We start from the raw sequence: 229,294 nt of genomic DNA on the forward strand, positions 1-229,294 counted from the left end.
GGCCATGACGTCGGCCCCCGCGCGACCTTCCTGCTGATGCAGGCCGTGCACCCGTTGATGGTCAAGGCCGGCGGCGGGTCGATCGTCAACCTCGGCTCCGGCACCGGAACCGGCGGCGAACCCAAGTGGGGCGGTTACGCCACCGCCAAGGAAGGCATCCGCGGCTTGTCCAAGGTCGCGGCGCTGGAATGGGGACGCGACAACATCCGCGTCAACGTCATCTGCCCGTTCGCCGAATCCGACGGCGTCAAGTTCTGGAAGTCGTTTGCGCCCAAGGAATATGACAAGGCCGTAGCGCGTGTTCCGATGAAGCGCATCGGCGACGTCCGCACCGATGTGGGAGCGCTGGTGGCGTTCCTGCTGGGCAGTGACGCCACGTTCATCACCGGTCAGACCATTCACGTCGACGGTGGGATCGGCTGCTTCCGGTGACCGGCGAGTCGCTGCGGGATCGCCAGCGGGCTCAGATCCGCGCCGATATCCGGCGCGCGGCGTTCCGGCTGTTTGTCGAACGCGGATACGACGCGGTAACCACCGAGGAGATCGCAACTGCCGCAGGCGTTTCGCCACGAACCTTCTTCCGGCATGTGCCGACCAAGGAGGAGTTGCTGCTGGCGCCGGTCCGCCACGGCGGCGCCGCGATCGTCAATCACCTCGAAAAGCGCCCCGCCACCGAGGCGCCCGACGTTGCTCTGATCAACGCCATCATCACGCGGACCCAGTCGTTCGACCAGTCCGACTGCGAGGAGTGGCGCGCCGCCTTGCTGGTTGCTCCGGGCCTGCTCGACAAGGCAACGATCCACACTCCCGCCGACAAGGAGCGGGCGATGAAACTCGTCGCCGAACGCATGGGCACCGACCCCGAAGCCGATATGCGGCCCGGGCTGCTGATCCAGCTCGCCTTCGGTGCTGCCGATTTCGCGTTCCAGCAGTGGGTACTGCGGTCGGCCAACCGACAGCCGCTGGACCGCTATGTGATCGAGGCTCTCGAGGCGGTCAAGAGCAGCTACTGGAAGCGAAGACGCTCCACGAACTAGGTCGTCGGAGATTCATCCTCACACACCACTGGCGGTCTGATTCGATATCTGTTTATATAGATGTATGTCGAATCAGACTACGGCGGCGTGTTGCGCGAGTCTCGGGGTGGCGCCGCTGGACGACTCGCAGGCCGCAACCTTGGCGACGATGTTCAAAGCGCTGAGCGACCCGGTACGTCTGCGGTTGCTGAGCCTGATCGCCAGCCATCCCGGCGGCGAGGCTTGTGTGTGCGAAATCTCCGCAACGTTCGATGTCTCCCAACCGACGATTTCTCACCACCTCAAATTGTTGCGCTCAGCGGGTCTGATCAACTGCGAGCGACGCGGCACCTGGGTGTACTACTGGGTGATTCCCACCGCATTGCAGCAACTTTCGTCGGCATTGAAGGTCGACGGCGTAGCCGACGCGAGAGTGGAGTGCCACCCGTGACGAGGCCGGGAACACAGGCGGTCGCAGCGGACACCGTCGCCCGGCTTTCGCTCCTGGACCGGATGCTTCCGGTGTGGATCGGAGTGGCCATGGCGGCCGGTCTGCTGATCGGCCGGGCGGTGCCCGGTTTGGGATCGGCGCTGAGCACCGTCGAAGTCGACGGCGTTTCGCTGCCGATTGCGGCCGGTCTGCTGGTCATGATGTATCCGGTACTGGCCAAGGTTCGTTATAACCAGCTCGGCGAGATCACCAGTGACCGCAAACTGCTGGTGTCCTCGCTGGTACTCAACTGGTTGATCGGCCCGGCAGTGATGTTCGCGTTGGCATGGCTGCTGCTCGCCGACCTGCCCGCGTACCGCACCGGGCTGATCATCGTCGGGCTGGCTCGCTGCATCGCGATGGTGATCATTTGGAATGACTTGGCGTGCGGCGATCGCGAAGCCGCCGCCGTTCTGGTCGCGCTCAATTCACTCTTCCAGGTGGCGATGTTCGCCGTCCTGGGCTGGTTCTATCTTTCGGTGCTGCCCGGCTGGCTGGGCTTGCCGCAAACCGGTATCAACGTTTCCCCCTGGGATATCGCCAAATCCGTGCTCGTCTTTCTCGGCATTCCGCTGCTAGCCGGGTACCTGTCCCGCTGGCTAGGCGAACGAACCAAGGGCCGTCATTGGTATGAGACCCAGTTCCTTCCCCGTGTCGGACCGTGGGCCTTGTACGGACTGCTGTTCACCATCGTCATCCTGTTCGCGTTGCAAGGTCACCAAATCACCTCCCGGCCTTTGGATGTCGCGCGAATCGCGATCCCGCTACTGGTCTACTTCGCGATCATGTGGGCTGGCGGATATGCCCTTGGATTGGCACTGCGGCTCGGTTATGCCCGGACCACCACGTTGGCGTTCACCGCTGCCGGCAACAACTTCGAACTGGCGATCGCGGTGGCGATTGGCACCTACGGCGTCGCGTCCGGGCAGGCTCTCGCCGGAGTGGTCGGACCCTTGATCGAGGTCCCCGTCCTCGTCGGGCTCGTCTACGTCTCCCTGGCGCTTCGGGGTCGGCTCTTTCGTAAGACGTCAGACGCGGACAGGAGGGAGGGCGATGGCTGACGATCCAAGTGTCCTATTCGTGTGTGTGCACAATGCCGGCCGCTCCCAAATGGCCGCGGCGCTGCTGATGCATCTGGCCGGAGACCGTATCGAAGTTCGTTCGGCGGGAACTGAACCCGCCGATCGCCTGAACCCCGTGGTGATCACGGCGATGTCCGAACTCGGAATCGACCTCGCCGGCCGGACGCCTCGGCTTCTGACCGGCGAGGCCGTACAGTCCAGCGACGTCGTGATCACCATGGGCTGCGGTGACAGGTGCCCGTACTTTCCCGGCGTCTCCTACCGCGACTGGCAGCTGCCGGATCCCGCCGGCCAAACCCTGGAAGCCGTGCGCGCCATCCGCGATGACATCGCCCGCCGCGTCAGGGCGCTGATCGCCGAACTCCTGCCCACCACCTCGAGCACATAACCGCAGCCGAAGAAAGGAACCGCCATGTCGCGAGTGCAACTAGCCCTCAACGTCGACAATCTCGACGAGGCAATTACCTTTTACTCCAAGCTTTTTGACACCGCGCCCGCCAAGGTCAAACCCGGCTACGCCAATTTCGCCATCACCTCGCCCCCGCTCAAGCTGGTCCTGATTGAAAACCCGGACCACGGCGGTACCCTCAACCACCTCGGCGTTGAAGTTGGCGACAGCGACACGGTGCACGCCGAGATCGGCCGGCTTACCAACGAAGGCCTGTTCACCGAGGAGGAACTCAACAGCACCTGCTGCTTCGCAGCCCAGGACAAGGTTTGGGTCACCGGCCCCGACGGCGAGCGGTGGGAGGTCTACACCGTCTTAGCCGACTCGGATACCTTCGGTCCCGGGACAGACGAAGCCTGCTGCACGGCCTCCTAGCGCCGACCGCGTCTCACGCTTGCTCGTCCTGTATGCCAAACGCGTTGACCGCCATGGCCAGTAGGCAGTAGCCCCCGATGGTGAACACCAGGTCCATGCGTTCGGGGTCGGTGAAGTGGCGGCCCAACTGATCCCAGGTGGCTGCAGAAATGGTCCCGGTATCGACCAGATCGTCCGCCGCGGCCAGTACCGACCGGTCGGTGTCGCCGGCGAGTTGCCCGTCACGAATGGCGTCGATCTCGTCGGCGCTCAACCCTGCCCGGCGCGCGATCGGGAGGTGATGCGACCACAGGTAGGGGCAGTTGCGCCGGTGCACTGCCCGAAGCAGCGCGATCTCCCGTACCCGTGGCGACAGCGTGGAGCCGTTGAGCAGGTAGGCGTTGAACGGCAGATACGCCCGCGTCAGATCGGGATGGCGCACCAGCGTCGACAAGATATTGCCGGCGCCTTCGGGGTGGGCCCGCTCGGCGGGGATCAGCGACGCGATGGCGCGCCGGCTGCGCTCGTCCCATTCGTCGGCCGGCAGCGGGGTTAGCCGCGGCGGGTGTCGGTCGGTCATGTGGGCCTACTGGATCGGCTCGTCACCCAGCACGGTGGTACGCAGCATTTCGCGCTGCGAGTCGGGGTCATACGGCGCCGCGCGGTGCAGCACGCCGCGGTTGTCCCAGATGACGGTGTCGCCGATCGACCAGTTGTGGCTGTAGACCTTGTCCGGGGTGGTGGCGCGTACCAGCAGCTGCTCCAGCAGGGCGCGGCCTTCCTCCAGATCCATGCCGACCACGTAGTCGGCGGAAGCCCCCAGCACCAACGACTTTCGGCCGCTGCGATGTGTCCACACCAGGGGGTGTTCGTGGGTGCGCCGCGACCGCCACTGTTGCAACTGCTTCGGAGTGGGGTCGGGCGTGACGCGTCGTTGGGAGGCTTCCAGCGAGTGCACCACCCGCAACGCGCCGCACCGCTCTTTCTCGTCGTCGGTCAACGCATCGTAAGCCGCGTAGGACGAGGCGAATTCGGTTTCGCCGCCCCGCTGGGCGACCTGCTTAGCGGAGAGGACGGTGGCTTTTTGCGGGTAGTCGTCACCGGTCGGCGTGCAGCCGTCGATATGCCAGTCGAACGTCGCTTTGAGATAGGCCGCCGAGGAGTTCTTTGACTTGTCCAGCGTGACGGGGTAGATGCCGGCGACCGGGTGATGACCGTCCGAGGAGTAGTCGATGGCACCGAGTCGGTGGCAGAACGCGACCTGGGCTTCCGGCTCCAGGTGCAGCCCGCGGAAGACCAGAACACCGTTGTCCTCCAAGGCATCCAAGATGGTTTGACCGACCGGGTCGTCGGCGGCGAGGTGGGCGGGATCCAGGCCGGCGACTTCGGCGCCGACGGAGTCGCTGAGCTTGGTGACGGTGAGCAGACTCATGGCCTGTCCTTTCTGGCAGTGACGATCCAAAGTGTCTGCCGCGGTTAAGGAATGGGTTCGCCGGTGCGGATCATCACCGCGTCCGCGGCGTCGGTCGGAGCGGGTTGATGCATGACCTCGACGGCCATGGCGACCATGATCAGGGCGTAGATCAGGTGCAGCAGGTTCAGGGCATCGTCGGGCAAGTCGTCCAGCGGGAACTTATCGCAATAGTCGATGGCCTCTTCGAGCCGTGGGAAGAATGCGTCGTAGAACGCGTGCATGTCGGCCATGGTGCTGGCCATCCGCGCGTTCCAGCGTTCGGTTTCGGTGGCCAGGCACCAAACTCGGGCGTAGGTTTCCAGCTCTGCGAATCCGGTGGGCAGCAAGGTGTCCGGCATGGTCACACTCCTGCGGGCGTCTTTTCGCGGCGGTAGGCCTCAACCCAGTCCACGACGGTCTTGTGCAGATGGCGTACCAGGATCTCCTGGTCGTTGAGCGGAAACCTGTCGACAATGCCGTACTCCAACGCGGCCTGGGTACCACCGAGCATGCCGGCGTCCTGCAGCGCGAACTCCTTGAGAACCACGGCGGCGACTTCATGTTCGATGCGCTCGCGCACGCTGCGCGCCGGGCTGAAGTACGTGTAGGCCTCGAACCGGTGTGTGTTGTGGGAGGTCGGCCAGTACCGGTACAGCAGATACCAACCGCCGTAGATCAATATCTCGAGGTTGGGGAAGATCTGGAAGTTGCTGATGCCCCACGGCTCGATGCCACCGGGGTTCAGTCCGGTCGGCAACTCGCCGATGTCCGGGGTGCGCCAGGGCCCGACGAGCCCACTCTTGGTTACCCGCTCGATCGGATACATGTACTCGTCGGGCAGCAGCCAGCGGCGCCGTCCCGCCGTCGACACCAACCGGTGTGGACCGTCGAGTTGGAAATGGCCGCAGGTGAATCCGGCCTTGGGGTCACGTACCTCCGGGGGTACCTGCTGCGAGTGCAGGGACGGCACGTGGTAGTACTCCTGGAACGCGTCGGCGAAGATCTTCCAGTTGCTGTTGTTGTGAGCGACCCATTCGTAGCGCTCGGTCAGTTTGTCGAAGGGGTAGCCATCCAGACCGGTGATCATCGGACCCAGGAACTCACGCAGACTCTGTCGGGGTTCCGCGTCAAAGTTGATGAAAATGAAGCCATTCCAGATGTCGCAGTGCACCGGCTTCAGGCCATAGTCGGCGGTGTCGAGATCGAAGAACTCCGATTCCTGCTGCACGAACTTCAACGTGCCGTCGAGGTCGTAGCGCCAGCCGTGGTACTTGCAGGTGAACTGACGGCACGTGCCGCGGGTCTGTTCGTTGGGAAAGTCGTTCCACACCAGTTTGTTTCCGCGGTGACGACAGACGTTGTAGAAGGCCCGGATTTGTTCGTCGCGCCCCTTGACCAGAACGACCGAGGTTCGGGCGACCTCTATTTCCTTGGTGACGTAGCTGCCGACGCGCGGCAGCTCGTCGACGCGGGCGACATTGAGCCAAGCACGTTTGAAGACCGCTTCACGTTCGGCCTCGAAGAACTCTTCCGAGGTGGAGTCGGCGAAGGAGACGTCGCCGGTGCCCAACTCGGGATAGTGCTCGGTCCAGGAGCCCTCCGGGGGCCTACCCGCTCGCAACATCTGAACCTCCCTGTGCGACTGTCACATCACCGCTCCGCCGTTAACCCCGAGCACCTGCCCGGTGATGAAACCGGCTTCTTCGGAGACCAGAAACCCCACCGCAGCGGCGATATCGGCCCCGGTGCCCAGATGGCCCAACGGGATATTGCTGGCGATCTCCGCGTTGGACTTGAGGTATCCCGAGGCCTGCGCCTGGTGCTGCATCGGGGTTTCGATGCCCGAGGGCGGAATGTTGTTCACGGTGATCCCGTATGGGGCGTACTCACGGGCCAGCGACTTGGTAAGCGTGATGACCGCACCCTTCGACGCCGCATAATGTGCGGCGAACGGTGACCCCCGCTGAGCGCTGGACGACGAAATCATAACGATCCTGCCCCATTTCGCGGCGACCATGTCCGGCAGCGCGAGCTGGCAACTGTGAAACGTCCCGGTCAGGTTGACATCGATGATCTTCGCCCAGGACTCGGGGGTGATCTCGGAGAACGGCGAAAAGCCGAACATCCCGGCGCTGGTCACCAACACCGACACCGGGCCCAACTCGCTGCGAAGTTTGGCGAATGCCTGCTCGACGCCGGCCCGGTCGGTGACATCGACGCCGACGCCGGTCGCCGCGGTTCCGGCCGCGCGTAGATCTTCGGTAACCCGTTGTGCTGCATGCTCATTGATGTCGAGGACGGCGACGTCGAGCCCACGTCGGGCGAGCTCGTGACAGGTCGCCTCACCCATGCCGGAAGCGCCGCCGGTCACCACCGCAACCTTGCTCACTCGTAAACCACCCGCACCGTGGCGCTCGTCGGCAGGGCCTGACACGTCAGCACCCAGCCTTCGGCCACTTCATCGACCTCGAGCGCGTCGTTATTGAGCATCCGGGCACATCCCTCGGTCAGCCGCGCCATACATGTTCCGCACGAGCCGACTTCACACGACGACGGCGGAGCAAGGCCGGCCATCCGTGCGGTCTGCAGCAAGGTGTCGCCTGCCGAGTAGGCCACCGTGGTGGTGGTTCGATCCAGCTCGATAGTCACCTTTTCGGTGGCGACACCGGCAGGTCCGGCATACGCGGGCGCACGGGACTCCTGCATGAAGGCAGAGTATCAAGTACTTGTTATTCATCTCAAGTACTGGTTATATCCCGCTGGGTGAGCTCGTTCCCGGTGCCCTTTTCCACGACGCGGCCCAGCAATTCGCGCAGCGTCTCTTGCTCCTCGGCACTGAGCACGCCGAATACCTGTTCGTGTGCGGCGATGGCGTCACTGAGGACCTCGGTGACGACGTCTCGGCCCTGGTCGGTCAGATAGGCGCGCAGGATGCGCTTGTGCTGCGGATCTTGCTTGCGTTCCACCAAGCCGCGCCGTTCGAGTGCGGTGAGTGCCAGTTGCAGGCCTTGTGGGCTGATCAACAGGCGCCGGGCCAGTTCGGCACCCGAGAGGCCGGGTTCATTGGAGAGCTGGCGCAGCACACCGATTTGTGCGGTGCTCACGCCGTGGGCGCTGATCGCGTCGTTAACGGTGGTCAGCGAGAAGTAGAACGCCTGCTTGAGCAGCCACAGGATGTTCTCGGTGAGTTCCATAGCTGTCTCCTCCGTCACGGCGCCGTCGTCTTGTAGATGTGGCCGTTCTTCATCACAAACGAGACGTCGAGTGTGGCGGCAATGTCAACGCAGGGATCACCCGCAACGGCGATGATGTCGGCGAGATAGCCGGGCGCGAGGCGGCCCAGCTCGTGGTCGGCCTCCACGAGTTCGGCGGCCACCACCGTGGCCGCACGGATCGCTTGCATCGGCGTCATGCCCCGGTCCACCAGCGCGCGGATCTCCTTGGCGTTCTGGCCGTGCGGAATCGCCGGCGCGTCCGAGCCGCAGGCGATGCGAACGCCAGCGGCAATCGCCTTGGGCAGCATGGCTTTTGCGCGGGGGAATACCTCCTGCGCCTTCTTGCGGAGTTCCGGCGCGATCCGGTCGATCGCCATCGCCTCGGTCAGATACGTGGTGGAAACTAGGAAGGTGCCGTGGTCGACCATCATCTGAATCGTGTCGTCGGTGGCCAGGAATCCGTGTTCGATGCAGTCGATTCCGGCCCGTATGCACGCGCGGATCGCGGAGTCGCCGACGGCATGCGCGGCCACTCGGACCCCAGCGCGGTGCGCCTCGTCGGCGATGGCGGCGAATTCCGCGTCCGAATACTGCTGGGCGCCCGGGGCAGTGCTGTGCGACATGACGCCGCCGGACGCCGATACCTTGATCAGCTTGGCGCCGTGGCGAATCTGGTAGCGAACACAGGCGATAACGTCGGGCACTCCGTTGGCGATGCCCTCGGCGACCGACAACGGCATCACCCCGGGGGCCAGCCGTTGGAATACCGTGGGATCCAGGTGCCCGCCGTAGGGAGTCACCGCATGGCCGGCGGGATAGATGCGCGGACCGGCGTGCCAGCCCTGGTCGATCGCCCGCTGTAGTGCGACGTCGAGCAGATACCCGCCGGTCTTGACCATCAGGCCGAGGTTGCGCACGGTGGTGAACCCGGCCTCCAGCGTCGTACGCGCATTCACCGCGCCCCGCAGTGTCCGATACGCGGGATCGTCCTGAACGCCGTGCATCGGGGCCGGCAAGCCGTCGGGACCACCGGGGCCGCCGATGAGCAGGTTGAGTTCCATGTCCATCAGGCCCGGCAGCAGCGTGACGTCCCCGAGGTCGATGATCGTCGCCGAATCCGCAACTGGCCCTTGGGGATTTATCGCGGTGATGCGGTCACCCTCGACCACCACCACCGCCGGCGAATTGACCTGGCCGGAGTCGACGTCGGCCCAGCGGGCGGCCCGCAGGACAGTGGTCATGGAACGGGCTCGGACACGCAATCAAGCGACGCCGCACCGGAGTCGGGAACGCGCGGCTGTTTCCAGCACTCCACCGGAAACGACACCATGATCATCGAATACAGCAAGTGCATCAGATTGAGGACATCTTCGGGCAGGTCGTCGAGCGGGAACTTGTCGCAGTAGGAGAGGGCCTCCTCCGCGCGCGGAGTGATCGCGTCGTAAAAGGCCTTCATCTCGGTCATCGAACTGGCCAACCGCTTGGCGTAGCGCTCCGGCTCGGTCGGCAGACACCATTGCGCAAAGGCCTCGAGGTCGGCGAATTCGGTTGGCAGCAACCCAGACATCGCGGTCACACCCCCGCCTTCGATGCCGCGGCGGTGCGCCGATACTCCTCGATCCATGCCGCTGTCTCCTTGTGCAGGTGCCGGATCAGGATCTCCTGGTCGCAGAGCAGGAACCGGTCCAGCACCTCAGACTCGATCATCGACTGGGTCGCTTCCAAGGTATTGGCGTCCTGCAGGCCATATTCCTTGAACGACACCGCGGCCAGTTCCTGAGCGACTCGTTCCCGCGGGGTGCGCGGCCGCGGGAAATACAGGGTGCCCTCGAAGATGTGGCTGTTGTAAGAGGTCGGCCAGTAGTGGTAGGTCAGATACCAGCCCTGCCCCCAGATGAGAATGACGAAGTTGGGGAAGATTTGAAACGAATCCAGGCCCCACGGTTCACATTTCGCGGGATTCAGTCCGGGCGGCATTTCGCCCAGATCGGGCTTGTCCCAGGGCCCGAACAAACCGCTCTGACAGATGTCCTCGATCGGCTTGCGCATGTCCGCGGCCATCTCCCAGGCCCGGACACCCGAGGTGCTCACCAGCCGGTGCGGGCCGTCCAGGCGATAGTGCGGCGCTTCAAAACCCGCCTCGGCAGCGGCTTTTGAATACGCGGTCGGCGACTGGTTCGCGTGCAGTACCGGCGCGTGATAGAACTCCTGGAACGCATCCATGTATAGCTTCCAGTTCGCCTTCACCTGCGAGCGGTAAGCCCACCGCGACGTCATCTGACCGAAGGGGTAGCCCTCCAACCCGGTCACCATCGGCCCTAGGAAATTTCGCAACGACTGCTCGGGCTTCTTCGCGAAGTTGACGAAGATGAAGCCTTCCCAGACCTCGCAGTGCACCGACACCAGCCCGTATCGGCTCTTGTCGAGATCGAAGAACTCCTCCTCCTGCTGGACGAAGGTGAGGTTGCCGTCCAGGTCGTAACGCCACGCGTGGTACTTGCAGGTGAACTGCCTGCATACTCCGCTAGTCTCCTCGAGAGGCATGTCGTTCCACACCAGCTTGTTGCCACGATGCCGGCAGATGTTGTGATACGCCTTTACCTCGCCAGATCCTGTACGCACCAAGATGATTGAGGTGTTGACGACCTTAAGCTCCTTGGTAAAGTAGCTGCCCTTGCGTGGAATCTGGTCAACGCGACCGACATTCAGCCAGGCCCGCTTGAAGATCGCATCCCGCTCCAGGTCGTGGATCTGCGGGCTGATCGAGTCCTCATAGGACACCGGCGCGGTGCCCAGTTCGGGGTAATGCTGCGTCCAGCTCCCCTCCGACGGCTTGGGAAATCGAGGCATGACCGCTCTCCTGTCGGTTCCGATGTCGGATTCCTCGGGCTAGCCCGCAGAACTCCGTCGGGCCGACGGTATATCCTCGAACCGTTAATCACAAGTAGTTGATATTCCCGCGTCGAGGGGTTCCCGCATCGACATCGTCGGACGTCGCCGGCACCGGTCTACGAGCTCCGAGCAGGGGTCTGCGCCAGATTAAGCAGGCCGGACCGCTACCGCGCGTTCCACAGCTCGGCGGCAGACCGCAGTTGAAAGTTAGCTACTTCAGTACTTCGAGCACCTTTTCCGCCAGCGGTCCGGCCGAGGCGGGGTTTTGCCCGGTGTAAAGATTGCGGTCCGTCACCGTAAACGGCTTCCACATTTCACCTTTGACGAAGTCGATGCCCATCTTGACCAGTTCGTCCTCGACCGTCCAGGGCGCCTTTTCGCGGAGTCCGACACCGTCCTCTTCTTCGTTGGTGAAGGCAGTGACCCGGTAGCCCACGAAGGGCGAGGTGCCCTCGTGGCGAGTGGCCAGGATGGCGGCCGGCGCGTGGCAGACGATCGCCAACGGCTTACCTGAGGCAAGCGCGGCAATGAGCAGGCGGCCGGAATCGGCATCTCGCCATAGGTCTTCCATCGGGCCGTGCCCACCGGGGTAATAGATGGCGTCGTAATCGTCCAGGCGCGCGTTGGCAAGCTGGATCGGGGCACGCAGCTGTTCGGCGGAACGCAGGATTCCTTCCAGCTTTTCGGCGATCTCGACGCTGCCGGCCATCGACGGCCGCAGGCTCATCACGTCTACGTACGGGACGGTGCCGCCGGGCGTGGCCACCACGATCTGGTGGCCAGCCCGGCTGAGCGCGTCGTACGGGGCCGCGAATTCCTCGGCCCAGTAGCCGGTCGGATGGCGGGCGCCGTCGTTCAGTGTCCAGTAACTCGATGCGGTGACGACGAACAGAACTTTTGCCATCAGACGGTCACTTCCCTTGTCAGAGCAGCCCCGCACGCGGGTATTCGGTGTGGGTCCCGCAGGCAGTCAAGCGAAGTTAACCCTAGAACCAGACTTTTCGGCCGGCAACCGGACGTCCGACCGCTCCCAAGATCCACAAGACCACACCGATCAGCACCAGGATGCCACCGATGGTTTCCAGAATCGGGATGGCGGCGAAATACCCGATGACAACAAGAATGATGCCGAGGATAATCACGTCGTGCCCCTTTCTATTGGGCGTCAGTCGAATTGATCCCCAACGGACTACCCCGGCACGAATCCGTTCAATCAGACATCCGCCGATTCGTTTCCTGGCTGCGCGCTTTGACCAGCTCGGCGCGGGCCAGCGTCTGCTGCGCCTGCTTCACGTGGGCGGCATCGACCAGCACGCCGTTGACTCCGACCGCCCCGCGGCCCTCGGCCTCGGCCTCCCGGTAGGCGGACACATTGGCTTCGGCGCGGGCGATCTCGTCGGCGGTCGGTGCGTACACACCATTGGCGACGGGCACCTGGTCGGGATGGATGGCCCACTTGCCCGTGTAACCGAGCAGCGACGCGCGCCGCGCATCACGCTCGTATCCGGCCAGGTCTCGGTAGTCGGGATAAGGCGCGTCGATGGCGTCTATGCCGGCGATGCGCGCCGCGACGATGACCTTATTACGCGCATAAGCCCAGAATTCGCCGGGGTATTCGCCGAGCGGGACGAAGTTGGTGTCCACCCGGGCACCCTGCGACAACGAGAAGTCACCGACCCCGAAGATCAGGGCATCCAGGCGAGGGCTGGCCGCGGCGATCTCCTCGGCGTTAGCCAGGCCCTGCACCTCCTCGATCAGAACCTCGAGCCGAATTCTGCTGCTCAGGCCAAGTTTCGACTCCAACTGAGTGAGCAGCACGTCAACCCACCAGACATCGCGGGCGCTGCGGGCTTTCGGGATGATGATCGTATCGAGATTCTCGCCCGCCCGGGTGACGACGTCGATCACGTCATCGTGGCACCACTGAGTGTCCAGACCGTTGATCCGGATGGCCCGCGCGGTGCGCCCCCAGTCGATATCGTTGAGCGCCGCAATAACTTTGGCCCGCGACTGCACTTTGGCGCCGACCGGGGTCGCATCCTCGAGATCGAGGAACACCAGGTCCGCCCCACACTTGGCGCCCTTCTCGAACATGTTGTCGTTGCACGCGGGTACCGCGAGTTCGGAACGACGGAGAAGATCAGTCATCGATTTCCTTCTGTCACAACACGCCGCGGGTACGCAGATCGTTGATCTCGTCGGGAGTCAAGCCGAGTAGCTCGCCATAAACTTCGTCATTGTGTTCACCGAGGCCAGGTCCAAGATGGCCCACCGTTGCAGACGCTGACGAGAAGCGCGGAACCGGGGCCTGCACCATCATCGAACCGAGTTGCTCGTCGGAGACCGAGATGAACACCCCCCGATGAGTCAGCTGCTCGTCGGCGACCAGATCCCGTATGTCGTAGACCGGCGCCGCGGCGACCTCGTGGGCTTCGAAAGTCTGCATCGCTTCCGAAAGAGTCTTGGTGGCGACCCAATCCGCTACCACGGTATCCACCTCGCGGGCCCGGGCCAGCCGCCGCTGGGGGTCGGAGAAGTCCGGGTCGGACAGCAGGTCATCGCGGCCGATGGCGCGAAACACCCTTAACGCCAAGGCCGGTGAACTGCCGGACATGGCCAGCCAGCGCCCGTCGGCGGTTCGGTAGGTATTGCGCGGAGCCGAAATATCCCAGCGATTACCGGCGCGCTCGGGCACCAAACCCAGTTGGTCGTAGCCCAGCAGCGTCTGCTCCAGCAGGCGAGCCAGCGGGTCGATCAGGTTGACGTCGATCAGCTGACCCGGCGCACCATGCACGTCGCGGTGATACAACGCCATCATGACCGCGTAAGTGGCGTTGAGTGAGGCGACGCCGTCGGCCAACATGAACGGCGGCAGGGTGGGCGGTCCGCCGGCTTGTCCGGTGATGTGCGCGAACCCGCTCATCGCCTCGCCGAGCGTGCCGAAGCCCGGCCGCTCACTCTTCGGCCCGGTCAATCCGTAACCGGTGATGTGCAGCATCACGATCCGGTCGTTGACCGCGCGCAGGTTCTCGTAGTCCAGCCCCCATTTGCGCAACGTCTGCGGCCGGGTGTTGACGATGGCGACGTCGGCATGCTCGACGAGCCGGCGCACCATCGCCTGACCCTCGGCACACCGCAGATCCAGGGTGATCGCTCGCTTGTTGCGCGATAAGGACTTCCACATCAGCCCGACGTCCTCGCGCTGATTGCCCCACCGACGGATCGGGTCGCCATGCCGCGGGTCTTCAACCTTGATCACATCGGCGCCGAATTCGCCCAGGTACGTCGCAACCAGCGGTGCGGCCGCCAACGTCGCGAGGTCGAGCACTCGCATACCCTCAAGCATTCGCACAGGCGCCCACGTGTGAGTTCGAAGGCCGTTGCAGCCCAAGGTGTCCCCGTAATGTCGAGGACTCGTACTCGCTGCGGAACAGGCCACGCCGCTGCAGCTCCGGAACCACCATCCGCACAACATCTTCGAATGCCCCGGGCAGATGCGTTGCGGCCAGGACGAAGCCGTCGCACGCTCCGCTTTCGAACCAGTCCGCCATCTGATCGGCGACCTGCGCGCCGGTGCCGACGAAGCGCGGTCCCTGCAGCAGCGTCGCGCGGTGGCCGGCCAGATCGCGCACGGTCACCGTGTCACCACCGATGTGGGAGCGCAGGTTCTGCACCAGTCCGCGAATTCCGGAGGACGATGCGATCAGCTCATCGGTGACGGGATCGTCCAGATCGTGTTGCGCGAAGTCGTAATTCATCAACTCCGACAACAGTGTCAGTGATGCCATCGGATGAACCAGTTCGTTGAGGAACAGAGCTTCGCGCTCCTTGGCGTGGGCCTCGGATTCGCCCACCACAGCGTAGGCCATCGGGCAGATCCGTACCGCGGCAGGATTGCGCCCGGCGTCGGCGATCCGCTCCTTCTGGTCGGCGTAGTGACTGCGCGCAACCTCGATACCCGGATCGCCGGTGAAGATCAATTCCGCCCAGCGCGAAGCGAATTCGCGTCCGCGTCCCGATGATCCGGCCTGAATGATGACCGGTCGCCCCTGCGGAGTGCGCGGCACGGTCAGCGGTCCACGCGACGAGAAGTACTGCCCGACATGCCCAAGCTCGTGCACCTTGCCCGGATCGCCGTAGCGCCCGGACGCCCGGTCGTGCAGGATCGCGTCGTCCTCCCAGGTGTCCCAGAGCCCGGCGACGACGTCCATGAACTCGTCGGCGCGGTCGTAGCGTTCGTCGTGGCCCAGATGGGCATCGACTCCGAAGTTCTGCGCCTCGCTGTCGTTGACGGAGGTGACCACGTTCCAGGCGGCCCGACCGCCGGACAGGTGATCCAGCGTGGCGAAGGTTCGCGCGACGTGGAACGGCTGGTAGTAGGTGGTCGAGTAGGTCGCGCCGAGTCCGATGCGCGACGTGGCCTGGGCCAGCACACCAAGCACGATGCTGAGGTCCAGCTTCACCGGGCGCGCGCCATAGGACACCGCCTCGGCCACCGAACCCCCGTAGACCCCCGGCATCGCCAGGCGGTCGTCGAAGAACATCAGGTCGAAGCAGCCTTCTTCGAGCTGACGGGCAATCTTGGCGTAGTACGAAGCGTCGAGGTATCCGTGTTCGGTCGCCGGGTGTCGCCACGATCCCGAGTACACCGACGTGCTACCCGCCTGCATGAAAGCAACCAGGGCCATCTTGTCCTGTCGTCGATCAACCATGTTCGAAAACGTAACATCTGATATTTCAGGTATCAAATGTGAGATGTGCCATTTGGTATCATTCCGGGATGGCTACGATCTCGAAGATCGACATCTCCGGCACCGTGCGCGAACGGGCCGCCCGCGAACTCAGGGACCGCATCCTGACCGGCGCCTTGTCCGCCGGCACGCGAGTCGATCTGGACGCCATCACCGAGGAGTTCGCGACCAGCCGGACCCCGGTTCGCGAGGCGTTACTGGAACTGTCCTTCGAAGGTCTGGTCCAGATCGCGCCGCGCAGTGGCATCACCGTGATCGGCATCAGCCCCACCGACGTCATGGACAGCTTCACCATCCTGGGCGTTCTCACCGGACAGGCCGCCGCGTGGGCTGCCCAGCGCATCGAAGCGGACGAGCTCGAGATGCTGCGCGAGCTCGCTGCGGATGTGGTGGCGCGCTCCGGTGACGACAGCATCGGGGAAGCCAACTGGCACTTCCACCAGAAAATCCACCGGGCCGCGCACTCCCCGCGGCTGATGACGCAGATCAAACAGGCCGCGCGGGTCGTGCCGAGCAACTTCCTCACCCTGTTCCCCGACCATGAGAAACATTCGCTCGACGAGCACCAGGAGCTGCTCGACGCACTCGGTGAAAAGGACGTCGAACGGTCCCGCAGGATCGCCGAACGCCATGTGCTGGACGCGGGGCGCTCGCTGGCCGACTGGCTCGAGCAGCGCCGCACCGCGTGAGACCCAACCGGGGCGTCACACGCCGCGAGCGCTTGCCGGCGCGGCGCCGGGATTTGAGTATTTTCGTGGGGTGCCATCGACTTCTGGGCCTCCTGTCCCCGCACGAGTCCCAGCGCAGTACACGCTGTCGCCTGCCGCTCCGAGCCCGCGCACGCTGATCGACATCCTGTATGCGACCGCCGCGCGTTACCCGGACGCGGCGGCCATCGACGACGGCACCGTCCAGCTCACCTACAGCGAACTGATCGGCGACATCGAGGCCAGCGTGCAATGGCTGGCCGCCCGGGGCATCGGGCGCGGCGACCGGATCGGCATCCGGATGCCGTCGGGCAGCTACGCGTTGTACGTCGCCATCCTGGCGACGCTGGCGACCGGCGCGGCCTACGTGCCCGTCGACGCCGACGATCCCGACGAACGCGCCGAATTGGTGTTCGGCGAGGCCGGCGTGGTGGGCGTCATCACCGAGGCGGGCTTGCTCCGGGGCGTCGGCTTGTCGCGGGGCTGGCGGGCCACCGCGCCGCTGGCTCGCGACGACGCCTGGATCATCTTCACGTCCGGATCGACCGGCACGCCGAAAGGTGTCGCGGTGACCCACCGCAGCGCTGCCGCATTCGTCGACGCCGAGGCACAGATGTTCTTGCAAGACAACCCGATTGGACCCGGCGATCGCGTATTGGCTGGGCTGTCAGTCGCTTTCGACGCATCATGCGAGGAAATGTGGCTGGCGTGGCGCCACGGTGCTTGCCTGGTTCCCGCGCCGCGGTCGCTGGTGCGCAGCGGGATGGACCTCGGTCCGTGGCTGGTCACCCGGGACGTGACCGTGGTCTCGACGGTGCCCGCACTGGCCGCGCTGTGGCCCAGCGAGGCGCTGGAAGCTGTGCGGCTGTTGATCTTTGGCGGCGAGGCCTGCCCGCCGGAGCTGGTCGAGCGCCTCGCCGTCGACGGTCGCGAAGTATGGAACACCTACGGGCCGACCGAGGCCACGGTGGTGGCGTGCGCGGCGAAACTCGGTGGCCCCGGGCCGATCAGCATCGGGCTGCCACTGCCCGGCTGGGACCTGGCGGTCGTCGACGCCGACTGCCTGCCGGTCGCCTACGGCGACGTCGGCGAGCTGGTGATCGGTGGCGTCGGGCTGGCCCGCTATCTGGACAAGGACAAGGACGCCGAAAAGTACGCGGCTATGCCGTCGCTGGGCTGGGCGCGCGCCTACCGCAGCGGCGACCTGGTTCGGCTGGAACCCGACGGGCTGTACTTCTGTGGCCGCAGCGACGACCAGGTCAAGGTCGGGGGCCGGCGCATCGAACTGGGCGAGGTCGACTCGGCGTTGGTGCACCTGCCCGGCGTCAGCGGCGGCGCGGCCGCGGTGCGCCACACCGCAACCGGCACGCCGGTGTTGGTCGGCTATCTGGTCAGCGCGGATCCGGCGTTCGAACTGGGCGAGGCGCGCGCCCGGCTCGCCGCGCAGCTGCCCGCCTCGCTGGTGCCGCGGCTGGTCCGGGTCGACGAGCTGCCCACCCGCACGTCGGGCAAGGTCGACCGCGACGCGCTGCCCTGGCCGCCGCCGGGTGGCGAGTCGGACGAAGCGATCGATCTGGGCGGCACGACAGGCTGGCTCGCCGGACTGTGGCGCGACTTGCTGGGTGCGGCGGTCGACTCTGTCGAGGCGGACTTCTTCGCGCTCGGCGGCGGCTCGCTGTCGGCCGCACAACTCGTCGCCGTGCTGCGCCAGCAGTACCCGCAGGTGACCGTTGCCGATCTGTACGACCACCCCCGGCTGGGCTCAATCGCCGGGTTCCTCGACGAACTCGAGGCGCCGCCGCAGGTTGCCGAGCGCGAGGTCCGGCCGACGCCGTGGCTGACGCGACTCACGCAGACCGTGCTCGCCGTACCGCTGGCGACGCTGGCGGCGCTGCCGTGGTTGACCTGGCTGGCGCTGGGCAACAACGTCGCCCGCGCCTGGCACGTGGTGCCATGGACGGTGGCGGTGAACTGGTGGCTGATCGCGGTGGCATTCGTCGCGTTCGTTACCCCGGTGGGCCGCATGGGCATCGCGGTGTTGTGCGCGCGGGTCTTGCTGTCGAAGGTGCGCCCGGGTACTTATCGTCGCGGCGGGTCGGTGCACCTGCGGATCTGGTTCACCGAACGGCTCGCCGAGGCCAGCGGCGCACACAATCTGTCCGGGGCGCCGTGGCTGGTGTACTACGCCCGCGCGCTCGGGTCCGACATTGGTGAGGGTGTCGACCTGCATTCGCTGCCACCGGTCACCGGGTTGCTCACCCTTGGTCACCGCAGCGCGGTCGAACCCGAAGTCGACCTGTGTGGTCACTGGATCGACGGGGACGCATTCCATGTCGGCGAAATCACGATCGGTGACGACGCGACCATCGGCGCCCGCAGCACGTTGCTGCCCGGTGCGGTCGTCGGTAAGAACGCCGACGTGGCACCGGGCGCGGGCGTGCTGGACAAGATCAAGAACGGCCAGTACTGGAAGGGCTCACCGGCGGTGAAATCCGGCCGGGTCAACCACCCGTGGCCGGACGAACGGCCGTCGCGCCGCACCCATTGGGTGGCGATGTACGGGCTGACGTCGGTTCTGCTGGGGGCACTGCCGCTGGTCGCGGTGGCGAGCGGGCTCGCGGTCATCGGGCTGGCCGTGCGCCACACCGATCGCCTGTCGCAGGCCGTGGTGCCGGCGCTGCTGTGGACACCGGTCGCGACGCTGACCGCGCTTGCGGTGTACGCGTTGCTGACGGTGCTCGGGGTGCGGGTGTTGTCGCTCGGGCTGCACGAGGGCTATCACCCGGTGCGCAGCCGCGCCGGATGGCAGCTGTGGGCCACCGAACGCCTGATGGACGCCGCGCGCAACTACCTGTTCCCGCTGTACGCCAGCCTGCTGACACCCATGTGGCTACGGCTGCTGGGCGCGAAAGTCGGCCAGGGGACTGAGATCTCGACGGTGTTGCTGACACCGAAGTTTACCGTGATCGAGGACGGCGCGTTTTTGGCCGACGACACGATGGTGGCGTCGTACGAGCTGGGCGGCGGCTGGATCTACGCGGCGACGACGACCGTCGGCCGGCGGGCGTTCCTCGGAAATTCCGGCATCACCCAGCCCGGTCGCCGTGTTCCCGACGACGGCCTGGTGGCGGTGCTGTCCGCCGCGCCCCCCAAGGCCAAGCGCGGGTCGTCCTGGCTGGGCAGCCCGCCGATGCGGTTGCGCCGTCGTCCGGCCGAGGCCGACGCGGCGACCACATACGACCCGCCGCAACGATTGAAGGCGATGCGCGCGTTGGTGGAGACGTTGCGGTTGCTGCCGGTGATCGTGTCGGTGGCGATCGGGCTGGCCGTGCTGGGCGGATTACAGGCGCTGGCAAGGATATTCGGCATCTGGTGGGCGGCGCTGGGCTCCGGACTGGTGTTACTGGCGGCGGGTGCGATCGCCGGTGGCATCACGATCGTCGCGAAATGGCTTCTGGTCGGCCGCATCAAAGCGAGCGAATACCCGCTGTGGTCGTCGTTCGTGTGGCGCAACGAAGTCGCCGATACGTTCGTCGAAACCGTGGCCGCGCCGTGGTTCGCCCGCGCCGCCAGCGGCACACCGGTCCTGAATCTGTGGCTGCGGGCGTTGGGCGCCCGGATCGGGCGCGGCGTCTGGTGTGAATCCTATTGGCTCCCTGAGGCGGATCTCGTCACGCTGGGGGACGGGGCCACCGTCAATCGCGGCTGCGTGGTGCAGACACATCTTTTCCACGACCGGATCATGCGAATGGACGGTGTGGTGCTCGAACCCGGTGCGACGTTGGGTCCGCACTGTGTGGCGTTGCCCGCCGCCCGGCTCGGCGCGGGCGCGACCGTCGGACCGGCGTCTCTGGTGGTGCGTGGTGACGAGGTGCCGGGATCGACACGCTGGCAAGGTAATCCAATCAGACCGTGGAATCCGGGCCGTAAGAAGGCGCGTAAGGCCGCGGCCGGGCGCGGCGCCCAGGACACCGCGGCGTGAAAGCCTCCGCGAAGAAGGCGCTGGCGCCCGATGCCGTCGACGAGTACCTGCCGAACAACGGCAGCTCCGCTTACCAGGTGTCGCGCTATGAGCTGGATCTGGACTACAAGGTCGCGCTGAACCGGCTGTCCGGCTCGGCCACCATCACCGCCGTCACGCTGACCGAATTGCAGCAACTGACGCTCGACCTGTCGGCCGCCTTGACGGTGTCGAAGGTGTCGGTGAACGGCAAGCGTGTTGACCAATTCTCCTGCCGTGCCGGCAAATTGCGCATCCGGCTGGGCTCGAAGCTGCCGACCGGTGCCGCAATGTCGATCGTGGTGCGATACGGCGGCTCGCCGCGCCCAATTCGTTCGCTGTGGGGCAACGTCGGATTCGAAGAGCTGACCGACGGCGTGCTCGTCGCATCCCAGCCGAACGGCGCCGCGTCGTGGTTTCCCTGTAACGACCACCCCAGCGCCAAAGCCGCGTTTCATCTCCAGATCAGCACCGAAAGCCGGTACCGGGTGATCGCCAACGGGCAGCTGCTCTCGCGCCGGGCCCGCGCCTCGCGGACGGTATGGACCTACGAGCAGCGGGAGCCGACGTCGACCTACCTGATCACGCTGCAGATCGGCGACTACGAGGTCCGACGGCTGGCGCGTACGCCGGTGCCCATACAGGCCGCACTGCCGCAGCGGCTGCGCCGCGACTTCGATCACGACTTCGCGCGTCAGCCCGAGATGATGACGTTGTTCGTCGAGCTGTTCGGACCATATCCGCTGGCCACCGGGTACACGGTCGTGGTGACCGACGATCCGCTGGAGATACCCCTTGAAGCGCAAGGCATTTCGATCTTTGGTGCCAACCATTGCGACGGTACGCGGTCCAGCGAGCGGCTGATCGCCCATGAGCTGGCGCATCAGTGGTTCGGCAATTCGGTGACCGCGGGCCAGTGGCGCGATATCTGGCTGCACGAAGGATTCGCGTGTTACGCGGAATGGTTATGGTCGGAACGCAGCGGCGGACCCAGCGCCGACGAGCTCGCTGGTCTGCATCACGCGCAGCTGCGGACGAAGCCGCGGGACCTGCTTCTGGCCGATCCGGGAGCACGCGACATGTTCGACGACCGCGTATACAAACGCGGCGCGCTGACTTTACACGCGCTGCGCGGCCAGCTGGGTAGCGATAAATTCTTTGCGCTGCTTCAGGATTGGACATCGCGGCATCGCCACGGCACTGCCGTCACCGACGACTTCACCGGCCTGGCCGCCAACTACTCGGACGAGTCGCTGCGGCCGCTGTGGGAGGCGTGGCTGTATTCGACGGCAGTGCCGTGACGATCTAAGCGCGAGGATTAGCCTCCGCCGCCGGCCGCGCCGCCGCCACCCGTGCCACCGGCTTGTCCGCTACCGGTTCCCCCGCTACCGGGCATATTCTGGCCGCCGGAGCCCGTCCCCGGCTGCATCGGCGCCGGTGCGGGCTGGCTTGACGACGTCGGCGACGGTGTCGGCGCTGCCGGCGCGGCGACCGACTGAGTCACGCCGCCACCGCAGGCGATCCCCAGGCCGATCGCGGCGGCACCACCAAGAAGCGCCAACCCTTTTTTCACTACATGAGATGTCATGTCACCCTCCACTCAATTGTCGGATCTCGTGTCATGCCCAGGTGGCGGTACCCGTTGATATCGAGCGCAACCACGATTTCACCCAATTTCTAGCCACCGTTGGGTCGCGCGGGTACAGATGTCGATGGAAGCACCGTCGGCCCCACCGTCTCGGAGGACGTCGGTGGTGACGTCGTCGGCGGCGCGCCCACCCGGCCCGCGGTGCCACCCCCGCAGGCGACCGCCAGCACGAGCAAGCCCATACCACCGAGCAGGGCTAGCCCCTTTTTGAGCGCACGAATATTGGTCATTGTGCGGCGATACCCGTTGGCGGCGAACTCAATCGTTCCCACTAACCGACCCCGGCGATGACGCCTCCCGCGCCGCCTGCTGCTCCGCCGACTCCCCCGGCTGCTCCGCCGGCTCCCCCGGCGCCAGCTGATCCACCGGCTGCTCCGCCCGCGGCTCCACCGGGCGCGCTTTGAGCCCACCCGGGCATCCCCGGACCGGGTGGCGCCGCAGTTGGTGCGACCTGGCCGGACGAAGTGTTGGGACCTGGTGGAGGCGTGGGCGGCGCGCCGATCGACGTGTCGACACCGCTCCCGCAGGTGACCGCGAGAGCGGTCAATGCCGCACCACCGGTAAGCGCACAGACCCTTTTAACCGCAGCAGATTTCATCATCGACCCCTTCTATCCTGCCGTCTGCGTAGCAGAGGTACCCGATGTGTCTGCTATCTGATTCAGCTGCGATACCCGATCATCGGCGGGCCCAATCATGGGTCAGCCGAGCGCGGGCAGCACGGTGTCGGTCAGTAACTGAACCGACTTCCACGCCTCGTCGACGGGCATGCCGCCGACCAGTGGATGCAACACCAGCGGCCCGTAATCGTCGCTGTCGCGGATTTCGGCGATCAGCTGGTCGGGTGTCAGGAAGCGGTATCGGCCGGAGGCCCGGACCTCGTCCAAGGTCCGGACGCCGGGCAGGTGCATCAGGGATCGTTGGTCAGTGGACCACTCCCCGTAAGTGACTGCTTCCCACAGGATGTGTTCGCCGAGCTCGGCCCACGCCCGTTCGGGATCCTCGTGCAGGTAGATCATTCCGCGATTGATCGGCCCGGGCATCAGGATCACCGGCTTGATGCCCGCTGCGGCGCACAGTTCGCGGTAGTAGGTGGCGATGTCGGGCAGATGGTCGGCCAGGCTGAGCGGAAGCCCGAATCGCGCGGCCCGCCGCGCGGTGGCGCGGGCACCGCCGCCGACGTACAGCGGCGGATGCGGCCGACTCCAGGTGCCGGTGCAAATCCCCGTGTCTGCCCCGGCACCCGACCAGACCTCCAGCATCCGTTCGACCAGGCTGTCCATCAGCGCGCCCCGCCGGCTGAAATCCATTCCGAGTGAGTGGTATTCGATGGTACGGTAGCCCAGGCCCACCGTGGTGTGCAGCCGGCCACGGCTCATGTTGTCGACAAGCGCGATGTCTTCGGCGAGCCGGACCGGGTTCCACAACGGCCCCAGCGCGCAGTCCACGCTGGCAATCACCGTCGAGGTGCGCGCCAGAAACATGGCGGCGGCCATAATCGGATTGCAGCTCCAGCCGTGACCGGTGGCGTGGTGCTCGTCGACGCTGACCGACGTGATGCCGTGGGACTCACCCCATTGCGCCAATTCGAGCGCGGCGGACAAGAGTTTACTCTGGGTGCGCGGATCTCCTTGTGGTGAAGCGAAATTGAAGCGCAACACCGTCAAGACCATGTCAGGCTCCGTCTGCGGCCGGCGCGGCGATGGACTCCACGAACGCGGCGAAGTCGGGGAACAGCGCGCGGTCGACGATCTCGATGCGGGTGCCGAACGCATCGAGGTAGTAGGCGAACATCCCGAACTCGGCGTCCGGTAGTGCTCCGGTCATTTCGAAGGTGAAGCCGTTGCGCTCCAACGCGCGTGCGCTCTCGGTGAGGTTGTCGGTGAAATAGCCGATGTGGTGCACCGAGTTGCCCGCTGCGGCGGTCCACGGAGTTCCCGGAACCTCCTGGACCAGTTCGATGTGCGGACTCTGCACGGAGTAGACGATCGTCGAGGTCAGCTCGCGCACTCCGGCCGCGGTGCGAAACGGCAGCGTATAGCGCAGTGCGGTGATCCACCGGTAGCCGGCCAGGGCGGTGAGGCGGGCCATGGCGGTGTTGAGGTCGGGCACCACGATACCGGTGTGATAGAAGTCCTTGGGCTGCAGCACAAATGTCATCGTGATGTCCCTTCCCGTGCCGTCACGAGTAGCTCGCTATTTGTCGCGAGAGCCAGGCCCGTTCCCAGAAATTCGTTGTGCTGCTCAGCAGACTTTCATGTGCATCCCGCAGCACTTCGCGCGCCCCCGCGTGGTCGGGCTCCGCGGTGGTGACGAGCTCGGCGAGGTGGACGGCGTGCACGGGACGGTTTTCGGCGAGGTGTGCTCGTGCTCGGTTGACAAGAGCATCGGCGCCGGCGAGTTCCACCACGTCGGTGCCGACGGCGTCGAAACCGACGGGATACAGCTCGGTGGTCGACCGGTGATGGAACCACCCGGAGTAGTTCTCCCACACCGCCCGCACATCCCAGGAGACTTTCCCATAGCCTTGGCCCACTTCGCATTCCGCGGGCAACGTGATCTCGCGCATCAGGGTCAGGACATCTTTTCCGGCGTTCATTCCGGCCACCGTCTGGTCGTGGACGTATTCGATGGCATTGCGCAGCCGAGTAAGCTCCTGGTGGATGCGGTCCGCTCCGGCGATCGGTTCGAAGTGGCCGGTCACCAGAAGTTCTGGCTGCAGGTCGCGCACCCGCTCGACCGACGCGATCGCGGCCAGGGCGTCACGGTAGCGATCGCCACGGATCGTGACCAGATTGGGAATGTGGCCGAATATCGGGCCGAAAGTGTTTCCGCACAGACATATTCGCTCATCGGGCAGCCAGATGACCAAAGAGTCGGTGGTCTCGCCGCCGGGGACGGAGATCAGCTCCAGTCGGCGTCCGCCGACGTCGAGGGTGAGCGCGTCTTCGAAGTCGAGGTCGACGCCGGGGATGCTCTGGGTGGGTAGCCGCGTGGTACCGAGACGGCGCTGGATGTCCTGGATTCCCGTCGCCAGCGTATCGGAGAAGGCGAACGCGCTGCGGCTGGCACGATACGGGATGAGGCGCTCGTTGTCGTCTCGCCATTGGGTCCAGTTCGCCTGAGCAACAACGGTTGTGTCGGGATCACGAACGCTGTCCAGGCCGCCGACGTGGTCCACGTGGCCCTGGGTGAAGATGATGTAGCGCACCGGTGAGGAGTCGACAGCGTCGAAGTTGGCCCGATGCACCGGCCCCTCGAAGCCCATGCCGGTGTTGACGATCACCCGACCGTCGCCGGTGGTCAGTAGGTACGCGTTCGACAGTCCGGGCGAGCACCACAGTCCCTCGGCGATCTGCTCGGCCTGTTCGGCGGACGCGGGCCGCAGGCCGTCGGCACCGGGCCTGCTGCGGTAGACCGGTTCAAAGTCCGGGGCGCTCATCGATGCTCCTCATTCGGGACGGACGTCGAACCGGTCGAAGTAGAAGTCGAACCGCCCACGCAGCTCGTCGGCCGAGACGCCGAAGTGTCGTGGTAGGTCGTAACGGATTCGCCCGTGCTTGCCGCGCGGATTGCCGTCGAGATACTGCCGGAATCGGTTGCGCACCTTCGGTGTCAGTTCGACGCCACCACGGCGGTAAAGCTCGTCGAGCACCGGCATTTCATTGCCGTTGAGCTGGTGGAAGTTGACGTCGATGCTGCGGTCGGACGGCACCAGGTCGCGGTCGCGGACACACGCGCTCAGCAGTCGATGCACCCGATCCGTCCAGTACTCGAGAAGCCAGCCCGGATCGATACTCCTGCGGCGCAGCCGATCCGAGTAGGCCATCATCGTGATCGCGGACTGCACGACCGCGACCGGATCGCGATGCGTGAACGCGACCGTCGCATCGGGAAAGGTCGCCATCAGCGGGCCCAGCTGCTCGCAATGCTGCGGGCTCTTGAGGATCCAGGTCTGCGGGCCGCGCAGAAACGTCAGCGCCTGCAGGACCTTCTTCAGATATGCGTAATGCCGGGTTTGGTCGAGCGCGAGGTAATAGTCTCGCCAATCCGGCACGCGGGCATGCCATTCCAAGACGTAACTCGCGAGGTCCAGATCGAGGAGCTCGACCTCCTCCTCGATCGCCTCGGGGAACCGGTCGTGCATCGCGGCCACCACGGGAGCGCTGACCATCAGGGCGTCGTGTTCGGCTTTGGCGCGCGCATAGCGTGGGTCGACCCCGTCAATGTCGGGCCCGTCGCCGCGCGCGGGGATCGGCTCCTGACTTTCCCAATACGGCAAGGCACGCCGGCGCGGGTCAGCGGCAATGAGATTCACCAGATGCGTGGTGCCGGACCGCGGCATCCCGACAACGACGAAGGGGCCGTCGATCGGTATGGACACAATCTCGGGATAGCGCTTGATGAGTTCGGTGAGTGACAGGCGGTTGCGCAGCAGCCGAATCACGCGCTGCCGCAACGTCGACCGGGTGAGCTGTCGCAGTCCCTCGTCGGCTTCAATCGCCGCGACGTGAGCGGTCAAGCGCTCCCCGAAACCGTCCGTGTCGTCGAGATCGTCGGCGCCGGCTTGTTGGACGGCCTCCCCGAACATCCGGTCGAGGTCGAAATCGACCCGTTTGGCCTCGGTGAATTCCAGAATCTGACGCTGGACATCGGTCAGCCGCGGCGAGGTCAGATCGTCGAAATCGATGTCAGCGATGTCGGGGCCCGCAGCGCCCATGCGACCGCCTCCTTGCGGCGTCGAATATTCGACGTATCGTTCGAAATATGATACGGACGTTAGACGCGGGACCGACACCTCGTCAACCCGCGTCGCCACCGACCGAGCGCGTCGTCGCGGTCATGCGGCTGCTCGGGTCCCAACCCACGCGAGCGTTCTCACTCGCGGATATCACCCGCGAGCTCGGCATCAGCCGCGCTACCGGGCACGCGATTCTGACCACGCTGAGCGCCCATCACTGGGTGGTGCGCGACGTCGACACGGCCGCCTACTCCTGGGGACCGGGCATCGCGGCGCTGGCGAAGCCGGCCGGCGACCGGGTCTTTCGTGGCGTCTTACAGCAGCTCGCCGAATCGTCAGCGGCACAAGCATTTCTGGCGCGCCGCGAGGACAAGGCCATCGTCGTGACCGATACCGCCGGCGAATCCTCGTCCGGGATGCGCATCGACCGCGGACTGCGCATGCCGTTGGTAGCGCCGTTCGGCCGCGACTACCTCGCCTGGAGCCCGGCGCCCGCGCAGCGCGCCTGGCTGCAGGGCATGGGCAGGCCGTCCACCGCGCTCTCCCGACGAATCACTTCGGTGCTCAGCGAGATTCGTCATCGCGGATATACCGTCGAACGCCTCAGCCGCGAATACCGTCAGGTGCATGCGGCACTGCGGGCATTGCGCGGTGACGGCGAACCCGACGCGATCACCGCACACCTGGCCCGGGCCTTCGCCGACCTCACGGTGATCGACGTGCTGGATGCCGAACTCACCGAGAACTCGGCGCACAGTATCGCCACCATTTCCGCCCCGATCTTCGATGACGACGGAGTGGTCGCGATGTCGGTCAGCGTCGCGCCCTTCACCGACCTGACCGCGTCGGACGTCACGCGGCTCAGTGAGCAGGTTTGCGCCGCGGCCCGACGGATCGAAGCGCAGATCGCGAGCCCTACAAGTTAGCCAGATCGTCGGGAACGTCGACTTGATGCTCCAGCAGCGCCTCGAGGGGCACCACCTCGAGGGTGCGTTCGTGGGTGCTGGCCAACACGACCGGCGCGGCGCAACCATCGCGGTGAGCCCGCAACCAATTCAGGGCGGTCACACACCAGCGGTCACCGGGCAGCAGGCCGGGAAAGCGGTACTCGGGAACCGGCGTCAGCAGATCGTTGCCGATGGAACGTTGGCGCTCAAGGAAATCGGCGGTCATCACCGCGCAGATCGTGTGGCGACCGACATCCTCGGCTCCGCTCGAGCAGCAGCCGTCGCGGTAGAAGCCGGTCAGGGGTTCGGTGCCACATGGCTGCAGCGGGCCGCCGAGCACGTTGCGATCGGACATCTGGTTAGTATCGCGCCGTCGGAGCCAAAGTTAGAAGAGACAGCACCGACCGTGCCCTGCGAATCTGCCCCGCCACTGGCCCTACCCAGCCAGCCGGAAGGCGACGTCGGTGCGGATCTGGCTCAGCCGGCGAGCCGCGACGGCGTCAGTCCCCGCGTAGATTCGGGCGATGTCGACCAGCGCGTTGCCCGTACGCGCCAGTTCCGAGTGCGCCGCGTTGAGCAGAGCCAGCATGTGGGTGGCCTCCGCCCCGAACGCCGCTGCCGCCTGAGCCGAGACCTCTTCGGCGCCGGCTGGAGCCGGCGCGGTCACCGACGGCTCCGCCGCAGCACTGTTCGCAAGCGCCTGCGTCGCACTGCCGACGATCTGAGTGCCAACGACGGCCACCGCCGGGTCGAAGGACATGGACCGCATCGGCGCACTCCTGGGTCAGCAAAACAATGTCGAGTGCGATAGTAGCAGTATGCAATTGTTTGCGTCTACAAAAGTTGCCCTCTGCTAGGTGGTTGGTCGGGCGCCCGTCCGGCAGTATCCAGCGCGAATGGACTCACCCGCCGCGGCGGGGTTAACTCAGGCGATGTCGACGCCCAACCCGCCCGGATTTCCCGGGGGCCCACCGCCCGAGGGGTGGCAGCGGCCCGGCTACTTGCCGCCCCCGGGCCCGCCGATGCCACCGCAGGCGGGGTACCCCGGTTACCCACCGCAGCCCGGCTACGTACCGCCGCAGCCCGGCTACCCACCTTCGCAGCCATATCCCGGCTACGGCGGCTATCCGGGGGTTGATCCCCATGCGCCGTTCGGGCGCGATCCCGCCACGGGCGTCGCGCTGTCCGACAAGTCCGGTACCACGGCGGGTCTGTTGCAGCTTTTCTTCGGGGTGTTCGGCATTGGCCGCTTCTATATCGACTCGACCCAGATCGCGGTTGCGCAGCTGATACTCGGCCTCGTCGGACTCGTCTTCAGCCTGTTCTGCTTTATCGCGTTGCCGGTCCTGCTCGGCAGCGCCGTGTGGGCCGTCGTCGATGCGATCATGATGTTCACCGGCAGCGTGAAAGACAGCTACGGCCGCAAGCTTCGCTAGTCCACAGATCACGATCAGGTCACAATTCCCATCTCAATACATTGCGATCGGCGCGTCGAACCGCCTGTGCGACAAGGGAAATCTAGTGTCACTTCGTGAACCGCCGAACGGCCCTGAAGGTGCCCCTGATGCTGGCAGCGGGTGCGGCGCTGGCCCAAGCGCCGCGCGCTTTTGCTGAGGCAGCACGGTGGTCGCCGGATCGTGCCAACGCCTGGTATCGCGCACAAGGTTGGCTTGTCGGCGCGAACTACATCCCGTCGACCGCGATCAATCAGCTGGAGATGTTTCAGCCGGGAACGTTTGACCCACAACGCATTGACGGCGAGCTGGGCGTGGCCCGCACACTCGGTTTCAACACCATGCGGGTCTTCCTTCACGATCAGTTGTGGGCGACGGACCGCCCGGGTTTCCAAAGCCGTCTGAGCCAGTTTGTCGGAATCGCGTCGCGCCATGGCATCAAGCCGCTCTTCGTCTTGTTCGACTCCTGTTGGGACCCGCTGCCGAAGGCCGGCCCGCAGCACGCACCGGTACCGGGGGTGCACAACTCCGGCTGGGTGCAGAGCCCGGGCGCCGAGCGCCTCGGCGATCCCCGCTACGTCCCGGTCATGCAGGACTACGTCACGGGAGTGTTGAGCCAGTTCCGTAATGACGACCGGGTTTTAGGGTGGGACCTGTGGAACGAGCCCGACAATCCCGCGAAGGAGTACCGCAAGGTCGAGCGCGCGGACAAGCTTCAGCGGGTGGCCGACCTGCTTCCTCAGGTGTTCCGGTGGGCGCGAGCGGTTGATCCCGCGCAGCCGTTGACCAGCGGTGTGTGGCAGGGATCCTGGGGAGACCGGGGAAGCCGCAGCGCGATCAGTGCCATCCAACTCGACAACGCCGACGTGATCACCTTCCACAACTACGGCAAACCGGCCGAGTTCGAGTCAAAGATCAACGAATTGGCTCCGCTGGGGCGACCGATCCTGTGCACCGAGTACATGGCCCGGTCCCAAGGCAGCACCCTGGAAACGATCCTGCCAATTGCCAAGCGACACAACGTCGGTGCGTTCAACTGGGGTTTGGTGGCGGGCAAGACCCAGACCTATTTTCCGTGGGACTCGTGGAATCACCCGTACCCGGCACCGCCCAAACTGTGGTTCCACGACCTGCTGCTACCCGATGGTCGCCCATACCGGCCGACCGAAATCCAGGCGGCGCGGGGGTTGACCGGCGGGCTGGGCTAGCCTCGGCGTCACTCACCGCACGGTAGCCGCGAGGTTGTCCGCAACCTCGCGCTGCCAAGAAGTGTTGGCGTGGTTGGTATCCACCTCGATTTCGAAGCGGTCGGTCATCTCCGCGGTGATGTCGGCGGCATCGACATAGAACTGCTCGTACCAGCGCCGGTGCTGATACACCGCGCCATCCTCCTCGGTGAGCAACGGATTCTCGATGCGCGTCTTGTGCTTCCAGATCTCGACGTCTTCGAGGAATCCCTCGCCGAACGATCGGCTCATCGCGGCGGCGAGCTTGGCCGCCTTGTCGGCCGGCAGGCCGGGAAGTTCCTGAACGGCCACGCCCCACTGCAGCACGAATGAGTTGTGCGTGACCGGATAGTGGCAGTTGATCAGCGCGACTTCAATCGTGAAGTCCGGCGCCACGTCGTTGTGCAACCAGTTGATCATGTAGGCGGGGCCGAAATACGTTGCCTCCGAGCGAAGCTTCGTTCCTTCCCAGAGCTTCTCGTAGTTCTTGGTGGTGTCGGGCCGGGCCTTGGATTCCATGATCTGGGTCGCCGTGTGGCCTTCGATGATGTTCTTGAAGAACGTCGGGTACGCATGGTGGATGTAGAAGAAGTGGGCCATGTCGACGTTGTTGTCGACGATCTCGCGGCAGTGCGATCCCTCGATGAGAATCGAATTCCACGACCACGGGGACCACTGCCCGTCGGCGTATCCGTCAATCGTCGGCGGGAAGAGCTCCGGCGCCGGCGTCGACCCCTCGGGATCGTGCCAGACGAGCAATTGGCCGTTGACCTCTCCGGTCGGCCAGCGCCGTGTCCGTGCCAATCGGGGTGTGCGCTTGGCGTAGGGCACCAAAGAGCAACGTCCGGTCGAGCCCTGCCAGCGCCAGTCGTGAAACGGGCAGGCCACCGAATCACCCTTGACGGTCCCCTGGGACAGGTCGCCGCCCATGTGGCGGCAGTACGCGTCGAGAACATGCACCTCGCCGGCCGTGTCGGCGAACACCACCAGACGGGTCCCGAATGCGTTGATCGCATGGGGTTTTCCGTCGCGGAAGTTTTCGGCCAGACCGATGCAGTGCCAGCCGCGGGCGAAGCGCTCCATGGGTACGCCGGTGTCGATGTCCCGGACGTCGTCGTTGCTAACCACAGCGATTCCTCCTCAGCCGTCTTCTGCCAGTCGCCGCACCGTGGCGAGGTACTCCTCGACGATGTCGAGAACCACGTCGCGCGAGCGCCGTACCTTATTGATCGACCCGACGATCTGCCCTGCCGGCGAGCCCGACAGCGCACTCGATCGCGCCCGCATGAACCGCGCGGATGCATCCGCATACACGATGCCCTGCAACGGCATCGGCAACGGTTCGGGATTGTCGGGGCCTTCCCATGCCTCGGTCCATTCGGTACGGATCTGCCGGGCCGGCTTGCCGGTCATCGCGCGCGAACGCACCGTGTCGGAATACCCGGCCTTTAACAGGTTCTCGACCACCCACGGCTCCGTCGACGCCTCGGCGACCGTCAGCCACAGCGAGCCGGTCCAAGCCCCTTGTGCGCCAAGGGCCATCGCGGCCGCCATCTGCCGGCCGTTACCGATGCCGCCGGCGGCCAGCACGGGAATGTCCGGCCCGACCTCATCGACGACCGCGGGCACCAGCACCATCGTGGCGATCTCGCCGGTGTGTCCTCCGGCCTCCCCGCCCTGGGCGATGATCACGTCAACTCCCGCATCGACGTTACGCCGCGCGTGCCGCGGCGAACCACTCAAAGCGCCTACCAGTACGCCTTTTTCGTGTGCGGCGGCGATGGCGTAGGCCGGTGGCGGCCCTAGCGCGTTGACGATCATCGACACCGGGTGACGCAGCGCGACCTCCACCTGGCCCGGCCCTTCGGCCTCGACCCCGAGGCCGGCGGCGATCACCCGCCGCTCGGCGTCCTCCGGCAGCGGCGGCACACCGTGGTTGGCGAGCACTTTCTCCATGTGTTCGGTGTGGCTGGCCGGAATGAGCTCACGCAGCGCATCGAGGCTGAAGGGTTCGCCCTTGCCGACGAACTTTTCCGGCATCGCGAAATCCACCCCGTACGGCCGTCCGCCGACGTGCTCGTCGATCCAGGACAGCTCGACCTCGAGGCGCTCGGCGTTGTAGGCCAGCGCGCCCAGCACCCCATATCCGCCGGCCTTGCTGACCTCGGCGACCACGTCGCGGCAGTGCGAGAACGCGAACAGCGGGAACTCGATGCCGAGACGCTCACATAGGGAATTGGCCATACTTAGTCGCCTTTCTGAGTCACAGTGGGTTCCAACGAGCGGTGCCGTCGTCGCGGAAGGCGGCGAATGAGTTGGCCAGATCTCCCGTGCCCGTGCACATCACCTGTGTCCGGTTCTCGAGGTCGAGCGCATGACGCAGGCTCGGGGAGTCGATGGTCTGCCACATGGTTTCCTTGGTCATCCAGACGGCCAACGGCGAATTCTGCGCTATCTCACGGGCTTTGGCGACCGCGGTGTCGAGCAGACTCGCCGCGTCGACCACCTCGAGGACCAGCCCGATGACCGCCGCTTCGGCCGCGCCGAAAACCCTTCCGGTGAGCATCAATTCGGCGGCCCGCGACGCTCCGACCAGCCGCGGCAGGAAGTAGCTGGTGCCCATGTCGCACGCCGAAACCCCGTGCCGGATGAAAACCGCACCGAAGGTGGCCGATTCGGCGGCATACCGGATATCGCATGCCAACGCGAGCGCGAAGCCGCCGCCCAACGCGAATCCGTTGATCGCGGCGATGACCGGTACCCGCAGCCGGTGGATCTTCTCGAAGGCCGAGGCCATGAGTTCTTGAGCGGCCATCGTGACGGCGACGGTCGACGCGGCCGCCGAGCGTAGCTCGGCGTATGGGACGCCGGCCGTATCGGAGAGGTCATCCGGCTGCGACTTCAGGTCCGCACCGGAGCAGAAAGAGACACCCGCACCCGTCACCACGATCGCGCGCAGCGTGGGATCACCGTTCAGTTCGTCCAGCGTCCGATGCATGTCGACGAGAGTTTGTGAGTCCAAAGCATTTCGGCGCTGCGGTCGGTTGATCGTGACGATGGCGATCGCACCGTCGTCGAGGCGCTCGACGCCGATCGCGGCGCTCATGAGCCGGACCCGGAGGAGTCGGCGGCGAAGCCGGCGACCATTGCGGCCGACACCATGGGGTTGTCGAATTCGCGCCACAGCGTAATCTTGCCGTCGCGAAACTCGAACACGCCGAGGTAGTCGTTCTGATAGACGACGGGCTTGTCCCGACCGAGCGCGTCGCCCCGATAGCGCGCCACCAACATGTTCGGGTCAAGCAGGTCATAGATGTCGGTCAACGTGACTGTGAACTTGCCGAACATGACGAACATAGACCCGAGCAGCTCCCGAACGCCGTCTCGGCCGGAGTCGGGAACTGCGTCCTCGTAAGGCAATTCGAATCGGACGTCGTCGTGGAGTTCGGCGAGGACCGCGTCGAGGTCCAGGGCGCTGATGCCGTCCATGGCCCGCCGCAGCGTCTGCCTGTTGGCTTCGCGTTTTGCGCTGTCCGTCTCGGTCATGACCGCCTCCTACCTGGCCACCATGCCGCCGTCGGCGATGATGGTCTGCCCGGTGATGAAGCTCCCTGCGTCGGAGAGCAATAGCAGTGCGGGCGCGACCATTTCGGCGGGGTCGGCGATCCGTTTCAGCAGGGCGGACGCCTTCATCGCCTCGATGAACTCCGGCGGGTTGGCCCGCGCCATGTCGGTGTCGACCGATCCGGGCGCCAAGGCGTTGACCCGGATGCCCTGCGACGCGAACTCCGCGGCCATAGACCGGGTGAACGACACCATCGCGGCTTTGGCCGCCGAATACATCGACGTCGCAGGCGAATAGATGAAGGCACCGGCGGAGACGACGTTGAGGATCGACGCGTGCTCACTTTCGCGCAGGTGCGGCAACGCAACCTGGACCAAAAAGACCGGACCTTGCAGGTTGACCGAGAACGATTTCGACCACGCTTCCGGGGTGAACTCACCCAGTGGCAGCGACAGGGCATTGGCGGCGTTGTTGACCACCATGTCGATTCCGCCGAACTCCGCGACAGTGGCCTCGACGAGACGTCCGATGGCGTCCAGGTCGCCCATATGCGTGGGCACGCCGATGGCCCGACCACCGCCGAGCGCCTGCAGCTTGTCGGCCGCCGCGGCACACGCATCGGCCTTGCGGCTGGCGACCACCACATTGGCGCCGCACTCGACCAATCCCTCGGCGATGGCCAGCCCGATGCCGCGGGTGCCGCCGGTGACGATGGCGGTGCGGTCGGTGAGGTCGAAGAGTGCCTGCAGCGATTTCATGGCGCCATTACCTTACATCGTGTAAGAAAACTAGACGAGAGTCACTCGCGCAGGCCGATCCCGTACAGGATCAACGACTTCAGGTGCGCGATCAGTTCGGCCTCGCCGAGTGCCTTGTTCACCGAGGTGTGCAGCGTGACAGCACCGCGCATGGTGTCCATCAGCGCACTCCCGTCGACCTCCGACCGCACCAGACCCTCGGCCTTGCCGCGTTCGATGAGTCGGACCCACAGTGCCCGGACCGGGGCCATGTAGCGCGCTTCGACCTGTTCGACCAAGTCGGGCCGGCTGTAGAGCACGGTCGCGACGCCAGGCATGCCCGCCAGATAGGCAGGATCCGACTGAACGCGGACCATGCCGGTGATCAGGCTGGTCAATGCATCGGCAAACGGGAGTTCGTCGACCGCGGGGTATTCGCCGGGGGCGGACAAGATGGCGTCCTCGACCAGCGCGAACTTGCTGCCCCAGTGTTCGTAGACGAAGGGCCGCGACACCCCGGCATGACGCGCGACGCCGGCCAATGTGATTTCTTCGTAGCCGTTGGCGATCAACAGTTCCCGGGTGGCCGAGATGACCGCGGCGCGACGCTGCATGTCGCGCGGGCGCCCCCGCGCAGCGTCGGACTCGTCGGCTCGGATGGCCGACGTGTCCCGCCGCTCTCGCGCTGCGCCGTTCGGCGTCATCGTCGAACCATACCCACGGTCGCCGAAAGATTTGAACCGTTGTCCAACGCCTGAGCCGGCGCGGCGACGGCTACCGTTCTGACTCGAGTCAATCAAAGGAGCGTGATGGCCTACAAAATCGACCCGGCTTCGCTGCACACGATCGCCAAGCAAGTCGTCGGCCGGCCGCTGCAAGACGGCGAATTAATCACGCGGGCAATCGAATTGCTCGCAGACGATTATCCTGATCTGGTCGATCCGGCCCCAGGCCGATGGGTGGGCAGCAAGGCCGGCGGGATCCTCGGCAAGGTCCGTTTCTACACTTCAGCCCCCGTGATCTTCGGCTCTCCCACTGGAACGCAAGGCTTTTCGGGGCGCTACAAGCATGTGAACATCTACGAGTTCCTGATGGCCGGGCGAAGCGATTCCCACGATCTCGATTCCGACGACACGCAACTCATGACGCTGTCGCCCGGTGAACGCACCTGCCTGGAGCGGGGCCGCGCGAGGGGGCTGACCATTCATCCCGGCTCGTGACACGTCGACTACGGCCGTGGCGCCGTGGCCACCACGCTGCCGTTCGCAATGATGGACACCCTGTTGGTGTCACTCGAACTCGAATACGTCCGCCGCTCGGCGGTCGAATTCACCAAGCTGGTCGCCGGCGCTTTTGCCGCTGACGCGGACCCGCGACAAGCAGGCTCCCACCGGCACCTCGGCGCAAGCATTATGCCCCTTGCATTTCGAGGGACCGGTGGCGCCGCGGCTGCGGCCATGGCTGTGGAACCGGGCGCTGACGTACGTGCCGCGGCCACCAGAACCAGCGACCCAGCACCGCTGCGAACGACGGTGTCATCAGGGAACGGACGACCAAGGTGTCGAACAGCAACCCCAGGCCGATTGTCGTGCCCACCTCACCGATCACAATCAACTTACTCACCGCCATCGACATCATCGTGAAGGCGAAGACCAAGCCCGCCGAGGTGACCACGGAACCGGTGCCCGCCATGGAGCGAATGATGCCGGTGTTGAGCCCGGGCTGGATCTCCTCTCTCATGCGCGATACCAGCAGCAGGTTGTAGTCCGAGCCGACGGCCAACAAGACGATGACTGACATCGGCAACACCATCCAGTGCAACGGGATTCCGACGACGTGTTGCCACAGCAACACCGACAGCCCGAACGAGGTGGCCAGACTGAGCACCACGGTCCCAACGATGGTCGCCGCGGCGACCACGGCACGGGTGAGCACCACCATGATGATGAAAATCAGGATGAGCGCTGCGGTAGCGGCAATGAGCAAGTCGTAGTCAGCGCCTTGCTGCAAATCTTTATACATGGCCGCGCTGCCACCGAGGTATATCGTCGATCCCTCCAGTGGCGTTCCCTTAATCGCATCTGCCGCTGCGGTTTTGAGCGGCTCGACGTGCGAGGTGCCTTCCGTGGTTAGCGGGTCGCCTTGGTGCAGGATGGTGAACCGGACCGCATGTCCATCCGGGGAGAGAAACAGCTTGATCCCACGCTTGAAATCCGCGTTGTTGAAGGCCTCTGGCGGCAGATAGAACGAGTCGTCGTTCTTAGCGGCATCGAACGCTTCGCCCATCGCCGTGGCGTTGTCCTGCATGGCCATGGTCTGGTCTTGCTGCGCCTTCTGCGCCTGATACTGGTTGAGCATCATCTGTTTTTGGCTCTTCATCGATTCGATCATCGGCGGCATCAGCGCAACCATCTGCGGCATCAGCGCATCCATTCGATCGAGGTCGGGTACCAGGTCGCTGAGGTCATCGCTCATGGTCGAGATGCCGTCGAGTGCGTCGAACACGGAACGCAACGACCAGCACATCGGGATGTCGAAGCAGTGCTTCTCCCAGTAGAAGTAGCTGCGAATGGGACGCCAGACGTCTTCGAAATCGGCCATGTGATCGCGCAAGTCCTGTACATCGGCGCTGGTTTTACTCATCTTGGTGGCCATGTCGTGAGTGACTTGGGAGAGCTGCTGGGTGATGGTCTGCATCTTTTCCATCGAGTCGATCGTGACTTGCATGTCGTCGGCCTGTTTCAGCGTGTTTTTCAAGATGGTTTGCTGATAGTCGTTGTTCATGATTTGGCCGGTGCTGTTCATGCTGATGTTGTACGGAATCGTGGTGTGCTGAATCGGCTTTCCCTCTGGCCGCGTAATGGTCTGCACTTGGGCGATGCCATGCACGCGGACAAGGGCCTTGGCGATCTTGTCGATCACCAGGAAGTCGGCCGGGTTCCGCAGATCGTGATCGCTTTCGATCATCATCAGATCCGGATTCATTTTGGCTTTGGAGAAATGCCGGTCGGCCGCCGCGTATCCGATGTTCGCCGGCACCCCGGCGGGCAGATAGAGGCGGTCGTTGTACGTGGTGTGGTAGCCGGGCAGGGCGAGCAACCCGACCAAAGCCAACAGGATTGCGCTGACCAGAATCGCGCCGGGCCACCGGACGGTCGCGGCGCCAATCCGACGCCACCCTCGCGGCTTCGCCATGCGTTTGGGATCCAGCAGCCGGCCGAACCGCGTGACAACCGAAATCAGTGCGGGGCCAAGCGTCAAGGCGGCCGCCACCACGATGACCATCCCGACTGCCAGCGGGATGCCCATGGTCTGGAAGTACGGCAGGCGGGTGAAGTGCAAGCAGAAGGCCGCGCCGGCGATCGTCAGCCCCGAAGCCAGCACGACATGGGCCGTACCGTGAAACATGGTGTAGTACGCCGATTCTCGATCCTCTCCGGATCTGCGCGCCTCCTGGTACCGGCCAATCAGGAAAATCGCGTAGTCGGTGGCCGCGGCGATCGCAAGAGTCACGACGAGATTGGTCGCGAACGTCGTAAGCCCAAAGACCTTGTAGTAGCCGAGAAATGCCACCAGCCCCCGGGCGCCGGCTAATTCCAGCACCACCATCGCGAGCACGGTCGATACCGTCACAACCGATCGGTAGACGAGCAACAGCATCGCAATGATGACGGCGAAGGTCAGCAATTCGATGGTCTGCATGCTCTGGTCGCCCACCGCATTTTGATCCGTACTCGTCGCCGCGGGGCCGGTTAGGTACGCCCTGACCCCCGGTGGTGCCGGCGAGCTGGCCAGGATATCGCGCACGGCCTCCACCGATTCGTTGGCGAGTGCCTCTCCTTGGTCCCCGGCGATGTAGACCTGAACGTTGGCGGCCTTGCCGTCGGTGCTTTGCGCGGCTGCTGCCGTCAGCGAATCGCCCCAGAAATCTTGCACATGCTGGACATGCTTGGTGTCGGCCCGCAGCTTTCGCACGATGTCGTCATAGAAATGGTGTGCGTCGGCACCCAACGGCTTGTCACCTTCGAGCACGATCATCACCGAGCTGCTGGTGTCGAACTCCTGGAACACCTTGCCGACGCGTTTCGTTGCGATCATCGACGGCGCGTCGTTGGGACTCATCGACACTGCGCGCATCTTGCTGACCGTTTCGAGTTGCGGGACAACGGTATTGAGGACGGCGACGATTGCGATCCAGGCAACTACGATCGGCACGGCGAACGACCGGATGAGCCGCGGTAGCCTCGGGCGGGCCGCATGGCGGGCGACCGGAATCGCGTCGGTCGGGGCGTCGGTCGCGGGTATGGTCATGCCGACTTCACCAAGCAGAAGGTCTCGGCATTCGCACCCGTGACGGTTCTTTCGTCCTTGACCTCGTTGTTGACGGTGATCCGGCATGTCACGGTCTGACCGTCGACCTGAGCGAGAATGTTGGGCGTGGCGGCGGGGGCGGTGGTTCGCAGCGTCAAGGACCATGGCAGCGAAGCGTTTACGGCTCGCTGAGGCTTGGAGTCCAGGTCCAGATAGTTGATCACGGCCGTGGACCCGGCACCGAACACCTCGTACGTTACGACCTTGGGGTTAAAGGAATCTGCGGTGTCCGAACCCCTCGGAGTCACCAGCACGGCATTGGCTCCGAAGATTTCACGTAACTGCCCTACGGTGGCGACGCCGACCGCGACCGCGACGGCGATCAGGATGGGCAGCCAGGTGCGGCCGAGAAGTTTGGTCAGCGGCGGCCGAGCCGGTCTCGCCGTCGGCAGGTCCCGCGCCAAGACCTGCCTTGGTTCGACACTCTGAGCAGGCAGCGGCTCCTGTTTTGCAGCCGCGATATCGCGAACGTCAGTCAAGGTGCGGGCCTTTCAGTGATCCGAGGTGAGCCGGAGTTCGGGACCGACGGTGGTCTGGGTAGATAACCTAACCAATTAAGTGGATAGGGTCAATCCACTTACTGGAAATGTTGCCCTCGTTACACTCATCGACGTGAGCGCTCGCGAGATGACGTGCCGCCCGCTGAGGAAGGATGCCGAGCGCAACCGGCAGCGGGTGATCGAGGCCGCCCGCGAACTTTTTGCCATCCGCGGTCTGGAGGCCACTCTCAACGAGGTCGCTCACCACGCGGGCGTCGGCGTGGGAACCGTGTACCGACGGTTTCCCACCAAGCAGGAGCTGCTCGAGGCGATCTTCGAGGACGGCATCGACGAGCTGACCACGCTGGCGGAAACCGCGTTGCGTCACCCCGATTCATGGCAGGGCTTCGTGTGGTTTGTCGAGCAAATGTGTGAAATTACGGCGACCGACCGAGGAATACGCGAGGTCGCCTTCGGTAAGTGCTTCGGCGGCGACCGCGTGGAAGCCGCCCGAGTTCGCCTCGTACCAAGGCTTTCCGAACTTGTCGAGCGGGCACAGCATGACGGTCACCTACGGCCGGAAACCGCACCCGGGGACATGCCCATCTTTGGCCTGCTGGCCGGAACGGTCAGCGAGTACGCCGGACACGTGGACGCCGAGCTGTGGCGACGATATGTGGCCATCCTCCTCGAGGGCATGCGTTACCGCAGCGACCAACCGCCGCTGACGATCAATGCGCTCGAAGAAGAAGAGCTCGAGGCGGCCATGCATACCTCCGAGCCTGCTGGTACGCGCCGCTGACTCAGACTGCAACCTCGTGGTGGCGAGTTTGATTGCCCCCGCGGCGTTTGGCTTCATACATGGCGTTGTCGGCATGGGCGACCACCTGGCGAAACGCTTCGTCGGCATAATCGGTGACCATGTCGCGCAACGCCAGGGCGGCGATTCCGACGCTGGCGGTCACGGGGTCGTCGATTGCGGCCACGGCGTCACAGAGGTACAGACCCCACTCGGGCCGCTGTTCCGCCGTCACGATTTCGGCGATCAAGAATTCCTCCCCACCGACGCGACCGACGATGGCGGTGTCGCTGCAGGCGGTGTTCAATGCGCCGGCAACCGCGACCAGCGCCTCGTCACCGGCGGCGTGTCCGCGGGTGTCGTTGAGGGTTTTGAACCGGTCCAGGTCGATCATCGCCACCATCAAAAACATGTGGTTGGCGCCGACGAGCATCCGCCCCACAACGGCCCGATCGCAGGCGCGCCGATTCAGCAGGCCCGTCAACGGGTCGCGGTTGGCGCGCAATAGATCAACCCAGAGTGCGCGCACGACGATCTGGATGGCCAACGGGACGACCGCGTTGAGTTCGAGGACCAGAAAGCAGCCGGTGAACGCCAGCATCACTTGCCCCGCGGCGGCCAGACGCGCCGCTTCCACGGCGGCAATGGTGAAGGCCAGGCCAAAATTCAGGGCCATGTACTTGGCGGTGTGGAAGAACGCGAGGTAGCCGCCCGTGACCGCCATGGCTGAGCAGGCCATCAGTCCTACTAGCGGCTGGGGTTGCCATACGCAGCCGAGGCCGATGATCACGCTGCCGGTCAAAACGAAGAAAAGAGATTGCCGGCGGGTGGGCCACCCGCGCAACCACAGCGCGGCCATGGTCAGACCGATCGCCGCGGCCAAGACCGAATAGGCCAGCGCCAAAGGCCGCAGCGGCAAGGTCTGATCCAACCACACGTTGGCCGGCACGAGCACCAACGAGCCCGCCACCCCGGCCAACAGCCTGCGTGTGTTGGAACCCAACCCGTGCGATTGCAAATAGCCTGTCAGCCAATCGAAATGGTGGTCCTGCTCCCACCACGTCGCCAGCCGCGTCATCGTTCTGCCCCTCCCGGACTCACTAGCCCCACGAACTACGCGGCCGGTTGCCACCGAGTGAGTTGGGTCACAGTAAATAGGATCGCGGGTTACAAATGCCCCGAATCGCCGAGAAAGCCAGGGCGGATGGCCGCACCGGCAACGCGCCAACCGGGCGCGGCGGCGGTCGAGGCTTCCTGGTGCTGGCACTCACCCGCGATTCTTCGCGGGAAGCTATTGGCGGTGGCGGAGGGATTTGAACCCTCGGACGGTTTTAGCCGTCACACGCTTTCGAGGCGTGCTCCTTAGGCCGCTCGGACACGCCACCGCCGAGCAGCTTACAGAACCAGTAGCCACTCACCCCAATCGCTGGCGGGCGAAGAACTCCTCCAGTGGCGCGGCGCACTCCGCAGCGAGCACCCCGCCACGCACCTCGGGACGGTGATTGAGCCGACGGTCGCGGACCACGTCCCACAACGATCCGACCGCACCGGTCTTGGGCTCCCACGCGCCGAACACCAGCCGCGCGACACGCGCCAGCACCAGCCCACCCGCGCACATCGTGCAGGGTTCGACGGTGACCGCCAGCGTGGCTCCCTCCAGCCGCCACCCATCGCCCAGCACGGTGGCCGCGGCGCGGATCGCCAGGACTTCCGCGTGCGCAGTCGGATCACCAAGGGCCTCACGGGCATTCACCGCGCGGGCGAGTTCGGTTCCGTCGGCGCCGACAATCACCGCACCGATCGGCACATCGCGCGGGCCAGCCGTTGCGGCGGCCGCCAGCGCGGCACGGATCAGCTCTTCGTCAGTCCTCACCGAACCAGGCGGTCGATCACCGACCGAGGCGGTCGATAACCGCCGACAGCTGGTCGGCAAAGCCCATCTCGCGAGCGATGCGGCCCAATTGCTCATCGGCGTAGAGGTCGGACTCGTCGAGGATCACACCCAGAACTGCTTCGGGCAGACCGATATCGGACAGCAGCCCAAGATCGCCTTCTTCGAACGGTTCCGAGTCCTCGAGGTCCTCGGGATCGATGTCGGCGTCCAGGCTGTCCAGAACTTCGGCGGCAATGTCGTAATCCAATGCGGCCGTGGCATCCGACAACAGCAACCGGGTTCCCGACGGCGCCGGGCGCACGATGACGAAGAACTCGTCGTCGATGTCGAGAAGACCAAAGACCGCTCCCGCACTGCGCAGTTCACGCAGCTCGGTCTCGGCCGCAGCCAGACTCGTCAGCGAATTGGGGGCCATCACCGAGCATCGCCATTGGCCCTCTTCGCGCACCACGGCGATGCCAAAGCCGTCCGGTGTATCCACGGACGGGCCTTGCGTTGCGGCCCGCTCTCGTCCCATGGGCGCCTACGCTAGTCGCTGACCAGGCGGCTTGACCAGACAGCGCAAACCAGCAGGGGGACCTCCAGCCGCCGTTGTCGACCCGCTGTGCCAACCTAGGTCTGTGTCGTGGACGGCGACTGGGACCGGGAACAAGCCCCCGGTGTGTGTCCTCGGGTTGGGACTTATCGGTGGTTCGCTCATGCGCGCGGCCGCGGCAGCCGGCCGGGACGTGTTCGGCTACAACCGCTCGGTAGAGGGCGCGCGCGGCGCAGTTGCAGACGGCTTTGTCGCATCGACAGAGCTCGCCGACACGTTGGCGCGCGCCGCCGATACCGGTGCCCTGATCGTGCTGGCGGTGCCGATGCCCGCCTTGCCGGCGATGCTCGCCCACGTCAGCGACCTGGCCCCAAATTGCCCTCTCACGGACGTCACCAGCGTCAAGACGGCGGTCCTCGACGAGGTGGTCGCGGCCGGTCTGCAGGACCGCTTCGTCGGCGGTCACCCGATGACGGGCACCGAGAGCTCGGGTTGGGCGGCCGGCCATGCCGGATTGTTCACGGCGGCACCGTGGGTTGTCAGCGTCGACGACCACGTGGACCCGGTCGTCTGGTGGATGGTGATGACGCTGGCGCTGGATTGCGGCGCGGCCGTGGTGCCGGCCAGATCCGACGAACATGACGCCGCGGCGGCCGCCATCTCGCATCTGCCGCACCTGCTCGCCGAGGCGCTGGCGGTGACGGCCGCAGAGGTGCCGCTGGCCTTCGCGCTGGCCGCCGGGTCCTTCCGGGACGGCACCAGGGTGGCGGGCAGCGCCCCGGACCTGGTGCGCGCGATGTGCGAAGGCAACACCGCCCATCTGCTCACCGCCGTCGACCGGGTGATGGACCTGCTCAGCCGTGCCCGCGACTCGCTGGATTGGGACAACTCGGTGGCCGAACTCGTCGAGGCGGGCCATGCCGCGCGAACGCGCTACGACCGCTTCCCGCGCTCCGACATCTTCACCGTCACAATCGGCGCGGACGGCTGGCGCCAAGAGCTCGCCGCCGCCGGCCGGGCGGGCGGGGTGATCAGATCCGCTCTGCCAATCCGGGATAGTCCACGATGAACCCGTCCGCATCGACGCTCACCGTGGTGTCGGCGACCGGTGAGTGCAGCTTGATCCCCGCACCGCCGCCGGAGCTGGCGTAACTCACCGTGGCCGCGGTGACGGTCATGTCCGGCACGTTGACGTAGACCACCGGCAACGTGATGGTTTCGGCCCGCTCGTGTAGCCCCAGCCGCCGGATGGGCAGCGCGTTGAAGAACGGGCTGAATACGACGTCGACGTCGAGTGCACCGTTGTACCCTTCGCGACGCTCGCCCTGGTGGTCGGTGACCATCCACATGTTCTCTTCGTCGCGGGAGATGGCAAGCTGGCGCTCCCGCTCGGCCAGGGTGATCGTCAGCCCGAACCTCTTGGTAGCCCCGGTTTCATCGGTCTGCACTTCGTAGAAAGCGCCGAATGCCGGGTTCGTCGCGGTAGCCGCGGCCACGATGCGTCCGGCCGCTCTAATCCGCTTGCCGGACACCTGTACTCGCACCGATTCCATGCGCGAGATGTCCGGTGCACGCCAGGTCAGCATCGCGGGCCAGACGCTGCCGGTCGGGTCAGAGGGGCTGTTCACACTCCCTACCGTAAGACGTGCCCACCCACTACGGCAGGCTGGTCGGCAACTGGGTCCGCCGTCACATCGATTCGTCGACGAGGCCTGCGCAATCGCCCGGTGCCGGGCACCGAAACCCAGACCGCCATTGCCAGCAGGCCGTCGAGGATCAGCGCGAGCCCGGCCACCATCAACGCGCCGACCAAGGCGAGTTGGAATTCGCGTTCTTTGATCCCGTCGATCAGGTAGCGGCCGAGCCCACCGAGACTGGCATAAGCGGCCACCGTCGCGGTGGCAACGACCTGCAGCGTCGCGTTGCGCAACCCGCCGAGAATCAACGGCATCGCGTTGGGCGTCTCGACGCGCAGCAGCACCTGGGCCTCCGTCATACCCATCGCGCGGGCGGCGTCGACCACCACCGGATCGACGTTGGCGATGCCCGCGTAGGTTCCGGCCAGCAGCGACGGCACACCGAGCAGCATCAGGGCAACCAGCGGCGGCCCGAGCCCCAGGCCGAACATCAGCACACCCAGCAGCAGCACCCCGAGTGTCGGCAATGCGCGCAGTCCGTTGACCGCACCCACCACCAGCAGCGTGCCGCGGCCCGTGTGGCCGATCACCATCCCGATCGGGATCGCGATCAACGCCGATGCGCCCACCGCCAGGGCGGTGTACTCCAGGTGCTCCAAGATGCGCGCGGCGAGGCCGACCGGACCGGTCCAGTTGTCGACGGTCAGCAGATAGGACACCGCCTGCTGGACGAAATTCATCGTGCACCACCGACGACCGGAGCCAGCACGGACCGGCGCGTGGCCGCACCCGCGTGGGACCAGGGGGTGGCGAACCGGCCGGCCAGCACGATCAACATGTCGATCACGACCGCCAACATGAACAGCGCGATGATGCCGGCCAGGATCTGATCGCTCTTGTCGGTCTGATACCCCTCGGTGAACCAGGTACCCAGGCCGCCGATGCCGATCACCGAACCCACCGACACCATCGCGATATTGGTCACCACGACCACCCGCAACCCCGCGATCATGACCGGGATCGACAGCGGCAGCTCAACTTTCAGGACCCGTTTGACGGACGAGTAGCCGACAGCGGTGGCGGCGTCGCGGACCTGGGCCGGCACCGCGTCCAGCGCCTCGAGCACCACGCGCACCATCAGCGCGGCGGTGTACGCGGTGAGCGCGACGAGGACGTTGGCCTCGTCCAGGATTCGGGTTCCGATAAGCACCGGCAGGGCCACGAACAACGCCAGCGACGGCACGGTGAACACCACACTGGCGGTCGCCGTCGTCAGCCGCCGCGGAATCGGAGCACGCTGTACCAGCACCCCAAGCGGCACCGCTATCAGCAACCCAATCAGCACCGGTACCAGAGACAACCGCAGATGGATCACCGTCAGCGTCCAGGCGTCGCCGAGATGGGTGAACAGATAGTGCATGGTCAGATCCGCCGCTGGTGTTCGACCTCGGCCAGCACGTCGGCAGCCAGCACCCCGCCGATGAACCTGCCTTCCCCGTCGACGGCGATCCCCACCGTCGAGGGCGACGACAGCGCCGCGTCCAGCGCTTGGCTGAGGTTGCCGCCGGGCCGGAACAACGCACTGATGCCGCTCATGCTGTCGGGCAACGACGCGCCACCGCCGTGGCGCCGCAGGCCCTCGCCGTCGATCCAGCCCAACGGACGGCCGTCGTCGTCGACCACCACCGCCCAGCCGGTCAGCGGACGATCGATAAGGTCGCTGACCGGGAGCGTGTCGACGGCATGCAGCGGCAGACCATTCGCCTTGATCAGCTGCAGCCACCGGTAGCCGCGGCCGAGGCCGATGAATCTCGATACGAAATCGTTGGCCGGCCGTGAAAGTAGTCGGGTGGGTTCGTCGTACTGCTGCAGCGCGCCGCCACGGCCAAAGATCGCGACCCGGTCGGCGAGTTTGAGCGCCTCGTCGATGTCGTGTGTGACAAACACGATCGTCTTGTGCAGTTCGTTTTGCAGGCGCAGTATTTCGTTCTGCAGCTCAAGACGAACCACGGGGTCGACGGCCGAGAATGGCTCGTCCATCAACAGGATTGGCGGATCGGCGGCCAGTGCGCGTGCCACGCCGACGCGTTGTTGTTCTCCGCCGGAGAGCTGCGCCGGGTAGCGGTTGGCAAGTTTGGCGTCCAGCCCGACGCGTTCCAGCACCTCGTAGGCCGCCCTGCGGGCCTGCCGGCGGGGTTGCCCCCGCAGGACGGGCACGGTCGCGACGTTGTCGATCACCCGCTGATGCGGCATCAGCCCGGCATGCTGGATCACGTAACCGATTCCGAGCCGCAGCTGCACTGGGTTGACACCTCTGACGTCCTGGCCGTCGACGGTAATGGTGCCCGACGTCGGCTCGACCATTCGATTGATCATCCGCAGCGCGGTGGTCTTGCCGCTCCCGGAGGAACCCACGAACACCGTCAGCTTGCCGTTGGGGACCGCCAGGCTCAGTCGATGGACGGCGTTGGTCCCGTCGGCGAATGTCTTGCAGACATCGTCGAAGACGATCACCGTCTAACCCCCACACCGGTCGTCATTGCGTAATCGGATGGTTGAAGCCGTTGTCCCGCACCCAGTTTCGTGCGGCCTGGTCGGGGTCGATGCCGGAGTTGCCCGCCACGGCGGCGTTGAGACCGGCCAGACCCTCAGTGGTCAGCTTGGCCGAGACCGCATCCAGGACATTCTTGAGGCGATCGGACTTCTTCTGCGAATTCACCAGCGGCACGATGTTGCCGGCCACGAAGCTGTGTTCGGGGTCCGCCAGCACCGCCAGATGGTTCTGTGCGATCGCCGGCGATGTGGTGAAGATGTTGGCCGCGTTCACCTTTCCCTCCACCAGTGCGCGTACTGTCACCGCTCCGCCGCCGTCGTTGATCGCGATGAAGTTGCCGGGACTGATGTTGAGCAAGTATTTCTGCCGTAGCCCGGGCAGGCCGGACGACCGGTTCTCGAAGGCCGACGGCGCCCCGAATTTCACCTCCGCCGAGTGTGCGGCCAGATCGCCGATGGTTTTGAGGTTCCACGCGGCGGCCGTGCGGCCCGTGACGGTCACCGTGTCGGTATCCGACGCCGGCGACGGTGTCAGAACCGACAGGTCACCGGGCAACTTCTGATAGAGCTCCAATTCCACCGCGTCGAGCATGGTCGCGGTCGAGTCGGGTGCGAAGTAGCGCAGCAGATTGCCGACATACTCCGGTACCAAATCGATGGAATGGTCTTTGAGCGCCGGGATATACGTCTCGCGGCTGCCGATGCCCATCCGCCTTCCCACGTCGAAACCATTGGCCTGCAACGTTTGTGCATAGATCTCGGCAATGATCTGCGATTCCGGGAAGTCGGCCGATCCGATCACGATGGATTTCATGCTGCGCGTCTCCGGCGCCAGCGGATCGGAATTGCTGCACGACGCGGCGAGGCCGCTGACCACGAGGCACGCTGCCGCGGGGATAATCACGCGGAGCAGGCGCCGCAGCATCCTCATAACGCTGACAGTAACGGCATCACACGCCGGGCGCTGTGGCCATGAAGCAGGCGGTTTGCGCGGTTTGGTTTCATTCTCGCCAGGATGGGACAAAGATGAATCTATGAGCAGCACCGACCCTGGCTTGCCGGGCAACCCGCCGCATAAGCCCACTGCGGCGCATCCCGCCGAGCCCGCCCCTGTGCCTCCCCCAGCGCCTCCCGGCGGCGTGAAACCGCCCCATGCGGCCACCCACCCCAAGGAATCGGCCATCGGGTTCACCCGCGCCGGCGCGCTGTGGTCCGCACTGATCGCGGGCTTCCTGATCCTGATCCTGTTGCTGATCTTCATCACGCAGAACACGACATCGACGCCGTTTCAGTTCTTGATCTGGCATTGGAGCCTGCCGCTAGGCGTGGCCATCCTGCTGGCGGCGGTGGTTGGCGGCCTGCTCACGGTGGCCGTCGGCACCGCACGGATTCTGCAGCTGCGTCGCGCGGCCAAGAAACATCACGCGGCGGCGGTGCGCGACTAACCGGGCAGCTTGCCCAGTTCCGCGAGTCCACGAGAGATCAACGGCGCGACCACTTCGGGCATGTGCTCGGAGTCTTTGCCGCTCGCCTGATCTGACATGCGCCGGCGGAAGTCGATGCCGGCGGCGATGATGGCGAGCTTGAAGTACGCCAGCGCCATGTAGAACTCCCAATGCGCCAACGGCAAACCGGACACAAGCGAATACCGGTCGGCCAGTTCGTCGGCCGTCGGCAGCAGCGGCGACGTCCAGGCCGCTTGCGCATTGACGATCAGATCCAGTGCCGGGTCGCGGTACACACACATCAGGGCCGCATCAGATAGCGGATCCCCCAACGTCGAGAGTTCCCAATCCACCACGGCACGCACCCGCGTCGGGTCGTCGGCGTCCAGGATGGTGTTGTCGATCCGGTAGTCACCGTGCACGATCGACGTACGGCTCTGCGGCGGAATAGCTTGCCGCAGACCGGAATGCAATCTTTCGACGTCGGAGTCGCGGTGGTCGTCGGGCAGCCGCACCAGTTCCCATTGCGAGCCCCAGCGCCGAACTTGGCGCTCCAGATAACCGCTGGGCCTGCCGAAATCGGCCAGTCCCACCGCGTTCGGGTCGACGTTGTGCAAGTCGACGAGTACCCGGACCAGCGAGTCGACGCATTTGTCGATCACGGTGTGATTGAAGGCTTCGAGCTGAGCGCGGCGACGGACGACCTGCCCGGCGACGAACTCGACGATCTGGAACGGCGCGCCCAGCACGGAGTCGTCCTCGCACAGCGCGATCGCGCGGGCCACCGGAACGGGCGTGTCCTGCAGTGCCGCCACCACTTTGTACTCGCGCGCCATGTCGTGCGCCGACGGGGTCAGCCCGTGCAGCGGTGGACGCCGCACCAGCCAGTTCGTTTTGTCGTCGTAGACCCGGAAGGTGAGATTGGAGCGGCCGCCGGAGATGAATTCTCCGCGCAACTCGCCGTCGCGCTCGATACCGAGCGAACGCAGATACCGGTCCAGCGCGGGCAGGTCCAGCCCGTCGAGTCGATCAGCCGAAGTCACCGAACTTGTCTACCATCGCTGATTGCGCGGCAACAGGTCCCACACGTGTTCGACACCGTTGACCCCCGCCACGGTCGCCTGACCGGTGCGCGAATACAACAATCGGGTCACCGATGCGTAGTCGACGGGAAACGACAACAGCCGCTTCGTGCCTAGGATTTCGTGCAGCAAGAGGTTGATCACCCCGCCGTGGCTGAACACGGCAACGGTGTCCTCGGGGTCCCCGGACGCGACGAGGTCGTCGATCGCCGCCCGGATCCGTGCGCGGAACGCGTCTTCGTCGACCGCACTGGGTAAGTGACCCTGCGCCAGCCGCTCCCACTCCTTCGGGTTTTCCGCACGGATCTGCTCGACCGGGATGTACACCGGAAGGTCGCGATCGTATTCGGCGAAGCGATCGTCGATCTCGACGCACAGCTGCCGGGCCGCCGCGACCGGTTCGGCGGTCTGGATGGCACGCCGCTGCGGGCTGCTGATCACCCGGGAGATCGGGAACCTGGCGAGCGCCTCGGGCAGGCGCGCGATCTGGGCCACCCCTTCTTCCGAAAGGTCCGGGTCCGAACCCTGGCCGTGTTCGCTGCGCAACGGCAGCGCATGCCGGACCAGAAGCACTTGCATGTCTCTCCCTGTCGTCGGAGTGGCTTGTTCGCAGTTTCTCATCGCCCGCCGCCACGGCGCGCGGCCGCCGCCTAATCTGCAAGGGAGGCCCCATCCCGAGGAGGACAGATGACCCGGCCGAGCATCGATTGGGACGCCGCCTATCGACAAGAATCACCACCGCCGTGGAGCATCGGTCGGCCGCAGCCCGAACTGGCGGTCCTCATCGGTCAAGGCAAGATCCGCAGCGACGTGCTGGACTCCGGGTGCGGCCACGCCGCCCTGTCGTTGGCCCTCGCCGCGCGCGGCTACACGGTCGTCGGGCTGGACGCCAGCGCGACGGCGATCGATGCCGCGACCGCGGCTGCCGCCGAACAAGGGTTGACAACAGCGACTTTCGCGAAAGCCGACGTCACCGAATTTGGTGACTACCCACCCGATTCCGAAGGCCGCTTCTCCACCATCCTCGACAGCGGGCTGTTCCATGCTCTGCCGGCCGAGGGGCGTTCGGGCTATCTGCGGTCGATCTTTCGGGCAGCCGCGCCCGGTGCGGCGCTGTACATTCTGGCCTTCGCGGCCGGGGCGCTCGGTGGACCCGGCGACCGGCCCGGTCCGCAGGGCTTCACCGAAAGCGAATTGCGCGACGTCGTCTCGACGGTGTGGCAGGTCGACGAGGTCCGCCCCGCGAAGCTCTACGGCAACGCGGCCGCCCTCGATGTTGACCTGCCGAACATCGAACGCGATGACGACGGGCACTTCGCGGCGCACGGATTCCTGCTCGCCGCACACAAGCCGGGTTAGCACCATCCGTGAACGCCCTCACCTTCGCCGAACGTGCTCTCAGGGCGGGCTTTCAGCGGGCGGTTTCAAGGGATGGATGCAACACAACTGATTGAGGAGTGTTGTTGTGCCGCGTCCGCGGTTGAGGAGCTGGCAGCAGCGGTGGAGAATGCTATTCTCCTCGCAGAGAGTGGGGTGTGCGGACAATGACGACTGCTGGAGAAACCCAACTGGACCCGGGCGTGCTGGGTCGATGGCTCGACGCCAACGACGCTCCCGGAAGCGGCGAGGAGCCGCTCCTACAGCAGCTCAAAGGCGGTTCGCAGAACACGCTGTATCTGATTCGGCGGGGCGGCGAGCGCATGGTGCTGCGCATGCCCGGGGCCCGCGCAGACGCCGCACGCATCGACGGCCTGCTGCGCGAGATCCGGCTGGTGCGGGCGCTGTCCGGCACCGATGTGCCGCACGCCGAGCTGATCGCCGCCGACGACAGCGGCACCGTGCTGGGCATGCCGTTCTACGTGATGCAGGCGATCGACGGATGGAGCCCGATGGACGGCGGCTGGCAGCCACCGTTCGACATCGACCTCGACGCGCGCCGCGGGCTCGCATTCGAACTCGTCGAGGGCGCCGCGAAGCTGGGCCGGGTCGACTGGCGCGAACAAGGACTCGAGGGCTTCGGGCGTCCGGACGGATTCCACGATCGGCAGGTCGATCGGTGGCTGGCATTCCTCGACGCCTACAAGGTGCGCGAGCTGCCCGGCCTGAACGAGGCCGCGGATTGGTTGCGCCGCAACCGGCCCGCGGAGTACCAGCCGGGCATCATGCACGGCGACTACCAGTTCGCCAACGTGATGTTCGCGCACGGCAGTCAACCTCAGCTCGCCGCGATCGTGGACTGGGAGATGACGACGGTCGGCGATCCGCTGCTCGATCTGGCCTGGTGCCTATTGGGCTACGACGGCGAAAACCCTAAGGGCGACGGCTTTTATCTGGACATGAGCGGGATGCCCAAGCGGGGCGAGTTGCTGGGCCACTACGAGAAAATCAGCGGGCTTTCCACCGAGAACATCGACTATTACCTGGTGCTGGCCAACTGGAAGTTGGGCATCGTGTTGGAAAAGACGTACGCCGCCGGCGTGCGGACCGGAAAGGTCGACCCCAAGATCACCGACGCGTTCGGCCCGATGATCCTCGCGCTGATCGCGACGGCGGCCGAGATGGCGCGCGGCCTGCCGACCAGGTGCCGCTGAAATGGGTTACGCCGACCAACTTTTCGACCTCACTGATCGCGTGGTGCTGATCACCGGCGGCAGCCGTGGACTTGGGCGGGAGATGGCATTCGCCGTCGCCCACTGCGGCGCCGACGTGGTGATCGCCAGCCGGAACTTCGAGAACTGCGAGGCGGTGGCCAAGGAGATCGCGGCCGAAACCGGACGATCCGCGCTGCCCTACGGCGTGCACGTCGGACGCTGGGACCAGCTCGACGGCCTGGTCGAGGCCACCTACGAGCGGTTCGGCAAGGTCGATACCCTGATCAACAACGCCGGCATGTCGCCACTGTACGACAAGCTGAGCAACGTCACCGAGAAACTGTTCGACGCGGTGGTGAACCTGAATCTCAAAGGGCCGTTTCGGTTGTCGGCGTTGGTGGGTGAACGAATGGTGGCCGCCGGCGGCGGGTCGATCATCAACGTCAGCTCCACCGGATCGCTGCGGCCCAACGGCGGCATTATCCCCTACGCCGCCGCCAAGGCCGGGCTCAACGCGATGACCGAAGGACTGGCACAGGCCTTCGGTCCCACGGTACGGGTCAACACGCTGATGGCCGGGCCCTACCTGACCGACGTCAGCAAGGCGTGGGATCTGTCCGGGAACGACAACTTCAGCCACCTGCACCTCAAGCGGGCCGGCGACCCTCACGAGATTGTCGGTGCGGCATTGTTCTTGGCGTCCGACGCGTCCAGTTTCACCACCGGTTCGATTCTGCGGACCGACGGCGGAATCCCTTAAAAGGCGGGAGTATTCACGTGTCATGGGACTTCTCTACCGAACCGGAGTTCGAGAAGAAGCTGGCCTGGGTTCGCGAGTTCGTGCACGAAGAGGTGGAGCCGCTCGAGGTGCTGTTCCCGGGCTGCGAGTTCCTGCCGCTCAACGACGAGCGCCGGCGCATCGTCGATCCGCTCAAGCAGCAGGTCCGCGACAATGGCTTGTGGGCACCGCATCTGGGGCCGGAGCTGGGCGGGCAGGGCTTCGGTGCGGTCAAGCTGACGTTGATCAACGAGATCCTTGGCCGCAGCCCGTGGGCGCCGATCGTCTTCGGAACCCAAGCACCCGATACCGGCAACGCGGAGATCATCGCGCGCTTCGGAACGCCGGAGCAAAAGGACCGCTATCTGTCCGGGTTGTTGTCCGGGGAGATCTTCTCCTGCTTCTCGATGACCGAGCCGCAAGGCGGTGCGGACCCGCGCGTGTTCACCACCCGCGCCGTGCGCGACGGTGACGACTGGGTGATCACCGGGCGAAAGTACTTCTCCTCCAACGCATCTGTCGCATCGTTCTTCATCGTCGTCGCGATCACCGATCCCGACGTGCCGGTCCACCGTGGCGCCTCGACCTTCCTGATCCCCGCCGGGACCGAGGGGTTGAATCTGGAAGCCAACCATCATCTGGTGGGCGCGGACCCGCACGAACCAGGGCATTCGCTGGTGCACTACGACGGGGTGCGGGTGGGGGCGGATGCGTTGCTAGGTGAAGCCGGTCAGGGCTTCCTGATTCTGCAGACCCGGCTGGCCGGCGGGCGGCTGCATCACGCGATGCGATCGATCGGCATGGCGCAGCGCGCCGTCGACATGATGGCGCGGCGCGCGAAAAGCCGCTTCACCCAAGGCAGCCCGCTGGCTGACAAGCAGCTCGTGCAGGAGTTCGTCGCCGATTCCTACACCGAGCTTATCCCGTTCCGGCTGACCGTGCTGCACGCCGCCTGGCTGATCGACAACGGCGACGAACATAGCGCACGCGCCGAGATCGGCGCGTGCAAGATCCTGGCCTCACAGGTGCTGAAATCGATTGCGCTACGCGCGATTCAGGTACACGGTGCGCTCGGGCTCACCGACCAGCTGCCGCTGGTGAACGTGCTGCTGGGCGGCATCGCGCTCGGGCTTGCCGACGGGCCGACCGAGGCGCACAAGGTCAACCTGGCTCGCATGCTACTCAAAGGCTATGAGGCCGAGGAGGGCGAATGGCCGAGCGAAATGCTGGATGTGCGCCGCGACGCTGCCCGGCAGAAATACGGCGCTCTGGTCGGTAGCGTTCCGGCACAACCACATTCGCCATGACCGACAGGGTCGCCGCGGCCGTCGAACGCGCCCTCGACGAGCGCCAGCGGGGGGCCACCGCGGAGGTCGAGCGAATCCTGGCCGCCGCGGTGCGGGTGATGGAGCGCGTCGCGCCCGATGAGCCTCGGGTCAGCGACATCGTCGCCGAGGCCGGGTCGTCGAACAAGGCTTTCTACCGGTACTTTGCCGGAAAGGAGGACCTCATCCTGGCGGTGATGGAGCGTGGCGTCGGCATCGTCGAGTCCTACCTTCGCCACCAGATGGCCAAGGAACGGCAACCGCGGGACAAGATCGCCCGCTGGATCGAGGGCACGCTGGCACAAGTCGCCGAACCTGACCTGATCAGGAAAAGCCGCGCCGCTGCCGGTCAGATGGCCGCCGCCACGAACTGGCATACGGTCGATCACGCAATGATGTACCCCTTGCGCGATCTGTTGACCGAACCCGTTGCGGCATTGGGAAGTACCGATGTCGGGCGCGACGTCGAAGCGGTGTTCTGCTGCACCGCGGCGACGATGCGCCGATACATGGGCTCGGCCGTTCGGCCCGAGCCCGACGACATCGCACACGTGGTGCGGTTCTGTCTCAACGGGTTAGGAGCCAATTGATGCGTGCTGTCGTCTGTCGCAGCTACGGGCCACCGGAGAGCCTGGTGCTCGACGAGGTTCCGGAGCCCGTCCCCGCGCCCGGCCAGATGCTGGTGCGGGTGCACGCCGCGGCGGTCAATTTCCCCGACGTGTTGTTCATCGCCGGCAAGTATCAGGTCAAGATCCCACCGCCGTTCATCCCGGGCAATGAGATTGCCGGGGAGGTGCTCTCCGTCGGAGAGGGCGCGCCGTTTCGCCCCGGTCAGCGGGTGGCCGGCACCACGTTCGGGGCATTCGCCGAGCAGGCACTGCTCGACTCGACGCAGGCCTCGCTGGTGCCCGACGACGCCGACTTCGCGTCGGCTGCCGCCTTCGGTGTGACCTACCGCACCGCTTATCACGCTCTGCGCACGACCGCGGCTGTGCGGCAAAGTGATTGGGTCGTCGTGCTGGGTGCCGCGGGTGGAGTGGGTCTGGCCGCCGTTGATCTGGCGGTGGCGATGGGGGCGCGGGTGCTCGCTGCGGCGTCGAGCCCGGAGAAGCTGGAACTGTGCCGGCAGCGCGGCGCCGAGGCCGTCGTGGACTACGACCGCGAGGACCTCAAATTGCGGATCCGTGAACTCACCGGAGATGCCGCGCGGGTGGTCCTTGACCCGGTCGGAGGATCGTATTCAGAGCCGGCGCTGCGCGCCCTGGCCCGCGGCGGCACCTTTGTCACCCTCGGTTACGCGGCGGGCAGCATTCCTGCGATCCCGCTCAATCTCGTTATGCTCAAAGACATCTGCGTGCGCGGCATGGAGATCCGCACCTTCATGGCTGACTACCCCAGGGAATTCGTCCGCGACATCGAAGAGCTGACGCAGCTGTTCGCCGACGGTACGGTCCGCCCCTACATCGGCGCGCGATTCCCGTTGTCCGAGGCACCGGCGGCATTGCGATACGTCGCCGACCGCAAGGTGCTGGGCAAGGTGGTCATCGACGTCGCGTGACGCGATCACTCCCTCCTGCCACAGGGGTCGCGGCACAGGGCAATTGCTCTTTTGCCCGCCTCTGAGCGACAACACGTCCGGCAGCTTTGGTCGCGCACACGACTGTCGCTCAGAGGCGGGCAAATAATGTGGTCCACCTCCCGGCGGGGCGCAAGAGGCGGATGTGACGGTTACGGTGTGACGATGTTGAACTTCGGGTTCGGCTCGTCGAGGATGTCGAGAAACGCCTGCAGCGCGTTCTGGTCGCCGGAGATGTCCAGGCCCGGCGACGTGAAATCGCCCATGGCCGTCTTCAGCAAGCGAAACTTGTTGTGCAGCTTGACTGTAACGGTGGCCGTTGCGGGGTCGGCCGCGATGTTGCGATAGACGAGTACGCCGTTGTGCAGGGCGAGCCGATAATTGGTGGCCAGGTCGGCGAAAGAGATGTCGATGGTGATATCGAGATCCCAGCTGCGGGGCCCGTTGACGCGAATCGCGAGGCCGTCGAAGATCTGCTCCGGCGTCAGTTGGGAGAGCATCGTCGACGACGTGACCTGGCCCGCGGTCCCGAGGTTGCCCTGGCGCAGTTCGGTTGCCCCGCTCATGAAGAAGTTGCGCCACGTCGCGTTCTCGGCGCCGTACCCCAGTTGTTCCAGGGTGTCGGCGTAGAGCGTGCGAGCCGCGGTGTGCTCACTGTCGGTGAACACCGCATGGTCGAGCAACGTTGCGGCCCAACGGAAATCGCCGGCGTCGAACGCCGTTTGGGCCAACTCGACGACACGATTGATCCCACCCATCGCGTCGACGTAGCGGGGCGCGAGGGCCTCGGGAGGATGCGGCCAGAGCCGTCCCGGGTTGCCGTCGAACCAGCCCATGTAGCGCTGGTAGACCGCCTTGACGTTGTGGCTTACCGATCCGTAGTAGCCGCGGGTGTGCCACACCTGATCCAAAGCCGGTGGCATCTGGAACATTTCGGCGATCTCGACTCCGGTGTAGCCCTGGTTGAGCAGGCGCAACGTCTGGTCGTGCAGGTAGGCGTAGAGGTCGCGCTGCAGCGACAAGAACGTGACGATGTTTTCCTGTCCCCAGGTCGGCCAATGGTGCGAGGCGAACACCACGTCGGCGCGACCGCCGAAGGCATCGATGGCCTCGGTCAGATATCCCGCCCAGGCGTGCGGGTCGCGGACCAGTGCTCCGCGCAAGGTCAGCAGATTATGCAAATTGTGGGTGGCGTTCTCGGCCATGCACAACGCGCGGAAACGTGGGAAATAGAAATGCATCTCGGCCGGAGCCTCGGTGCCCGGCGCCATCTGGAACTCGATCTCCACGCCGTCGATGGTGTGCGTCTCGCCGGTCTCCCGGATGTCGATGGTGGGCACGATGATCGCGACCTCACCCGCCGACGGAATCTGGCCGAGCCCACAGCCCACCTGCTCCTGGGGTCCGCGCTGCAGCAGACTTCCATACATATAGGTCGCGCGCCGCAGCATGGCCGGACCCGCGTAGACGTTCTCCTGCACGGCATGCGCGGTGAACCCCTCGGGGGCCAGCACGGCCACCGCCCCGGTATCCACCTCCGCCTGCGAGGTCACGCCCAGCACGCCGCCGAAATGGTCGACGTGACTGTGGGTGTAGATCACCGCGACGACGGGGCGCTCGGCGCCGCGGTGGGCGCGGTAGAGCTCCAGCGCGGCGGCGGCCACCTCGGTGGAGACCAGCGGATCGATGACGATGATCCCGGTGTCGCCCTCGATGAAAGTGATGTTGGAGATGTCGAAACCGCGCACCTGATAGATGCCCGGGACCACCTCGTACAGGCCTTGTTTCGCGTTCAGCCCCGATTGGCGCCACAGGCTGGGGTGCACCGAGGTTGGCGCGGGACCGTCGAGGAAGGCGTAGACATCGTTGTCCCACACCACCCGTCCGTCGGCCGCTTTGATGACGCAGGGAGACAGGGAGGCGATAAATCCACGATCGGCGTTGTCGAAATCCGTTGTGTCATCCCAGGGCAAAACATGTTCACCATGCGCCGACTCGATGACCGCGGTGGGGGGTTTGTGGTCCACGGCAATACCTTGCCATTACGGCGCCCTCAGCCGCAGCGCTAATACGCGTCTTGTCAAGTGACTAAGGGATACAGAATCACTTTCTGGAGGCTCTGGACCTTCGATCCAGTTAACCCGCATACTGCGTTGACGGCCCTCAATGTCGAGGTCCGCAACGATCGGGCAAAGGAGAACAGGTGAAGCGTGAACTGACGGTCGCGGTAGCCGGAGCAGCGATTCTGGTCGCCGGCATTTCCGGCTGTTCGAGCGACAAGAAGAGTTCGAGTGGTTCTTCGTCGAGTGCAAGCACGTCCGCCAGTTCCGGCGGCGGTGGTGGCACCAAGGTGATCATCGACGGCAAGGACCAGAACGTCAGCGGCTCGGTCGTGTGCTCCAAAGTTGGCGGCAACGTCAACATCGCGATCGGTGGCGCCGCGACCGGCATCGCCGCGGTGCTGACCGACGCCGACCCGCCCCAGGTGACCTCCGTTGGGTTGGGCAATGTCAACGGCGTGACGCTCGCGTACGCCGCGGCCGGCGGCGGGGGCAATGCCTCGGCCACCAAGAGCGGCAACAGCTACAAGATCACCGGAACAGCCACTGGCGTCGACATGGCAAACCCGACGCAGCCGGTGAACAAGCCCTTCGAGATCGACGTAACCTGCACTAGCTAACTGAGGCCGCGGGCGGTTGCCACCCGTTGAGTGGCAACCGCACCGTGAACTCCGTACGACCCGGCGCACTGTCGACGGTGATCGTGCCGTTGTGCGCCTTGACGACGGCGGAGACGATCGCCAGCCCCAGCCCGGTGCTGCCGCCCTTGCGGGAGCGTGAGGTATCACCGCGAGCAAACCGCTCGAACACCTCCGACTGCAATGCCGCGGGTATGCCGGGGCCATTGTCGATCACCTGCAGCACGCTGTGCGTCGGCTCGGTGCTCAATCGCGTCGTGACGACGGTCCCCCCGCCGGTGTGAATACGCGCGTTCGCAAGCAGATTCGTCAACACCTGGTGCAGCCGTGCCGCATCGCCGATGACAACCACCGGCTCCTCGGGCAGGTCGAGTTCCCACTGGTGATCCGGTCCCGCCACGTGTGCGTCACTGACCGCGTCGACCGCCACCCGCGACAAGTCAACCGGCTCGCGTTCCAGCGGCCGGCCCGAGTCCAGTCGGGCCAATAGCAGCAAGTCCTCGACGAGCCGCGTTATCCGCTCGGTCTCCGACGCGACGCGGCTCATCGCGTGGGCCACCGCCTCGCGATCGTCGCCCATCCGTTGGGTGAGTTCGGTGTAGCCGCGGATCGCGGCCAGCGGGGTGCGTAGTTCGTGGCTCGCGTCGGCGACGAACTGCCGCACCCTCGTCTCGCTGGCCTGCCGGGCCGACAGCGCGGCCGCGATGTGGTCCAGCATCCGGTTCAGCGCCGACCCCAGTTGGCCCACCTCGGTGGAGGGGTTGGTGTCGGATTCGGGAACGCGCACCGGCAGTTCGACCTCACCCCGGTCCAGCGGCAGATTTGAAACCCTGCGCGCGGTTTGCGCGACGCGCCGCAGCGGTGCCAGGGCTCGCCTGATGATCACCATCCCGGCAATCGTCGCTGCGGCCAATGCGATTACGGTGACGATCCCGAAGATGGCCAGCATCTGGATCAGCGTGGCGTCGACGTCTTCCATCGACAGCCCGGTGACGATCAAGTCGCCACCGCGCCGGCTCGGGGCGGCCACGACGCGGTACCGCCCGAGGCCGTCGAGATCCAGCGTCACCGGCTTGCGGCTGCCGGCGATCGCCGCCAGTTGCTCCTGGGCCCTATCGGTCAGCGCGGCCCGCGAACCGATGCTGGTCAGGTAGCCGGCGTCGACCGTCTTGCCGTCGCTGACCACCGCGGCGACCATCCCTGCCGGCTGTCCGGGTGCGTCGAGGAACCGCGGCCCGGGACCGGGCCGCGGGTTGAAGCCGTGGTCGTGACGCCAACCCGGACGATTCGGCTCTGGGTACATCAGCGCCGAGCGATGCGAGGTGCCGCCCAGCTGGCCGTCGAGCTGTCGCATCAAGTGGTGGTTCAGCGACAGTTCGGTCGCCGCGGTGATCCCGACACAGACCAGAGCCAGCACGATGACTTGGCCAACCAGCAGCCGTAGCCGAAGCGACCAGACTCGCCGCGCCCTAGCCGGCGGGCTTGAGGACATAACCCGCGCCGCGCAGCGTGTGGATCATCGGCTCGCGACCGTTGTCGATCTTCTTGCGTAAGTACGAGATATAGAGCTCGACGATGTTGGAACGACCGCCGAAGTCGTAACTCCACACTCGATCCAGGATCTGGGCCTTGCTCAGCACTCGCTTGGAGTTGCGCATCATGAAGCGCAACAGCTCAAACTCGGTGGAGGTCAACGAAACCGGCTCGCCGGCACGAGCCACCTCGTGGCTGTCCTCGTCCAACACCAGGTCGCCGACCACGAGCTGCGCACCGCTGTCGATCGTCGTGACGCCGGTGCGCCGCAACAACGCTCGCAGCCGCAGCACCACCTCTTCGATGCTGAACGGCTTGGTGACGTAGTCGTCGCCGCCCGCGGTCAGTCCGGCGATGCGATCTTCCACCGCGTCCTTTGCCGTCAGCAGCAGCACCGGCAGCTGTGGATTCTCTTCGCGCAATTTGTGCAAGACGTCGAGCCCGCTCATGTCGGGCAGCATCACGTCGAGTACGACGACATCCGGCCGCTGGGCACGAGCGGACGCGATCGCCGAGGATCCGTCCCCGGCGGTCGCGATGTTCCAGCCCTCATACCGCAGCGCCATCGACACCATTTCGGCCAGAACGGATTCGTCGTCCACGACCAGCACGTTGATCGGATTGCCGTCCGCGCGGCACATGACAACGCGCTCCACGGAGGCTCGAGACTGCGTCACAGGTTCCAGTATCCGCGTCGGACTGGGCCGACGCTATGACGTTCCTTTGTGTGCCCTGTGAAACTGCAGGCAGGACCTAGTACCAATACCGCCTGCCGCCGACCGGGCGGCCGACCGACCCGAGGATCCACAGCACCGCGCCGATGACGATCAGGACAATGCCGATCGTCCACAGCAAAGGAATAGCGAACAGATATCCGAGAATGAGTAGCACGACACCTAAGACGACCATGGCATTTCCTTTACGTGAGCGACACTAGACTGCTGGGCATTGAACTGGGTTGCGGCACATGGCAATCCTTGACCTTGGGGTTCACACCCCCATAGTTCAACGGCCCTGCGACCACTGTCAGCGCGATGTTTCCCGCGGTGACACAATTCGTTTGGCTTGTTTCGAAGTACCCGCGTTGCCATGCGGCGAATACCCCTATGAGCAGCCACACCAGGACGATCGCGCCGATTATTCCGCGACCACGCATCGTGACCTCCGTTGTGTTCGAGAAAGAATTTCCCGTCGCCTAGCGATACCCATTGGACTCATGTCTAAACCTCGCCGTGGCTAACATATCGGCCCGCTCGAGCAGCGCTACGAGTGGGCGGCCAGCCAGTCCGCGGCGCGCTTGTGGGAAGCCCTGGACAGCCACGCGTCCTGAATCAGTTCGGTCAGTTCCGCTGTGGTGATTTCCGGCAGCCGACCGCCCCGCACCAGCACCGACGGATGCCCGTCGAAGTGGTCAGTGGTGAAGAACGGCGACCCGGGGTCCTGGATCAACGCCAGCTTGTCGCTCTCCGAGTCCACCCAGAGCATGATCACATCGTCGTAGCGCTGCCCCGTGTCCGGGTCGGTCGCGTCGGGCTGCGGAGTCCGGAAGAACACGAACGACTTGCCGCCGACCTGATAGATCGCGTTGCCCTTGGGCCCCTCCAGCCGTTTCACGTGCGGCATCGACGCGGCGATCCGATGCACGTCGCTTACTCGAGCGGCTCGATCGGGCATAGCGCGACCTTAACGCTCAAGCACTTTCGCCAATAGCGCAGTGAGCCGCTTCCGGTCGGCGACGTTGAGCCCGCCGGTCATGGGTGCCAGCAGCTCACCGATCTGCGCGATGATGCGCACCTCGAGCCGCCGCGCCTCGGCGGTGAGGCTGACCCGTACCGAGCGACCGTCGACGGCATCGGTGGCCTTGCGCACCAGCCCGCGCTGGGCCGCGCGGTCGATGAGCCCGCTGACGGTCGAGCGCTCCAAGCCGAGATACGTCGCAAGTTCGGCCATCACGGGTTCGCGATCACGCAGTATCCCCAGTACCCGTAGCTGAGTCAGCGACAGGTCGTGTTCGGCGGCAACGCGGTTGAGTACCGCGATCACTGCGAATGACACCTGCACGAGGTTGTCCCTGAGGTCGTCATCGGTCTCCACAGCGTCGAGCATACCTTGAAATAAGTTCGTACTGCCATCTAATATGGTTCGTGTTACCAACTAAATCTCGAAGCCCAGGAAGGGAATCGCCATGCACGCGGCCGTCGTCACCGCCTTCGACAAGCCTCCCACCTATCGCGAATTCCCCCGTCCCACAACACAACACCCCGAGGACATCGTCGTCGACGTGATCGCCGCCGGCCTGCATCCGCGGGTGCGGTCTCAGGCCGACGGCTCGCACTACACCAGCACTGGGGAGTTGCCCCTGGTCCCCGGCACCGACGGAGTCGGCCGCGCGCCCGACGGCACGCTGCGTTACTTCGTGCTACCGGACACCACGATGGGCGCGATGGCCGAGCAGACCGTCATCGACCAGCGCCGCAGCATTGTTCTTCCGGACGGCACCGACCCCATCCTGGTGGCCGCCGCGGTGAACCCCGTCATGTCGTCGTGGCTGGCCCTGCACCGGCGCATCGTCTTCGAGCCCGGTCAATCCGTGCTGATCCTCGGTGCCACCGGAAGCTCGGGCCGGATGGCCGTGCAGGTCGCCAAGCAGCTCGGCGCCGGGCACGTGACCGGGGCCGGCCGCGACGCGCGGCGGCTCGCAACACTGGCAAAGCTGGGCGCCGACGCCGTCGTACAGATCGACAATGCTTCGGAGATGGACGATCTCGCGTACGCCGCACGTGACGTCGACGTCGTGATCGATTACCTGTGGGGCCCGATCACGGCGCGGGTGATGGCCGGCATCGCCACCCACCGATCCGATCGCGGCAGGCCGCTCAGCTGGATCGAGATCGGCTCGGTGACCGGACCGTCGGCCGAAATCTTCGCTGCGGCACTGCGCGCCGTGCGGCTGCAGATCGTCGGCAGCGGACAGGGCTCGGTACCGACCCGCGACATCCTGACCGAGTTGCCCGAGATCACCGCCGAAATCGGCAGGGGTGCTTTCGAACTCGACACTCGTGCGGTGCCGCTTGCCGATGTCGAAGCCGCATGGAACGACACCGACGCCGATCAGCGGATCGTGATCACGCCGTGAGTCGTGCGGAGATGAACTGGGTGGGCGGCATCGAGTCCTCGGACCCCGGCGGAATGCTGCGGTGGTAGCGACCCATCAGCTCCGGGAAGTTCAACGACACTACGTCCCAGCCCCGATCGCGCAGCCAGCTGTCGACGGCCGTGCGCTTCTCCGGATACCACAGTTCGTCGAAATCCGTTATCTCCGCGTCGATCAGCTTGGCAGCCGTGGCGCGGATGCGGTGCATGTCCTCCCGCTGCCGCCGCACCTTCTCGGGATCGGAGAAGCCCTCCCCCGGAACGTTGGAAGCCAGCCAGCTGCCGGGCGCGCTCAGCGAGACGATGCGCTCGAACAACAGGTCCTGGGCCTGCGCGGGTAGGTACCGCACCAACCCTTCGGCGGACCAGGCGCTCGGCTTCGATGCGTCAAAGCCCGCCTCCTGCAGGGCCTTCGGCCAATCCTGGCGCAGGTCGATGGCGATGTTGACCAGCTCAGCGGTCGGGTGCGCACCGTGCTCACGCAGCGTCGCGCCCTTGAACTCCAGGACCTTGGGCTGGTCCAACTCGTAGACCACGGTGCCCTCCGGCCAAGGCAGCCGCCAGCTGCGGGCATCCAGGCCGGACGCCAGGATCACCACCTGCCGGACGCCGGAGTCGGCGGCGCCCAGGAAGAACTCGTCGAAAAACGCGGTCCGGGTTGCCATGAAGTCGACCATCAGCTTCAGCCGGTTCTGCACGTCCGGTTCGATCTCGAGCAGCTTGGCCCGCACGTCCGAATTCGCGTAGACGCTCCACATCCCCTCTCCCGCGGCGTTCACGAAGACACGGGCGAACGGATCGTTGATCAGCGGGTTCTCACTCTCGGTCTCGGCCGCGCGGGCCGCCGCCACGCCGAGTGCCGTGGCACCCACACTCTGAGTGATGTCCCAAGAATCGTTGTCGGTACGTGGCATCGCCAGCCCTCTTTCACCCTGATAGTCGGTTGCGTTCACTATTCTTCCAGTCGCCGATGCACCTTGGCACTCGCAGACGGTGACATGCGCTGTCTTCACAGAGGGTCCACAGCTTAGGGGTGCCGCGGCCGCGGAGTAGGTTCTGCGACGTGGAGCACGTGGACTTGAACGCGGTCGCGGAATGGATGTCCCAGCAGGGGCTGGGCGACGGACCGCTGCAGGAGGTTTCGCCCGTCACCGGCGGAACACAGAACGTAATGCTGCGGTTCACCAGGTCCGGGCGACCCTATGTGTTGCGGCGTGGGCCACGACACCTGCGTCCGCGCAGCAACAGCGTGATCCTGCGGGAAACCAAAGTCCTTGCCGCGCTTGCCGGTTCCGACGTGCCGCATCCGCATCTGATCGCGGCGTGCGAGGACACCGGCGTGCTGGGCAATGCCGTTTTCTACTTGATGGACCCGGTCGACGGGTTCAACGCCGGCGAGGGACTGCCGCCGCTGCATGCCGGCGATGCCGGTGTGCGGCACGGCATGGGGCTGTCGATGGCCGACTCGCTCGCGAAGCTGGGCGCCATCGACCACGTCGCGGCGGGCTTGGCCGATTTCGGCAAGCCGGAGGGCTTCCTGGAACGTCAGGTGCCGCGCTGGCTTTCGGAGCTGGACTCCTATCGCGAGTACGACGGCTACCCCGGTCCGGATATCCCCGGGATCGAGGAAGTGTCGTCGTGGCTGGAACGGCACCGACCTGCGACCTGGAAGCCCGGGATCATGCACGGTGACTATCACGCGGCCAACGTGATGTTCTCCCCTACCGGGCCGGACGTGGTCGCGATCGTCGACTGGGAGATGTGCACGATCGGTGACCCGCTGCTGGATCTGGGCTGGCTGCTGGCCACTTGGCGGCAAGACGACGGAACCAGCGTGTTCAGCCACGCGCTGGGCGGTCAGGACGGGTTGGCCAGCACTGACGAGCTGTTCCAGCGTTACGCCGCCAACACCACCCGCGACCTGTCGCACATCACCTGGTACACCGTGCTGGCCTGTTTCAAGCTGGGCATCGTCATCGAGGGCACGCTGGCCCGGGCGTGTGCCGGTAAGGCCGAGAAGGAAGTCGGTGATCAACTGCATGCGGCCACGGTGCACCTGTTCGAACGCGCGCTGACCCAGATCGGCAGCGGCTAGCATCTTTGGACGTGCCTCCCTATCCCGAGGAACCCAACTACTACTCCGAATACGAGCCGACGCAGGCCGCGCGGTACGGCGGCGGTTATGACCAGGGCGGGTATGACCCCGAGCCGCAGCCCCCGACACCCTGGTACCGGCGCCCGCCGGCGTTGGTCGCTGCGGGCGCACTGGGCGTGATCGTGCTGGGCCTGGTGGCCTACGCGATCGTGACGCTGGTGAGCGGTTCGCCGGCGCCGAGTCCGACCACCACGACGACGCCCACGCCGTCGCCCGCGACGACCGTGACGACCACCGCCGCGGAGCCCACGCGGCACCACCCACCCGGAGGCGGCGGCGCGCCCCCGCCGACCCAGACCGTGACCGAGACGGCGCCACCGCCGAGCACCGACACCCCGACGACGACCGTCCCGACGACGACCGTTCCGCCGACGAGCACGGTCACGCTGTCACCAAGCACGGAGACCAGCACGGTCACCCAGACCGTCACGGTGCCGACGCGTCGTCCGTTCGATCCGCGTCCGTAGCGGGCCGGTAGGGTCGAGGCCATGAGTCGGCTCGAACGCGGCCTGGCGCGGCTGCGGGACATGCGCTTTGACCTCTACGCCCAGCCCATGCGGCAGGTCAGCGTGGAGCTCAAGATCGTGTTCTTCGCGGTGCACCTGCCGATCGCCGGCGGTAAGACGCTGAGAATCCCGATGATCGCGACGGTGGGGCCGATGCCCGAACAGTCTGGGGCAAGCGAGTCCGACGACGGCGACGCGTAGGAACACGCGGTTTCCCGGGGCTTTCTAGCCACTCTGTGACGTCTTGCCGAACAACGGCTTACCGCGGTAGCCGGCGGTCTCGGCCGTGCGCGACAAGGGTTATCGTCGAAATCCCGAAGCCACGGCTCGAGGAGCGGCTGATGAGCACGGAAGACGACCCCGGATACCCGGCGGACGCGCTGGCGTTCACGCCGATCGCGGCGGACGACGAGCCCGGCCACGTGATGAGAACCTGCCAGGTCTGTAGTGCGTACTTCCCCACCACACCGGGCAGTGTCCATGACCGCGCCGCGCGGTGCCGTACACACCTGCTGGTGACGCATGCGCTGATGCGCCGCGAGGCCGGCGGCTGGGTGGAGTACGACCACGACCCGTATACCAACCGCGAACTGGACAGCCCGATGGAGTTGACGCAAGCGTGCCGGGGGTGGCTGGACGGCGCCGGCATCACCGCCGGCGAGTGGAAGCTGGAAGCGCGCGACCCCGACACCGGCGATCGGTTGGCCGAGTCCGAGGTCGTCAACCTCACCAAGAAATCGGCGGAGAAACTTTCGGACTCGCCGAGGTAATCAAGCGCGGTGCGTGTCCGCGAGCCGGTAGATCTGCAGGGAAAGTACGAGTAAAGGCCTGCAAAACTACAGGCTCGAACGATGCGCGCGCCCGAAGGGATTCGAACCCCTAACCTTCTGATCCGTAGTCAGATGCTCTATCCGTTGAGCTACGGGCGCCGGTACTTCAGTTGTGTCCCCGAAAGGACGTCAGCGGAGGCGAGAGGATTTGAACCTCCGGTCCCCTTTAAGGGGGACAACTCATTAGCAGTGAGCCCCATTCGGCCGCTCTGGCACGCCTCCCTTGGACTTCATGAGGGTACCCGACTCGACGCGGGCGTCCCTGAACCGCCGGAGGCATAGCGTACACAGCGGCGACATATGCTGTCGAAGTGACTGCCCGCCTACGGCCTGAGCTGGCCGGGCTGCCAGTTTACGTTCCTGGTAAGACCGTGCCGGGTTCGATGAAACTGGCCAGCAACGAGACGGTGTTCGGCCCGCTGCCCAGTGTCCGCGCCGCCATCGAGCAAGCGACCGACGTCGTCAACCGCTATCCGGACAACGGCTGCGTCCAACTCAAAGCGGCGCTGGCCAAGCATGTCGGTCCTGGTTTCGATCCCGAGCACATCGCTGTCGGCGCCGGTTCGGTCAGCCTGTGCCAGCAGCTGGTGCAGATCACCGCCTCGGCCGGCGACGAGGTGATCTTCGGCTGGCGCAGCTTCGAGCTCTACCCGCCGCTGGTTCAGGTCGCCGGCGCGGCCACTGTCAAGGTGGCGCTGACCGACCACACGTTCGACCTCGACGCGATGCTGGCCGCGATCACCGAACACACCCGGCTGATCTTCGTCTGCAATCCCAACAACCCGACCTCGACCGTCGTCGATCCCGACGCGCTGATCCGCTTCGCCGAGGCGGTTCCGTCGCACATCGTGATCGCGATCGACGAGGCCTACGTCGAATACATCCGCGACGGCATGCTGCCCGACAGTCTGGGCCTGGTCCGCGCACGCCGTAATGTCGTTGTGCTGCGTACCTTTTCGAAGGCCTACGGACTGGCCGGCCTGCGGGTCGGCTATGCGGTCGGCCACCCCGACCTGATCACGGCGTTGGACCAGGTGTTCGTGCCGTTCTCGGTCACGAACGTCTCGCAGGCGGCCGCGATCGCGTCGCTGGATGCCGCCGACGAATTGTTGGCCCGCACGGACGCTTTGGTCGCCGACCGGATTCGGGTGAGCGCCGGGCTGCGGGACGCCGGATTCACCCTGCCGCCGTCCCAGGCGAATTTCGTCTGGTTGCCCTTGGGCCCGCGCACCCGGGACTTCGTCACGCGCGCGGCCGACGCGGGCATCGTGGTTCGCCAGTACGCCGACGACGGAGTCCGCGTTTCGATCGGTGCGCCCAAGGAGAACGATGCACTGCTAGCGTTTGCCCGCAATTGGATCAGACACCCGGAGGTTGACGAATGAGTTTGGCCCGCAAGAACTTCAACGAATTGAAAGACCGGGCCGACGTCACCGACGCCGAGCTCGACGATTTCTGGGCGACGCTGGAGCCCGCGACGATCGACGAGATGATCGGCGAATGGAAGGGCGGGGACTTTCCGACCGGACACCGTGCGAACGGCATGCTCGAAAAGCTCCGCTGGTTCGGCAAGAACTTCAAGTCGATCTCGGACTGCCAGCCGCTGGTGTGTTTGGACGACGATGGCAACAAGTACTCCAACGTGGAGCGGATGAACGGCGAGGCCAGCCTGTGGCTGGAAGGCTTCCGCGGCGAGGTCACCGCCACGATGGTCTACGACGGGGCTCCCGTGCACGACCACTTCAAGAAGATCGACGACCAGGCCGTGATGGGCATCATGAACGGCAAGGGCGTGCTGGACAACGGCCGTCACTATTACTTCTACCTCGAACGCATATAGCCCCCTTGGCTTTTGAGTGTGCGCCTAGGATTTCGACGGCGCGCCCTGGGCAGGACTTCGCGGCGATTCTCCGCCCTGGGCACACTCGCCGGGCCGGGTCAGGACAGCAAGAACGAAGCTGAGAAGTGCTGCTATTTGCGAGATAAATAGTTAGCATGACACTCATGCGCACTACGCATATCGATCAGGTTGATCTGAATCTGCTGCCGCCATTGGTGGCCCTGCTGGAGGAGCAACACGTCTCGCGGGCGGCCGAGCGGGTCCGGCTGAGCCAGCCGGCAATGAGCCGCGCCCTGCAGCGGCTGCGCCGCCACTTCGGCGACGAGCTGCTGGTGCGTGGGCCGGACGGCTACTCGCTGACCCCGCGCGCCGAACGTCTTCGCGATCAACTCAGCACGGCTGTAACACATTTGGAGCAACTTTTTGCCACGGAGACGTTCGACCCGGCCACGGCCGCACAATCGTTTCGCCTCGCCGTCAGCGACTACACCGTCGCCACGTTCGGACCCGCGCTGGTGCGGACGGTGCTGGCCGAATCGCCCAATTCGGCGGTGAGTTGCGAAGTTCTGGACGAGCGCGCATTCGACAAGCTCGACGCGGGGACGATAGATCTGGCGGTCTATGGCCGGGTGGCACCCGAAAGATATTGCAGCCAATACCTTTTCAGTGATCGCTTCGTCTGCATCGTCGCCGCCGAGCACCCGCTGGCCGACCAGGCATCGGTTTCGCTGTCAACGTATCTGCGGTGGCCGCACTTGACCATCGACATCGGTCAGCCCTGGATCGATCGGGCGCTCGAGCCGCTCGGGGTCACGCGTCGCGTGGCGGTCAGCGTGCCCTACTTCGCGCTGGCGCCGAGCATCTTGCCGGGCACTGACCTCGTGTTGACCCTTCCGGAGCGGGTCGCCCGTAAGAACGCCGACCCCGCGCACACCCGAATCCTCGCGGCGCCTCGCGAGTTGATCGAGCTCGAGTTCTACGCGGTGTGGCACCCGCGCTTCGATCAAGACCCGTCCCACAGCTGGCTGCGAGAGAGGGTCCGCACCGCGTCCGAACCGACCGCATGACTAACTGGCCGGGTCGCGCCCGGTGAACGCGACCAGCTTCTCCAAAGCCCCGGCATCGGCGGGCACGTCGACCGGGTCGTCGAACCCGGCCGCGCCACGAAATTCCGGCCTGATCGTCTGGTGCGCCAGGTCCAGCACATATTCGGTCAATGGTTGAGGGGCATCGAGTTCGTGGCCCAGCGCGACAGCGTAATCCCAAGCGTGGACTAGGAATTCGATCGAGAAGATGCCGCACGCGGACTTAGCCGGCATCTCGCTCTTACCGAACGGCACCGTGCCGACCAGGCCATGTCGGTGCCACGCGTCCAACGCCGGGCGGGCCGCGACGATGATCTGTCGTTCCACCGAATCGCTGGGTTCGCGCTCCGGAATTTGCGCGCCGACCATCCCCCCGATGCCGGCGATCGATTTCAGCAGATGTTCGGTCAGCTGGTTCACGTCGTATTCGGTGCACGGTGTCTGCTTGGACAAATCGTCGGTGGCGATGGGATGCAGCACGCGCTGCAAGATCCCTAACGTGTCCTCGGCGCTGTGCAGTTCGTCCGTGGGCCGGGAACGGGGGCCGGGTCGCAAATCACGAGACATAATTCCCACGCTACGGTCTCGATATGGGCGATACCTACGAATCCGTCACCATCGAGATCAAAGATCACGTCGCGCAGGTGACGCTGATCGGACCCGGTAAGGGCAACGCGATGGGGCCCGCCTTCTGGGCGGAGATGCCGGACGTGTTCGGGACGCTGGACGCCGACCGAGACGTGCGCGCCATCGTCATCAGCGGATCGGGCAAGAACTTCAGCTACGGCCTGGACCTGCCCGCCATGGGCGGCACGTTCGCGCCGTTGCTGGCCGAAGGGGCGCTGGCCCGCCCCCGCACGGATTTTCACACCGAGCTACGGCGCATGCAGGGTGCGATCACCGCGATCGCCGACTGCCGCACCCCGACCATCGCCTCGGTGCACGGCTGGTGCATCGGCGGGGGCGTCGACCTGATCTCGGCGGTGGACATCCGCTATGCCAGCGCCGACGCCAAGTTCTCGGTGCGTGAAGTCAAACTCGCGATCGTCGCCGACGTCGGCAGCCTGGCCCGGCTGCCGCTGATCCTCAACGACGGCCATCTGCGCGAGCTGGCGCTCACCGGCAAGGACATCGACGCGGCCCGCGCCGAAAAGATCGGCCTCGTCAACGATGTCTACGCCGATGCCGAGGCCGCGCTGGCCGCCGCCCACGCCACTGCTGCCGAAATCGCCGCCAACCCGCCGCTGGCCGTCTACGGCGTCAAGGACGTGCTCGACCAGCAACGCACCGCGGCGGTGTCGGAAAGCCTGCGCTATGTCGCCGCCTGGAATTCAGCCTTCCTGCCGTCCAAAGACCTCACCGAGGGCATCCAGGCGACGTTCGCCAAGCGTCCGCCACAGTTCACCGGGGAGTAGCCGGGCGCCACGTACCCTCGCGGGAGTGGCAACGATGACTGCAGACGGCAAGATCCGTGTCCCGGCCGACCTGGACTCGGTCACCGCGCTCGGCGACGAGGACCACTCGGAGATCGATAGCGCCGCCGTCGAACGAATCTGGCAGGCCGCCCGCCACTGGTATCAGGCGGGCATGCACCCGGCGATCCAGCTGTGCATCCGGCACCGTGGTCGCGTCGTGCTCAACCGCGCCATCGGGCACGGCTGGGGCAATGCGCCGACCGACACCCCGGACGCCGAGAAGGTCCCCGTCACGACGGACACGCCGTTCTGCGTGTACTCGGCGGCCAAGGCCGTCGCCGCGACCGTGGTGCACCAACTGGTCGAGCGAGGCGTCTTTTCCCTTGACGACCGGGTGTGCGAGTACATGCCCACTTTCACCAGCCACGGCAAGGACCGCATCACGATCCGGCACGTGCTGACGCACAGCGCCGGCCTACCGTTTCCGACCGGGCCGCTGCCGGACCTCAGACGGACCGACGATCACGAGTACGTGCAGGAGATGCTGAGCAATCTGCGGCCGCTGTATCGGCCGGGGTTGATCCACCTGTATCACGCGCTGACCTGGGGCCCATTGATCCGCGAGATCGTCTACACGGCCGCCGGCAAGGACATCCGCGAAATCCTGGCCGCCGAAATTCTTGACCCACTTGGGTTTCGGTGGACCAACTTCGGCGTCGCCAAACAAGACCTCGATCTGGTCGCCCCGAGCCATGCCACCGGACGGCCGCTACCGCCGGTGATCGCGCAGATATTCCGGAAGGCCATCGGCGGCACGGTGCACGAAATGATCCCGGTGACGAACCAGCCCTTCTTCTTGACCACCGTGATCCCGTCGTCCAATACCGTCTCGACCGCCAATGAGATGTCGCGGTTCGCCGAAATCTGGCGCCGCTATGGAGAACTCGATGGTGTGCGGGTATTGCAGGCGGAAACGTTGCGGGGCGCGGTCACCGAATCACGGCGGCTACGACCGGATTTCGCGGTCGGCCTGATGCCGGCGCGCTGGGGTACCGGCTTCATTCTCGGCACCAACCGGTGGGGTCCGTTCGGGCGCAATGCGCCGGAAGCGTTCGGCAGCCTGGGCTTGAGCAACATCGCAATCTGGGCCGACCCTCAGCGCCACCTGGCAGCCGGTCTGATCAGCAGCGGCAAACCCGGTCGCGATCCGGAACTGCGCCGCTACTCGACACTGATGAACACCATCGCCGCGCAGATTCCGGCCGATTGAGCACGCCGGCAGTGGGAACACTGCACTAATGGCCAACTATCGAGTGCTCAACCCGCAAGGAGAGGTCGTCGCGACCAAGGACATCGCCGGCGCCGAGGACGCGCACGCCTGGTTCGTCGACAGCAAGGCCGACAACACCGAACTGGGCTGGCGCATGGAAGTCGAGCACGACGGCGAGTGGTCGTTTTTCGACGACACCGAGGGTGGCGGCAGCTAAACCGTGTCTTGCGGGTCCGCCCGCCGGGAGAATGGCCTTTACGTCCAAGCCTTTCGAGCGACAATGATGCATGGATTCGGACCGGTTTCGCGAGCTGCTGGGCGCGCCCGGGCCATTCGCGTCGGTCTACTTCGAAGATTCGGATGACGACGACGACCCCAGTCCGCAGCTCGAACTGACGTGGCTCGCGCTGCGCAGGGAGCTCGAGCAGCAAGGCGCGGACGAATCGATCACCGCGGCAATCGAACACGCCGTGATGGAACTGCGGCTGCCAATCGGCCGCGGCGGGCGCGCGGTGGTGGCCACCGCGGGCGGGGTCGTCCTCAACGAACACCTCCTGCGGCCAACTTCCGGGCCGATCGTCCGAGTTTCCGAATTGCCCTACATCGTCCCCATTCTCGAGTTCGGTGTCGTGCATTCGGATTACCTGCTGGTGGTGGCCGACCGAACCGGCGCGTTCATCACCAGCCACGTCGATGCAACGCGGTTCTCCGAAGCCGTCGACTCCGGCGCGCTGCCGGGTCAGCGACTGCCCACGGTCGCGAACCGAATCGGCGAACTCGTTCACGACACGTCGTTTGGCGAGCTGTTCCTGGTCGGCGATCAGGAATCGCGTTCGAATCTGCTGGCGGCGCTGCCGGAACCGATCCGCAAGCGGATGACCACGCTGCCGATCGCGGACCGGCGCGGTGGCTATGACTTCGAGGAGATTCAGCGGGCCATCGACACCACCCTGCTGTGGCAACGGCAGGGCACGATGGACACCACCGCGGCGCGCTTCACCGACGAAATGGGCCGCCAATCCGGGCTGGCCACCGAGGGACTCGGTGCGGTCTGCACGGCCCTGAGCCAGGGCTTGGTCGACACCCTGATCATCGGGGACATCGACGACGCCACGGTGGTCGCCGACGAAAGCATGACAACGGTCGCTGCCACCGCCGCCGGCCTGCCGCGGCAAAGCGCCGCGACCGCCAAGACGGTACGGGCCGACGAGGCACTGCCGCTGTTGGCGATTTCGGCGGGCGCGTCGGTGGTGCGCACCGACGAGCGAATCTCCCCGGCCGACGGCGTCGGCGCGATTCTTCGCTGCGCGCCGACGCCCGATCGGCCGCGGCGCTGAACACTGCGGTGGCGGAGGGATTTGAACCCCCGGACGGTTTTAGCCGTCTCTCGCTTTCAAGGCGAGTGCATTAGGCCGCTCTGCCACGCCACCGCTGACAAGGGTAACGGGGCTAGTACCGTGGCCCGCATGCGCGCCATCGTCGCCGAATCTCCCGACCACCTCGTCTGGCAAGAGGTCCCCGATGTCTCGGCCGGGCCCGGTGAGGTGCTGATCAAGGTCACCGCGGCCGGAGTCAACCGCGCCGACGTGCTGCAGGCCGCCGGCAAGTATCCGCCGCCGCCGGGAGCCAGCGAGATCATCGGCATGGAGGTATCCGGCGTCATCGCAGAATTGGGTTCCGGCGTGACGGAATGGTCTGTCGGACAAGAGGTTTGCGCGCTGTTAGCAGGCGGTGGCTATGCCGAGTACGTCGCGGTTCCCGCGGCGCAGGTGCTGCCGATTCCAGACGGCGTCACGCTCGAGGATGCCGCGGGCCTGCCCGAGGTGGCCTGCACGGTGTGGTCGAACCTGGTGCTCACCGCGCACCTGCACGAGGGCCAGCTGCTGCTGATGCATGGTGGCGCCAGCGGTATCGGCACCCACGCGATTCAGGTCGCGCGGGCGCTGGGCGCCCGGGTGGCGGTCACCGCCGGTTCGGCGGCCAAACTGGATACCTGTCGCGAGCTGGGCGCCGAGATCACCGTCAACTACCGCGACGACGACTTCGTCGCGCGGCTGCAGGAATGCGGCGGCGCCGATGTGATCTTCGACATCATGGGTGCCTCCTACCTGGACCGCAATCTCGACGCGCTGGCCACCGACGGGCAGCTGGTCATCATCGGCATGCAGGGCGGGCTCAAGGGTGAGCTCAACATCGGCAAGCTGTTGCCCAAGCGGTTGCGCGTCATCGGCACCACGCTGCGGGGCCGGCCGGTGAGCGGCCCGAACAGCAAGGGTGAGATCGTCGCGGCCGTGACCGAGTCGGTGTGGCCGATGATCGCCGACGGCCGGGTCCGGCCGATCATCGGCGCTCGCATGCCGATTCAGCAGGCCGGCGACGCCCACCAGAAGCTGGTATCGGGCGACGTGCACGGGAAGATCGTGCTGACCGTTTAGCTGTCGAGTGTGCGCTCAGGGCGGCCAGTGTGCAGCTAGGTCGACCTGGATGCACACTCGACGCAACAGCCGGCGGCACACGCGGCGCGTCCCCGCGTTAACCCAGCGACGCGAGCGCGCGGACCAGCTGATCGACCTCGGCCATCGTCGAGTAGTGCGCCAGCCCGACCGTCACGGCGCCGCCAACTTCGTTGGCGCCCAGCGCATCCAGCACACGCGAGCTCTCGTTGGAGACGGCCAGAATTCCGTTGTCCGCCAAGCGCTGTACGACCCGTTCGGCGGGCACGCCCTGTAATGCGAAGCTGACGAGCGGGATCCGCACCTCCGGGCGACCGATCAGCATCATCAACGGCAACGACCGCAGCGAGACCATCAGGTAGTCGAAGATCCGGTTGAGGTAGGCGGTGGCGGATTGCATCGACACCGACAGCCGCTCGCGTCGGCTGCCGCGGGCCGATTCGTCCAGTGCCGCAAGGTATTCGATGCTGGCGACCACGCCGGCTAACAGTCCGAACTGATGTGCGCCCACCTCGAGGCGAGCCGGGCCCGCGGCGTTGGGATCGGTGGAGACGGAGCTGAACGAGTTGATCATCGCCGGATCCCGGAACACGATCGCGCCGACCGGCGGGCCGCCCCAGGCCGTCGCGTTGACCGCCACCACGTCGACCTCGGTCTCTTTGACGTCGAGCAGCCGGTACGGCGCGGCCGCGGAGTGGTCGACGATCACCAACCCGCCGACGTCGTGCACCAGCTTGGTCATCGCCCGCAGATCGGTGACCGTGCCCAGCGTTCCCGACGCCGAGGTGACCGCGACCAGTCGCGTCGACTTCCCAATCAGGCTCTCCCACTGCCACGTCGGCAGCTCACCCGTCTCGATGTCGACCTCGGCCCATTTCACCTTGGCGCCGTAGCGGTGCGCCGCACGCAGCCACGGGGCGATGTTCGCCTCGTCGTCCAGTCGGCTGACGACCACCTCGTAGCCCAGACCCGCCCGCGAGGAAGACGCCTCGGCCAGCGAGGACAGCAGGATCGCGCGATCGGCGCCCAGCACGATGCCCGCCGGGTCGGCGTTGAACAGATCCGCCACGGCCGCGCGCGCCGCTTCCAGCACGGCGGCGCTGCGCTGCGCCGACGGGTGCGCTCCCACGCTGGTGGCACTGGAGCGGCGGAAGGCGGTGGAGACGGTGGTCGCAACGGAATCAGGGATCAGCATCCCGGTGGGCGCATCGAAGTGCACCCATCCGTCACCCAGTGACGGATGCAGTCCGCGCACCCGGGCGACGTCGTAAGCCATGCAGCCACCTTAGAGCTTCCGCGCTAGAGCGAAATTGTGACGATAGCGGGTGCCACAGGCGTTAGAGCCAGCCGGTGGCTGCCCGAGCCAGGTCACCCGGCCAGCCATACTAGTCCAGTGGGGCTCTGGATCGGAACGCTGATCGCACTGTTTTTGCTGATCGCCCCGGGGGCAATCGTTGCGCGTATCGCCCAGCTAACGTGGCCGATCGCGGTCGCGGTTGGCCCGGCGCTGACCTACGGTGTCGTCGCGCTGGCGATCATCCCTTACGGCGCGCTCGGAATCCCTTGGAACGGTTGGACTGCGTTCGCAGCGCTGGCGGTCGTGTGTGTGGCGGCGACGGGTTTGCAGTTGCTCCTGGCCCGCTACCGCGACACCGCCGCCGAGGCCAGGGGCATCGCCGGGTGGCCGGCCATGGTGGTCGGAGCCGGGGTGGCGCTGGGCACGCTGCTGATCATGTGGGCGGTCTACCGCGGGCTGGCCGCTCACTGGCAGACCGTCCCCAGCACCTGGGATGCGGTGTGGCATGCGAACGAAGTGCGCTACATACTCGACACCGGCCAGGCCTCGTCCACCCATATGGGCGAGCTGCGCAACGTCGAGACCCACCAGGCGTTGTACTACCCCTCGGTGTTCCATGCCCTGACCGCGGTGTTCTGCCAGCTCACTGGAGCGGCCCCGACCACCGGCTACACCCTGAACTCGATCGCGGCCTCGATCTGGCTGTTTCCGACCAGCGCGGCAATGCTGACCTGGCATCTGTTGCGCCCGACGATGATGCCGGGCCGCACGGCCGCGATCTCGGCCACCGCGGCCGCACTGTCGGCGTCGTTCACCTCGGTGCCCTACGTCGAGTTCGGCGTGGCCGCAATGCCCAACCTGGCGGCATACGGCGTCGCAATCCCGACATTCCTGCTGATCACCTCGACACTGCGGCATCGCGATCGCATCCCGATGGCGGTGCTGGCGCTGGTCGGTGTGCTGTCGGTACACCTGACCGGCGGATTCATCGTCATCCTGTTCCTGCTGGGCTGGTGGCTGCTGGACGTGCTGTGGCGTCCGGTGCGCGGACGGCTCGCCGACGCCGCAATCCTGGCCACGGTGGCGGTACCGACCGGGGTGATTCTGGCGCCGCAGTTCATCGGGGTGCTCAAACAGGCCGATATCATCGCCGGGCATGCCTTCCCCAGCTTCAAGAGCGCCAAGCAGGGGGTCATCGATGCGCTGCTGCTGCACACCCGCCACCTCAACGATTTTCCGATCCAGTACGGCCTGGTCGTGCTGATGTATCTCGGCATGGCGTATCTGCTGTACAAGCGGATCTGGTGGCCGGCGGCGGTCTGGGTGGTGCTGACGGTGGCGACCGTCTATTCGGGGGCCCCGTTTCACAACGCGGCCGGCGCCGTGATCGAGGAGTTCAGCCAGTTCTTCTACAACGATCCGCGCCGCCTCACCTCGGTGGTGACGATGCTGGTGACGCCGATGGCTGCCATCGCGTTGTTCGGCGCGGTCGCGCTGACGGTCGCGATCGCCAAACGAATCACCGACCGGTTCAAGCAGTTGCCCACACCGTTCTGGGTGTCGACCGCCGCGGTCCTGCTGGTGCTGACGACCGTGTTCAGCGCGCGGCACTACTTCTACCGGCACCTGGTGCTGTTCGGCGACAAATACGACTCGGTGATGATCGACCAGCGCGACCTGATGGCGATGGCGTACTTGTCCAAGCTGCCCGGCGCGCACAACACCCTGATCGCCAATGCGAACACCGATGGCACCGCGTGGATGTACGCGGTGGCCGATTTACACCCGCTGTGGACCCATTACGACTTCCCGCAGCAGACCGGGCCGGGACCGCAGCGCTACGTCATCTGGGCTTACGCCAACCGTGGCGACTCCGATCCGAAGGTCGTCGAGGCGATCAAGGCGCTGAATATCCGCTACATCTACACCAGTCAACCGACGGTTCGCGGGTTCGCCGTCCCCGACGGACTAGTGTCGCTGGAAAAATCGAAGTCGTGGGCGCTGATCTACGACAACGGCGGGGCCAGAATTTACGAATGGCGCGGAAATGCCACACCGCCCCGCCCCTAGACCTACCAGAGGATGGTGACCGGATTGACTAACGGCAACGACGGCCCAGACGCCGACGGCGTCGAGATCATCGGCGGTGTCGATCCGCGAATCATGGCGCTTCGCGATGCCGGTGGCGATGACGACGACTCCGACGAGCGTTCCCTGACTGACCTTGTCGAGCAGCCCGCCAAGGTGATGCGCATCGGCACGATGATCAAGCAACTACTGGAAGAGGTACGGGCGGCTCCGCTCGACGAGGCCAGCCGCAAGCGGTTGCGCGACATCCATGCCACCAGCATCCGGGAGCTGGAGGACGGGCTCGCGCCGGAGCTTCGCGAGGAACTCGATCGCCTCACCCTGCCGTTCGCCGACGACGCCGAGCCGTCGGACGCCGAGCTGCGCATCGCGCAGGCCCAGCTGGTCGGCTGGCTCGAGGGCCTGTTCCACGGGATCCAGACCGCTCTGTTCGCCCAGCAGATGGCCGCCCGCGCGCAGCTCGAGCAGATGCGCCAGGGAGCACTGCCCCCGGGCATCGGGCGCCACGGTCCGGGCTCGGGCACCGGGCAGTACCTATAAGAGCAGGCGTCAGTGTCAGGTCCTCGCGGTCCGCATATCGAGACCAGTAACGCGTGGGTGGAATTCCCTATCTTCGACGCGAAGTCGCGATCGCTGAAGAAGGCCTTCCTCGGCAAGGCCGGCGGCGCGATCGGTCGCAACACCTCCAACGTCGTCGTGGTCGAAGCGTTGCGCGATATCACCATGTCACTCGAGCTAGGCGACCGCGTCGGCCTGGTCGGCCATAACGGAGCTGGCAAATCGACTCTGCTGCGCCTACTTTCGGGTATCTATGAACCCACCCGGGGCTGGGCGAGAGTCACCGGTCGGGTCGCGCCGGTGTTCGACCTCGGCGTCGGGATGGACCCGGAGATCTCCGGCTACGAGAACATCATCATCCGCGGACTGTTTCTGGGGCAGACCCGAAAGCAGATGCTGGCCAAGGTCGACGAGATCGCCGAGTTCACCGAGCTCGGTGATTATCTGTCGATGCCGCTGCGCACGTATTCCACCGGGATGCGGGTCCGGCTGGCGATGGGCGTGGTCACCAGTATTGACCCCGAGATCCTGCTGCTCGACGAGGGCATCGGCGCCGTCGACGCCGATTTCCTGAAGAAGGCGCAGTCGCGATTGCAGGGCCTGGTGGAACGCTCCGGAATCCTGGTTTTCGCAAGCCATTCCAACGAATTCCTGGCCAGGCTGTGCAAGACCGCGATGTGGATCGACCACGGTGTTATCCGCCAAACCGGCGGCATCGAAGACGTGGTGCGCGCTTACGAGGGCGAGGACGCCGCCCGGCACGTCCGCGAGGTGCTGGAAGAGACCCGGCTGCAGATCCAGGCGGAAAAGCCGTTGGCGCAAAGCGCTTCCGGGGATGAGTGAATCCATCGTCGCCGTCGTGGTCACGCACCGGCGCGCGCAGGAACTCGCCAAGTCGCTGGGCATGCTCAGCACGCAATCCCGGCTGCCCGACCACCTGATCGTCGTCGACAACGACGGCGGCGCGGATAGCCGGATCCGTGATCTCGTTGCTGCCCAGCCGATCCCGACCACTTACCTCGCGTCACGCCGAAACCTAGGCGGCGCAGGCGGTTTCGCGCTGGGCATGCTGCACGCGCTGGCGCAGGGCGCCGATTGGGTGTGGCTGGCCGACGACGACGGACGTCCCCAGGACTCGCAGGTGCTGGCCACGCTGCTGGCCTGCGCCGATAAGCACGGGCTGGCCGAGGTGTCGCCGATGGTATGCAACTCCGACGATCCCGAGCGGCTGGCCTTCCCGTTGCGGCGCGGCCTGGTATGGCGCAGGCGCGCAAGCGAATTGCGCACTGAAACGGGACAGGACCTGCTGCCCGGGATCGCGTCGCTGTTCAACGGCGCGTTGTTCCGGGCGTCCACCCTGGACGCCGTCGGCGTCCCGGACATGCGGCTGTTCATCCGGGGCGACGAGGTGGAGTTGCATCGCCGGCTGGTGCGCTCGGGCCTGCCGTTCGGGACCAGTCTGGACGCGACCTACCTGCACCCCTGTGGATCCGACGAATTCCGGCCGATCCTGGGCGGCCGGATGCACACGCAGTATCCCGACAACGCGACCAAGCGGTTCTACACCTACCGCAACCGCGGCTATCTGCTGTCCCAACCGGGTCTGCGCAAGCTGCTGGTCCAGGAGTGGGTTCGGTTCGGCTGGTTCTTCCTGATATCGCGGCGCGATCCCAAGGGCCTGCTGGAGTGGATTCGGTTGCGCCGCTTGGGACGTCGTGAGCAATTCGGTAAGCCCAGTGGCGATCGGGAGCGCGGCGCAGCCGGGCGAACCGGGTCGCCACCATCGGAACCCAGTGGCGATCGGGAGCGCGGCGCAGCCGGGCGAACCGGGTCGCCACCATCGGAACCCAGTGGCGATCGGGAGCGCGGCGCAGCCGGGCGAACCGGGTCGCCACCATCCGGACCTGGAGGAACCCCGTGACATTCATCGACGCCGCCGCACAGTCACGGACCTTCACCCGGGCCCGCAACGATCTGGTCGACGGGTTTCGCCGTCGTGAGCTGTGGCTGCACCTGGGCTGGCAGGACATCAAGCAGCGTTACCGCCGCTCGGTGCTGGGCCCGTTCTGGATCACGATCGCCACCGGGACGACGGCCGTCGCGATGGGCGGGCTGTATTCGAAGCTGTTCCACCTCGAACTGGCCAAGCATCTGCCGTATGTGACGCTGGGCCTGATCATTTGGAACCTGATCAATGCCGCCATCCTGGAAGGCGCCGACGTGTTCGTCGCCAACGAGGGTCTGATCAAGCAGTTGCCGACGCCGTTGAGCGTGCACGTCTACCGGTTGGTGTGGCGACAGATGATCCTGTTCGGCCACAACATCGTCATCTACGTCGTCGTCGCGATGATCTATCCCAAGCCGTGGTCGTGGGCCGACCTGTCCGTGATTCCGGCGCTGGCGCTCATCGTGCTCAATTGCATCTGGGTTTCGCTGTGCTTCGGCATTCTGGCGACCCGCTACCGCGACATCGGTCCGCTGCTGTTCTCGATCGTGCAGTTGCTGTTCTTCATGACGCCGATCATCTGGAACGACGACACCTTGCGCCAGCAGGGTGCGGGCAGCTGGGCCAAGATCGTCGAACTCAACCCGCTGCTGCACTATCTCGACATCGTGCGGGCGCCGTTGCTGGGCGCCCACCAGGAGATGCGGCACTGGGCGGTGGTGCTGGCCCTGACCGTCGTCGGCTGGCTGCTGGCGGCGTTCGCGATGCGGCAATACCGCGCCCGGGTGCCGTACTGGGTCTAGCCGCGGGCCGTGCTCTGGGCGGCGTGAATTCGAAGTGGCTCCACACATCGGCGCATGAGAGATTGCTGCCATAGACTGCGCCCCAGCGGGGGATTTCGCGAATGGCAAGGTGGCGCCAGCCGACGTGAGTGAGATCAGCCGCATCACCACCGGCCTCGGCCTGTCGCTGTCGAGCGCGGCGCTGCTGGTGATCATGTGGCCGTCGTTCGGCAACCTCTGGTGGCTCTGCTTCATCGCGTTCGTGCCGATGTATGCCGCCCAATACCGGGTGCTGCCCCGTCGCTGGAGCGCGGTACCGGTGGCAACAGCCTTCGCGGGTTATTACCTGGGGCTGCTCATGCACATCGCTTCGGCACTGTCGGTGGGCGTCATCATCGGCGGCGCACTAGCGTTCGGGTTCATCGGCCTGGTCGTCGGGGTGTTCCTGCGGCCCTTCGCCGAGCGGACGGGTTACCGCTGGTTCGTCGTGCAATTTGGCTTGCTCTGGGTGGCGATCGATCTGCTGCTGCAGGACAACGAGTTCGACGGAACGCATCTGTGGATCGCCTACCGGTTGGCCGACCTCCCGCAAATCGTGCAGCCGATCAGCATCACCGGCGCGCCGGCGCTGAGTTTGCTGCTGCACGTCGTCAACGCCGCGGTGGCGCTCGTGGTCATCTCGTTGCTGGACCGCCGTTGGCCGCAGTGGGCCGACACTGTCGTCCCCCGCCGCGCGCTGGCGTGGTCGGTGGTGATCCCGGTTGTGGTGATGATCGCCTGGACGGGCACCAGCCTGGCGATCTTCCATGACGTCTCGGACCGGATGGGACCCAGGGTCCGCGTCGCCACCGTCCAGCCCGGGCTCGACAACACCTTCCCCGGGACACTGGCATCCGCGGATTTCTCGCACGGCCGCAGCCAAGAAGAGCGGATCAAAGACCAGATCGCACAGCTCAGCGCCATGACGCGGGCGGCCTCGGCGCAGGGCGCGAAGGTGGTGGTGTGGCCCGAGGAGACGCTCGACTACGACCCCCGGGTGAGCCACCCTGACTGGATCCCGGCGCTCGTCCGGCAGACCGGGGTCTACCTGGCCATGGGGTTCACGCCGGACGCCGCCAACGACGCCGCGCCCAACACCGCACTGCTGTGGAGTCCGGCCGGTGAGGTGGTGGCGGTCTACTACAAGACCATGCGGGTGCTGACCGCCGGAGAAGCCTTCACACCCGGCCGGGTCTACCCGGCGGTCCCCACACCCCAGGGTGTGCTGGGCATGGTCATCTGCTTCGACATGGACTTCCCGAATGGTCCGACCCGCCGAACGGTTCTCAACGGCGCCCAGATGGTGCTGTCCCCCAGCCTCGACCTGCCGTCCAAAGTCGATATTCGCAAGTCCATGGCGGTCTTCCGGGCGGTCGAGAACAGGGTCGCGCTCGTCAAGGCCGACGTGGCGTGGGACTCGATGCTGGTGGCTCCGAACGGAGAAGTGATCACCGGGACCGCGGTGCACGATGAGCTGGGCGGCCAGGCGCTGTTGGTCGCCGACGTTCCGCTCGGCCCGCGCGGCGCGCCGTTCACGCACTACGGGGACGCACCATTTCAGTGGCTCGAATACGCGGCGACAGCGGCGCTGCTGTGCGTCATGGCGGTGTCCTGGCGCCGTACTGCGTCTAGTGTGCGGCGTCGGTGACGATCATCTCGTCATCGCTGGTGGCCCAGGCCCTGGTGAAGAGGTCCAGGGACACCGTCTCGTTCGCGCCATCATCGGCACCGCTGTCGTTCATGTGCACCTGGGAGTTGACGACGTCGATCCCGGTGACCACGACCGCGTGGTCGGAGGTGGGCTGACCGTTGCGGTCCTTGGCATCCACCGGCTGGCCCCAGATCATCTCGCCGTTCACCTCGACGATCACCTTTCGACCGCCGGCCAAGTACTGCTTGAGGGCGGCCATGCCGCTGGCGAGACCCGTCGTGGGCGCGTCGCTGATGTTGGTCAACCTGGCAGTGACGCCGTAGTGCGCCAGCAGTAAGGGCAGGTCTTCCGGGCTGGTGCCCTGGCCGCTGTTCGGGTCGTTGGTGTTCTTCGGCAGGGTGTAGATCGACCCCGGGTGGCTCTGGCTCGGCAGCTTCTGGGCCAGCGCGATGATCTCCTGCTCCGAGACCGGGTGGCCGGTCACCTCGCCGATCACGTCGGCGGTGGCCATCAACGCGCAGTCGTCGTAGGTCTGCGGCTTCCAGAACGCGGCGGCCGCGGCCGGGTCTCCGTACATCCCACCGGAGCTGACGTCGTCGGCGTGCGCCAACCCGGTCGCGAAGGCGAGGCTCGCAAGGATAGCGATGATCGCGAGACCGGCGGTCCGAGTGGCCTTTCCGGCCAGCTTGGCGGTTGTCATGATGGGCTCCTTTGCTCATCTGCGCCTGGCGATTGAGGTGCGTGCGGAAAGGCTCGGTCATCGCCCTCTATGAATCCTTGGAACCGGGGGCGGCGCCAAGGATCCTTTGAGAATCCGCCAAGACCCCGGCCAGACGCTGTCCTGACTGGAAAAGCCCTGAACAACAGCCGATTTGGCGGGGCGCCGGCGCACCGAGAAAGGTCTGGAATGCACTCGATTCGACAGTGCGATGCCGGCGTCTATCCTTGCGGCAAACGTGCCGAAACTCGACGCTGGAACCCGTCGATGGAGGAATATGCGATCGTGAGCGACGCCTTGGCAATCGGTTGTGTGGGGAAGCTGGTCGTGGCAACGCGCGGCGATCGCGGCCCGGGCGAGGTGTTGGTGACCGTGCGGGGGTCGAAGGAGACGTTCCTGGCCTGGTCTGACGATCCGTTACCCAAGGGCAGCAGGGTATTAGTGGTCGAGATCCGGGGTGGGCGGACCGTGGTGGTCGAACCCTGGCATGACGCGGCCGACTCGGACTAGGCGTGAAATCCCTTGCTAGACAACATCAACCGTAAGGAGTTCAACAATGCTCGGTTATAGGGTGCCCGCGCCGGACGAGGCGATGCTGATCTCGGGCGGTAAGGCCAAGGGCAATGCGCCGTTCCGCGTGGTCACCGGCCACGGCGCCTTCGTCATCCCGTTCTTCCGCAAGGCCGCGTTCCTGACGCTGGCCATGTGCGAATCCGAAGTGGCCGAGAAGTGTGTCACTCAACAGGGAATCACGCTCAACGTCCGGGCGGTGATCGCCTTCAAAGTCGGCAACGACACCGAGAGCGTCATCAGCGCCGCGCAGCGATTCCTGTCCGAGCAGGACCAGATGTCGGTGCTCACCGGCCGGATCTTCGCCGGGCACCTGCGCTCGATCATCGGCTCGATGACCGTCGAGCAGATCATCCGCGAACGTCAGAAGCTGGCCACCGAGGTGCTCGACGGCTCCAAGGAGGAGATGGCCCGCATCGGTCTTACCGTCGACGCGCTGCAGATCCAATCCATCGACGACGACGGCCTGGGCTACATCAATGCGATGTCGGCGCCGCACAACGCGGCCATCCAGCAGCAGGCGCAGATCGCTCAGGCGCAGGCGAACCAGGCGGCCGCCGAAGCCGAGCAGGAGTCGCAGCGCAAGCAGGCGGAGTTCGCCCGCCAGACCGCGATCGTCAAGGCACAGTACAAGGCCGAGGTCGACAAGGCCCAAGCCGAAGCCGCGCAGGCCGGGCCGCTGGCCGAAGCCGAGGCACAGCGCGAGGTGCTGCAGATGCGGACCGAACTGGCCCAGCGCGCCGCCGAGCTGCGCCAGCAGGAGCTGGTCGCCGAGGTGGTCAAGCCCGCCGAGGCCGAAGCCGAACGGGTGCGGATCCTGGCCGTCGCCGACGCGGAGAAAATGAAGATCCAGGCCGAGGCGGCGGCGTCGAACAACCGGGTCGCTCTCGACCAGGCGCTGATCCAGCAGCTGCCGCAGATCGTCGAGAAGGCCGCGATCGGCCTGTCCAACTCCAACCTCACGGTGCTCAACGGCGCCGACGGCCTCAGCCAGGTGGCCGCCGGGCTGGTGTCGCAGGGCCTGGCCATCTACGAAGCGCTGCGCGGCGAGGTCGTCGAGTATGACGCCAAGGAAAGTTCGCTGGTTCCCAACGGCGAATCGCACGAGTAATACGCTCCCGGCAGCGCGGATTCCGCCGCCGCCCGGTCGGCGCGCGCGTGTATAACCGATGACAACCGCTTGCCGGATATCGGTGGCGGCCGAGTTCGTGTGGTGCAACACTGGAACACCACAAATTCACCACCAGGCAAATTAGCGCGCTTCGTGACAGAAACGGGCACCGCGGAAGGTCGACGGACGTGAGTAAAAAAGTCCAATCAGTGGCGGATGCGGCGCGGGAGAACCTCGCCGCGGAGCTGGACCGGCTGCGGCAGCGGCGCGACGCGCTCGAGGCCGAGGTGAAGGACGACCGCGGGATGATCGGCGATCACGGCGACGCGGCCGAGGCCATCCAGCGAGCAGAGGAACTGGTGGGCCTCGGCGACCGGATCAACGAGCTGGACCGGCGGCTGCGGGCCGGGCCGTCGCATTCCGACGAGGACGAGGCGCTGCCCGGCGGCACCGAACTGACCCTGAAGTTCGCCGACGGCGAGGTCGTCACGATGCACGTCATCTCGATCGTCGAGGAGACCCCCGTCGGTCGCGAGGCCGAGACGTTGACGTCGCACAGCCCGTTGGCGCTGGCCCTGGTGGGACACAAGGCGGGCGACAAGGTCACCTACTCCACCCCGCAGGGTGAAAGCCAGGTCGAACTGATCTCGGTGAAGCTGCCGAAATAGCTGCCGCTGGGGCGGCCACGACCCCGATAAACTCCCCCAATGCTTCCCCCGGAGCCGGGTACCGCGCCGGCGCGCCTGAGTCTGACCACCCAGATCGTGCGCTTCGTGGCGACGGGCGGGCTGGCTGCCGTCGTCGACTTCAGCCTGTACATGCTGCTGTGGAAAGTCCTGGGCGTGCAGGTCGACTTGTCCAAGGCCACCAGTTTCGTGGTGGGCACCATTACCGCCTACCTGATCAACCGACGGTGGACCTTCCAGGCGGAGCCGAGCACCGCGCGGTTCGTCGCGGTCATGGTCCTCTACGGCGTCACCTTCGCGGTCCAGGTCGGGCTCAACCACTTGTGCCTGGTGTTGATGCACTACAGAGGGTGGGCGGCCGTGGTCGCGTTCGTGATCGCGCAGGGCACTGCCACGGTGATCAACTTCATCGTGCAGCGAGTCGTAATCTTCCGCATACACTGAGCCGTCCCGCGCAAGCGGTACCCTCTTTGACGATGTTGAGCGCCGACTTCCCGACCACCCCCACCCGGCTGACGGGCTTTGGCCGCACCGCGCCGTCGGTGGCGCACGTGCTGTCGACGCCGGATCCCGAGGTGATCGCCAAGGCAGTGGCCCGGGTGGCCGACGCCGGCGGCCTGCAAAACGGGAGGGGTGTGATCGCCCGCGGGCTGGGCCGCTCCTACGGCGACAGCGCGCAAAACGGCGGCGGCCTGGTGATCGACATGACGGTGCTCAACCGCATCCACTCGATCAGCGCCGACACCCGATTGGTCGATGTCGACGCCGGAGTCAGCCTGGACCAGCTGATGAAGGCGGCGCTGCCGTTCGGGCTGTGGGTCCCGGTGTTGCCGGGAACCCGCCAAGTCACCATCGGCGGCGCGATCGCGTCGGACATCCACGGCAAGAACCATCACAGTGCGGGCAGCTTCGGCAGTCATGTGCGGTCGATGGACCTGCTGATGGCCGACGGCTCGGTGCACACGATCACCCCCGAGGGCCCTGAGTCCGAACTGTTCTGGGCGACGGTCGGGGGCAACGGCCTGACCGGGATCGTGTTGCGCGCCACGATCGCGATGACCCCGACCGAGACCGCGTACTTCATCGCCGACGGCGTGGCCACCAAGGACCTCGACGAGACGGTCGCCGTGCACGTCGACGGCAGCGAAAGCCGCTACACCTACTCCAGCGCCTGGTTCGATTTGATCAGCCCACCACCCAAACTCGGCCGGGCCTCGATCAGCCGGGGCAGCCTCGCCACGCTGGATCAGCTGCCGAAGAAGCTCGCCAAGAACCCGCTGAAATTCGATGCACCACAACTGTTGACGGTGCCGAACCTGTTTCCGGTCAGCGCCATGAACAAACTGTCGTTCATGGCGATCGGCGAGACGTATTACCGCCTGGGCGGCAACTACACCGGCAAGATCCAGAATCTGTCGCAGTTCTACCACATGCTCGACCTGGTCAGCGGCTGGAATAACGCTTATGGGCCAACGGGTTTCGCACAGCATCAGTTCCTGGTGCCGCCGGATGCGCTTGACGAATTCAAGGCCATCATCCGCTGGATCCAAACGCAGGGGCATTACTCGGCGCTCAATGTGTTCAAGCTCTTCGGTCCGGGCAACCGCGCGCCGCTGAGTTTCCCGATGGCCGGCTGGAACGTCGCGATGGACTTCCCCAACAAGCCCGGGATCAACGAGTTCCTCAACGAACTCGACCGCCGGGTACTCGAATTCGGCGGACGGGTCTATACGGCCAAGGACTCGCGCACCACCGCCGAAACCTTTCACGCCATGTATCCGCGCATCGACGAATGGATTGCCGTGCGCCGCAAGGCCGACCCGTTGCGGGTCTTCGCCTCCGACATGGCCCGACGTTTGGAGCTGCTCTAGATGGTGCTTGACGCCGTGGGAAACCCGCAGACAATCCTGCTGCTGGGCGGCACCTCCGAGATCGGGCTCGCGATCTGCGCGCGCTACCTGAAGAATGCGCATGCGCGAATCCTGTTGGCCGCCATGCCCGGTGACCCCGGGCGTGAGGACGCCGTCGCGCAGATGAAGGCCGCCGGTGCGCGCTCGGTCGAGCTGATCGACTTCGAGGCCACCGACCCTGAGAGCCACCCCAAGATGATCGACGCGGCCTTCGCGGGGGGTGACGTCGATGTGGCCATCGTCGCGTTCGGCATCCTCGGCGACGCCGAGGAGCTGTGGCAGAACCAGCACAAGGCTGTGCTTGCCGCCGAGATCAATTACACAGCAGCGGTTTCGGTGGGTGTGCTGCTGGGCGAGAAGATGCGCGCTCAGGGTTTCGGTCAAATCATCGCGATGAGTTCGGCAGCCGGCGAGCGGGTGCGGCGGTCCAACTTCGTCTACGGCTCCACCAAGGCCGGCCTGGACGGTTTCTATCTGGGCCTCGGAGAGGCGTTGCGCGAGTTTGGGGTTCGCGTTCTGGTGATCCGCCCCGGCCAAGTACGTACCCGGATGAGCGCGCACGTCAAGGAAGCGCCGCTGACCGTCGACAAGGAGTACGTCGCCGACCTCGCGGTGACCGCGTCCGCAAAAGGTAAGGAATTGGTTTGGGCGCCAGCAGCATTCAAGTACGTGATGATGGTGTTGCGACATATCCCGCGGCCCATCTTCCGCAAGCTGCCCATCTGATCATGCGCAACGCGCTGGCCAGCCTCGGCCAGATGTTGGCGGCGGTGCTGGTGGCAGCCGTCGTTTCGGTGGCCTCGCTGATCGCCATCGCGCGGGTCCAGTGGCCCGCCTTCCCGTCGTCGAACCAGCTGCACGCGCTGACCACCGTCGGCCAGGTCGGTTGCCTGATCGGGCTGCTCGGCGCCGGTTGGCTGTGGCGGCGGGCCGGCCGGTGGCGGTGGGTCGCCCAGCTTTGCGGGCTGGTGTTCGTGTCGGCGTTTTCCGTCGTGACGTTGGGCATGCCCCTGGGAGCGACCAAGTTGTATCTGTTCGGCATCTCCGTCGATCAGCAGTTCCGCACCGAGTACCTGACACGCCTGGCCGACAGCCCCGCCCTGCACGACATGACCTATCTCGGGCTGCCGTCGTTCTACCCGCCGGGCTGGTTCTGGATCGGCGGGCGCGCGGCGGTGCTGACCAGGATGCCGGCGTGGGAGTTGTTCAAGCCGTGGGCGATCACCTCGATCACCATCGCCATCGCGGTTGCGCTGGTGCTGTGGTGGCGGATGATCCGGTTCGAGTACGCGCTGATCGTCACCACCGCGACCGCGGCGGTGACGCTGGCCTACAGCTCGCCGGAGCCCTACGCCGCGATGATCACCGTGCTGCTGCCGCCGGTGCTGGTGCTGGCGTGGTCGGGCCTGCGCGCCGGCGAGCGCTCCCCGGGCACCGGACGCCCGGTTGGCGGGGCGCCCGAGCCCGAAAGCCCGGCCAGCCGGGCAGTGGGCGAAGAGGGGGACCGGCCGAGGGCTCAAGGGTGGGCCGCGGTCGTCGGCGCCGGGTTGTTCCTCGGCTTCACCGCGACCTGGTACTCGCTGCTGTTCGGCTACACCGCGTTCACGATCGCGCTGATGACGCTGGTGCTGGCCGTCTCACGCTGGCGGGCGGCCGGCTGGAAAGCCGCGCTCGACCCGCTGCGCCGGATCGCCGTCATTGCGGGCATCGCCGCCGCCATCGCGGCAACCACCTGGCTGCCGTTCCTGATACGGGCGGCGAGCAATCCGGTCAGCAACAGCGGCAGCGCGTTTCACTACCTCCCAGCCGACGGCGCCGAGCTGACCTTCCCGATGCTGCAGTTCTCGCTGCTCGGAGCGATCTGCATGCTCGGCACGCTGTGGCTGGTCGTGCGCACGCGAGCGTCCACGCGTGCGGGCGCGCTGACGATCGGCGTGCTGGCCATCTACCTTTGGTCGCTGCTGTCGATGCTGACCACACTGGCGCGCACCACGCTGCTGTCGTTCCGGCTACAGCCGACGCTGAGCGTGCTGCTGGTGGCCGCCGGGGTGTTCGGCTTCATCGAGGCCACGCTTGCCCTCCACGAACGCGGCGGGGCCTGGGAAAGGGCGACCATCCCGGTGGCCGGCGCGATCGGGATGACCGCCACCATCGCCTTCAGCCAAGACATTCCCGACGTGCTGCGCCCGGACCTGACCATCGCCTACACCGACACCGACGGACACGGCCAGCGCGGCGACCGGCGCCCGCCGGGTGCCGAGAAGTTCTACTCCGCCATCGACACCGCCATCACGGCAGTCACCGGCAAGCCGCGGGATCAGACCGTGGTGCTGACCGCCGACTACAGCTTCCTGTCCTACTACCCCTACTGGGGCTTCCAGGGGCTGACGTCGCACTATGCCAATCCCCTGGCGCAGTTCGACTTACGGGCCGCGCAGATCAAGAAGTGGTCCAGCCTGACGAGTCCCGACGAGTTCCTGCACGCGCTGGACACCTCGCCGTGGCCACCGCCGACGGTGTTTCTGATGCGCCGGGGCGCGAACAACACCTACACGCTGCGGCTCGCCGAGGACGTTTACCCCAACCAGCCCAACGTGCGTCGCTACACCGTCGACCTGCGGGCCGCCCTGTTCGACGACCCGCGATTCGCCGTGCAAAGCGTCGGCCCGTTTGTGCTGGCCATCCGCCGGCCACTGGCCCAACCCGCGGCAGGACGCTGATGGCGACCGACACCGCGCGCGACTTGGCCGAAGAACTACCATCTAGGTCCGTGAAGGGAGCGGGAGCAAGGCACCGGACCGCTCGCATCGTGGCCGTCGTCGCCGGTCTGCTCGGAGCGCTGCTAGCGATCGCCACACCGCTGCTGCCGGTCAACCAAACCACCGCCCAGCTCAACTGGCCGCAGAACGGCACCTTCCAAAGCGTCGAAGCGCCGCTGATCGGCTATGTGGCCACCGAGTTGAACATCTCCGTCCCGTGTCAGGCCGCCGCTGGGCTGATCGGACCGCAGAGCGCCGGCAAGACAGTGCTGTTGTCGACGGTGCCCAAGCAGGCTCCGAAGGCCATCGACCGGGGGCTGCTGATCCAGCGCGCCAACGACGAGCTGGTGCTGATCGTCCGCAATGTCCCGGTCGTGGTCGCGCCGCTCAGCCAGGTCCTCAGTCCGGCCTGCCAGCGCCTGACCTTCACCGCGCATGCCGACCGGGTCACCGCAGAATTCGTCGGCCTGAGCTACGGACCCAACGCCGAACACCCCGGCTCCCCGCTGCGCGGGGAGAAGAGCGGCTACGACTTCCGGCCGCAGATCGTCGGCGTGTTCACCGACCTGTCCGGGCCGGCGCCGCCGGGCCTGAGCTTCTCGGCGACCGTCGACACGCGCTACAGCAGCAGCCCCACACCGCTGAAGATGGCCGCGATGATCCTCGGCGTCGTGCTGACCGCCGTCGCGCTGATCGCCCTGCACGTGCTCGACACCGCCGACGGCACCAGGCACCGCCGCTTCCTGCCGTCGCGGTGGTGGTCGATCGGCGGGCTCGACGCGCTCGTGATCGCCGTGCTGGTGTGGTGGCACTTCGTCGGCGCCAACACCTCCGACGACGGCTACATCCTGACCATGGCCCGGGTCTCCGAACATGCCGGTTACATGGCCAACTACTACCGGTGGCTGGGCACGCCCGAAGCGCCGTTCGGGTGGTACTACGACCTGCTGGCGATTTGGGCGCACGTCAGCACCAGTAGCGTCTGGATGCGGCTGCCCACCCTGGCGATGGCCCTGACCTGCTGGTGGGCGATCAGCCGTGAGGTCATCCCCCGGCTGGGCCACGCCGTGAAGACCAACCGCGCGGCGGCGTGGACGGCCGCGGGGCTGTTCCTGGCGACGTGGTTGCCGCTCGACAACGGGCTGCGGCCGGAACCGATCATCGCCCTGGGCATCCTGCTCACCTGGTGCTCGGTCGAGCGGGCGGTGGCCACCAACCGGCTGCTGCCGGTGGCGATCGCTTGCATCATCGGCGCGCTGACCCTGTTCTCCGGGCCGACCGGCATTGCGTCCATCGGCGCCCTGCTGGTGGCGGTCGGGCCGTTGCGCACCATCATCCACCGCAGATCCCGACAGTTCGGGGCGCTGCCGCTGCTGGCGCCCATTGCGGCCGCGGCCACCGTCACGATCATCCTGATCTTCCGCGACCAGACCCTGGCCGGCGAACTGCAGGCGACCGCGCTCAAACGTGCCCTCGGGCCGAGCCTGAGCTGGTTCGACGAGCACATCCGTTACGAGCGGCTGTTCATGGCCAGCCCCGACGGATCGGTCGCCCGCCGCTTCGCGGTGCTGGCGGTGCTGCTCGCGCTGGGCATCACGGTGGCAATGTCGTTGCGCAAGGGCCGAATTCCTGGCACCGCGGCCGGACCGAGCCGCCGCATCGTCGGCATCACGATCATCTCGTTCCTCGCGATGATGTTCACCCCGACCAAGTGGACCCACCACTTCGGCGTGTTCGCCGGGCTGGCCGGCTCGCTGGGCGCGTTGGCGGCGGTCGCGGTCACCGGGGTGGCGATGCGCTCGCGCCGCAACCGCACCGTGTTCTCCGCGACCGTGCTGTTCCTGGTGGCGATGTCGTTCGCCAGCGTCAACGGCTGGTGGTACGTCTCCAATTTCGGTGTGCCATGGTCGAATGCATTCCCGGCGTGGCACTACGCGTTCGCGACCGTCCTGCTCGGGCTGACGCTGGTGGTGCTGTTGCTGGCGGCGTGGTTCCATTTCGTGTCTCCCGACGGGCCATCCGGTGGACCACCGAAGACCCGCAGTCGGGCGCGGATGTCCGCAATCGTCCAGTCCCCGTTGGCAATTGCGGCGTGGGCACTGGTGACATTCGAGGTCGTCTCACTGACGCTGGCGATGACCGGCCAATACCCCGCCTGGTCGGTGGGCCGGTCCAACCTGGAGGCATTGACCGGCAAGTCCTGCGGCCTGGCCGAGGACGTCATGGTGGAGCAGGATCCCAACGCCGGCATGCTGTCGCCGATGTCGGGCCCGGTGGGCGACGCGCTGGGCGCCGGACTGTCAGAAGCCTTCACGCCCAACGGTATTCCCGCCGACGTCTCGGCCGACCCGGTTATGGAGCGTCCGGGTGACCGCAGCTTCGTCAACGAAGACGGTAAGACGACCACCAGTGAGGCCGGCACCGAGGGCGGTACCAGCGCCGCGCCCGGAGTCAACGGCTCGCGCGCCCAGCTGCCCTACAACCTTGATCCGGCGCATACTCCGGTGCTGGGCAGCTGGCGGCCTGGCATCCAGGTGCCCGCCGTGCTTCGCTCCGGGTGGTACCGGTTGCCGCCGCGCGACAAGGCCGGTCCGCTACTGGTGGTCTCGGCGGCCGGCCGGTTCGATCCCCGCGAGGTGCAGATGCAGTGGGCTACCGACGACCAGGCGGCCAGCGGACACCCGGGTGGGTCGTTCCAGTTCTTCGATGTCGGCGCCTCCCCCGCGTGGCGCAATCTGCGGATGCCGATGTCATGGATTCCGGAGAACGCGACCCAGGTCCGCCTGATCGCCAACGACGAAGATCTGGCGCCGCAGCACTGGATCGCGGTCACCCCGCCGCGGATTCCCCAGCTGCACACGCTGCAGCAGGTGGTGGGCTCGGCGGACCCGGTGTTCCTGGACTGGCTGGTGGGTTTGGCATTCCCGTGCCAGCGGCCGTTCGGCCATCAAAACGGTGTCGACGAGACACCCAAGTGGCGGATTCTGCCGGATCGGTTTGGCGCCGAGGCCAATTCGCCGGTGATGGACAACAACGGCGGTGGGCCACTGGGTGTCACCGAGTTGCTGGTGAAGGCGACCACGATTTCCACCTACCTCAAGGACGACTGGTCGCGCGACTGGGGCTCGCTGCAGCGCCTGACGCCGTACTACTCCAATGCCCAGCCCGCCCGTCTGCAGTTGGGCACGGCGACGCGCAGTGGCCTGTGGGACCCGGCTCCGCTTCGCCGGGGCTAGTCACAGCCCCGGCAGGCAGTTGATGAAGGGGATGCAGGGCGGCGACGGCGGCCGCGGCGGCGGGAACCCTTCGATGATGGTCGAGTTGGTCACCGGGCTGTTCTGATCGAAATACCAAGGGTGACAAACGCTTCGGTCCCAGTTGGGCATGTTCTTCATGATCGGTGAGCCCGGGCACCATTGATAGGTGCAGCTGTTCGTCGGGGTTGGGACGGTGCCACCGTCCTGACACACCATTGGGGCGGGCTGAGCCTGGCCGATTCCCGCGGCCAAGCCCAACCCAGCGACGGCGAATCCGCCCGACAGCACCGCCCCGGCGAGTACTCGTTTCATGGTGAAGTTCACGTTCATGTCGCCAGTGCATCCGGTCAACAGCGCTACCGATCCCACATTCAGCGGCGGCCGGGCGCGGGACCCTCGGCGATTTGGCCGCCGGAAAGCTGGTGGTATTGGTGGCAGACGGTCATGTCCCAGGTGAGCCCGGGGGAAGCGGGCATCGCGTCCCCGGGGCACCAGTACTGAGGCCCATCGGAGGTCGCGAACACGGCCAAGCCCAGCCCCGCAGCCGAAACGCCACCCGCCACCACCGCCCCGGCAATAATCCGCGTCCAGTTCATGATCGATTCCTTTGCGCTTTTGTCGCCGTCGGCTTGTGCGACTCTTTCTTGGTTTGTTTGCCGACGCCGGTAGTCTCACGCGCGCCGCTTGCCGGGTCTTTGCGAGATCCTTGCAAAATTCATGTGCCCGTGACCTGGGCATTCGATGTTCTGGGGGTGCCGCGCAGGCATTGCCCTTCGCGGTAGGTAAGCGTAGACTTACGGTTCGTGATGACTTACCAAGTCGATGGTGACGCGTGGGTCGCCCTGGCGGATCGCACCCGTCGGGCAATCATGGAGCGCCTTGCGCACGGTCCGTCGGCCGTCGGGGAACTGGCCCGGGATCTACCCGTCAGCCGCCCGGCCGTTTCACAGCACCTCAAGGTGCTCAAATGCGCCGGCTTGGTGCGTGACCAGGCGGCGGGGACCCGCCGCGTCTACCAGCTCGACCCGACAGGCCTAGATGCGATGCGCGCCGAGCTGGACCGGTTCTGGACCCAAGCCCTGGCCAACTACGCGGCCAAATTCCCCGAGATCGAAGGACAGGAGTCATGACCCAGCCGCGAAGATCCGAGATTCAGCATCAGGTCATCGTCGACGCCCCGATCGAGCGTGCGTTCGCCGTCTTCACCGAGCAGTTCGGTGACTTCAAACCACGTGAGCACAACCTACTCGCGGTCCCGATCGCCGAGACGGTATTCGAAACCCACCCGGGCGGGCACATATACGACCGCGGCGTCGACGGCACCGAGTGCCGATGGGCGCGCGTGCTGGCCTACGAACCCCCGCACCGGCTGTTGTTCACCTGGGACATCAGTCCGTCCTGGCAACCGGAAGCCGACCAGTCACGAACCAGCGAGGTCGAGGTGCGTTTCACCGCGGAGTCCGAAACACGCACGCGTGTCGAGCTCGAGCACCGCCACCTCGACCGGCACGGCCCCGGCTGGCAGTCGGTTGCCGACGGAGTCGACGGCGAGGCCGGGTGGCCGTTGTACCTGCAGCGCTACGTCGGCCTCACCGCCGGAGTACGGGAATGACCGCCCCGTCCATGATGAGCATGGCCCACGACGAGCGGGCCGACCTTGCGGATTTCCTGACCACGTTGTCACCGCAGGACTGGGAGACGCCGAGCCTGTGCTCCAGGTGGACCGTCAAAGACGTTGTCGCACATGTGATCAGCTACGAGGAGCTCGGCATGGTCGGGCTGTTGAAGCGTTTCGCGAAGGGGCGGGTGGTCCGGGCCAATCAGGTGGGGGTCGACGAATTCGCCGTGTTGAGCACCCAGCAACTGCTCGTATTTCTGCGCAGCCACCTCCAACCGCGGGGATTGACAGCGGGTTTCGGCGGCATGATCGCCCTCGTCGACGGCACGATCCATCACCAGGACATCCGCCGGTCGCTGGGTCGGCCCCGCAGTGTGCCGGCCGAACGGCTGAAGCGGGTGCTCGGCCTGGTGCCGGGAAACCCACGCCTGGGCGCGGGCCGGCGGATCAGGGGGCTGCGGCTGCGGGCCAGCGATGTCGACTGGACCCACGGCAGCGGCCCCGAGGTCACCGGCCCGGGTGAGGCCCTGCTGATGGCGATGGCCGGGCGCCGGGCGGCACTGGCCGACCTCGACGGCCCCGGCTGCGCGACACTGGCGGCAAGGCTACCCGAATAACGGCTATTCCGAACGTATTTCGACGGTGAACTCTCGGCTGCCGATCTTGATGTGATCGCCGTCGCCAAGGACAACGCTGCCGCGGACGCGCTTGCCCTGCACCTCGATGCCATTGGTGGAGCGCAGATCGGTGATTACGAAACCGGTTCCGCTGTCGGTGATCACGGCGTGATAGCGGCTGACGTCGTTGTCGTCGAGGACGATGTCGTTGTCCATGAAACGCCCGATCCGGGTGGTCGCGTCGTGGAGCCGGTACTGGCTTCCGGCCTTGTCGCGCAACAACACAACGACCGACCCGTCGGTCGGAATCGGGGCAGACTCGACGACGGGCGCGTCGACGCTGACCTTCAGGGTGGTCAGGGCCGCCCGGGTGCGCGGCGGCGGTTCCTGGCGCAGGATGCGCTCATGCAGCTCAGTGACCGTCGGCCCGGGATCGATGCCGAGCCCCTCGGCCAGTGCCGTCTTCAGTCGCCGATACGCACCCAGGGCGTCGGATTGCCGCTCGGTCATGTAGTAGGCGGTCATCAATTGCGCCCACACCGGTTCCCGGTACGGATACTCGGCGGTGATCGCCTCGAGCTCACCGATGACGGATTCGGCGCGCCCGCAGGCGATTTCTGCCTGGGCGCGGGCGGTGTGGACGGCGACCTTCTCTTCGATCAGCGCAGTGGCGAACGCGTCGACGAAGGCGAACTCGCGCAGGTCGTCGAGGACCGGCCCGCGCCACTGGCTCAGCGCGGCGGACAGGTGGCTGCCGGCGTCCTCGAACCGGCCCGCGGCGGCGGCCTGGGTGCCCGCCGCCTTCTCGGTGCTGAAGCGGCCGAGGTCGCAGTCGGCGTCGGCGATGCTGAGCTGGTAACCGGGCGGGACGCTCGCCAGCATCTGCTCGGCCTCGGCGGTGCGCAACAGCCGCCGCAGGTTGGACACATGGGACTGGATGCTGATCCGCGCGGCCGGCACCGGATCCTCGTCCCAGACCGCGCCGATCAACGAGTCGACGGACACCGGCCGGTTGCGGTTGATCACCAGCATCGCCAGGACGGCGCGTTGCTTCGGTGCGCCCAGATTCAGCCGGGTGTCGTTGGCGGTCACCTGCAAGGGACCCAACACACCGAACCGCAGACCTGAGGCCGTCATCGCAGTAAATGGTTTCAGACCTGGCCGGAGAAAGGTATGAATCCTCGAACGTGCGCGGCACTTACCGCGGCAACCGGCCCGTTGCGCGGCCCCGCATCCTCAACCGACAAAGGTGCGTCGCTTACCATCGAACCCCGTGCCCCACGACGAGCGACCGCAGCCGATCCTGCGCTTGGTCGCCGTCGTTGCCGGGCTAGCGGGCCTGCTGTTGTGCCTCGTGGTGCCGTTGCTCCCGGTCAAGCAGACCACCGCGACCATTCTGTGGCCGCAGGGCACGGTCGACGGACACATCACTCAGGTCACCTCGCCCCTGGTATCCGGGGCGCCGCGGGCCCTCGACATCTCCATTCCCTGCCCGGCGATGGCCACCCTGCCGGACAGCGGCGGATTAGTGGTCTCGACATTGCCGACCGGCGGCGTGGACCCGGGTAAGAACGGCCTGTTCGTACGGGCCGACAAGGACGTGGTCGTCGTCGCGTTCCGCGACACCGTGGCCGCGGTGGCCAAGCGCTCGGCGATCGGCGCCTGCAGCGTGCTGCACGTCTGGGCCGACGCGGGCGCGGCCGGGGCGGACTTCGTCGGCATCCCCGGCGCCGCCGGCGTGCTGCCCGCCGAAAAGAAGCCGCAGGTCGGCGGTATCTTCACCGACCTGAAGGTCGCGCCGCAACCGGGGCTGTCGGCCCGGGTCGATATCGACACCCGCTTCATCACGGCGCCGACGGCCCTCAAGAAGCTGGTGATGGCCGCCGGGGTGCTGGCGGTCCTGGTCGCCATCGTCGCGCTGGCGATGCTGGATCGCCACAGCCGCGGTGGCACCCTGGTCAACTGGCGCTCCCCGGTGGCGTGGCTGTCCCGGTACCGCCCCGGTGAGCAACGGGCCAACTGGTGGCGGGTCGGCTGGGCCGCTTGGCTCAGCGACGTGGGCGTGATCGCGACGCTGCTGTTGTGGCACGTCATCGGCGCCACCTCGTCCGACGACGGCTACAACCTGACCATCGCGCGGGTAGCCCCGAAGGCCGGCTACGTGGCCAACTACTACCGCTACTTCGGCACCACCGAGGCGCCGTTCGACTGGTATCTCGCCGTGCTGTCCAAGCTGGCGGCGGTCAGCACCGCAGGCGTGTGGATGCGGCTGCCGGCCACGCTGGCCGGTATCGCCTGTTGGCTGATCCTTAGCCATTGGGGGCTGCGCCGGCTCGGGCCCGGCAAGGGCGGACTGGGATCCAACACGGTGGCGGTGCTCACCGGCGGCGTGGTGTTCCTGGCCGCGTGGCTGCCGTTCAACAACGGCCTGCGCCCCGAGCCGCTGATCGCGCTCGGCGTGATTGTCACCTGGATGCTGGTGGAGCGTGCGATCGCGCTGCAACGGCTGGCTCCCGCCGCGGTAGCGATCGTGGTCGCGATGCTCACCGTGACGCTGGCACCGCAGGGGTTGATCGCCGTCGCGGCCCTGTTGACCGGGGCCCGGGCCATCGCGACGATCATCCGGCGCCGACGGGCGACCGACGGGCTGCTCGCGCCACTGGCCGTGCTGGCGGCGTCGCTGTCGCTGATCCTGGTGGTGGTGTTCCGCAGCCAGACGCTGGCGACGATCGCCGAGTCGGCCCGCATCAAATACAAGGTCGGGCCGACGATCGCGTGGTACCAGGACTGGCTGCGCTACTACTTCCTCACCGTCGAGTCCAACCCCGACGGATCGATGGCGCGGCGCTTCGCGGTCCTGGTGCTGTTCCTCTGCCTGTTCGGCATGCTGATGGTGCTGCTGCGCCGTGGCCGGGTGCAAGGGCTGGCCAGCGGCCCGGCCTGGCGGTTGATCGGCACCACCGCGCTCGGGCTGCTGCTGCTGACGTTCACGCCGACGAAATGGGCGGTGCAGTTCGGCGCATTCGCCAGCCTGGCCGGAGCGCTCGGCGCGATCACCGCGTTCGCCTTCGCCCGGATCGGTCTGCACAGCCGCCGCAACCTGGCGCTGTACGTGACCGCCCTGCTGTTCGTGCTGGCAGTCGCCACGTCGGGCGTCAACGGCTGGTTCTACGTCGGCAACTACGGGGTGCCGTGGTTCGACATCCAGCCCGTCGTCGCCAGCCACCCGGTGACGACGATGTTCCTGGCGCTGTCGATCGCGACCGGACTGCTGGCCGCATGGCTGCACTTCCGGATGGACTACGCCGGGCACACCGAGATCAAGGAGAGCCGGCGTAACCGCGTCTTGGCATCCACTCCGCTGTTGATCGTCGCGACGATCATGGTGCTGGGCGAGGTCGGCTCGCTGGCCAAGGGCGCGGTGTTCCGCTACCCGCTCTACACCACGGCCAAAGCCAACCTGGCCGCGCTGGAGTCGGGGCTCTCGAAGACCAGCTGCGCGATGGCCGACGACGTGCTGGCCGAGCCGAACCCCAACCTCGGCCTGCTGCAACCTGTTCCGGGACAGACGTTCGGACCTGACGGCCCGCTCGGGGGCGTTAACCCGGTCGGGTTCAAACCCGGCGGGGTGGGCGACGACCTGCGGTCCTATCCGGTGGTGACCAAACCCGGGGTGGTGAATTCCGACGCGTCCCCCAACAAGCCCAACGCCGCGATGAGTGACTCCGCGGGGACCGCCGGCGGGAAGGGCCCGGTCGGGGTGAACGGGTCGAACGTGGCCCTGCCGTTCGGCCTCGACCCGGCCCGCACCCCGGTGATGGGCAGCTACGGCGAGAACTCGCTGGCGGCCACCGCCACCTCGTCCTGGTATCAGCTGCCGCCGCGCACACCGGACCGGCCGGTGGTGGTGGTATCCGCCGCGGGCGCCATCTGGTCGTACAAAGAGGACGGCACGTTCACTTACGGGCAGTCGCTGAAACTGCAGTGGGGTGTCACCCGCCCCGATGGGACCACCCAGCCGCTCGCCGAGGTGCAGCCGATCGACATCGGGCCCGAGCCGGCGTGGCGCAATCTGCGCTTCCCACTGACCTGGGCGCCGCCGGAGGCCAACGTGGCCCGCATCGTCGCCTACGACCCGAACCTCAGTGAGGATCAGTGGTTCGCGTTCACGCCGCCGCGGGTCCCGGTGCTGCAGACCCTGCAGCAGCTGATGGGATCGCAGACGCCCGTGCTGATGGACATCGCCACCGCCGCGAACTTCCCGTGCCAGCGGCCGTTCTCCGAACACCTCGGCGTTGCCGAACTTCCCGGCTTCCGCATCCTGCCCGACCACAAGCAGACGGCGTCGTCGTCGAACGGGTGGGAGGCCAGCGAGACCGGCGGGCCGTTCCTGTTCACCCAGGTGATGCTGCGGACGTCGACGATCTCGACCTACCTGCGCGGCGACTGGTATCGCGACTGGGGATCGGTTGAGCAGTATTTCCCGTTGGTGCCGAGTGATCAGGCGCCGGATGCCGTGATCGAACAGGGTGTGATGACCGTGAACGGCTGGAGCCGCCAGGGACCGATTCGGGCGTTGCCATGAGCATCGTCGTCGACAGACCGGCCGAGGCCGCCGCCCGTGACGACGTCCGGGTGACCCGGTGGGTCGCCACGATCGCCGGATTGATCGGCTTCGTATTGTCGGTCGCCACACCGCTGCTGCCTGTCGTGCAGACCACCGCGATGCTGAACTGGCCTCAAAACGGCCAGTTCAACAGCGTGACGGCTCCGCTCATTTCCCTGAGCCCGGTCGACGTGACGGCCACCGTGCCGTGCGACGCGACGCGCGGGCTGCCGCCCGAGGGCGGCGTGGTGCTGAGCACCGCACCCAAGAAGGGGAAGGACGCGGCGCTCAACGCGCTGTTCGTCGTCGTCAACGCCAAGCGCGTCGACGTCACCGACCGCAACGTGGTGATCGCCAGTGCGTCGCGCGCGCAGGTGGAGTCCACACAGTGCCAGCGCATCGAGATAACCTCCACGCGTGCCGGCACTTTCGCCACCTTCGTCGGGCTGACCGACCCGGCCGGCAAGCCGCTCGGCGGCGGATTCAACGACCCCAATTTGCGCCCGCAGATCGTCGGGGTCTTCACCGATCTGACCGGCCCGGCGCCGCCGGGATTGCGCTTCTCGGCGACCATCGACACCCGGTTCTCCACCACCCCAACGACATTGAAGCTGCTGGCAATGGTCGGCGCGATCCTGTCGACGATCGTCTCGCTGGTCGCGCTGTGGCGACTGGACCAGCTTGACGGTCACCGGATGCACCGGCTGATCCCGACGCGCTGGCGCAAGTTCACCCTCGCCGACGCCACGGTGATCTTCGGGTTCGTGCTGTGGCACGTGATCGGGGCGAACTCGTCGGACGACGGCTACATCCTGGGCATGGCCCGGGTCGCCGATCGCGCCGGCTACATGTCCAACTACTTCCGCTGGTTCGGCAGTCCGGAAGACCCGTTCGGCTGGTACTACAACTTGCTGGCGCTGATGACCCATGTCAGCGACGCCAGCCTGTGGATGCGACTGCCCGACTTGATCGCCGGGCTGGTGTGCTGGCTGCTGCTCTCGCGTGAGGTGCTGCCCCGGCTGGGGCCCGCGGTGACGTCGAGCAAGGCCGCGAACTGGGCGGCGGGCCTGGTCCTGCTGACCGCGTGGATGCCGTTCGACAACGGGCTGCGCCCCGAGCCGATCATCGCGGTGGGTTCGCTGATCACCTACGTGCTGATCGAGCGCTCGATGTGCGCCTCTCGGCTGACCCCGGCGGCGTTGGCGGTGATCACCGCGGCATTCACGCTGGGCGTCCAGCCGACCGGTCTGATAGCGGTGGCCGCGCTGGTCGCCGGTGGCCGTCCGATCCTGCGCATTCTGGTCAAGCGGCATCGCCTGGTCGGCACCTGGCCGCTGGTGGCCCCGATCCTGGCCGCCGGCTTCGTGATCCTCACCGTGGTATTCGCCGACCAGACGCTGTCAACGGTGTTGGAAGCCACCAGGATTCGCACCGACATCGGGCCCAGCCAGGCCTGGTACACCGAGAACCTGCGCTACTACTATCTGATCCTGCCGACCGTGGACGGTTCGCTGTCACGCCGGTTCGGCTTCCTGGTCACCGCGCTGTGCTTGTTCACCGCGTTGTTCATCATGTTGCGGCGCAAGCGAGTTCCCGGAGTGGCGCGCGGCCCGGCCTGGCGGCTGATGGGTGTCATCTTCGGCACCATGTTCTTCCTGATGTTCACCCCGACCAAGTGGGTGCACCACTTCGGGCTGTTCGCCGCGGTGGGTGCGGCGATGGCCGCGCTGACGACGGTGCTGGTGTCGCCGAAGGTGCTGCGCTGGTCGCGCAATCGCATGGCGTTCCTGGCGGCGCTGATGTTCGTGTTGGCCTTGTGCTTCGCCACCACCAACGGTTGGTGGTACGTGTCGAGCTATGGCGTGCCGTTCAACAGTTCGATGCCGAAGGTCGGCGGAATCTCAATCAGTACAATCTTTTTCGCACTCTTCGCGATTACCGCGGTGTACGCGGCGTGGTTACACTTCGCCGACCCGAGCCACGGCGAGGGCCGGTTGGCGCGGGCACTGACGGCGGCGCCGATCCCGATCGCGGCCGGCTTCATGGCGCTGGTGTTCATCGCGTCGATGACGGCCGGCATCGTGCGTCAGTACCCCACCTACTCCAACGCCTGGGACAACTTGCGTGAATTCAGCGGCGGCTGCGGGCTGGCCGACGACGTGCTCGTCGAGCCGGACAGCAATGCCGGCTTCATGGCGCCCGTCAAAACCGCGGAGCCGGGTGATTACGGCCCGTTGGGCCCGCTGGGCGGAGTGAACCCAACGGGGTTCAGCCCCAACGGGATACCGGAACGCACCCTGGCCGAAGCGGTGCGGGAGACCGCGGTCCCGCAGCCCGGTACCGACTACGACTGGTACGGGCCGACCAAGCTCACGGCGCCGGGCGTCAACGGGTCACTACTCCCGTTGCCCTACGGGCTGGACCCCGCGCGGGTGCCGGTGGCCGGCAGCTACACCAGCGGCGCGCAACAGCAGAGCAGGCTCACCTCAGCGTGGTACCAGCTGCCGAAGCCGGACGCCGGGCACCCGCTGGTGGTGGTGACCGCCGCGGGCACGATCGCCGGCAACAGCATCCTGCACCACCACACCGGCGGGCAGACCGTGGAACTGGAATTCGGCTTGCCCGGACCCGGCGGCACCGTGGCGCCGGGTGGCCGACTGGTGCCGTACGACCTGTACGGGGAACAGCCCAAGGTGTGGCGCAATCTTCGCTTCGCGCGCTCGGCGATGCCCGCAGACGCCGTCGCGGTGCGAGTGGTGGCCGAGGACCTGTCCCTGACGGCCGACGACTGGATTGCGGTGACCCCGCCGCGGGTGCCGGAACTGCGCTCGTTGCAGGAGTACGTCGGCTCGACGCAGCCGGTGCTGATGGACTGGGCGGTCGGGTTGGCGTTCCCGTGCCAGCAACCGATGTTGCACGTCAACGGTGTCACCGAGATCCCGCGGTTCCGCATCACCCCGGACTACAACGCCAAGAAGCAGGACACCGACACCTGGCAGGACGGCGTCAACGGCGGCCTGCTGGGCATCACCGACCTGCTGCTGCGTGCCCACGTGATGTCGACCTACCTGTCCCACGACTGGGGCCGGGACTGGGGGTCACTGCGCCGGTTCGAGACGATCGCCGACGCCCAGCCCGCGCAGCTCGACTTGGGCACCGCGACGCGCACCGGATGGTGGTCGCCCGGCCAGATCCGGATCAAGCCCTAAAAGGGCCCGACGAAAACGGCTGCCTTGCAAGGGTTTTACGAAATGCGGAAATCATAATTAGTCACCGGTCGAATAGAGCTATTAAATTGGCACAGGTGTAATTCGCTGAATTGGTTTAAATTCAGCAAATAAGGGTCAATACCTACTCCGCTGTGATCCGGGTAACACAGCAGGGGAGGGATCGAGGACCTTATGCACACACGAACACGCCGCGCCGGATACCGGGCGGCATTCATAGCGGCCATGTCGACGGTGGCGACAACGGGGATCGCCACCGCGGGGGCCGAAGCCGGGACAACAGTCGTTTTGGACAGCAAATTGCGGCGTTGCGATTTCAGTCTGGTAAGTACCGTACCTATGGTGCCGCAATCTGCCCTCGGCACCGGGTCGGTCATTGTCCATTCCGCCGGAGGGAAAGCGATTGCCGAGGTGCACTTGTCGGACGCGCCCGAACCGGGAGCCCATTTCGACGTCGGCTTGATTCAGGAACCCCGGCCGGGGTCGGGTGGCTGTGGTCCCGGGGATCCCGGGACCGCGTTTTCCGGGATGGACACCGACCCCGCCGGCGGCGCAACGGTGACCGTTTCCGACACCATCCGCCCAGGCACGACGGGCGTCTGGGTCGTTATCCAGCGTCCGAATCCGCACTCGCAGAGTCCGGCCGAGTTCTACACCTCGGAGTTCGTCGCGCCGGTCTAACACCCACTGGCCGGCGCAACACCGTCACTGGTAATGGTGATGCGTCAGCTCCGACTGCATTGCGGCTACCCGTTCGCGTACCTGCTCGTCGGACCGTCGCTGCTCGGCCGCCGTGACGACGATGGCATCCGAACCCGGAAACACCGTCGCCTCGTGGCCACTGGCGAGCCAGCGCACCACAAACGGTGGTGCACCGTTCGCGCCGCGCACCTCGATGATCAAGCCGCGCTGATCCACTACCCCGGTCGTGGTGCCCTTGAGCACGAGCCAGTCACCCACGTCGGCCTTCATCGCCGTCTCCCTCGCTCTGTGACCTCTGGGCCGATCATGCGCCCGGCTCGCACGCTCGGCGAGGGCCGTAAGTCACCACTGACGAATTTCCCAACCGAACGGGACTTCCGTCCCTACCGCAGCACGCCATCGAATGCTGCGATGAGGGTGAACAACCAGCACACCACGGAGGCACGGCAATGGACGCTTCACCGCAAGCGCAGGCCAAGACACGCATGTTCGCCCGCGTGCTCGGCCCGTTCCTGGTCATCGTCGACGTCACGGCCGTGGCGCGCGCGTCGGACATGCAGGCGGTCCTTTCAGACTTCGAGGCAAGCCCGCTGTGGTCGTGGGTGGCTGGTGCCTTCATCCTGGCCTTCGGCCTGGTCATCGTGGCGACCCACCAGTATTGGAACGGCGCCGCCGCGATCATCGTGTCGCTGACGGGCTGGCTCATCACGCTGCGCGGCGTGCTTCTGTTGGCCTTTCCCAAGGCCTTCGCGACGGTCGCCAGCAGCATGATCGGTGCGCAGGGATGGTGGATGGCGATCTGCATCGCATTCGCGCTGGTGGGGCTGTACCTGACCTACGCCGGCTGGGTTCCGCTACCGCATCGGCCGGAGCCGCAGGCCGTGAGCACCGATCCGCAGTTACCCCGAGCCGCCTGATCGAGTCCTGATCGAGCCGAGAGGTAACGATGACCGCGGCAGCAGAACACATCCCGCAGCGGACCACCAGGATGCCCGCTGCGTTACGCAACGGCGTGCCCAGCGACTTCGACGACTCGGCGGCGATCGCGGAGGCAGCCGTCGAGGATATGCGGACGGTGGGAAGCGGGACGGCCGTCCTGGTGGTGAAACGCGGTCCCAATGCCGGATCGCAGTTCCGATTGGATCAGCCCGTCGTCACGGTCGGCCGGCATCCCGCCAGCGACGTATTCCTCGACGACATCACGGTCAGCCGCAGGCATGCCGAATTCCGCAGGGAAGACGGCAAATTCCACATCGTCGACCTCGGCAGCCTGAACAAGACCTATCTCAACCGTGAGCGTGTCGACTCGGCTGTGCTCAGCGACGGCGACGAGATCCAGATCGGCAATTTCCGTCTGCTCTTTCTTGTCGGGCCGGTGAAGAGCTGAACCGTACGGCGCAGCGTCTTCACCCGGAGTCCGGGCTGTAATACCGTCGCGGGATGAGCGACTACGACGTTGAGGCCGTGGACCGGCTGCCCTTCTGGACCGAGGAAAAGTCGCGGCGCTACCAGACGGACAACTACACCGGAGCGGTCGGCCTGAACTGGTACCGCACCGACCCCACGCTGCAGTTCACGATGGCCTACTATCTGCGGCCGGATGAATTAGCGGTCGTAGAGCCACATTTGACCAGTATCGGTGAACTGATGGGCGGCCCGGTCGCCCGCTGGGCGGAGGAAACGGACCGCAACCCGCCGCGGCTGGAGCGCTACGACCGGTGGGGACACGACGTCAGCCAGGTCGTCATGCCGACGTCGTTCACCCAGTCCAAGCGCGCGGTGCTGGCGGCTCAGCAGGCACTGCGCACCGACGCGCGGGCCGCGAAGGTGAGCTCCGGGCTGGCGCTGTTCGCGTCCAACTATCTACTCAACCAGGCCGACATCGGGATGGGCTGCGCGCTGGGCACCGGCGGCGGCATGGTCCAGTCGCTGGTGGCCGCCTACGCGCCGGCCGACGTGGCCGAGCATGTGCAGGCCAAGTTCGCCTCCGGTGAATGGGCCGGCGAGACCGCGCAGCTGCTGACCGAACGCACCGGCGGCTCCGACCTCGGGATGCTGGAGACGACGGCACGGCGCAGCGGTGACTCGTGGTTGCTCAACGGATTCAAGTGGTTTGCGTCCAACTGCGCCGGCGAGGCATTCGTGGTGATGGCCAAGCCGGAGGGGGCGCCCGACTCCACCCGCGGCATCGCCAACTTCCTGGTGCTGCGCACCCGCCGCGACGGTTCGCGCAACGGCGTGCGGGTGCGCCGGCTCAAGGACAAGCTCGGCACCCGCTCGGTGGCGTCCGGCGAGGTCGAGTTCGTCGACGCCGAGGCGTTCCTGTTGTCCGGTGAACCAAGTGGCCCGGATGCCCAGACGGGCCCCTCCGATGGCAAAGGCCTGAGCCGGATGATGGAGTTGACCAACGCCGCGCGCCTGGGCATCGCCTTGTTCGGGCTGGGCAATGCGCGCCGCGCCCTGGTCGAGTCGCTGTGCTATGCGCGGCAGCGGCACGCGTTCGGCGGCGCGCTGATCGACAAGCCGTTGATGCGACGCAAACTGGCCGAGTTGATCGTCGACGTCGAGGCCGCCCAAGCAATGGTTTTCGACGGCACCGGCGCCGCCAACCATCGCCAGCCGCGCAGCGTGCGCCAGCGCATCGCGGTGCCCGTCACCAAGCTCAAGGTGTGCCGGCTGGGCATCACGGCGGCCTCGGACGCGATCGAGATCCACGGCGGCAACGGCTACATCGAAACCTGGCCGGTGGCACGGCTTTTGCGCGACGCACAAGTGAACACGATTTGGGAAGGGCCCGACAATATCCTGTGTCTCGATGTGCGCCGCGGCATCCAGCAGACCCAGGCGCACGAGACGCTGTTGGCGCGGTTGCACGACGCGGTGTCGGTCTCCGATGACGACGAGACCACCGGGCTGGTGGCGCGCCGCATCGAGGACCTGGATGCCGCGATCACGGCCTGGACCAAACTCGACAGCACCGTCGCCGAGGCGCGTCTGTACCCGCTGGCCCAATTCATGGGTGACGTGTACGCGGGCGCGCTGCTGATCGAGCAGGCGGCCTGGGAGCGGGAGACCCGCGGCGGTGAGCGCAAGGCGCTGGTGGCCCAGCTTTACGCGCAGCGGTATCTGGCCGATCGCGGACCGCTGCGCGGCATCGACGCCGAGTCGGACGAAGCGCTGGATCGGTTCGACGAGTTGGCGGCCGGCGCGCTGGTCATGCCGAGCGTGAACTGAGCGACGCCGAAACGGCGTGTCGCGTCGTAAGACTCACACTCGGCGTGGTGGCTAGAGCGGAAGCAGACTGTGCTTTCGTCCGACGCGGAACCAGATCTGCTTGTCTCGCAACAGATGGAGCGACTTACGGATCAACAGCCGGGTCTGGTGCGGATCGATGACCGCATCGATGAAGCCGCGCTCGGCCGCCGTCCACGGGATCGCCATGTTGAGGTTGTAGCCCTCGATGAAGTCCTTCTTGATCTGCTGGGCTTCGGGCGTCGTCGGGTCGGGGAACCGCTTCATCAGCAGCTGGGCAGCGCCCTCGGCGCCGATCACCGCGATGCGCGCGGTGGGCCAGGCGAAGTTGAAGTCGGCAGTCAGCTGCCGGGATCCCATCACGGCATAGGCGCCGCCGTAGGACTTGCGGATCGTGATCGTGACCTTTGGTACGTCGGCCTCCACGACCGCGGACAGGAACCGGCCGCCGCGTTTGATGATGCCGTTGCGCTCCTGCTCGGCCCCCGGCAGGAAGCCGGGAGTGTCCACGACGAAGATGAGCGGGAGCTCGAAGATGTCGCAGAACCGGATGAAACGTGTTGCCTTGTCCGAGGCTTCGTTGTCGATCGACCCGGCCAGGAACATGGGCTGGTTGGCGATCACTCCGACCGGACGCCCGTCGACCCGGGCGAACGCGGTGATGATCGCGGGCCCCTGCTGCGAGGCGACTTCGAGAACATCGCCGTCGTCGAAGATCCGTAGCAGAATCTCGTGCATGTCGTACGCCGCGTTGTCGGAGTCCGGGATGATCGCGTCGAGTTCCAGATCGGTCGGGGTGATCTCGGGCTCCAGCCCGGGATTGACGACCGGCGGTTTGTCGAAGATGTTGGACGGCAGGAATGACAGGAAGTCGCGGACGTACTGAAACGCCTCGGCCTCGGTGTCGACCACGTGATGAATGTTGCCGTAGCGGGCCTGGACATCGGCGCCACCGAGCTCGTCGAGCGTGATCTCCTCGCCGGTGACTTCCTTGATCACGTCGGGCCCGGTGACGAAGAAGTAGCCCTGGTCGCGCACCGCGACGAGGAGATCGTCCTGGATGGGCGAATACACCGCTCCCCCGGCGCATTTGCCGAAGATGAGGGAGATCTGGGGCACCACTCCGGACAACGCTTCGTGACGGCGGCCCAGCTCGGCGTACCACGCCAGCGAGGTGACCGCGTCCTGGATGCGGGCACCACCGGAGTCCTGGATGCCGATGATGGGGCAGCCGACCATCGCGCACCACTCCATCAGCCGGGCCACCTTGCGGCCGAACATCTCGCCGACGGTGCCCTGGAAGACGGTCTGGTCGTGAGAGAACACCCCGACCGGGCGCCCGTCGATCATGGCGTGGCCGGTGATGCAGCCGTCGCCGTAGAGCGCGTTGGGGTCGTTCGGGGTCTTGGCCAGCGCCCCGACTTCCAGGAAGGTGCCCGGGTCGACCAGTGCGTGGATGCGGGACCGGGCGCTGGGGATGCCCTTCGCGTCGCGCTTGGCGGCGGCCTTCTCGCCGCCGGGCTCCTTGGCCAGTTCCAGACGAGTGTTGAGCTCGGCTAGCTTCTCGGCCGTGGTGTGGACGACAGGAGCCGGCCCAGGCGCTACATCCGTCACTACTTGCCTACCTATCTAGTTCTAACTCGTCCGGCTCGTGGAATTTGCCTCGACCTTGTTCAGCGCCTGGGTCATATGCGCACCGACCTTGGCGATGATCGGCTCGTCGATGGCCTGGATGTGCTCGCCACCGATCGGCACGACCTCAAGGTCGGCGACATACTCGCCCCAACCGCCATCCGGCTGCCGAACGGCGTATCGCGGCTCGAACATGATCGCGTCGTCATGGTAGCGATCGGCCATATAGAGGGTCACATGCCCGTCGTAAGGCTGGATCTCGGCGGTGTCGATGGCCCGGTTGTCCAGGTACGACGTGCGCTGGTGCTCGATGATCCCGGCCGGGATCTGCACCCCGCTCTGGCTGACGGCCTCCAGCACGAACCGGATCTGACCCTCGTCGTCGAGCTCCTCGAGCTGCTCGTACGGGATCGCGGGGATGGTGACCTGGAAGGTCTTCTCGGCGAAGCGGGCGTAGCGGTCCCAGCGAGCGCGGACCTCTTCCTTGGTCTGCGGGACGTCTTCGCCGGCGCGCACGGCGTCGATCAGGCCCACCCAGGCGACGTCCTTGCCCATCTTCTTGAGTCCGATCGCGCAGGCGTAGGCCAGCACCCCGCCCAGCGACCAGCCGGCCAGGATGTAGGGCCCGTCGCCCTGCATCTCGATCAGCTTCGGAACGTATTGCGCCGCACGTTCTTCGATCGTGCCCTCGACGCGCTCCAGCCCGTACATCGGAGTGTCCGCGGGCAACCGGTTGAGCAGCGGCTCGTACACCACCGTCGATCCGCCGGCGGGGTGGAAGACGAACACCGGTGGCTTGGTCGAGCCCTCGACCGGCGCCCGCAGCGTGCGCACGAACCCGTCGACGGTGCCGGCCTCCAGGTACTGGCGCACCTTCTCGGCCAGCGCCTCGATGTTCTCTGAGCTCACCACGTCCTCGGCGGTGATCGGCCCTTCGGCGCGCTCGGAAAGCCGTTCGGCCAGCTTGGCGGCACTGGCGTCGTCCAGTTTGGGCAGCGGGTTGAAGATGCCGCCCGGGGACTTGCCGGTGACGATCGCCCAGGTGGCGAAGGTGACCCGCTCGGCGGCATCGCGCGGCGGCACATCGGAGTTCAGCGCCTTGGCGACCGCCTCGGAGTTGAGCGCTTCGGCCGCTCCGGCCAGGTTCGGCTTGGCGCCGTTGCCCGTCGGGCCGGACGGATCGGTCGGCGGCGGCGGAATCGCCACATCCGACGGCGGTACAGCCGGCTGGGTCTGCGGCTCAGCCTGCGGATCCGGCGCGGGAGCGGTCAGCGATTCCGGCGTTGCGCCGCTGAGCAACCCGGCCTGCACCCGGGCGATCTCCTCGGCCGTCTGGGTCTTTTGGTGCTCGTGCAGCTGCTCGACCTCGTCGCGGTGCTCGATCGCGTACTCGATCAGCTTCTCGACGTTGTAGAGGTTGGCGTCACGCACCGCCGTCAATTGGATTGGCGGCAGGTCGAAGTCGTATTCGACGCGGTTCTTGATCCGCACCGCCATCAACGAGTCCAGCCCCAGCTCGATCAGCGGGACCTCCCACGGCAGGTCCTCGGGCTCGTAACCCATCGCGGCGCCGACGATCGCGCCCAGGCGATCGGCGATGGTCTCACCGGAATCCGGTGACCACTTGACGAAGTCGGACGGCATGTAGCGGTTGGTCAGGCTGTCCGACAACGTTTCCGCGTCGACGTCCTCTTCGACGGGCCCCGCGACCGGTGCTTGCGTCGATCCCGCTTCGGCCACGGGTGCAATCGCGGCACCCGCGCCCACCGCGGTGGGCAATGCGCCCACGGCCGCACCCGCCCGCGCGACCAGCGCGTCGTAGACCAACGTGAACGACTCGTCGATGCGGGCATGCACCTGCACCGAGGCGCCGCCGGGATGCCGCGTCATCGTCGTCACCAGCCGGGCACCCTCGCCCGGCACCGCGCGCTGCTCGGCCGCCGTCATCTGCGCGTCCGGAATCACCTGAGCCGCAGCGGCTCTCACCAACGCGGCCAGGTCTGCCGTCTCGCCCCGGGGTGCAAACTCCCACACGTGGCGGCCATCCGGCAATGCGACGTGCGTGCCGGGCATGATGATCGAGCCGTCGCCGCTGAAGTGCGCGTCCAGCCAGTGCTCTTTGCGCTTGAACCGGGTCGGCGGAATGTTGGCGTAGTCCCAGGGCCCCTTGGCGGGGGTGAACATCGTCCGGATGTCCAGGTCGTGTCCGTAGACGTAGAGCTGCGCCAGGGTCGACGTGATCGACTCGACCTCGTCCTGCTTACGGGCCAGCGTCGGAATCAGCTGGGCGTCATGCAATCCGGCCGACGCCGTGGTCAGACCCACCTGCATCAGCGCCACCGGGTTGGGCGCCAACTCCAGGAACGTGGTGTGCCCGCTGTCGACGGCGTTGCGGATGCCGTGGGTGAAGTAGACGCTGTGCCGCAGCCCCTTCTTCCAGTAGTCGACGTCGTGGATCGGCTCCGAGCCGGGCTTGACGTAGCTGCCCTCGTGCACGGTCGAGTAGATCCCGGCCGTGGGGCTCATCGGCTTGATGCCCTGCAGCTCCGCGGCCAGCTCGCCGAGCAGCGGGTCCATCTGCGAGGTGTGGCTGGCGCCCTTGGTCTGGAACTTGCGGGCGAACTTGCCCTCGGATTCCGCGCGGGCGATGATCGCGTCCACCTGCTCGGGCGGTCCGCCGATGACGGTCTGGGTCGGCGCGGCGTAGACGCACACCTCCAGGTCCGGAAAGTCGGAGAACACCGTCTTGATCTCGTCGGCGGAGTACTCCACCAGCGCCATCAGCCGGATGAACTCGCCGAACAGCATCGACTCGCCCTCGCCCATCAGGTGCGAGCGCGAGCAGATCGCCCGGGTCGCATCGCGCAGCGACAAGCCGCCGGCGAAGTAGGCCGAGGCGGCCTCACCCAGCGACTGTCCCACTACCGCAGCGGGTTTGGCACCGTGATGCTTGAGCAGCTCACCGAGCGCGATCTGGATCGCGAAGATGGTGACCTGCGTGGTCTCGATGCCGTAGTCCTGCGAGTCGTCCAGGATCAACTCGAGCACCGAGTAGCCCAGCTCGTCCTGCACCAGGGCGTCGACCTTCTCGATCCACTCGGCGAACACCGGGTTGCGCAGGTACAGGTTCTTGCCCATCTTGCGGTGCTGCGCACCGAATCCGGCGAGCACCCACACCGGGCCGTTGGTCACCGGACCGTCCACACTGAACACGTTGGGCCGTTGCTTGCCCTCGGCGACCGCGCGCAAGCCCTTGATGGCTTCCTCGTGGTCGTGGGCCAGCACCACCGCCCGCGAGCGGCCGTGGTTGCGCCGCGACAGCGATCGGCCGATCGACTCCAGCGAAACCGCCTGCCCCTCGGGGCTTTCCATCCAGTCCGCCAGTTCGGCCGCGGCGGCCTTCTTGCGGGAGGTCAAAAACGCCGACACCGCAAGCGGAATCAATGGCTTGGTGGGCTCTGACTCCTGTTGGGCCGCAAGCTCTTCCAGCGCAGCCGCTTTGAGCTCCAACGCCTCGTCGGTGACGCCCGGCAGCTCGGGCTCGAAATCCGGGATCTCGTACTCGTCGGTGATGATGTTGCCGAAGTCGTCGAACCGCAGCGAGTGCGATTCCAGCGTGGGCGCCTCGGTCGGGTCGGCGCCGGGCGCGGCCGGCGCGATGACCTGGGCCGGGGCCTCGGGCTCTTTGAGGTCGCGGGGCAACAGCTCGCGAACCACCACATGCGAGTTGGCGCCACCGAAGCCGAAGCTCGACACCCCGGCCAGCGCGTAGCCGCCGTAGCGCGGCCAATCGGTCGCGCTGTCAACGAATTTCAGGTGGGTGCCCTCGAAGTCGATGTAAGGACTCGGCCCGGCGAAGTTGATCGACGGCGGCAGCTTGTTGTGCTGCAACGACAACACGACCTTGGCCAGACTGGCCGCGCCGGCGGCCGACTCCAGGTGTCCCACATTGGTTTTGATCGCGCCCAGCAGCGCGGGGCGGTCGGCGCTCCGGCCTCGGCCGACCACCCGGCCCAATGCTTCGGCCTCGATCGGGTCACCCAGGACGGTGCCGGTGCCGTGCGCCTCGATGTAGTCGACGTTGCGCGGATCGATCCCGGCGTCCTTGTACGCCCGGCGCAGCACCTCGGCCTGGGCATCCTGGTTGGGGGCGATCAGGCCGTTGGACCTGCCGTCGTGGTTGACCGCGCTGCCGGCGATCACGGCCAGGATCTGGTCGCCGTCGCGACGGGCGTCGGCGACCCGCTTGAGCACGAACATGCCGCCACCCTCGGAGCGGGTGTATCCGTCGGCGTCGGCGGAGAACGACTTGATCCGGCCATCGGGAGACAACACCGCGCCGATCTCGTCGAAACCAAGCGTCGCCAGCGGGGTGAGCAGCGCGTTGACCCCACCGGCCAGCGCCACGTCGCATTCGCCGTTGCGCAGCGCCTGCACCGCCTGATGCGTGGCCACCAGCGAGCTCGAGCAGGCGGTGTCCAGCGCGACCGAGGGGCCGCGGAAGTCGTAGAAGTAGGACACCCGGTTGGCGATGATCGAGTTCGCGGTACCGGTGATCGCGTACGGGTGCGCGACCGTCGGGTCAGACACCGCCAGGAACTGGTAGTCGTGGTTGGAGAAACCGACATACACGCCGACGGCCTCGCCGCGCAGGCTGGACGCCGGGATGCGGGCGTGCTCGAGGGCCTCCCAGGTCAGCTCGAGCGCCAGCCGCTGCTGGGGGTCGATGTTGTCGGCCTCGGTCTTGGCGATGGCGAAGAACTCGGAGTCGAATCCCTTGACGTCCTTGAGGTAACCGCCGCGGGTGCGGGCCTTGGCGACCAGCGCGGCGATACGCGGCTCTTCGAGGAACTCCGACCAGCGGCCCTCGGGCAGATCGGTGATCGCGTCGCGGCCCTCCATCAGGGCCTGCCAGGTTTCCTCGGGGCTGTTCATGTCGCCGGGAAGCCGAGTGGACAGCCCGACGATCGCGATGTCGACGCGTTCGGCCGGCCCGGTGCGGGTCCAGTCGACTTCGCCGGCGTCGTCGGGGCGTTCGGGCTCGCCTTCGATGATGCGGGTGGCCAGCGACTCGATGGTCGGATGCTGGAAGGCCACCGCGACCGACAGCGTGACACCGGTCATGTCCTCGATGTCGGCGGCCATTGCCACCGCGTCGCGCGAGGACAGGCCCAGTTCCACCATCGGGATCGACTCGTCGATCGCGTCGGGTGACTGCCCGACGGCCCGGCCCACCCAGTTACGCAGCCATTCGCGCATCTCGGGGACCGTTAAATCAGTCCTCTTGGCGGGCGCGTTCCCGCCAGGACCGTCGGCGGCCGCCTGGTCGGAGTTGTCGGGCAGGTCAGGTTCGGTGTCAGCCATGGTTCCTGATTTCAGTCTGTGGCACTGGCAAAAGCGTCCGGGGACCCGATACCGCTGCGCAGGCTGCCGTCGAGGTAGGCGGCGCGGCAGGCACGGTGTCCGATCTTGCCGCTGGAGGTGCGGGGAATCGTCCCCGACTGCACCAGCAGCAAGTCACGGACGGTGACCCCGTGCCGGACGGCAATGGCCGCCCGGATGTCGTCGGCGATGGGCTGGTACTCGAGCTTGTGCGAGCCCGCGGCGCGCTCCGCCACGATCACCAGCTGCTCGGAGGTGTCGTCGGGGTCGTACTTGAGCCCGGTGTGCGGGTTGTCGAAAACTTCCTGCGGCAGTTCATTGGCCGGCACCGAGAACGCGGCGACGTATCCGGTGCGCAGCGCCTTACTGGCCTCCTGCGCCGAGTACTCGAGGTCCTGCGGGTAGTGGTTGCGGCCGTCGATGATGACCAGGTCCTTGATGCGGCCCGCTATATAGAGGTGGCCGTTGAAGTAGGTGCCGTAGTCGCCGGTGCGCACCCACAGCCCGTCGTCCTCGGCACCCTCGGCGTGGGACTCGCTGATCCGCGACTTGAGGATGTTGCGGAACACCTCGTTGGTCTCGGCTTCCTTGCCCCAGTAGCCGGTGCCCAGGTTCTTGCCGTGCAGCCAGATCTCGCCGATCTGGCCGTCCGGCAGCTCGCTGGCGGTGTCGGGATCGACGATGACGGCCCACTCGTCGACGCCGATGACGCCGGCCGATACCTGTGCGACGGCGTTCGGCGAGTCCGCGGCCACCTCGACGAAGCGCTGCTTGTTCAGCTCGTCACGGTCGACGTGGATGACGGTGGGCGCTTCGTCCATCGGGGTGGTGGACACGAACAGCGTCGCTTCGGCCAGACCGTAGGACGGCTTGATCGCGGTCTTGCGCAGACCATAGGGCTCGAACGCCTCGTAGAACTTGCGCATCGACGCCGGGGACACCGGTTCGCTGCCGTTGAGGATGCCCTTGACGTTGCTCAAGTCCAGCGGCGGCTCACCGTCCTTGGGGACGCCGCGCACGGCGGCGTGCTCGAACGCGAAGTTGGGCGCCACGGTGAAGACCTCGCAGTCCGGGCCGTCCTCGGGCTTGCGCGCCATCTCCCGGATCCAGCGGCCGGGCCGGCGCACGAACGCGGCGGGCGTCATGAACGTGAAGCTGTGGCCGAGCACCGGTGACAGCAGGGCGGTGATCAGACCCATGTCGTGGAAGAACGGCAGCCAGGACAGGCCGCGGTCGCCGTCCTTGCCCTCCAGGCCGTTGAGCACCTGCAGCACGTTGGTCGGCAGGTTCAGGTGGGTGATCTGCACGCCGGTCGGGGTGCGGGTGGAGCCGGAGGTGTACTGCAGGTAGGCGATCGTGTTCTCGTCGGCGTCCGGTGCGACCCAAGTGGCGGCGACCTCGTCGGGCACGGCGTCGACGGCGATGACGCGGGGCCGCTCCTTGGCGGCCCGGGCGCGAATGAACTTGCGGACGCCTTCGGCGGCCTCGGTGGTGGTCAGGATCGTCGAGGGGGTGCAGTCGTCGAGCACGGCGTGCAGGCGGCCGACGTGGCCGGGCTCGCTGGGGTCGAACAACGGCACCGCGATCCGGCCGGCATACAGCACGCCGAAGAAGGCGATGAGGTAGTTCAGGTTCTGTGGGCACAGGATGGCGATGCGGTCGCCGGGCTCGGTGACCTGCTGCAGGCGCGCGCCTACCGCGCGGTTGCGTGCGCTGAAGTCCGACCACACGATGTCGCGGTAGACCCCGTCGCGCTCGGTGGAGTAGTCGATAAACCGGTAGGCCAGCTTGCTGCCGCGAACCTTCGCCCATTTCTCGACGTGCTTGACCAAGTTCGTGTTATCCGGGAACTTGATTCGACCGTTCACGATGAACGGGTTGTGGTACGCCATGCCGCCCTCTCCTGTTACACACTCGCCGGTCAGTTACTCCGGCGGTTCTGGTGTCGGCGTTGCCGACGATGTTCTCTGCGCGCGGGCCGGCCTCGTACGCGGCGCAAACTTGCGCCGGTCCGGCCGAGCTTCACCCGGTCGGGAACCACCAAACTCTTATCGCTCTTAGTTTTCTCTTAATGTTAGGCGGCAGCGCGCGGCAGACCAAATCTCAAGGTACCGCCGATTGCCCTCGGCACCGCCTACCTAACTGCTGTGTCCCCTTGCCCAGCTCGCCGGCATTGCCTTGGCGATGTGCAAGGCACCCGGGCGGTTACCCGTGCTTGGGGTGTGGCGCGTTTGCGATGAGATTACGCGCCCAGTTCAATGTCCAATCCGTGGAGGTGGCGCCGTCCAGGTTCCAGAACTGGGGGGTGGCGTACATCGCGTGGACCGGCTGGCCCGCCCCGCCGGCCAGCGTGTTGAGCGTATTCGGCAGGTTCGCGACGCTGAACGCCTCGTCCGGAGCCGCGCAGATCAGGTCGCCGGCCGCGCAGATCTCGTTGGTCTTGCCGTTGAGGTCGCCGAAGCCGCCGGGCCGCGGGCCGGTCATCGTCAAACCCAGCCCGGACAGCACCGGCACCTCGTGCAGGGTGACCTCCGCGCCCTGGCCCGGCGGGTTCGGCCCGATGTCGTTGCCCACCCCCTGCTGGCGACGACCGTCGGCGATCAACGTCACACCCAACACCAGGTCGTCGTCGACGGGTCCGCGCCCGTTGCCGATATCGCTGGCGATATCGCCGGCGATCACCGCGCCCTGCGAGAAGCCGACCAGAACGTAGCTGGTCAACGGGCACTTGTTGTTCATATCGGTCAGCGCTTGGATCGTCGCGCGGGTGCCTTCGGCTCGGCTGTCGTTGTACGACATCTGCTTGACGCCGCCCAGCGGATTGTTGAATTGAGCCGTGTAGGGGACGGTGAACGTCTGCAACCGCGACGACGGGAACTGCTGGGCGATCGCCAGGGTGTCTGGGTGCAACAACGCATTCGGGAACTGCATCGGGTTGAGCGGATCGTCGGTCGGCGACGACTCCCAGGTACCGGGAACGACGATCATCTGCACGTCCGGGCAGGAAGCGTCCTGGGAGGCCGGCCGCGGCCTGTGCGGATGCGTCGTCGTCGAGGAAGGCGGCAGAATGCCCGGCGGAACCGCGCTGGGCGGCGCCTCGGTACTGCGCAGCATCGTCACCACGGCCACGATCACCAACAGCACGACGCCGGCCATGGACAGCGCGGCCACCCAGGCGAGAATTCGGCGGCGCTTGCGCAGCCGCTGGGCATTCGAGGTCATGGTCTCCTGCTAGCAGAGTCGGTAGGTCGCAGCTTGTTACCAGGCAAGCGGCCACCCCGCCTTCTGCTGCTCAATACACGGTACCGGCTCGCCGCGCCGCGCCGTCCGTCCTGCCAGCGGGCCCGCGTGGCTAGCGGATGGCTCCCACGATGTCGCCCGACATGGCGCCCAGCTGCCCGGCCCACGAGCCCCAGCCGTTGTCGCCACCGCCCGGGAAGTCGAAGTGGCCGTTGTGGCCGCCGACGCTGCGGTACTGCTGGTAGAACATGCGGCTGTTACCCATCGCCTCGCCGGCCTGCCCGATCATCGCGGGCGCGTCGCCGCCCATGTTGGTCGGACTCCAGACCCACACCCGGGTGTTGTTCTGCGCCAGCAGCGCGGCGTGCACGTAGGGATCGTGCCACTTCCACCGGCCCAGCTGCGGAGCGCCCCACATGCCGTTGCCGTCCACGCCGCCGAATTGCTGCAGGCCGGCCAGGATCGAACCGTTCGTGGTGGTGTTCGACGGATACAGGAATCCGGACAGCGAGCCGGCGAAGCCGAAACGGTCGGGGTGGAAGGCCGCCAGCGCGAACGCGGCATATCCACCCTGGGATGCGCCCACGGCGGCGTGGCCGCCGGGTGCCAGCCCCTTGTTGGCGGCCAGCCAGTCGGGGAGCTCGGAGGACAGGAAGGTGTCCCACTGCTTGCTGCCGTCCTGCTCCCAGTTGGTGTACATGCTCCAGGCGCCGCCGGCGGGTGCGACCACGGAGATCCCCTTGCCGGCCAGGGTGCCCATCGCGTTGCCCGCGGTCACCCAGTTGCTGACGTCGGGCGCGGCGTTGAACGCATCCAGCAGATACACGGCGTGCGGACCACCACCGAGGAAGGCGACCGGGATGTCGCGGCCCATCGCGCCGGACGGCACCATCAGCGTCTCGTAGGGCGCCGCCTTGGCCTTACCCGTGATTCCGGCCGCCAGACCGCCGAATCCGAGTGTCAGCGCGGCAACGCAAAGCACCCGCAGCAGCATCGCCAGACCCCGCACGCTACCCATGTCCGCCCTCCATCGTGTAGTCGCTGTGTTTGCACAGTAACCAGGGCCGAAGTGCGGCCGACCCGCAGGGTAGTGAAACAAGTCACACCGCACAACGACCAACGGCGGAAACCCGAAGGGTTCCCGCCGTCAGTCTTGTGTTCTACCGGGTTTAGGTGCCCTGGCTCGGCGCGGTTGCGGGCGCGGCCGTCGCCGGACCGGCGCCCGGGGTGGCGCCCAGGACCGACTGCAGGTCAGGCTTCATCGCCTGCAACTGCGCGCCCCAGTAGGGCCAGTCGTGGGTGCCGTTGGCGTCGAAGTTCCAGACCGCGTTGTGACCGCCGGCCGCGTTGTAGGCCTCCTGGAACTTCAGGTTGGACGTCCGCACGAAGCCCTCCAGGAACTTGGCGGGCAGGTTGTCGCCACCGAGGTCGGACGGCTTGCCGTTACCGCAGTAGACCCAGATCCGGGTGTTGTTACTAACCAGCTTGGCGACCTGCAGAGACGGGTCGTTGCGCTGCCAGGCCGGGTCACTGGACGGTCCCCACATGTCCTTGGTCTTGTAGCCGCCGGCGTCACCCATGGCCAGGCCGATCAGGGTCGGCCCCATGCCCTGGGACGGGTCCAGCAGCGCCGACAGCGAGCCGGCGTAGACGAACTGGTCGGGGTGGTAGGCCGCCAGGATCAGCGCCGACGAACCGGCCATCGACAGACCGACAGCCGCGCTGCCGGTCGGCTTGACCTGCTTGTTGGCCGCCAGGTACTGCGGCAGCTCGCTGGTCAGGAAGGTCTCCCACTTGTAGGTGGTGCAGCCGGCCTTACCGCAGGCGGGCGCATACCAGTCGGAGTAGAAGCTGGACTGGCCACCGACGGGCATCACGGTCGCGATGCCGGACTGGTTGTACCACTCGAACGCGGGGGTGTTGATATCCCAGCCGTTGAAGTCGTCCTGCGCACGCATACCGTCCAGCAGGTACAGCGCCGGCGCGTTGGCGCCACCGCTCTGGAACTGAACCTTGATGTCGCGGCCCATTGCGGCCGACGGAACCTGCAGGTACTCCACCGGCAGACCGGGGTGCGAGAACGCCCCCGCAGTGGCCGGGCCCCCCACGACGCCGATCAGACCCGAGAGCAGAGCCGCCCCCGCGGCACCCACCACGAGCCGACGTGGCATCCGAGCCACGGCGCCGCGAAACCTGTCAACAAGCGTCATTCTTGCTTCCTCATCTTTTCGGCGCATCCGTCATCAGGGCGCGTCGGTGATTGGTTCGCACTGCATGCGCAACGGGCGCGGCAGTACTGGCTTAGTGAACCACACGAACCCCCACGGGCTCTCATCGAGGACGCTGGGCAAACCGTCATTCCAGGCCGTTTTCGTGGGGTTTTCGCACGGCATCGGGCGGTCGAAATCGGCATTTCCGCATGTGCCGGACGGTGAACGACTACTGGTGACGGTGCAAATGTGAATTTGCTGTACGTGTGCTGGTCCGGGAAATTGTGATGGGTTCGCGATCTGTGAGATTTGTCCACGCAATATTCACTCGCGGGGCGGCGGTGGACTCGGCTCCGGCACCGGCAGGCCACACCTGGCGAGTTCGTAGAGCGGGACCCGGTCGATTCGGTAGGCGGTGAATTCGAAGGAGTGCAAGAAGTTTGAGACGAACCGGTGCAGCGACATCGGGGCGCGCACCGACGCCAGCACCGCCTTGGTCTCCGGGCACTGCAGCGCCGCCACCGCCTGGGCAACCCAATTCGCGTCCAGATAGCCAGGAATGCCCGGATACACCTTCACCCAGGGGCCGTCGGCGATCACCCAGTCCGGGAAAAGGTTCTTGTCGTGCCCGATCCGGCCGTGCGTCAGGCGCTGGGTGTGCTGCGCGAGCGGGTTCGCCAATCCGATCTGGTCGATGACCCGGACGTCGAGCCCGACGTTCATGCCCAGCATGCCCAGGTTGGTGAAAAACACTGCGTGTTGCGGCTTTTGCGGCGGTTTGCTGTCGGGGGGACTTCCCGGGGCCGGCGGCGGCTGTTGCAGCTGGGGCACGATATCCCACTGAATGTAGTTGCCCGACGGCAACAACAGCGCCCCGTCCGGGGTGTTGTCCAGGGCCGCCAGCACCGCCGCCATCCTCGGGTAATCGAGGTAATCGGCGGCGGTCAGCGGGTGCGCGTGCCCGGTCGCCTGGGCATAGAAGCGGCGCTCGTCGACGATGCCGCTGTAGGTGACGTGAGTGGCGTCGTAACCCATCCCCGGCGAGTTTGCTGCCCACAGCGACCAGCCCGCGATACCCAGCCACAGCAGGCTGGCGGCACCGGCCAGCCAGTAGCCGGTTTCGCGCGAATAATCCTGCCCGTCGGGGATCAGCACGGGGATCACGGCGACCGGGGCCAGCAAACAAAATAGCGGTGCCAGCAGCACACGCGCATGCATGAAATCGCCACCCTGCCGGGTCCAGTAGAGGGCCTGCAGCAGACCGCTTACGAGGACGAAGGCCACCACCGCCGGCGGGCTTTGCACAGCCCGCGCCACCCGGCCGTAGTTGGGCGCGAGCATCGGGCGCAGGAACGACGGCCGCCGCCGCACCATCGTCAGCAGGAGCCCCAGCGGCACCAGCAGCAGCACCGGCAGCCACACGGCGTAGGGCGCGCTGAAATTCGACAGGTAGATCATGCCCTGGGACCACTTGTCACCAGCGGCGTCCTTGGCCAGCGCCGTCCCGGGAACCAGCAGGCCGTAGTAGCCCATCCGGAAGATCTGGTAGGCCACCGGAAGCAACCCGCCGGCGGCGACGATCAGCGCCCGCCGGCGCCAGGTCCGCGCCGAAATCAGCATCATGATCAGAGCCAGACCGCCCATCAGCGCCAGCTCCGGACGCACCAGCACGCTGAACCCGGCGACGAAGGCCAGCACCCCGAGGAACACGTCGTTGTCCGGCCGGTTCCGCAACGGCTGCGCCCAGCGGACCATCATCCACCACAGCAATCCCAGATAGGCGAGCGTCAGCCCGTTCTCCAGCCCTGAGGTGGCGAAGTCCCGCGCCGGGGGCAACGCGATGTAGATCAGCGCCCCGGCGGGCAGCATGATCGCCCGGCGTCCCCGCAGGCTGGGGGCGTACAGCCGGCCGGCGCCCAGCATCAACAGCACCACGCCCGACACGGACAGCACCAGCGCCAGCGCCAGCGCGACGTACTCCATGCGCACCGGTCCGCCGACCCAGCTTCCGACGTACACCAGGTAGGTCCACGCCGTGGAGGTGTTCGCCTCGACCCGCTCACCCTGGTTGAAAACCGGCCCGTTGCCCGCCAGCAGGTTGCGTACCGTGCGCAACACGATCAGTCCGTCGTCGGCGATCCAGCGTCGCTCCCAAGCGCCCCAACCGAACAGCGCGGCGACCACCGCCACGCTCACCCACAGGCTCACCCGAACCGAGGTGTCGTATGGGAACGGCGACCGGCGACCGACCCTGGACCGGCGGCGCATCATGGTGCCGTTGAAGCGCTTGATGGTCTCGAGACCCGGACTAGCCGAAGGCAACGGCGGCACCAACTGTTGCGATCCACGCGAGGAACAGCAGCTGCAACACCCGATCACGCAGCGCTATGTCTTCGGGCTCGCCGGCCAGTCCGCCGTCGACGTCGACCGCATAACGCAGGATCGCGATTGTGAACGGGACCATCGAGACCGCGAACCAGGAACCCGAATAGCGGTCCCGCTCGAACGCCCACATCCCGTAACACAACACCACCGACGTCGCCGACAGCGTCCAGACGAATCGCAGGTAGGTGCTGGTGTAGCTTTCCAGCGATTTGCGGATCGCCGCTCCGGTTCGCTCGGCCAACTGCAATTCCGCGTAGCGCTTGCCCGCCACCATGAACAGCGACGCGAACGCCGCCGTCAGCAAGAACCACTGTGACAACGGGATGTCGGTAGCCGCACCCCCGGCGATGGCCCGCAGCAGATACGCCGACGACACGATGCAAATGTCCATCACCGCTTGGTGTTTCAGGCCGAAGCAGTAGGCCAGCTGCATCGCGAGGTAGATGCCCATCACCACCGCGAGGTTCGGCGTGAGCCACCAGGAAATCCCCAGTGACGCCGCGCCGAGCACCACGGCAAGCGCATAGGCCAGCCATTCGGGTACCACGCCGGCGGCGATCGGCCGGAATCGCTTGGTGGGGTGCTCACGGTCCGCCTCGACGTCGCGGACGTCGTTGATCAGGTAGATCGCCGAGGCCGCCAGGCAGAACACCACGAACGCCACGCCGACCTTGGACGCCACCTCCGCATAGTCGTAACGGACACCGCGGCCGGCCGCCGCCACCGGCGCGGCCACCACCAGCACGTTCTTCACCCATTGGCGCGGGCGCATGGCCTTGATCACGCCGGTGATCAAGTTGGCCGGAGGTCGTCCGGTCACCACTTCTCCGTCCATTTCGGCTTCGCTCATTTCGGCCACACCTATCTCGACTTTCTATCGAGCCAGAGTGCAAGGCGAGCGACCACGGCGCCGAGCGCCACGCCGAAGGCCACGTCGCTGGGATAGTGCACGCCCAGCAGTATCCGCGACACCGCCATCGGCGGAACCAGCACCACCGGCAGCGGCAGTCCGGTGGCCCGGCCCATCAGGATGGCCGCGGTCGTCGTGGAAGTGGCATGGGCGGACGGGAAACTCAGCTGGCTGGGAGTACCGACATTGACCGCGACGGCCGGATGATGCGGACGCTTGCGGCGCACCACCCGCTTGATCAGCACGGCGGCCGCGTGCGCTGCGAACGTGCCGGCCGCGGCCACCAGCCACTCCCGGCGGCGGCGCTCCCATAACAGGGCGCCCAGCAGTTCGACGATCAACCACCCGGCGCTGTGCTCCCCGAAGTGCGACATTCCGCGCGCCGTGGCCAGCACCCCGGGGCGGTCAGCCAGTGCCGACTGAACGGCGACCATCGCGGCCACTTCGCCGCGCGGCGCCGATTCAGGCATGGCTTGTTTCCGGCTGGGGGTGCCTCCCGTTTGCGGGGCACAGCACGGTTTCCCACTTCTGCTTGCTGGACAGCACCGGCAGCGCGTCGCGGTACACCCGGCGCATCTCGTCGAATCGGCTCAGCAGCTGGCGCTGGCGGCGCAGCGATTGCAGGAGCAGGGTGAACATCTTGCGCCGGTCACGCTGGCGGTAGACCACACCGCATCCGTCGGCCGTGGTGACCGTGACACCGTCGACGGTGCACAGCCGAAACCAGCGCGCGTCCTGGGTCGGCACGTTGAACTCCGGGCGCCGGTGGCTCTCCGGGTCGGCGGTCTTGAGGTTGTGCGCAATCCCGCGGGCCAGCCGGTAGCTGATCGAAACCGGGTTCACCGGCGGCTTCACCGCCTTGGTCTTGTGCTGCGGCGGGGGCAGTTCGCTGGCGGCCGGTAGCACGACCGCGTCCGGATACTCCTTGCGCAGCCGATGAACTTCCGGCAACCCCGACTCCAGGATCGAGAAGATGTGCTCCGGGCCTGCGAGGAAGTCGTCGATGGCCCGGTTCTGGATCACGACAGTCGAATATTCAAGGCAGGCAAGATGTTTCAGTGTTGCCTTGAGGTGACTACGCACCAGGCCGCGGACCTCGCCGTCCCAGTGCAGCGCCGCGACCACCAGGCGGTTGCGCAGATGGAAGTAGGCCTGCCAGTCGATCGCGTCGTCCTTGTCGCTCCAGGCCATGTGCCAGATCGCGGCACCAGGCAGCGTGACGGTCGGGTAGCCGTGTTCGCCTGCGCGCAAACCGTATTCGGCGTCGTCCCACTTGATGAACAACGGCAGCGGCTGGCCGATCTCCTCGGCGACCTGCCGCGGGATCATGCACGTCCACCAACCGTTGAAGTCGACATCGATGCGCCGGTGCAGCAGCGCGCTGCGATCGTTCTTGTCATTCAGCGGGAATTCGGCGAAGTCGTGGTCGTACTCGGCGTGCGGCGCGGCGGTCCACATGAAGTTCGCCTGGTTGACCACCTCGCCCATGATGTGCAGGTGCGACGGCTCCTGCAGGTTGAGCATCTGACCGCCGATCAGCATCGGCGTCTTGGCGAAGCGGTTCATCGCCAGGATCCGCAGCACCGTGTCCGGCTCGATGCGGATGTCGTCATCCATGAACAGAATCTGTTGGCAGTCAGTGTTTTTCAGCGCCTCGTACATCACCCGGCTATAGCCGCCGGAGCCGCCGAGGTTGGGCTGGTCGTGGATGGAGAGCCGGCTGCCCAGACCCGCGGCGGCTGCGGCGAAGTCCGGGTGATCGCGCACCTTGCGGGTGCCCTGATCCGGGACGATCACCGCACCGATTACCTTGTCCACCAAAGGGTCCGCGGTGAGGTCGGCGAGCGCGTTGACGCAGTCGGCGGGACGGTTGAAGGTCGGGATGCCGACGGCGATGTTGGCCGTACCCGGAGCCGGCTCGGTCGCATACCAACCGCCGCTGAGCACGTTGACCGCGGTGTCGGTGGTGACATCGAACCAGATCCAGCCGCCGTCCTCGAACGACTTGAGCGGCACCTCGATTTCGACGACGGCCGGCTGCTCGTCGGTCCCGACGAATTGGCGGCCCTCCACCGAGATCCGCACCCCGGTGGCCTTGGTGCGATACACGTCGACGCGTCCGGTCCCGGTCAGCTCGACCCGCAGCACCACCGACGTGCAGATGGACCAACGTCGCCAGTAGCTCGCCGGGAAGGCGTTGAAATACGTGGCGAACGAGACCTCGGACTCCTTGCCGATCTCCAGCGAGGTGCGGCTGGTCGCGTGCGCCCGACGGGCGTTGGTGGTCGACTCCTCGAGGTACAGCTTGCGTACATCGAGCGGTTCCCCCGGACGGGGCAGGATGATTCGGGACAGCAAGCTCACGGCGGTCATTGGTGCCACTCTCCCCCTAGCGCTTCGCGGCTGGGAGGTACCCCCACCTCATCGCTGCGTCCCCCTCGCCGCTGCGCGGCTGGGGGTGCCCCCACTGCATCGTCGTCGGCACGGGTCATTGGCGCGCGCCTTCCTCTTCGGCCAACGGGGTTCCGTCGCGCAGGTGCGGCGCGAGGGTGTTGTCGTACATGTTCAGTGCGCTGGCAATCGCCATGTGCATATCCAGATACTGATAGGTGCCCAGCCGCCCGCCGAAAAGTACCTTCGACGAGGCCGTCTCTGACTTCGCCCTCCCCCGGTAGGCGGCCAACAGGGCGCGGTCGGCCTCGGTATTAATCGGATAGTAGGGCTCGTCGTCGTCGGCGGCGAACCGGGAGTACTCACGCATGATGACCGTTTTGTCGGTCGGGTAGTCGCGCTCGACGTGGAAGTGACGGAACTCGTGGATGCGGGTGTACGGGACGTCGGGATCGTTGTAGTTCATCACCGGGGTGCCCTGGAAGTCGCCGACGGGTAACACTTCGAGCTCGAAGTCCAGGGTGCGCCAGCCGAGCCGCCCCTCGGCGTAGTCGAAGTAGCGATCCAGCGGGCCGGTGTAGACGACCGGTGCATCGGGGCTCTCGGCGCGCAACTGGTCGCGGACGTCGAACCAGTCGGTGTCCAACCTGACCTCGATGCGTTCGTCGGCGGCCATGTTCTCCAGCCAGGCGGTGTAGCCGCCCAGTGGCAGGCCCTCGTAGGTGTCGTTGAAGTAGCGGTTGTCGAAGGTGTAGCGCACCGGTAGTCGGGTGATGTTGGCCGCGGGCAGTTCTCTCGGGTCGGTCTGCCACTGCTTGGCGGTGTAACCCTTGACGAACGCCTCGTAGAGCGGCCGGCCGATCAGCGAAATGGCCTTTTCCTCGAGGTTCTGCGCGTCGGCGGTGTCGATCTCGGCGGCCTGCTCGGCGATCAGTTGCCGGGCCTGCTCGGGAGTGAAGTACTTGCCGAAGAACTGCGACACCAGCCCCAGCCCCATCGGGAACTGGTATGCCTGCCCGTTGTGCATCGCGAACACCCGGTGCTGGTAGTTGGTGAATTCGGTGAACTGGCGCACGTAATCCCACACCCGCTTGTTCGAGGTGTGGAACAGGTGGGCACCGTACTTGTGGACCTCGATGCCCGTCTGCGGCTCCGCTTCGGAGTACGCGTTGCCACCGATGTGCGGACGTCTCTCGACGACGAGCACACGCTTTCCGAGTTGGGTGGCCACACGTTCGGCGATGGTGAGGCCGAAGAATCCGGATCCGACGACGAGGAGGTCAAAACGAGCGGTCATCGGTTGCTTAGGGTATCCGACCCCAAGGGCGCTACCCCAGTTGGCGAGGCTGGCGCGGTGGGATTCGAGCACGTGAAGACTGGTTTGCAGTGACCCGAATCGCACGTAACGCCCAGGGTCGCAAATACCTCACGATTCAATATCACCACTCTAGTAACAGCTTTCCCACTCGTACCATCGACTCTGTGTGGTTCCCACCGGATACGGACCGGCGGGATCTTCCGACACAACCGATGAATTGAGGAGACTTCCGTGCCGAACCGACGCCGTCGCAAGCTCTCGACAGCCATGAGCGCGGTCGCCGCCCTGGCAGTGGCGAGTCCATGCGCTTACTTCCTTGTTTACGAATCGACCGCCAGCGGTAAGCCGGTCGAGCACCACGACTTCAAGCAGGCCGCGGTCATGACCGACCTGCCCGGCGAGTTGGTGGGCGCGCTGACCCAGGGTCTGTCCCAGTTCGGGGTCAACCTGCCGCCGATTCCCGCCCTGGGCGGTGCCGGCACCGGGACGACGGGCCTCGGGACGACTGGACTGACCAGCCCGGGCCTGGGCACTCCGGGCCTCGGGACCACCGGTCTGACCAGCCCGGGCCTGGGCACCCCCGGCCTGACGAGTCCGGGGTTGACGAGTCCGGGCCTGACCAGTCCGGGCCTGACGAGTCCGGGTCTGACCAGCCCCGGCCTGACCCCCGGTCTTACCAGCCCGAGTCTGACGCCTGGTGCCGCGCCCGGTGCGCTGACGCCCGGTGTGCCCGGTACGCCGACCACGCCCGGTATGCCGACGATGCCTGGTGCCGGACTGAACCCGGCGCTGGCCAACCCCGGGCTGACCAGCCCGGCCGGACTGACTCCCGGTGGCCTGGGCGCTCCCAACGAGGTGCCGATCAGCGCGCCGATGGACCCGGGTGCCGACGGCACCTACCCGATCCTCGGTGACCCGTCGACGCTGGGCGGCGGTTCGCCGATCGGCGGTGCCGGCACCGGCAGCAGCGGCGGTGGCGGCCTCGTCAACGACGTGATGCAGGCCGCCAACCAGCTTGGCGCCGGTCAGGCCATCGACCTGCTCAAGGGCCTGGTGATGCCTGCCATCATGCAGGCTCAGGGCGGCGCGGCCGGTGCGTTGCCGGGTGCCGCTGGCGCCCTGCCGGGTGCGGCGGGTGCCCTGCCGGGTGCGGCTGCGGCCCTGCCGGGTGCCGCCGGTGCCCTGCCGGGTGCCGCCGGTGCGCTCCCGGGTGCCGTTGGCGCCCTGCCGGGCGCGGCTGCGGCGCTGCCGCCGGCGCTGCCGCCCGTCTAGAACTTCGGGGGTCCTGTCACCTGACGGCACCGCAGAGTCACCACTGCTCTGCGGTGCCGTCGAACAGTTTCAGGACCGGTTTTGACACGCGGAAAAACGTGTCGCCTCATTAATAACATCAGAAACACACGTAACATCAGCTGGTGTTGTCTCGTCACCGTCCGCCCACGATGTTGCTGACCGCCATCGCGGCGACGGTTGTCCTGGTCTCGGCGGTCGCGGACCTGACCCGCGACCACGGCGCCCCGCCCGCCCCTCGGCCGACCCACGACACCAAGCTCGCCGAGCAGCCGCTGGTCGGGCTCGGCGGCGGCGTCACGGTTCGCGAAGTGACCCAGGAGACGCCGTTTTCTCTGGTCGCGCTCACCGGCGACCTGGCCGGCACCTCCACCCGGGTGCGGGCTAAGCACCCGGACGGTTCGTGGGGGCCCTGGTACCAGACCGAGTACGAGACCGCGGCGCCGGACAACGGCCCACCGGCCGCCGAATCGGCCCTGCCGCCGGGACCGACCGAGGGACCCCGCAGCACCGATCCGGTGTTCGTCGGCACCACGACGACCGTGCAGATCGCGGTCACCCGCCCGCTCGACGCCGCGGAAACCGTGGCGGCGCCACCCGCCGCACCGGTCAACGGTCTGGGCTACCGCCCCGCCTCCCGGGAACAACCGTTCGGGCAGAACATCTCCGCGATCCTCATCTCCCCGCCGCAGGCGCCCGTCAAGACACAGTGGACGCCGCCGGCCGGAGTCGTGATGCCCGGCCAGGCGCCGCCCATCATCAGCCGGGAGGAATGGGGCGCCGACGAGTCACTGCGCTGCGGTAGTCCGCAGTACGACAACGGGATTCGCGCGGCCGTCATTCATCACACGGCGGGCAGCAACGACTACTCACCGCTCGAATCGGCGGGCATCGTCAAGGCCATTTACACCTACCACAGCAAGACGTTGGGCTGGTGCGACATCGCCTACAACGCACTGGTCGACAAGTACGGCCAGGTGTTCGAAGGCAGCGCCGGCGGTCTGACCAAGGCCGTCGAGGGCTTCCACACCGGCGGCTTCAACCGCAACACCTGGGGTGTCGCGATGATCGGCAACTTCGACGACGTGCCACCGACGCCGCTGCAGCTTCGCTCGGTCGGCCGGTTGCTGGGCTGGCGCCTCGGCCTGGACGGCGTGGACCCCAAGGGCACGGTGACATTGGAGTCCGCGGGCAGCCACTACACCACCTACCCGGCCGGCGCCGTTGCGACGCTGCCGACCATCTTCACCCACCGCGACGTCGGCAACACCGACTGCCCCGGTAACGCCGCCTACGCGCTGATGGACGAAATCCGGGATATCGCATCTCATTTCAACGACCCACCCGAGGAATTGATCAAGGCGCTGCAGGGCGGCGCGATCTACCAGCACTGGCTGGAGCTGGGCGGGATGAACAGCGTGCTGGGCGCGCCCACCTCGCCGGAGGACAACGCCGAAGGCGGTGCCCGCTACTCCACCTTCGCCAAGGGCGCGATGTACTGGTCGCCGGCGACCGGAGCACAACCCGTCACCGGTGCGATCTATGACGCCTGGGCCGCACAAAGTTACGAGCGCGGCCCGCTCGGCTTGCCGACCAGCGCCGAAATCCAAGAGCCGCTGCGGATCACGCAGAATTTCCAGCATGGCACGCTGAACTACAACCGCCTCACCGGCGACGTCAGCCAGATCCTCGACGGGATCACCACGCAGCTTTCTGGACAGGCCCCGAGCGCCCCGGCCGTCCCGCCGGAACACTTCTCGCTGCCGGCACATCCGGACGCCTGACCGCGGGCCCCGCACACGGCGCTGCCGCGCGTACTAGTCTGCGACCTGTGCCCGAGACGCCGTATCTGAGCATCGATCTTTCTCGGGTGCGCAAGAACTTCCAAGCGATGCGCGCCGCGTTTCCCCAGGCGCAGATCCGCTACGCAGTCAAGGCGAACCCCGCCGAACCGATTCTGCGCCTGCTGGCCACCGAGGACTGCGCTTTCGACGTCGCATCGGTCGGCGAGATCGACACGTGCGGCTCCGCCGGGATCGACGGCCGCCTGCTGACGTTCGGCAACCCCGTCAAGAAGCCCGCCGACATCGCCCTGGCACACGCGCGCGGGGTGCGGCGGTTCGCGTTTGACACCGAACGCGGACTCGACGCCATCGCCGAACGCGCGCCGGCCGCGGCGGTGGAATGCCGTATCGCGCCCGACTTTCCGTCGTCGGTGACCCCGTTCGGTCACAAGTTCGGCTGCGCCCCGGATGCCGCTGCCGAATTGCTGAACCGGGCCGCGCGGCTGGGACTTCGCCCCGAGGGAGTGTGCTTTCACGTCGGGTCACAGCAGCTGGACCCGTCAGCGTGGGAGATCGGAATACGTTGTGCGGCGGCCGTATTCGAAGAAATAGGCGAAATCGGCACGATCAACATCGGAGGCGGTTACCCGCTGGCGTACGCAGTCGGCGCACCGGATCTCGACGTCATCGCCGAGGCGGTCCACGCGGCACTACGCCGCCACTTCGGCGCGAACCGGCCGCAGCTGGCGATCGAACCCGGACGGGCGATCGCGGGTTCGGCGGGCACGATCAGCTGCGAGGTGGTCGCGGTGCGCACGGGCACCGACACCCGGCGCTGGGTGTACCTGGACATCGGCCGCTACGGCGGTCTCGCCGAGACCGAAAACGAGTACATCCGGTACCGCCTGCGCACCGGCCGTGATGGTGATCCCGTCGGAGATGCGGTAATCGCGGGTCCGACCTGCGACGGTGACGATGTGCTGTATCAGAGCTATCCGCTCCCGGTCACCCTGAGTCCCGGCGACCGCATCGAGATCGCCGATGCCGGTGCGTACACCGCGAGCTATTCCTCGGTCCAGTTCAATGGCTTCCCCTCGCTGCCAACATATTTCGACGAGCCTTCCGACAACCGGTGGGAAGTCGCCGAACCGCTGGCGCCGGGGCTGACCCGAATCTGGGACCTCGCCGAGGTCATCTGCGACGTCGACACCGAATTCCAGAACCTGGTGATCGGCCGCACCCGGCAAGGCGTGTCGTTGTTCAGCGACAGCGAACGTCAGAGCACCGAATTCAGTCAGCTGGTCTACCACGAGGCGCTGCTGGTACCGGCGCTGCTGCTGGCCGGCCGGATCGAGCGCGTGCTCGTCATCGGCTCGGGCGAGGGCGTGGTCAGCCAGCAAGCCGTGTCGGCGGGCGCCCTCCACGTCGATCACGTCGACATCGATCGCGAGGCCGTGCGGCTGTGCGCGCGACACCTGCCCTACGGCTACACGGTGGACGAACTCCTCAGGGCGGAAACAGGTTCCGGTCCGGTTGTCATGCACTATTGCGACGGTTGGGAATTCGTCGAGCGCGTCACCACGCAGTACGACGTCGTGGTGATCGATCTTCCCGACGAACGCACCGAGGCGGTGCAGCACAACCGGCTCTACGGCACCGAGTTCCTGCGACGCTGCGCGGGTATCGGCAGGGTGATCGTCGCTCAGGCCGGCTGTCCTACGCTGTGGCGCAACGAGTCGCTGCACGCGTCGTGGCAGCGATTCCGCGAAACCTTCCCGACCGTCGTCTATTTCGGTAGCGACGAACATGAATGGGCGTTTCTGTGCGGGCTGACCGAAACCTGCGACCATCCCGTCGCAACGATGTCGGCGCGCCTGCCGACGCTGCCCTACCGACCCCACACCATCGATGCGGACACGCTCACCTCGTCCACCGTGCCGCCAAAGAGCCTGCGGGACCGCGACTCCCGCTAGGCGGGTACCGTCAGAGGATCGCGACCGCCACCACGATGCCCAGCGCCACCTGCGCGGCGGCCACCATCAGCGCCTCGTAGTTGAACTCATCGGAGTTGAACAACGCGTCCATGTCGATGCCGATCACCATGGTCGCGATCCGCATCATCACCACCTGGGCGACGATGCCCACCAGTCCGAAGACCGCCGACCCCACCAGGCCTTCGGCCAGTTTTCCGGACGACGAATAGATCGCCAGCACCACGATCAACGCCATGCTGACCATGCCCGCCGCGGACACGACGATCGCGTTCGGCTTTCCCGCGTTGACCATCTTGCGCAGCGGACCCGGCGTGGTGAGGTCGATGGCGTAGAACCCGACCAGCATCAGGATCAGTCCGACGATCGCGTACAAGATGATGGCGCCGGCGCCACGGCCGAGCACCGCCCAATAGCCCTGGTCCCAATAGCCTGAATTCAGCGCCACGATGGTTGTCATCGACGATCAACTCCGTTCACTTGCTCAGAAGTTCACTTCTGGGGGATCCGGTGTGGGACAAAGGCTGCGCCGTCGTCGGTGATCAGGCCCGCGGTCTCGCGGATGCCGAGGCCGGCGGCGGTGTCGCCGACGATCCACGCGCCCAACGCGGGCCGCATGTCGTCGAATTCCGGTAGCGGGTCCAGCAGCTGATAGACGTATCCCTCTTCGCCGTAGACACCGCCGGTCGCGGTTTGCATGCCGGCGCCGACGACGGTGATGTTCGCGCCTTCACGCCCCAGCTTGGGCTTGCGGACGTATTCGGTCAGTTCATGCGGATCGTCGATGTAGGCGGGCAACAGGTTCGGGTGACCCGGATACATCTCCCACAGGATTCCGAGAATCGCCTTGTTGGACAACAACGTCTTCCACAGCGGTTCGATCCAAGCCGTCTGCGGCAGGCTGGACACCACGTTCTTGCCGAACTCGTCGTCAAGCACCCACTCCCACGGGTAGAGCTTGAAGACCGCGTGGATCTGTGACTCTTCGAGGTCGACGAAGCGCTTGAGCGCGGAGTCCCAGCCGATGTCCTCGATCGTCAGGCCTACGGTCGCAAAGCCGGCCTCCGCGGCGGTTTCCTGCATGTAGGTGGTGGTGATCTGGTCTTCGCCGGTGGCCTCCATGCCCGACCAGCTCAGGTGCAGCTCGTCGTTGGGCAGCAGATCGCGCAGCTGCTTCCACCGGTCGACCAGCTGTTCGTGCAGGGAGTTCCACTGGTCATCGCCGGGGAAGCAGTCCTTGAGCCAATACCATTGCAGGATAGCGGCTTCCAGCAGCGTGGTCGGTGTATCGGCGTTGTACTCGAGCAGCACCGCCGGCCGCCGCCCGTCGTAGCGTAAGTCGAAGCGGCCGTACACATGTGGGTCAGCGCGCCGCCACGATTCGGCAATCGGCTGCCAACTCCATTCCGGCAGACCGAATTCCGCGTAGCGCTCCATCAGCACCACTTGCTCGACGGCGTTCAGGCACATCGAGTGCAGCAGTTCGACATCGGCTTCCAGCGCCAGGATCTCGTCCATCTCGAACTCGTAATACACCGATTCGTCCCAGTACGGGCGGTCGCGGCCCCTGGCGTCACGCGCGGGCGTTCCATACACCAGGCCTTGCGATTCGACGATCGTCTGCCAGTTCGGCCGCGGTCGCTGCCTGGCGCGCTTCACGAGCCGCTACTCTTCCCGGGCGACGAGCCGCCCAGGCCGCCGCGCGAAATGCTGCTCCCTGACTTGGTGGTGATGTTGGCGCCCTTGGGCGCGGTCGTCGTCCCACCGCTCGGTCGCGAACCCACCGAGCCCGAACTACCGTAGTAGTAACGGTATTGGTGCCCGCCGTAGTAGAAGAACCCGTTGAGTCCCTCGGTGTGGCCGGTGCAGTAACTGTCCGGCACGATCACCGGTTGACCGCTCGAATCGTCCTGGACGCACTGGGCGGTGACGGTCGCCGGTTCCGACAACATCCAATATCCGAGGCCGGCCACCAGGCCCACCACGCCCACGGCGGCCGCGGCGCCCATCAACACCCGGCGCTGGTGGCGGCGCTTCTGCTCGGCGGCCAGCCGCGCCTCTTCCAGCTCCTTCTGCTTCTTTTCGTACTTGGCCCGGGCCCGCTGTTCGGCCGGTGTGGGTGGGCGTGGCTTCGTCGTCGCCGCGTCCTGGAACTCCATGCTGCCGCCGGACGGGAATCGTCCGGGGTCGTCCTCGGGTTGCTCGGCCTCGTCGCTGCCCGTGAGCTTGTCCGGCTCCGGCTTATCGCCGGCCCTGGCGTCCACATCGTCGGGGTTGTCGTCGATGGGCTCACCGCCCTTCGGCGGCTCGTCTTGCGACCCCACTACAACACCTGACGAGGGGCAACAGGCCGGAAGGCGGGCACGCGGGCAGTCTGCCACATTTGCTGAGGCTTCGGCAGAGATAAGCACCGGCGCGGCCGGGCTAGCCCCACCACCGTTCCAGCACGCGTCCGACGCCGTCGTCGCTGTTGCGCGCGGTGATCTCGTTGGCGGCGGCAAGCACTTCGGGGTGGGCATTGCCCATGGCCACGCCGTGACCGGCCCACCGCAGCATCGGCAGGTCGTTGGGCATGTCCCCGAACGCCACCACTTCGTCGCTGACGATCTCCAGCGGCCGGGCGATCTCCTCGATGCCGGTGGCCTTGCTGATTCCCAGCGGCACCACCTCCACCAGGCCGTTATTGGTGGAGTAGGTGATGTCGCCCTCGACGCCGACGTGCTTGGCCAGCTCGGCGGCCATGTCCGCGCTGCGGGCACCGGCCTTGCGGATCAACAGTTTGATGGCCGGCGCGCTGAGCAGGTCTTCGATCGACACCTCGGTGTTGTCCGGATTCAGCCACGCATGCTCATAGCCCGGCGAGCTGACGAACTGCGGGGTCGCCGTGTCGTGGGCACTGTGGCCGATCCGCTCCACCGCCAGACCAGCCCCCGGTATCACGCGGGTCGCGAGCTCGGCCAGTTCGGCCAGGGTGTCGACGGGCAGCGTGCGTGTCGACACCACGCGGTCGGTGGCGGGGTCGTAGATGACGGCGCCGTTGGCGCACACGGCCATCGGCGCGAAGCCCAGCTCGTCGACGATGGGACGGATCCAGCGCGGTGGACGACCGGTCGCCACAATGAATTTGGCGCCGGCAGCCACGGCGGCACGCACCGCCGCACGAGTACGCGGGGTGATGGTTTCGTCGTCGTCGAACAGGGTGCCGTCGACGTCGCAGGCGATAAGCGCCGGCCGCGAAGTCGGCGCCGTCATTGAGCCGTCACTCAGGCGATCCGCCCGCCGGGCCGGCCGCCCTCGTCAATGCCGTCCGCTTTGCTTCTCGCCCGGCCGGGTGACTCCGTCGGTCCCGTACTTCAGGGCCCGCTGCTGCAGTTCGACCAGCCGGATCTGCTGGGAGTCATCGCGGTTCGGTGCGCCACCGCCGAGGCGCTGCGGCACCCAGAACTCGCCCGGCGGATGCGGATACTCCTCCTGCACCCGGTAGAGCAACTCGTTCAACGCGCGGCGCAGCGTCGCGTTGAGTTGCTCGACGGAACCGTGCGGAGCAATCGGGCGCCCGGCGGACACCGTGATCGGAATCTCGTTGCGGAACACCTTCTTTGGATGATCCTTCGGCCAAATCCGGTGTGCGCCCCAGACAATCAGCGGGACGATCGGCACCTGTGCGTCCAACGCCATGCGCGCGGCACCGGACTTGAATTCCCGGAGTTCGAAACTGCGGCTGATGGTGGCCTCGGGGTGCATTCCGATCAGTTCGCCCGCCCGCAGTCGCTGCACCGCCGTCGCGAAGGCGTCATGCCCGTTTCGTCGGTCCACCGGAATGAGCCTGGCGTGCTTGATCACGTAGTCGACGGCCTTCACGTCGGCCATCTCGGCCTTGATCATGAAATACATCCGCCGGCCCCGTTCCCGCGCGGCGAACAGCGACGGTAGCCAGTCCAGGTAGCTGGTGTGGTTCTGCGCGATCAGCGCCGGGCCGCGCTGCGGAATGTTCTCCAGTCCGTGGAACGTGAACTTGGTCCCGTTCATCGCGACGAGCGGGGGAACGATCAATTCGCCGAACCGGTAAAACCCCTCTGCCATGTCTTCTCCTCCGCAGTAAGGCTACTGGCGCGGGGTGCGGTTCGCCGCACGCGCCGCGGCCTCGTCAGCCTCGATCTGCGCCGCCTCGGCCATCGTCGGCGCCCCGCCGCCCAGCCGGTGCGGGACCCAGAATTCCCCGACCGGGTGCGGATACTGCTGCTGCGCCTCGTAGAGCAGCTTGGTCATCGCCTCGCGCAGCGCGTCGTCGGTCTGGGCGATGTCGTCGTCGGCGTGCAGCGGCGGTCCGACCCGCACGGTGATCGGCACCTTGTGGCGGCCGATGCTGCGGGGATGGTCCTTCGTCCAGATCCGGTGCGCACCCCAGACGATGACGGGGACGATCGGGACGTCGGCTTCCCGCGCCATCCGGGCCGCACCCGTCTTGAACTCCTTGAGTTCGAAACTGCGGCTGATGGTGGCCTCGGGATATACCCCGACCAGCTCCCCCTCGCGAAGCCGCTGCACGGCCACCGCGTAGGCGCCCGAACCGGCGTTGCGGTCCACCGGAATGGTGTGGGTGCGCTTGATCAGAAAGTTGACCACCTTCACCTGCTGCATCTCGGCCTTGATCATGAACCGCAGCCGACGCCGGCGCCGGCGCATCGCCAGCCCGGCCGGGAGCCAGTCGACGTAGCTGGTGTGGTTGATCGCGACCACCGCACCCCCGCGATCGGGGATGTTCTCGACCCCGCCGTAGCTGATCCTGGCGCCCGAGGCGAAGACTCCCAGCTGGGACAGGATCTCCAACGTGCGATAGGTCGGCTCCACCATCGGCGGCTACTCCGGCGCCCCCGCTGCCTGGGCCCGCCGTGCTGCCCGCGCGGCCGCCTCCTCGGCGTCCATCCGAGCGGCTTCGGCCAGGGATGGCGCGCCGCCGCCCAACCGGCGCGGCACCCAGTACTCGCCGGCCGGGTGCGGCCCGTACTGTTCCTGCGCCCGTTCCAGCAAATGCTGCATCCGCGAGTGCAGCAGCCCCCGCAGTTCCGGCACGCCCAGGGTCGGTTCGATCGGTTCGCCGACCAGCACCGTGATCGGCACCTTCGGGCGAAGGAGCTTCTTCGGGTGGCCCTTGGTCCAGATGCGCTGCGCACCCCAGACGATGTGCGGAACGATCGGCACCCCGGCCTCGACGGCCATCCGGGCGGCACCGCTCTTGCATTCCTTGATCTCGAAGCTGCGGCTGATCGTCGCTTCCGGGTAGACGCCGACCAGCTCGCCGTCCTTGAGGTTGCGCACGGCCGCCTCGTAGGACGCGGCCCCGTCCTGCCGATCCACCGGGATGTGGCGCAGGCTGCGCATGATGGGACCGGTGATCTTGTCGTCGAACACCTCTTGCTTGGCCATGAACCGCACTTTGCGGCCCAATCCCTGCTCATACGCCGGCAGCCCAGCGAACGTGAAGTCGAGGTAGCCGGTGTGGTTGATCGCGATCACCGCGCCGCCACTGGTCGGTAGGTTCTCGACGCCGGAGACCGTGATCTTCAGGCCCTGGAGACGCCAGACCAGGCGAGCAAGCGCGATGACAGTCCCGTATACCGGTTCCACAGGTTGTCAGCCTAGTGCGCCCGACTGTGAGCCGCCTGAAGTGGTGAAAAGAGGTGACCCGTGAGCTTCCCGTCGCCGCCGCCGCCGGTCCCCGCGATCGTCGACCACCTCGCCGCGGGCCGGCCCGTACGCGCGGTCTGGGTCAACGAGGAAAACGGAGTGACCTTCCGGCTCGGCCAGGGCGGTTCCGGCCCGGAATTCGTCAAGACAGCTAACGCACGCGGCACCGACTTCGCCGCCGAAGCGCGACGGCTGCGCTGGGCGGCGCGGTATGCGGCGGTGCCGCAGGTGCTCGGATTCGGGGTCGACGACGACCGCGCCTGGCTGCACACCCGCGGACTGTCGGGACTTTCCGCGGTGCACCCACGGTGGCTGGCGGCCCCGACGGTGGCGGTGCGTGCGATCGGTGCCGGGCTGCGCGAACTGCACGACGGATTGCCGACGGCCACATGCCCTTTCGAATGGTCGCCGGCCGGCCGGCTGGCCGCCCTGCCCCCGGCTGCCCGCAGCCGCGTCGGCGCACCCCCGCCGGTCGATCGGCTGGTCGTCTGCCACGGTGACGCGTGTGCACCCAACACCCTGATCGACGACGGCGGCCGTTGTTGCGGTCACGTCGACGTCGGCGACCTCGGGGTGGCGGATCGATGGGCCGATCTGGCGGTCGCGACGCTCTCGCTGGGCTGGAACTATCCCGGCCAGAATTGGGAGTCCGAGTTCTTCACCGCCTATGGCGTCGAGCCAGACCCCGTGCGCATCGACTATTACCGTCGGCTGTGGCAGGCCTAGAACCAACCTGAGATATCACCTCACGCTAAGCTCGAAGCGATTCAACAGAACCATTCGAAAGGCATTTGTGCAGGTCACGAGCGTCGGCCACGCCGGATTTCTGATCCAAACCCGGGCGGGCAGCATTTTGTGCGATCCCTGGGTCAATCCGGCCTACTTCGCGTCGTGGTTCCCGTTCCCGGACAACACCGCGCTGGACTGGGAAGGGCTCGGCGACTGCGACTACCTGTATGTCTCACACCTGCACAAGGACCACTTCGACGCGAACCTGCTGCGCGATCACGTCAACAAGGGCGCGGTGGTGCTACTGCCCGACTTCCCCGTGCCGGATCTTCGAAATGAACTGCAGGAAATAGGTTTTCACCGGTTCTTCGAGACCAGCGACTCGGTCAAGCACCACGTCGGCGGACCCAAGGGCGACTTGGACGTCATGGTCGTCGCGCTGCGGGCACCCGCCGACGGCCCGATCGGCGACTCGGCCCTCGTCGTGTCCGACGGCGAGACAACGCTTTTCAACATGAACGACGCGCGCCCGGTCGATCTGGACATGCTGGCGACCGAGTTCGGGCATATCGACGTCCACCTGCTGCAGTATTCCGGGGCGATCTGGTATCCGATGGTCTACGACATGCCGGCCCGGGCCAAGGCATCGTTCGGTACCCAGAAGCGGCAGCGCCAAATGGATCGCGCTCGCCAGTACATCGCGCAGGTGGGTGCGACCTGGGTGGTGCCGTCCGCGGGACCGCCGTGCTTTTTGGACCCCGAGCTGCGACACCTCAACGACGACCACGGCGACCCGGCCAACATCTTCCCGGACCAACTGGTGTTCTTGGACCAGATGCGCCGCCACGGGCACGATCGCGGCCTGCTGATGATTCCCGGGTCCGTCGCGGATTTCACCGGCACGTCGCTGAATTCGCTACAGCATCCGCTGCCCGACGACGACGTGGAGGCCATCTTCACCACGGGCAAGGCGGCCTACATCGCCGACTACGCCGAACGGATGGCCCCGGTGTTGGCCGCCGAGCGGGCCGGCTGGGCACCCGCGGCCGGCGAGCCGCTGCTGGAACCGCTGCGCGCCCTGTTCGAGCCGATCATGCTGCAGAGCGACGAGATATGTGACGGCATCGGCTACCCGGTCGAGCTGGTGATCGGCTCCGAGACGGTGGTCCTCGACTTCCCGAAACGGATTGTCCGCGAACGCATTGCGCATGAGAAGTTCCGCTACGGCTTTGCGATCGCCCCCGAGTTGGTGCGCACCGTGCTGCGCGATCGGGAACCGGACTGGGTCAACACCATCTTCTTGTCCACGCGTTTCCGGGCATGGCGGGTCGGCGGCTACAACGAATACCTGTACACCTTTTTCAAGTGTCTGACCGACGAACGCATTGCCTACGCCGACGGCTGGTTCGCCGAAACGCATGACGACTCCGCGTCGATCACCATGGACGGCTGGGAGATTGCGCGCCGCTGCCCCCACCTCAAGGCCGACCTGTCGAAATTCGGCGTGATCGAGGGCGACACCCTCACCTGTAATCTGCATGGCTGGCAGTGGCGGCTCGACAACGGCCGCTGCCTGACCACCCGCGGTCACGCGCTGCGGAGCCGCCGGGTATGACCGATACCTACGACGACGGCCTGGTGCAGCTGGACCGGGCTGCGATCACGTTGCGGCGCTACCACTTTCCTGACGGCACGTCGAAGATCATCGCACTGGGCTCGATCCGCGCCTACAAATCCCAGCCGCTGGGCTGGTTCACGGCGCGGTTCACCCTGTGGGGTGGTACCGACCCGCGCTATTGGCTGCCGCTGGACGTGCAACGACCACTGCGGTCGACGCTGATCACCCTGGACATCCGCGCCCGGCCGAACCCGGCGTTCACCCCGGCGCGCCCGGACGAATTCGTCGCCCTGCTCGACGAGTTGCTGGCCCGGCTCGGCTAGCGGTCTTCGAGCGCCGCATGCGCGGCGTTGTAGCCGGGGGTGAAGGTGATCCCGGGTCCGCCGTGACAGCCCGCACTGCCCAGGTACAGTCCCTTGATCGGGATCGGTTGGCCGAGAAAGCCTCTCGGGCCCGGCCGGTTGGGACCGATCTGGTTCGCGTTCAACAGACCGTGGCAGTAGTCGCCGCCGGGGGCACCGAACATCACCCCCATGTGCTTGGGTGTGAAGGTGGTGTGCCGGATGATGCTGCGTTCGAAATTCGGTGCGAGCCTGGTGATCTTGTCGATCACCCGCTGACCCATCTCGACCTTCGCCTGCCCGTAATCGACGTCGCCCTCGATCGGGAAGAACAGCGCGAATGCCGAAGCGGCGTGCTTGCCGTCCGGCGCCAGGTCCGGGTCGTTTTGCGACGGGATCTGCAACACGACCGTCGGGTCGGCCGGGACGATGCCGCGCCGGGCATCCTCCCACTGCTGCTGGACTTCTTCCGGCGTGCAGAACAGCCCGATGGAGGCCTGCATGGCGCGGTCGTTGAGCATCTCGTAGGGCGCCGCGAATTCGGGGGCCTCGGCCAGCGCGAAGTGCATCTGCAAGTAGCTGCCGCGGTGATCGATGCGCGCATAGCGTTCCCGGATATCGGCGGGCAGCGCGGCGGGATCGACCATTTCGTTGAGGGTGACGTCCGGCGCGACGCCCGACACGACGATCGGGGCGTTGAACGTCTCCCCCGCCTCGGTGCGGACGCCGGTTACTTGTCCGTCGGCGACGAGAATGTCGGTCACCTTGGTACGCAACCGCACTTCGCCGCCGTGGCTCTCGAACACCTCGCGCAGATGAGCGGTCAGTGCGCCGATGCCCCCGCGCAGCTTCTTCATCTGCATGGTGTCGCCTTCGGGAACGCCGAGTCCGAAGGCAAGCGCGGCAGCGCTTCCCGGCGTGGACGGTCCGCGGTAGAGGGTGTTGACGGCCAGCACGGTCATCGAGCCGCGGATCGCGCCGAACTTCTCGCGGTCGGGCAGGTAGCGGTCCAACACGTCGGTGACCGATCCGAACAGCATGTCGTCGATCGCCGAGCGTTCGAATTCATTTGTGGCACAGGCATACATCTCGTCGATACTCTTGGGCGGCGTCCCGGCTTCGAATCGGCCCAACGCGCGGCACGGCGCTTGAGCCCACCCCATCAGCCCCGCCATCCCGTTGACAGCCTCCGCCCCGTGCACCTCGTTGAGGTGGGTGAACAGCTTGATCGGATCGCTGTACTGGATCAGCGGATCGTCGCCGACACCACGCACGGCCACCGACATGACGTCCAGGTCGATCGTCGGCATCGCGTCCAGGCCCAGCTCGCGGACCACCTCGGACGACGTCGGGAACAGCACCGAGCCGGCGATCTCGAACTGGTACCCGTCGAACAGCTCGACGGTGGACGCCATCCCGCCCGCGTAGAGCTTGGGGTCCAGGCACAGCGTGCGCAGTCCCGCCTTTTGCAGCAGCACGGCCGCGGTGAGCCCGTTGTGCCCTGCACCGATAACGATCGCGTCATAGTCAGTCATATGCCTGCCTTCCGGAAAGGAGGCTCGCACGGCCGCAAAGTTTTGTCAATTATGACGAAACTCGCCGGGCGGTGGCCGAGCTCCACGAGTCGGTGATTCCCGCGCGCAGCGACTCCAGCGCCCCATGACACAGCCGCGCGAGTTCGCCCAGCGACCGGTCGTCGTTCTCCATCCAGACCTCCATCGCGCCGAACACCGCGGCCGCGATGCACCGTGCGGTCACCGCGGTGCGTACCTGTTCGTCCACCGTCGGATGCGGGGTGCCGTTGGTCGCGCCGCTGCGCCGTTGCAGTTGTGCCCCAATGGCATCGGCGAAGTCGGCCTGGACCTCGCGGATGTGGCGGACGATGCGGCCGGGGTCGAGTTCGTCGTGGCGCAGGGCGGCGATTTTGGCCACCGCGTCGACGTCATAGGGGAACGCGAAAACGGCCGACTGCACCGAATCGATGATCGCCTCGCCGGCCGGCCGGGCGTCCAGGGCCGCGCGAAACCAGTGCAGCCCGGTGTAGTCCGCGAAGAGCAAATCGTGCTTGGACGTGAAGTGCCGATAGAACGTGCGCAGCGATACCCCGGCGTCGGCGGCAATCTGTTCGGCCGACGTGTCTTCCACGCCCTGGGCCAGGAATCGCACCACCGCGGCCTGCCGCAACGCATCGCGGGTGCGCTCGCTGCGTGCCGTCTGGGCGGGCCGAACCATTTCAGTAAGGTACCAAGACTTTGGAAGTGCTATTCCGAGTTGTGTCAATCTTGACAAAACTTCGCGGCGGGGGCGAGACTGCGCCCATGGTCTCCCTCATCACCCACGCGGTACTCGGACTCGCGGTCATCATCTGGATCGTCCGGTCGAACTCGACGGTCTTCGCCCGGCCCGCCACCGGCGGATTCTTCTCTCCGATGGAAATCGTCTACTACGTCGTCGGGATCGCGTCGGTCGCGCTCGGCTGGTACTTCAACATCACCTACGTGGCGGAGTACTCGCACGGATCCACCAACCCGCTGTGGGGCGAACACGGGAGCTGGGCCGAATACATCAAGCTGATGTTCACCAACCCCGCGGCCAGCTCAGCCAGCCAGGACTACACGATCGCCAATGTCGTTCTGCTGCCGATCTTTACGATCGTGGACGGCTATCGGCGCGGGTACAAGCGTCCCTGGCTGTACTTCGTGTCCAGCCTGTTCACCAGCTTCGCGTTCGCGTTCGCGTTCTACTTCGCGACGATGGAACGGCAGCGCCGCCACGAACAAGAGCGCGCGACCGTCAACGCCTAAGGCTCCAGCACCTCGGTCCCGACGAATGGCACCAGCGCCGCGGGCACCCGCACGGTGCCGTCGGGCCGCTGGTGGTTCTCCAGGATGGACACCAGCCAGCGGGTGGTGCCCAGGGTGCCGTTGAGCGTGGCCGCGATCTGCGGCTTGCCTCCCGCGTCGCGGTAGCGGGTGGCAAGCCGGCGCGCCTGGAACGTGGTGCAGTTCGACGTCGACGTCAGCTCGCGGTAGGTCTGCTGGGTGGGAACCCAGGCTTCGCAGTCGAACTTGCGAGCCGCCGACGAGCCGAGATCGCCCGCGGCCACGTCGATTACCCGATACGGCACCTCGATGCGCGCCAGCATTTCACGCTGCCAGCCCAGCAGCCGCTGGTGTTCGGCTTCCGCCTCGCCGGGCGTGCAGTAGACGAAACCTTCGACCTTGTCGAACTGATGCACCCGGATGATGCCGCGGGTGTCCTTGCCGTAGCTGCCCGCCTCGCGGCGGAAACACGACGACCAGCCCGCGTACCGCAGCGGGCCGCCGGACAGGTCCAGGATCTCGTTCCAGTGATAGCCCGCCAACGGCACCTCCGAGGTGCCGACCAGGTAGAGGTCGTCGGCCTCGACCCGGTAGATCTCGTCGGCGTGGGCGCCCAGGAATCCGGTGCCCGCCATCACCTCCGGACGGACCAGCACCGGCGGGATCATCGGGACGAATCCGTTCTCCACGGCCAGCCGCAGCGCCAGCTGCAGCAGGCCGAGCTGCAGCAGTGCCCCCTTGCCGGTCAGGAAGTAGAACCGCGAGCCGGACACCTTGGCGCCGCGCTGCATGTCGATCAGGCCCAACGACTCACCCAGCTCCAGGTGATCCTTCGGGTTCTCGATCGCCGGCGGCTCACCGACGACGTCGAGGACCGCGAAATCGGACTCCCCGCCCGCGGGCACCCCGTCGATGACGACGTTCGAGATCGCCATGTGCGCGGCGGTGAACGCCGTCTCCGCGTCGGCTTGGGCGGCCTCGGCGGCCTTCACCTCGTCGGCGAGCTCCTTGGCGCGCGCCAACAGCGCCGGGCGCTCGTCGGGCGACGCCTTGCCCACGCTCTTGCTGGCGGCCTTCTGATCGGCGCGCAGCGTGTCGGCCGTCGAGATCGCGGCCCGGCGGGCGGCGTCGGCCGTCAGCAGCGCATCGACCAGCGCCGGGTCCTCGCCGCGGCTGAGTTGGGAGCGGCGCACGGCGTCGGGGTCTTCCCGGAGCAGCTTGAGGTCGATCACGGCCGCAAGATTACTTTCGGCTCGGCACCCACCGCGCGGGAGCACCCGACAGAGCTAACCCCAGGACTCACATCTGTAACGTTTGTCACGTTCGCCCGAGCGTCCTGTCAGAATGGGAGGCGATGTCGGACACGCTCGAGACCGAAGTCGCCGCACCCGGCCCGCCCACCGCTGAGGCGGAGCAGCCGCCGGCCGGCTTCCAGTTGCCGCGGACTCTGCAGGCGACCGCGACCCGACGGGCGCTGCTCCTGTTCGCGCTCGGCGGGCTGTTGATCGCCGGCCTGGTAACCGCGCTGCCGGTCGGCGGCGCCGGGCAGGGCCGGCTTGCCGGCTACCTCGACAGCAACCCGGTACCCAGCACCGGAGCTAAGACCGACGCCGCCTTCAACCGCGCCAAAACCGGCGATTGCCTGATGTGGCCGGACGTCACGCCGGAGTCCGCGAGCATCGTCAAGTGCACCGACGACCACAAGTTCGAGGTCGCCGAATCCATCGACATGCGCACCTTCCCCGGCTCGGAATACGGCCCCAACGCCGCCCCGCCGTCCCCGGCTCGCATCCAGCAGATCAGCCAGGAGCAGTGCGAGGCCGCGGTGCGCCGCTACCTCGGGCCCAAGTACGACCCCAACAGCAAATTCAGCGTCAGCCTGTTGTGGGCCGGTGACCGGGCGTGGCGTCAGTCCGGCGAGCGCCGCATGCTGTGCGGCCTGCAGATGCCCGGCGCGAATAATGAACAGGCCTCCTTCAAGGGCAAGGTCGCCGACGTCGACCAGTCCAAGGTGTGGCCCGCCGGCACCTGCCTGGGCATCGACTCGACCGCCAACCAGCCCATCGATGTCCCGGTCGACTGCAAGGCGCCGCACGCGATGGAGGTCACCGGCACGGTGAACCTGGCCGAGAGGTTCACGGGGCCGCTGCCGGCTGAGCCCGAGCAGGACGGCTACATCAAGGACGCCTGCACCAAGATGACCGACGCCTACCTCGCGCCGATCAAATTGCGCACCACCACGCTGACGCTGATCTACCCGACCGTGGCGCTGCCGAGCTGGTCGGCGGGTAGCCGCGAGGTCGCCTGCAGCATCGGCGCCACCCTGGGCAACGGGGGCTGGGCCACCCTGGTCAACAGCGCCAAGGGTCAACTGCTGATCAACGGTGTGGCCCCGGTGCCGCCGCCCGACATTCCCGAAGAGCGGCTCACGATTCCGCAGATGCCGCAGATTCCGGTCCAGACGCCGGCCAGCCCGGCGAGCCCCCCGCAGCAGTCCAGCTCTGCACCGGAGATGCCGCCGGGCAATCAGCACCTGCCGCAGCAGCAGCCGGTCGTGACGCCGCCCCGGGCGACCACCCAGGCCCCGGCGAGCCAAGCGCCGCAAGGTGTTCCGGCGCCTCCGGCCGACAACGGAGCACCGCCGGCGGGTAACCAGGCGCCACCGCCCATGCCGGACGCACCCCCACCGGGCGCACCGCCCGCACCAGCCGAGCCGGCGCCGGCGGGTTAGCCGGGTGGCCGTGCGGATGGATCCGCAGCGGTTCGACGAACTGGTCTCCGACGCGCTCGATCTGATTCCCGCCCAGCTGGCCGCCGCGATGGACAACGTCGTGATCCTGGTCGAGGATCGTCACCCCGACGAGCCCGAACTGCTGGGGCTCTACGAAGGGGTGGCGTTGACGGAGCGCGACTCCGACTACGGCGGATCGCTACCGGACGCCATCACGATCTACCGCGAGGCACTCCTGGAAATCTGCGACTCCGACGAGGATGTCGTCGAGGAGGTGGCAGTCACCGTGATCCACGAAATCGCCCACCATTTCGGTATCGACGACGACCGGCTCGAAGAACTGGGCTGGGGCTGAAAACGCCGATCTTCTCCGCGCGGCAGCGCGGATTTGTCGTCCCCTGGTGCTAGGAACGGCGTATGAGCGCAGAATGCCGCGACTGCCGGGCAGGCCTGGAGCACTGCCACGGCACCATCATTCGCCACTCGCTGCGCCGTTCGGAGTGCACCGAGCCGGACTGCGTCAGCCCCGAGCTGCTGGCGCACACGTTCGTCATCGACTGCGACGCCGTCGGCTGCAGCTGCACGGAACTGGTGGCGCTGGCGGTCTGATCAGCCCATGGGATCGGTGCCCGAGTGCACCGCGTCGGCGACGGGCGTCGGCTCGGGTTCGGGATAGAACGGCGGCGTCAGGGTTCCCCACCGCACACAGCTCCACCGCCCATCGGTGATCGGGGCCAGCACCACCGACTCGGCATTGCCCAGATGGTTGTCCAGCGCGAAGCCGGCGTCCACTCCGGCGAGCACCGCCGATACCAGCCGGATCGCCGCGCCGTGGCTGACGACGACGATGTCGCCGGTCCACGCGTGGTCGTCGAGGTAGCGCATCCGCAATTCGGTCAGCACCGGGACGTAGCGGTCCAGCACCTCGTTGGCGGTTTCGCCGCCGGGTAGCGGCACGTCGAGTTCCCCGTGCTGCCAGCGCTCGTAGATGGCGTTGAACTCCGCGACCGCCTCGTCGTCGTTGCGGTTCTCCAGTTCGCCGACCTGTACCTCGTGGATCCCGGCGAATTCGCGCGGAGCGACGTCGACCTGGCTTCCGATCACCGCCGCGGTCTGCGACGCCCGGTTGGCCACCGAGTGCGCGAGCAGCGCCGGCCGCCCGGCCTCGAGCGCGAACGCCCGGGCCTGGTCGCGCCCGGTAGGGGTCAGATCCGTCCCGGGCGGCCGGGTGTCCAGCCGCCGCTCGACATTGCCGAAAGATTGGCCGTGCCGAAGCAGCACCAACCGACCACTCATCGTTTAAATCCCCCCGCCGGAAGCATCGGCCTGCTCAGGTTTGCCCTCCCGCAGCCGCGCCAGCCAGCGCGACGCCTCGTCCGGTGGTGGTGGCCCGATGCCCGTCGCCGAGCCCGTCGGCCAGGAGCCCAAATACCGCACATCCACACAACGACGGTGCAGCGCCTTGAGTGCCTCGGCGACGGCGTCGTCATCGATGTGGCCCGCGCAGTCGGCGAAGAACTGATAGGTACCGAGTTCGGTGCGGGTCGGCCGGGATTCGATGCGGGTCAGGTCGATATCGCGGATGCCGAATTCACCCAGCGCGGCGAGCAGCGCGCCCGGCGCATTCTCGATCCGTAACACCACCGAAGTGCGATCGGCGCCGGTGCGCACCGGCGGCGGCCCGGGCCGGCCCACCAACACGAAGCGAGTCCGGGCGTTGGGTTCGTCGACCACGCCTTCGGCCAGCGACTCGAGCTTCCAGTGCGTAGCGGCCAGCGGCGAGGTCACCGCGGCGTCGGCCTCGCCCTTGGCCACCTGCCGCGCGGCGTCGGCGTTCGAGTACGCGGGGCGCAGTTCGACGGTGGGCAGGTTGGCGGCGAGCCAGCGGCGCACCTGGGCGGCAGCCACTGGAAAGGCCGCCAACGTCCTGACGTCGCCGGCGTTGCGACCCGGTTGGATGACGATGCTGAACGCCACGTCCAGCGTCGTCTCGGCGAAGATCTGCATCGGGGAGCCGTTCGCGAGGCTGTCCAATGTCGGCACCACCGTGCCGTCGATCGAGTTCTCGATCGGCACACACGCATAATCGGTCTCCCCGTTACGGACTGCCTCCAGCGCCGCGGGCGTGCTTTCGATCGGTGTCCGCCGCACCGGGCCCAGCTGTTGGTCGGGGATCAGGCCGGCCGACATCATCTGCAAAAGCGCCGCCTCGGTGAAGGTCCCTTCGGGACCGAGGTACGTGATGCCGACCACGGTGACAACCCTAGTGGCCTCAATCAAAAAGCGGCCTTGCTTCGGTCTGGGATCTAAGTTAACTTAGGCTTACCTAATGAGCGAGGAGAACGATGTTGCCGCCGACCAGCGCCGCGCCGACGACTGCCGAACGCATCCGCAGCGCCTGTGCCCGGGCCGGTGGTGCCCTGCTTGCGGTCGACCGTGAGGACCCGGTGCCCACGCCGGTGCACCACCTCCTGCACGACGGATCGTTCGCGGTCGCACTTCCCAGCGACAGCACGGCCGATGGCCGGATCGGCGGCTCCCAAGCGGTGCTCGAGCTGACCGACTACGCACCGCTTCCGCTGCGGGAGCCGGTGCGTTCGCTGGTGTGGGTTCGGGGCCACCTGCACCAGGTCCCGCCCGGCGAGATCAACCCCACCCTCGATCTGATCGCCAGCGAGTGCCCGCATCCCGCGCTGCTGCAGGTCGATACGCCGAAGTGCTTACCGGCCTGCCCGGGCGAAGATCGCTACACCTTGCTGCGGCTCGAGGTTGCGTCCGTCGTGGTTACCGACGCTACCGGCGCCGAGCCCGTCGACATCCGGGATCTGCTCGCGGCGAGGCCCGACCCGTTCTGCGAGATCGAGTCGAGCCTGCTGTGGCACCTGGACAAGGCCCACAGCGACGTCGTCGCCCGCCTGGTGTCCCGGCTGCCGGCGCAGTTGCGGCGCGGACACGTCCGCCCGCTGGGGCTGGACCGCTACGGAGTGCGGTTCCGCGTCGAAGGCGGCGACGGCGACGACCACGACATCCGGCTGCCGTTTCACAAGCCGGTGGATGACATGACCGGACTGAGCCAAGCCATTCGCGTGCTGATGGGTTGTCCGTTCATCAACGGCTTGCGCGCCCGCCGCTAGCCGGGCGCGCGCCACACGCCGGGCAGACCGAGCGGGGCACGTAAGTTAGCCGGGTGAACGGCGATCGATCAGCACAGCACGCAGGCCGTGGGCGACCGATCCCGCCGCAGTCGCGTCCCGAGCCGCCGCCGATGCTGCGTCGCCGCGCCAACCCGCCGCCGTCTGCCTCCGACCAAACCGTGCCGCTCCCCCGTATCTCGCCGCCGGTCTCCACCGGCACGGCTGCCCCCGGCCCGGGGGCGCCACGGTACAAGCCGCGATCGCGCGCGCGGCCACGCGACCGGTCCGCGCCGCCGTCGGACCTGCCGGGCGTGCACCGCAAGCCCAGAAAGCGCCGCTGGGGCCGGATGATCGCCTCGACGCTGCTGATCGGGTTGCTGCTGACCGCCGCCATTGTCCTGGGCGGCGGCTTGTGGTTGGACACCAGCCTGCATCGCAAGGCCGTGCTGACCAATTACTCCGATCGGCCGGCATCCAGCCGCGGCACCAACTGGCTACTCGTCGGGTCGGACAGTCGCCAAGGCCTCTCGGCTGAACAGCAGGAGAAGCTGGCCACCGGAGGCGATGTCGGTAGCGGTCGCACCGACACGATCCTGTTGATCCACATCCCCGCGCTGGGGTCGAGCAATCCGACGACGATGGTGTCGCTGCCGCGCGACTCGTTCGTGCCGATTCCCGGACATGAGAAGGACAAGATCAACTCCGCCTTCGCGATCGGCGGGGCCCCGCTCCTGGCCCAGACGGTCGAGCAGGCCACCGGACTGCGTCTAGACCACTACGCCGAGATCGGGTTCAGCGGGTTCGCGACCGTGGTGGACGCCCTCGGCGGCGTCACCGTCTGCCCGACCGCGCCGATCAACGACCCGCTGGCCGGTATCGACCTGCCCGCCGGCTGCCAGAAGCTGGACGGCCGCAGCGCGCTCGGCTACGTTCGCACCCGCGACACCCCCCGGGCGGATCTTGACCGGATGGTCAACCAGCGGCAGTTCGTCTCGGCGCTGCTGCACCGCGCGGCCGGCCCGTCGGTGTGGCTCAACCCGTGGCGCTGGTACGCGGTGCCGCACGCCGCGGCCGACGCGCTCACGGTCGACGACGGCGATCACGTCTGGGACCTGGCCCGGCTGGGCTGGGCGCTACACGGATCTACCACCACGCTGACCGTTCCGATCGGGGAGTTCACCAGTAACAGCGCCGGCTCGGTGGTGGTATGGAATCACGAGGTCGCGAGCAAGCTGTTCGGAGCGCTGGCCGCCGACTCCGCGGTGCCCGATGCCGCGCTGGAAGGGCAGTCACGGTAATTTAGTGACGTCAGTGCGCGGCGCAATTATTGAATGCCTAATATGAATTTCCTATGGTTAGTAGATGCGTCCTAGACAAATGCACTTATTTCGTTCTGAGAACTTGTCCGAGTCGGTGCCGCACTCGTTGCAGCACCCTTCTACCTGCGATAAGCTGCTGACATGACCGAAGCCGACGCCCCCAAGTCCAAGTTCCACTCATTACTTCAGGAACAGATTTCCCACGAATTCACAAGCTCTCAACAATACGTTGCGATTGCCGTTTATTTCAGCGCCGGCGAACTGCCGCAATTGGCGAAGCATTTTTACGGCCGTGCGCTTGAAGAACGCAATCACGCGATGATGTTGGTGCAGCATCTGCTCGACCGGGACGTCCAGGTCGAGATCGCGGGAGTCGACGCGGTGCGCAATCAATTCGACCAGCCGCGCGACGCGCTGGTCCTGGCTCTCGAGCAGGAAAAGATCGTCACCGAACAGATCACCCAGCTGGCCCGAGTGGCGCGCGACGAGGGTGATTACCTCGGCGAGCAGTTCATGCAGTGGTTCCTGCAAGAGCAGGTCGAAGAGGTCGCGGTGATGAAAACGCTGGTGACGGTGTCCGAGCGCGCCGGAGCCAACCTGTTCGACCTGGAGAACTTCGTCGCCCGCGAGGTGGCGACACAGGGCATCAGCGCGAGCGCCCCGCCGGCCGCGGGCGGCCACCTGGTCTCGCCGGTCTAACCCCTGCCGTCGAGGGTCCGCGCCTGTTCCAGCCAGGTTTTCGTGCGGCCGGGGTGGTTGGTAGCGATCCAGGCCACTCCGACGTCCCGGCAGAAGTCGATGTCGTCGTACCCGTCGACGGTCCAGCAGTACACGGCCCGACCCTGGGCGGCGGCACGATCCACCAGTTGCGGATAGTCCTTCAGTGCGACGACCGAAGGCCCGACGGCCGTGGCCCCGACGGCCGTGGCCGCGCTGCTGGTCAGGTAACGGGCATTGCGGCCGAGCAACACCGTGGGCAGCAGCGGTGCTGCTCGCCGGATTCGCCACACGGCCGCGGCCGAGAAGGACATCACCACCGCGCGGGACCGGTCGGCCGACGCCGGCGAGGCGATGCCGTAGCGGTGCAGCAGCGCCAGCAGCTTGCTCTCGACCAGCGAGCCGTACCGAACCGGGTGCTTGGTCTCGATGAAAAGCTTCACCGGCCGGTTCCAGTCGAGCACCAGCGATACCAGGGCATCCAGCGTCAGCAGGCTGGTATCCCCGTGAGTGCCATCGGGCCGCCAACTGTCGTGCCAGGCACCGAATTCCAGCTCACGCAACTGGGCAAGCGTCATGGTGCTGACCAGACCGGCACCGGTCGAGGTCCGGTCCAACCGGCGGTCGTGCACGCAGACCAGGTGGCCGTCGCGGGTCAGCCGCACGTCGCATTCCACACCGTCGGCGCCCTCTTTGAGTGCGAGGTCGTACGCGGCCAGCGTGTGTTCGGGGCGAGCCGCCGATGCGCCGCGGTGAGCAACGACAAAGGGGTGCCCGGCGACCACCTCGTCGGCCCACGTCATACCCCTATGCTGCCGGTTCCTCCCCCTTCAACTCAACCGGAGCGGCGTCGGACGCGCCAGGCCGATCCGGGAGATCAGGGGTTACCACGACCCAGCGATGGGTGGGCCGAGCGACCGGCTTGCGTTCGAATCCCTCGAAAATGCGGGCTGCGGCGGCCAGCGTCGCGGCCGCGAACAGGTACCCGAACACCATCAGGACGGTGTTGTTCGCGATGCCCTGAGGATCGGTGGCGAAGCTGGTGACGATGGCCCAGATCGACACCGCGTAACTGAAGACCCACGCGATCCACCACTCCAGGATGGGTCGGCGCACCCGAGCGAGATGATCTTCGAGAGCGGCCAACTCGATGACATAGACCGGCGCCCACAGCAGGTTGACCAGCGGCACGGCACAACCGGCCCACAGCGCCGCAACCGAACGATGATCGGCCAGCCCGTAATGCGCGAACACCGCGGCCCGCCGCGCGATCAGCCACAGGATCAGAAACACGCCGGAGGTGATCAATGCGATGAGCGCCGCCACACTGGCCAGATCCCCCAGCCAGTCCGCCGCGGTCGCCACGATCGAGTTCAGCAGGGTCTTTCGGTTGTAGACCAACAACACATACCGGGCGACGTACACCAGCGCGGCAGCGCCGAGCGTGAGCACGCTGATGAACAGCACGAGACGCACCACCGTGGACGGCGGCGCGGACGGCGTCGACCCTTCGGGGTCCGCCGCGGCCTGCTCGACGCGGTCGGTCAAGCCCCAGCGCGGGATCACCGCGTAGCGGGGCGTCGGCCCGAGCACCCGTCGTCCCCGCCGCGCCGGCGGTGCGGCGCCCGGACGCACCGCGATCCAGCGGAAGCCCGGCGGCAACCGCGGCGGGGTGCGTTGCGGCGCGACCGGCCGAGCCGGCGCCGGCGGACCAGCGTGCGTACCCCAGCGAGGGTCGGCTGCAGCGGTGTCCGGCAGTGGTGCGAGCAGCGCGCCGCGGCAGCGAGGGCACCACTCGCGGCGGCGTTCACGCACGTTCCACCGAGTGCTGCACTGGGAGCACACCTGGATCACCGGACCAGCGTAGCCCTGGCGACGACGCGGGCTGCCACAACGCGACCGTCCCACCGCCAGGCGCGGCCCGCTGAAATGCACCGATCTTCCCTGCGGTCGCGGAAAGCGCGGTCCACCTCGCCAAGGGCGCCGTGACGCTCGGCGATTCGCCGCCGGGGTCACCGACGGACGCCTGTTACGCCGGTCACAGCTACTTCGTGGCTATCCACAGTTTCCACAGGTTTATCCACATGGGCGTGCGGGGTATAGACGCAATCAATCAGCATCTAGCGGTTAACCCTGGCCCCAACTGTGGATAACGCCGGGTACTTTTCGTGCGCCATCGACAGGCCCGACGAGCAGCCGAGCGAATGCACCGCCCGATTGCGCGCCCATTGGATCCGTCCCCGCGAAATGCGCGCTGACCTGCAACCCCGAGCTGGCCCGGTCGCCGTGGGACAACACGAATCCGCAGCTCAGCGCGTCGTGGTCGGGGACATTTTTCAAGCCCATCGCAAAGAGTTATGATCGCCATCACGAAAAATGTTGTGACTCACCTCACTCCCCTGAGGTGACCGACCGGTGAAGGGCAATCGATGGCGCTGCATTCGTGGGGTTCGGGTAGCCCGGCCGCGTCGAACTCGTATTCCGGATCGCCTGCCTGGAACCACAGTTACAGCGTCGCCGCCTTGCGTGCCGGCCTGATTGCGCTGGCATTGCTCGCGGTTCTCGCGCTCATTGTTTTGTCTTGATGACTTCCTCTTGAAACGACGCCGAGCGGGTACTCGGCCTACCGGCCCACTGGGGCAGTCCTTGCGGCGCGTGCTGTCATGGAGCAGGGTTGATTACGCTGAGCCTGTCGCGTGGCGGACTCCGTGCGAATGCGCGTTAAGACGATCATCGAGGAAAGGAATACCGTGGCTGAATACACCCTGCCCGATTTGGACTGGGACTACGCAGCGCTGGAACCACACATCTCAGGTCAGATCAACGAGATCCACCACAGCAAGCACCATGCGACCTACGTCAAGGGTTTGAACGACGCCATCGCCAAACTCGAAGAGGCACGCGCCAATGACGACCACGCCGCGATCTTCCTGAACGAGAAGAACCTGGCGTTCCACCTGGGTGGCCACGTCAATCACTCGATCTGGTGGAAGAACCTGTCTCCGAACGGTGGCGACAAGCCGACCGGCGACCTCGCGGCCGCGATCGACGAGCAGTTCGGATCGTTCGACAAATTCCGCGCCCAGTTCAGTGCGGCGGCCAACGGCCTGCAGGGTTCGGGCTGGGCGGTGCTCGGCTACGACACGCTCGGCGACCGGTTGCTGACCTTCCAGCTCTATGACCAGCAGGCCAACGTGCCGCTGGGCATCATCCCGCTGCTACAGGTCGACATGTGGGAGCACGCCTTCTACCTGCAGTACAAGAACGTCAAGGCCGACTACGTCAAGGCGTTCTGGAACGTGGTCAATTGGGCAGATGTGCAGTCGCGTTACGCGGCCGCAACTTCGAAGACCCAGGGCCTTATTTTCGGCTGATTTTTATCTCGTAGAGCCAAGGGCGTCACGCGGATCGCGTGGCGCCCTTGGCTTTATCCCGGCCGGGCCGGCTCGCGTCAGGAAAGGTAACGGCGCGTGGCCGTGTCGAGTTGCAACGCGCCTAAACCGCAGGCATTCTTAACTATTCGAGCTACCAGCGTGGTTATTTCGGACGACGACGTTGTGCGGAGGTCGAGATGGAAACTGGTTCAGGCCAGCCGATAGGGGTAGCCCCCTTCCATGCTCGTGGTGCCTTGAAAGGGTTTGTCATCTCCGGCCGTTGGCCCGACTCGACCAAGGAGTGGGCGCAGCTGCTGATGGTTGCGGTGCGGGTCGCATCGTTGCCCGGATTGCTTTCCACCACAACGGTATTCGGCGCCCGTGAGGAATTGCCCGACGAGCCCGAGCCCGACACTGTCGGCCTGGTGCTCGCCGAGGGCACGGTATTTGGTGAATCAGCAATACAGCCAGGGTATTTCGCGGATCATCAGCCGCCGGCCCTGCTGATGCTGCATCCCCCGTCGGAAACCACGCCGTCGTTGCCGGAATGCACCGGAGCGGCGTCGGGATGCGTCTTGTTGCCGGGGTTGCCCTATTTGGGACTGGAGCACCGGGCCGCGTGGGTCGAAGCGGAAGCCGACGGCACCATCACGTCGATGGTGAGCCGTGTCGGTGTCGACCCCATCAGCCACCCTGACACCGCGATTCTGGCCATGCTGCTTGCGGCATAAGGGATTTCAACCGCGGTAGTTCATAGCTCGAATCCAACGGATACGGGTATCCGAGCTTCGGTGCCGTCGCGGCGCACCCACGGTTTGCCCGCTAGCCTGTGAACGTTGGTGAAGGACAATAGCCCCGCATCGTCGCGTCGGCCGGCCGGGGAACAGCAGCGGTCGGCAACGAAGCGTCGAAACGTCCTGCCGGCACGTCCTCAGCGCCACGCTGCCGGCACGCCCGGCGGCCTTTGCGTCCGCGATCGCGTTCCCGCTTTTCGCCGCGTGGGCCCGGCGCGCGGGCGGCGCCGACGACCAAGCGATTGGCGCCGGGATGCTGTTGCACGCCGCCTGCCCCGGCCGCTGCGCACATGTTGGCCGGCGTCATGTTCCTCGAGTTCGGCTTATGGATACTGTTCGACGACGCGCTCGGCTGGCGGTCGGAGGCCATCGCGACGACCGCGGCGGTGGCGATGACCGCCGTTTCGTCGGCTACAGCGCAAACACTGCGACGCCCCCGCACCGAGGCATCGTATGCGGGAAGGTCACCGGGGACCGGCTAAGGCGCAACGCCGCTGGCCCGCGTAAGCCGGCCGAGCCCGGCAGTTGCCCCCAGAGGTATCTCTGAGGGCTGTTTGCTGCACCCGTCCCCTCTTAACGCGACAAAAATCAGACCGGACAGCAAAGTATGCTTTCGATAGGTTCTGACTACCAGTCCGTTGCGAGATATCCGTCCGACACCATTCGGCCGGCCGCGGCGCTACCACTCGGCAGTGCGCCGAAGCGTCCGGCTACCAGACTTGCTTTCTGCGGATAACCTGTGAGTTTTGTTCGCTTTATGGACACTGCCGTCATTTAGTTGGACGCTCGTCACGTGTAGATGCAGCGAACACTCGGGCGGCCACCAGCGAACCCGGTGCCCTTTGCACCTGGTTGCGGACACAAACTCTCGCTACCATGGTCAGCAAATACACTTAGGTAACAGTTTCACTTCTACAGCCCAGTGGAGGTCATATCGATGAGCACGACGTTTTCCGCCCGCCTGAACCGCTTGTTCGACACGGTGTATCCACCCGGGCGCGGACCGCACACCTCAGCGGAGGTGATCGCGGCACTCAAGGCGGAGGGCATCACGATGTCGGCTCCCTACCTGTCGCAGCTACGCTCCGGCAATCGCACGAACCCGTCGTCGGCGACGATGGCCGCCCTGGCCAACTTCTTCCGGATCAAGTCGGCCTACTTCACCGACGACGAGTACTACGAAAAGCTGGACAAGGAGCTGGTCTGGATGTCCACAATGCGCGACGACGGTGTGCGTCGCATCGCGCTGCGCGCCGCCGGGTTGTCTCCCCAGGCGCAGCAGGACATCGTCGAGCGCGTCGACGAATTGCGCCGCGCCGAACACCTCGACGCCTAACCGGTTGCGTGGGCAGCCGACCTGAACGGCTGCCGTCGACCTGTTCCGATTAGGGTTGCTTTCGGATCGCGTCCACACGACAGCGATAGTCCACGAGACACCGGGAGGCGGCCGGGAATGGGCCTGTTTCGCAAGCGAAAGACTCGCGCCACGCGTCGTGCCGAAGCCCGTGCGATCAAGGCCCGCGCCAAGCTGGAAGCCAAGCTCGACGCCAAGAACCAGGCGCGCCGATTGAAGGCCGATCGACGGGCGGCCGAGAGGGCGCTCAACGCGCAGATCAAGTCGCAGCGCGACAGTGACCGCGCGGCGTTGAAAGTCGCCGAGACCGAACTCAAGGCGGCACGGGAGGGCAAGGTGTTGTCGCCGACGCGGATCCGCCGGGTACTGACGGTCTCGCGGCTGCTGGCACCTGTCCTGACGCCGGTGATCTACCGGGCGGCGATGGCCGCCCGGGCGATGATCGACCAGCGTCGCGCGGACCAACTCGGGATCCCGCTGGCACAGATAGGCCAGTTCTCCGGGCACGGCGCCCAGCTGTCGGCGCGGATCGCCGGCTCGGAAAAGTCGCTGCGAATGGTGCAGGAGAAAAAGCCCAAGGACGCCGAGACCAAGCAGTTCGTGGCCGCCATCTCGGAGCGGCTCACCGATTTGTCGGCGGCCGTCACCGCCGCGGAGAACATGCCGGCCGCGCGCCGGCGCGCGGCGCACTCGGCGATCTCCTCGCAACTCGACGGCATCGAAGCAGATCTGATGGCTCGCCTCGGACTGACCTGAAAGTAGTGTTCTGACATGGCATTCCGCGACAGATGGATGTTGCGCGTCTTTGTTGTCGTCTCCGCCGCCGCCGCGCTTTTCGTCGGCTCCGGCAGCGCCACCGCGTGGGCGCACGTCCACGCCAGCGCCGACACCGCCGTCCGGGGCGCCATGGCGATCGTGACCTTTCAGGTACCCAACGAATCCGACAAGGGCGCCGCGACCACGGCGCTGAGCGTCGTGCTTCCCGACGTCGCATCCGCGCGCACCGAAGCGATGCCCGGGTGGACGGCCAAGCTCGACCGCGACACGGCATCCGGCGTCGTGCACTCAGTGACCTGGACGGCGGCACCGGGCGGCGGCATCGGAGTCGACCAGTTCGCGTTGTTTCGGATCTCGGTGAAACTGCCCGACACCGATACCGTCAACTTCCCGGCCACCCAGACCTACGCCGACGGGACTGTCGTCAGGTGGGATCAGCAGCCGGCGGCCGGTGGTGGTGAGCCCGAGCACCCGGTGCCCACACTGACCCTCGGCGCCGGGTCGGGCGCTCCGCACGAGCACCACCATTCGGGCATGCCCGCCGACCACGGCGACGAGTCGACGTCGGGGGACAACATCGCGCGGGTGCTGGGCGGAGCCGCCCTGGTCGTGGCCGCAGTGGGCATCGCCCTGGTGCTGGTCCGCCGGCCCAGGACATGAGGCGGCCGGCCGCCTCATGTCCTGGGGCCTGGGTGGGCCTGCTGCTGGCCGCCTTGCTGTCTACTGCGATGCTGACCGCACAGGTCGCGTCCGCGCACGCCACTCGGGTGTCCACCGACCCCGCCGACGAAGCGGTTCTCGCCATCGGTCCGAGCCGGGTCAGTGCCACCTTCAACGAGCGATTGCAGACCACGTTCGCGGCCATGACCGTCGTCGGGCCGGACGGCAATGTCTGGTCCACGGGAGACACCACCGTGCAGGGCGCAATCGTCGGCATCGCGCTGCGCTCACTGGGACCCACAGGCACCTACACGGTCAATTACCGGGTGACGTCCGCCGACGGTCATGTGGTGTCGGGGTCGTGGTCGTTCCGGCTGACAGTGCCCGGGACCGGCACGCCGGGACCCGCCGCCACCAGCAGCGACGCCGGCCATGGCATCCCCGTGTGGCCGTTCGTCGCGGTGGCCGTGGCGATCGTCGGTGCGGGCTTGTTGCTGACCCTGCGCCGCAAGCCCTGACCGCCTGGTCGGCGGGGCGCGATCGCCCGTGCTGGCATGATGGGGTCCGAGTAACTTTTGGCGGGGCTAGGAATGGCCGAGAGAAAGCTGCGAAGGAGCGGCCGCATGGCAGACCCTCAAGATCAACCCAACAGCGAGGCCAACGGCGCAGCGACGCCGCCGGAGCAGACGCCTCCCGCCAAGGCCGCTAAAAAGGCACCCGCGAAGAAAGCGCCGGCCAAGAAGGCGCCCGCGAAGAAGGCCGTCGCAAAGAAGGCTCCGGCCAAGAAGGCGCCCCCGAAGAAGGCGCCGGCCCAGAGCCCCGTGCCAACGCCCCCGAAACCGCCGGCGGCGCAGCAGGATCCACCCCCGCCAGATGGTGAAATTGTCGCTGCCGCCAAAGATGCTGCCGCACAGGCGAAATCCACGGTAGAGGGCGCCAACAACCCGGTGTCCGCCAACATCGCACCGTCGGTACCCGGCTCGTCGACGTTGCCACTCGTGGTCGCCGTAGCTCTGAGCCTGCTCGCGATCCTGCTGATCCGGCAGCTACGGCGGCGGTGATGAGCGTGTCATTCGAGGCCACAGCCGACCTCGTCGACCGAATCGGGCCCGACGTACGCAGCTGCGATCTTCAGTTCCGCCAGTTCGGCGGCCGCACCGAATTCGCCGGACCGATCAGCACCGTGCGCTGCTTCGAGGACAACGCGCTGCTGAAATCCGTACTTTCCCGACCGGGTGGGGGCGGGGTGCTGGTGATCGACGGCGCCGGCTCGCTACACAGCGCGCTGGTCGGAGATCTGATCGCCGAACTCGCCCGCTCCAACGGCTGGGCGGGACTGATCATCAACGGCGCGGTTCGTGACGCCGCCGCGCTGCGCGGCATCGGCATCGGCATCAAGGCGCTGGGCACCAATCCCCGCAAGAGCAGCAAGAGTGGTGTCGGCGAGCGCGATGTCGAGATCAGCCTCGGCGGTGTGACGTTCGTACCCGGTGAGATCGCCTACAGTGACGACGACGGAATCGTCGTCGTTAGCGGTTAAACCGCCACCCGTGCACGCTTTTTCGTGAATCGCAGGCTCTCGTCGGCGACCTTGCCGCGCCGGATCGTGCGCATGTCGAACAGGTAGTTCTGCTTGAGACGCCACGGTGCCCGCGATCCCGACTTGGGCAGCAAGTGCATGGACCGCTGGAAGTAGCCGGGACTGAAGTCCATGAACGGCAGTTCGTCGACGTCCGAGCCGGGATGCTGCGGCTCCACGTTGTCAAAGCCGTTGTCGTCCATGTAGTTCAGCACGCGGCAGAAGAACTCCGACACCAGATCGGCCTTCAGTGTCCAGGATGCATTGGTGTAGCCGAAGGTGATGACGAAGTTCGGAACTCCGGAGAACATGCAGCCCTTGTAGGTCATCAGCGAGGTCAGATCGAAAGGTTCGCCGTTGCGGGTGGGCTGCAGCCCCCCGAGCAATTGCATGTTCAATCCCGTTGCGGTGACGATGATGTCGGCCTGCAGTTCCGCACCCGAGGTGAGCTTGATTCCGGTCTTGGTGAACCGGTCGATGGTGTCGGTGACGACGTCGGCCTTGCCGTGCCGGATGGCCCGGAAGAAGTCGCCGTCGGGCGCCAGGCACAGCCGCTGATCCCACACGTTGTAGCTGGGACCGAAGTGCTTTTCGACGTCGTAGTCCTTTGGCAGCCGGCGCTGCGCCATCGTCATCAGCGTCTTGCGCATGTAGGCCGGCCGCTTGCGGGCCAGCTGATACTGGAAAGTGCTGAACGCGATGGCTTTCCAGCGATTTGCGAGGTGCGCCAGCCGATCGGGGAGCCACCGGTTGAACCGCACCGCGAACGGGTCGGTCCCGGGCAGCGAGCCGATGTAGGTCGGTGAGCGCTGCAGCATCGTCACATGTCCGGAGCCGGAGTTGACCAGGGCGGGAATCAACGTGATCGCGGTAGCACCCGAGCCGATCACGACGATCTTCTTGCCCGCGTAGTCGAGGTCTTCGGGCCAGTGCTGGGGGTGGATGATGGTGCCGCCGAAGTCCTCGGCACCGGGGAACGTCGGCGAATACCCCTCGTCGTAGTTGTAGTAGCCGGTACACGCGAACACGAAGGAACAGGTGATGTCGCTCCGCTGGCCGTCGTTCTCGACGGTGAGGGTCCATTGGTTGTCGGCGTCGGACCAATCGGCGGCCACCACGCGGTGGCGGTAGCGGATGTGTCGTTCGATGCCGTTCTCGACCGCGGCTTCCTTGATGTAGGCCTTGATGTCGGCACCGTCGGCGATCGACTTCGCCGAACGCCACGGCTTGAACCGGAACCCGAGCGTGAACATGTCGGAGTCGGACCGGATGCCCGGATACTTGAACAAGTCCCAGGTGCCGCCGAGGTCGTCGCGGCGTTCCAGGATCGCGTAGCTCTTGGTCGGGCAGCGGTCCTGCAGGTGCCAGGCCGCGCTCACGCCGGAGATGCCGGCGCCCACGATTACGACGTCCAGGTGCTCAGTCATGAGGGCCACGCTATCAACGCGGTGTCGAGCTAGTCAACACGCTGTCGAAATCATCAACCGTGTGTAAAGTAGCGGGGGTGACAGCAGCCGGCCAGACGCGCGCCCTGCGCGGCCGCCGTTCGATGCGCCCTTCGGGTGACGACCGTGAGCAGGCCATCCTCGCGACCGCCGAGCGGCTGCTCGAGGAGCGTTCACTCGCCGACATTTCGGTCGACGACCTCGCCAAAGGTGCCGGCATCTCGCGCCCGACGTTCTACTTCTATTTCAAGTCGAAAGAGGCCGTGCTGCTGTCGCTGCTCGAGCCGGTGATCGCGCGGGCCGACGCCGAGTTCGACGGCGCCGTGATGCGGCTGCCGAAGGATCCGCGCCGGGTATGGCGCAACGGCATCAAGGCGTTCTTCACCGAATTCTCCACCCACCGGGCCGTCGCGCGGACCGCCACGGAGGCAATGGCGACCAGCGCGGAGCTGCGGGCGTTGTGGTCGGGATTCATGCAGAAATGGATCGATCAGACCGCCGCCATGATCACCGCCGAGCGAGAGCGCGGTGCCGCGCCGAACACCATCCCGGCCGCCGACTTGGCGACGTCGCTGAACCAGATGAACGAACGCACCATGATGGCGGCACTGTCCGCCGAGACACCGGCCGTCCAAGCGGAGCGGGTCGTCGACACCCTCACCCACATCTGGCTCAGCAGCATCTACGGCGAATCCGGCTAGCTGTCACCGCCGCGTGCGAACATATGTTCGTGCGGTGTGATGCGTCCATCCTGCACGCCGACCTGGACTCGTTCTACGCGTCGGTGGAACAGCGTGACGACCCGACGCTGCGCGGTCGCCCGGTGATCGTGGGCGGCGGCGTCGTACTGGCCGCCAGCTACGAGGCCAAGGCCCACGGCGTACGCACCGCGATGGGCGGCCAGCAGGCCCGGCGCCTATGTCCCGACGCCGTCGTGGTGCCGCCGCGCATGTCGGCGTATTCACGGGCCAGTGATGCGGTCTTCGAGGTGTTCCGCGATGCCACACCCATCGTCGAGCCGCTGTCGGTGGACGAGGCATTCCTCGACGTGGGCGGCCTGCGCCGGGTCTCGGGCACGCCGGTCGAGATCGCCGAACGGCTGCGGTGCGACGTGCGGGAGCGGGTCGGCCTGCCGATCACCGTCGGCATCGCCCGCACCAAATTCCTGGCCAAGGTCGCCAGCCAGGAGGCCAAGCCGGATGGGCTGCTGCTGGTGCAGCCCGATCGTGAGCTGGCGTTCCTGCGGCCGTTGCCGGTGCGCCGATTGTGGGGCGTGGGCACGGTGACCGCAGACAAGTTGCACGGCTACGGCATCACGACGGTCGCCGATGTCGCCGAGCTCAGCGAGTCGACGCTGGCCTCGCTGCTGGGTGCGGGGATGGGCCGCCAGCTGTATGCGCTGTCGCGCAATATCGACCGGCGCCGGGTCCACACCGGGGTGCGACGCCGGTCCGTCGGTGCCCAGCGCGCGTTGGGCCGCGCCGGAAATCGCATGTCGCCCAACGAGGTCGATGCGGTCGTGGTCAACCTGATCGACCGCATCACCGCCAGGATGCGCGCAGCCGGTCGCACGGGCCGCACCGTGGTGCTGCGCCTGCGGTTCGACGACTTCACCCGGGCGACCCGGTCCCATACGATGCCGGGGGCGACGGCGTCGACGCAGCCGATCCTGGCCGTCGCCCGGGGGCTGGTCGCCTCCGCCGCACCCGCGATCGCCCAGCGCGGCTTGACGCTGGTCGGTTTCGCGGTGTCGGGCATCGACCGCAGTGGGGCCCAGCAGCTGATGCTGCCGTTGTATGAAAACTCGCTCGCGGTCGACGCCGCGGTAGACCAGGTCCGTGAGCGCTTCGGCAAATCCGCTCTCACCCGCGGGGTGTTGATTGGACGAGATGCGGGTATAGAGATGCCGCTACTACCCGATTGACTGAGTTGGCCCTGGTTTACCAATGTGGTTACAGCCCAAGCTGTTTCGATGATAAGAGCTTTGTTTGAGTTGACGCGCGCGCCGGACGGGCACCGACGGCTCGCTTGTAAGCTGGCCAAAACCGACCCCCGGAAAGTGAGCGCCTGAACACATGCCGCCGGACAACACCCGCGACAGTGGCCTGCCTCGCGAAGGTCTCCTGCTCGGCTACAGCGCGGTACTCGCGTTGTCGGCGGGCTTCGTCAACGCGGTAGCTCTGCTGATATTGGCGTTGCCGGTCGGCAACCTCACCGCGATCACCACCCAGCTGGGCATGAACACCGCCAATCCATGGCTCTACGAGGGCCATGTGCTTGCCGCGATCCTGTTCGGCTTCCTGGCGGGCGCGACGATGGCCGGCGCGGTTCTCGCACCCACCCAGGCGCTGGCGGGCCCGCGCCATGCCGTGGTGTTGTTCACTGAGGCGGCGCTGCTCGTCCTGGCCGCCGCGGGCGTGGAGGAAACCTTCGTCAAGGCGCAGATCGAATCGCTCGGCGTCGAGCTGACCGCCGTCCAGGCGATGTTCGCCGCCGCGGCGCTCGGCCTGCAGAACGGCATGACCTCGAGCTTCCGCGGGATGTCGATCCGCACCACCCACTTCACCGGGACCGTGACCGACCTCGGGCTGATGCTCGGGCGCGCCCGGCAAGACGGGATCAAGAAGTGGAAGGCCGCGATCCTGGTGACGACCCTGCTGCTGTTTCTCGGCGGCGGCATCGCGGGGATCCTGTTCGGTGCTCACCTCGGTGGATACTCGCTGCTGATACCTGCCGCCACGTGCGCAATCGTGGCTGGCGCCAACGTGCTGCACAGCCGCGGCAACAGTGGCGAATCCATTACCGAGGCGGCGGAAGCGGTGCGGGCCTAACCGCTCAGCTGGAGCCTGTCCACGCCAGCAGCTTGTCGGCCGGCCAGGTGTTCACGATCCGGTCGACCGGAACGCCGGCGTCCAGGGCGCGTTGCGCGCCGTACCCCAGGAAGTCCAGCTGGCCGGGGGCGTGCGCATCGGTGTCGATGCTGAACACGCAGCCGATCTCCAGCGCCAGATTGAGCAGCCGGGTCGGCGGGTCGCGGCGTTCGGGGCGAGAGTTGATCTCCACCGCGGTGCCGTGGTCGCGACAGGCGGTGAAGACCTTCTCGGCGTCGAACTTCGATTCCGGCCGGATGCCCCGGTTGCCGGAAACCAGCCGGCCCGTGCAGTGGCCCAGCACATCGGCGTAGCCGTCGGAGACCGCACGCACCATCCGGCGCGTCATCGCCACCGAATCCATCGACAACTTGGAGTGCACGCTGGCCACGACGACGTCGAGGCGTTCCAACAGCTCGGGCTCCTGATCCAGGCTGCCGTCCTCGAGGATGTCGACCTCGATACCGGTGAGGATGCGCATCGGCGCGAACGTGTCCCGCAGGCCGTCGATCACGTCGAGCTGTTTGCGCAACCGCTCCGGCGACAGGCCGTTGGCGATCGTCAGCCGCGGCGAGTGATCGGTCAACGCGCAGTATTCATGCCCCAGCGCCGCCGCGGTTGCCATCATCTCCTCGATCGGCGCCGAGCCGTCCGACCAGTTCGAGTGCAGGTGCAAGTCCCCGCGCAGCGCGCCGCGCACCTCGCCTCCACCAAGATCTGTTGCTTCCGAACGCAATTCGACAAGCGCGTCGGGCTCACGGCCGGCCCAGGCCTGGGCGATGACCTTTGCGGTCTTGGGTCCGATGCCCGGCAGCGTCTGCCAGCTGTTGGCCTGCCCGTGCCGCTCCCGCTCGGCCTCGTCCAAACCCTCGACGATGTCGGCGGCATTGCGATATGCCATCACGCGTTTGGGGTCCTGCCGGCTCCGGTCCTTGTAATACGCGATCTGTCGCAGCGCGGTCACCGGATCCATGACTCCAGTGTTACAGCAGCTGCCCGCAGACGAACCCGGCCAGGATCACGCCGAAGCCGCCGATCTCGCCGACGATCAGCATGGCCATCGCCACCCGGGTCCCTCGCACCGGCTTCTCGAATTGGTTGACCGTGTCTCGCCGCGCACCATGGACGACGTAGGCGGCGATCGCCGCGACGAAGAAGAACACCACCACCATCGCCGCGACCAGGTTGACCCAGGAGGCCCAGGCACTGAGCCCGACGAAGACCGCGAGCAGCAGCGTCGCGAATGAGTAGAGCAACGCCGCGCGGTGAGCGATGTCGACGTAGATGTGCGCCTGATGGTCCTCCGACGTCATGATCTGGCGGTACTTCCAGACGCCGAGAACGAGTGCGAGCAAAAAGATCAGGCCGGCGAACAGCAGGGTGATCTTGGTGTCGATCCCGAGGGCAGTACTCATCGCGCGCATGAGTTTAGTTGCGCTTCATAAATTTCGACTAGCGTCGATGGCATGCGATTCGCGTTCAAAACCTCACCGCAGAACACCACCTGGGCCGGCATGCTCTCCGTCTGGCAGGCCGCCGACGATATCGACGTCTTCGAGTCCGGGTGGACCTTCGACCACTTCTACCCGATCTTTTCCGACAGCACCGGCCCGTGCCTGGAGGGCTGGACCACGCTGACCGCGCTAGCGCAGGCCACCCGGCGGCTGCGGCTGGGCACCCTGGTCACCGGCATCCACTACCGCCACCCCGCGGTCCTGGCGAATATGGCCGCCGCCCTCGACGTCATCTCCGACGGACGGCTCGAACTCGGGATCGGCGCCGGCTGGAACGAGGAGGAGTCCGGCGCCTACGGCATCGAACTCGGCAGCATCAGGGAACGGTTCGACCGGTTCGAGGAAGCCTGTCAGGTGCTGATCAGTCTGCTCAGCGAGCAGACCACCAACTTCGACGGCAAGTACTACCAGCTCAAGGACGCGCGCAACGAACCCAAGGGTCCGCAGCGCCCGCACCCGCCCATCTGCATCGGCGGCAGCGGCGAGAAGCGCACGCTGCCGCTGACCGCGCGCTACGCCCAGCACTGGAATTTCGCCGGCGGGACGCCCGAGGAGTTCGCCCGCAAGCGCGACGTCCTGGCGGCGCGCTGCGCGGACATCGGGCGCGACCCGAAGGAGATCACCATGTCGGCGCACGTTCGCCTCGGTGAGGACCTCAACTACGCACAGGTCATCGAGACCGCCGCCGGGCTGGGGGCCGAGGGACTCGACCTGGGAATCGTCTACCTACCACCCCCGCACGACCCGGCCGTCCTGGAGCCGTTGGCCGAGGCCATCCGGGGTTCCGGCCTGCTGGACGGATGATTTTCCAGGCACGTCCGCCGCTTAGGACACCTCCCGTGCCGACCGCAGCGTCTTGGCAGGTCTGCCCGGTAGCTCCGGGAGATCGTCGGTGTCCAGTTGGTCGTAGCGGCCCGAGGCCACCAGGCGCGTAAGCGTTTTGAGGTGTTCGGCCGCCCCGGTGACGCAAAATGCGTGGCTTCCGCACCATCGACAACCGCCGTCCTTGGCTCCGATCAAACGAGGTTGACCGCATCGAGAAATCGCCGGGCGATATCTCGGTCGCCGTCGATGTCGACCAGTTCGGACCACGGTAAGCGCTGCGTGGACCACGCAAGGAAGTCGTCGGCCGTCGATGTCACAGTAGCGGCGGGTCGCGCGTCGGCGTCGTCCGTTTCGCTGACCCGCAGCGCGCCCTCCCCGGGTTCGACCAATATGCGGCGCTCGCCGGGGCCGGTGAGGCGCAGGCTGATCGGAGCGAGGAGATGGTCCGTCAAATCGGGCTGCATCTGCGAGAGCCCTCCGATGAGCCAGGACACTGCCGGAGACAACCGCGTCTCGTCCAGTGCCGGAGCGTCCACGTCGACCGGCCCGCGCGGGGCGAGGACGTCGTAGCGCAGATGCGTCGTCATGTCGAAGGTGAACATGTCGGTGACCGCGTGCAGGGGGTAGACCCCCAGGTCCAGCAGGGGTATCGCCGTGGACGCGACCGGCTCTAGTTGCAGCGGCGTGAAAGTCGCAATGGCGGAGTCGAGTTGGTCCCGCAGGACCGCCAGGACGTGCTCGGAGCTCCAGTCTCGTCGGCTCGCAACGGCCTGATCGTTGAGCCGCTCGATGCCCAATGGCGGAACGTCGGCGCCCCCGATGGCGAGCTGCAGGAACTCCAGCAGCGAACCGAGGTGGATGAACACATCCTTGACCGTCCATCCCACTGCGGCGCTGGCTAGATTCCACTGCTCCGCGGTGAGCGCTTCGGCCACGTCGAACAGGTCGGCGCCCGCCGCGCGCATCCCCCGAATACCACCGTCGCTCACGGGCGCTCGTTAAGCACCGCGCCGATGAACTCCCGCGGCTTCTCCATCGCCAGGAAGTGGCCGGCGTGCGCGACGGTGTGCACCGACGCCGAGGGAATGGCCGCGGCGGTGTTGGCGCGGTCTGCTTCGCGCGACCAGTCGCCGTCGCTGTAGAGCAACGTCACGGGAGCAGTGATGGACGCATAACGATCCCGGGCGGCGATCAATGTAGGCAGGTTGCGGTAAATCGCACGCGCGACGCCCGCATACCCTGGCCGGCTCCCCACCCGTACGAGTTCGTCGAGGAACGGCTCCGGCAGTTGCGCCGGGTCGGCGTATCCGCCGCGCATGATGCCCTTGAGGATCGCCCTGTTTTCCAAAGCTGCGAAGACCGGACCCACCAGCGGGGCACGTACCGAGGACACGATGACGCCCGCCAGCAGGTTGGCCCGCTGCACGCCCTGGGGATAGTCGTAGGTGTTGGAGGCGACCACGCGGACCACCCGCTGACCCAGTTCCACCGATGCGGTCAGCGCGATCGCCGCCCCGATCGACTCTCCCACCAGGGTCAGGTCCGTCAGCTCCAGCCCGCGGACGAATTCGACCACGGCGCGCTGCAGGTCGTCGTGATCGTAGGTGGCCCCCTTCCGGATGTCCGACCAACCCATGCCCGGGAAGTCCAGGGCATGGACGCGATGGCGTTCCGCGAGTGGCGCGATCACGCGCTGGAAGTAATCCAACTGAGTGCGGACCGTGTGCAACAGCAGCAGCGGAGGTCCCTCGCCGACGGCGACGTAGCGCAACCGGGTCCCGTCCGGCCGGGTAAACCACCGGGCCCGTCCCGTCGTCCAGGTGCGCAGATACGTTTCGGCGGGGTCTGTCGTCCGCAAGGCCATGGCGCGAGTATATGACCAGTCGTCTTGCTTGGCCACACGACCGGTCGTCTTGGCCGCGGACCACCTCCGGCCTATTGTGTGAGACGTGGGCAGACCGAGCCTCAAGGACCAGCTCGTGGAGCGGACGCTTAGCGTGTGGCTGGCCCGCGGATTTGCGGGCGCGAGCGTAAACGACCTGGTCGCGGCGGCCGATGTACCCAAAGGATCCTTCTACAACCACTTCCCGAGCAAAGAAGACTTCGCGATAGCGCATGTCGACCGGTACGTCGGCACCCTGGGCCTCGACGGACTGGCAGACAGCGATGTCTCGGCGCTGACGGCCGTCCGTCGCCACTTCGAGCGCCTGGTCGCCCGCCGCGACCCGGCGGATCAGTCAGGCTGTCTACTCGGCACGTTCAGTACCGGCATCTCTCCCGAATACCCCAGGCTGGCCGCCGCGGTCCGGGCCGGCTTCGATCGATGGATCGACGCACTGGCCGCCACGCTCGGCCGCGCCCGGGCCAGCGGCGAAATCTCCGCCGACCGTCACCCCGCGGACGTCGCGGCCGCCCTGATCGACGCCTTTCAGGGTGCGCTAGTGCGCCGCCGGGTCTACGGCCACTCGCAGCCGCTCGATCTGTTCTTCGAGACGACATTCGGGGCTCTTACCGGCACTGGCTGACCGAACACCCGACGAGCAAACGCGACGCGCGCCGGCACGGGCGGGACCAATAAGAACAACGTGCGATTACACCCCGAACAGCAACAACTCCTGGGCAGTTACCAGGCGCTCTTGCTTAGCGGGAAACTCGCGACTTTTCACCGGGTGACGAAACCATGACCAGGCCATTCGCCCCACCCGGGAACTAGGTACTGGGTTCACATGCACAGTGACCACTCCTGCGATCGATCTGTTTAGCCGTGGCCCCGTTGTGACGAAGCGCACAAGTCGTTATTAGACACCCACGCGCTGGCAAACTACGGGAGACTCGCCGAACAAACATTCGCGTGTTTCTGATGTGGCTGGTGTGACTACTGAAGCGGTGCGGCCGTCGGCTTGATCGGCGTGGGAAGGGCGGTTGACCCCATCAAATACCGGTCCACACCCGCCGCGGCGGCCCTGCCCTCGGCGATCGCCCAGACGATCAGCGACTGGCCTCGGCCCATGTCTCCGGCAACGTAAACGCCGGGCACCGAGGTCTCGTAATCGGCGCCTCGCGCGACGTTGCCGCGCTCGGTGAACTTCACGTCGAGGTCGGTGAGCAGACCCGCCTTCTCCGGGCCGACGAAGCCCATCGCCAGGAACACCACGTCCGCTTCGAGCTCGAAATCCGAGCCCTCGACCTTGACGAACTTGCCGTCCTGCATCTGCACCTCGTGGACCTTGAGCGCGCTCACGTGCCCGTCCTTGCCGACGAACTCCTCGGTGTTGACCGAGAACACCCGCTCGCCGCCCTCTTCGTGGGCAGATGAGACCCGGTACATCAGCGGGTAGGTCGGCCACGGCGTCGACTCGGCGCGCGCCTCCGGCGGCCGCGGCATGATCTCGAACTGGTGCACGCTGGCCGCGCCCTGCCGGTGCGCGGTGCCCAGGCAGTCGGCTCCGGTGTCGCCGCCGCCGATGATGACCACCTTCTTGCCTTTGGCGGTGATCGGCGGCTGCCCGTCGGGACCCAGTACGTCGTCGCCCTCCTGCACGCGGTTACCCCACGGCAGGTATTCCATCGCCTGATGGATGCCGGCTAGTTCCCGCCCCGGGATCGGCAGGTCACGCCAGGCGGTGGCACCGCCGGCCAGCACCACCGCGTCGAAGTCGGCGAGCAGCTGCTGCGCGGTGGTGTCGACTCCGACATTGACGCCGGCCCGGAATTCGGTTCCCTCGGCGCGCATTTGGTCCAGCCGGCGGTCGAGGACGCGCTTCTCCATCTTGAATTCCGGAATGCCGTAGCGCAGCAACCCGCCGATGCGGTCGGCCCGCTCGAAGACGGTGACGCTGTGTCCCGCGCGGGTGAGCTGCTGGGCGGCGGCCAAACCGGCCGGGCCCGAACCGATTACGGCAACGGTCTTTCCGGTCAGCTGGGTCGGCGGCTTCGGCTCGACGAGACCCTGGTCGAAGGCGTGGTCGATGATCTCCAGCTCGATCTGCTTGATCGTGACCGGGTCCTGGTTGATGCCCAGCACACACGCCGGCTCGCACGGCGCCGGACAGAGCCGGCCGGTGAAGTCGGGGAAGTTGTTGGTCGCGTGCAGCCGCTCGATCGCTTCGCGCCACCGGCCCCTGCGCACCAGGTCATTCCACTCCGGTATCAGGTTGCCCAGCGGACAACCGTTGTGGCAGAAGGGAATACCGCAGTCCATGCAACGGGTCGCCTGCTCGCGCAGAGTGTCGTCGTTGAATTCCTGGTAGACCTCGTTCCAGTCCTTCAACCGCAGCGGGACCGGCCGGCGTTGCGGCAGCTCCCGATGGGTGTACTTGAGAAAGCCAGTGGGATCAGCCATGCGCCGCCGCCATAATCGCCTTGTCGACATCGACGCCGTCGCGCTCCGCTTGGGCGATCGCCTGCAATACCTTCTTGTAGTCCCGGGGCATCACCTTGGCGAAATGCCGTTGCTGGGAATGCCAGTCGGCCAGAACCCGCTGGCCGACCGCGGAATCCGTCGCATCGACATGTGCCTGGATGATTCCGTGCAGGAACTCGACGTCATCGGAGTCGAGACTCTCCAGGTCCACCATCTCGGTGTTCAGGTTCTGCGGCAGTTCCTCGCCGGGGTCGTAGACGTAGGCCACACCGCCGGACATACCGGCCGCGAAGTTACGCCCGGTGTGGCCGAGAATCACCACCCGGCCGCCAGTCATGTACTCGCAACCGTGATCGCCTACGCCCTCGACCACGGCGTGGGCCCCGGAGTTACGCACCGCGAACCGCTCGCCGACCACGCCACGCAGGAAGGCCTCGCCGCTGGTGGCGCCGAACAGGATCACGTTGCCGCCGATGATGTTCTCCTCGGCGACGTAGTCCACCGGCGCGTTGTCCGATGGCCGCACCACGATCCGGCCCCCAGACAGACCCTTGCCCACGTAGTCGTTGGCGTCGCCGTACACCCGCAAGGTGATGCCCTTGGGCACAAAGGCACCGAAGCTGTTGCCCGCGGAGCCGTCGAAGGTGATGTCGATCGTTCCATCCGGCAAGCCCTGACCGCCATAGGCTTTCGTCAGCTCGTGGCCGAGCATCGTGCCCACCGTGCGGTTGACGTTGCTGATGGTGGTGGAGAACCGGACTGGTTTACCCGAATCCAGCGCCTCGCGGCTCATCACGATCAACTGCTGATCCAGCGCCTTGTCCAGGCCGTGGTCCTGACGCGAGCTGCAGTACAGGTCCTGGTTCATGAACGCGGACTCCGGCTCGTGCAGCACCGGGGCAAGATCCAGCTTGTGCGCCTTCCAGTGCGCCCGCGCCAGCGTGGTGTCCAGCGACCCCACTTGGCCGACGGCCTCGTTGAAGTTGCGGAAGCCCAACTGCGCCATGTACTCCCGGACTTCCTCGGCGATGAACATGAAGAAGTTCTCGACGAACTCCGGCTTGCCGGTGAAGCGATCCCGCAGCACCGGGTTCTGGGTCGCCACACCGACCGGGCAGGTGTCGAGGTGGCAGACCCGCATCATGATGCAGCCCGCGACGACCAGCGGGGCGGTGGCGAAGCCGAACTCCTCGGCACCCAACAGTGCGCCGATCATCACGTCGCGGCCGGTCTTGAGCTGTCCGTCCACCTGGACGACGATCCGGTCACGTAACCCGTTGAGCAGCAAGGTCTGCTGCGTCTCGGCCAGCCCCAGCTCCCATGGGGCACCCGCGTGCTTCTGCGAGGTGAGCGGCGTGGCACCGGTGCCGCCGTCGTGGCCGGAGATCAGCACCACGTCGGCGTGCGCCTTGGACACACCCGCGGCGACCGTGCCGACGCCGTTCTCGGAGACCAGTTTGACGTGAACGCGCGCCGCCGGGTTGGAGTTCTTCAGGTCGTGGATCAACTGCGCGAGATCCTCGATCGAGTAGATGTCGTGGTGCGGCGGCGGTGAGATCAGACCAACGCCGGGCGTCGAGTGCCGGACCTCTGCCACCCACGGGTACACCTTGTGCCCTGGAAGTTGGCCGCCCTCACCGGGTTTGGCGCCCTGGGCCATCTTGATCTGGATGTCGGTGCAGTTGGTCAGGTAGTGCGACGTGACGCCGAACCGCGCCGAGGCGACCTGCTTGATCGCGCTGCGGCGCCAGTCCCCGTTGGAATCGGGATCGAAACGCTTGACGTCCTCGCCACCCTCACCGCTGTTGGATCGCCCACCGAGGCGGTTCATCGCGATGGCGAGCGTCTCGTGCGCCTCGGCGGAGATCGAGCCGTAGCTCATCGCTCCGGTCGAGAACCGTTTGACGATCTCGCTGGCGGGCTCGACCTCGTCCAGCGGAACCGGGGGTCGCACGTCGCCGCGGAACTTCAGCAGGCCGCGCAACGACGCCATCCGCTCGCTCTGATCGTCGACCAGGCGGGTGTAGTCCTTGAAGATCTTGTACTGGCCGGTGCGGGTGGCGTGCTGCAGCTTGAACACGGTCTCCGGGTTGAACAGGTGATACTCGCCCTCGCGGCGCCACTGGTAGTCCCCACCCACCTCGAGCTCGCGGTGCGCGCGCTCGTCGGGCCGGTCCAGATAGGCCAGATCGTGGCGCACGGCGACGTCGGTGGCGACGTCATCCAGCGTGATGCCGCCGGTCGGGCAGACCAGCCCGGTGAAGTACTCGTCGAGCACGTCCTCGGAGATCCCGATAGCCTGGAACAGCTGGGCGCCGGTGTAGGAGGCCAGCGTCGAAATGCCCATCTTGGACATAACTTTCAGCACGCCCTTGCCGGCGGCCTTCACGTAGTTGTTCAGCGCCTTGTCGCGATCAATCCCGTCGATCACGCCGCGGTCGAGCATGTCCTCGATCGATTCGAACGCGAGGTACGGGTTGACCGCGGCCGCGCCGCAACCGATCAGCATCGCCATGTGGTGCACCTCGCGGGCATCACCGGATTCGACCACCAGTCCCACATGGGTGCGGGTCCGATCGCGCACCAGGTGGTGGTGAACTCCGGCGACGGCGAGCAGCGACGGTATCGGTGCCATCTTCTCGTTGGAGTCGCGGTCGGACAGGATGATCACCCGGGCGCCGTCGGCGATCGCGGCCGACGCCTGTGCACGCACCTCTTCGAGCGCGGCTGCCAGCCCGGCACCACCTTCGGCGACCGGGTACAGACAGCGAATCACCTTCGAGCACATGCCATGTGGGCGCCCGTTGACGGCGTCGTCGGGATTCAGGTTGATCAGCTTGGCCAGCTCATGGTTACGCAGAATCGGCTGTCGCAGCATGATCTGGTGACACGAGTATTCGTCCGGGCTGAGCAGGTCGCGCTCCCCGCCGGTGGTGCCCTGCAAACTGGTCACCACCTCCTCGCGGATGGCGTCCAGCGGCGGGTTGGTCACCTGAGCGAACAGTTGGTGGAAATAGTCGTAGAGCATCCGCGGACGCTGCGAGAGCACCGCGACCGGCGTGTCGGTGCCCATCGACCCGATCGGCTCGGCGCCGGTGCGCACCATCGGCGCCACCAGGAGGTTGAGCTCCTCATAGGTGTAACCAAAGGCCAACTGCCGCATGACAAGTCGATCGTGTGCCATCCGCACGTACTTGCCCTGCGGCAACGACTCGAGCGGTACCAGGTTCTTGTCGAGCCACTCCTGGTACGGATGCTCGGCGGCCAGCTCGGCCTTGATCTCCTCGTCGGAGACGATGCGGCCCTGGGTGGTGTCCACCAGGAACATCCGGCCCGGCTGCAGGCGCATCCGCTGCACCACCGTCGACGGGTCCAGGTCCAGGACACCCGCCTCGGAGGCCATCACCACCAAACCGTCTTCGGTGACCCAAATACGGGATGGGCGAAGGCCATTGCGGTCCAGCACGGCGCCCACGATGGTGCCGTCGGTAAACGTCATCGATGCCGGGCCGTCCCACGGTTCCATCAGCGATGCGTGGTACTCGTAGAAGGCGCGGCGCGCCGGGTCCATCGTCTCGTTGCGCTCCCACGCCTCCGGAATCATCATCAGCACCGCGTGCGGCAGGCTGCGCCCGCCCAGGTGCAACAATTCCAGCGCCTCGTCGAAGCGCGCCGTGTCGGAGGCGCCCGGAGTGCAGATCGGGAACAACTTCTCCAGGTCGTCGACCGAACCGAAGATGTCGGTCTTGATCAGCGCCTCACGGGCGCGCATCCAGTTCTCGTTGCCCGTGACGGTGTTGATCTCACCGTTGTGGGCGATCCGCCGGAAGGGATGGGCCAGCGGCCAGGACGGGAAGGTGTTGGTCGAGAAGCGGGAGTGCACGATGCCCAGCGCGCTGGTCATCCGATCGTCTTGCAGGTCAAGGTAAAACGCCTTGAGCTGCGGGGTGGTCAGCATGCCCTTGTAGACCATTGTCTGGCCGGAAAGGCTTGGGAAATATACGGTTTCGCGTCCGGGCCCGTCTTGGCCCGGGCCCTTGGTACCGAGTTCGTGCTCGGCACGCTTGCGCACGACGTAGCAACGGCGTTCCAGCGTCATGTCGGAAGCGCCGGTCATGAACACCTGCCGGAAGGTGGGCATGGCATCGCGGGACAGCGCACCCAGCGACGAATCGTCGGTGGGCACGTTGCGCCAACCCAGGACCGTCAGGCCCTCGGATTCGGCGATCTTCTCGACGGCGGCACATGCGGCCGCGGCATCCTTGGACGACTGCGGCAGGAACGCGATACCGGTGGCATAACTGCCCGCGGCGGGCAGCTCGAAGTCCACGACTTCGCGCAGAAACGCGTCGGGGACCTGAATCAGGATGCCCGCGCCGTCACCGCTGCGCGGCTCGGCGCCCTGGGCGCCACGATGCTCGAGATTGACCAGTGCGGTGATCGCCTTGTCGACGATGTCGCGGCTCCGTCGGCCGTGCATGTCGACGACCATGGCAACCCCGCACGAATCGTGCTCGAACGCGGGGTTATACAACCCAACGCGCGTGGGCGTCATATGCACCTGCCTCTTCACCAGAACCTGCTGCGCGACCGTTTTCAGTGGCTCCGACGGGGGCTGCACCCGGAGGTTGCGAACCGACCCCTTCGGTCTTGTCGATAGGCTGTCTCCCAGGCGGAAAATGATCCGATGGGGGAATCGTCCGTGCGGCGCTGAACGGTGGCGTGTACCCGGTCTCGACAAGTCGTAAAACGATATGACAAAAACCGCCTGACATGCCAACTTGGCCGAGTCTACCCGGCAGGTAGCGGCAACGTAAATTCGCTGCGGGCGGCGATCGATGACCCGGGGAAATACGCTTCGACCGCCGACAATCCACGCGCGACAGCGCAGACCCGAAACGGGCGGCGGCCGGACCGATCGCCTCGTCGGGTTTGCTGTGACGCCGGCCTGCGGACGGCATCGGGATGGCGGTGATCACAGTGGGCCCGCGCATCCGCGCGACCGATACCGATAAGACGTGGCAGCCATGCCCCCCATGACGCGCGCCGGGATGGCCGCGGGCACCCCAGCCGTCACACCGGCACCGTATTAGGGCCTGTGCGAGTTTGCGCGATACAAATGGGAGCGCGCGGGGAGATACTGGGCCGAACGGGCCGGGTCGCCCTTGCCGGCCGGCCAGCGCGCCATGATCGATCGCCCGGCACCGAGGAGCCCATGAACGAGCGCGACGAATTCCTGCGGGACCGTCTGCAGCCCGCTCGGCCCAGCACGCCCGCCGCTTCCCCTCCCCACGCTCAGCGGGGCGCACCGCCCGCGGCCGTTCCGCCACCCCCGCGACGACCCGCCCCGCCGCCGTATCCGCCGCCACCACCGTCGCCGCCACCGTCGCCGCCATCACCGCGGCCACCTGCCGGCCCGCCACCTCCCCGTCCGGTGGCGCAGCCGCGCCAGCAGGTCGCTCCCCCGCCCCCGGCGCGACCTGCTGGGCCACCCGCGCGGCCGGTTCCCCCTCCCGCGCCCGTCATCCCGGCGCCCGACGCCGCGCTGGTGCCCACCGGCGGACCCGAACTGCCCGACACCGGGTGGCGACGCATCCTGCGGCTGCTCACCTTTGGCCTCGTCAAGCTGGGCCCGTCGCCCGCACAACGCGAAGAAGCCCGATTCGAAGCCACCATCCGCACCGGCTTTCGCGGCAAGCACAAGGTCGGCGTCGTGGGTAAGGGCGGCGTCGGAAAGACCTCCGTCGCCGCCAGTGTCGGGTCGCTGTTCGCCGAGCTGCGTCGCGGGCAAGACCACGTGGTGGCGATCGACGCCGATACCGCTTTCGGCCGGTTGAGCAGCCGGATCGATCCGCAGTCGACGAGTTCGTTCTGGGAGTTGACCGCCGACAAGAACCTCGAGACCTTTGCCGATGTCGCCGGGCGGGTGGGCCGCAACGCGGTGGGCCTGCATGTGCTCGCCGGCGAACCGGCGTCCGGTCCCCGCCGGGTGCTCGATCCCGCGATCTACCGGGAGGCCGCGTCGCGGCTGGATCGCCACTTCACGATCTCGGTCATCGACTGCGGCTCGACGATGGATTCACCCGTCACCCAGGAAGTGCTGCGCGACCTGGACGCGCTCATCGTGGTGTCCTCGCCGTGGGCCGACGGGGCATCCGCGGCCGCCCGGACCATGGAATGGCTGTCGGATCAGGGCATGACGGAGTTGCTGCACAGCACGGTCGTGGTGCTCAACGACTCCGACGGGCACGCCGACAAACGCACCCGGGCGCTGCTGGCCCGCGAGTTCGTCGACCATGGACAGCCGGTGGTCGAGGTCCCCTACGACCCTCACCTGCGACCCGGCGGCGTCATCGACGTGATGCACGAGATGGGCCGCCCCACCCGGCGCAAGTTGCTGGAGGCCACCGCGCTGATCGCCGGGTTCTTCGGGGCTAGCTAGCCCCGACCGTGCGGGCTGACCCGTCCGCTCAGCTGGCCGCGATGCGCGCCGACGGATCGGCAACCGCCTCGATCTTGCTGACGAGCGGGCCGCGCAGGGTCAGCACGATGGCGGCGAAAAGCCGGCGCTCGGCGAACGCGAGCACGACCGGTTGCCCGGCGGGACCACTGACCAGGGTGACGCCCGGCCCCAGATAGCGCATCAGGTTGGTGGCCACCGCATGCGGGCCGTGGTTGATCTGCGGCGACGGCGCCGGGTCGGCAAGGACGGTGCCCACACCCCAGACGGTCGGGTCCAGCACAGCGGTCAGCGCGGCGATGTCGCCGTTGGCGCAGGCGGTGATGAATTTGTCCGTCACCAACTGGTGCTCGGCGGGTGCTACTTCACTCGTCTTGGGTTGTGCCGCAGTGAATTTCGAGCGTGCACGCCGCGCCAGTTGACGACAGGTGCCGACCGGGCGGCCCACCGTTTCAGCGATCGTCTCGAACGGGACCCCGAACACGTCGTGCAGCACGAACGCGACCCGTTCACCCGGGCTGAGCCGTCGCAAGACCTCCATCAACGCGGCGCGGACCTCGTCGTCGAGGGTGACCCGGTCCGCCGGATTCAGGCTCCGCGACTCGGCGACTTCGGCGCCGGAGTCGCCATGGCCGGGATCGCTCAACCGCTCGTAGCGGGTTCGCGCCGAGCGGACCTGGTCGAGGCAGAGCCGGCTCGTGACGACGGTGAGCCAGCCCCGGATGTCCTCGACTTCCTCGGGCCCGGTCCGCGCCAACCGCAGAAAGGCCTCTTGCGCAACATCTTCGGCGTCTCCGACGTCACCGAGGATTTGATAGCCCAGATTGACCAGGTAGGGGCGGTGACGACGCCAAGCATCGGCAAGCTGCTCCGTTGGCGGTTGCGACTGATTCATGAAACATCGACGATCTGGTCCCGGAAAAAGTTACGTGTACCGACTGTAACTTTCCCGCCTCCGCGTCCGTCGTTGATGAAGATCGTCGACTTTCAGGAGGAACACCATGACCATCGTCGTAACCGGAGCGACCGGCAACGTCGGACGCCCCCTCGTTGCCGAGCTCGTCGCCGCGGGCGCACGGGTGCGCGCCATCACCCGCACCCCGAATCGCGCCGCGTTTCCCTCCCCCGTCGAGGTGCTCGACTCGGTGCGCGACGCGCTGCCGGGAGCATCGGCGGTGTTCTTGAACTCGCGTGCCCTCGGTGAAAGTCTCGCCGACGTCGTGGCCGAATGCCGAAGCGCAGGAGTCGCCAAACTGGTTGCGCTGTCGGCGATCAACGCCGATGACGACTTCTCACGGCAGCCATCGCGCTGTCGCGGCGACCGCAACCGCGAGGTCGAGCGGCTGGCCGTCGACTCGGGCCTGGCATGGGTAAGCCTGCGGCCCGCCGTCTTCGCGACGAACTTCGCCGGGATGTGGGCCGCACAGATTCGCGCCGGCGATGTGGTGGCCGGTCCGTATGCCGCGGCGTCGACCGCTCCGATCGTCGAGAGCGACATCGCGGCCGTCGCGGCGCGCGCACTGCTCGGCGAGGAATTGGTCGGTCAACGGGTTCCCTTAACCGGTCCCCACGCGCTGACGAACGCAGAACTGGTGGCGATTATCGGCACGGTGCTGGGGCGCCGGCTGCAGTACCGCGAAATTCCGGTGCAGGCGGTGCGGCAGCGCTTCATCGAGTTGGGTTTTGGTGCCGAGTTCGGCGACGCGTATACGGCCATGCTCGCCGAAACGCTGGACCATCCGGCGCTCGTCACGCACGACGCCGAGAAAATCCTCGGCCGGGCGCCACAGTCCTTCGCGCAGTGGGTGTCCGAGCACCAAGACCTGTACACGAGCTAGGTCCCAGATAAGGAGATTCCGACATGTCCGAACCACAGCCGCCGCGCTACCTCAAGCCGATGAACAAGGTGATGATGGCGGTGCAGAAACTGGGGATACCGACCGGCCCGGCCATGGTGCTCACCGTGCCGGGCCGCAAGTCCGGCCAACCGCGCAGCACCCCGATGACACCGTTTGAATTCCAGGGCGGCCTCTACGTCGTCGCGGGCTACCCGGGCGCGGACTGGGCGGCGAACGCCCGCGCCGCCGGTACCGGCACCCTGAGCCGAGGCCGACGAACCCGGGAGGTCCGGATCGTCGAGCTGACGGCCGAACAGGCGCGTCCGGTGCTGCGGGAGTTTCCGAAGAGGGTGCCGGTCGGGGTGTCGTTCGCCAAACGTTCGGGAATGGTGCGCGACGGGACGTCCGACGAATTCGAGGCGTTAGCGGGCCGGCTCAGCGTCTTTCGCTTCGACCCGGCCGTTTCAACGTAGCGTCCTGAAACGCAAGACAGCGCGAGAACCGTGGCTGGTTCTCGCGCTGTCTGTTCGCTGGTCCGGGCTATCCGAGTGGGGCGCTCCAAAGATGGAGCCGCTCAAGTGTTTCCACTTCGGTCCGAACGTTGTTCAACTGCGGACGCGTCTCAGGAAGCCGGAGTCAGGCCGATTTGGCCGTCTCGCGTACCGGGTATCCATTGCGCTCGGCCAGCGACCGCAATTGGTTCAGGGCAAACGCGCGCGGGCGGCCCGACTCGGGAATCACGACACCGGCCCACAGGCCCTCGGCACCCGCTGACTCGACAGCATCGCGGGCACACAGCCACCGGCGCGGGCAAGCCCGGCACAGGGCCTTGGCCTCGGCATCGGGGGCGGTCGTCCAGCGGTCCGGGTCCTGGGTGCACGCGCCCAACGGGATGTTGTACAGAGTTGTTGCGGTCATCGCTACGTTCCTCCAGAAAGCGTTGCAGTTCTGCGTCCTATGACTCGAAAGGGTATAGCACTAACCGTCGCGATGCAACAGTTTGGTGCTGTGTTTTCAGTTCGAGCCGGTATGCAGGCGCTACGGCCATATCTCACGCGCCGCAGGCTTCACCTCGCTGAACTGGTGGGAAACTGCGGCGAAACGGTGCCCCAATGGTGGAGCCGAGCAGGTCATACGCCAAAAAGCGCCGCCGCCACGAACGGCGTCGGGCGCGCCGGACAACAAACTGTAGCGGTGATGCGGTTACACCACGGTTACCCCGCGGCGCTGTGTGCAGGCTTGTTCCGTAACAATTTGGCGCTGAACTGTAGCGGCGCGATAGAATTTGACGGGTGCAGCAGTTAGACTCCTGATGGCGGGCACCCGCCGCCAGGCAAATAGTGAGCGAGGAATCACCGACGATGTCCAGCGCCGCCTCAACCGCCCGACCAGCTCTGCTGGTGGTGCACAGCGGCGACACATCACACGCGATCGAGCCCGACCGGGGCGTGGTGACCATCGGCCGCGAACCTCAGGCCGGCGTACAGATCGATGATCCACAGATCTCGCAGGAGCACTTGCGAGCCGAAGCCGCCAATGGGGAGTGGCGCATCGTCGACAGCAGCCCGAGCGGCATGTTCGTCGACGGACTACGACAGACCTCCGTGACGATCACCGACAAGACGATCGTCCGGTTCGGGGACCCCACCGCGGGGAAAGTCCTGACGTTTGAAGTCGTCAGGCCGCCGAAATCCGTTGACCAGCAAGGGGTTAACGATTCCGATGAGCAGGGGGACAACATCGCGCCAATCGATCTGGATCCGGGCGTGGTTCGCGCCGGAGCCGCCGCTGCCGCTCGCCGTCGCGAACTCGACATCAGCCAGCGCAGCCTCGCGTCGGATGGGATCATCAACGCGGGCGCGCTGATTGCTTTCGAGAAGGGCCGCAGTTGGCCGCGCGAACGGACCCGCGCGAAGCTCGAGGAAGTCCTGCAGTGGCCTGCCGGAACCATCGATCGGATCCGCCATGGGGAGCCGGTCGCGGCGGACGACACCGCCCCGCAAGCCGCACCGGCCGACGGTCCGGCGACGGTCGACAGCCCCGAGGCTCACGGCGCAGCGTCGCTGATCGCCCAGGCGGTCGTCGCCGCCGTGGACGGGTGCAGTCTGGCCATCTCGGCGTTACCACCGGCCGAGGACCCCGAGTTCACCGAGCGCTCGGCCCCTGTCCTCGCCGATCTGCGGCAGCTCGAGGCGATCGCCGTGCGGGCCACCAGGATCAGCCAAATTACCCCGGAATTGATAAAGGCGCTGAGTGCGGTTCGCCGGCACCGCGACGAATTGATGACGCTCGGGGCGAACGCTCCGGATGCCCCGCTGGCGCAACGCTTGTATGCGGCCCGGCGCCGGGCTAACCTCTCGACGCTGGAAATTGCGCAAGCCGCCGGCGTCGACGAAGAAATGATTGTGCGCGCCGAGGACGAGGAGCCTTTGCCCGCGCACGTAACGGCCGCGATCGAAACTTTGATAGGCCATATCAACTGATTTTCGTGGGTCGCCGGCAGCACCAATTCTCATTGTTCGCTTTTCGGCAACCTTGCCGCAATGTTTACCGTGGCGGCCGAACGCCGGGTGGTGGAAGCTGTTGCCTAGCCGAAAAATTCGTGCACTGGACCCGCTCTGAGCGCTGTTAGGCTCGTTCTACCGTGCACAGGATCGGTGCACAGGATCTGCGAGCTTGAAGGGAAACACCGACGTGGCTTGGCTTAACGGTGCAACAGATTTAGCGACGTGTGTGAAAAGTTTTGGATCTGGCGTTACTGCTGCCTCGGCTGGGGACTGGGCCAACCTTGGTGCGAGCGCCGCCACGATCCTCGGTAAAGGGATGATCTACGCCGGCAAGCAGAACGCGGTTCTGGCAAAGGCGTTGAAAGAAAGCGGAACAAAAGTACTGCCGACGCCGACGGCCATTGTCGATGCCGCGGCGCTGGCCGTCACAATCGTGGACTTGCTCAACGGATTTGGATCCCCCAACTCCGGGTCCGCCGTATCCACCGCTGCGGACAAACTCAACCTGTTCCTCAAGGACTTGGACCCCGGCGCCATTCCGGATCCGCGGGACTGGAGCGGCGCCGCGGCGACGGCCTACATCAACCAGGTGAACACGCTCAAGGGTTTCGTCGACACGTTCAAGACGTACGACCAGACCCTGAAGGGTTACCTGAGCAAGCAGGCGAGCGAGGTTAAGCAGGCACACCTGTGCTGCACGGTCAACGTGGCCGTGCTGACCGCCGCCGCGGGTATCGCCCTGGCCCTCTACCTGATCCCGATCGCGGGTCCGGGTATATCGCAGGCGTGGCAGATCATCGCCGCCTTCGCGTGCTGTGCCGCCGTCTTCGTCGTCGAGATGCTGACCCTGTCCAGTTCGATGAGCATCTCCAACCAGTGCGCGACCCTGGGTCAGCAATACGTCCAGTTGGGTAAAGATGTGGGCACGCAGCTGGCGGGCACCTTCGACAAGATCGACGGCAAGGTTGCGGCGGACACCTCGTCGCAGTTGTCCGGCTTCCGCGCCGTCTCCGACGGCCTGACGGACTACACCTTCGTGTCCACCGGGAAGTCGGTCAACAAGCTGGCCGCCGAAGCGGGCGACAAGGTTGCGCCGGAGCAGAAGGCGCTGCTGCAGTCCTCCAGCGACAAAGCCGCCGCCGCGAAGACCTCGGACACCAAGACGGACACTCCGGCCAAGGGCGACAAGACGACTCCGGCACCGGCGGCGTTCACGCCGCCCAGCCTGGCCCAGATCGGGCAGGCGTCGCAGGGGCTCAGCACGGTCGGCCAGACGCTCGGCCAGGGCATGCAACAAATCCAGTCGCTGGCCCAGTCCGCCAAGGGCGCCGCTCCCGCGGCTGCCGCCGCCCCGGCCGCGGCTAGCGACGTCAGCGACGTCAAGGACGACGAGGACAAGAAGAAGGAAGACGACGCCAAGCGGGACGCTGAAACAGGTGCCGCAGCCGGTAAAGACGGAGGCAGCGAGCGTGCACCCGTCGATGCCACCGCACCTGCTGCGGCACCGGCCGCCGCACCGGCAGCAGCCGGCCGCGAACGCGTCCTTTGATAGCACTCGCGCGTCAAAAACATGGCGGGCCAACGCCATAGCGCGAAATTCGAACGTTAAGGAGACCAACCAATGGCAAATCTACTCGTCTCACCAGCGATCCTCGAGACGCTGGCGACCAAACAGGAAGCCGCACAGAAGGATGCCCAGGCGGGGGCCGACGCCCTGAATGGCACCGGAAGCAACTGCTGGCTTACGCACGGCGTCATCAGCGGGTGCTCCAATGGTGCCTTCGACACCATCGAGGGCATCCGCAAGACCGCGGGCAAAGCCCTGGGAGACGCCAGCCTGCTGATGGCCGCAAAGCTGCGCACCGCCAAGTCGGCGTATGAGGGTGTCGACAGCGAGTTGGCCGGCAACCTCAACAAGCAACTGCTCGACAAATAATGACAACCGGTCCCCTCGCCGCCGGCCGCGCCGGTCTTGTTGACGACGTAGTCGGCGTCGAGGTGACTATCGACGGCATGCTGGTGATCGCCGACCGGTTGCACCTGATCGAATTCCCAGCGGCCCTGGGGATCCGGCAGAACATCCCGCAAGACGATCTACGCAAACTTGTCTGGGACCAGGTGGAGAAGGACCTGACCCAGCAAGGGGTGCTGAACGAACTGGGCCAGCCCCACCCGACCGTGACGGCCATCATCGACACGCTCAGCAGGCCCGACCGGACCCTGGAAGGCCGGTGGTGGCGCCGCGATATGGGCGACGGCGTGATGGTGCGTTTTGCGGTGTGCCGCAAGGGCGATCGTCATGTCATCGCCGCTCGGCACGGCGAGCTGATCGCGCTCCAACTGGTGGCGGCGCAGGTGGGTCTGGCAGGCATGGTGACCGCCGTGCTGGGCCCGGCGACGCCGGCCAACGTCGAACCGCTGACCGGTGTGGCGAGCGAACTGGCCGAATGCACTACGGCGGCACACCTGGCGAACCTCGGTATCGCGCCGGCCACCGCCCGCATCTACGCCGAGATCGTCGGCAACCCGGATAGCTGGGTGGAGATCATCGCCAGCGAGCGTCACTCCGGCGGCACCTGCACCCACACCGACGTCGCTGCCGGCATCCTCGACTCACCGCTGGGCCGACTGGTGTCGCTGCCCCGCCGCGTGCACGGCGAGCTGTATGGAAGTTTTCTGCCTGGTTCCCAAGAAAATCTGCAACGGACACTAGACGGACTGCTGGAATTCCTCCCCGCGCGCACCTGGCTCGATCACACTTCAGATGACGAGTCCGCGCACACCGATCACACTCACGCCTCGTACCGAGGCTGATCTCTGCCGCTACCAATGAAAGATGGATCCCATGTCCCAGCATGATGAGCACGACGATCTCTCCGCCTTGGACTTCTCCTCCTACCAGTCCGGATCCGACGACGGCCACGATGACGGGGATGCCCTGGACTTCTCCGCCGCCCACGACAGCAGCGAGGAGTCGGAGGCCGACGCCCTGGACGCGTACGCGCCGACCGAGCCCGAAGAGGCCGACGACGAGCTGGAGGCCATCGCCGCGACAACCGAGCCTTCCGACGACGACGAGGACGAAGAGGAAGGCGTCCAGCAGTTCACCGTGACCAACCCGCCCGAGACGGTGTCGGTGTCCGCACTCATCGACGGCCGCACTCAGCGGGTCAAGCTGTCGCCGAAGGCGACGAACCTGACCGAGGACGAGCTGGCCGACGAGATCGTGGTGCTGGCCGAGTTGGCGCGGCAAAAAGGGCTGGCCGGGCAGCGCACCTACGTCATGGACAGTGCCGCCGACAACGCGGGGCTGCAACAACTCACCGACATGGGCTTGGACAGCACCCAGCTGCTGCGTGACTTCGTGGATACCGGCATGCGGTTACCGACGGAGGAACAGGCTGAGACGGCACAGGCCGAAGTCTTCGCCGTGCGCTACGCCGCCGATAAATGAGCGAGCATCTGGCCGGCCTGTTCGAAAGCGCGGTCGGCATGCTGCCGGTCTCGGAGTCGCGGGCGCTTGACCTGTTCACCGAGATCACGAACTACGACGAGACCGCATGCGACGCATGGGTCGGCCGGATCCGGTGCGGCGACAACGACCGGGTGACATTGTTCCGGGCCTGGTACTCGCGCAAGTACTTCGGGCAGCTGTCGGGCTCTGCCCAGGTCTCGATGAGCGCCCTGGGTGCCCGGGTTCCGATCGGCGGCCTCTACGGCGACATCACGTATCCGGTCAATTCACCGCTGGCGATCACGATCGGTTTCGCGGTGAACGAAGCGTCGGCGGGTAACTACGCGGATGCCCTGGAAGCCGTAGAAGCCAGCCCGACCTCCGGTGCCGAGCACCTGTTGTCGTGGACCAAGGCGGTGGTCTACGGGGAAGGGCAGCGCTGGACCGAGGTCATCGACGAAGTCCGAGCCGCCGGCAAGTGGCCCGACGCGTTTCTGGCTGCTGCCGCCGGCGTCGCACATGGAGTCGCGGCCGCCAATCTCGGCTTGTTCACCGAAGCCGAGCGCCGCCTGACCGAGGCGAACTCGTCGCCCGCGGGCGAGGCGTGCGCGCAGGCCATTGCCTGGTACCTGGCGATGACTCGCCGCGGCCAGGGCAACGAAGAAGCCGCGGTGGCCCTGCTGGAATGGTTGCAGACGACCCACCCGAGCCCCAAAGTTACTGCGGCACTGAAGGATCCGTCTTACCGCCTGGCGACCACCAGCGCCGAGCAGATCGCCGCCCGAACAGATCCCTGGGATGCGGCAAGTGTCGTGGCCGACACCTCGGGGCGGGAAAAGCTGCTCGCCGAGGCGGAGACGGAGCTACGCCGGCAGATCGGGCTGACTCGCGTCAAGGATCAGGTGGAGCGCTACCGCGCCGCGACCCAGATGGCCAAAGTTCGTGCCGCGCGCGGCATGAAGGTCGCACAGGCGAGCAAGCACATGATCTTCACCGGGCCGCCCGGGACCGGCAAGACGACCATAGCCCGCGTGGTGGCCAACATCCTGGCGGGTCTGGGCGTCATCCAGGAACCGAAACTCATCGAGACGGCACGTAAGGATTTCGTCGCCGAATACGAAGGACAGTCCGCGGTCAAGTCGGCGAAGACGATCGACCGCGCCCTGGGCGGTGTGCTGTTCATCGACGAGGCCTACACCCTCGTTCAGGAACGCGAGGGCCGGTCGGACCCGTTCGGTCAAGAGGCGCTGGACACGCTGCTGGCCCGGATGGAAAACGACCGAGACCGTCTTGTGGTGATTATCGCCGGTTACAGCAACGACATCGATAGACTTCTGGAGACCAACGAAGGACTGCGGTCACGGTTCGCCACCCGTATCGAATTCGACTCCTACTCCCCCGAGGAGATTCTCGAAATCGCGAAAGTCATTGCGAAGAACAACGACTCGGAGCTCAGCGTGGAGGCGGCCGAGAACCTGCTGGAGGCGGCGAAGCTGCTGAGCCAGCGGACGGTACGCGGCAAAGCCGCGTTGGACATCGCCGGCAACGGACGCTATGCGCGACAAATGGTGGAGGCCGCAGAGCAATACCGTGACATGCGCTTGACTCAAGCGGTCGACTTCGAGGAACTCGACGCGGACTTCCTGCGTGAGATCAACGGCGAAGACATGGCCGAGGCGGTGGCATCAGTGCACGCCCGGCTGGCCGTCACCGAGTAGCGCATGGCGGGGTTTCGGCTCACCACCAAGGTCCAGGTCAGTGGCTGGCGCTTCCTGCTGCGGCGGTTGGAGCATGCCATTGTTCGCCGGGACACCCGGATGTTCGACGACCCGCTGTCCTTCTACGGGCGGGCGGCGGCGCTGGGCATCGTCATCTCGGTGCTGTTCCTGGTGGGCGCCCTGGCGATGGCGTATTTCAAGCCGCAGGGCAAGCTCGGCGGCGGCAACTTGTTCGTCGACCGTTCCACCAACCAGCTGTACCTGATGGTGTCCGGGCAGTTGCATCCCGTCTACAACCTGACATCGGCACGCCTGGTACTGGGCAATCCCGCCGAGCCCACCGTCGTGAAAGCCACTGAGCTGGGCAAGTTCCCCAGGGGCCAGACGGTCGGCATTCCCGGCGCTCCTTATGCCACGCCGGTGTCGTCGGACTCGGCGTCGGTGTGGGCACTGTGCGACACCGTCACCAAGGCCGAGACCATCAATCCGACCGTCCAGACGTCGGTGATCGCGATGCCGCTGTCGCTGGACTCCTCCGTGGATGCCCTGCAGCCCAACGAGGCGCTGCTGGCCTACTACCAGGGCAAAGACTGGATCATCACCTCGACCGGCCGGCACGCCACCGACCTGGCCGACCGCACTCTCACCTCGGCGGTGGGCATACCCGTGAACGCCAAACCGAGCCCACTGTCCACCGCCGTGTTCAATGCGCTGCCCGACGGTGGATCCTGGCAGCTGACCCCGATCCCGGACGACGGTGCGCCCAATACCCTTGGGCTGCCTGACTTTCTGGTGATCGGGTCGGTGTTCCAGATCCATGCCCAGTCGGGGCCGCAATATTTCGTGGTGTTGCCCGACGGCGTCGCGCCCATCAACGCCAACACCGCGGTGGCGCTGCGCGCCGCCCAGTCGCACGGACTGGTCGAGCCGCCGTCGGTGGTTTCGAGTCTGGTGGTCAGGATCCCCGAACGCGTGTACAACTCACCGCTGCCCGACCAGTCGATCAAGATCGTCAACCGGCCGAACGAACCGGTGCTGTGCTGGACGTGGGAACGCAAGCCCGGTGAGCAGAATCCCCGGACGGCGGTGGTGACCGGTCGGCATCTGCCGGTGCCGACGTCGGTGATGGGCCAGGGCATCAAGCAGATCCAGGGTCCGGCAACGGTTTACATCGACGGCGGCAAGTACTTGCAGCTGCAGTCCCCGGATCCCCGGTACGGCGAATCGTTGTATTACGTCGACCCGCAGGGCGTGCGGTACGGGATATCCGACCCGAAGGCGGCCGCCTCGCTGGGTCTGCAGTCGCCAAAGCCCGCGCCATGGGAGATCATTCGACTACTGGTCGACGGTCCGGTGCTGTCCAAAGAAGCCGCCCTGCTGGAGCACGACACGCTGCCCGCCGACCCGAGCCCGCGAAAGTTACCCGCAGCGCCCGGAGCTGGTTGATGACGACACGCAAGTTCACCCCATCGGTAACCCGCGGTCCCCGCTTGACGCCGGGCGAGATCGCCGTCGTACCGCCCGAGGACCTCGGTGTCGATGTCCCGCCCAGCTTTGTCCAGCGGGTCATGCCCTATGTGATGGGTGTGTGCATGCTCGGCATGATCGGCATCATGGTGTTCACCGGCACCAAGGCGCTGTCTCCGTACATGATGATGACGCCGCTGATGATGATCATGATGTCGTTGAGCATGGTGGGCGCCGGCGGGGGCGGCGGTGGCAAGAAGGTGCCCGAGATCAACGCCGACCGCAAGGAGTACCTGCGGTATCTGGCGGGACTTCGCCCCCGGGTGACGTCGTCTGCCACCGCGCAGGTCGCCTTCTTCAGCTATCACGCACCCCACCCCGACGATCTGCTGTCGATCATCGGCACACCCCGGCAGTGGTCGCGCCCAGCCAGCGCCGATTTCTACGCGGCCACCCGCATCGGAATCGGTGACCAGCCGGCGGTCGACCGGCTGATGAAGCCGTCGGTCGGCGGCGAGCTGGCGGGCCCGACCGCAGCACCTCAGCCGTATTTGGAGCCGGTCGCCAACATGTGGGCGGTCAAATTCTTGCGCACCCACGGCCTGATCCATGATTGCCCAAAACTGCTGCAGCTCAGGACATTTCCGACCATCGCCATCGGTGGCGACCCGGCCGGGGCGGCCGGATTGCTCACGGCCATGATCTGTCACCTGGCGGTGTTCCATCCGCCGGACCTGCTGGCCATCCGGGTGCTCACCGAGACGCCGGATGATCCGGAGTGGTCCTGGCTGAAATGGCTTCCGCACGTGCAGCATCCGACCGACACCGACGCGGCCGGACCGGTCCGGATGATCTCCGCCCACCCGGAAAGCCTCTCCGATCTCGCGGCCCGCGGCCCACACTCACCGGATTCGACGCCGGGCGGACCCTACGTCGTCGTCGTGGATCTGACCGGCGGCAAGGCGGGGGTCCCGCCGGACGGCAGGGCCGGCGTCACGGTGTTCACGCTGGGCAACCATCGCGGCTCGAATTATCGGATCAGGGTGGCCGCGGACGGGACTGCCGACGACCGCCTGCCCGGCCAGCAGTTCCGCCAGGTGACGGCCAGCACCGACCACATGTCGGCGCCGCAGGCGGCACGCATCGCCAGGAAGCTGGCCGGGTGGTCGATCACCGGCACCATCATCGACAAGAAGGCCAGCACCGGGGCCGCCAAGAAGAAGGTGGCGACCGAGTTCTACCAGCTGGTGGGCGCGAAAAGCGTCGAGGACATCACGCCGGCACGCTGGAAGATGTTCGCCGACAAGGATCTTGACCGCCTCAAGATCCCATTCGGTCACCAGCTCAAGACCGGCGAAATCATGACGCTGGACATCAAGGAGGGTGCCGAATTCGGCGGTGGGCCGCACGGCATGCTGATCGGAACCACCGGGTCGGGAAAGTCCGAGTTCCTGCGCACCCTCATCCTGTCGCTGGTATCGATCACTCACCCCGACCAGGTGAACCTGTTGCTCACCGACTTCAAGGGTGGCTCGACATTCCTGGGCATGGAAAACCTTCCGCATACCGCGGCGGTCATCACCAACATGGCCGAGGAAGCCGAGCTCGTCGGCCGGATGGGTGAGGTGTTGACCGGCGAGCTGGACCGGCGGCAGAACTTGCTGCGCCAGGCCGGGATCCAGGTCGGTGCGACCGGGGCGCTGTCCGGTGTGGCCGAATACGAGAAGTACCGGGAGCGTGGCGCCGACCTGAAGCCACTGCCAACGCTTTTCGTCGTCGTCGACGAGTTCGCCGAGTTGCTGCAAAGTCACCCGGACTTCGTCGGGCTGTTCGACCGGATCTGCCGCGTGGGCCGTTCACTGCGGGTGCACCTGTTGCTGGCCACCCAGTCGCTACAGACCGGTGGCGCGCGCATCGACAAATTGGAGCCCAACCTCACCTACCGGATCGCGCTGCGCACCACCAGCTCTCATGAATCCAAGTCGGTGATCGGCACGCCTGAGGCGCAGTACATCACCAACAAGGAAAGCGGCGTCGGGTTCTTGCGGGTCGGCATGGAAGACCCGGTCAAGTTCAGCACGCTGTACACCGGTGCCACCTACGTTCCGCCGGTGCACACCGAGACCAACGGCGAGGCCGAAAAGGTCGACGGCGTCCGGCCCGGCGCGCGGGGTATGCAAATTCGGCAATTCACCGCGGCTCCGATTCTCGAAGACCTCGACGATGCGCAAGCACCGGCCGCGCACGGCGGGGTGCCGGCATGAGCACCGAGGCGAAGGGGAAACCGCTGAGCGAGGTGATCCTGGACCAACTCAGCACCGTCGAGTCGCGGGCATACAAGATGTGGTTGCCGCCGTTGACTCATCCCACCGCCGTAGACGAACTGGTCAAGCGCGCCGAGCTACGACCGTTGTACTTCCCGCTCGGAATCATGGACGAGCCGCGCCGGCATCTCCAAGAACCTTGGGGCGTAGACGTTTCCGGCGGTGGCGGCAACATCGGCATCGGCGGTGCACCGCAGACCGGGAAGTCCACGCTGTTGCTGACCCTGATTCTGTCGGCCGCCGTCACCCATACCCCGCGACAGGTCCAGTTTTACTGCATCGACCTCGGCGGTGGCGGGTTGATGTATCTGGACAATCTGCCGCACGTCGGTGGGGTGGCCACCCGGTCGGAACCCGATCGCGTGATGCGCGTGATCGCCGAGGTGCAAGCCGTTCTGCGGCAGCGAGAAGCCACCTTCAAGGAGCACCGGGTCGGCTCGATCGCGAGCTACCGCGAATTGCGCGCGGATCCCAGCCAACCCGTGGCCGCCGATCCGTTCGGCGATGTGTTCCTGGTCATCGACGGATGGCCGGCGTTCGTCGCCGAATTCCCCGACCTGGAGGCGAACGTCCAGACCCTGGCCGCGCAGGGCCTGTCGTTCGGCATCCACACCATCATCACCACGCCGCGGTGGACGGAATTGAAGTCACGGGTACGCGACTACCTCGGCACCAAGATCGAGTTCCGGCTCGGTGATGTCAACGACACCCAGCTGGACCGCGCCACCCGGGATATTCCGGCGAACCGCCCTGGCCGGGGCATGTCGATCGAGAAACACCACCTGATGATGGGTGCGCCCCGACTCGACGGCGTCAACAGCACCGACGGCCTGGTCGAGGCACTCACGGTCGCGGTGAACCACATCGCGTCCCACACCACCGAGGAAGCACCCCGGGTCAGGGTGCTGCCCGAACGCATCCATCTGTACGAACTGGATCCGGAACCACCCGGGCCGGAATCCGACTACCGCACTCGCTGGACGATCCCGGTCGGCGTCCGCGAGACGGACCTGACGCCGGCGTACGCCCACCTGTACGCGGCGAACCACATCCTGATCTTCGGTGCGGCCAAGTCGGGCAAGACAACCATTGCTCATGCCATTGCCCGCGCCATCTGTGCCCGCAACAGTCCAGACCAAGTGCGCTTCATGTTGGCCGACTACCGGTCCGGACTACTGGACGCGGTGCCCGAAAGCCACCTACTCGCCGCGGGCGCCATCAACCGCAACGCTCAGTCGCTGGACGAGTCGATCAAAGCGCTCGCGATCAACCTACAAAAGCGGTTACCGCCGGCCGATCTGACCGCCTCCCAGTTGCGGTCGCGGTCGTGGTGGACGGGATTCGATCTTGTGCTTTTGGTCGACGATTGGCACATGATCGTCGGCGCGTCCGGAGGGATGCCTCCAATGATGCCGTTGGCTCCATTGTTACCGGCCGCTTCAGATATCGGATTGCACATCATCGTTACCTGCCAAATGAGCCACGCGTATAAGTCGACCATGGACAAGTTCGTCGGCGCGGCCTATGGTGCCGGGTCTCCGACGCTGCTGCTGTCCGGCGACAAGGCGGACTTCCCCTCAAGGGAGTTTCAGGTCAAGCGTCGGCCCCCTGGCCAGGGAATTCTCGTGACACCCGACGGCAAGGACGTCATCCAGGCCGCCTACATCGATCCCCCAGAAGAAGTGCACTGACCACCTGGAGCAGGCGGTTAGGATTATCCCAACGCTCATTACGGGAGCCGGAACCGAAACGCGATAAACCGCGCCGGGGACTGCATTGTGCGATTAAGATTTTCACTGCGACAGAATGGTTTGCGTTTACTCAGAATTTGATATTCGTTCACGTGTAATTCGAGGAGGGCCGGCCAAAATGCGCCCCACCCCGCATTGTTCGAACGAGCGAAACTTTCGTGTAACAGCAGACCCCGAGAACTAACGCACCACATACCTCGTACCAAGGGAGACCGAGCATGCTGTGGCACGCTATGCCACCGGAGCTGAACACCGCACGGCTGATGGCCGGCGCGGGTCCTTCGCCGATGCTCCAGGCCGCCGCGGGCTGGGAGGCGCTGGCCGCCAGCCTGGAGGCCGAGGCCGCCGAATTGGCCGCGAGCATGACCGCTCTGTCGGGAGCGTGGACCGGAACCGGCAGCGAGCGCGCGACGGCCGCGGCCGCGCGGATGGTCACGTGGTTGCAGACTGCCGCGGCGGCCGCGCAGAAGCGCGGCATGCAGGCCGCCGCACAGGCCGCCGCCTACGTGAAGGCGTTGGGAATGACGCCGTCGCTGCCGGAGATCGCGACGAACCACATCACCCACACGGTCCTGACGGCCACCAACTTCCTGGGCATCAACACGATGCCGATCGGATTCAACGAGGCGGACTACTTCGTCCGGATGTGGAACCAGGCCGGCGGCGTGATGGATGTCTATGCCGCCGAGACCGCCGCCAACACCGTCTTCGAACCGCTTCCCGAGATGTCACCGATCCTCGCACCGGGCATGGACGCGGCTGCCGAAGCTGAGGCCCAGGCCGGGGCAGCGGCGCTGCTGAACTCGCTGTCCGACGAAGCCGCCGACCCCGGTAGCTTAGGTTCCTCGACTCTGCTCCAGGCGGCCAAGGACGCCGCCGGCGACGACGATCTGACCCCCACACCCTCTGGGGTGAACCAGGTTTCGCAGTTGATGAACGGGCTGGGGCAGCTGAGCGGACCGATGCAGCAACTCATGCAGCCGCTGCAGCAACTGACATCGATGGCCGGTCAGTCCGGCGGCATGGGCAGTTCAACCTTGGGCGACCTCACCGTGGGTGGCGGCAAAGTCGGCGGCGAGCTCGGTAAGGGTGGCGCGCAGATGGGTCTGATCGGGGCACCGCCGTTGTCGTCGCATCCGCTGCTGGGCGGCTCGGGCCCGAGCGTCGGCATGGGGCTGATGCACGCGGAGCAGCTTCCGGGCTCCGGCCTGAGCGGACCCCGCACGTCGATGATGAGCCAGTTGCTCGACAAGCCCGGCGCAGTCGTCGCGCCTGCCGGCGCGGGCGCCGGCTCGACGGCGGGCACCGGCGCCGCGCCGCTCGGTGCGGGTGCCGGCGCCCAATCCAGCGCTGGTTCCAGGGCCGGGATGGCGGCCCCGGTCGCCCTTGCGCGCGAAGAGGAAGAAGGCACCAACCTCCACTACGACGAGCTGCACGGCATCGACGACGGAGACGACTGGTGAGCATCCACCACAACAGACTTCCCGGCCGCCCGGGCCGGAAGACTTGCCATCACTTGGCGAGGACAGAGCACACAGAAAGTAGTTCAACATGGCAGAAATGAAAACTGATGCCAGTACCCTCAGCGCCGAGGCCGGGAACTTCGACCGGATCGGTGGCGAGCTTCAGGGTGTCATCAAGAGCGTAGAGCACACCGGCGGCGAACTCGCCGGCCACTGGACCGGCCAGGCCGGCTCGGCCGCGCAGGCCGCGCTGCAGCGCTTCCAGGAAGCCGGCAACGCGCAGATCAAGGCGCTCACCGACATTCACGAGAAGATCAGCCACGCCGGCGTCCAGTACCAGCGCGCCAACGAAGAGCAGGCCTCCAACCTGCACTCGACCGCCGGCAACATGGGCTTCTGAGCCCACCTAACCCCTCAGCTTTAGAAAGAAACGGAGACAAATCATGTCGGAAGCTCAGTCATGGAATTTCAGCGGCATCGAGGCCGGTGCCAGCTCCATCGCGTCGTCGGTGCAGACCGTTCAGGGTCTTCTCGACGAAGGAAAGCAGTCCCTCGCCAAGCTTGCCGAGGCTTGGGGCGGTTCCGGTTCGGAGGCCTACCAGGCCGTGCAGAACGACTGGCAGACCAAGTCTGACGAACTCAACAACTCGCTGCAGTCGCTGTCGCACACCATCACCGAGGCCAGTGCGGCGATGGCCAGCACCGAGCACGGCGTCAGCGGCATGTTCGGCGGTTAGAACGGCAAACGACGCCGAAACACGGGATCAGGCGAGTTCAACCGCATGGGAGAACTCGCCTCTTCTCGTGTTTTCGGCGCCTGAATTGAACTTTTGAGGGGTGCTCATGGGGGCCGACTACGACCGGCTCTTTCAGCCGCCCACGGGGGGCGAAATCCCGGACGACGCAGCGGATTCGGGTTTCGATATCGACGCCGGCTTCGACGTCGATTCCCCTGCTGCTGCGGCACCTAAACCGGCGGGTGCCAAGCCCGACGCCCCGGCTCCGCCGCCGATGCCGGTCGATTGGGACCCGCCGGCACCGTCGGCCCGGCCCGACCCGCAGCGGCCGCCCATGCCGGTGGACTTCAACGAGCACCCGGCAGCAGCCGAGCCCGAAACCCGCCGCCCGCCAATGCCCGTCGACGCGGTCCAGCCACCCCCACCGGCGCGACCCAGCCCGCAGCGACCCCCGATGCCGGTCAGCTACGACGACCTCTTCGCCCACCCCGAGGGAACTGAAATCGCGGAGTCGGGAACCGACTTCGATCTGAATTCAGGCTTCGACATGAGCGCTCCGCCGAAGCCGGCCGGCCCACCACCGCCCAACGGCCACGCGCCGCCGCCGATGCCCGTCAACTGGGAGGACCAACCAGCACCCGCGCCGCCCGAGACCCCGCGTCCCCCTGTCGACTGGGAGGACCGACCACCGTCAGCGCGGCCCGAAAGCCCCCGTCCCCCAATGCCGGTCGACCGCAATGACCAGCGCCCGCCGGCCCGGCCGAAGCCGCCACCGACTCATTCGCCGGTGGGGCCTCCCCCACCGCCACGCCGTGCACGCCAGGCTCCTCGCGATCCCGCCGAGACCCAACGCGGCCCCACCGCCGGCCCTCCCCACCGCCAAGCGCCGGATGCCGAGCAGCGCCGCGGAAAGTCTGGTCCGCCGCCACGCCCGCGCCCCAATCCGGCCGGGCCGGCGCCGCATCGCGCCCCGCCGCAGATGCCGCCGACGCAACGCGGTGCGGTGCAACCGGATTCGGCCTCAGCACACCCGATCGCCGATCCGCCGGGAGCAACTTCGAAGATCGGCGTTAAGCCCTCGAAAAAGTCGAAGACCCGGATGGTTTCGCGCCGGGGTTGGCGACGGTGGGTCCACAAGCTGACGCGCATCAACGTGGGTCTGTCACGCGACGAGAAGTACGATCTGGACCTACGCAATCGCGTTCGCCGCAGTCCCCGGGGTTCGTATCAGATCGCGGTATTGGGCTTGAAGGGCGGAGTCGGCAAGACAACCGTGACGGTCGCCCTCGGTTCGGTTTACGCGCAGGTCCGCCGTGATCGCATTCTGGCTTTCGATGCCGATGCCAGTTGCGGAAACCTCGCCGACCGCGCCGGGCGTCAGTCCGACGCCACCATCGCAGACTTGTTGTCCGACAAAGACTTAACTCACTACAACGACATCCGTGCGCATACCAGTGCCAATGCGGTGAATCTGGAAGTACTTCCGGGCGAGGACTACAGCACGGCACGGCGCGCATTCAGCGAGGCGGACTGGCACTACGCAGCCGAGGCGGTGTCGAAGTTCTACAACCTGGTGCTCGCCGACTGCGGCGCCGGCCTGTTCGACCCGGTCACGCGGGGTGTGCTCTCGACGGCGTCGGCAGCGGTAATCGTGACCAGCGCGTCGATCGACGCCGCCCGGCAAGCCGCGGTCGCGATCGACTGGTTGCGAAATCACGGCCACCAGGACCTGCTGGCCCGCGCGTGTGTGGTGATCAACCATGTGTCACCGGGAGATACCAATATCGCCGTCACCGAGCTGGCACGGCAATTCGAGCAGTACGTTCAACCGGGTCGGGTCATCGTGTTGCCGTGGGACAAGCACATCGCGGCCGGCACCGAGATCCAGTTAGGCCTTCTCGACCCCGTCTACAAGCGTAGGATCCTGGAACTAGCCGCCGCACTGTCCGACGATTTCGACAGGAGTGAACGTCGTTGAGCGCGCCCACCGCTACTGATTCTGCTGCCGGTGCGGGAGCCGCAGCCGCCCCGGCTCCCGCGGGCGCGGCCCCGGCCAAGCCCTCGACAACCCGGGTCACGATCCTGACGGGCCGACGGCTGACCGATGTGGTGCTGCCCTCTTCGGCGGCGATAGAGACCTACATCGACGACACCGTCGCGGTGTTGGCGGAAATCCTGGGCGAGACGCCCGCGGATGTGCTCGCCGGTTTCGACTTCGCCGCGCAGGGCGCGTGGACGTTCGCCCGCCCGGGCGCCCCGCCGCTGCCCGCGGATCAATCGCTGGATGACGCCGTCGTCGTCGACGGGTCGTTGCTGACGCTGGTGTCTGTCAGTCGCACCGAGCGGTACCGCCCCCTCGTCGAGGACGTCATCGATGCCATCGCGGTACTCGACGAGTCGCCGGAGTTCGACCGCAAGGCATTGAACCGCTTTGTCGGGGTGGCCATTCCGATCGTGACGATGGCGATGACCGGAATCGGCGCCGTGGCGTGGGTGGCCAACGGACACCATCTGTGGTGGCCGGTCGGGATGGGCACTGCGGGGCTGATTGTGCTGCTGGGCAGCTGGGCGGCCAACAGGTTCTACAAGAATCCGAACCTGTCGGAGAGCCTGCTGGCGACGGCGTTCCCGCTGATCGTGGTAGCCGTGGCGATGGCCATCCCGCGGCCGCGCGGGATGACTACTTCGTTCGGGCCGCCACAGCTCGCCGCCGGCGCCGCGGCGGTGCTGTTCTTGACGCTGATCACCCGTGGCGGGCCCCGTCACCGTACCGAGCTGGCGTCGTTCGCAGCGGTCACCTCGATCACACTGACCGCGGCCGCCTTCGCCTACGGGTACGGCTGGCAGCAATGGGTTCCGGCCCTGGCGATCGTGTTCGGTTTGTTCACGGTGACGAATGCCGCCAAGTTGACCGTCGTCTTCGCGCGGATCGCGCTGCCGCCTATCCCGGCACCCGGCGAGACCGTGGAACACGAGGAATTGCTCGATCCCATTGCGGGCGAAGAGGCACCCGACGACAAAGAAACCCGGACGTGGCAGGCCATCATCGCGTCGGTACCCCATTCGGCCGCCCGGCTGACCGAACGCAGCCAGGTGGCCAAGCAGCTGCTGACCGGTTTCATCACGGCCGGCACCCTGGTTCTCGTTGCCGGTGTCATCGGGGTCCTGGTGCGGGGACACTTCTTCGTGCACAGCTTGGTGGTGGCCGGTCTGGTCACGGTCATGTGTGCGTTCAGGTCTCGCCTCTACGCGCAGCCCTGGTGCGCGTGGTCGTTGCTGGCAGCCACGGTCGCGATTCCCATCGGGGTGACCATTCGGTTGAGCATCTGGTATCCGACGAACGCCCGCTGGTTCGTGCTCATTCTGTTGGTCACCGCCTTGGTCGCGTTGACGGTAGTCGGCGCGGCAGCCGGGATTCGCCGTATTACGCCGGTGATGAAGCGGACGCTGGAATTGTTCGACGGGGCCGTGGTCGCGGCGATCCTTCCGCTGTTGCTGTGGATCACCGGCGTCTACGACACCGTCCGCAATATCCAATTCTGAGAAGGATGAGGCCGCCGCGTGCCGGGCAATATTGCTGCACTTGGCCTGCGGCTCCTTCGGTAAAATTTGTCTGATAACCGGCACGCAAAGGGAGCCGAACGATGACTGAACCACTGGTGGTTGATCCCGCTCGTCTCAAGGCCGCGGGCGTCGCCGTTCGCGATCAGCAGCTACCCGCCGCCCCGCCCCCGATGACCGCACCCGGGACCGATTCGGTGTCGGCCGCGATCAACGAGACGTTGCCGATCATCGAATCGCCCGTGGTGAAGGGGCTGCCGGAAGCCCAAGCGGCCCTTACCAATACGGGTTCGAAGATCGTCACGGCAGCCGACATGTACGCCCAGACCGACCAGCGACTTGGCGAGAACGTCAGCAAGGTGCAGTTTTTGGCTGCTTCCGAACCCGGTGGGACGGACCAACCCGCAAGTGCGTCCACACTGCTGGGTGCCCAGACGAACGACAAGAAGCCCGACGACAAAGACGGCAAGAAAGACGACAAGAAGCCCCGCCCGGCGACGCCGACCGACCTCAGTCAGTTCGCTGCGATGGGTCAGGCGGTGCAACCTCTTTCCCAGGGCCTGCAGACGGTCATGTCGACCGCGCAGCAGGCAGGCAGCGGCATGGGAAGCGCGGCGCCGGCGAAGCTGGCCGACGACACCAAAAAAGACGACACCGCCAAGCCCGACGACGCACCCGCGGGCGAATCGCGATTAGTCGACGCGACAACGAAGGACACCGACGGCGCCGCGGCGGGCGCGGCGGGCTCCGGTAGCGCTCCCGTCGAGGCACCGGCCGCCGGTCGCCCGGAGACGACGCAATCCGAGATCGGGATCTAAGCGACTGCCGCCCCTGAACTTTCGGGCCCGGGCTCTTTGGCCCGGGCCCGGTTGTTTTAGTGGATGGTCCGGCTACGCCGGCGCGAGCACGGGCGCCTCAGCCAAGGCGGCGTTGACCAGCTCGCCGATGTACTTCCAGTACATCCAGTCGGCGACCGCGGTGCGTTGGTCGTCCGGGTCGATCGTGGTGTGCGCTTCCTTCAGGAGAACCTCTTCGGCGTGCGCCGCGTAGGCCTGGAACGCCTGCAGGTGCGCGGCCTGGCGGCCGCTCGCATCGCTGGCCATCGGCTTCATCACCTCGAACCACAGCATGAAACGATCGTCCGACGGTGCACTGGGCGCTGGTGCACCGGCGTCGGCCGACGGCAGCGGCATCTGGGCGAGCAAGTCACCCATCCGCACCCGCCCCGGACCCGGGGTGACGAGCACCTCCGCGGCCTCGGGCTCCACCACTTGAGCGGACTCGGGCTGCGGTTCCGGTTGCGGTTCGGGCTGCGGCTCCGCCGCCGGCTCGGCCCCCTCCGGGGGCGGCGGCAGCAGGTCGGCCAAACGAGTGTCGGGCGTCGCGGCCAGCCGTTCTGCCGCTTCGGAATCCACCACCGCCAGCCGAGGCCGGCCGATCATGTCGCCGGTGTCCGGGATGTCGTCGGGTTGCAGAACAATCGTTGCCACCCCGGCATCGGAGTTGGCCAACTGCTCTGCGGTGCCGATGATCGCCCGCAACTCCATCTCGTGGTGGGCCGCCCAGCCCTGCACGGCCATCACCGGATAGGTTGCCCAGCGCGCCCGCTCGCCGGCGGGAATCGTCTCGTCGGCGCTGGCCAGGTAAACCTTCTCCGGCAACTCCACCCCGTCGGGGATGTACGCCAGCCCGTAGCTGTTGGCGACCACAATCGCGCCTTCGGCGGTCACCCCGGTCACCCAGAAGAAGCCGAGGTCGGTACCGCCCATGTCCGGCGCGTTGAGCGCGGCGCCGATACGGCGGGCCAACTGCAGCGGATCGGGCCCGGCGCGACGGGCCGCGTCGGCAGTCGCGGCGGCGGCGAGTGCGTCGCGCTCGATGCGTGCCGCCGAAACCGGAATCGCCGCGGCCGTCGTCACGATGGCTTCGCCGACCTCGGCGCGATCGGGATGCATCGGTTGCGCGCGAGGCTTGCTCTTGCCCGAACCCCGGGCGGTAGCGGCCGGTCGCGAACTGGCCGATTTGTCGGCGGCTCCCTTCTCCGCGGCTGGGGCACCCGACCTGCCGCCGGGCCCACCGCTGCCCCCGGATCCGCCCGCTCCACCGGCACCGCCGGCGCCGCCCATCGGGCCGGTCGGCACACCACCCGCGCCGGCATGCGCGCCTGCCGCTTCCTCGCCGGGCGTCACCGATGCCGGCATCACGCCGGCCCCCGATGCCGCAGCAGGCGTCACGCCCTTGGGTCCGCCGGCCGCCGGGCCCGCACCCGGCTGGGGCAATCCGGCCGCCGGACTCAACGGCACCGCGGGAGCGGCCGGGCCGAGCGGGGCCGCCGGAGCGACGGGCCCGGCTGGACCGGGCGGGGCAGGCGTCGGTCCGACCGGAGACGGTCCCGGCGTCGGTTGCAGACCGCCGCCATCCAGCGGGGGCGTCAGCGGTCCGAGCCCGCCACCCCCCGGAGTCGCAGGAGTAGCTCCGCCACCGCCCGGGGTGGGCGGTGTGAGCCCACCACCCCCCGGGGTGACGGGGGCCGGCGGTGGCATGGGCCGCGGAGACGGGAAAGGCGACGGTGACGGGGTGGGACCATCCGGGATGTTGACCGGCGGTGGTGTTTTCTGGTCGAGCAGATCCTGCAGCGCGTTGGCCGGCGGCTTCCACGACTTGCTCACCATGATCTGCGCGGCGGTGCCGTCGACGATGCTGACGTTGGCTCCGAGTGTGGTGGTGACCACCGTGTTGATCTGCTGGGTGCGCTCGGCTTCGTCCAGGCTGGAATCCTTCTCCAGGCTCTCGATCGTCCGATGCGCCTCGACCACGTTGTCGATGACGTCCGACTTGGCCTGCACGACTGTCTGGGCAACGTATTTGTGCCAGGTGATCACGGTGGCGAGACCGTTTTGCAGCGTCACCAATCCGTCGATCAGCGTGCCGAGTTGACTGTTGGCGGCTGCGGCCGCGCTACCCGACCAGGACTCGGCGTCGAAGAGCGCGGTCCGCTGCGACTGGCAGGCCTCCAACACGTCAGTGACCTGCCGCAGCACCTGGAGGTATTCCTGGGCGCGGTCGTAGTAGGCCTGCTCATCGACGTCGGGCCACCCGCCCGGGACGAGCATCTGCTCGGCATATCCCCCCGTTGGCTTGGTGAGGCCCATCAGCTACTCCTCGGCAAGGCGGGGCGCGCTGCATCGGTGCCGCCAATCGCGTGGGCGATAGCGGCTAGCAGGTTGCCGGACATCATGAGTAATAAGCGTAATCGAGGTCGGGACAGGCTAACTGCGCCAAAATTCCGGCTCGGCGACGACGAAAACGGGTGTGTCACCCGTGGTCGGACCGTCGTGTCGAGTCATTGCTTTTCGGACGGGCCCTTGCGTGGACGGTTACCGATCACGCCCTCGGTCCACGACCGCTCCTCGGTGTAGAGGGCGTCCTCGTCGGCTCCGGGTATGCGCTTGCCTTTGCCGCCGCCCTTGTCGCCCTGCCCGCCCATCGGCATGCCGCCCATTCCGCCGCCCGCGCCGCCGGCGCCCGGGAGCCCCTTGCCCAGGCCTGCGGTGGCCGGACCGGGGGCCGCGGCCGCAGCCGGGCGCGACGACGCTTCTCCCGCGCCCGCGGCATCTTGCAGCGGCATCTTGGGCATACCGCCCATGCCGCCGACGGACGCCGGCTTGATGCCTCCCGCGCCGCCCTTCGGGGCGCCTTGCTTCTGCATCGCCTTGTCCACCAGCGCCTGAGCGTCCGGGGTTGGCGGTGTTTGCGGCGTGCCACCGCCCAGCCCCGACGGCAGCGTCGGCATGGCCGGCATCATCGGCATGTTGGCCGACGGGTCGGTGGGGACGTTGATATCGGGGACATCCGGAACGTCTGGGACGTCGGCGGGATCGGGTATGAAATACGCGCCGAAAGGTGCGGTGGGGTTCGCCGGAGCCAGCGGAATTCCGCCGGTCGACATGTAGGTCTGCAACGCGGTCTCGGACCTTTTCTGCAGGTTCTTATACCAGTCAATAGCCATATACATGTACGGGCTTTTGTTCTGGACGTAGTACCTGTACCAATAGTCGCACTGCGATACTTCGTAGGAGGAAGGATGCTCGCCCTCCAGGCCGTAGGGTTCCCTCCCACCCCATTCGCTGCCGCCCGAGGCCCTGACTTTTTTGTGCGCGTCGGCGACCATCTGAGCTTGCTTGGCCAACGTCGTGAACTGCGTCACCATGCCGAATATCCACTGCTTCTGCTGCGTGAAGTTCGACTCGACGGACGCCCTCGCGTCGCCCTCCCAGTTGACGAACGGGCGGAAACGGTAGGCGAGCTGCTGGAATTTCAGCTGGTAGCTGTTCCAATCCGCGGCGAACGCGCGAAACGCCGTCCCCTGGTCAGGAGATTCGATATCCGTCGCGGCCTGTCTCACCTCGTAATAGGGGTACTGGAACGGCGGCGGGGGCGGCGGCGGGGGCGGCGGCGCCGGGATGTAGTCCGGGTCGCACATCAGCGACACCTTGTCGTTCGCCGACACCTTCGCCGACGAGCCGCCGGACGTCCCGTCCATGTTGATCGCGTTGATGTCGTCGGCCGCGCCCTCGTCGGCCTCCTCGTATGCCTTGGCCGCATTTCGTAGGGACTTCGCCAGCGAACTCCATTCCCGCTGGCACGCTTGAACGTATAACCGCAACGAGTCCGCGTTGATCGCGATTTGCACGGCCGAATCGCGGACAAATGACAGAGCGCACGGCGCCTGCGGGTTGCCCGCGGGCATCTTCGGCAGCGGCGCCTCGATTTCGTCGGCCCGCGCCATGAGTTCCTGGTATTCGACGTTTACCGTCTGCGTCATATCGGCTCATTCTCCTCGTGCCCGAGCCATTGTGCTCGGTAGCTCACTTCCTCGGCAGCACCGGCCCGATCGGCGAGGTGCGCGGCCAAGGAATGCCAATTCTGTTGTGCCGCTATCTTTTTCGTTCGGCGCACGTGGCGCGGCGACGCTGTCGTCTGAAACGGGCGACCCGCATCGCCGTCTCGCCTTGCAGCAAGATGCGGTGCGATCACCGGCCACCTCTTTCGTCTTGCGAGGACATGCGGCGGTGCGGCGGTGCTCCGACCACGACCGAATGCAATCGTAATGCACCAAACAGGGCCCACGTGCACCGATTTCGCACCCGATCATTGCGGCTCTTGCGGTTTCGCGGGCCTGTTTTCCGAGACGGCAGCCAGGCGGCCGACTCGATGACGTTCGGATTCAGGTCACCGACATCACCCGTTAAGCTCAGGTCCCCTGTCATTTACCCGCAGTCCATTTCTGCGGGCCGCTCGGCGGTCAATCATCGCCGCGGAAAAACACACCATCGGCTTGCAGCACCTGGCCCGTGCGGATGTCGATGAAACCGGGCACCAATCCCTTCAACATGAAACCCAGCGAGTCCATCAGGTCGAAAGCCTCTTGAATCAGCATTCCCCCGTCATAAAGGGGCTCGAACGACAGCTCTAATTCGACGCCGACACAATGGCTGTTGACGGTTGCGGTGCCGCCGTCGATCACCTGCTTCTCAAACCCCTGGACATCGATTTTGAGAAACGCCACCTCGTCTGGCGCCAAGACTTCCGATGCGACCGAGTCGAGCTTGGACACGGTCACGTCCTCGACGCCGATGTAATTTGCCCTGGGAAACAGGTCACGATGTCGTTGCAGCATCGGCAGGATGGAACTGCTTTCGCCCGCGTTGCCCGCGACATTCATCGAAATCGCTCCGTCGACATCACCCAGCGCACAGCGCCGGCAATCCCACCGCAGGCACTTCGAGGCGTTGCGGTGCAAGCGGGTAAACGGCCCGGAAAGGGGCTCGAACGAAACGATGCGGCCGGCGAAACCCGCCTCACGCAGGCGCCCGGCATACTGGCCCGAATTGGCACCGACGTCGAGAACGACGTCGACGCCTCGGAATTGGAGTTCGTCCACGAATCTGCGCCGCCACTCCGATTCGGAATGGTAATTCAGCACCTCCTTCTCGGCCCGATTCGCGATCCAGTACAAACCCATTGCGTAACACTAACATTGGTCTATTCGGGGGCCTGTGTGCTTACGACAGGCGGCGGCCGCGGTCGGTGTCGTTATCCCCGAATCGCGATATGCCCCCGGAGCGGCCATTGATGGGTATATTTCGCATCGCCACGCCCATCCGCAATCAGGAGGGACCACCGCGATGGTAAGGCCGGCGGAAATCGCCCTCACCGTCACCAAATTGGGCACCCACATTGGTGCACGCATCGATGGGGTGCGGCTCGGCGGTGATCTCGATCCGGGCGTGGTGGATCAACTGCACGCGGCGCTGCTGCGTCACAGGGTGATCTTCTTCCGGGATCAGCACCACCTCGACGACGAGCTGCATTTCGCCTTCGCCAAGCGGTTAGGCGCGCCCATCCGGGTGTTCGGCGCCAATGCGATTCCCGATGGCCCACCCGGGGTGTCTGTGGTCGACTCTCAACGGGGTAAGGCAACGCGCTGGCACACCGACCACACGTTTACCCTCAATATCCCGAGGGCCTCGATCCTGCGTGCGGTGACCCTGCCCAGCTACGGCGGATCGACGTTGTGGGCATCGACCGCGGCGGCCTACGCGTCGTTGCCCGCGCCGCTGAAACAGCTCACCGAAAATCTCTGGGCACTGCACAGCAGTAACCGCTACGACCAGCTCGGCTACGTCGAGGGGGTGGGCGCCGTGTTGACGCCGGGTGGGACCCCCACCCCGTACCACGCGCTGGAAGACACCAACATGCTGAGCAATCAGCTGCAGGCCGCGCGCGACGAGGAATCCACCTTCCGGGTCGAACATCCGGTAGTGCGGGTGCACCCCGGGACCGGCGAGCGCACGCTGCTGCTCGGGCAGTGGGCGCGCGGATTCATCGGCCTCGAGAATTACGAGTCACAGACGCTGTTCGAGTTGCTGCAACGTCGTATCACGATGCCGGAGAACACTATCCGGTGGGATTGGCAGCCGGGTGATGTAGCGATATGGGACAACTACGCCACTCAGCACCGCGCGGTCGACGACTACGACAACGAGTACCGCCTGATGCACCGGGTCGCGTTGATCGGCGAGGTACCGGTCGATATTCACGGGCGCCCCAGCCGGCAGCTCAGCGGTGGGACACCCGAATCGATAACGGACTAGGAAGCGGAACCTCATGTCAGCGCAGGAGTCCGGCGGTAGCGAGCTTGCCGCGAGCGATCGCGAACTCATTGCCTACGAGCTGCACAGCGGCCACGGAATCGAGTTGGTCCCGGCTGCGCGCGATCGCGGCTGGATGGACTCGACGCACGACCGATTCGCCAATCGTTGCCTGCCCCTGCTCATGGCCAACCAGGCCGGTTGGCTTGTGCTGAATACCGCGCGCGTGCGGGCGCGGTGGAATGGCGGGCCGGGGCAGAACTCCATCGAGTTCGACCACGGCGACAGTGCGCCGACGTTTCGGCCGGCCAGTCACTTCGGGCACGGGATCATCACCTGGAGCCTGCCGTTCCTGTTCCGCACCCCACCCGGTTTCAACCTGCTGGTTCGGGGCCCGGCCAACTGTCCCAAGCACGGTATCGCGGCTCTGGAAGGACTTGTCGAAACCGACTGGTCGCCTGCGACTTTCACCCTCAACTGGAAGTTCACCCGGCCCCGGGTCTGGGCGACCTTCGAAGCGGACGAGCCGGTCGGCATGCTGGTACCGCAACGGCGCGGCGAACTCGACGCATTCGTGCCGAAGACGGTGTCGATCGCGGCGGCGCCGGACGAATTGCGCACGGCCTATCACACCTGGTGGCAGAATCGCCGCGCGTTCAATACGGATCTGCAGTATCCCGGGTCGTTCGCTCGCCAGGCGGGTTGGCAGAAAGACTACTTCCGCGGCAAGCTCCCCGACGGCTCGGCGGCAGCCGAACACGAAACCCGGATGCGCTTACGGCCTTTCACGCGCATCGAGGCGGAGATCACCGGATGGCCGGTTCCGACTCTGGTCACGCGCCCCGACCCTGTCCGCTGAAGTTTGGACAACTCATGGGCCGTACCGAACTCGCCGACTGGACGCCGGTCCGACTGGATTTCTCCGGTCCAGCCCCGGCGGTCTGGTGGGCCGATCTGTCGGCCGAGCGGTTCTCCGATCCCTTCTTCGACCAAACCGTCGCTCGCTGGGAATCCGGCCCGACCGCGCGGCCGTTGGTACGCACCGGGCTCGACGAGCTCGAGAGTCTCGACGGCGCAGCGTCGCTCGATCCGGCGGGCATGATCTTTCATCTCTCGCGGTGCGGATCGACCCTGGTGTCACGGCTGCTCGGCACGCAACCCGGCCTCGTCGTGGTGGCCGAGCCTTCACCGCTGAACTCGCTGCTCGGCCTCGATCCCGCCCACTTCGACCCGGCCGACCTGGTCAAGACGGTGCGGCTGCTGGTGCGGGCGCTGGGCCGCCGCCATGGCGACGAATGCCGATTCGTGCTCAAATGCACGAGCTGGAACATTCTCCGCCGGGAGGTTCTGGCCGCGGCGTTCCCCGAAACTCCGTGGATCTGGGTCCAGCGAGACCCGGCTCGCGTCCTGGCCTCGCTTCTCGCCGAACCGCCGGGTTGGCTGCAGCCACCGGCCGATCTCGTTAAAGCCGCGCAGCTCTTCAAGATTGATCCGACTTTGGTGCCGACGATGGAGCATGCCGAGTTCGCCTCCCGCGCCCTGGCCGCGATGCTCGAGGCGGCGGCGACCCAACCAGCCGGGCGGCTTGTCCTCGACTATGCCGATCTGCCCGACGCCGTATGGACCCGCGCGGCACCGCATTTCGGGCTCCAGACCGGTGCGGGCGCGATCGAGCGCATGGCCGAGCAATCCCGGTTCTACTCGAAGGACCCCACACCTCGGCCCTTCACCGGCGCCGAAGACCGCCCGGTGTCCGGTCCAACGCGCGAGATCGCCGAGCGATTCGCCGGATCGGGTTATCGCGGGCTGAACAGCCTGGACTTGACCCGAGCCGCACTCCCACGAGACGGGGGCTGACGAAATGGCGTTGTTGAGTGCCGACGTCGCTCTGGTGAGCCTCGGCATGTCGTGCCAGGGAGCAATCCAATTGCAGGTGCACCGTGCACTTGTGGCCGATATCGTCGGATCCGCTGCGGTCATCAAGCGCACGCCATTCGACTGGCTGATCTGCCCGCCGGCGACCGCGGCGACCATGATCGCCGGCGATCGGTACTACCCGGAACACGTCGCCGACTTGGAATGCTGCCCCGAAGCGCCGCCACGCTGGCCTGACGTGGGTGACTGTTATTTCTGGCATGAGCCGAAAAACCTTGCCTCCTGCCCCGGTTCATTCTCCGCCAAGTTTGCCCACACGTCGCAGACGCTCAGGGGCGTCCGCGAATTCACGCGCCGGATATTCTTCGTCGCCAACACCCAGGACAACCTTGCCGACGAAGTTCAGGCCGTCGCCGCCATCCCGTACGTTTTCACCGACGACGCGATCGACCGGCTCGCCGCGGCTGTTTCACAACGCTTTGACGCGGCGCTCTATGTGGTGTCGACGCCGACGCGCCACGAACTTACGACGTCGGCCAACCTGGATCGGTTGCTGCTGATGGACATCACCCCGGGGATTCGTGGCTCGGATTCGGATTGGGCCGCGGTCTTTCGCGCCATGCTGCGGCGGTCGGCTACATGAAGCTCGACATTCACCTGCAGACCCATTCCGACATCAGCGTGCACGGTGCACACCGCTACGTCGATGCGCCCAAAAGTGAGATCCTGCTCCGCTGTACGCAGTCGCTCGTCACGTCGATCAATCACGCCGAGGGCGACATTGTCTTGCGGGTCTTCGACGACCACTCGTCGCGCGAAGTCCTGTCGACGCTGCACCGGATACTCGAAACATGCAGCCATCCGGTCGAATTCATCGCACTCGATGATCGCGGGTACAACGCATCCTGTCTCTCCTCATTCTCCCGGGCGCGCGACGACGGCCGCGAACTGGTGTATCTCGTCGAAGACGACTACCTGCACACGCCCTCGGCGATCCAGGAGATGCTCGACGTCCAGGTGTTGCTGCGGGAGAAGCTCGGCGGCGGTGAGGTCGCCCTGCATCCGTATGACGATCCGAAGAATTACTGGAGCCCGATATTCAGCCGGGAGGACTGTCGCGTCGTATACGGCACCAAGAGGCACTGGCGCACCAACACGCATACCACCAATACCTGCTGGGTAGAGATCGAGACGCTGCGGCGAAACTGGGAGCTGTTCGAGCTCCTCGCCCGCTATTCGAGCACGCCCTATGGCCAGCGGCACCACATCTTCGAGGCATCGACGATCAATAAGATCTGGCGAGAGCAAGTCACTCTGTATACCCCGATACCCTCACTGGCACTGCATCTTCAGTACGAGGAACACATGGACCCTTACCTCGACTGGAGGCAATGGTGGGCAGGGGCGGCCTATTGACGCTTCAGGCGTCGTGGCGCTCGAACAGGTCGCAATAACTGCGTTGGGCTGCGGACTTGAACTGCCGGTACACCTTGAAGCGCACCTCTCCCGCCCGCATGCGTGCGAGAAGTTGCTCGAGCCCACCGAACAGGTCGCCGTACTGCTCGTCGAGCACGGCCAGGCGTGCGCCCGACTGGTCGTCACGGTTCGTGTGCACGATCCGCAGGGCAAGGACGGACAGCCGGTCGACGATGGTGCCGGGAGTTTCGGTGTGCAGCGGCGCGTTTGGGTTCAGGTCGACGCGATCAAGCACATTCGCGTCGATGTCTTCGATCGCCGCATTGCGCCGGGCATTGACGTCGTCGATGCACCGTTTCCGGCGCGCTACCTCCTGGTCGTCGGTGCCGGGCCGGCGAACGGCGTCTTCGTGGTGCCACAGCGCGAAGTTCAGCGCATGTAGGTGCAGCGCCTTCGCCGCGATGCCGTCCCGAATGGGAGCCTCGGTGGAGTCCTCGGTGTGCCACAGCATCGCGATGTCGTGGAACCGGCGCACGGCGGAGAGCAAATCCGCGCCCGTCGAATCGCGCAGGCCGCCGTCACCAGTCTCAGACATGCTCTGCCACAATATCTTCCAATGCCTCGAGCACTTCATCCACGGTGATTTCTGTCATGGTGCTCCGGTCGATGTGACGGTGCGGCCCGAATCGGAACCCCCATAGCTCCGGCCGGGTCGGCCCGAAAAGACCGACGCCGGGCACCCTCGCCAGATCGGCGGCGTGCAGCATCGCGGAGTCGACGCCGAGGAAAAGGTCCGCGGTCGCGACCATGCCCATGGCGAGGTCCAGCGGTAGCCCGAGATAGGGAAAGACGCGCTCGCTCTCGCGCCCGACGTTGAGTTCCTCGTCGCCCATCCCGACCACCCACGCCACGAAATCACGGTGCCGCGCCAGGAAACGGTCCAGCACATCGATGAACCTGGTTGCGGGCCAGCGCTTGTCTGTCCAGCCGGCGTCGGCGTGCACCACCATTACCTTGGTACCGGCGGGTAGGGCGGCGCGAATGGACCGGGCTTCGTCCTGCACGGATTGCGCGAGAGGCACGGGCTGGGCGTAGCTTTCGACGCGCAGCGACGGATCGAACAGCCGGGCCAGCTTGAACGTCAGGTCGGCCGAGTGCGGCAGATCTCGCGGAACGATGATGTCGTAGTCGTCGTCGGTAGGGAAGCCGATACTCATGGTAGGAGCCAGGCGCCGCCACAGGGAACGGGCGAAGATATTCGACGGGATGTCCCACGGGATGGCGTTGATAAAGACGTCGACGGCGCCGATGTCGGACACCAATTTGTCGTAGTCGAGGGTCCGGCTTGCCTGCCGCCCTATCGGGGGTCCCCCCGGAGCCGTGCCGGTGATGTCGATCAAACGCGGGCTGACCGCATGGAAGCAGAGGTCGAACGCGTCCTTGGGGCAGATCAATGTGAGTGGCGCGGTGAACATTTCGGCCAGCGCGCGCAACGTGGGCAGCGTCAGGATGGAGTCCCCGAGCAGGGTGGAGAAGTACACCACCGGGGTGCGTGCCCGCAGCAGGTTGGCGAGCACGTCGGGCTCAACGTTTGACGTGCGGCCGCCTCGCAGAACTGTGATCTCGTTCAACCCGACCAACCTCCAGCGAGAGCTTAAACGGCCGGGCCATCGCGTCGCACCACAATGTCGTGGTCGACCAGGTCTTCCAACGCAGCCAGCACCGATTCCACGCTGATATCGGCCATTTTGGTCATATCGACGTGCCGGTGTGGCGCGAACCTGAAACCCCATTGCTTGGCGCGGGTCGCGCCGAAAAGCCCGACGCCGGGCACTCGCGCGAGATCGGCGGCGTGCAGCATGCTGGAATCAATCCCGACGAAAAGATCTGCGGTGGCGACCAACCCCATCGTGAGGTCGAGTGGCAGCCCGAGATGCGGGAATACGCGATCGCGGTGCCGGCCGACATTGAGAGGCTCGTGTCCCATCCCGACCACCCAGGCCACGAAGTCGAGGTGGCGCGCCAGGAACTGATCCAGCAGATCGATGAATCTGGTGACGGGCCAGTGCTTCTGCGTCCAACGGCTGTCCGCGTGCACGACAAGCACCTTGGCGCCGGCGGGGACCGCGGCCCGGATCGACCGGGCTTGCTCCTGCACGACCGCGGGGATGGGCACCGGCTGGGCGTAGCTTTCGATGCGCAGCGACGGATCGAACAGCTGAGCCAGCCTGAATGTCGAGTCCGCGGCGTGACAATCCCCGGTGCGGATCACAATGTCGTGGCCGGCGGTGGTGAAGCCGATGCTCGTCGTGGGCGCCAGACGTTGCAGGAGCGGGTGAATGATGATTTCGGACAGCGAGCTCCACGGCAGCGTGTCGATGAAGACATCGACCGGACCGATCTCCGCCGCTAGTTCGTCGTAATCGGGGGGACGTTCCGGACTTCCCGGCAATGGTGGTGGGCCCATCAGGGGCAGGCCCGTGACGTCGACCAGTCGCGAGCTTACCTCCCGAAAGCACAGGTCGAATGCGACCTTGGGGCAGATCAATGTGATTGGTGCACTGAACATTTCGCCCAGTGCGCGCAGGGTGGGCAATGTCAGCACGGCATCGCCGACATTGGTGACGAAACAAAACGCGGGTCTTTGCGCCTGCAGCAGTTCGCGTAACGCCATCGATGCCCTGTTCAGTTGTAACCGAAGCGCTGCGCCAGGGCATCGACGTGGGACCAGGCCGGGTCGTCGGCGTCGATGCGGGCCCGACTCGTTGGCGCCGGGCGAAGTGGCGCGAGGTTGCCGGCCTTCCACGGCAGCGGAGCGCCACCACGGTAGAACTGGTTGTCGCCGACCGTCTCGGGGGCATGATGAGCCAATGCGACCGCGGTGTCGGAAAAACTCAGACCCCACCGCTGCAGGGCGCGGTCGAGGGTCTGCCTGGGCCGAGCCGCAAAGGCTTCGTAGCGCAGCATCACCAATTCCGCGTCGTCATCCGTCAGCGGGTCCAGGGAACCTTCCACCAGCGTGAGGGCTTCGGCAACCGTGTCCTTGATCCAGAAGTCCAAATCGGTGCGCTGGTCTGAATCCCGGTGCAGCAGGTACGAATTCACCACCTCACGCGGATCTCGGAGCACGAACAGGAAGACAGCTTCGGGAAAGCATCGCCGCAGGATCTCCAGCCGCATCGCATACCTCGGGTTCTTCTCGCCCCAAACCGAGCAGGGCTCGGCAATTTCGCTCATGATCGCCCGCAGGGCCTGGGCCGGGTCGGTCTTTTCCTGCAAGCGGCGGCGATAATCCTGGTAGCGGCCGCGCTCGAGCAGGAAGGCCGCCAACGTACCCACGACCGGCCCCCCGGACCGGTGGACGTCGATCAGATCGATCTCGTCGAAGATCTTGACGTCTTCGTGGTCGTTGAGGAATTGGGTGACGATGGTCAACCCGGACCTCGGCGGCCCGACGACAAACAGCTGCACGGCCTGACCGTATCCCCTGAACGGTCGCCCGCTGCAGCAGAATGTCGGTTCGCCTAGTCCTCCCCGGCGATCTTCTGCAGCGAATCGACGATCTTGGACAGCTTTTCGAACGTCGCCGCCTGGCCGGCCTCGATGCTTGCCGCGGCTTCGGCGCTGGCCTTCGCGAGTGCCTCATTGATGCGCTCCTGCACCGTTTCGGCACCCAGCCGCAGCAGGCCATCCTCGATGTGAACCTGGGTCACACACATGTCACCGTTGATGACCACCTCGACGGTCTCCGATTCGTCCTTGGCCGTGAAGGACCCGGTGCCCCTCTGCTTCAAGGCGCCCTCGAGGACGTCGCTGAACTTCTTGAACTCGTCCATCACCGCAGTGGCCTGCGGGTGCTCGTGTGGTTGCACGTCAGATCTTCCTTTGCGTCGGGGATAGCCAGCCTGCCTGGGCGAATGCTTCGGCCACGCAGACTCTTAGTGTAAGGCGGCGCGCGGTACCCCGAAGACAGTTAAATACCTGTTCATCTGGGCCAACCGGGTGCCCCGAGCTAAGGCGTCAGGAGCCTTCCCGCCTACCGGGCAGCGCGGTCAGATAGCGACTCTCGTCGGGCTGGGAAACCGGCTGGATCGGCAGTTGGCGGTGCCGCGGGGTGCTGATCACGTTGTTGCGCAGGATCACCCGGTCCACCCCGGAATGCCGGCCCAGATACGTTGTCGCGTGCGGCCACGACACCTTGGACTCCGGCCCCACTTCGGCGCCGATCAGGTCGGCGAATTCCTGGAAATGCGCTGCGAGCGTGACGGTTCCGCCGGCGGCCGCCGCACGGACGGCGAATTGCATGAATGCCCGGGCATCACCCAGGTTGATGCTCGCGTCGACATCGTCGAACGGCATGTACACCGGATACTCGCTCGCCGTCTCGCCGACCAGTACTCCCGCGGACCCGATCGGCAATTGCCAGTGGCGGCCGGAGACGACGGTCTGGCCTTGCAGCGCGGCACGCTGCCCACCCGATACGCGCGAAAAGCCGCGCGGCCTTTTCGCCTTCTTCGGTGTGGTGAGCAGCACGGTGGAACGGGGCGCCATCCCGGCAGCGATGCGGACCCGGGTGATGGTGTGATCGGCCGGCACCGACCACCACACATCCGGGCCCCCGGGTGCGATGTAGGCGGCGGTGACGTTGTCCTGCCCCTTGATCGTCGACCACTTCTCCCGCACGAAGCTGATCTCGGTCGCATGGTCGAAATCGTCGAAACTGCGCGCACATTCGGCATCGACACCGTGGCTGGCCAACCGGTCGGCGATCCGCGTGGTCGACGCCACCAGGTAGCGGGCGATACCCGCGACGCCCTCGTCGCGCCGCCGCGCCGACGCCTGGGCCCGTCGCGGATCGGCGCGCATCACGATCCAGGTCCGCCGGTACGCCGGCGCCGGGTCACGACCGATCACTTCCCGGTACAAATTCAGCACATCCGGGGACGCGGTCTTGCCGACCCGGTATCCGGCGGACACCACCTCGGCCTCCAAGTCGGGACAGTGCACCGCGAGCAGCTGCTCCAGCAACCGCGTGTCGACCACGTCGTCGGTGTTCGCCTTCCCGTCGACGACCACCGTCGGCGTGAACGGCCGCGGAATGAGCTCGATGACCGCCACCAGCTGCTCGGCTTGCCAGCGCACGGCTACGTGGTCGCCGGGCAGGACGGTGGCACCGACCTCGGCCTCGGACGGAAGTTCGGGTGACCGGCGATGGCGCAGCAGCCACGCGAACATCGCCACCACCCAGCCGGTGAGCCGCCGGCCGCGGAAGGTGACCGTCGCGATCACGGCCCCGACCCCTACCAGGGTCGGGCCGGCCCACTCGTAGCGCGTCCCCATGAACAGCAGGATGCACAGCGGAGCCAACACGGCCGCCCACACCGCGTGACCGCTGCTGAACCGGAGTCGTAGGGATCGCATGGGCGTCGTCAGTGCCGTTTCAGGGCTCGCCCGACGAGCGCGGCGAGTCCCAGCGCGACGATCAAACCCATGACCCCCATCGTGACAGCATCGATCGGCCCGTGATCGGGGCCCGGAACCGGCACCGGAGCCTGAATCGCTTTGACCGGATCCAACGGCGTCGGCGGGCCGGCCGGGACATCCCAGGTCAGCGCGGCGACCGCGTCGATGATGCCCGCCCCGACGGCATCGTCGACACCACCCCCGGGGTGGCGTGCGGTCGCGGTGATCCGGTGCATGACCTGCGCCGGCGTCAGGTCCGGGAACTTCTGCCGCACCAGTGCCGCCAGACCCGACACGTACGCCGCCGCGAACGAGGTTCCCGCGATCGGCACCGGACCCTCCTTGCCCGATAACGCATCCACCGGGTCGCCGCCGGGTCCGAGCGCGATGACGTTGTCGGCGGCCGCGGCCACACTCACCCACGGTCCGTGCATCGAGAACTCGCTCGGTGCCCCGTTTTGCCCGACACCCCCGACGGTCAGCACCAGCGGTGCGTACCAGGCCGGCGTGACGATCGTCTGAACCCCTTGCCAGCCGCGGGGATCGGAGGGAATGGCCGCGTCGGGCGGCGGATTCTGCTGGCAATCCCCGCCGACGTTGCCCGCCGCGACGACGACCACGGCGCCCTTGACGTTGACCGCGTAATTGAGCGCGCCACCCAAGGTGGTCTCGTCGACCTGCTTCTTGGCCTTGAAGCAGGCCGCCTCGCTGATGTTGATCACGCCGGCGCCCAGATTGGCGGCGTGTACCACCGCGCGGGCCAGGCTGCGGACGGAGCCGGCGGCCGGCGTCGCGTTCGGGTCGCCCTGGTCGGGTTGGGAATCTTTCGGCTCGAACGCCTCCGACGTCTGGCGCACCGAGACCAACCGGGCGTCGGGTGCGACACCGACGAATCCGTCGGTCAGCGAGGGCCGCCCGGCGATGATCGACGCGGTCAGCGTCCCGTGCGAGTCACAGTCGGAGAGCCCGTTGCCGTCCTTGACGACGAAGTCGCCGCCCGGATCGGCCGGAACGCGGGGCGAGGCGTCCACCCCGGTATCGATTACGGCCACCGTGACGCCCGCGCCGGTCGCGAACTTCTGGGCCTGGGTGATCCCCAGGTAGGTGTTGGGCCACGGTGCATCGTGGAAATTGGTGCCCGGCAGCGATAACGGCGCCTTACAGACACGCTTTTGTTCGAGGGGCTGATCGGGACCCGTCACATCGGGTGGAACCGCCGTCGAGTCGATCAACGGTGGCGATACCGCCACGGCGGGAGGTGCACTGACCACGGCTAGCATCAACGCCACCGTGATCAGCAAGATACGGTGCACCGCCGGACGCTCCATTCGTCAGCCCTGTTTCGCCACCGCACTATCCCGGTCGCGGGCCTGCGTGCATCTTAAGCTTTCCCGCTGCGCCGACAACGGGTTTCCCGCAACGCTGGCCACCCGCGCGCCCGCGCGCATCGGCTCAGGAATCGGGCCTGATCAAAGCACTATCGGCACATGCTTTTCCGCACACGCGTCCTTCACCGCCGCAACGACGTCCTGGGTACGGAGCGTTTGCAGATCCTCGACCGTCACCGACCCTTTGTCGACTCGGTGCTGCGCGGCCACCCGCGAGTCGCGCAATCGTTCCGCGCGCTCAACGACATTGCGCGCGAACCGGCCGTTGTGCATGACGTCGATGCCGTGCTGGCCATCGGGGGCACGATAGGCGCGCAGTGTCGCGCAGGCGGCGGCCAGCGCCTCGGCGGTGGCGGGGTCGAGAACCGTGGCGCGGGGCTTGCCGTAGCGGACCGCGATTTCCACCAGCTCGTCGGGTGTGTAGGACTCGAACCGCAGTTTGCGGTTGAACCGGCCCGCCAGACCCGGGTTTACGGTGAGGAATTCGTCGACTTCCTTTTCGTATCCGGCGCCGATGAAGCAGAAGTCGAACCGGTGCACCTCGAGTGCCACCAGCAGCTGGTTGACCGCCTCCATGCCGATCATGTCCGGGCGACCGTCCTGGTGGCGTTCCACCAGCGAGTAGAACTCGTCCATGAACAGGATGCGGCCCAGCGACCGGTTGATCAGCTCGTTGGTCTTCGGCCCGGAGGCACCGATATGCTCCCCGCAGAAATCCGCCCGCTTGACTTCGACGATCTCGGGATGGCGCACGATGCCCAGGCCGGCGTAAATCTTGCCGAGCGCCTCGGCGGTGGTGGTCTTACCGGTGCCGGGCGGTCCGACCAGCAGCATGTGGTTGGTCTGATTGGCCACCGGCAGGCCCGCCGCCAGACGCAGCGCACGAACCTCGATCTGGTCTTCCAGTTCGGCGACCGCGCGTTTGACGTCGGCCAATCCCACTTGGTTGTCGAGCAGCGCGCGACCCTCCTGCAGGAGTTCGGTGCGCCGCTCCTGATGCTCCTCTTCCTGTCGCTGCTGCTCCGACAGCTCGGTGGTCACGTCCCACTTGTTGGTGCGAGAACTGATCGCGTCCTCGTCGGTGACGACCAACTGCAGCGCGGGGTCGGCCAGCGCTTCCTTGGCCGGCTCGATCAAGGCGCCGTTGATCGTCGCCTTGGACAGCCAGATCTGCGCCTTGGGCTCCTCGCCGAGCTGGCGATGTGCCATGCCACGCACGTAGGCGAGGTCGGCGGCGATCAACGGAAAGTCGGTGGGATCGACTGCGGTGACAGCGGTTTCGAGGTGCTGACGACGCGTCTCGGTCGGGCCGCCGAATCCGGCGCGCAGCTCGACGCGGTCGGTCCATTCCAGCGCGACGCGCGCCTGCCCGAGATGGGCCGCGGCATGTGCCGCCAGCGTGCAGGTGGCCGCGGTGACCGCCGACATGATGATGGCCTGCGGCGGCAGGATGGCCGCGGCCACCGAGATGACGTCCGGCCACCGTTGAGTGGCGAACATCAGATAGGACTCGATGTACTGCTTCCACTGGTGGTTCTCCCAGGTGTCCAGCAGCGTCGAATCCCTCAGCAGCGCTTCGGCTTTCTCGTATTGGTGGTCGTCGATGAGCGCACTCGCCAGCGCCAGGCCGGCATGCGAGGCCTCGGTCACCGAGATCGACAGATACGGCCCGGCTTTGATCGGGGCCGACAGACGCGCCCCGATCCGGTTGGTCTCCCGGTGCAGTCGGCCGCCGTAGTTGTAGAGCTGTTCGACGGTCGACAACGCCTCGTCACCCGCGGCGATCCGGCCCAGCCACGCGTCGGCCATCGACGGGTCGACCTCGGTTGCCTCCCGGAACCGGGCCGCGGCCGCGGCGGGATCGCTGTCGAGCAACGCCATCGCCGCGTCGAAGTACTTTCGCGCGGCGGCCGGCGTCGTGCTGCTGGTCATGGGGTGTCCGCCGGTTCGAGATCAGGGGTTCGCAAGGCCATCGGTTCCGACGATACGTATCTGTTCTCGGCGCGGAACAGCTCCACTTCGACCGTGTGCAGGCGACCATCGGCCGCGATCACGTCGACCGTCGCCGGACCCGTCTGGGTGATCAACACGTTGGCGGTGCCCCGGTACGGCTCACCCGGCCCGCCGATCGAGATGAGGGTGTTCGGTCGCGGCGCCGGCGACATGCTGCCGTCGACGACGCTGACCGTGGTGCCCGATACCGGCTTGGGCTGATCGGTCACGGCCACGTCCGGCATCCGAACACTGGCCCACCGCTGCATGTTTCGAGTGTGCACGGTGATCCGCTCGCCTGCACCGGCCAGACGGATGATGAACCGCTTGGCCAGCGCGTCCTCTGCGGCGATGTGCACCCGGCTGAACTCCCCGGGGTCGTCGAGCGGCAGCAGCATCCGATTCCCGCCGGCGACCTTGCCGAGCAGCACACCCGACGGTCCGATCGGGACGATCAGCGGACCGTCCAGCACACCTCGACGGATGCCACGCAACGGCGGCAGCGGACCGCACAGACTGGCGGCGACGGCTTGGGCCTGCTCGCCCCGCAAGGTCTTCAGCCGCATGCTCAACGATGCCGACGGTGGCTGGGCGCTGCGTACGGTGACGGTCGCCGTCGCGGTGGCCACCCCCTCTTCGGAGCTGAAAAGCGTGACATTCTGCACGATCCCGTCGACACGCGCCGACCACGCCTCGGCCAGCGCTTCCGAAGTGATGTCACCGGGGCGGTACCAATAGGTGGTCAACCACCCGCTGTCGCCGCGCACCGATCGCCACCGCCGATTCGAGACGTCCAGCGCGGAGCGGCCCAACCGCCGCTCCATCTCGACGATGTCGGTGGCCGTGGCGACCTTGGCGCGGACGCCATGCTGGCGCAGCGCCGCGCTGATCCGCTGGGCGGCCGCGAGGGTGGCGGTACCCACCGAGGTGCGACCGCGCAGCGCCTCGACATTGTCCAGGGCCGCGATGCGCACGATGAGCCAGGTCTCGCGCTGGCCGGCGTAGGGCGGCGTGCCGATCAGCGTGTCGTACACCCGCGGATAGTCACCCGTGCTGCGGCGGCGGGCGCCCGCCGTGACGACGCTCAGCGAATCCAGGGTGAGGCCCAGGCTCTGGTGCAGCAGCGGCATCAGCTCGGTGATGTCGAAAGAGTTGTCGGTATAAGTCGCGGTCGAGCCGGTGAAAAGCGTTGGCGTGTGCGCCTTTCCGAGCAGCTGGACCGCGGCCGCCGCGACCCCGTCCTGGTAGCGGATGCCGCCGCCGGCACGGTCGTTGGCCACCGTGAGGGGCTCGGTCCACGCGATCGGGCGGCGGCGCCGGAGCCAAAGTATCAGCCAGGACCACATCGGCTGGCCGCGCCACCGGACCACGCCGACTGCGATCCCGATCACCAAACCCGCTACCGCACCGGGGTATCCGCCGAGCGCCCAGCCGATCGTGGCGGCGATGAAGATGGCGACGATGATCGTCAGCTTTGTGGCGGCGCTCATCGCTCACGCCTCGCCCGCACGATCAGTGCGACGACGGCGATCGTCGCCGCCACGACACCGGCGAAGATCATCGCGACATTGCGGGCGCGGTGATCCGGCAGCGGTGGCGGCGGTGCTGGATGGAGAACCCGACTGGCGGCCGACGGTGAAAGCCGTTCCCCGGCAGGCACATCGAAGGTCAGGGCGGCCACCGGGTCCACCACGCCGTAGCCGACCTGGTTGTCTACCCCGCGGGGTGGATTGTGCGCGGTCTGCAGAATCCTGTTGATGATCTGGTGCGCGGACAGGCCCGGATATTTGGCCCGCACCAACGCTGCCACCCCGCTGACATACGCCGCGGAAAAGCTGGTGCCCCAGAACGGCATGTTCTTCTCGCCGGGCCGGATCGGCGGATAGGCATTGACCGGTCCCCCGGTTTCCGGCGACAGACCCATGATCCCGACGCCGGGTGCTGCCGCGGCGACCCAGGGTCCGGCCAGACTCTTGTTGATCGGCGCGCCGGTGTTGTCGACCGCCCCCACCGACAACACGTAGTCGGAGAACCAGGACGGCGACGATACGGTCTTGACTTGATGCCAGTCGCGCGGATCGGCGGCGTTGAGCGGGTCGAAGGTCGGATTTTGGGCGCAGCCTTCTTCGTTGTCATTGCCGGCTGCGGCGACGATGACCGCGTCCTTGACCGTGGCCGCATACCACACGGCGGCGCCGATGGCGGTCTGATCCAGCGGGTCGGCGGCCGAAACACAGGCTGTGACACTGATATTGATCACCTTTGCACCCATGTTCGCCGCGTGCACGATGGCGCTGGCCAGCGTCGCGATGGTGCCGGCCTTCTTGCGCCCTTCAAAGTCGCCGCCGCCGCCGGGGTTCACCGGCTCGAAGGCACGCGAGGACTGGCGGATGGAGATGACGGTCGCGTGCGGCGCGACGCCCGCGACTCCATCGGGCGCGCCTGGGGGCGGTGGTGGCACCTCGGGGTCGTCGGGCTGTCCGGGCGCGGGGTCCCCCGGTCCGTTCGACGGCGCGTCGGGCGGGGGTGGCGGCGGGGGCGGTGCCACCGTTTGGGTGATCGTCACCGGCGAGGGCGGTGGCGGAGGTGCGGGCGGGGGCGGTGGTCCGCCGGGTGGCGGCGCTCCCGCATCGGTTGGCGGCGGGCCCGCCGGTGGCGGGAAGGCGGGGGCGCTCGGCATCGGGGCCGGCATCGGAGTGCCTTGCGGCGCAGCGCCGATCACGGACGCCACGACGGTGCCATGCGCATCGCAGTCGCTCAGACCGTCGCCGCCCATGATGTAATCACCACCGGCCACCACCGGCAGCCGGCGACTCGGGTTGATGCCGGTGTCGATGACCGCGACGGGCACCCCGTTGCCGGTCGAGTACTGCCAGGCCTTGCTGATGTTGAGCATCGTGAAACCGGGCGCGGGCAAGGCCACGTTCGGATCGGCGACGGTGATCGTCCGTGCACAGGTGAACGCCTGCCGCATCGGCTGATCGGACGCCGGCTTACCGTCCGCCGGTACCCGGCCGGGATCAACGGTCGGCGGTGGAATCGCTTGGGCCGCAGGTAGTCCCGCGATCAGGGTGACCAGCAGGCTCGTCAGCGCCGTGGCGGCGACCCGCTGGGTCATTGCGCGAGCGGTGAGCGCCATCGGGGTCATCGCATGCGCACCCAGGTGAACAGTCCGCCGATCCATGCGGCCAGCGGCAGGGCCGCGATGATCGCTGCTATCTCCACCCATTCGGCGGTCATCCGCACCAGCGGGGTGAACCGGGTGATCGGCACGAGCAGGGCGGCCAGCAGGCCGGCACCGCCGAAGACGGCCAGCACCAGCGTGCCCCACAACAGCCCATAGCCCGACGAAGTCGGTTCGTGCAGAACGTATTTCGCGACGCCGACGCACAGTGCCGCGGCCGCGCCGCAGACCAGCGCGATCGCCTGTCGTTTGTCGGCGAAAGCCCGCCCCCGGCTGATGAAGATCACCACGAACAGCCCTGCCAGCACGGCGGCCGGCAGGCTGCGGTCGTGCCCCGGCATCAGGGTGGCCCACACCGCGACGGGAAGGGTCAGCCCTGCTCCGACGCAGATTCCGGTCAGCACGTTGTTGGCGTGGACCGCCGCGAGCGCGATCTGGGCGCCGCGCGGCGTGGTGTCGGAATTCGCGTCGTCGTCGGCGCCTTCCTCTACGGGCGACACCGCGTCAGCGGGCAGGCCCGCGCTGCGCCGGAACAGATCGCGCCCGGTGATCGAGCCGAAATAGGGCGGCCGGATCCGCGCGACCCACAGCGCGATCGTCGGGGCCATGGTCAGCAGCAGCAGCAGGACGACAAGCGCACACATGCCCAGCCATTGCGCGGGCAGGGGCCACCACATCCGGGCCGCGGCGGCCGCGCCACCGAGCCCCAGTACGGTCACCACGGTCGCCGCGACGTTCGCGTGACGCCCCGTCGCAGAAGTGATTCCACACGTCAGCATCGCGCCCGCCAGTGCCGCGATAAAGGCGTGCGGAGCCCCGACCGGACCCGGCGCGCCGGATGCGAGGCAGGCCGTGAGCAATGGCAACGCCGTCCAGCCGAGCCCGTCGACCATGTCGGTGCGTCCCGGCCACCATCGCCACACCGTGGTCGCACCACCAGCGATCAGCAGACCGGCCGTCCCGGTCACGATGGTGGGCATCAGCGAGTCGGTTGAGAAGCGTTGGCGCACAGCCAGTCCCAACAGGGTCAGGGAGACCATCGCCAAGATCACCAACGCGGTATGCGCGGCGGTCTTGAGCGTGACCGGCTCGAACAGGGCCCTGCCGACCCGGGCCAACCCGGTCGACAGCGACTCGTACTGCGGCTCAAACGATTCGCCCGCAACCGCGGGGACCAGTGTGAGTGTGGCGCCGTCTTCGACACCGAGTTCGTCGAGCGTCTTCGTGACGTCCAGCCGTACTCCGTTGGCCTTGTGGAGTTCGTATCCGATGCCGGACTCGAGTCCGATGAAACCCCGGCGTTTGAGTTCCTCGTTCAGTAGCTCGACGACGTTGTCGATGAAGGCCTCGATCGGGACCGAGGCCGGATAAACCTGCGAAACCAGATGTTCTCCACATACGACCGCGACCGCACAGCGGGCTGGAAACGAGACCTTACCCACGTATGGGGTCATTAACGCGGCCTGTCGGCATCTGGAATGTATTTGTCGGCCAATGCCGCGGTGATTTCGAATATACGCAGGCGGGTTTTCTTCTTCAGCTCATGCCGGGTGTCAATTATCCCGCCTTTTGCGAGGAATGGATCGTACGGCATGAATTCGACGGTTGCGCCCGATTGAGCGAAACGCTCGGTGAGATAGGTGCGCGCCTCCGCGTCGTATTTGTCGCGACTGTCGTTCAGGATGACCATGCTGCGGGACACCAGCTCGTGATAGCCCATCGAGCGCAGCAGGTCGATCGCGCGGGTCACCGGCAACGAGGTGTCGGCGGTGAGACCGGACACGAAAACCAGGGTGTCGCACGCGTCGAGCACCGCCTTCATCACGGGGTGCTCAAGGTCGTCGGAGGTATCCACCACAATCACGGTGTGGGTGCGACGCAGCCGCGACAGCACACCGGAGAACATCGAGGCCACCAACGGCCGCGGCTGGTCGGACGCGCGGTTGCCAGCCAGCACGTCAAGTCCAAGACTGTTCTGCCCCAGGTGTTCTCGGATATCGGCGTAGCCCTGCACGTCGGTGTCGTTGAGCACCGCCGCGTAGTCGCCCGGCGGAGATTCGTCGATTCGCCCGGCCAGCGTGCCGAAGCCGGGGGCCGCGTCGATCGCGACGACATTTTCGGGCCGGCATTCCCGGAACACCGCGCCGATGCAGGCGGTCATCGTGGTCTTACCGACGCCACCCTTTCCCGAGACGACCCCGACCACGTACTGCTTGCGGATGTGGCGACGGATGCGCTCCTGCAGCTCGCGATAGTGTCTTTCCGACGGCGATTCGCCGAAGTTGATGGCATGGCCCGACACCTGGTACAGGAATTTACGCCAGCCTCCGCCGGGCGGAATTTTGCGCGGCGCGACCATATCGGAAATGCGTAATGTTCCGGATACGGAATCTTGATTTTGGTACTGCGCGGCTGGCGCTTCTCGCCGAGTCGGTCCGCCCTGTTCCGGAGAATTGGATGAGCCCGCCCACGGATTCGTCACGATGCCGATGCTATCATTTTCGGACTGCCTTTCGACTACACGACTTTTCGGTACGAATGCCATTCCTCGCTGGCCGGTAGCCGCCGCACCATCTGGTTGATCGCGGTACCAATGTTGTTCTTGGTCCCCGGCGCGACGATCATCCAGTTCTTGCCCCCGGACGAAACCTGTTCGGCGACAACACGTCCCTCCGTCGTATCGATGATCGTCACCGCGCCCGGGTCGAAGTGGGTCCGGGTCGGCAGGCCGGTTTCCACCCCGGACTGCAGGGCGACGAACGAGGCCTGAGCCGAGCGGCTGGGATCGGTGGCCAGTTTCAGCATGTGCACCTGATCGGCATCGAGCCCTTGACTGTCCAGGAACTCGTGCAGTGATCGCTCGTCGGTGGCGGTGGCGCGCATCGCATCCGCATCCAGCGTGACCGGACGCAACGGCGCGGGTTCATTTGCGCCGCATAGTCTTTCGATCTGTGCATTGAGCGCCGCGCTGGCCGTGCCCTCATTGTTCGCGATGCCCGCCCCGCTGATGCGGACCAGGTCTCCCGATCGTTCGATGGCGACCCACCACTGCGCGAACCTGGCGAGCAACGCCCGTGCCGGTTCGCCGTCGTCGGCCAGCCGGAAGTGCACCAGCAACCCGATGTCGCGGCGCGACAACACGGTCAGCCACTCGACGATCACGCCGTCGACGGAGTCGGTTTCGTCGATCGCGCCGGCGGCGCGCAGCTCGGCGGTCACCGGATGGGCCAGCGCCTGGTGCTTGGGCTCGACGCGGGGCAGATGGGGTCGCAGCCCCATCTCGGGAGCCAGGACCTCGATGCCGGTGAGTACTTGTAAGACCCAGAGGCCGTCTAGAGAGGTGGTCAGCACGGTCTTCCCTTGAAGCCAAGCGCGGGGCGCACCTAGGTGCGCCCCGCCAAGCCCGGACTACGCCTGGTTGAAGAAACCCGCCGTCAAACTGTCGGCGTTTATCGCAGCCTCGTGCACATTGCCCACGGTGTGCCCGTGCAGGGTGACGGTCTGAATCATGTCCTGCAGTCCGTGCAGCATCTGCTGCTGCGCGTCGAAGAACGACGTGGCGCCCTGGCCCTGGAAAAACTCGGCCAGCGACTGGGTGATGTGCAGAACGTCGTCGTGAATTTCCATCAACTGCGCGGCTTGAGTCGCGATGTCACCGGTGAGGCCACTGACGACGGCGTGGTTGTAGGTAATCTGATCTGACATTTTGGTAATTCCTTACGGTAAATAAGCTTTGGGGATTGCCGGACTAGGCGGACTGGGTTCCGCCGAACACACCATTGAGGTTGTGGGCCGAATCGGCTTCGTGGTGTTCCATCAGGGTGGCCGTCTTGCCGAGACCGTGCGCCAAGCGGTTGCCGCCGGTCATGATCTGCTGCAGGTCGTGCTGGATTTGGCCCGCGGTGTTCAGCGACGTAGTCCCGGCCTGGCCGGTCCACCCGGCGGCGCTGACGACGTTCTCGTGTCCGCTCAGGTACTGGTTGGCGATGGCCGCCGCCTCTTGCAGTCGCGACTCGATCTTTTGCTGTGAAGCGCGCAGCAGTTCGGGTGTAACAACGGTTGAACTTGCCATGTTTTTCTCCCTCGATTTCCTAGGCCTCCCCGACCGGATATGGATAAGAGTGTAGACAGGGATCGGGGTCTGTCACTTCAGTTGTTCTGCCTGCTGCACAGGCGTTGATTTACCCATTCGCGAAAGCAGCAAAACACCTTGTCAAAGGCGGGTCGCGCCGTCGGCCGACCCGTCACCGTCGGTGTCGGATAATCGGACATCCCACCGCCCGTCGCCGTCGGTATCCACATAGCCGGTCACGCCGGTCTCGTCGGCGCACAGCACCCGGTCGGCCACCCCATTGCCGTCGACGTCCACCAGTCGATCGTCCGCATGCCCGTGTCCGTCGAAGTCAACCAGCGGGCCACCGGTGTGCTCGATCCCGTCGAGCCCATACCAGCGCAATCCCCCGGCCCGGTCCGCCGCTACCGCCCAGGTTCCCGACCCGTCGTCGGTGAAATACGCCTCGGGCGTGCCGTCATTGTCGAGGTCGAGTACCGCGTGATCGACCACACCATCGCCGTCCTGGTCCGCAAGCGCGTCGTCGCGCATGCCGTCGTGGTCGAAGTCCAGCCCGATCGATTCGAGACGGCCGTCGTGATCGAGGTCGAGGTCGGGTTGGCCGTGCCACATCACCGCGCCACTATCGCCTGCCAGGCAGTAATCCATGAACGTTCCGACGCGTGTCGACCGCTAATGGTTCCGAGGCTGGTCAGCTCCCCGGGTTGCGAAACCATACCGGTGGGTCTTTGGTCAGGTCGACATGGCTGTCCTGCACGGTGACGGCGTCCCGGAAGATCGCCGGTTTGGCGTACTGAGTCACCTGCGCCCGGTAGTTGAAGACTCCCGAGACATGAACGGTCATGGAGTTGGGGTCCAGGTCGTAGGTCATGCTTTGAGTGTTCTCCAGGTCCTCGAGTGTCTCGCTATCCGGCTCGACCCCGGGAGGCGGGGCAGGCTGCGGCTTGCAGCCATCTTTAGGACAGCACTCCGGCGGCTTGGGACCGCTTTTGAAACAGATACGGAGCTGGCCATCCACGGCGGCCAGGGCCGCCTGGCGCCCCGCATCGTTGAGTGCGACGGTCGGGTGGATGACCGGGCGGTTGGCCGCCGGTGCGGTGAGCGCCTCGAGCAGTACTCGTTCCGGCGGCGCGGTGATATCGATGAAGCGATTGGTCGATCCCACCTGAACGATGCCGGGGAAAACCGAGATGGGATTCGCGCCGTTCGTCCCCACGCCATAGATCGCAACGGTTTTCATTGCTTCGACCGCATTGGGCGGATTGTCCACAGCCAGCGCGGCGGTGGTGGTGTCGAGCTTCCACTGACCGCCCTTCTTGTGCGCCCAGATCACTACCTGAGTGGGTGTGACGCCAAACTTCGCGGCCAGGACCAGCCGCTGGGCATCGGATGGGGTGCCCGGGTCCGGAGCCGGATCGGTGGTGACCTTGATGTCGGTGATTGGTGTGGTGGCCAATTGTGCGCGCAGCACCTTGTCGGTCAGCAGCTGCGGTGTGGCCGGTTGATCTGCCGCCAGAGACAGCGCGGTGCGGGCGTCACCGACCGCCAGCGCCTCGAGGTAGTGCTGCCCGGCCAACCGGGCGGCTTCGCGGTCCTGCTCGGCACGTTTCGTGTCGTCGCCGGCGATGATCTTGTTCGCCGCGAAGATCCCCACTCCCGCTACCACGGTCAGCACCGCCAGCACCGAAAGGGCCAGCGTCACAGTGCGTTTGCGGCGACGCGACGGCGCTGGAACGGGATTGAACGGCGGGCTCCACGCAGGCGGCGGTGGCATGGGTGCAGCGGCATAGCCGGCCGGGGCGGGCGGCGGGTACTGCGGGCGTGGTGGCGAGATCGGACGAGTCGTCTCGAATGCTGCCGCAGCGACGGGCACCGTCTTTTCCGATGCGGGCCTCGGCGGGGTGGGCGCCGCGGTGTGGCCGTGCGGCAGCTGTGCGGCCAGGGCCGCGGCGAAGTCACCACAACGCTCGAACCGCTCGGCGGGGTTCTTGGCCAAGGCGCGTGCGAAAACCCCGTTGGCGCTGGCCAAATCGGGACGCAACCCACCGAGTAGCGGTGCGGGCAATGTCAGGTGCGCGTTGATCACCGCGACCGGGTTGACGTGAGGAAACAATTTGGCGCCCGTGAGCAGGTAGTAAGCGGTCGCGGCGAGCGCATACTGGTCGGCGCGACCATCGAGCGGGCCACCCGAAAGTTGCTCGGGAGCGCAGTACGGCACGGTGCCGACCGTCATATTGGTCACCGTCAGACCGGTGGTGTCATCGACGGGACGCGCGATACCGAAGTCGCACAACAGGATTCGCGGAGGACTGCCGTCGTCGGGCCGGCTGATCATGATGTTGCCCGGCTTGATGTCGCGGTGTAGCAGACCGCGGTGATGCGCATGGTCCAAGGCCGCGCCGACCGCGGTCACGATCGCCAGCACTTCCTCGGCCGGCATCCCGCTCGGGTATTGCTCGTCCATCAGCGCGTCGAGGTCGGTCCCGTCGACGTAATCCATCGCGATCCACAGCCGGCCCTCGAACTCGCCGCGGTCCTGCACGCCCACAATATGGGGGTGCCACAGCCCGGCCGCGAGTTCGGCCTCACGGTTAAACCGTTGCTGGTAGCCAGGATCCGCCGATACCTCGGGGGCCAACACCTTTAAGGCTTCGAATCGCGGCAGTCGCGGGTGGCGCACCAAATACACCTCACCCATACCACCGGCCCCCAGCAGCCGCACCACGGTATAGCCCGCGAACTGTGCCCCCTCACTTAACGGCATGCGCGCATCTTAAGCTCGCCGAACGACGGCCGGACGGGGTTTATCCATGCTTCTCCGTGCGCACATATATCGGGGGTTCCTTAGTCAGGTCGACGATGCCGATGGGTTTCTCCGTCACGGTGTAGTCGGGTACGCCGGCCGCGTGTCCCTGGTAGACGATGGTGCCGCCGATCGCGACCACCATCCTGGCGGCGTCGAAGTTGAAGGTGGCCTTGCTGAAATCGCCGGGGCCATCGGTAGCGATCGTAGGGTTGTCGGGACTCAGGCGTGCGCAATCGTCGGCCGGTTCCACGCCGTGGTAGCAGTTGTGGGTCCATGTGTCGAAAGCCGCCTTCGCGGCCTGGCTGCCCGCATCGTTGAGCATGGCCGCCGGCTTGATGGCCGGCCGGTCGGTGGCGCCGCCGAGTGCGTCGAGCAGCACCGGCGGAGTCTGCGCGGTGATGTCGACGTAGCGGTTACTGGACGACACCGACATTGCACCGGGAAACACCGCGACCGGCGACGCACCGTCGGTCGCAACACCCCACACGGCAACCGCTTTCAGCGATGCATCCTTACTGCCGGATGGTCCGACATCGACGGCGACGGTGGCGGTGTCGAGTTTCCATTCGTCGCCCTTGCGATGCACTTCGATGCGGGCCTGTGACAGCGTCGGGCCGAATCTGGCGGACACCATCAGGTACTGCACCTGCTGCGGATCGTCGCCGGCCGGCACCGGTGCCACCGTGGCGGTGATATCGGTGATCGGCGCGGCCGCGAGCTGGGCCCGCAATACCTCGCTGGTCGCGAATTGTGGTGTCGCCGGCGGGTTTACGCTCAACGCAAGTGCGGCCGGCGCATCACCGCGGGCGAGCGCCTCCAGGTAATGCTGTCCGGCCAGCCGGGCAGCTTCTTGCAGCTGTGGTTCCGATTGCGCCGCAGGGTGCCCGTGATCGATCACTCGTGGGATCGCAATGGCGGCAACGATGCCAACGACGGCAACCCCGGCCGTGACCAAAGCAGCGGCTCGCCATCGACGCGGACGCGGACGTTGTTCCGGGCCCGACCAGGCCGGCGGGGCGAACTGCGGGGCCGGCATCGCCGGGGTGTGCATCGGCTGGGCAACGGGTGCCGGTCGAGCAGGCTCGGCGGGCGGGGCGTGATGCAGCTGGCGGGCCAGCGCCGTGGCGAAGTCGCCGCAACGAGCGAACCGCTCGGCGGGGTTTTTGGCCAGCGCCCGCGCGAAAACCGGATCGGCACTGGCCAAGTCGGGGCGACGCCCGCCCAGCAGCGGCGGCGGCGCGGTCAGGTGCGCGCTGATCACCGCGACTGGGCTGGCACCCGTAAACAGCTTCACGCCGGTCAGCAAGTAGTAGGCCGTGGCGGCCAGCGCGTACTGGTCGGCGCGGCCGTCGATCG

Annotated in this window: 213 protein-coding genes, 4 tRNA genes and 5 pseudogenes (2 of these 222 only partly in view); 107 read left to right on the top strand and 115 right to left on the bottom strand. The window is 66.4% G+C overall.

Annotation, left to right across the window (positions count from 1 at the left end):
* The 5 genes and pseudogenes from AC5Y5O_RS09835 to AC5Y5O_RS09855 form a co-directional block, all read left to right on the top strand.
* A protein-coding gene (locus AC5Y5O_RS09835; RefSeq protein ID WP_096290493.1) for an SDR family NAD(P)-dependent oxidoreductase crosses the window boundary here: on the top strand, positions 1–432 show its 3' portion. The gene continues 342 nt to the left of window position 1, outside the view; the window shows 432 of its 774 coding nt (coding positions 343–774); its start codon lies beyond the left edge, outside the window; its stop codon occupies positions 430–432.
* Complete coding sequence (locus AC5Y5O_RS09840) at positions 429–1,037, top strand: TetR/AcrR family transcriptional regulator (RefSeq protein WP_096290494.1); 609 nt, start codon at positions 429–431, stop codon at positions 1,035–1,037. The genes AC5Y5O_RS09835 and AC5Y5O_RS09840 overlap by 4 nt, the downstream gene beginning before the upstream one ends.
* A gap of 64 nt (positions 1,038–1,101) precedes the next feature.
* On the top strand, positions 1,102–1,467 hold the full coding sequence (locus tag AC5Y5O_RS09845; RefSeq protein ID WP_096290495.1) for an ArsR/SmtB family transcription factor: 366 nt from the start codon (positions 1,102–1,104) through the stop codon (positions 1,465–1,467).
* 62 nt (positions 1,468–1,529) lie between these two features.
* Positions 1,530–2,976 (top strand): annotated as a pseudogene (gene arsB / locus AC5Y5O_RS09850) (ACR3 family arsenite efflux transporter).
* A 24-nt stretch (positions 2,977–3,000) separates the two neighbouring features.
* Positions 3,001–3,411, top strand: a complete 411-nt coding sequence (locus AC5Y5O_RS09855) for an ArsI/CadI family heavy metal resistance metalloenzyme (RefSeq protein ID WP_096290497.1) — start codon at positions 3,001–3,003, stop codon at positions 3,409–3,411.
* Positions 3,412–3,424: 13 nt separating this feature from the next.
* Here AC5Y5O_RS09855 and AC5Y5O_RS09860 read toward each other — a convergent pair whose 3' ends face one another.
* The 15 genes and pseudogenes from AC5Y5O_RS09860 to AC5Y5O_RS09930 all read right to left on the bottom strand — a co-directional run bounded on the left by AC5Y5O_RS09860 (position 3,425) and on the right by AC5Y5O_RS09930 (position 15,662).
* Entirely contained in the window at positions 3,425–3,970 is a 546-nt protein-coding gene (locus AC5Y5O_RS09860; RefSeq protein ID WP_096290498.1) for a carboxymuconolactone decarboxylase family protein, read from the bottom strand.
* A gap of 6 nt (positions 3,971–3,976) precedes the next feature.
* Positions 3,977–4,822: a TauD/TfdA dioxygenase family protein gene (locus AC5Y5O_RS09865; RefSeq protein WP_096290499.1), complete on the bottom strand. Its 846-nt coding sequence runs from the start codon at positions 4,820–4,822 to the stop codon at positions 3,977–3,979.
* Positions 4,823–4,866: 44 nt separating this feature from the next.
* Entirely contained in the window at positions 4,867–5,202 is a 336-nt protein-coding gene (locus tag AC5Y5O_RS09870) for a hypothetical protein (protein WP_096291434.1), read from the bottom strand.
* Positions 5,203–5,204: 2 nt separating this feature from the next.
* On the bottom strand, positions 5,205–6,467 hold the full coding sequence (locus AC5Y5O_RS09875) for an aromatic ring-hydroxylating oxygenase subunit alpha (RefSeq protein WP_500024874.1): 1,263 nt from the start codon (positions 6,465–6,467) through the stop codon (positions 5,205–5,207).
* A gap of 21 nt (positions 6,468–6,488) precedes the next feature.
* On the bottom strand, positions 6,489–7,232 hold the full coding sequence (locus AC5Y5O_RS09880) for an SDR family NAD(P)-dependent oxidoreductase (protein WP_096290501.1): 744 nt from the start codon (positions 7,230–7,232) through the stop codon (positions 6,489–6,491).
* A pseudogene (locus tag AC5Y5O_RS09885) lies at positions 7,229–7,495 on the bottom strand (2Fe-2S iron-sulfur cluster-binding protein); the annotation flags it as partial. The gene AC5Y5O_RS09880 and the pseudogene AC5Y5O_RS09885, both read right to left, overlap by 4 nt.
* Before the next feature lie 86 nt (positions 7,496–7,581).
* Positions 7,582–8,037: a MarR family winged helix-turn-helix transcriptional regulator gene (locus tag AC5Y5O_RS09890; protein WP_096290503.1), complete on the bottom strand. Its 456-nt coding sequence runs from the start codon at positions 8,035–8,037 to the stop codon at positions 7,582–7,584.
* A gap of 14 nt (positions 8,038–8,051) precedes the next feature.
* On the bottom strand, positions 8,052–9,299 hold the full coding sequence (locus tag AC5Y5O_RS09895; protein WP_096290504.1) for a metal-dependent hydrolase family protein: 1,248 nt from the start codon (positions 9,297–9,299) through the stop codon (positions 8,052–8,054).
* Positions 9,296–9,625: a hypothetical protein gene (locus tag AC5Y5O_RS09900; protein ID WP_096291435.1), complete on the bottom strand. Its 330-nt coding sequence runs from the start codon at positions 9,623–9,625 to the stop codon at positions 9,296–9,298. Before AC5Y5O_RS09900 ends, AC5Y5O_RS09895 begins: the two co-directional genes overlap by 4 nt.
* A gap of 5 nt (positions 9,626–9,630) precedes the next feature.
* Positions 9,631–10,908 (bottom strand): aromatic ring-hydroxylating oxygenase subunit alpha, encoded by a 1,278-nt coding sequence (locus tag AC5Y5O_RS09905; protein ID WP_096290505.1) that lies wholly within the window; start codon positions 10,906–10,908, stop codon positions 9,631–9,633.
* A 253-nt stretch (positions 10,909–11,161) separates the two neighbouring features.
* Entirely contained in the window at positions 11,162–11,854 is a 693-nt protein-coding gene (locus AC5Y5O_RS09910; RefSeq protein WP_207768615.1) for a type 1 glutamine amidotransferase domain-containing protein, read from the bottom strand.
* Positions 11,855–11,936: 82 nt separating this feature from the next.
* Entirely contained in the window at positions 11,937–12,092 is a 156-nt protein-coding gene (locus AC5Y5O_RS09915) for a hypothetical protein (RefSeq protein ID WP_096290506.1), read from the bottom strand.
* A 67-nt stretch (positions 12,093–12,159) separates the two neighbouring features.
* Entirely contained in the window at positions 12,160–13,098 is a 939-nt protein-coding gene (locus AC5Y5O_RS09920) for an HpcH/HpaI aldolase/citrate lyase family protein (RefSeq protein ID WP_096290507.1), read from the bottom strand.
* Positions 13,099–13,111: 13 nt separating this feature from the next.
* Positions 13,112–14,296, bottom strand: coding sequence for a CaiB/BaiF CoA transferase family protein (locus tag AC5Y5O_RS09925; RefSeq protein ID WP_096290508.1), 1,185 nt, complete (start codon positions 14,294–14,296; stop codon positions 13,112–13,114).
* On the bottom strand, positions 14,289–15,662 hold the full coding sequence (locus AC5Y5O_RS09930) for an LLM class flavin-dependent oxidoreductase (RefSeq protein WP_096290509.1): 1,374 nt from the start codon (positions 15,660–15,662) through the stop codon (positions 14,289–14,291). Before AC5Y5O_RS09930 ends, AC5Y5O_RS09925 begins: the two co-directional genes overlap by 8 nt.
* 68 nt (positions 15,663–15,730) lie before the next feature.
* Between AC5Y5O_RS09930 and AC5Y5O_RS09935 the strand changes: the two genes are divergently transcribed.
* From AC5Y5O_RS09935 to AC5Y5O_RS09945, 3 genes are all read left to right on the top strand, one after another.
* Positions 15,731–16,390, top strand: a complete 660-nt coding sequence (locus tag AC5Y5O_RS09935) for a GntR family transcriptional regulator (protein WP_165796495.1) — start codon at positions 15,731–15,733, stop codon at positions 16,388–16,390.
* A gap of 70 nt (positions 16,391–16,460) precedes the next feature.
* Positions 16,461–20,390, top strand: a complete 3,930-nt coding sequence (locus AC5Y5O_RS09940) for a Pls/PosA family non-ribosomal peptide synthetase (RefSeq protein ID WP_500024882.1) — start codon at positions 16,461–16,463, stop codon at positions 20,388–20,390.
* The gene (locus AC5Y5O_RS09945) at positions 20,387–21,709 is read left to right on the top strand and encodes a M1 family metallopeptidase (RefSeq protein WP_500024886.1); all 1,323 of its coding nucleotides are present in this window, start codon (positions 20,387–20,389) and stop codon (positions 21,707–21,709) included. The genes AC5Y5O_RS09940 and AC5Y5O_RS09945 overlap by 4 nt, the downstream gene beginning before the upstream one ends.
* Before the next feature lie 17 nt (positions 21,710–21,726).
* On the opposite strand, the gene AC5Y5O_RS09950 is transcribed toward AC5Y5O_RS09945, so the two are convergent.
* From AC5Y5O_RS09950 to AC5Y5O_RS09975, 6 genes are all read right to left on the bottom strand, one after another.
* Positions 21,727–21,996, bottom strand: coding sequence for a hypothetical protein (locus tag AC5Y5O_RS09950; RefSeq protein WP_096290512.1), 270 nt, complete (start codon positions 21,994–21,996; stop codon positions 21,727–21,729).
* A gap of 89 nt (positions 21,997–22,085) precedes the next feature.
* Positions 22,086–22,328: a hypothetical protein gene (locus AC5Y5O_RS09955; RefSeq protein WP_133160892.1), complete on the bottom strand. Its 243-nt coding sequence runs from the start codon at positions 22,326–22,328 to the stop codon at positions 22,086–22,088.
* Between the two features lie 428 nt (positions 22,329–22,756).
* The gene (locus AC5Y5O_RS09960) at positions 22,757–23,728 is read right to left on the bottom strand and encodes an LLM class flavin-dependent oxidoreductase (protein WP_096290513.1); all 972 of its coding nucleotides are present in this window, start codon (positions 23,726–23,728) and stop codon (positions 22,757–22,759) included.
* Position 23,729: 1 nt separating this feature from the next.
* The gene (locus AC5Y5O_RS09965; protein ID WP_096290514.1) at positions 23,730–24,215 is read right to left on the bottom strand and encodes a VOC family protein; all 486 of its coding nucleotides are present in this window, start codon (positions 24,213–24,215) and stop codon (positions 23,730–23,732) included.
* A 22-nt stretch (positions 24,216–24,237) separates the two neighbouring features.
* Complete coding sequence (locus AC5Y5O_RS09970) at positions 24,238–25,497, bottom strand: alkyl sulfatase dimerization domain-containing protein (protein ID WP_500024894.1); 1,260 nt, start codon at positions 25,495–25,497, stop codon at positions 24,238–24,240.
* Positions 25,498–25,506: 9 nt separating this feature from the next.
* Complete coding sequence (locus tag AC5Y5O_RS09975) at positions 25,507–26,775, bottom strand: sulfotransferase family protein (RefSeq protein WP_096290516.1); 1,269 nt, start codon at positions 26,773–26,775, stop codon at positions 25,507–25,509.
* A 47-nt stretch (positions 26,776–26,822) separates the two neighbouring features.
* Between AC5Y5O_RS09975 and AC5Y5O_RS09980 the strand changes: the two genes are divergently transcribed.
* Positions 26,823–27,722, top strand: a complete 900-nt coding sequence (locus AC5Y5O_RS09980) for a helix-turn-helix domain-containing protein (protein ID WP_096290517.1) — start codon at positions 26,823–26,825, stop codon at positions 27,720–27,722.
* Here the strand turns inward: AC5Y5O_RS09980 and AC5Y5O_RS09985 are convergent.
* On the bottom strand, positions 27,712–28,098 hold the full coding sequence (locus AC5Y5O_RS09985) for a DUF2237 family protein (protein ID WP_500024898.1): 387 nt from the start codon (positions 28,096–28,098) through the stop codon (positions 27,712–27,714). The genes AC5Y5O_RS09980 and AC5Y5O_RS09985 overlap by 11 nt on opposite strands.
* An 81-nt stretch (positions 28,099–28,179) precedes the next feature.
* Entirely contained in the window at positions 28,180–28,512 is a 333-nt protein-coding gene (locus AC5Y5O_RS09990; RefSeq protein WP_500024900.1) for a PE domain-containing protein, read from the bottom strand.
* A gap of 163 nt (positions 28,513–28,675) precedes the next feature.
* Here AC5Y5O_RS09990 and AC5Y5O_RS09995 point away from each other — a divergent pair, with 163 nt between their 5' ends.
* Positions 28,676–29,179, top strand: a complete 504-nt coding sequence (locus tag AC5Y5O_RS09995) for a TM2 domain-containing protein (RefSeq protein ID WP_500025122.1) — start codon at positions 28,676–28,678, stop codon at positions 29,177–29,179.
* A 95-nt stretch (positions 29,180–29,274) separates the two neighbouring features.
* Positions 29,275–30,405 carry a cellulase family glycosylhydrolase gene (locus AC5Y5O_RS10000; RefSeq protein WP_096290521.1) on the top strand — a complete coding sequence of 377 codons (1,131 nt, stop codon included), beginning with the start codon at positions 29,275–29,277 and terminating at the stop codon, positions 30,403–30,405.
* 12 nt (positions 30,406–30,417) lie between these two features.
* Here the strand turns inward: AC5Y5O_RS10000 and AC5Y5O_RS10005 are convergent, their stop codons facing one another.
* From AC5Y5O_RS10005 to AC5Y5O_RS10030, 6 genes are read right to left on the bottom strand one after another with little or no spacing between them, the layout of a single operon-like run.
* Complete coding sequence (locus AC5Y5O_RS10005; protein ID WP_096291438.1) at positions 30,418–31,506, bottom strand: 3-ketosteroid-9-alpha-monooxygenase, oxygenase component; 1,089 nt, start codon at positions 31,504–31,506, stop codon at positions 30,418–30,420.
* A gap of 57 nt (positions 31,507–31,563) precedes the next feature.
* On the bottom strand, positions 31,564–32,667 hold the full coding sequence (locus AC5Y5O_RS10010) for a nitronate monooxygenase (protein WP_096290522.1): 1,104 nt from the start codon (positions 32,665–32,667) through the stop codon (positions 31,564–31,566).
* A gap of 19 nt (positions 32,668–32,686) precedes the next feature.
* Positions 32,687–33,529, bottom strand: a complete 843-nt coding sequence (locus tag AC5Y5O_RS10015; RefSeq protein ID WP_096290523.1) for an enoyl-CoA hydratase/isomerase family protein — start codon at positions 33,527–33,529, stop codon at positions 32,687–32,689.
* A complete protein-coding gene (locus AC5Y5O_RS10020; protein WP_096290524.1) occupies positions 33,526–33,969 on the bottom strand; it encodes a nuclear transport factor 2 family protein in 444 nt (147 codons plus the stop codon). The genes AC5Y5O_RS10015 and AC5Y5O_RS10020 overlap by 4 nt, the downstream gene beginning before the upstream one ends.
* Positions 33,970–33,978: 9 nt before the next feature.
* Positions 33,979–34,746, bottom strand: a complete 768-nt coding sequence (locus tag AC5Y5O_RS10025; protein ID WP_096290525.1) for an SDR family NAD(P)-dependent oxidoreductase — start codon at positions 34,744–34,746, stop codon at positions 33,979–33,981.
* Between the two features lie 41 nt (positions 34,747–34,787).
* On the bottom strand, positions 34,788–35,429 hold the full coding sequence (locus AC5Y5O_RS10030; protein WP_500024904.1) for a TetR/AcrR family transcriptional regulator: 642 nt from the start codon (positions 35,427–35,429) through the stop codon (positions 34,788–34,790).
* 78 nt (positions 35,430–35,507) lie between these two features.
* Between AC5Y5O_RS10030 and AC5Y5O_RS10035 the strand changes: the two are divergent.
* Positions 35,508–36,068: pseudogene (locus tag AC5Y5O_RS10035) on the top strand (isomerase); the annotation flags it as partial.
* Positions 36,069–36,135: 67 nt separating this feature from the next.
* Here the strand turns inward: AC5Y5O_RS10035 and AC5Y5O_RS10040 are convergent.
* Positions 36,136–39,036 carry an MMPL/RND family transporter gene (locus tag AC5Y5O_RS10040; protein ID WP_500024905.1) on the bottom strand — a complete coding sequence of 967 codons (2,901 nt, stop codon included), beginning with the start codon at positions 39,034–39,036 and terminating at the stop codon, positions 36,136–36,138.
* Complete coding sequence (locus AC5Y5O_RS10045) at positions 39,033–39,458, bottom strand: MmpS family transport accessory protein (RefSeq protein WP_500025123.1); 426 nt, start codon at positions 39,456–39,458, stop codon at positions 39,033–39,035. Before AC5Y5O_RS10045 ends, AC5Y5O_RS10040 begins: the two co-directional genes overlap by 4 nt.
* Positions 39,459–39,723: 265 nt before the next feature.
* Between AC5Y5O_RS10045 and AC5Y5O_RS10050 the strand changes: the two genes are divergently transcribed.
* Positions 39,724–40,377 (top strand): TetR/AcrR family transcriptional regulator, encoded by a 654-nt coding sequence (locus AC5Y5O_RS10050; RefSeq protein WP_096290528.1) that lies wholly within the window; start codon positions 39,724–39,726, stop codon positions 40,375–40,377.
* A gap of 1 nt (position 40,378) precedes the next feature.
* Here the strand turns inward: AC5Y5O_RS10050 and AC5Y5O_RS10055 are convergent, their stop codons facing one another.
* The 4 genes from AC5Y5O_RS10055 to AC5Y5O_RS10070 form a co-directional block, all read right to left on the bottom strand.
* Complete coding sequence (locus AC5Y5O_RS10055) at positions 40,379–41,452, bottom strand: GGDEF domain-containing protein (protein ID WP_096290529.1); 1,074 nt, start codon at positions 41,450–41,452, stop codon at positions 40,379–40,381.
* Positions 41,453–41,669: 217 nt separating this feature from the next.
* Positions 41,670–41,759, bottom strand: a tRNA-Ser gene (locus AC5Y5O_RS10060).
* A 29-nt stretch (positions 41,760–41,788) separates the two neighbouring features.
* A complete protein-coding gene (locus AC5Y5O_RS10065) occupies positions 41,789–42,247 on the bottom strand; it encodes a nucleoside deaminase (protein WP_500024908.1) in 459 nt (152 codons plus the stop codon).
* A 16-nt stretch (positions 42,248–42,263) separates the two neighbouring features.
* Positions 42,264–42,785 carry a tRNA adenosine deaminase-associated protein gene (locus AC5Y5O_RS10070; RefSeq protein ID WP_500024910.1) on the bottom strand — a complete coding sequence of 174 codons (522 nt, stop codon included), beginning with the start codon at positions 42,783–42,785 and terminating at the stop codon, positions 42,264–42,266.
* A 142-nt stretch (positions 42,786–42,927) separates the two neighbouring features.
* Between AC5Y5O_RS10070 and AC5Y5O_RS10075 the strand changes: the two genes are divergently transcribed.
* Positions 42,928–43,872, top strand: a complete 945-nt coding sequence (locus AC5Y5O_RS10075; protein WP_096290532.1) for a prephenate dehydrogenase — start codon at positions 42,928–42,930, stop codon at positions 43,870–43,872.
* Here the strand turns inward: AC5Y5O_RS10075 and AC5Y5O_RS10080 are convergent.
* From AC5Y5O_RS10080 to AC5Y5O_RS10100, 5 genes are read right to left on the bottom strand one after another with little or no spacing between them, the layout of a single operon-like run.
* The gene (locus AC5Y5O_RS10080; RefSeq protein ID WP_423790958.1) at positions 43,835–44,389 is read right to left on the bottom strand and encodes a putative glycolipid-binding domain-containing protein; all 555 of its coding nucleotides are present in this window, start codon (positions 44,387–44,389) and stop codon (positions 43,835–43,837) included. The two genes, AC5Y5O_RS10075 and AC5Y5O_RS10080, sit on opposite strands and share 38 nt — an antisense overlap.
* A 47-nt stretch (positions 44,390–44,436) precedes the next feature.
* Positions 44,437–45,180, bottom strand: coding sequence for an ABC transporter permease (locus AC5Y5O_RS10085; protein ID WP_096290534.1), 744 nt, complete (start codon positions 45,178–45,180; stop codon positions 44,437–44,439).
* Positions 45,177–45,860, bottom strand: coding sequence for an ABC transporter permease (locus AC5Y5O_RS10090; RefSeq protein ID WP_096290535.1), 684 nt, complete (start codon positions 45,858–45,860; stop codon positions 45,177–45,179). The genes AC5Y5O_RS10085 and AC5Y5O_RS10090 overlap by 4 nt, the downstream gene beginning before the upstream one ends.
* Before the next feature lie 2 nt (positions 45,861–45,862).
* A complete protein-coding gene (locus AC5Y5O_RS10095; protein ID WP_096290536.1) occupies positions 45,863–46,954 on the bottom strand; it encodes an ABC transporter ATP-binding protein in 1,092 nt (363 codons plus the stop codon).
* Between the two features lie 22 nt (positions 46,955–46,976).
* Positions 46,977–47,924 (bottom strand): ABC transporter substrate-binding protein, encoded by a 948-nt coding sequence (locus AC5Y5O_RS10100; RefSeq protein ID WP_500024914.1) that lies wholly within the window; start codon positions 47,922–47,924, stop codon positions 46,977–46,979.
* Between the two features lie 103 nt (positions 47,925–48,027).
* Between AC5Y5O_RS10100 and AC5Y5O_RS10105 the strand changes: the two genes are divergently transcribed.
* Positions 48,028–48,438 carry a LapA family protein gene (locus tag AC5Y5O_RS10105; RefSeq protein ID WP_500024916.1) on the top strand — a complete coding sequence of 137 codons (411 nt, stop codon included), beginning with the start codon at positions 48,028–48,030 and terminating at the stop codon, positions 48,436–48,438.
* On the opposite strand, the gene AC5Y5O_RS10110 is transcribed toward AC5Y5O_RS10105, so the two are convergent.
* Positions 48,435–49,481: a phosphotransferase family protein gene (locus AC5Y5O_RS10110; protein WP_096290538.1), complete on the bottom strand. Its 1,047-nt coding sequence runs from the start codon at positions 49,479–49,481 to the stop codon at positions 48,435–48,437. The genes AC5Y5O_RS10105 and AC5Y5O_RS10110 overlap by 4 nt on opposite strands.
* Positions 49,482–49,490: 9 nt before the next feature.
* Positions 49,491–50,099: a histidine phosphatase family protein gene (locus AC5Y5O_RS10115; RefSeq protein ID WP_500024919.1), complete on the bottom strand. Its 609-nt coding sequence runs from the start codon at positions 50,097–50,099 to the stop codon at positions 49,491–49,493.
* 108 nt (positions 50,100–50,207) lie between these two features.
* On the opposite strand from AC5Y5O_RS10115, the gene AC5Y5O_RS10120 reads away from it, so the two are divergent.
* From AC5Y5O_RS10120 to AC5Y5O_RS10145, 6 genes are all read left to right on the top strand, one after another.
* Entirely contained in the window at positions 50,208–50,879 is a 672-nt protein-coding gene (locus AC5Y5O_RS10120; RefSeq protein ID WP_500024922.1) for a class I SAM-dependent methyltransferase, read from the top strand.
* 185 nt (positions 50,880–51,064) lie between these two features.
* Entirely contained in the window at positions 51,065–52,111 is a 1,047-nt protein-coding gene (locus tag AC5Y5O_RS10125) for a phosphotransferase family protein (RefSeq protein WP_096290541.1), read from the top strand.
* Between the two features lies 1 nt (position 52,112).
* The gene (locus AC5Y5O_RS10130; protein WP_096290542.1) at positions 52,113–52,871 is read left to right on the top strand and encodes an SDR family NAD(P)-dependent oxidoreductase; all 759 of its coding nucleotides are present in this window, start codon (positions 52,113–52,115) and stop codon (positions 52,869–52,871) included.
* Between the two features lie 17 nt (positions 52,872–52,888).
* A complete protein-coding gene (locus AC5Y5O_RS10135) occupies positions 52,889–54,196 on the top strand; it encodes an acyl-CoA dehydrogenase family protein (RefSeq protein ID WP_096290543.1) in 1,308 nt (435 codons plus the stop codon).
* Entirely contained in the window at positions 54,193–54,804 is a 612-nt protein-coding gene (locus AC5Y5O_RS10140) for a TetR/AcrR family transcriptional regulator (protein WP_096290544.1), read from the top strand. The genes AC5Y5O_RS10135 and AC5Y5O_RS10140 overlap by 4 nt, the downstream gene beginning before the upstream one ends.
* Positions 54,804–55,772, top strand: a complete 969-nt coding sequence (locus AC5Y5O_RS10145) for an NADPH:quinone oxidoreductase family protein (RefSeq protein ID WP_500024928.1) — start codon at positions 54,804–54,806, stop codon at positions 55,770–55,772. Before AC5Y5O_RS10140 ends, AC5Y5O_RS10145 begins: the two co-directional genes overlap by 1 nt.
* Positions 55,773–55,942: 170 nt before the next feature.
* On the opposite strand, the gene AC5Y5O_RS10150 is transcribed toward AC5Y5O_RS10145, so the two are convergent.
* Positions 55,943–57,823 (bottom strand): alkyl/aryl-sulfatase, encoded by a 1,881-nt coding sequence (locus AC5Y5O_RS10150; protein ID WP_165796512.1) that lies wholly within the window; start codon positions 57,821–57,823, stop codon positions 55,943–55,945.
* Positions 57,824–57,993: 170 nt separating this feature from the next.
* On the opposite strand from AC5Y5O_RS10150, the gene AC5Y5O_RS10155 reads away from it, so the two are divergent.
* Positions 57,994–58,470 (top strand): lipoprotein LpqH, encoded by a 477-nt coding sequence (locus AC5Y5O_RS10155; protein WP_096290547.1) that lies wholly within the window; start codon positions 57,994–57,996, stop codon positions 58,468–58,470.
* On the opposite strand, the gene AC5Y5O_RS10160 is transcribed toward AC5Y5O_RS10155, so the two are convergent.
* The 6 genes from AC5Y5O_RS10160 to AC5Y5O_RS10185 all read right to left on the bottom strand — a co-directional run bounded on the left by AC5Y5O_RS10160 (position 58,463) and on the right by AC5Y5O_RS10185 (position 62,115).
* Positions 58,463–59,980, bottom strand: a complete 1,518-nt coding sequence (locus AC5Y5O_RS10160; RefSeq protein WP_096290548.1) for a sensor histidine kinase — start codon at positions 59,978–59,980, stop codon at positions 58,463–58,465. The genes AC5Y5O_RS10155 and AC5Y5O_RS10160 overlap by 8 nt on opposite strands.
* Complete coding sequence (gene tcrX, locus AC5Y5O_RS10165) at positions 59,958–60,662, bottom strand: two-component system response regulator TcrX (protein ID WP_500025124.1); 705 nt, start codon at positions 60,660–60,662, stop codon at positions 59,958–59,960. The genes AC5Y5O_RS10160 and tcrX overlap by 23 nt, the downstream gene beginning before the upstream one ends.
* 112 nt (positions 60,663–60,774) lie before the next feature.
* Positions 60,775–60,930 (bottom strand): DUF6131 family protein, encoded by a 156-nt coding sequence (locus AC5Y5O_RS10170; RefSeq protein WP_096290550.1) that lies wholly within the window; start codon positions 60,928–60,930, stop codon positions 60,775–60,777.
* Between the two features lie 10 nt (positions 60,931–60,940).
* Positions 60,941–61,177 carry a hypothetical protein gene (locus AC5Y5O_RS10175; RefSeq protein WP_096290551.1) on the bottom strand — a complete coding sequence of 79 codons (237 nt, stop codon included), beginning with the start codon at positions 61,175–61,177 and terminating at the stop codon, positions 60,941–60,943.
* Between the two features lie 107 nt (positions 61,178–61,284).
* Positions 61,285–61,695 carry an MmcQ/YjbR family DNA-binding protein gene (locus AC5Y5O_RS10180; RefSeq protein ID WP_096290552.1) on the bottom strand — a complete coding sequence of 137 codons (411 nt, stop codon included), beginning with the start codon at positions 61,693–61,695 and terminating at the stop codon, positions 61,285–61,287.
* 9 nt (positions 61,696–61,704) lie between these two features.
* Entirely contained in the window at positions 61,705–62,115 is a 411-nt protein-coding gene (locus tag AC5Y5O_RS10185) for a MarR family winged helix-turn-helix transcriptional regulator (protein WP_500024934.1), read from the bottom strand.
* Between the two features lie 91 nt (positions 62,116–62,206).
* Here AC5Y5O_RS10185 and AC5Y5O_RS10190 point away from each other — a divergent pair, with 91 nt between their 5' ends.
* Positions 62,207–63,157: a quinone oxidoreductase family protein gene (locus AC5Y5O_RS10190; RefSeq protein WP_096290554.1), complete on the top strand. Its 951-nt coding sequence runs from the start codon at positions 62,207–62,209 to the stop codon at positions 63,155–63,157.
* Here AC5Y5O_RS10190 and AC5Y5O_RS10195 read toward each other — a convergent pair.
* The gene (locus AC5Y5O_RS10195; protein ID WP_096291441.1) at positions 63,147–64,088 is read right to left on the bottom strand and encodes a class I SAM-dependent methyltransferase; all 942 of its coding nucleotides are present in this window, start codon (positions 64,086–64,088) and stop codon (positions 63,147–63,149) included. The two genes, AC5Y5O_RS10190 and AC5Y5O_RS10195, sit on opposite strands and share 11 nt — an antisense overlap.
* A gap of 185 nt (positions 64,089–64,273) precedes the next feature.
* Here AC5Y5O_RS10195 and AC5Y5O_RS10200 point away from each other — a divergent pair, with 185 nt between their 5' ends.
* The 4 genes from AC5Y5O_RS10200 (at position 64,274) to AC5Y5O_RS10215 (ending at position 66,605) form a co-directional block, all read left to right on the top strand.
* A complete protein-coding gene (locus tag AC5Y5O_RS10200; RefSeq protein ID WP_243394236.1) occupies positions 64,274–65,269 on the top strand; it encodes a phosphotransferase family protein in 996 nt (331 codons plus the stop codon).
* A gap of 11 nt (positions 65,270–65,280) precedes the next feature.
* A complete protein-coding gene (locus AC5Y5O_RS10205; RefSeq protein WP_500024937.1) occupies positions 65,281–65,796 on the top strand; it encodes a hypothetical protein in 516 nt (171 codons plus the stop codon).
* A gap of 21 nt (positions 65,797–65,817) precedes the next feature.
* Positions 65,818–66,036, top strand: a complete 219-nt coding sequence (locus AC5Y5O_RS10210; RefSeq protein WP_096290557.1) for a hypothetical protein — start codon at positions 65,818–65,820, stop codon at positions 66,034–66,036.
* Between the two features lie 140 nt (positions 66,037–66,176).
* Positions 66,177–66,605, top strand: coding sequence for a hypothetical protein (locus AC5Y5O_RS10215; protein WP_500024939.1), 429 nt, complete (start codon positions 66,177–66,179; stop codon positions 66,603–66,605).
* Between the two features lie 86 nt (positions 66,606–66,691).
* On the opposite strand, the gene AC5Y5O_RS10220 is transcribed toward AC5Y5O_RS10215, so the two are convergent.
* Positions 66,692–66,764, bottom strand: a tRNA-Arg gene (locus AC5Y5O_RS10220).
* A 34-nt stretch (positions 66,765–66,798) separates the two neighbouring features.
* Positions 66,799–66,887, bottom strand: a tRNA-Ser gene (locus AC5Y5O_RS10225).
* 89 nt (positions 66,888–66,976) lie between these two features.
* On the opposite strand from AC5Y5O_RS10225, the gene AC5Y5O_RS10230 reads away from it, so the two are divergent.
* The 3 genes from AC5Y5O_RS10230 (at position 66,977) to AC5Y5O_RS10240 (ending at position 69,572) form a co-directional block, all read left to right on the top strand.
* Complete coding sequence (locus AC5Y5O_RS10230) at positions 66,977–68,050, top strand: aromatic amino acid aminotransferase (protein WP_096290559.1); 1,074 nt, start codon at positions 66,977–66,979, stop codon at positions 68,048–68,050.
* Positions 68,047–68,505, top strand: a complete 459-nt coding sequence (locus tag AC5Y5O_RS10235; RefSeq protein WP_096290560.1) for a DUF4334 domain-containing protein — start codon at positions 68,047–68,049, stop codon at positions 68,503–68,505. Before AC5Y5O_RS10230 ends, AC5Y5O_RS10235 begins: the two co-directional genes overlap by 4 nt.
* 164 nt (positions 68,506–68,669) lie before the next feature.
* Entirely contained in the window at positions 68,670–69,572 is a 903-nt protein-coding gene (locus AC5Y5O_RS10240) for a LysR family transcriptional regulator (protein ID WP_096290561.1), read from the top strand.
* Here the strand turns inward: AC5Y5O_RS10240 and AC5Y5O_RS10245 are convergent, their stop codons facing one another.
* Entirely contained in the window at positions 69,573–70,157 is a 585-nt protein-coding gene (locus AC5Y5O_RS10245) for a TIGR03086 family metal-binding protein (RefSeq protein WP_207768616.1), read from the bottom strand.
* A gap of 23 nt (positions 70,158–70,180) precedes the next feature.
* Here AC5Y5O_RS10245 and AC5Y5O_RS10250 point away from each other — a divergent pair, with 23 nt between their 5' ends.
* The 4 genes from AC5Y5O_RS10250 (at position 70,181) to AC5Y5O_RS10265 (ending at position 73,612) form a co-directional block, all read left to right on the top strand.
* Entirely contained in the window at positions 70,181–71,005 is an 825-nt protein-coding gene (locus AC5Y5O_RS10250; protein WP_500024946.1) for a crotonase/enoyl-CoA hydratase family protein, read from the top strand.
* Between the two features lie 34 nt (positions 71,006–71,039).
* The gene (gene lipE, locus AC5Y5O_RS10255) at positions 71,040–72,275 is read left to right on the top strand and encodes a lipase LipE (protein WP_096291442.1); all 1,236 of its coding nucleotides are present in this window, start codon (positions 71,040–71,042) and stop codon (positions 72,273–72,275) included.
* A 28-nt stretch (positions 72,276–72,303) separates the two neighbouring features.
* Positions 72,304–72,492: a hypothetical protein gene (locus AC5Y5O_RS10260; RefSeq protein ID WP_096290564.1), complete on the top strand. Its 189-nt coding sequence runs from the start codon at positions 72,304–72,306 to the stop codon at positions 72,490–72,492.
* 70 nt (positions 72,493–72,562) lie between these two features.
* Entirely contained in the window at positions 72,563–73,612 is a 1,050-nt protein-coding gene (locus tag AC5Y5O_RS10265; protein ID WP_096290565.1) for a baeRF2 domain-containing protein, read from the top strand.
* A 6-nt stretch (positions 73,613–73,618) separates the two neighbouring features.
* Here AC5Y5O_RS10265 and AC5Y5O_RS10270 read toward each other — a convergent pair.
* Positions 73,619–73,705, bottom strand: a tRNA-Ser gene (locus AC5Y5O_RS10270).
* 36 nt (positions 73,706–73,741) lie between these two features.
* On the opposite strand from AC5Y5O_RS10270, the gene AC5Y5O_RS10275 reads away from it, so the two are divergent.
* Entirely contained in the window at positions 73,742–74,710 is a 969-nt protein-coding gene (locus AC5Y5O_RS10275; protein WP_096290568.1) for an NAD(P)H-quinone oxidoreductase, read from the top strand.
* A 97-nt stretch (positions 74,711–74,807) separates the two neighbouring features.
* On the opposite strand, the gene AC5Y5O_RS10280 is transcribed toward AC5Y5O_RS10275, so the two are convergent.
* Positions 74,808–76,004: a cysteine desulfurase-like protein gene (locus AC5Y5O_RS10280; RefSeq protein ID WP_096290569.1), complete on the bottom strand. Its 1,197-nt coding sequence runs from the start codon at positions 76,002–76,004 to the stop codon at positions 74,808–74,810.
* A 117-nt stretch (positions 76,005–76,121) separates the two neighbouring features.
* Between AC5Y5O_RS10280 and AC5Y5O_RS10285 the strand changes: the two genes are divergently transcribed.
* From AC5Y5O_RS10285 to AC5Y5O_RS10310, 6 genes and pseudogenes are all read left to right on the top strand, one after another.
* Entirely contained in the window at positions 76,122–78,095 is a 1,974-nt protein-coding gene (locus tag AC5Y5O_RS10285) for a DUF6541 family protein (RefSeq protein ID WP_500024949.1), read from the top strand.
* A 12-nt stretch (positions 78,096–78,107) separates the two neighbouring features.
* Complete coding sequence (locus AC5Y5O_RS10290; protein ID WP_096290571.1) at positions 78,108–78,653, top strand: bacterial proteasome activator family protein; 546 nt, start codon at positions 78,108–78,110, stop codon at positions 78,651–78,653.
* Between the two features lie 12 nt (positions 78,654–78,665).
* The gene (gene wzt / locus AC5Y5O_RS10295) at positions 78,666–79,514 is read left to right on the top strand and encodes a galactan export ABC transporter ATP-binding subunit Wzt/RfbE (RefSeq protein ID WP_096290572.1); all 849 of its coding nucleotides are present in this window, start codon (positions 78,666–78,668) and stop codon (positions 79,512–79,514) included.
* Positions 79,507–80,412, top strand: a pseudogene (gene glfT1 / locus AC5Y5O_RS10300) (galactofuranosyltransferase GlfT1); the annotation flags it as partial. The gene wzt and the pseudogene glfT1, both read left to right, overlap by 8 nt.
* A gap of 176 nt (positions 80,413–80,588) precedes the next feature.
* Positions 80,589–81,419, top strand: a complete 831-nt coding sequence (wzm, locus tag AC5Y5O_RS10305; RefSeq protein ID WP_500024952.1) for a galactan export ABC transporter permease subunit Wzm/RfbD — start codon at positions 80,589–80,591, stop codon at positions 81,417–81,419.
* A gap of 124 nt (positions 81,420–81,543) precedes the next feature.
* On the top strand, positions 81,544–83,085 hold the full coding sequence (locus tag AC5Y5O_RS10310) for a nitrilase-related carbon-nitrogen hydrolase (RefSeq protein WP_500024954.1): 1,542 nt from the start codon (positions 81,544–81,546) through the stop codon (positions 83,083–83,085).
* Here AC5Y5O_RS10310 and AC5Y5O_RS10315 read toward each other — a convergent pair.
* On the bottom strand, positions 83,066–83,788 hold the full coding sequence (locus AC5Y5O_RS10315; protein ID WP_096290576.1) for a C39 family peptidase: 723 nt from the start codon (positions 83,786–83,788) through the stop codon (positions 83,066–83,068). The genes AC5Y5O_RS10310 and AC5Y5O_RS10315 overlap by 20 nt on opposite strands.
* A gap of 303 nt (positions 83,789–84,091) precedes the next feature.
* Between AC5Y5O_RS10315 and AC5Y5O_RS10320 the strand changes: the two genes are divergently transcribed.
* The 8 genes from AC5Y5O_RS10320 (at position 84,092) to AC5Y5O_RS10355 (ending at position 94,078) form a co-directional block, all read left to right on the top strand.
* On the top strand, positions 84,092–84,316 hold the full coding sequence (locus AC5Y5O_RS10320) for an NfeD C-terminal domain-containing protein (protein WP_096291443.1): 225 nt from the start codon (positions 84,092–84,094) through the stop codon (positions 84,314–84,316).
* Positions 84,317–84,362: 46 nt separating this feature from the next.
* On the top strand, positions 84,363–85,487 hold the full coding sequence (locus AC5Y5O_RS10325) for an SPFH domain-containing protein (protein ID WP_096290577.1): 1,125 nt from the start codon (positions 84,363–84,365) through the stop codon (positions 85,485–85,487).
* Positions 85,488–85,675: 188 nt separating this feature from the next.
* The gene (locus tag AC5Y5O_RS10330) at positions 85,676–86,155 is read left to right on the top strand and encodes a GreA/GreB family elongation factor (protein ID WP_096290578.1); all 480 of its coding nucleotides are present in this window, start codon (positions 85,676–85,678) and stop codon (positions 86,153–86,155) included.
* 96 nt (positions 86,156–86,251) lie between these two features.
* Positions 86,252–86,617 carry a GtrA family protein gene (locus AC5Y5O_RS10335; protein ID WP_500025127.1) on the top strand — a complete coding sequence of 122 codons (366 nt, stop codon included), beginning with the start codon at positions 86,252–86,254 and terminating at the stop codon, positions 86,615–86,617.
* Between the two features lie 32 nt (positions 86,618–86,649).
* Positions 86,650–88,044: a decaprenylphosphoryl-beta-D-ribose oxidase gene (gene dprE1, locus AC5Y5O_RS10340; protein ID WP_096290579.1), complete on the top strand. Its 1,395-nt coding sequence runs from the start codon at positions 86,650–86,652 to the stop codon at positions 88,042–88,044.
* Complete coding sequence (gene dprE2, locus AC5Y5O_RS10345; RefSeq protein ID WP_096290580.1) at positions 88,045–88,809, top strand: decaprenylphospho-beta-D-erythro-pentofuranosid-2-ulose 2-reductase; 765 nt, start codon at positions 88,045–88,047, stop codon at positions 88,807–88,809.
* Between the two features lie 2 nt (positions 88,810–88,811).
* Positions 88,812–90,803: a galactan 5-O-arabinofuranosyltransferase gene (locus tag AC5Y5O_RS10350; protein WP_500024958.1), complete on the top strand. Its 1,992-nt coding sequence runs from the start codon at positions 88,812–88,814 to the stop codon at positions 90,801–90,803.
* The gene (locus AC5Y5O_RS10355; RefSeq protein WP_096290582.1) at positions 90,803–94,078 is read left to right on the top strand and encodes an arabinosyltransferase domain-containing protein; all 3,276 of its coding nucleotides are present in this window, start codon (positions 90,803–90,805) and stop codon (positions 94,076–94,078) included. The genes AC5Y5O_RS10350 and AC5Y5O_RS10355 overlap by 1 nt, the downstream gene beginning before the upstream one ends.
* On the opposite strand, the gene AC5Y5O_RS10360 is transcribed toward AC5Y5O_RS10355, so the two are convergent.
* Both AC5Y5O_RS10360 and AC5Y5O_RS10365 read right to left on the bottom strand, forming a co-directional pair.
* On the bottom strand, positions 94,079–94,429 hold the full coding sequence (locus AC5Y5O_RS10360; RefSeq protein ID WP_133160894.1) for a hypothetical protein: 351 nt from the start codon (positions 94,427–94,429) through the stop codon (positions 94,079–94,081). It abuts the gene before it with no gap.
* Between the two features lie 41 nt (positions 94,430–94,470).
* Complete coding sequence (locus tag AC5Y5O_RS10365; RefSeq protein WP_096290584.1) at positions 94,471–94,695, bottom strand: hypothetical protein; 225 nt, start codon at positions 94,693–94,695, stop codon at positions 94,471–94,473.
* Between the two features lie 210 nt (positions 94,696–94,905).
* Between AC5Y5O_RS10365 and AC5Y5O_RS10370 the strand changes: the two genes are divergently transcribed.
* From AC5Y5O_RS10370 to AC5Y5O_RS10380, 3 genes are read left to right on the top strand one after another with little or no spacing between them, the layout of a single operon-like run.
* Positions 94,906–95,229 carry an ArsR/SmtB family transcription factor gene (locus AC5Y5O_RS10370; RefSeq protein ID WP_207768630.1) on the top strand — a complete coding sequence of 108 codons (324 nt, stop codon included), beginning with the start codon at positions 94,906–94,908 and terminating at the stop codon, positions 95,227–95,229.
* On the top strand, positions 95,226–95,711 hold the full coding sequence (locus AC5Y5O_RS10375; RefSeq protein ID WP_500024963.1) for an SRPBCC family protein: 486 nt from the start codon (positions 95,226–95,228) through the stop codon (positions 95,709–95,711). Before AC5Y5O_RS10370 ends, AC5Y5O_RS10375 begins: the two co-directional genes overlap by 4 nt.
* Complete coding sequence (locus tag AC5Y5O_RS10380; RefSeq protein ID WP_096290587.1) at positions 95,708–96,334, top strand: maleylpyruvate isomerase family mycothiol-dependent enzyme; 627 nt, start codon at positions 95,708–95,710, stop codon at positions 96,332–96,334. The genes AC5Y5O_RS10375 and AC5Y5O_RS10380 overlap by 4 nt, the downstream gene beginning before the upstream one ends.
* Positions 96,335–96,337: 3 nt before the next feature.
* Here AC5Y5O_RS10380 and AC5Y5O_RS10385 read toward each other — a convergent pair whose 3' ends face one another.
* Positions 96,338–97,471, bottom strand: a complete 1,134-nt coding sequence (locus AC5Y5O_RS10385) for a BTAD domain-containing putative transcriptional regulator (protein WP_096290588.1) — start codon at positions 97,469–97,471, stop codon at positions 96,338–96,340.
* A gap of 136 nt (positions 97,472–97,607) precedes the next feature.
* Here AC5Y5O_RS10385 and AC5Y5O_RS10390 point away from each other — a divergent pair, with 136 nt between their 5' ends.
* The 3 genes from AC5Y5O_RS10390 (at position 97,608) to AC5Y5O_RS10400 (ending at position 104,848) form a co-directional block, all read left to right on the top strand.
* Positions 97,608–100,919: an arabinosyltransferase domain-containing protein gene (locus AC5Y5O_RS10390; protein WP_096290589.1), complete on the top strand. Its 3,312-nt coding sequence runs from the start codon at positions 97,608–97,610 to the stop codon at positions 100,917–100,919.
* Positions 100,916–104,149, top strand: a complete 3,234-nt coding sequence (locus AC5Y5O_RS10395) for an arabinosyltransferase domain-containing protein (protein ID WP_096290590.1) — start codon at positions 100,916–100,918, stop codon at positions 104,147–104,149. The genes AC5Y5O_RS10390 and AC5Y5O_RS10395 overlap by 4 nt, the downstream gene beginning before the upstream one ends.
* A 192-nt stretch (positions 104,150–104,341) precedes the next feature.
* A complete protein-coding gene (locus AC5Y5O_RS10400) occupies positions 104,342–104,848 on the top strand; it encodes a hypothetical protein (RefSeq protein WP_096290591.1) in 507 nt (168 codons plus the stop codon).
* Positions 104,849–104,872: 24 nt separating this feature from the next.
* On the opposite strand, the gene AC5Y5O_RS10405 is transcribed toward AC5Y5O_RS10400, so the two are convergent.
* Positions 104,873–105,139, bottom strand: coding sequence for a DUF1918 domain-containing protein (locus AC5Y5O_RS10405; protein ID WP_096290592.1), 267 nt, complete (start codon positions 105,137–105,139; stop codon positions 104,873–104,875).
* 179 nt (positions 105,140–105,318) lie between these two features.
* On the opposite strand from AC5Y5O_RS10405, the gene AC5Y5O_RS10410 reads away from it, so the two are divergent.
* From AC5Y5O_RS10410 to AC5Y5O_RS10420, 3 genes are all read left to right on the top strand, one after another.
* Positions 105,319–105,786, top strand: coding sequence for a hypothetical protein (locus tag AC5Y5O_RS10410; protein ID WP_096290593.1), 468 nt, complete (start codon positions 105,319–105,321; stop codon positions 105,784–105,786).
* A 71-nt stretch (positions 105,787–105,857) separates the two neighbouring features.
* A complete protein-coding gene (locus AC5Y5O_RS10415) occupies positions 105,858–106,256 on the top strand; it encodes an FHA domain-containing protein (protein WP_500025130.1) in 399 nt (132 codons plus the stop codon).
* A gap of 53 nt (positions 106,257–106,309) precedes the next feature.
* Positions 106,310–108,103, top strand: coding sequence for an acyl-CoA dehydrogenase family protein (locus AC5Y5O_RS10420; protein ID WP_096290595.1), 1,794 nt, complete (start codon positions 106,310–106,312; stop codon positions 108,101–108,103).
* 51 nt (positions 108,104–108,154) lie between these two features.
* Here AC5Y5O_RS10420 and AC5Y5O_RS10425 read toward each other — a convergent pair whose 3' ends face one another.
* The 11 genes from AC5Y5O_RS10425 to glf all read right to left on the bottom strand — a co-directional run bounded on the left by AC5Y5O_RS10425 (position 108,155) and on the right by glf (position 127,568).
* Entirely contained in the window at positions 108,155–109,735 is a 1,581-nt protein-coding gene (locus AC5Y5O_RS10425; protein ID WP_096290596.1) for an acyl-CoA carboxylase subunit beta, read from the bottom strand.
* A gap of 21 nt (positions 109,736–109,756) precedes the next feature.
* Positions 109,757–115,117 carry a polyketide synthase Pks13 gene (pks13, locus tag AC5Y5O_RS10430; RefSeq protein WP_500024981.1) on the bottom strand — a complete coding sequence of 1,787 codons (5,361 nt, stop codon included), beginning with the start codon at positions 115,115–115,117 and terminating at the stop codon, positions 109,757–109,759.
* A gap of 11 nt (positions 115,118–115,128) precedes the next feature.
* Positions 115,129–117,027, bottom strand: coding sequence for a long-chain-fatty-acid--AMP ligase FadD32 (gene fadD32, locus AC5Y5O_RS10435; protein ID WP_096290598.1), 1,899 nt, complete (start codon positions 117,025–117,027; stop codon positions 115,129–115,131).
* A 313-nt stretch (positions 117,028–117,340) separates the two neighbouring features.
* Entirely contained in the window at positions 117,341–118,357 is a 1,017-nt protein-coding gene (gene culp6, locus AC5Y5O_RS10440; RefSeq protein ID WP_500024985.1) for a carboxylesterase Culp6, read from the bottom strand.
* Positions 118,358–118,487: 130 nt separating this feature from the next.
* Entirely contained in the window at positions 118,488–119,393 is a 906-nt protein-coding gene (locus AC5Y5O_RS10445) for an esterase family protein (RefSeq protein ID WP_423790947.1), read from the bottom strand.
* Positions 119,394–119,544: 151 nt separating this feature from the next.
* Positions 119,545–120,585, bottom strand: coding sequence for a diacylglycerol acyltransferase/mycolyltransferase Ag85A (ag85A, locus tag AC5Y5O_RS10450; protein ID WP_096290600.1), 1,041 nt, complete (start codon positions 120,583–120,585; stop codon positions 119,545–119,547).
* A 324-nt stretch (positions 120,586–120,909) separates the two neighbouring features.
* Positions 120,910–122,907, bottom strand: coding sequence for a terminal beta-(1->2)-arabinofuranosyltransferase (gene aftB, locus AC5Y5O_RS10455; protein ID WP_500024988.1), 1,998 nt, complete (start codon positions 122,905–122,907; stop codon positions 120,910–120,912).
* Positions 122,894–123,805 (bottom strand): decaprenyl-phosphate phosphoribosyltransferase, encoded by a 912-nt coding sequence (locus tag AC5Y5O_RS10460; protein WP_096291446.1) that lies wholly within the window; start codon positions 123,803–123,805, stop codon positions 122,894–122,896. Before AC5Y5O_RS10460 ends, aftB begins: the two co-directional genes overlap by 14 nt.
* 26 nt (positions 123,806–123,831) lie before the next feature.
* Positions 123,832–124,350 (bottom strand): phosphatase PAP2 family protein, encoded by a 519-nt coding sequence (locus AC5Y5O_RS10465; protein WP_500024990.1) that lies wholly within the window; start codon positions 124,348–124,350, stop codon positions 123,832–123,834.
* On the bottom strand, positions 124,343–126,253 hold the full coding sequence (locus tag AC5Y5O_RS10470; RefSeq protein WP_500024992.1) for a glycosyltransferase: 1,911 nt from the start codon (positions 126,251–126,253) through the stop codon (positions 124,343–124,345). Before AC5Y5O_RS10470 ends, AC5Y5O_RS10465 begins: the two co-directional genes overlap by 8 nt.
* A gap of 115 nt (positions 126,254–126,368) precedes the next feature.
* Entirely contained in the window at positions 126,369–127,568 is a 1,200-nt protein-coding gene (gene glf, locus AC5Y5O_RS10475) for a UDP-galactopyranose mutase (protein ID WP_096290603.1), read from the bottom strand.
* Between the two features lie 252 nt (positions 127,569–127,820).
* On the opposite strand from glf, the gene AC5Y5O_RS10480 reads away from it, so the two are divergent.
* The 3 genes from AC5Y5O_RS10480 (at position 127,821) to AC5Y5O_RS10490 (ending at position 132,636) form a co-directional block, all read left to right on the top strand.
* The gene (locus tag AC5Y5O_RS10480) at positions 127,821–128,861 is read left to right on the top strand and encodes a PirG (protein ID WP_207768618.1); all 1,041 of its coding nucleotides are present in this window, start codon (positions 127,821–127,823) and stop codon (positions 128,859–128,861) included.
* A gap of 146 nt (positions 128,862–129,007) precedes the next feature.
* Positions 129,008–130,663, top strand: a complete 1,656-nt coding sequence (locus AC5Y5O_RS10485) for an N-acetylmuramoyl-L-alanine amidase (RefSeq protein WP_500025135.1) — start codon at positions 129,008–129,010, stop codon at positions 130,661–130,663.
* Positions 130,664–130,710: 47 nt separating this feature from the next.
* The gene (locus AC5Y5O_RS10490) at positions 130,711–132,636 is read left to right on the top strand and encodes a spermine/spermidine synthase domain-containing protein (RefSeq protein ID WP_243394210.1); all 1,926 of its coding nucleotides are present in this window, start codon (positions 130,711–130,713) and stop codon (positions 132,634–132,636) included.
* 10 nt (positions 132,637–132,646) lie between these two features.
* Here AC5Y5O_RS10490 and AC5Y5O_RS10495 read toward each other — a convergent pair whose 3' ends face one another.
* The 7 genes from AC5Y5O_RS10495 to AC5Y5O_RS10525 form a co-directional block, all read right to left on the bottom strand.
* On the bottom strand, positions 132,647–133,114 hold the full coding sequence (locus AC5Y5O_RS10495) for a DUF350 domain-containing protein (protein ID WP_096290606.1): 468 nt from the start codon (positions 133,112–133,114) through the stop codon (positions 132,647–132,649).
* Positions 133,115–133,146: 32 nt separating this feature from the next.
* Positions 133,147–134,313: a glutathionylspermidine synthase family protein gene (locus tag AC5Y5O_RS10500; RefSeq protein ID WP_096290607.1), complete on the bottom strand. Its 1,167-nt coding sequence runs from the start codon at positions 134,311–134,313 to the stop codon at positions 133,147–133,149.
* Positions 134,310–134,978, bottom strand: a complete 669-nt coding sequence (locus tag AC5Y5O_RS10505) for a hypothetical protein (protein WP_500025003.1) — start codon at positions 134,976–134,978, stop codon at positions 134,310–134,312. Before AC5Y5O_RS10505 ends, AC5Y5O_RS10500 begins: the two co-directional genes overlap by 4 nt.
* 100 nt (positions 134,979–135,078) lie before the next feature.
* The gene (locus AC5Y5O_RS10510; RefSeq protein ID WP_096290608.1) at positions 135,079–135,906 is read right to left on the bottom strand and encodes an HAD family hydrolase; all 828 of its coding nucleotides are present in this window, start codon (positions 135,904–135,906) and stop codon (positions 135,079–135,081) included.
* A 45-nt stretch (positions 135,907–135,951) separates the two neighbouring features.
* Positions 135,952–136,737 (bottom strand): lysophospholipid acyltransferase family protein, encoded by a 786-nt coding sequence (locus AC5Y5O_RS10515; protein ID WP_500025007.1) that lies wholly within the window; start codon positions 136,735–136,737, stop codon positions 135,952–135,954.
* Between the two features lie 21 nt (positions 136,738–136,758).
* Positions 136,759–137,508, bottom strand: a complete 750-nt coding sequence (locus tag AC5Y5O_RS10520) for a lysophospholipid acyltransferase family protein (protein ID WP_096290610.1) — start codon at positions 137,506–137,508, stop codon at positions 136,759–136,761.
* Positions 137,509–137,514: 6 nt separating this feature from the next.
* The gene (locus AC5Y5O_RS10525) at positions 137,515–138,282 is read right to left on the bottom strand and encodes a lysophospholipid acyltransferase family protein (protein ID WP_096290611.1); all 768 of its coding nucleotides are present in this window, start codon (positions 138,280–138,282) and stop codon (positions 137,515–137,517) included.
* A gap of 60 nt (positions 138,283–138,342) precedes the next feature.
* Here AC5Y5O_RS10525 and AC5Y5O_RS10530 point away from each other — a divergent pair, with 60 nt between their 5' ends.
* The 3 genes from AC5Y5O_RS10530 to AC5Y5O_RS10540 all read left to right on the top strand — a co-directional run bounded on the left by AC5Y5O_RS10530 (position 138,343) and on the right by AC5Y5O_RS10540 (position 141,012).
* A complete protein-coding gene (locus tag AC5Y5O_RS10530) occupies positions 138,343–139,068 on the top strand; it encodes a phosphotransferase (RefSeq protein ID WP_096290612.1) in 726 nt (241 codons plus the stop codon).
* Between the two features lie 67 nt (positions 139,069–139,135).
* Complete coding sequence (locus AC5Y5O_RS10535; RefSeq protein WP_096290613.1) at positions 139,136–140,686, top strand: MBL fold metallo-hydrolase; 1,551 nt, start codon at positions 139,136–139,138, stop codon at positions 140,684–140,686.
* On the top strand, positions 140,683–141,012 hold the full coding sequence (locus tag AC5Y5O_RS10540; RefSeq protein ID WP_096290614.1) for a hypothetical protein: 330 nt from the start codon (positions 140,683–140,685) through the stop codon (positions 141,010–141,012). Before AC5Y5O_RS10535 ends, AC5Y5O_RS10540 begins: the two co-directional genes overlap by 4 nt.
* On the opposite strand, the gene AC5Y5O_RS10545 is transcribed toward AC5Y5O_RS10540, so the two are convergent.
* A complete protein-coding gene (locus tag AC5Y5O_RS10545) occupies positions 141,009–142,565 on the bottom strand; it encodes a phytoene desaturase family protein (protein WP_500025013.1) in 1,557 nt (518 codons plus the stop codon). The two genes, AC5Y5O_RS10540 and AC5Y5O_RS10545, sit on opposite strands and share 4 nt — an antisense overlap.
* Before the next feature lie 49 nt (positions 142,566–142,614).
* Complete coding sequence (locus AC5Y5O_RS10550) at positions 142,615–143,262, bottom strand: TetR/AcrR family transcriptional regulator (RefSeq protein ID WP_096290616.1); 648 nt, start codon at positions 143,260–143,262, stop codon at positions 142,615–142,617.
* An 86-nt stretch (positions 143,263–143,348) separates the two neighbouring features.
* Between AC5Y5O_RS10550 and AC5Y5O_RS10555 the strand changes: the two genes are divergently transcribed.
* Positions 143,349–143,834, top strand: coding sequence for a DUF2834 domain-containing protein (locus AC5Y5O_RS10555; protein WP_096290617.1), 486 nt, complete (start codon positions 143,349–143,351; stop codon positions 143,832–143,834).
* Here AC5Y5O_RS10555 and serS read toward each other — a convergent pair.
* Positions 143,831–145,084 (bottom strand): serine--tRNA ligase, encoded by a 1,254-nt coding sequence (serS, locus tag AC5Y5O_RS10560; protein ID WP_500025016.1) that lies wholly within the window; start codon positions 145,082–145,084, stop codon positions 143,831–143,833. The genes AC5Y5O_RS10555 and serS overlap by 4 nt on opposite strands.
* A 122-nt stretch (positions 145,085–145,206) precedes the next feature.
* On the opposite strand from serS, the gene AC5Y5O_RS10565 reads away from it, so the two are divergent.
* The 3 genes from AC5Y5O_RS10565 to AC5Y5O_RS10575 all read left to right on the top strand — a co-directional run bounded on the left by AC5Y5O_RS10565 (position 145,207) and on the right by AC5Y5O_RS10575 (position 147,192).
* On the top strand, positions 145,207–146,583 hold the full coding sequence (locus AC5Y5O_RS10565; RefSeq protein WP_096290619.1) for a septum formation family protein: 1,377 nt from the start codon (positions 145,207–145,209) through the stop codon (positions 146,581–146,583).
* A gap of 4 nt (positions 146,584–146,587) precedes the next feature.
* Complete coding sequence (locus tag AC5Y5O_RS10570) at positions 146,588–146,938, top strand: metallopeptidase family protein (protein WP_096290620.1); 351 nt, start codon at positions 146,588–146,590, stop codon at positions 146,936–146,938.
* Positions 146,939–147,000: 62 nt separating this feature from the next.
* Positions 147,001–147,192, top strand: coding sequence for a hypothetical protein (locus AC5Y5O_RS10575; protein WP_096290621.1), 192 nt, complete (start codon positions 147,001–147,003; stop codon positions 147,190–147,192).
* On the opposite strand, the gene AC5Y5O_RS10580 is transcribed toward AC5Y5O_RS10575, so the two are convergent.
* Together AC5Y5O_RS10580 and pheA are read right to left on the bottom strand one after the other, a co-directional pair.
* Positions 147,193–147,879, bottom strand: coding sequence for a histidine phosphatase family protein (locus AC5Y5O_RS10580; RefSeq protein ID WP_096290622.1), 687 nt, complete (start codon positions 147,877–147,879; stop codon positions 147,193–147,195).
* Between the two features lie 3 nt (positions 147,880–147,882).
* Positions 147,883–148,836, bottom strand: a complete 954-nt coding sequence (gene pheA / locus AC5Y5O_RS10585) for a prephenate dehydratase (protein WP_096290623.1) — start codon at positions 148,834–148,836, stop codon at positions 147,883–147,885.
* Between the two features lie 92 nt (positions 148,837–148,928).
* Between pheA and AC5Y5O_RS10590 the strand changes: the two genes are divergently transcribed.
* The 3 genes from AC5Y5O_RS10590 (at position 148,929) to AC5Y5O_RS10600 (ending at position 151,735) form a co-directional block, all read left to right on the top strand.
* Complete coding sequence (locus AC5Y5O_RS10590; RefSeq protein WP_096290624.1) at positions 148,929–149,717, top strand: DUF2470 domain-containing protein; 789 nt, start codon at positions 148,929–148,931, stop codon at positions 149,715–149,717.
* Positions 149,718–149,770: 53 nt separating this feature from the next.
* Positions 149,771–151,015, top strand: a complete 1,245-nt coding sequence (locus AC5Y5O_RS10595; protein ID WP_500025024.1) for an LCP family protein — start codon at positions 149,771–149,773, stop codon at positions 151,013–151,015.
* Between the two features lie 162 nt (positions 151,016–151,177).
* Positions 151,178–151,735 carry a ferritin gene (locus tag AC5Y5O_RS10600; protein ID WP_096290626.1) on the top strand — a complete coding sequence of 186 codons (558 nt, stop codon included), beginning with the start codon at positions 151,178–151,180 and terminating at the stop codon, positions 151,733–151,735.
* Here AC5Y5O_RS10600 and AC5Y5O_RS10605 read toward each other — a convergent pair.
* On the bottom strand, positions 151,732–152,556 hold the full coding sequence (locus tag AC5Y5O_RS10605) for a glycerophosphodiester phosphodiesterase (protein ID WP_096290627.1): 825 nt from the start codon (positions 152,554–152,556) through the stop codon (positions 151,732–151,734). The genes AC5Y5O_RS10600 and AC5Y5O_RS10605 overlap by 4 nt on opposite strands.
* A 4-nt stretch (positions 152,557–152,560) precedes the next feature.
* On the bottom strand, positions 152,561–153,607 hold the full coding sequence (locus AC5Y5O_RS10610) for a DUF4328 domain-containing protein (protein ID WP_096290628.1): 1,047 nt from the start codon (positions 153,605–153,607) through the stop codon (positions 152,561–152,563).
* Positions 153,608–154,503: 896 nt separating this feature from the next.
* On the opposite strand from AC5Y5O_RS10610, the gene AC5Y5O_RS10615 reads away from it, so the two are divergent.
* The 8 genes from AC5Y5O_RS10615 (at position 154,504) to rraA (ending at position 160,252) form a co-directional block, all read left to right on the top strand.
* Positions 154,504–155,127, top strand: a complete 624-nt coding sequence (locus tag AC5Y5O_RS10615; RefSeq protein ID WP_090608247.1) for a superoxide dismutase — start codon at positions 154,504–154,506, stop codon at positions 155,125–155,127.
* Between the two features lie 197 nt (positions 155,128–155,324).
* A complete protein-coding gene (locus tag AC5Y5O_RS10620) occupies positions 155,325–155,858 on the top strand; it encodes a peptidase (protein ID WP_090597853.1) in 534 nt (177 codons plus the stop codon).
* 1,000 nt (positions 155,859–156,858) lie between these two features.
* Positions 156,859–157,257 (top strand): hypothetical protein, encoded by a 399-nt coding sequence (locus AC5Y5O_RS10625; RefSeq protein ID WP_036471913.1) that lies wholly within the window; start codon positions 156,859–156,861, stop codon positions 157,255–157,257.
* Positions 157,258–157,374: 117 nt separating this feature from the next.
* On the top strand, positions 157,375–158,031 hold the full coding sequence (locus AC5Y5O_RS10630) for a DUF6474 family protein (RefSeq protein ID WP_096290631.1): 657 nt from the start codon (positions 157,375–157,377) through the stop codon (positions 158,029–158,031).
* A gap of 15 nt (positions 158,032–158,046) precedes the next feature.
* Positions 158,047–158,712: a YcnI family protein gene (locus tag AC5Y5O_RS10635; RefSeq protein ID WP_096290632.1), complete on the top strand. Its 666-nt coding sequence runs from the start codon at positions 158,047–158,049 to the stop codon at positions 158,710–158,712.
* A complete protein-coding gene (locus AC5Y5O_RS10640; protein ID WP_096290633.1) occupies positions 158,709–159,230 on the top strand; it encodes a copper resistance CopC family protein in 522 nt (173 codons plus the stop codon). Before AC5Y5O_RS10635 ends, AC5Y5O_RS10640 begins: the two co-directional genes overlap by 4 nt.
* Before the next feature lie 105 nt (positions 159,231–159,335).
* Positions 159,336–159,773 (top strand): Rv3852 family protein, encoded by a 438-nt coding sequence (locus tag AC5Y5O_RS10645; RefSeq protein WP_096290634.1) that lies wholly within the window; start codon positions 159,336–159,338, stop codon positions 159,771–159,773.
* Positions 159,773–160,252: a ribonuclease E activity regulator RraA gene (rraA, locus tag AC5Y5O_RS10650; protein WP_096290635.1), complete on the top strand. Its 480-nt coding sequence runs from the start codon at positions 159,773–159,775 to the stop codon at positions 160,250–160,252. The genes AC5Y5O_RS10645 and rraA overlap by 1 nt, the downstream gene beginning before the upstream one ends.
* On the opposite strand, the gene AC5Y5O_RS10655 is transcribed toward rraA, so the two are convergent.
* Positions 160,249–161,718, bottom strand: coding sequence for a flavin-containing monooxygenase (locus AC5Y5O_RS10655; protein ID WP_096290636.1), 1,470 nt, complete (start codon positions 161,716–161,718; stop codon positions 160,249–160,251). The two genes, rraA and AC5Y5O_RS10655, sit on opposite strands and share 4 nt — an antisense overlap.
* A gap of 77 nt (positions 161,719–161,795) precedes the next feature.
* On the opposite strand from AC5Y5O_RS10655, the gene AC5Y5O_RS10660 reads away from it, so the two are divergent.
* The 3 genes from AC5Y5O_RS10660 to AC5Y5O_RS10670 all read left to right on the top strand — a co-directional run bounded on the left by AC5Y5O_RS10660 (position 161,796) and on the right by AC5Y5O_RS10670 (position 164,567).
* Entirely contained in the window at positions 161,796–162,437 is a 642-nt protein-coding gene (locus AC5Y5O_RS10660) for a TetR/AcrR family transcriptional regulator (protein ID WP_096290637.1), read from the top strand.
* Positions 162,438–162,460: 23 nt separating this feature from the next.
* The gene (gene dinB / locus AC5Y5O_RS10665; RefSeq protein WP_500025034.1) at positions 162,461–163,660 is read left to right on the top strand and encodes a DNA polymerase IV; all 1,200 of its coding nucleotides are present in this window, start codon (positions 162,461–162,463) and stop codon (positions 163,658–163,660) included.
* Between the two features lie 151 nt (positions 163,661–163,811).
* A complete protein-coding gene (locus AC5Y5O_RS10670) occupies positions 163,812–164,567 on the top strand; it encodes a YoaK family protein (protein ID WP_096290639.1) in 756 nt (251 codons plus the stop codon).
* A 4-nt stretch (positions 164,568–164,571) separates the two neighbouring features.
* Here AC5Y5O_RS10670 and AC5Y5O_RS10675 read toward each other — a convergent pair whose 3' ends face one another.
* The gene (locus tag AC5Y5O_RS10675) at positions 164,572–165,579 is read right to left on the bottom strand and encodes a PHP domain-containing protein (protein WP_500025036.1); all 1,008 of its coding nucleotides are present in this window, start codon (positions 165,577–165,579) and stop codon (positions 164,572–164,574) included.
* A gap of 10 nt (positions 165,580–165,589) precedes the next feature.
* Positions 165,590–166,021: a hypothetical protein gene (locus AC5Y5O_RS10680; protein ID WP_096291450.1), complete on the bottom strand. Its 432-nt coding sequence runs from the start codon at positions 166,019–166,021 to the stop codon at positions 165,590–165,592.
* A gap of 51 nt (positions 166,022–166,072) precedes the next feature.
* On the opposite strand from AC5Y5O_RS10680, the gene AC5Y5O_RS10685 reads away from it, so the two are divergent.
* Complete coding sequence (locus AC5Y5O_RS10685; RefSeq protein ID WP_096290641.1) at positions 166,073–166,924, top strand: LLM class F420-dependent oxidoreductase; 852 nt, start codon at positions 166,073–166,075, stop codon at positions 166,922–166,924.
* 212 nt (positions 166,925–167,136) lie between these two features.
* On the opposite strand, the gene AC5Y5O_RS10690 is transcribed toward AC5Y5O_RS10685, so the two are convergent.
* Together AC5Y5O_RS10690 and AC5Y5O_RS10695 are read right to left on the bottom strand one after the other, a co-directional pair.
* Positions 167,137–167,934, bottom strand: coding sequence for a maleylpyruvate isomerase N-terminal domain-containing protein (locus AC5Y5O_RS10690; RefSeq protein WP_500025042.1), 798 nt, complete (start codon positions 167,932–167,934; stop codon positions 167,137–167,139).
* The gene (locus tag AC5Y5O_RS10695) at positions 167,931–168,809 is read right to left on the bottom strand and encodes an alpha/beta fold hydrolase (protein ID WP_096290643.1); all 879 of its coding nucleotides are present in this window, start codon (positions 168,807–168,809) and stop codon (positions 167,931–167,933) included. Before AC5Y5O_RS10695 ends, AC5Y5O_RS10690 begins: the two co-directional genes overlap by 4 nt.
* 85 nt (positions 168,810–168,894) lie before the next feature.
* Here AC5Y5O_RS10695 and AC5Y5O_RS10700 point away from each other — a divergent pair, with 85 nt between their 5' ends.
* Positions 168,895–169,470 carry a TetR/AcrR family transcriptional regulator gene (locus AC5Y5O_RS10700; protein ID WP_096290644.1) on the top strand — a complete coding sequence of 192 codons (576 nt, stop codon included), beginning with the start codon at positions 168,895–168,897 and terminating at the stop codon, positions 169,468–169,470.
* A 350-nt stretch (positions 169,471–169,820) separates the two neighbouring features.
* Here the strand turns inward: AC5Y5O_RS10700 and AC5Y5O_RS10705 are convergent, their stop codons facing one another.
* A complete protein-coding gene (locus tag AC5Y5O_RS10705) occupies positions 169,821–171,287 on the bottom strand; it encodes a glutamate synthase subunit beta (RefSeq protein ID WP_096290645.1) in 1,467 nt (488 codons plus the stop codon).
* A complete protein-coding gene (gene gltB / locus AC5Y5O_RS10710; protein WP_500025046.1) occupies positions 171,280–175,863 on the bottom strand; it encodes a glutamate synthase large subunit in 4,584 nt (1,527 codons plus the stop codon). Before gltB ends, AC5Y5O_RS10705 begins: the two co-directional genes overlap by 8 nt.
* Before the next feature lie 660 nt (positions 175,864–176,523).
* Between gltB and AC5Y5O_RS10715 the strand changes: the two genes are divergently transcribed.
* Positions 176,524–177,750: a MinD/ParA family ATP-binding protein gene (locus AC5Y5O_RS10715; RefSeq protein WP_500025049.1), complete on the top strand. Its 1,227-nt coding sequence runs from the start codon at positions 176,524–176,526 to the stop codon at positions 177,748–177,750.
* Between the two features lie 28 nt (positions 177,751–177,778).
* Here AC5Y5O_RS10715 and sigI read toward each other — a convergent pair whose 3' ends face one another.
* Positions 177,779–178,663 (bottom strand): RNA polymerase sigma factor SigI, encoded by an 885-nt coding sequence (gene sigI, locus AC5Y5O_RS10720; protein WP_096290647.1) that lies wholly within the window; start codon positions 178,661–178,663, stop codon positions 177,779–177,781.
* A gap of 106 nt (positions 178,664–178,769) precedes the next feature.
* Here sigI and AC5Y5O_RS10725 point away from each other — a divergent pair, with 106 nt between their 5' ends.
* Entirely contained in the window at positions 178,770–179,606 is an 837-nt protein-coding gene (locus tag AC5Y5O_RS10725) for an NAD(P)H-binding protein (RefSeq protein WP_096290648.1), read from the top strand.
* A 23-nt stretch (positions 179,607–179,629) separates the two neighbouring features.
* Positions 179,630–180,079, top strand: coding sequence for a nitroreductase family deazaflavin-dependent oxidoreductase (locus AC5Y5O_RS10730; protein ID WP_096290649.1), 450 nt, complete (start codon positions 179,630–179,632; stop codon positions 180,077–180,079).
* A 163-nt stretch (positions 180,080–180,242) separates the two neighbouring features.
* Here AC5Y5O_RS10730 and AC5Y5O_RS10735 read toward each other — a convergent pair whose 3' ends face one another.
* Complete coding sequence (locus AC5Y5O_RS10735; RefSeq protein ID WP_096290650.1) at positions 180,243–180,524, bottom strand: WhiB family transcriptional regulator; 282 nt, start codon at positions 180,522–180,524, stop codon at positions 180,243–180,245.
* Positions 180,525–180,967: 443 nt separating this feature from the next.
* Here AC5Y5O_RS10735 and espM point away from each other — a divergent pair, with 443 nt between their 5' ends.
* The 15 genes from espM to AC5Y5O_RS10810 all read left to right on the top strand — a co-directional run bounded on the left by espM (position 180,968) and on the right by AC5Y5O_RS10810 (position 199,406).
* Positions 180,968–182,089, top strand: a complete 1,122-nt coding sequence (gene espM, locus AC5Y5O_RS10740; RefSeq protein ID WP_500025054.1) for an ESX-1 type VII secretion system transcriptional regulator EspM — start codon at positions 180,968–180,970, stop codon at positions 182,087–182,089.
* Between the two features lie 340 nt (positions 182,090–182,429).
* Positions 182,430–183,662, top strand: coding sequence for an EspA/EspE family type VII secretion system effector (locus AC5Y5O_RS10745; protein ID WP_165796500.1), 1,233 nt, complete (start codon positions 182,430–182,432; stop codon positions 183,660–183,662).
* A gap of 72 nt (positions 183,663–183,734) precedes the next feature.
* Positions 183,735–184,049 (top strand): ESX-1 secretion-associated protein, encoded by a 315-nt coding sequence (locus AC5Y5O_RS10750; RefSeq protein ID WP_096290652.1) that lies wholly within the window; start codon positions 183,735–183,737, stop codon positions 184,047–184,049.
* Entirely contained in the window at positions 184,049–184,927 is an 879-nt protein-coding gene (locus AC5Y5O_RS10755; protein ID WP_096290653.1) for an ESX secretion-associated protein EspG, read from the top strand. The genes AC5Y5O_RS10750 and AC5Y5O_RS10755 overlap by 1 nt, the downstream gene beginning before the upstream one ends.
* Before the next feature lie 31 nt (positions 184,928–184,958).
* Positions 184,959–185,567 carry a DUF2694 domain-containing protein gene (locus tag AC5Y5O_RS10760; protein ID WP_096291453.1) on the top strand — a complete coding sequence of 203 codons (609 nt, stop codon included), beginning with the start codon at positions 184,959–184,961 and terminating at the stop codon, positions 185,565–185,567.
* On the top strand, positions 185,564–187,285 hold the full coding sequence (gene eccA, locus AC5Y5O_RS10765) for a type VII secretion AAA-ATPase EccA (RefSeq protein ID WP_096290654.1): 1,722 nt from the start codon (positions 185,564–185,566) through the stop codon (positions 187,283–187,285). The genes AC5Y5O_RS10760 and eccA (AC5Y5O_RS10765) overlap by 4 nt, the downstream gene beginning before the upstream one ends.
* Positions 187,286–187,288: 3 nt before the next feature.
* On the top strand, positions 187,289–188,731 hold the full coding sequence (eccB, locus tag AC5Y5O_RS10770; RefSeq protein ID WP_096290655.1) for a type VII secretion protein EccB: 1,443 nt from the start codon (positions 187,289–187,291) through the stop codon (positions 188,729–188,731).
* Positions 188,731–191,016 carry a type VII secretion protein EccCa gene (gene eccCa, locus AC5Y5O_RS10775; RefSeq protein ID WP_500025061.1) on the top strand — a complete coding sequence of 762 codons (2,286 nt, stop codon included), beginning with the start codon at positions 188,731–188,733 and terminating at the stop codon, positions 191,014–191,016. Before eccB ends, eccCa begins: the two co-directional genes overlap by 1 nt.
* On the top strand, positions 191,013–192,767 hold the full coding sequence (eccCb, locus tag AC5Y5O_RS10780) for a type VII secretion protein EccCb (RefSeq protein ID WP_096290657.1): 1,755 nt from the start codon (positions 191,013–191,015) through the stop codon (positions 192,765–192,767). The genes eccCa and eccCb overlap by 4 nt, the downstream gene beginning before the upstream one ends.
* Positions 192,768–193,045: 278 nt before the next feature.
* Positions 193,046–194,290 (top strand): PPE family protein, encoded by a 1,245-nt coding sequence (locus AC5Y5O_RS10785; RefSeq protein WP_096290658.1) that lies wholly within the window; start codon positions 193,046–193,048, stop codon positions 194,288–194,290.
* A gap of 88 nt (positions 194,291–194,378) precedes the next feature.
* On the top strand, positions 194,379–194,690 hold the full coding sequence (locus AC5Y5O_RS10790; RefSeq protein ID WP_096290659.1) for a WXG100 family type VII secretion target: 312 nt from the start codon (positions 194,379–194,381) through the stop codon (positions 194,688–194,690).
* 43 nt (positions 194,691–194,733) lie between these two features.
* Positions 194,734–195,027 (top strand): WXG100 family type VII secretion target, encoded by a 294-nt coding sequence (locus AC5Y5O_RS10795; protein WP_090597907.1) that lies wholly within the window; start codon positions 194,734–194,736, stop codon positions 195,025–195,027.
* A gap of 106 nt (positions 195,028–195,133) precedes the next feature.
* Positions 195,134–197,005, top strand: coding sequence for a MinD/ParA family ATP-binding protein (locus AC5Y5O_RS10800; protein ID WP_500025066.1), 1,872 nt, complete (start codon positions 195,134–195,136; stop codon positions 197,003–197,005).
* The gene (gene eccD, locus AC5Y5O_RS10805; protein ID WP_096290662.1) at positions 197,002–198,570 is read left to right on the top strand and encodes a type VII secretion integral membrane protein EccD; all 1,569 of its coding nucleotides are present in this window, start codon (positions 197,002–197,004) and stop codon (positions 198,568–198,570) included. The genes AC5Y5O_RS10800 and eccD (AC5Y5O_RS10805) overlap by 4 nt, the downstream gene beginning before the upstream one ends.
* 101 nt (positions 198,571–198,671) lie before the next feature.
* Positions 198,672–199,406: a hypothetical protein gene (locus AC5Y5O_RS10810; RefSeq protein ID WP_096290663.1), complete on the top strand. Its 735-nt coding sequence runs from the start codon at positions 198,672–198,674 to the stop codon at positions 199,404–199,406.
* Between the two features lie 72 nt (positions 199,407–199,478).
* Here AC5Y5O_RS10810 and AC5Y5O_RS10815 read toward each other — a convergent pair whose 3' ends face one another.
* The 3 genes from AC5Y5O_RS10815 to AC5Y5O_RS10825 all read right to left on the bottom strand — a co-directional run bounded on the left by AC5Y5O_RS10815 (position 199,479) and on the right by AC5Y5O_RS10825 (position 204,613).
* Complete coding sequence (locus AC5Y5O_RS10815; protein WP_500025068.1) at positions 199,479–201,740, bottom strand: EspK C-terminal domain-containing protein; 2,262 nt, start codon at positions 201,738–201,740, stop codon at positions 199,479–199,481.
* A 191-nt stretch (positions 201,741–201,931) separates the two neighbouring features.
* Positions 201,932–203,413 (bottom strand): EspB family ESX-1 secretion system-associated protein, encoded by a 1,482-nt coding sequence (espB, locus tag AC5Y5O_RS10820; protein WP_500025071.1) that lies wholly within the window; start codon positions 203,411–203,413, stop codon positions 201,932–201,934.
* Positions 203,414–203,893: 480 nt separating this feature from the next.
* The gene (locus AC5Y5O_RS10825; protein ID WP_500025074.1) at positions 203,894–204,613 is read right to left on the bottom strand and encodes an FkbM family methyltransferase; all 720 of its coding nucleotides are present in this window, start codon (positions 204,611–204,613) and stop codon (positions 203,894–203,896) included.
* Between the two features lie 163 nt (positions 204,614–204,776).
* On the opposite strand from AC5Y5O_RS10825, the gene AC5Y5O_RS10830 reads away from it, so the two are divergent.
* The 5 genes from AC5Y5O_RS10830 to AC5Y5O_RS10850 are packed head-to-tail and all read left to right on the top strand — an operon-like array spanning position 204,777 to position 209,033.
* Positions 204,777–205,745 (top strand): TauD/TfdA dioxygenase family protein, encoded by a 969-nt coding sequence (locus AC5Y5O_RS10830; protein WP_500025076.1) that lies wholly within the window; start codon positions 204,777–204,779, stop codon positions 205,743–205,745.
* Positions 205,746–205,758: 13 nt separating this feature from the next.
* Positions 205,759–206,601 (top strand): DUF6065 family protein, encoded by an 843-nt coding sequence (locus tag AC5Y5O_RS10835; RefSeq protein ID WP_500025078.1) that lies wholly within the window; start codon positions 205,759–205,761, stop codon positions 206,599–206,601.
* Between the two features lie 14 nt (positions 206,602–206,615).
* On the top strand, positions 206,616–207,599 hold the full coding sequence (locus AC5Y5O_RS10840) for a sulfotransferase family protein (RefSeq protein WP_500025081.1): 984 nt from the start codon (positions 206,616–206,618) through the stop codon (positions 207,597–207,599).
* Between the two features lie 4 nt (positions 207,600–207,603).
* Entirely contained in the window at positions 207,604–208,260 is a 657-nt protein-coding gene (locus AC5Y5O_RS10845) for a hypothetical protein (protein WP_096290670.1), read from the top strand.
* A complete protein-coding gene (locus AC5Y5O_RS10850) occupies positions 208,257–209,033 on the top strand; it encodes a hypothetical protein (protein WP_500025084.1) in 777 nt (258 codons plus the stop codon). Before AC5Y5O_RS10845 ends, AC5Y5O_RS10850 begins: the two co-directional genes overlap by 4 nt.
* Positions 209,034–209,037: 4 nt before the next feature.
* Here the strand turns inward: AC5Y5O_RS10850 and AC5Y5O_RS10855 are convergent, their stop codons facing one another.
* The 18 genes and pseudogenes from AC5Y5O_RS10855 to AC5Y5O_RS10940 form a co-directional block, all read right to left on the bottom strand.
* Positions 209,038–209,628, bottom strand: a complete 591-nt coding sequence (locus AC5Y5O_RS10855) for a DUF4254 domain-containing protein (protein ID WP_165796516.1) — start codon at positions 209,626–209,628, stop codon at positions 209,038–209,040.
* A complete protein-coding gene (locus AC5Y5O_RS10860; RefSeq protein ID WP_500025086.1) occupies positions 209,621–210,664 on the bottom strand; it encodes a glycosyltransferase family 9 protein in 1,044 nt (347 codons plus the stop codon). The genes AC5Y5O_RS10855 and AC5Y5O_RS10860 overlap by 8 nt, the downstream gene beginning before the upstream one ends.
* 23 nt (positions 210,665–210,687) lie before the next feature.
* Positions 210,688–211,707 carry a glycosyltransferase family 9 protein gene (locus AC5Y5O_RS10865; RefSeq protein ID WP_096290674.1) on the bottom strand — a complete coding sequence of 340 codons (1,020 nt, stop codon included), beginning with the start codon at positions 211,705–211,707 and terminating at the stop codon, positions 210,688–210,690.
* An 11-nt stretch (positions 211,708–211,718) separates the two neighbouring features.
* A complete protein-coding gene (locus AC5Y5O_RS10870) occupies positions 211,719–212,504 on the bottom strand; it encodes a sulfotransferase family protein (RefSeq protein ID WP_096290675.1) in 786 nt (261 codons plus the stop codon).
* 53 nt (positions 212,505–212,557) lie between these two features.
* Complete coding sequence (locus AC5Y5O_RS10875; RefSeq protein ID WP_243394239.1) at positions 212,558–212,905, bottom strand: YbaB/EbfC family nucleoid-associated protein; 348 nt, start codon at positions 212,903–212,905, stop codon at positions 212,558–212,560.
* 148 nt (positions 212,906–213,053) lie between these two features.
* Complete coding sequence (gene eccE, locus AC5Y5O_RS10880; RefSeq protein ID WP_096290676.1) at positions 213,054–214,454, bottom strand: type VII secretion protein EccE; 1,401 nt, start codon at positions 214,452–214,454, stop codon at positions 213,054–213,056.
* 8 nt (positions 214,455–214,462) lie between these two features.
* Positions 214,463–215,809: a type VII secretion-associated serine protease mycosin gene (mycP, locus tag AC5Y5O_RS10885; protein WP_096291455.1), complete on the bottom strand. Its 1,347-nt coding sequence runs from the start codon at positions 215,807–215,809 to the stop codon at positions 214,463–214,465.
* Positions 215,810–215,965: 156 nt separating this feature from the next.
* Positions 215,966–217,816, bottom strand: coding sequence for a type VII secretion AAA-ATPase EccA (gene eccA / locus AC5Y5O_RS10890; RefSeq protein WP_500025091.1), 1,851 nt, complete (start codon positions 217,814–217,816; stop codon positions 215,966–215,968).
* Positions 217,813–219,366 carry a type VII secretion protein EccE gene (gene eccE, locus AC5Y5O_RS10895; protein ID WP_500025094.1) on the bottom strand — a complete coding sequence of 518 codons (1,554 nt, stop codon included), beginning with the start codon at positions 219,364–219,366 and terminating at the stop codon, positions 217,813–217,815. Before eccE (AC5Y5O_RS10895) ends, eccA (AC5Y5O_RS10890) begins: the two co-directional genes overlap by 4 nt.
* Complete coding sequence (gene mycP / locus AC5Y5O_RS10900; protein ID WP_500025096.1) at positions 219,363–221,015, bottom strand: type VII secretion-associated serine protease mycosin; 1,653 nt, start codon at positions 221,013–221,015, stop codon at positions 219,363–219,365. Before mycP (AC5Y5O_RS10900) ends, eccE (AC5Y5O_RS10895) begins: the two co-directional genes overlap by 4 nt.
* A gap of 5 nt (positions 221,016–221,020) precedes the next feature.
* Complete coding sequence (eccD, locus tag AC5Y5O_RS10905; RefSeq protein ID WP_096290679.1) at positions 221,021–222,514, bottom strand: type VII secretion integral membrane protein EccD; 1,494 nt, start codon at positions 222,512–222,514, stop codon at positions 221,021–221,023.
* Entirely contained in the window at positions 222,514–223,542 is a 1,029-nt protein-coding gene (locus AC5Y5O_RS10910) for a MinD/ParA family ATP-binding protein (RefSeq protein ID WP_243394240.1), read from the bottom strand. The genes eccD (AC5Y5O_RS10905) and AC5Y5O_RS10910 overlap by 1 nt, the downstream gene beginning before the upstream one ends.
* A gap of 35 nt (positions 223,543–223,577) precedes the next feature.
* On the bottom strand, positions 223,578–224,411 hold the full coding sequence (locus AC5Y5O_RS10915; protein WP_096290681.1) for an ESX secretion-associated protein EspG: 834 nt from the start codon (positions 224,409–224,411) through the stop codon (positions 223,578–223,580).
* A gap of 57 nt (positions 224,412–224,468) precedes the next feature.
* The gene (locus AC5Y5O_RS10920) at positions 224,469–224,765 is read right to left on the bottom strand and encodes a WXG100 family type VII secretion target (protein WP_096290682.1); all 297 of its coding nucleotides are present in this window, start codon (positions 224,763–224,765) and stop codon (positions 224,469–224,471) included.
* 43 nt (positions 224,766–224,808) lie between these two features.
* A complete protein-coding gene (locus AC5Y5O_RS10925; RefSeq protein ID WP_096290683.1) occupies positions 224,809–225,132 on the bottom strand; it encodes a WXG100 family type VII secretion target in 324 nt (107 codons plus the stop codon).
* Between the two features lie 141 nt (positions 225,133–225,273).
* Complete coding sequence (locus AC5Y5O_RS10930; RefSeq protein WP_096290684.1) at positions 225,274–225,780, bottom strand: pullulanase; 507 nt, start codon at positions 225,778–225,780, stop codon at positions 225,274–225,276.
* Positions 225,781–225,823: 43 nt separating this feature from the next.
* Positions 225,824–227,896 (bottom strand): serine/threonine-protein kinase, encoded by a 2,073-nt coding sequence (locus AC5Y5O_RS10935; protein WP_096290685.1) that lies wholly within the window; start codon positions 227,894–227,896, stop codon positions 225,824–225,826.
* Between the two features lie 1,093 nt (positions 227,897–228,989).
* Positions 228,990–229,294: pseudogene (locus AC5Y5O_RS10940) on the bottom strand (serine/threonine-protein kinase) (its annotated part continues 580 nt past the right edge of the window); the annotation flags it as partial.

It is taken from the genome of Mycobacterium sp. NGS40, from assembly GCF_059812735.1.

Coding starts and splice junctions, on each gene's coding strand:
- AC5Y5O_RS09845 (WP_096290495.1), top strand. CDS start 1,102: ATGTCGAATCAGACTACGGCGGCGTGTTGCGCGAGTCTCGGGGTGGCG.
- AC5Y5O_RS09855 (WP_096290497.1), top strand. CDS start 3,001: ATGTCGCGAGTGCAACTAGCCCTCAACGTCGACAATCTCGACGAGGCA.
- AC5Y5O_RS09860 (WP_096290498.1), bottom strand. CDS start 3,970: ATGACCGACCGACACCCGCCGCGGCTAACCCCGCTGCCGGCCGACGAA.
- AC5Y5O_RS09865 (WP_096290499.1), bottom strand. CDS start 4,822: ATGAGTCTGCTCACCGTCACCAAGCTCAGCGACTCCGTCGGCGCCGAA.
- AC5Y5O_RS09870 (WP_096291434.1), bottom strand. CDS start 5,202: ATGCCGGACACCTTGCTGCCCACCGGATTCGCAGAGCTGGAAACCTAC.
- AC5Y5O_RS09875 (WP_500024874.1), bottom strand. CDS start 6,467: ATGTTGCGAGCGGGTAGGCCCCCGGAGGGCTCCTGGACCGAGCACTAT.
- AC5Y5O_RS09890 (WP_096290503.1), bottom strand. CDS start 8,037: ATGGAACTCACCGAGAACATCCTGTGGCTGCTCAAGCAGGCGTTCTAC.
- AC5Y5O_RS09895 (WP_096290504.1), bottom strand. CDS start 9,299: ATGACCACTGTCCTGCGGGCCGCCCGCTGGGCCGACGTCGACTCCGGC.
- AC5Y5O_RS09900 (WP_096291435.1), bottom strand. CDS start 9,625: ATGTCTGGGTTGCTGCCAACCGAATTCGCCGACCTCGAGGCCTTTGCG.
- AC5Y5O_RS09905 (WP_096290505.1), bottom strand. CDS start 10,908: ATGCCTCGATTTCCCAAGCCGTCGGAGGGGAGCTGGACGCAGCATTAC.
- AC5Y5O_RS09910 (WP_207768615.1), bottom strand. CDS start 11,854: ATGGCAAAAGTTCTGTTCGTCGTCACCGCATCGAGTTACTGGACACTG.
- AC5Y5O_RS09920 (WP_096290507.1), bottom strand. CDS start 13,098: ATGACTGATCTTCTCCGTCGTTCCGAACTCGCGGTACCCGCGTGCAAC.
- AC5Y5O_RS09925 (WP_096290508.1), bottom strand. CDS start 14,296: ATGCTTGAGGGTATGCGAGTGCTCGACCTCGCGACGTTGGCGGCCGCA.
- AC5Y5O_RS09930 (WP_096290509.1), bottom strand. CDS start 15,662: ATGGTTGATCGACGACAGGACAAGATGGCCCTGGTTGCTTTCATGCAG.
- AC5Y5O_RS09935 (WP_165796495.1), top strand. CDS start 15,731: ATGGCTACGATCTCGAAGATCGACATCTCCGGCACCGTGCGCGAACGG.
- AC5Y5O_RS09950 (WP_096290512.1), bottom strand. CDS start 21,996: ATGACATCTCATGTAGTGAAAAAAGGGTTGGCGCTTCTTGGTGGTGCC.
- AC5Y5O_RS09960 (WP_096290513.1), bottom strand. CDS start 23,728: ATGGTCTTGACGGTGTTGCGCTTCAATTTCGCTTCACCACAAGGAGAT.
- AC5Y5O_RS09965 (WP_096290514.1), bottom strand. CDS start 24,215: ATGACATTTGTGCTGCAGCCCAAGGACTTCTATCACACCGGTATCGTG.
- AC5Y5O_RS09970 (WP_500024894.1), bottom strand. CDS start 25,497: ATGAGCGCCCCGGACTTTGAACCGGTCTACCGCAGCAGGCCCGGTGCC.
- AC5Y5O_RS09975 (WP_096290516.1), bottom strand. CDS start 26,775: ATGGGCGCTGCGGGCCCCGACATCGCTGACATCGATTTCGACGATCTG.
- AC5Y5O_RS09980 (WP_096290517.1), top strand. CDS start 26,823: ATGATACGGACGTTAGACGCGGGACCGACACCTCGTCAACCCGCGTCG.
- AC5Y5O_RS09985 (WP_500024898.1), bottom strand. CDS start 28,098: ATGTCCGATCGCAACGTGCTCGGCGGCCCGCTGCAGCCATGTGGCACC.
- AC5Y5O_RS09990 (WP_500024900.1), bottom strand. CDS start 28,512: ATGCGGTCCATGTCCTTCGACCCGGCGGTGGCCGTCGTTGGCACTCAG.
- AC5Y5O_RS09995 (WP_500025122.1), top strand. CDS start 28,676: ATGTCGACGCCCAACCCGCCCGGATTTCCCGGGGGCCCACCGCCCGAG.
- AC5Y5O_RS10005 (WP_096291438.1), bottom strand. CDS start 31,506: ATGGAGCGCTTCGCCCGCGGCTGGCACTGCATCGGTCTGGCCGAAAAC.
- AC5Y5O_RS10010 (WP_096290522.1), bottom strand. CDS start 32,667: ATGGCCAATTCCCTATGTGAGCGTCTCGGCATCGAGTTCCCGCTGTTC.
- AC5Y5O_RS10015 (WP_096290523.1), bottom strand. CDS start 33,529: ATGAGCGCCGCGATCGGCGTCGAGCGCCTCGACGACGGTGCGATCGCC.
- AC5Y5O_RS10020 (WP_096290524.1), bottom strand. CDS start 33,969: ATGACCGAGACGGACAGCGCAAAACGCGAAGCCAACAGGCAGACGCTG.
- AC5Y5O_RS10025 (WP_096290525.1), bottom strand. CDS start 34,746: ATGAAATCGCTGCAGGCACTCTTCGACCTCACCGACCGCACCGCCATC.
- AC5Y5O_RS10030 (WP_500024904.1), bottom strand. CDS start 35,429: ATGACGCCGAACGGCGCAGCGCGAGAGCGGCGGGACACGTCGGCCATC.
- AC5Y5O_RS10040 (WP_500024905.1), bottom strand. CDS start 39,036: ATGACCATACCCGCGACCGACGCCCCGACCGACGCGATTCCGGTCGCC.
- AC5Y5O_RS10050 (WP_096290528.1), top strand. CDS start 39,724: ATGACGTGCCGCCCGCTGAGGAAGGATGCCGAGCGCAACCGGCAGCGG.
- AC5Y5O_RS10055 (WP_096290529.1), bottom strand. CDS start 41,452: ATGACGCGGCTGGCGACGTGGTGGGAGCAGGACCACCATTTCGATTGG.
- AC5Y5O_RS10070 (WP_500024910.1), bottom strand. CDS start 42,785: ATGGGACGAGAGCGGGCCGCAACGCAAGGCCCGTCCGTGGATACACCG.
- AC5Y5O_RS10080 (WP_423790958.1), bottom strand. CDS start 44,389: ATGCTGACCTGGCGTGCACCGGACATCTCGCGCATGGAATCGGTGCGA.
- AC5Y5O_RS10085 (WP_096290534.1), bottom strand. CDS start 45,180: ATGAATTTCGTCCAGCAGGCGGTGTCCTATCTGCTGACCGTCGACAAC.
- AC5Y5O_RS10090 (WP_096290535.1), bottom strand. CDS start 45,860: ATGCACTATCTGTTCACCCATCTCGGCGACGCCTGGACGCTGACGGTG.
- AC5Y5O_RS10100 (WP_500024914.1), bottom strand. CDS start 47,924: ATGAGGATGCTGCGGCGCCTGCTCCGCGTGATTATCCCCGCGGCAGCG.
- AC5Y5O_RS10105 (WP_500024916.1), top strand. CDS start 48,028: ATGAGCAGCACCGACCCTGGCTTGCCGGGCAACCCGCCGCATAAGCCC.
- AC5Y5O_RS10115 (WP_500024919.1), bottom strand. CDS start 50,099: ATGCAAGTGCTTCTGGTCCGGCATGCGCTGCCGTTGCGCAGCGAACAC.
- AC5Y5O_RS10120 (WP_500024922.1), top strand. CDS start 50,208: ATGACCCGGCCGAGCATCGATTGGGACGCCGCCTATCGACAAGAATCA.
- AC5Y5O_RS10125 (WP_096290541.1), top strand. CDS start 51,065: ATGACGACTGCTGGAGAAACCCAACTGGACCCGGGCGTGCTGGGTCGA.
- AC5Y5O_RS10130 (WP_096290542.1), top strand. CDS start 52,113: ATGGGTTACGCCGACCAACTTTTCGACCTCACTGATCGCGTGGTGCTG.
- AC5Y5O_RS10140 (WP_096290544.1), top strand. CDS start 54,193: ATGACCGACAGGGTCGCCGCGGCCGTCGAACGCGCCCTCGACGAGCGC.
- AC5Y5O_RS10145 (WP_500024928.1), top strand. CDS start 54,804: ATGCGTGCTGTCGTCTGTCGCAGCTACGGGCCACCGGAGAGCCTGGTG.
- AC5Y5O_RS10160 (WP_096290548.1), bottom strand. CDS start 59,980: ATGTCCTCAAGCCCGCCGGCTAGGGCGCGGCGAGTCTGGTCGCTTCGG.
- tcrX (WP_500025124.1), bottom strand. CDS start 60,662: ATGTGCCGCGCGGACGGCAATCCGATCAACGTGCTGGTCGTGGACGAC.
- AC5Y5O_RS10170 (WP_096290550.1), bottom strand. CDS start 60,930: ATGGTCGTCTTAGGTGTCGTGCTACTCATTCTCGGATATCTGTTCGCT.
- AC5Y5O_RS10175 (WP_096290551.1), bottom strand. CDS start 61,177: ATGCGTGGTCGCGGAATAATCGGCGCGATCGTCCTGGTGTGGCTGCTC.
- AC5Y5O_RS10180 (WP_096290552.1), bottom strand. CDS start 61,695: ATGCCCGATCGAGCCGCTCGAGTAAGCGACGTGCATCGGATCGCCGCG.
- AC5Y5O_RS10190 (WP_096290554.1), top strand. CDS start 62,207: ATGCACGCGGCCGTCGTCACCGCCTTCGACAAGCCTCCCACCTATCGC.
- AC5Y5O_RS10195 (WP_096291441.1), bottom strand. CDS start 64,088: ATGCCACGTACCGACAACGATTCTTGGGACATCACTCAGAGTGTGGGT.
- AC5Y5O_RS10200 (WP_243394236.1), top strand. CDS start 64,274: ATGTCCCAGCAGGGGCTGGGCGACGGACCGCTGCAGGAGGTTTCGCCC.
- AC5Y5O_RS10210 (WP_096290557.1), top strand. CDS start 65,818: ATGAGTCGGCTCGAACGCGGCCTGGCGCGGCTGCGGGACATGCGCTTT.
- AC5Y5O_RS10215 (WP_500024939.1), top strand. CDS start 66,177: ATGAGCACGGAAGACGACCCCGGATACCCGGCGGACGCGCTGGCGTTC.
- AC5Y5O_RS10235 (WP_096290560.1), top strand. CDS start 68,047: ATGAGTTTGGCCCGCAAGAACTTCAACGAATTGAAAGACCGGGCCGAC.
- AC5Y5O_RS10240 (WP_096290561.1), top strand. CDS start 68,670: ATGCGCACTACGCATATCGATCAGGTTGATCTGAATCTGCTGCCGCCA.
- AC5Y5O_RS10245 (WP_207768616.1), bottom strand. CDS start 70,157: ATGTCTCGTGATTTGCGACCCGGCCCCCGTTCCCGGCCCACGGACGAA.
- AC5Y5O_RS10250 (WP_500024946.1), top strand. CDS start 70,181: ATGGGCGATACCTACGAATCCGTCACCATCGAGATCAAAGATCACGTC.
- lipE (WP_096291442.1), top strand. CDS start 71,040: ATGACTGCAGACGGCAAGATCCGTGTCCCGGCCGACCTGGACTCGGTC.
- AC5Y5O_RS10260 (WP_096290564.1), top strand. CDS start 72,304: ATGGCCAACTATCGAGTGCTCAACCCGCAAGGAGAGGTCGTCGCGACC.
- AC5Y5O_RS10265 (WP_096290565.1), top strand. CDS start 72,563: ATGGATTCGGACCGGTTTCGCGAGCTGCTGGGCGCGCCCGGGCCATTC.
- AC5Y5O_RS10275 (WP_096290568.1), top strand. CDS start 73,742: ATGCGCGCCATCGTCGCCGAATCTCCCGACCACCTCGTCTGGCAAGAG.
- AC5Y5O_RS10280 (WP_096290569.1), bottom strand. CDS start 76,004: ATGGCTTACGACGTCGCCCGGGTGCGCGGACTGCATCCGTCACTGGGT.
- AC5Y5O_RS10290 (WP_096290571.1), top strand. CDS start 78,108: ATGGTGACCGGATTGACTAACGGCAACGACGGCCCAGACGCCGACGGC.
- AC5Y5O_RS10315 (WP_096290576.1), bottom strand. CDS start 83,788: ATGACAACCGCCAAGCTGGCCGGAAAGGCCACTCGGACCGCCGGTCTC.
- AC5Y5O_RS10325 (WP_096290577.1), top strand. CDS start 84,363: ATGCTCGGTTATAGGGTGCCCGCGCCGGACGAGGCGATGCTGATCTCG.
- dprE1 (WP_096290579.1), top strand. CDS start 86,650: ATGTTGAGCGCCGACTTCCCGACCACCCCCACCCGGCTGACGGGCTTT.
- dprE2 (WP_096290580.1), top strand. CDS start 88,045: ATGGTGCTTGACGCCGTGGGAAACCCGCAGACAATCCTGCTGCTGGGC.
- AC5Y5O_RS10350 (WP_500024958.1), top strand. CDS start 88,812: ATGCGCAACGCGCTGGCCAGCCTCGGCCAGATGTTGGCGGCGGTGCTG.
- AC5Y5O_RS10355 (WP_096290582.1), top strand. CDS start 90,803: ATGGCGACCGACACCGCGCGCGACTTGGCCGAAGAACTACCATCTAGG.
- AC5Y5O_RS10360 (WP_133160894.1), bottom strand. CDS start 94,429: ATGAACGTGAACTTCACCATGAAACGAGTACTCGCCGGGGCGGTGCTG.
- AC5Y5O_RS10365 (WP_096290584.1), bottom strand. CDS start 94,695: ATGAACTGGACGCGGATTATTGCCGGGGCGGTGGTGGCGGGTGGCGTT.
- AC5Y5O_RS10370 (WP_207768630.1), top strand. CDS start 94,906: ATGACTTACCAAGTCGATGGTGACGCGTGGGTCGCCCTGGCGGATCGC.
- AC5Y5O_RS10375 (WP_500024963.1), top strand. CDS start 95,226: ATGACCCAGCCGCGAAGATCCGAGATTCAGCATCAGGTCATCGTCGAC.
- AC5Y5O_RS10380 (WP_096290587.1), top strand. CDS start 95,708: ATGACCGCCCCGTCCATGATGAGCATGGCCCACGACGAGCGGGCCGAC.
- AC5Y5O_RS10385 (WP_096290588.1), bottom strand. CDS start 97,471: ATGACGGCCTCAGGTCTGCGGTTCGGTGTGTTGGGTCCCTTGCAGGTG.
- AC5Y5O_RS10395 (WP_096290590.1), top strand. CDS start 100,916: ATGAGCATCGTCGTCGACAGACCGGCCGAGGCCGCCGCCCGTGACGAC.
- AC5Y5O_RS10400 (WP_096290591.1), top strand. CDS start 104,342: ATGCACACACGAACACGCCGCGCCGGATACCGGGCGGCATTCATAGCG.
- AC5Y5O_RS10405 (WP_096290592.1), bottom strand. CDS start 105,139: ATGAAGGCCGACGTGGGTGACTGGCTCGTGCTCAAGGGCACCACGACC.
- AC5Y5O_RS10410 (WP_096290593.1), top strand. CDS start 105,319: ATGGACGCTTCACCGCAAGCGCAGGCCAAGACACGCATGTTCGCCCGC.
- AC5Y5O_RS10415 (WP_500025130.1), top strand. CDS start 105,858: ATGCCCGCTGCGTTACGCAACGGCGTGCCCAGCGACTTCGACGACTCG.
- AC5Y5O_RS10420 (WP_096290595.1), top strand. CDS start 106,310: ATGAGCGACTACGACGTTGAGGCCGTGGACCGGCTGCCCTTCTGGACC.
- pks13 (WP_500024981.1), bottom strand. CDS start 115,117: ATGGCTGACACCGAACCTGACCTGCCCGACAACTCCGACCAGGCGGCC.
- fadD32 (WP_096290598.1), bottom strand. CDS start 117,027: ATGGCGTACCACAACCCGTTCATCGTGAACGGTCGAATCAAGTTCCCG.
- culp6 (WP_500024985.1), bottom strand. CDS start 118,357: ATGACCTCGAATGCCCAGCGGCTGCGCAAGCGCCGCCGAATTCTCGCC.
- AC5Y5O_RS10445 (WP_423790947.1), bottom strand. CDS start 119,393: ATGGGTAGCGTGCGGGGTCTGGCGATGCTGCTGCGGGTGCTTTGCGTT.
- ag85A (WP_096290600.1), bottom strand. CDS start 120,585: ATGACGCTTGTTGACAGGTTTCGCGGCGCCGTGGCTCGGATGCCACGT.
- AC5Y5O_RS10460 (WP_096291446.1), bottom strand. CDS start 123,805: ATGGACGGAGAAGTGGTGACCGGACGACCTCCGGCCAACTTGATCACC.
- AC5Y5O_RS10465 (WP_500024990.1), bottom strand. CDS start 124,350: ATGCCTGAATCGGCGCCGCGCGGCGAAGTGGCCGCGATGGTCGCCGTT.
- AC5Y5O_RS10470 (WP_500024992.1), bottom strand. CDS start 126,253: ATGACCGCCGTGAGCTTGCTGTCCCGAATCATCCTGCCCCGTCCGGGG.
- glf (WP_096290603.1), bottom strand. CDS start 127,568: ATGACCGCTCGTTTTGACCTCCTCGTCGTCGGATCCGGATTCTTCGGC.
- AC5Y5O_RS10495 (WP_096290606.1), bottom strand. CDS start 133,114: ATGACAACCATCGTGGCGCTGAATTCAGGCTATTGGGACCAGGGCTAT.
- AC5Y5O_RS10510 (WP_096290608.1), bottom strand. CDS start 135,906: ATGACGGCGCCGACTTCGCGGCCGGCGCTTATCGCCTGCGACGTCGAC.
- AC5Y5O_RS10515 (WP_500025007.1), bottom strand. CDS start 136,737: ATGGCAGAGGGGTTTTACCGGTTCGGCGAATTGATCGTTCCCCCGCTC.
- AC5Y5O_RS10520 (WP_096290610.1), bottom strand. CDS start 137,508: ATGGTGGAGCCGACCTATCGCACGTTGGAGATCCTGTCCCAGCTGGGA.
- AC5Y5O_RS10540 (WP_096290614.1), top strand. CDS start 140,683: ATGACCGATACCTACGACGACGGCCTGGTGCAGCTGGACCGGGCTGCG.
- AC5Y5O_RS10545 (WP_500025013.1), bottom strand. CDS start 142,565: ATGACTGACTATGACGCGATCGTTATCGGTGCAGGGCACAACGGGCTC.
- AC5Y5O_RS10550 (WP_096290616.1), bottom strand. CDS start 143,262: ATGGTTCGGCCCGCCCAGACGGCACGCAGCGAGCGCACCCGCGATGCG.
- AC5Y5O_RS10555 (WP_096290617.1), top strand. CDS start 143,349: ATGGTCTCCCTCATCACCCACGCGGTACTCGGACTCGCGGTCATCATC.
- AC5Y5O_RS10565 (WP_096290619.1), top strand. CDS start 145,207: ATGTCGGACACGCTCGAGACCGAAGTCGCCGCACCCGGCCCGCCCACC.
- AC5Y5O_RS10575 (WP_096290621.1), top strand. CDS start 147,001: ATGAGCGCAGAATGCCGCGACTGCCGGGCAGGCCTGGAGCACTGCCAC.
- AC5Y5O_RS10580 (WP_096290622.1), bottom strand. CDS start 147,879: ATGAGTGGTCGGTTGGTGCTGCTTCGGCACGGCCAATCTTTCGGCAAT.
- AC5Y5O_RS10590 (WP_096290624.1), top strand. CDS start 148,929: ATGTTGCCGCCGACCAGCGCCGCGCCGACGACTGCCGAACGCATCCGC.
- AC5Y5O_RS10600 (WP_096290626.1), top strand. CDS start 151,178: ATGACCGAAGCCGACGCCCCCAAGTCCAAGTTCCACTCATTACTTCAG.
- AC5Y5O_RS10605 (WP_096290627.1), bottom strand. CDS start 152,556: ATGACGTGGGCCGACGAGGTGGTCGCCGGGCACCCCTTTGTCGTTGCT.
- AC5Y5O_RS10620 (WP_090597853.1), top strand. CDS start 155,325: ATGGAAACTGGTTCAGGCCAGCCGATAGGGGTAGCCCCCTTCCATGCT.
- AC5Y5O_RS10625 (WP_036471913.1), top strand. CDS start 156,859: ATGAGCACGACGTTTTCCGCCCGCCTGAACCGCTTGTTCGACACGGTG.
- AC5Y5O_RS10630 (WP_096290631.1), top strand. CDS start 157,375: ATGGGCCTGTTTCGCAAGCGAAAGACTCGCGCCACGCGTCGTGCCGAA.
- AC5Y5O_RS10635 (WP_096290632.1), top strand. CDS start 158,047: ATGGCATTCCGCGACAGATGGATGTTGCGCGTCTTTGTTGTCGTCTCC.
- AC5Y5O_RS10640 (WP_096290633.1), top strand. CDS start 158,709: ATGAGGCGGCCGGCCGCCTCATGTCCTGGGGCCTGGGTGGGCCTGCTG.
- AC5Y5O_RS10645 (WP_096290634.1), top strand. CDS start 159,336: ATGGCAGACCCTCAAGATCAACCCAACAGCGAGGCCAACGGCGCAGCG.
- rraA (WP_096290635.1), top strand. CDS start 159,773: ATGAGCGTGTCATTCGAGGCCACAGCCGACCTCGTCGACCGAATCGGG.
- AC5Y5O_RS10655 (WP_096290636.1), bottom strand. CDS start 161,718: ATGACTGAGCACCTGGACGTCGTAATCGTGGGCGCCGGCATCTCCGGC.
- dinB (WP_500025034.1), top strand. CDS start 162,461: ATGTTCGTGCGGTGTGATGCGTCCATCCTGCACGCCGACCTGGACTCG.
- AC5Y5O_RS10670 (WP_096290639.1), top strand. CDS start 163,812: ATGCCGCCGGACAACACCCGCGACAGTGGCCTGCCTCGCGAAGGTCTC.
- AC5Y5O_RS10675 (WP_500025036.1), bottom strand. CDS start 165,579: ATGGATCCGGTGACCGCGCTGCGACAGATCGCGTATTACAAGGACCGG.
- AC5Y5O_RS10680 (WP_096291450.1), bottom strand. CDS start 166,021: ATGAGTACTGCCCTCGGGATCGACACCAAGATCACCCTGCTGTTCGCC.
- AC5Y5O_RS10685 (WP_096290641.1), top strand. CDS start 166,073: ATGCGATTCGCGTTCAAAACCTCACCGCAGAACACCACCTGGGCCGGC.
- AC5Y5O_RS10695 (WP_096290643.1), bottom strand. CDS start 168,809: ATGGCCTTGCGGACGACAGACCCCGCCGAAACGTATCTGCGCACCTGG.
- AC5Y5O_RS10705 (WP_096290645.1), bottom strand. CDS start 171,287: ATGGCTGATCCCACTGGCTTTCTCAAGTACACCCATCGGGAGCTGCCG.
- gltB (WP_500025046.1), bottom strand. CDS start 175,863: ATGACGCCCACGCGCGTTGGGTTGTATAACCCCGCGTTCGAGCACGAT.
- AC5Y5O_RS10715 (WP_500025049.1), top strand. CDS start 176,524: ATGAACGAGCGCGACGAATTCCTGCGGGACCGTCTGCAGCCCGCTCGG.
- sigI (WP_096290647.1), bottom strand. CDS start 178,663: ATGAATCAGTCGCAACCGCCAACGGAGCAGCTTGCCGATGCTTGGCGT.
- AC5Y5O_RS10725 (WP_096290648.1), top strand. CDS start 178,770: ATGACCATCGTCGTAACCGGAGCGACCGGCAACGTCGGACGCCCCCTC.
- AC5Y5O_RS10730 (WP_096290649.1), top strand. CDS start 179,630: ATGTCCGAACCACAGCCGCCGCGCTACCTCAAGCCGATGAACAAGGTG.
- AC5Y5O_RS10735 (WP_096290650.1), bottom strand. CDS start 180,524: ATGACCGCAACAACTCTGTACAACATCCCGTTGGGCGCGTGCACCCAG.
- espM (WP_500025054.1), top strand. CDS start 180,968: ATGTCCAGCGCCGCCTCAACCGCCCGACCAGCTCTGCTGGTGGTGCAC.
- AC5Y5O_RS10745 (WP_165796500.1), top strand. CDS start 182,430: ATGATCTACGCCGGCAAGCAGAACGCGGTTCTGGCAAAGGCGTTGAAA.
- AC5Y5O_RS10750 (WP_096290652.1), top strand. CDS start 183,735: ATGGCAAATCTACTCGTCTCACCAGCGATCCTCGAGACGCTGGCGACC.
- AC5Y5O_RS10755 (WP_096290653.1), top strand. CDS start 184,049: ATGACAACCGGTCCCCTCGCCGCCGGCCGCGCCGGTCTTGTTGACGAC.
- AC5Y5O_RS10760 (WP_096291453.1), top strand. CDS start 184,959: ATGTCCCAGCATGATGAGCACGACGATCTCTCCGCCTTGGACTTCTCC.
- eccA (WP_096290654.1), top strand. CDS start 185,564: ATGAGCGAGCATCTGGCCGGCCTGTTCGAAAGCGCGGTCGGCATGCTG.
- eccB (WP_096290655.1), top strand. CDS start 187,289: ATGGCGGGGTTTCGGCTCACCACCAAGGTCCAGGTCAGTGGCTGGCGC.
- eccCa (WP_500025061.1), top strand. CDS start 188,731: ATGACGACACGCAAGTTCACCCCATCGGTAACCCGCGGTCCCCGCTTG.
- eccCb (WP_096290657.1), top strand. CDS start 191,013: ATGAGCACCGAGGCGAAGGGGAAACCGCTGAGCGAGGTGATCCTGGAC.
- AC5Y5O_RS10785 (WP_096290658.1), top strand. CDS start 193,046: ATGCTGTGGCACGCTATGCCACCGGAGCTGAACACCGCACGGCTGATG.
- AC5Y5O_RS10790 (WP_096290659.1), top strand. CDS start 194,379: ATGGCAGAAATGAAAACTGATGCCAGTACCCTCAGCGCCGAGGCCGGG.
- AC5Y5O_RS10795 (WP_090597907.1), top strand. CDS start 194,734: ATGTCGGAAGCTCAGTCATGGAATTTCAGCGGCATCGAGGCCGGTGCC.
- AC5Y5O_RS10800 (WP_500025066.1), top strand. CDS start 195,134: ATGGGGGCCGACTACGACCGGCTCTTTCAGCCGCCCACGGGGGGCGAA.
- AC5Y5O_RS10810 (WP_096290663.1), top strand. CDS start 198,672: ATGACTGAACCACTGGTGGTTGATCCCGCTCGTCTCAAGGCCGCGGGC.
- AC5Y5O_RS10815 (WP_500025068.1), bottom strand. CDS start 201,740: ATGGGCCTCACCAAGCCAACGGGGGGATATGCCGAGCAGATGCTCGTC.
- espB (WP_500025071.1), bottom strand. CDS start 203,413: ATGACGCAGACGGTAAACGTCGAATACCAGGAACTCATGGCGCGGGCC.
- AC5Y5O_RS10825 (WP_500025074.1), bottom strand. CDS start 204,613: ATGGGTTTGTACTGGATCGCGAATCGGGCCGAGAAGGAGGTGCTGAAT.
- AC5Y5O_RS10830 (WP_500025076.1), top strand. CDS start 204,777: ATGGTAAGGCCGGCGGAAATCGCCCTCACCGTCACCAAATTGGGCACC.
- AC5Y5O_RS10835 (WP_500025078.1), top strand. CDS start 205,759: ATGTCAGCGCAGGAGTCCGGCGGTAGCGAGCTTGCCGCGAGCGATCGC.
- AC5Y5O_RS10840 (WP_500025081.1), top strand. CDS start 206,616: ATGGGCCGTACCGAACTCGCCGACTGGACGCCGGTCCGACTGGATTTC.
- AC5Y5O_RS10845 (WP_096290670.1), top strand. CDS start 207,604: ATGGCGTTGTTGAGTGCCGACGTCGCTCTGGTGAGCCTCGGCATGTCG.
- AC5Y5O_RS10850 (WP_500025084.1), top strand. CDS start 208,257: ATGAAGCTCGACATTCACCTGCAGACCCATTCCGACATCAGCGTGCAC.
- AC5Y5O_RS10855 (WP_165796516.1), bottom strand. CDS start 209,628: ATGTCTGAGACTGGTGACGGCGGCCTGCGCGATTCGACGGGCGCGGAT.
- AC5Y5O_RS10865 (WP_096290674.1), bottom strand. CDS start 211,707: ATGGCGTTACGCGAACTGCTGCAGGCGCAAAGACCCGCGTTTTGTTTC.
- eccE (WP_096290676.1), bottom strand. CDS start 214,454: ATGCGATCCCTACGACTCCGGTTCAGCAGCGGTCACGCGGTGTGGGCG.
- eccA (WP_500025091.1), bottom strand. CDS start 217,816: ATGACCAGCAGCACGACGCCGGCCGCCGCGCGAAAGTACTTCGACGCG.
- eccE (WP_500025094.1), bottom strand. CDS start 219,366: ATGAGCGCCGCCACAAAGCTGACGATCATCGTCGCCATCTTCATCGCC.
- mycP (WP_500025096.1), bottom strand. CDS start 221,015: ATGGCGCTCACCGCTCGCGCAATGACCCAGCGGGTCGCCGCCACGGCG.
- eccD (WP_096290679.1), bottom strand. CDS start 222,514: ATGACCCCATACGTGGGTAAGGTCTCGTTTCCAGCCCGCTGTGCGGTC.
- AC5Y5O_RS10920 (WP_096290682.1), bottom strand. CDS start 224,765: ATGTCAGATCAGATTACCTACAACCACGCCGTCGTCAGTGGCCTCACC.
- AC5Y5O_RS10925 (WP_096290683.1), bottom strand. CDS start 225,132: ATGGCAAGTTCAACCGTTGTTACACCCGAACTGCTGCGCGCTTCACAG.
- AC5Y5O_RS10930 (WP_096290684.1), bottom strand. CDS start 225,780: ATGGATTACTGCCTGGCAGGCGATAGTGGCGCGGTGATGTGGCACGGC.
- AC5Y5O_RS10935 (WP_096290685.1), bottom strand. CDS start 227,896: ATGCCGTTAAGTGAGGGGGCACAGTTCGCGGGCTATACCGTGGTGCGG.